The organism is Clostridium folliculivorans, from assembly GCF_024341905.1.
Taxonomy (GTDB): domain Bacteria; phylum Bacillota; class Clostridia; order Clostridiales; family Clostridiaceae; genus Clostridium_AR; species Clostridium_AR folliculivorans.
Genome location: NZ_BQXY01000005.1, coordinates 1 through 230,686 on the forward strand (window position 1 = coordinate 1; position 230,686 = coordinate 230,686).

The window sequence follows — 230,686 nt, forward strand, 5'->3', positions numbered from 1 at the left end:
TCCGGTATTACCGATAGGGCCAATATTACCTGTGGCACCAGTAGCACCGGTTAAACCAGTAGAGCCAGTTAAGCCGGTAGGTCCAGTTGATCCAGTAGGACCAGTGACTCCGGTATTACCGATAGGACCAATATTACCTGTGGCACCAGTAGCACCGGTTAAACCAGTAGAGCCAGTTAGGCCGGTAGGTCCAGTTGAGCCAGTAGGACCAGTAATTCCGGTATTACCGATAGGGCCAATATCACCTGTGGTACCAGTAGCGCCAGTTAAGCCGGTAGGTCCAGTTGAGCCAGTAGGACCAGTGACTCCGGTATTACCGATAGGACCAATATTACCTGTGGCACCAGTAGCACCGGTTAAACCGGTAGTGCCAGTTAAGCCGGTAGGTCCAGTTGAGCCAGTAGAACCAGTAATTCCGGTATTACCGATAGGACCAATATTACCTGTGGCACCAGTAGCACCGGTTAACCCGGTAGGTCCAGTTGAGCCAGTAGGACCAGTAACTCCGGTATTACCGATAGGGCCAATATTACCTGTGGCACCAGTAGCACCGGTTAACCCGGTAGGTCCAGTTGAGCCAGTAGGACCAGTAACCCCGGTACTACCGATAGGGCCAATATCACCTGTGGCACCAGTAGGGCCAGTTAACCCGGTAGCGCCAGTAATACTAGTAGGACAAATAGGGCCAGTTGGTACGCAATTAGAGTATTTTATTATAAGATAGGGTCTTCTGCTATATAGCTGATATTTTGATGATCTAAATCCAATAAGAGAATTGCGGCTGTTTTCTATTCCGACGAGTGTTAGTCCATAATTAGGAATTAGTTTGTTATACCAATCTACTACTAATTTTGTTATGTCTATTGAGACGAAATTATTGATATTAAAATCTGTTATAGTGGTGTAAAAAGGGGTAATGCTTATATCTGGAGTAGCATTCCATGTAGTTTCGCATTGGCAAAAGTTGCTCAAGTTTGTATAAACTTGTACAGTCTGAGGTGATAGTTGAGCATCTAATTTTTGCTTCTTAAATACAAATAGATTTAAAGTTGCTTCTACAATAGTTTTACCTGGTGGAATATTCTTAAGAATATCGAATTTTAGCAAACTTCTAAGATAATCGGAGTCATAGCTATCGCTTCCAGTTAAACCCGTATACAAATCTGGATTAGAGCAGTGATTATCATTAGGTGAGCAGCTAGATATAAAGGTGTCCTGAGTAGGATTAATCTTTATTATGGGCACATAATCCTCTCCTTTTCATTAAATTAATTACATAAATATCTGTAACCTAAAATATAATATGTAACTTAACTAATATGTGTACTTAAATGAAGGGGTAGAGTAAAAATAGGTGAGTTAATAAAATATATTTAAGAAAAGTTTAAGATTGTCGTAAGCTAATATTAATCTTTTTAATATATCATAGAACTATATTGGATTTATAACTAAAGGAGGTTAGATATGAATAAGTGTAGTAGCGACAGTGGAAATATACATAAAACTTCTATTATGTTCGATATAATAGTGATAATTATCTGTGTAGTAGGTATGATAATTGCAATATTAAAGTAATGAGATTGTTTCTTTATTTCCAAAAGTATTATTTTCGAGATGGAGTACAAAATTTATTTATAAATGCATATATGAGTGAATTACCATAATAAAGTACTATAGGATATTAGTACTTTATTATGGTAATTTATTTTTTAATATACTAGGAGGTTATATAAGTCTTAGGATAGTTAAGCTTAACAATTATAAATACTTTGATAGTTTATCAATTCAGTGGAATATCCATATAGATTAAAATAATACAAGACTAATACTTACTTAGAGATGATCAGTACACTAAGTAGATACAGGATGGGTACCTTTAATTTAATACGATAACACATTTAAACTTAGAAGGAGTCAGTAAGTTTATAAAATAAATAATAATTGTTATTAATTAATATTGACGTTCGATAATCGCTGTGATAAATTTATACATAATAAATTAGAAAGACAAATTATAAAAATACTAATTCTCTAAATGTTGAATATTTATAAATATTGAAGTTGATTATGGAAATAATAGATTTGTTAATTGATAGATACAAATTTTTTCCTATAGTGTAAAAAGGATGTGTATATTTATGATAGAAGTATATATGAAAAAGGCTATTGATATTGCTAATAGAGGAAGTGGGTTTGTAAATCCTGACCCTCTAGTTGGAGCAATATTGGTTAAGAACGAAAAAATAGTAGGACAAGGTTGGTATAAGTTTTTTGGTAGTGAAAGAGCAGAAGTAATGGCAATAAAAAGTGCCGGTGAAGACACTAGAGATAGTGAACTTTTTATAAATATTGAACCTGAAATTGATGAAAAATATGATGAATATATTTCTTTTATTTTAAATAGTGGGATAAAGAGAATATATATAGGAATACCTAATCCTCGAGTAGGTAGAGGTGGAAAGGCTGAAGAAGTATTTAAGCCATTAGGGATAGAAATAGAATACGGTGTTTTAAAGAATGAATGCGAGGAATTAAATGAAATATATACTCATTATATAAACACAGGAACTCCTTTTGTATTTACAAAGTGGGCTATGACTTTAGACGGAAAACTAGCAAGTAGAACTGGGGACTCAAAATGGATAAGCAGCGAGAAAAGCTTAGAATTTGTACATCATTTAAGGCAAAGAGTGGCTGCCATAATGGTTGGAGAAAATACAGTAAGACTAGATAATCCTTTGCTAACTACTAGACTAGAAGGTGTTGTTATATCAAATCCGCTAAGAGTTATAGTGTCAAAGTATGGGGATATTCCTTTGAATTCTAATATATTAAAGGTTGATGCTAATACACGAACTTTGATAATAGCATCAGAAAAAATTGCTATAGAAAAAGAAGTGGAATTGAAGAATTATGGTGTTGATATAATAAAACTGAGAGAGAGACAAGGCAAGATACAATTCGAAGATATAGTGAAGGCCTTGGGTGAAAGGAATATAGATTCATTATATATAGAAGGAGGAAGTTCTTTATTGGCTTCCGCTTTTGAGAGCAGAGTGGTAAATAAGGTGTATGCTGCAATAGCACCTAAGATAATTGGTGGCAAAGACGCAATCACTCCAGTTGGTGGGGTAGGAATAGAAAAGATGAATGATGCTATAAGGCTCAGCAGAGTGACGCACCAGATTATAGGTGATGATGTGATATTTAAAGGGTATATATAAAAATAATAAGTTTTACTACGAAGTGGTACATCCATATATTAAACAAGAGATCGCATAAGAGAAACAAAGATTTTAAATTGATTGATAATAAATAGAATGCATATAAATATATACTGGATCAAATTAAAATAACATAAATAGTTAATAGAAATATCAACTTAGTTTTATAGTACAAAACTGGCATATCTATTTAAATAGATAAAAGAATATAAAGGAATTAGTTATAGGACATATTTCATAAGTTCTATATCTAAATAATATTGAGGAGGAAAATATGTTTACAAAAATTAGTGAAGCAATAAAAGAGATAAAGAATGGAAAGTCGATTATATTGGTTGATGATGAAAACGAAGAAAATAGTGGGGTTATATTAACTCTATCGGATAATATTACTAAAGAAAAAATTAATTTTATGGCTAAGCATGGTTCAGGAATTATGTATGTGGCTTTAAAAGAAGATAGATTTGAAGAATTGAATCTACCTAAGTTAGTGGACGGAAGTGGTATTAAAAGTAGAGTTGAATATTCTATTTCATTAGATCATGAGAGCACTTCTAGTGGAGTATCTGCAGAGGATAAGGCAACAACTATAAAAATGCTAATAAAGCAAGGAGAGACTAGAAGAAACTTTAGGATACCAGGAAGTATATTTCCTCGTAAAGCAATTAATGGTGGAGTATTAAAAAGAGCTGATAATCTAGAAGCTGCTGTTGATATCGCAATATTATCAGGTAGTTATCCTTCAGCAGTTATAACACAGATATTAAATGAGGATGGTACTTTATCAAATCTAAATGATATTAAAGAATTAGCTGAAAAATATCAATTAAGCGTTGTATCAATTGAAGACTTGATTGCATATAGAAGAGAACGTGAATGTTATGTGACTAAGGAAGCAGAGGCTAATCTACCAACAGAGTATGGAGATTTCAGAATGGTTGGATTCGTTAACAGATTGAATGGAGAACATCATGTTGCTCTAGTAAAGGGTGACATAAATGAAGAAGATAAGGTTTTAGTGAGAGTACATTCAGAATGTCTTACTGGAGATGCCTTCCATTCACTAAAGTGTGATTGTGGAGAGCAACTGGCAGCAGCTTTAAGTACAATAGAAAAGGAAGGAAAGGGAGTTCTTCTATATCTTAGACAAGAAGGAAGAGGTATAGGCCTAATAAATAAAATAAAGGCTTATAAGCTCCAAGAAGAAGGATTGGACACTGAGGAAGCTAATATAGCCTTAGGTTTTCCAGCTGATATGAGAGATTACGGAATAGGTGCTCAAATACTAAGTGAATTAAAAGTTAAAAAGATAAGACTGATGACTAACAATCCTAAAAAGTTAATTGGATTAAAAGGACATGGAATAGAAGTAGTAGAGAGAGTTCCACTAATAATGGATACAAACCTTCATAATGAAAGATATTTTAAAACAAAAAAAGAAAAAATGGGTCATTTATACTAAAATACTTTCAAATTATTATGGTAAATTTTATAAATTTGTTATACAATTTGTGTAATATAAAAAATAAACATACGTGTTTGAGCTTCAAGGGCGAAGCCTCACCAATAGTGAGGTTTTGCCCTTTTCTTGTATAGTAAATTACATATATAAATATTGCTTAAACTTATGTTTTATTTTTTGAAACATATGAAGGGGGCTATAATATGATTGTACTTATAGTAGCATTGGTAGGTTCAATATTACTTAACCTTGTATTGATGTACAAATCTATTAATCAATCAAGAAGTATTGAGGAAGTGAAGGGGGCACTAATCAATATTAAGGAAGGATGCATACCTAAGAAAATCCAACTAGGTAATAAGAGATTAACTAAGAAAAGTTTAGTTGAAGTTACTAATGGTATAATAGACAGATTATCAAAATTTAATTATGAGGTAGAAGTAACTTCTGCACAAATAGCAGCGGTATCAGGAGAATTGTCTGATTCAGTTGTAGATAACAATGAATTTATGCAAAATCTATATGAAGAAGCAGAAAAAATAGGATGTATAAATGATGATAGTTCTAATAAAGTGAAAGAAACAGTTAAAGATATAAATGAAATATCAAATATGGTTAATAAAATTATCGAAGCATCAAATGATTTGCTAAATATAAACAATAATTCTACAACTAGTATACAAGAAAACTTATCTGTGGTTGAAGAATTAGTTAAGATAGTTGGAGAAGTAAATGAATCATCTTCAAAAACTAGAAGTATAATTAACGAACTTAACAATACCTCAGAAGAGATAAATTATATCTTAAACACAGTGAGTGGATTTGCAAAGCAAACCAATTTGCTTGCTTTAAATGCAACTATAGAATCAGCGAAGGCAGGGGAATTTGGAAAGAGCTTTGGAGTAGTTGCTACTGAGATAGAAAAGTTGTCAAAAAATAGTAATGAAGCTGTTAGTTCAATATATAAACTAATTAACTCAATAAAGAAATCAATTTTAGATGTTACAAACATAGTAAGTAAAGACATGGAACTAATAAGTACAGGATTTTCTTACTCACAACATATTGAGTATGGTCTCTCTCAAATTAATGAATCTTTGAATTCTGTTGATGAACAGATAGAGACTATCTTAAATCTTACAAAAAGACAATATGATTTTACAAATGATATTAAAAATAAGAGTATATACCTAGAAAATAGTTCAAAAGAAGTGAAGGATGGTTTTAAGGTATTATATAAAGGGATAAATGAACAAGTAGGAAGAACTATGTCGCTGGAGGAACTTAGTAAAGGGCTTTTGCAATACGTGGATTCAATTGAGCATAACACTATACGAGACTCGAAAGATGATGATATAAAAGACATGATATATGAGATATGTAAAAAAGCTGTAAATGTAGTAAGTACAGAGCTTCTTAGTAATTCATATTTTTCTAACTTAGATAAAAAAGAACATAAAGAAATGTTAGATAAAGTGCTTTTAAAAAATGCATTTATTGAAGCGATATGGACAAATGATCAAAAAGGAAAATTTATCTATTCTAATCCAACTAATGGAATAGTAAATGCACGTAGCAGAAAGTGGTTTTTAGCTAGTATTGAAGGGAAAGAATACATATCAGATAAGTATATATCTTCAATAACTAAGAATCCTTGTGTAACTGTATCACTACCAATAAAAGATAATAAAAATAACATAACTGGTGTTTTAGGATTGGACATTAAAATAGTGTGATAAATAAGTTTCCTAAGGAGAAGTAATATACTAATTGATTTTTTTAATTAATATGTATCTGGAGAGACATACGGACAAAAAACTCACTGAAGAGGGTCGCTTATAAGCGATCCTTTTTACTGTATAGGAAAGTATAAAGTAGTGGAATTTATTTACTGGAATGTATATCAAATTAAAAGGAATAATAGTAAAGATACACCAATAATATTCTAACTATTAAAAATACTGATATAAGGTCCTATAGGAATATCTAATTTATACTTATCAGATAATTAGAAGAAGTCGTGACTATCGAAAAGGTGTAAAATAAGTTTCTAGATAGGAATACTTTAAAGAGGAAAACATGAGAAAAATTAAGATTAATTTAAGCGATTCACTATTTATTTCGTTTGCCATTATTCTAATATCATTAATATGCATTTTTACTCTGTTTATAAAACCTGTAATTGGAATTGCAGACAACGGGGATTTTTATAGAATTATAAGTCAAAGCGGGCTGTATCATCTTTCAAAAAATGATAACGATATTTTTTTTGGGTACTTTACTAGGTATTACGGTATTTATAAATACTATAACGAAAATGGCATGATGCTTTTATCAACCCAAGCAATATTAATAAGAATTGCTTTGTTTTTAAATAAGATTTTCAAAGACGGGTATATTTTTGATATAAAATACCTAGCGATACTCTATGTTATTACTATGGATTTTGCAGCTTATTTCATTATTAAATCTTTAATAATAAATATAGAGTTAAAGAGATACAAACTTTTAACTATTTTATTATTTGTTTTAATATTTTGCGATACAGGATATATCGCCTATTTTAATTCATTTTATGGAGAAGCAGTAAATCTGAGTTTCTTTTTACTAAGTATTGGACTATTACTTTATATATACACGTTTAATAGAATTACTCCTAGATATCTAATACTATTTTCTACTGTATCTTTAATCTTTATAGGGTCCAAACAACAGCTTGCACCAATAGGGATATTATATTGTTTGGTTCTCTTAAGATTACTTATAATAACAAGGGATAAACACATTAAGCAAACTATAAAGATTTTAACTGGTACATTTCTAGTATCTTCAGCTATATTTTATTTTTCCATAGTAGGTCCGTTTGATTATATAAACAGATACCACTCCATGACTAGAGGAGTACTTTTAAATGAAGCTAATCCAGAAGAAGTTCTAAGTGAATTTAGAATTAGTAGTCAATATTCTATATTGGCAGGAAATATTTTTTATAAATCAATGCCTGTGATAGATCCGAATGATAATAAATTAATGAATGAGTTTTACTCTAAATATTCTTTTGGATCCATATTAAAATATTATACAAAGAATCCAAGAGCTTTTAGCAAAATTATGAGTATAGCCTCTGAAAATGCATATAGCATAAAGCCAGATGTAATGGGAAACTACGAGAAATCTACAGGGAAAAGCTTTGGAGAAAAAAGTAGTTTTTTTTCATTATATAGCAATTTTAAGATTAAGTATTTACCTCATAATATTGGATTTACAATATTTTTAATAGTAATTTATTTTATTTTTGCTATTAATGATTATATATCTTATAGGAATAGGAAAGATACGAAGGGACAACTAATAGAAGAAGTATTTTTATTTGTTTTTTTAGTAGGCGGATCACAGGTGTTGGTATCTGTAGTGGGTGCAGGAGATGCTGATATTTCAAAGCATTTGTTTATGTTTAATGTAAGTTTTGATCTTATGGTGTATTTTTCAGCTATAAGATTATTAAGGCACCAAAAACAGTAATCAATTGATACTATTGTATTTAAGCTAAAGTAGATAGTTATGAAAGTAGAAGGAGGGCAAAGAATCTATGAGTTCAGAGCAAGATAGGAAGAAAATAGATATATATGTAACTCTTTCAATAGCTTACTTTTTCGCAATTAATAGTTCATTTATATATTTTAAATTGTATGAAAATGTTGAAAACTACATTCTGTTTACAGTTGTGATGATAGTAGCGATGATTAGTTATTATACTAATATAACATTAGCTTTAATTATTACCTTAATAATTGATTTTATCTACTCTAGCTATAAGCTATACTTAACCTTCGTTAATGGAATTAATATACAGAGTGATGTTTATTATTGGATTATTGCTATTGCTGTTACAGCAATTATTTTTTCAAATTTATCAAGATTAATAGTTGCTTTGCAGGAAGAATCAAAGATTTTAGAGAAAGAAAATCAAGCCTTGGTAATGATTGATGCGGCTACAGGATCAAGAAATGCTGCAGCATTTTTCAATGAAGTTCCGATATATATGAGTATGAGTAAAAGATATAATATTCCATTAACATTAATGTTAGTTAAGTTTAGATATAAAGATAAACTTAAGGCTATAGTTTCAGAAGCGCAATTCAATAAACTATTAATTGAGGTATCAAATATACTCAAACAGTCTCTAAGATTAGAAGATAGAAAGTATATCTTAAAGGATAGACTGATTTTTGCCTTTTTACTTATATCTGAAGGTGACGGTTCGGAAATAGTAAAGCAAAGATTTAAAGAAAATATAGAAAAAATAAATATAAGTGATAAAGACTTATTTAATAAGTTAAAAATAGAGGTGGAAATTGGGTACTATGCATATAATGCTGAGATTTCTGATGCTTTTGATTTCTTAGAAAAAGCAGAGATGGAGCTGGAATATGATGTGTAAGATTAAACGTATTGGTCTCATAAGTTTACTTATAATAATATTTTTTTATAATAGTTGCAGTGCAGCTGAAAAAAAAGTTTTAATCCTGTACGATTCTTATAAAACTTTTGCCAGCGATTATAGCAACTTAAATAATATAATAAAGCTGATAATGTCATCTAAGACTGTAGATATACAAGTTAATAAGCTGAATTCAAGTGTGCATAATATTAATGAATATGATAATTTAATTGTCCTTAATAATGAAAATAATGATTACAGTAGAAATACATGTGAAAAGTTAAGTTCGTATAAGGGGAATATTTTATGGTTTAATGATAACTGCCATGAAGTAAAAGAAGCTGTTAAAAATATTCATATGGGAGCAGCAAAAATAGCTGTTTTCAAATCAAGTGTAGATGACTATAGAGTCAGAAAATTAATTATTGATGAAATACAAGATAGCAGTAATCCTAAAAATCAAAAGTACTTAATTTTGAATAAGGTATATCCATTTATAGATCTTAATGAATTTGTAGAAAAAGTAGATTTTTTATATGACAAAGGGATACCGTTTATTTGTGAAGCCATGCCTGTTTATGAAAATATAGATTTTGTTTCTATGAAAAAGTTTGGAGAAGCACTAAGATATGCTCAAAGTAAGGGTGGGAGAGTAATATTAAAATCTCCTATATTTTATATGGGAGATCCTAGTGGTGAAGAAGTAATGGAAAGAACTCAATTGGCATTTACTAACTATTTAAAATATCAAGTATATCCAATAGCATTTAGTATACCAGATAGCTGGATTTATAAGGAGGAGTATCATCCGATAATAAGTATTTCTGACACTATAGTAGTGGAGAAAGAACAAAATCTTAACATACTTGATTTTGAAAACTTACATATTGAGGCTTATAAAAAGGTTATGGAGAAGTTTGATATTGGTAATATAGAAGCTATCAAAAAACAGATGAATCCTGTAGGGGTGGCCATAAGCTCGGATTATAGCTTATCAGAATTTAAAGAAAAGATAAATAATATTACTGATAAAGGAATAAAGTTTGACGACATATGTGAAGTAGAAAGCAGAGTTAAATTAAAAGAAAATGAGATAGCTAATAAAGAAAATAATATCTATTTAAATAATATCTTGCAATTTCAAGGGAGGTTTTTATCTAAGGCTGAACTAGAGGAAATTTACTCGCAAGATAAAACAAAGGAAATAAAAGATGGAAGTTCACTTCTAGATATAAGCAAAATAAATAAGTTGATTCTTATTTTTACAATAGTTGTATGTGTAGTATTTGCTATAATTGCTTACTTTGGAGGAATTATTGATAGAAGAAAATATTTTAAATAATGGAGTGATAATTAATGACTGTATTTGATTATGCTCTTATATATTCACTTTCTATAATTTGGATAGTTATATTTATAAATATTGTGCTAGTAATTGGCGGTTACAGATACTATCTAAGAACTTTGAAACTGCAGATGAAGAGACAACTTGACTATTATCCTTATATATCTATTATGGTGCCGGCGCATAATGAGAGTAAGGTTATAGAGAAAACTGTAAAAGCTTTAATGAATTTTGAGTATCCAGTAGATAGATACGAAATAATAATAATAAATGATAATTCTAGTGATAACTCAGCAGAATTACTAAAGTCAATACAAATAAAAAATCCCCGAAATAATTTAATTATTATAAATACTGATGAGACAAATGGCGGAAAAGGAAAATCTAATGCACTTAATATTGGATTTCAAAGGAGTATAGGAGAATACATAGTTATATATGATGCTGATAATACTCCGGAAAAAACAGCGCTAAGATACTTAGTTGAGACTATAGAACAATCAGAAGAATTTGGAGCAGTCATAGGCAAATTTAGATGTAGAAATAAAAATAGAAATTTGTTAACTAGATTTATAAACATTGAGACTATAACCTTTCAATGGATGGCACAGGCCGGAAGATGGCAGTTTTTTAATTTATGCACTATTCCTGGAACTAATTTTATAATAAGAAGAAAAATAATTGAGCGTATGGGTGGTTGGGATACAAAAGCAGTTACAGAAGATACAGAGATAAGTTTTAGGATTTATAGAATGGGATATAAAATAAAGTTTATACCTCTTTCGGTAACTTGGGAACAGGAACCTGAAACACTAAGAGTATGGATAAAGCAAAGAACAAGATGGGCAAAAGGAAATACATATGTGGTAATTAAAAATATAAAGTATTTATTTAGCAGAAATTCAGGGGGAACTAGATTCGATATATTTTATTATGTAATGATATATTTCTTTTTTTTATCATCTGTCATATTGTCTGATGGATTGTTTATCTTGGGATTTACAGGAGCAGTAACTTTACATATTAGCGGATATAGTGTGGTGCTATGGATAATGGCTTACTCAGCTTTTGTTCTATCCATTTTAGTAGCTATATCTACGGAGAAAGGTGAATTAAATATAAAGAATTTTTTTGTGATATTACTTATGTATTTTACTTACTGCAAGTTGTGGACTGTAGTAGCTGCTCTTGGCTTTTATAATTATCTAAAAGATACAGTGCTAAAAAGAGAAGCAAAGTGGTATAAGACGGAGAGGTTTTAGTATGGTGAAAGCTATGTATACAAAGCTTAAAACAGAATAAGTATTATAGTTTTTTGTAATCTAAGACATGACTAGAAGACTATAAGCTCTATATCAATGGAGGGACAGTAATGAACTTAGAATGGTTTTATAAAAAGTTGAGTTTTATAATGGTTTTCATTTTTATTTTGATAAATACTCAAAGCCCAATTAATAAAATGCCTGGTGTATATGCTGCTGAAAATCAGTTGGTAGACTATACTAATTTTGCTAACGAGCCTAATAGTGATAATTTTAAAAGAGTTGATATAGGAAATGATGTCGTTCTTAAAGGAACTTTTGCAAGTCACAATATGTACATTGATATAAATAAATGGTGGGATGTTCAAAGTATAGATGTAAATTTACTTTTAAGTATAAATCAGATTGTAGATCAAGAAAAAAATGCATCCATTACATGCTTACTAAATGGAGTGCCTTTTTATTCAAGTAAAATAAGTTATAATCCAGAGGTGGAAGATCAAAATTTTAAAATTAGTATACCTAAAAGATTAATAAAGGTAGGTGGAAATGAATTTGTAATTCAGGCCTATTGTAGAGTTTCAGATAAGCCCTGTGATGATGATATAAATAATGCTAATTGGATGACTTTATCAAGTAAGTCAAATATATTGATTAATTTTAAAGAGAAGGGTATAAGTAATAGCATTGATCAATTTCCATATCCATTTTTCAGGATAAACGAAAATAAAGTTTCTAATTGCATTATATTAGTACCAGATAATTATACAGATACTGATATGACAGCTGCATTAATGTTGTCAACATACTTTGGAGGTCTAAGTACAAGTGGAGATTATAGAATAGATATAAATAGGTATTCTGAAGATGTTGATAAAACAGATAAAGATATAATATATATAGGAAGTTATAATAACATACCAAATGAAATTAAAAATAATTATGATCAAATACAAGACTTTGATTATAAAAATGCTGCATTAATAAAAAAGGCTAAATCACCCTTTTCAAAAAGTGATATTCGAAAGAGTTTAATAATTATTTCTGATAATGATTCACTGAGGTTAAAGTCTGTAATAGCTCTCATGAATAGCAACTTAACTAGTCAAGTCTATTCGGATACTCTAAAGATAGATTCTAATACTAAAGTAGAGGTTAAAAATGAAAGTATGAAAAGCAATATTACTTTTAATGACCTTGGAATAGGTGATATACTTCTTCAAGGACCTTTTAGAAAAAGCAGTACCATATCCTATTCACTACCTAAGAATAGGGTGCTAAGCAATGGATCAAAGATATCCCTTGTTACAAGATACTCAGAAAATCTTGATTTTTCTAAATCACTTCTCACTGTTTTTGTGAATGGAATTCCAATAGGTAGTAGGAAGCTTGATAAAGCAAAGGCTAATGGAGATACTTTTGAATTAAATATACCAAGTAATATAAGTAAAACCAATTATATAGAAATAAATATAGTTTTTGACTTAGAACTAGAAAATTACTACTGTGAACAGAGGCATCAGGAAACACCTTGGGCAGTAGTAGCCAATATATCTACTCTATATTTACCTACAAAAGAAGTATCAAGTTATAAATTTGAAACATATCCTAGTCCTTATTTAATTAATAATAAGTTTAATAATACAGCATTGATAGTGCCTGACAATCTATCTTCAAATGAAATAAGATCATTGTCGCATATGTTTTCATATATAGGAAATGGAACAAGTTTAAGTGATGGTAGTTTTAAAGTTGTTAGGGCTAGTAAATTTGATGATCAGTATAAAAATATGAACTTAATATTATACGGTATTGCTAAAGAGAATCCAATTATTAAACAAATAAATGAAAAGCTATGGTTTAAATATAACACTGAGTATAATAAGTTTTTATCAAATGAAAAGTTGTTTTTAGAAGAAGAATATGCGAGCAATATAGCAGTTTTTCAATTCGATATATCACCATTTAATAAGCAATGTTCGCTTTTAGTACTAACGTCACCGAATAAGAATATACTAACTGAATCTATACTATACTTATCTTCTTCTAAGTTGTTACCAAAGCTAATAGGAGATAGTGCTGTTGTTGATAAGTTTGGAAATTTGAGAACGTTTAGATTTAAGAAAGATATTAGCGAACCTGCATACGAAAAAATAAGAAATTTAGATGTTGAATCAAAAAACTTTATAATCTTTGTTAGTTTGTTTTTAATATTTATAATTACGGCTACAGGCCTATTTTTTATAAAAAATAGAAAAAGAAAATAACAAAAAATTATGCTTATATGAACTGGATAAAATGGAATTTATTGTTGAATAAAAAACTTGCTTAATATTTCTATGTATGTTATACTGAATGCGTTGTGATAATTTTTATCGCAAACACAAAGATTTAATTAATATGATTGAACATTACCTTTTTAGGCGTATAGTAATCTATTTTTAAATCTTAAATATATGAATAAAAAGGAGAAATGTTCAAATGGCAGATAAGACTTTAGTTTGCAAAGATTGTTCAAAAGAATTTGTTTTCACAGAAGGAGAACAAGCATTCTACAAAGAAAAAGGATTCGAAAACGAACCACAAAGATGCCCAGATTGTAGAAGAGCAAGAAAGCAACAAAACAACAACAGAGGATTCAGAAGATAATAATTGACTGAATATAGGCTATCTAGAAGATTTAGTTCTTTTAGGTAGCTTTTTTATTGTAACGGAAAGTATAAAAGTTTTATGCCGTCTAACCCTATAAATTTCAATGAGTTTGCAAGACTTTTATGAGGATACAGTAAAAAATAAGACTTATTCGCCTGCCGATTTTTCCTATCAAAATATGTTTAGTATTTTTCTTTAATAGGTGCATGCATATGGACAATCAATATAAGGTTTCTTATTAAATTAGCTACAATAAAATTTAAAAGTATAGTCTTAATAGTAATTAATTCCTATATATAAAACAATGATTAACTGCTAAAATCTATATGGGAGTGTTATTGATTATATTATGGAAATTTGCATTAAACTTTGATAATATCATATAGTTCTGTAAAAAAACACATCATATATAATTTGATGGCATTGAGAAAAGGGCATATATATGAATGCTTAAAATATAAAAAATAAGATATTTTTACTTTAGACATGTGTTAAAAAGTGGTAAGGTTATATGTGGAATGTACTAAGAATATAATTATAAGTTTATAGTGGGGAGTTTTTAATGAATTATTTTAAGTCGCAAAAATTTAAATTATTAATTATGCTTTCTATTACATTATTAGTTTTTGGATACTTAATTGTAGATAGTATAAACGTAAATAAAGGTGATAACAGATTTCCTGAAGCTAATTCGGGAGTGATTGACTTTACACATTGGAACTTCAAAAATAATAGATTAATAAATTTAAATGGCCAATGGGAATTCTATAAAGATAAGTTAATTAGCCCCGAGGAATTTGAAATAGCACTTATTAATAGTAATAAGCAGTTTTCAACAGTGCCAGGTATATTTGCCACACAAGGCTACGGGACATATAGATTGAAAGTGTTAGTTAATAATCCAAATGACATATATTCTATTAAGATAGATTATATCCAAAGTGCCTATAAGCTTTGGGTTAATAACAGTTTAGTGATGAGTAACGGAGTAGTGGGAAGTAGCAAGGAGGCAATGACTCCGCAGCTTCTCCCTAAGATGGGAACGTTTAGTCCAAATAGTAAAGAATTTTATATAACATTGCAGGTAAGCAACTATTATAGTGAGCTTGGTTTTATAGACAATATAGTTATGGGAGATAATCAGGTCGTAAGTAGCTACAGAGATAAAAAGCTAGCTTTTGACTTGTTTGTTTTAGGAAGTACTTTTATTGCGGTGTTGTACAATTTAGGGGTCTATGTTAAGAGAAGAAAAGATAAGGCACCATTATATTTTGCTATAGTATGCTTATTCATTGCAATAAGAACTATGTTTATTGGAGAAAGATTTTTTATTATGCTTTTTCCTAACTTTAGTTATCAAATTGCTGTAAAAATAATGGTACTTACTTTTTATATGTATATACCCTTTATTGTTTTGTTTATAAATAAGTGCTATGGAGAAATACTGTTAAAAGATTTAGTTAAAATCTCTACGGTTACTGCATTTTTATATACCTTTATTGCAGTTGTAAGCCCTATAAAATACTATCTGCAGTATATAATACCCTTTGAGGGGTTTGCACTAGGTATGCTTCTGTATATGATGTATATGATATCAAAAACTCATATTTCCAGTGGTAAGCCTGACTACATAGCCTTAGTTGGATTGTTTGCATTATTTATATCAAGAGTTAATGATATATTGTATGAATATAGTATTATAATATCCACGTCCTTAGCTCCTCTTGGAACTCTAGTATTTATTATAGCTAATTATTATGTACTAGCTGGTAGACAATCAAATGCCTATAATAGTTTAGAGATAGCTAGAGAAAAACTTGAATCTATAAATAAGTTAAAGGATGATTTTTTTGCGATAACATCACATGAGCTTAAGACACCCATTAGTGGTATAGTAGGCTTATCTGAAAGTCTGATTAATAAGAATATATTAAATGCTGAAGATCAAAGCAGTATTAACTTGATTAACTTAAGTGTTAAGAGGCTAGCGAATCTAGTAGAAGACATGACTTTGTTTTCTAGACTAAAGAATAACAATATTAAACTTCACAAAAAGCCAATAAAGATAAATAGAATGGTAGATAATGTGATAAGATTTTTAGAGACATCAGTTGGGAAAAAAGAAATAAAGATAATTAATTTGATAGATAAAGATGTCCCATACATAGTTGCAGATGAAAATAGGATTCAGCAAATATTTTATAATTTGATTTCTAATAGCATTAAATTCACACATACAGGTAATATAGTTATATCGTACGTATGTAACGAAGAGCATATAGAAGTTTCAGTGGAGGATCAAGGGATTGGTATCCCTAAGGACAAGCTACAGGATATATTTAAAATTTACGAGCAAGTTGAAGGAGTTTCATCCAATTATGGAGGAACAGGGATAGGGTTATATATAACAAAACAACTTGTAGAGTTACATAAAGGTAGTATAAATGCATCTTCAGATTTCGGTAAAGGAAGTAAGTTTACATTTTCAATTCCGTTAGCAACTGGTGATATAATTCCTTATGGAGTGGATGTGTTAAACAACGATTTTGCCTACGAAGTTTCTTATGACGAATTAGAAACTAATAAAAATGACTATAATTATGGATATATGGAAGAAAAAGCTTCTAACACTTCGTATATAAACAATATAGGACATTCATATAAGATTTTAGTGGTTGATGATGAGTATATTAATCAAAAAGTACTAGAAAATTATTTAAGTGAAATTTCTGAAGATATTTTGATAGCTTCAAATGGAAATGAAGCGTTGGATATATTGGAATTAAATGAAGATATAGATTTAGTTATTCTAGATATGATGATGCCAGATCTTTTAGGGTATGAGGTTTCGGAAAACATAAGGAAGAAAAAGAACATATTTGAGTTGCCTATACTTATTATGACGGCTGATAGGAGAATAGAGAGTTTAATTTCATCCTTTGAGTGCGGTGCTAATGATTACTTAAATAAACCCTTTGACAAGACTGAATTGTTAGCTAGAGTAACTACTTTATTAACGCTTAAGAGCAAGGTAAAAGAAGCTCTTAACTTATCAAATCAAGTTATAGCTGCTAATAAGGAAGTTAAATCTTTAAGTGAACAAAATGTTGAGAACAATAAAAAAGTAGAAGCTCTTATGGAATATGATAAGATAAAGACGGAATTTTTTACAAATATATCTCATGAATTAAAAACTCCGCTAAATGTAATTTCAAGTACTATCCAATTATTAGAGTCTTTGGATAGAAATAAGCAATTAGGAGATGAAAAAATTAAGTATTATTTCAAGATTATGAATCAAAACTCATTGAGACTTCTAAGGCTTATAAACAACCTTATAGATACTACCAAAATTGATGGAGGATATATAGGGTTAAATCTTAAGAATGATAATATAGTATATGTTGTTGAAGAGATATGCCAATCAGTAACAGAGTATGGTAATGCAAAAGAGATTGAAATTATCTTCGATACAGATATTGAAGAGAAGATAATGGCTTTTGATGAGGAAAAGATAGAAAGAATTATATTAAATATTCTTTCAAATGCGGTTAAATTCACAAAAGAAGGCGGAAGTATATTTATAAATATATATGATAAAAATGATAATGTAGAGATCTCTATTAAGGATACGGGAATAGGAATTCCAAAAGAGTTAACAGAGTATATATTTGAGCGTTTTGCACAAATAGATAAGTCGATAACAAGACAAAATGAAGGCAGTGGTATAGGGTTAGCTCTAGTAAAATCTTTGGTAGAAATGCATGAAGGTACCATAAGAGTAGTTAGTGAAGTAGGACTCGGCAGTGAGTTTATTATAAATCTTCCAGTGAGAATTCTCCAAGGAGAGGATATGAACTCTATAGCATATAAACAAATTAGAGAAGAATCTAAGCTAAAGTATGATAAGAGCTTATCTATTGAGTTCTCTGATATATATTTATAATGTATGCTTAAGCACTGTATTGAAATTAACGTATTATTTCTATGACGTTTTGATAGAGTTTGCAAAAAATAAATATGATTTGAGTTTATCTATAGTGACAGTTTGAATATTAACTGCATAGATGAAAAGAAAATATGGATGTTAATTTAGGGATTATGTATATATAATTATACAGTGAAAAAATTTATAAGAAAGTATTTAACAAACAAAGAGGTTAATGATAGATGAATAATTTAAGTTTCGAGGAATTAAATTTAAGTGAACAAATTTTGGAGGCAGTACATAAGCTAGGGTACAGAAATCCATCAAAGGTACAACAACAAGTTATACCTAAAGCTATGGAGAATAAGGATATAATAGTAAAGTCGCAAACAGGAAGTGGTAAAACAGCTTCGTTTGCTATACCTTTATGTGAAAGCATATACATAGAAGAAAGAGATCCACAGGCTTTAGTACTAACGCCAACTAGAGAACTTTGTGTTCAGGTAAAAGATGAAATAGCTAATATTGGTAGACTTAAAAAGGTAAGAGCTGCGGCTGTGTTTGGAAAGCAACCTTTTAGTGATCAGGTTAGAGAGTTGAAGCAGAGGACACACATAGTGGTTGGTACACCAGGAAGAACATTAGATCATATAGAGAGAGGGAGCATAGTATTAGATAAAATCAAGTATCTTGTTATTGATGAAGCTGATGAGATGCTTAATATGGGATTTATAGATCAAGTGGAAGCTGTAATCAAGAAACTTCCTAAAAACAGAGTTACAATGCTTTTTTCTGCAACTATTTCAGAAGAAATCGATAAGTTATGTGGGAAACACATGAATGATCCAATGAAAATTGAGGTGAATCCAGAGAGAATCACCACAGAAAGAATCAAACATATTTGTTACAAGGTAGGGTATGAATATAAATTTAATCTATTAAAAGATATATTAATATTAGAAAATATTGATAGTTCTATAATATTTTGCAGTACAAAGGAAAATGTAGATGAGGTAAGTAGCAAGTTAAATGCTCAAGGCTTTCCTTGCGATAAACTTCATGGTGGCATGATGCAAAAGGATAGATTAGATGTAATGAATGCATATAAAAGAGGTAAATTTAGAATTTTAGTAGCTACAGATGTTGCTGCTAGAGGTATAGATGTTCAAGATGTTAGTCATATAATAAACTATGATATTCCTATGGAAAAAGAAAGTTATGTACATAGAACTGGTAGAACGGGAAGAGCTGGTAAGCAAGGAAAGGCAATAACTTTTGTAAACAATTATGATAATAGATTTTTATTGCAAATTGAAGAGTATCTAGGATTTAATCTTGAAAGAGAAGAGATTCCAAGCAAAGATTTAGTTTATAGTTTGAAAAAAGACTTTTTAGATAAACTAAATACAAAACCGGTATTGAAAAAAGATAAGAATAGTGAACTTAATAAGCAGGTATATAAGATTTATATCAATGCTGGAAAAAAGAAAAAGATAAGACCTGGAGATATTGTTGGTGCTATTCTTAGTGTAGAGGGATTAACAAGTGACGATATAGGTATTATTGATATTCAAGATGGATTTTCATATATTGATATACTTAATGAAAAAGGTAGCAAGGTTTTAGAGGGACTTAATACTAGCATTACTGTTAAAGGAAAATCAGTTAAAGCTCAAAGGGCTAAGAAATAGATTTCAGGATAAGTATAGATAAAATGCTTCATATTTGAATCTAAGGATTGGAGCAGCACATCTTTAAATAAAGTGTTGATAAAGATATAATAATAAAGACCTCGCATAAATAATGGAGTAAATCCTTCATATGCGGGGTCTTTTGTTATTTAGATGAATAAATAAAGTGGGTGCATTTTTAGTAGATTAGTCTTTATTTATAAGATTGTATTTTTGACATTTCAAGGCTATAGTTCTATGGGTAAGTCCTAAGGCTTTTCCAGCTTTGTTATAGCTCTTATATTTATCCATTGCAGCCTTTATTATTTGTTTTTCGTATTCTTCAAAAGGCAGTAGATCGTCTCCATCGAGATTGATAGGTGACTTGTTGCTGATGGAAGACTTCTTTAAGAAAGAAGGAAGATCTATCTCTCTAATATATTCATCATTACATAAATTCATAGCTCGTTCAATTATGTTTTCTAATTCTCGTATGTTTCCTGGCCATGAGTAATCTTGTAATAAAGGTATGCATTCTTTACTTATACCTTTGATATTTATATTTAATTTTTCATTTATCTTAGTTATGAAGTGTTCAACTAAAAGCCCTATATCTTCTTTTCTATCTCTTAGAGGTGGAAGATTAATAGGAAGCACATTGAGTCTATAATATAAATCTTCTCTAAAGTCATTGTTAGATATCATTTCTTCAAGATTTCTATTTGTAGCAGCTATCACCCTGACATCTATTTTCTGAGGAGATAAACCACCGAGACTTTCAATTTCTCGCTCTTGAAGGACTCTTAAGAGTTTAACTTGCATTGTAATGGGCATATCACCTATTTCATCAAGGAATATAGTTCCCTGGTCTGCTATAGCAAATTTACCAGGTTTGCTTTTCATAGCACCAGTGAAAGCTCCTTTTTCATAACCAAATAGTTCACTTTCTAGTAAATTCTCAGGTATTGCAGCGCAGTTCACTCTTATAAAAGGTTTGTTTTTTCTATCACTATTGTTGTGTATAGCTTTAGCTATTAATTCTTTTCCAGTTCCACTTTCTCCTCTAATAAGAACAGTTGAAGTGCTTCTAGAGGCCATTTCGCATATATGCAATATATCTTTAAGGGTACCTGAGGAACCTATTATATCCTTAAATGATGATTCTAAAGAAGTATGTTTTTTAAGTTCTTCCTTATAATAGTTTAATTCTTCTTCAGAACGTTTTAATTTTCCCATAAGCTCTTTGATTTCATTTATTGGTTTTGAAGTAGAAATTATACCTTTAAACTCCCCATCAATAAATATAGGATCCAAGGTAGTTATTATTTCTATATTTTCTTTGTTGTGGATCATATTCTCTATTTTTTTTCTTTCGGTGAAAGCCTTCACTCTGTAACCATTGGGAGAAAGTGTAAAGATATCCTTCCCGATTACATTTTGAGATGATATTGGAAGATGCTCTCTATAAGCAGGATTGATATAACTTACCTTGCCATATTCATCAACAAAACAAATCATATCATGAGAAGCTGATAGTATTTTGCTGAACTTTTCATTAAGTTCCTTCATTCCAACAAGATCAGAAACATCTTGAAAAACTCCAACGGCACCAATTACGGTATCATTAGTGAAGATAGGACTACGATTTACCATGGTGGTTTTATTATTTATATGTTGAATTTGTCCAAACTGTTTTATCTTTCTCTCTATAATTTGAGGAAGTTCACTAGTGGGAATTGTTTCATTCACATTTTTGCCGATTACTTGTTCATATTTCATTTCTATTATATTTAAAGCATAGTCATTAATGCTTATAATGTTGTAGTTCATATCGATAACTATAATGCCAATTGGTACGTTTTCTAAAATCTGATCATTAGCGATTTTGCTTTCTTCTATAAAAACATCTATTGGATTCATTAAGGTAGAACCTTGATTTATATGAGTTTCTATATAATCTAAAAGTTCTTGAACTGCTACTATGCCAGTAGGATTTTCTTCCTTGCAGCCTATAAGAACTGTTTCATTCGAATGTACTCTTAAAGATAAGAGTGCTAACATGCTTATTCCTAACCAATCGGTATATTCACTTTTCTTTATATATAAGTTGATATTAAGCTTTGATTTTATCTGTGAAGCTTTGTTTACTATCATAGCAGCAAATCGTGTATGTAGCCCATTTGGATCTTTTATAAATATTTCTTTTGAATACATAGTGACACCTCCATAGCGGCTTGATAAAATTTATCAATGAATTTAATAGGTTGATAAAAAATATCAATACATATTATATCATATATTTTAAGGGTTTGTAATAGAATATATTAGTAGCTAAGAAAGTGGGTTGATAAAAATTATCAAGAATTAAGTGGTAAGTTTTAAGAGAATAATCAAAGTAGTTATTTGTAACAATAAATATTGTGTAAATTTTATCATTATAATGATAAGAATTACAAATATTTTTACATTAAATGGGTTAAAATGCAAAAAACTATTATAAAAACAAAATCAATAAGAAGTTGGCATGATAATTGCTAATAATATTAAAGGCTAGAAACATAAAATTTTAATATTAAATGTTCAAGGTCTGTTTACTTAGACATATGGAATAATAGTTTATTCGTTTATTTATAAGGAGGAGTAACATAATGAAAAAAGGTATTGCAGCTTCAAAAGGTTATGCAATAGGTAAGGTTTTTATACAAGAACATGAAGAAATAGTAATAAGTGACGTAAAGATAAATGATATACAAGCAGAAAAAGAATTACTTCAAAGAGCATTAGCTTCTTCAAAGGAACAATTAGAAAAGATAAAAGCAAAAGCTGTTGAATCAATGGGAGAAGAAAAGGCTGAAGTTTTTGAAGCTCACATTACATTATTAGATGACCCAGAATTTACTGGAGCTATGGAACTTGAAATAGAAAATAATAGTGTTAATGCTATGAAGGCTGTTGACGGAGTAACTAACACTTTTGTTATGATCTTCGAATCAATGGAAGATGCCTATATGAGAGAAAGAGCTGCGGACATTAAAGACGTTTCTAAGAGAATAATAGCTAATATAGCTGGAAAAGTTGATAGCTTTGAAATAACTGAAGAAAATACTATAGTTGTTGCTCATGACTTAACTCCTTCAGACACAGCTCAACTTGATAGAAGCAAGGTAGTTGCCTTCCTAACTAATATTGGTGGAAGAACATCTCACTCTGCAATAATGGCTAGAACACTTGAAATTCCTGCAGTAGTTGGTTTGAAAGATATAACTAAATCAGTAAAGAATGGTGATATTGTAATAGTTGATGGTATCGAAGGAATTGTTATAGTAAATCCAGCTGAAGCTGTAGTTGAAGAATATAAAGCTAAGAGAGAAAAATTTGTAGCTGAACAAGAAGAATTAAAGAAGCTTATAAGCGTTAAAACAGTTACAAAGTCAGGTAAGAGAGTAGAAGTTTGTGGAAACATTGGTAAACCAGAAGATGTTCATCAAGTTTTAGCTAACGGTGGTGACGGAGTTGGTTTATTCAGAACTGAGTTCTTATACATGGATAGAGACAGTGCTCCAACTGAAGAAGAACAATTTGAAAGCTACAAATATGTTCTTGAAAAGATGGAAGGAAAGCAAGTTGTTATAAGAACTTTAGATATCGGTGGAGATAAGACGCTTCCATATCTTCCATTACCAGAAGAAATGAATCCATTCCTAGGATACAGAGCAATAAGACTTTGCCTAGATAGAAAAGAAATATTTAAGGTTCAATTAAGAGCTTTATTAAGAGCATCAATATACGGAAACTTATGTGTAATGTTCCCAATGATTTCAGGTTTAGAAGAATTCCTTCAAGCTAAAGAAGTTGTTGATGAATGTAAGGCTGAATTAAAAGCTGAAGGTAAGGAATACTCAGAAACAACTCAATGGGGTATCATGGTTGAAATCCCTGCAGCTGCAGTTTATGCTGATGAGTTAGCTAAGTATGTTGATTTCTTCTCAATAGGAACAAACGACTTAATTCAATATACTTTAGCTGCAGACAGAATGAGTGAAAAGGTATCTTACCTTTATAACCCAATGCACCCAGCAGTGCTAAGACTTGTAAAGATGACAATAGATGGTGCACACAAGCATGGTAAGTGGGTTGGAATGTGCGGAGAAATGGCTGGAGATGAGACAGCAATACCAACACTTGTAGAATATGGATTAGATGAATTCTCAATGAGTGCTAGTTCAATATTAAATGCTAAGAAAATAATAATGGAACAAGAATAATTCTTAAATTAAGTTAATATAGAGTATTATCAGCTCATACCACAGTATAACTAACCCTAATAGTTATCTCTGAGTAAAGTTTCATTTTTAAACCCTATAAAAATGAAAGTAATATATACTTTTGAAGTATATAATAAAAGTTGGTATTACCCATAAGAAAATAACACTTTTCCCTAAATACAAATATTTAGAATAAAGCTTTTGCAAATGCAAAAGCTTTATTCTTTTTTGCTGTATAAGAAATTATAAAATTTTGATGTTAGCTTCAGCAATTTTTTTATAGAAACCTATTGCGAATGTCAGTATAAGAAGAAAATCAATGCAAAAAGTTTTCATAATATTTTATAAAGACTATAGTAATAAATTTGATAATCCTATGAATAATTTTCTTTCTATGAAAATCAATTTACATTTGAATAATTGGATAGTACGATATAAGAGATTTGTACGGACAGTAGTGATGCTTTAAATAATGTAGGGGTATGAGGGGATGGCGTTATACTATGGCAAAAAGTGAAGTGGTTAAGTTTAAAGAAGTTCAAGTACTAGTAAACGTATGGAGCTGCATATATAACTTGTTCATATTAGTATATTTGAAATCTAAGGGATTAGATAATGTAGAGGTTGGTATAATAAATGCCATTAATATAATTGCAGGAACTGGAGGGCAACTGTTTTTAGGGTATCTTTGTGATTTAAAAGGTACAATAAAAAAGTTTATGATTCCTATGCTTGGTATTTTGCTGATTCTTTCTCTTTTTATAAGTTTTTCGAATGGAATTATTTTGATAATAGTTATAGCAATCCTTGCTTTTGTGCAGGCACCAGTTGTAATGTTAATGACAACTTGGGCTATCAATAGCTCTAAAGAAACGAGAAAAGAATTTGGTGGAATAAGAGCTTTTGCAGCCTTAGGATATGCATTCGCATCTTTGATAACAGGCAAGTTATTTGAGATTATTGGACTTTCTAATATGTTTTTCTTTTATGCCTTTTTTATGCTGGTAACGTTAATAAGTACAAGAGGGATTAATGATATAAAAATAGAGAAAAATAAGAAAAGGTCAAATCCTATTTTATTATTTAAAAATGCAGAGTTTATGTTGATTATGATTATCTCGGCTGTATATGCATTAGTATTAAATGTTATGGGATTTAGTGCTCTACTTATGATTGATTTAGGTGGAACTACTACTCACGTGGGAATTTCAGCATTTATTGCAGCTTTTGTAGAAGCACCAGTTTATTTCGGAGCACAGAAATTGATGCGAAATAGAAAAAAGAGCTCTTTGTTGATATTTGCGATGCTTGCATATATTATTAGATTTATTTTTATGTATTTTGCAACATCATATATACAATTAATACTGTTATCTTTTACTCAAATAATAACATACGGAATTTTTGAGATAGTAAGTAAATACATGACTAGTGAAGCAGTTCCGATGGAACAGCAAAATACTGCTTACAGTATAATAGGTGGGGTTAGCTCGATACTAGCTGGAATATATTCATCTATTGCAGGAGTAATGATAGATAAATTCACTCTTAGGGTCATACCTTTAAGTGGAGTGATTTTTTCGATTTCAGTTCTTAGCTTGGTGGTTATATATGCAAGAATGTATGATAGAGATAAAAAACTAGAACGCCAGTATAGCGTATAATGTTCAAAAAATTTTATTATAGTTTAATTTTTCAGAGAATATGTTTATACTTCTTAATAAACATATTCTCTATTTTTTTACTAGAAACTTTATTTGAAAAAATTTGAAAAAGATGAACTAATATATTGAATTATGCGTATACAAGGTGAAATATATAAATTGGTACATTATAGTTAAACAAGTATGGTAGGAGTGAGAGGTTTGAATGAGGACATAGAACTAGTAAGTGAAGTGCTTAATGGAAATATAGATAGCTTTAATATATTAGTAAATAAATATGAACTAATAGTCTTAAGATTTGTTTACTCAATAACAAAAGATAAAGAAGCTTCGGAGGATATAGCTCAAGAAACATTTATTGCTGCCTATAACAAGTTGTATCTATATGATAAAAAATATAAATTCTCAAATTGGCTGCTTCAAATAAGTAAAAATAAAGCAATAGATTTTATAAGAAAATTTAAAAGGGTATATGAAGCTAACATAGAAGATGCCAAGGATATAAAATCTAACGAAGCCTCACCACAAGAGCAATTGGAATTTGCAGATTTAAAAAAGGAAGTAATGGCATTTATTCAATCTTTAGAAGAAATTGATAGACAGATTATTCTGCTTAGATATAGTGGAGAAAGAACATTTTTTGATATCTCCCAGATTCTCTCGATAAGTGAATCTACTGTTAAAAGGAAGTATTACAGGTTAAGAGAGAAGTTCAAAGATTCTTTATATTGTAATAAAATATTAAGACAAGGGGGGACCAGCAATGAATTGTGATAGTTTCGAGAAAAAACTAGATTTATATGTGGAAAATCAACTGCAAAAAGAAATGAAAAAATTAATGGATGAGCATGTTGTACAATGTGAAAGTTGTAGAAAACTTTATGAAGAAGAAAAAGAACTTGATGAGATACTTAATAAATCATTAAGTTTTGAAGATGTAGATTTTAAAAGCTCAAGGGCTGAAATAATAAATTCTATAGATAAAAACAGATATAAAAAAGGTTATAAAAATAATATTAAGTATCATCTTATAAAGAATAAGAGAAAATATACAATTGCTGCTTCTTTTGTATTAATGATTACAAGTGTCGCCTTGATGAAGGAGCATTTTAGTTATTTTTCAACTGCAAGTAAGAGTGAAAATGCTGTAGCTATGGAGAAGGAAGATAAATCATTAAGTATCATTGCGCAGGATAAGAAAACCGGTGCGGTTGGATTTGGGAAAAAAGCTAGTAGTGTAGCTTTATATGATGCTGCTGGTGCAAATAATATATCAAACATATTAGTTAATATGAGTAAAAGTTACTCAGCTATAAATTTAATTGAAACAAGTGCGGAGAATTCTAAAGATGCTCTTTCAAAAGGTAAATCAAAAGTTAAGGCTTCACCAAGTGGAAAATATCAAACATATGTAGCTGGAATGGGGTCTGACTTAGATAAGGAAGGTGCTGGCATTCTTGTAATAAAAGATAATAAATCGAATTCTACAAAATACTATAATGTGAGTACAGTGAATGCAAAAGATATATCTCCGCTATATTTAGAGTGGTATGATGATAATATCCTATTGATAGTTGTAAATGGTAAAGTAACTGGCGGTGGCAGTGTATATGCTATTGACGTTAATAGAGGAAATACAGTATTGGTCTATGGGTCAAATACACCGTTGGAGAAGGTGACATCAATAACCGTAAGTTCAGATAAAATTCAGTTATCATTGATAAAATATACTGATAGTAATATGAATTCATATACCAATATAGAAAAGACTATAGGCCTTCATATTGATCAGGCAAATATATTGTTAAGTTCAAGTGTTAAGAATGATGAGTATATGAAGTTAATGGATTATAATTCTTTACTAAATGAAGAGAGTTCGCTGAGCAATGCTGATATATTAGCTGGTGGGCTTAAAATAGATAATTTAAGAATTAGTAAATCTAAGATTGTATCAAAACCTACCTACGTAGATAGAATAGTTACTATAAGTGATGATGATTTTAGTGAATATATAAAGATTTTAGGGTTAAGTAGCGTCAAGGTTTATGGTGTAGAATCCTTAACTGAAGATAAGAAAAACAGTTTATACCAAATGGTTGTTTTGGGGAAAGAAAGCGAAGCAACGCCTTGGAAGATATATTATGCTTATATATTACCGCAGGGGTATATCTGTAAATATCAGCAATAAATTCATATAATTATTATAACTAAGCATTAAGTTACAAAATAAGTATATCTATGGATGTACAACTTTCTGTTAAGTATATATTTTGAAAGTAAAGCAATATAGAAAACACTATGAATATTTAGCAATATTCATAGTGTTTTCTTCAAGTATCCTGTTAATTTAAGATATATATGCTAAAAGGCTATGGTGATCAAAAGATATTTTATTTAAATGAGTACATGTTATGCAATATATTTCTTTATAAAAAACTTTAATGATATAATTATACGTGGATTATTTTATATTAAATTTATTTTTGGATTTTAATTTCAATAATAGTCTTAAATATAGCCTGATTTTATAGATAAACTACTTTATAATTGAAATTAGATTAAGCTATATGGTTTCATTACAAAGACTTAATTTATACTTGTTCGAAAATCACGCACCTATGACTTTTAACGTGTATAAATTAATAATTGAAGTTAGAACCGTATAGTAGTATATATAATTCATAAAAACGTAAATATAACATAAAGGCAGTATATAGGCATCTTATATACATAAGGAAGGTAACATATGAAGGATTGGAAGAAACAATATGATAAATCGATACACTTATTTCAAAATGGAGAAATAGATAAAGCGTTGATAATATGTGAGAAGCTTATATCTGAAAATCTTAAAAATACTTCTGCTCTAAATCTTAAAGGATTACTTTTATATATCAAGGGGGATTTAAAGTCAGCAGAGGCTGCTTGGAAGATAAATAAAGATTTTAATGATGATGGAATATCCAAAGGATATTTAAAAGATATACAAAAAGATTGGGAGAGATTGTCGCTATATGACCAAGCGTTAAAAGATATTAAAGGAATGTACATAAATGATGCTGAGAAAAAACTAAGTGTTTGCAGTGAGAGTGATTTTAACAAAATAAATGTTAACAATGCAATAGCCTTTTGTTTTATAAAAAGGGGAGAATATGAAAAAGCTAAGGTTCATATTGATATTGTGAGAGGGATAGATAAGAATAACAAGGTTGCTTTAGATAATTATAAAGTTATAAAAGAGTTTTCAGAGGAACATAAGCCGAATATAAACTTTAATCTAATAATAATCACATTAATCATATGTTTTGTTGGCCTCATATCATATTTACTTTATAAGCCCGTTAGTCAGTACATAAGCAAAGTTAGAACAAATTATATAGCCTCAAGATCTATTAAAAAGGATGATACTAATAATACGGATAAAATTAATACAAATCAGACTACTAATAATACCAAACAACAAGTTCCTAATAATAGTACAACTGATAAGAATATGGAAAGTAGTAAGCAACAAGAAGCAAAGTTTCCATTAGATCAAGTAAAAGCAGCTGTTAATGATAAGGATTATAATAAATTATATACTATAGTAACTTCTTTTGATAAAAATACCCTAGGTGTTAACGATAAGATTGCTTATAACAGTGGTGAGCAGTTGTTAATAAATAGTGGAGTGGCTAGTTTTTACGATGCAGGAAGAAGCTATTTTAGTGCAAAGGATTTTGCAAATGCTAAGATTGAATTTGAAAAAGCAAGTAAGTTCTCTAAAGATAATTATCTAAATCCTCATATTATATATATGCTCGGTACTACCAATGAAAGGTTAGAGGACTATGAGCGTGCATTAGTATATTATGATCAGTATGTAAATAATTATTATAGTGGTGATTATACTGCTGAATGTCTTTATAAGCTTGCGACTATAAATAATAATAGTGATAAAGCCAAGGCGAAGCAATATGCAGAAAAAATATCAAAGGATTTTAGTAAATCAATGTACTATAATTCAACAATTAAAGACATACTAAATACTCAGTAGTTTATGTATATTTTTAGATAGGAGGCACCTTATGATAACTGTTATAAAGAATATTGATGTTTATGCACCTGAACATTTAGGGATAAAGGATGTAGTAATAGTTGGAGACAAGATAGAGGGTATTTACAACAGCATAAATATACCTAATAATTTTGTTGATATATCAGTGATAGACGGAAATAAAAAAATCTTAATACCAGGGTTAATTGATTGCCATGTACATATAATGGGTGGAGGTGGCGAAGGCGGATTTAGAACTAGAACTCCAGAATTGCCTTTTAGTGAGCTTGTTAATGCAGGCATTACGACTGTAGTGGGATGCATTGGAACAGATGACATATGTAGAAATATGGTATCACTTTTAGCTAAAGCACATGCCTTAGAAGAGGAAGGTATAACTACATACTGCTATACAGGTTCATATCAAATACCTGCTAAAACTGTAACTGAAAATATAAAAGGAGATCTAATGCTGTTAGATAAGGTTATAGGAGTTGGTGAGGTAGCTATATCAGACCATAGAAGTTCGCAACCAACTTATGATGAATTTGCAAATGTCGTTGCAGAGGCCAGGGTTGGTGGATTATTATCAGGAAAAGCTGGAATTGTTAACATACATCTTGGCGACGGGGCTAAGAGGTTGGATTATTTGTTTGAATTGATAGAGAATACTGAAATTCCACCGGATCAGCTGTTACCAACCCATGTCAATAGAAATGGTGAATTATTTGATATTAGCCTAAAATATGTGCAAAAAGGTGGATTTATTGATCTCACTACTAGCTTTGATCCTAACTGTTTAGAAGAAGGAGAATTGCGTGCAAGTAGAGGTTTGAAGCTTGCATTACAATCTGGAATACCAGAAGAGCATATAACATTTTCATCAGATGGTAATGGGAGTATGCCTGCGTTTAATGAAAGGAAAGAAATGATAGGTATGGGCATATGCAAAGTTAAATCTTTATATGAAGAAGTAAAATATGCTGTTTTAGAAGAAAACATACCTCTTGAAAAGGCAATAAAAGTCATAACATCAAATGTGGCAGATATATTAAAGTTACATACTAAAGGAAGAATAGAATCAGGCAAGGATGCTGATTTGGTTTTATTAGATAGAGAAGGACTTGAGATAGATACCGTAGTTGCTAAAGGAAAAGTATTAATGGATAAGAAGAATATTATTGTAAAAGGAACATTTGAAAAATAAGTGCATATGTTTGACTTTTTATCATGAGAATATATAATATAGTTATAAATACCTGTTAGGGGTATATAATTAGGAGGAACTTTTATGGTTAAGCATGTGGAAGAAAAGGATTTTAATGAAGTTGTATTAGAAAACAAACAATTAGTATTAGTAGATTTTTGGGCTACTTGGTGCGGTCCGTGCAAGATGATTGCTCCGATTTTAGAACAACTTTCTGAAGAAATGACAGATGTTACATTTGTTAAAGTAGATGTAGACAACAACCCTGGATTAGCTGATAAGTATGATATATCAAGTATACCAACAATAATTCTGTTCAAGGATGGAAATCAAGTAGATAAAATTACTGGATTTAGACCTAAAAATGACTTTGTAAATATGATCAATAGAAATTTATAATAAAGGGTTAAATTACAAAAGATTAATATATGCTTGTTCAAAAATCCTGTTTTTTAAGGATTCTTGTGGCAGCCATTAGTTAATTGTTTAGGCCATAGTGATGTAGAAGCTTTCAAGGGAGAGTTAAGTATGGATAGATATGATATTGCCGTTATAGGAACAGGTGCAGCAGGACTTTCGGCTGTAATAAATGCAAAAATAAGAAATAAAAATGTAATAATCTTTGGAACTAAAGAACTTAGCTCAAAGTTATCTAAAGCTCCAAAAATAAATAATTATTTAGGATTTTACGATTTAACAGGAAATGAATTAAAGGCAAACTTTCAAAAGCATATAGAAGAAATGGAAATTAGCATTACAGAAGAAAAAGTAAATAATATTTATGCAATGGGAGAGTATTTTGCTTTAATGGTAAATGAAAAGATGTATGAAGCAAAATCAATAATACTAGCTACCGGTGTTGAATATACAAAACCTATATCCGGGGAAGAAAGATTATTAGGTAAGGGTGTAGGCTATTGTGCTACATGTGATGCACCACTTTATAAAGGTAAGATAGTCTGTATAATCGGATATAATAAAGAGGCTGAGGAAGAAGCTAATTATGTTAGTGAACTTGCAGCTAAGGTATATTATATACCTATGTACAAAGGAGCATATGATCTTAAAGAAAATATAGAAATGTTAAATAAGAAGCCTTTAGAAATAGTTGGTAATAAAAAAGTAGAAAAGATACTATTTGATCAAGGTGAATTGATTACTGATGGGGTATTTGTTCTTAAAGATAGTATTTCACCATCACAACTTGTACCAGGATTAGATGTATCTGAAAATCACATAATGGTAAACAGATTAATGCAAACAAATATAGATGGTTGTTTTGCAGCTGGTGATTGTGTTGGAAAGCCATACCAATACATTAAAGCAGCAGGAGAAGGTCAAGTTGCAGCTCTGAGTGCAGTAGCATATCTTGATTCAAAAAAATAAGAGATGATATCATCTCTTATTTTTTTGTTTGAAAAAATACATGTTTTCCAATAGTTTTCATATTCTTTTTATCGATTTGTTTCATCCAACTACAAGTTGCTGTTTGAGGGTTGTAAAAAAATAATGCATTACTAGTAGGGTCTTTGCCTTTAATTGCATCCATAACAGCATCACGACATTCGTTGTCAGGAGTTACAGAAATTTTTCCATCTCTCACACATGAAAAGGCGTTTTTTTGTTTTATAACACCTTCAATTGAGTTTGGGAAGCTAGGGTTTGTAACTCTATTGAGTATAACAGATGCAACTGCCACTTTTCCTTCGTATGGTTCCCCGTGACTTTCAGCAAATACTACCTGAGACATCAGATAAATATCATCATCTGTCAAATACAAGTGATGATTTTGATAGTTGAAAACTTCTACTACTGAGTCCTTTTCATGGTATAATTCGCTAGATTCATTTGATATTCCTCTTCCATAAAACTTTATATTATTTTCTTTTATATCCTTACTCATAATAATCTTAGGGCCATCGTTTATAGGAGAATAATTTATTAATTCATTTGCAAATACACTAACGCTGTCAAAGGTTAAAAAGATAAAAAGGAAGAAAATACAGCATTTAAGTTTACTCATAAAAAACCTCCTTTGGTTTTTACCCTCTCAGCATATTGTATCCAAAGGCATATTTTTCATACATACTTAATTTTTAGATTTATAATTATCATAACTTTTATTAAATTTTTCATATGATGAGTTCATATCATCATATTTTGAAAAAGCATCCTTAAGTTTTTCTGCCTGATTGTCCTGTGATTTTAGTGCATCAGATAAAGCGGAAATATAAGTATCATATGACTTTAACGTTTCCTCAAAATCTGAAAAACATTCAACCCCATCAGAAGGAACTGAAATTTCATATAATGAAGTTTTTAATTTTTCTAACTGGATAAGTTTGTTTTCGACATCGCTTTGTATGCCTGAAAGAGAGCGCTTTTCATCCTGTGCTCTATTTACTGCAGCACTTAGGTCTTCTTTTAAAGGATAAAAATTTTTAATACAGTCATCAAATGCGATTAAAAAGTCGTTTTTTTGGCTAGTCTTTATATCAGAGTCTCTATTTAATTTTACTAATTGATTGACATAACTAGATATACTAGAAAAAAAGTTCGAGAAGCTTGAATTTAGATTTACGCTCACTCCGCTACTTTTACATAGCTTGTAATATTTAATGCAATCTTCTTCATATTTAGTTAAGTTTTGAAGAGAGGCTTGCATATCTTTTGAAGAAGGATTTTTCATTATATTTAAGGTTTGTTCATAGAGTTTCATGTTATTATTTAATCCCAAGGATAAATTATCATATGTAGTCTTATACTTTGCTGATGGTTTTATTTGCTCAAGTTTATTTTTTTCTTTTAATAGCTTGGACAAATTATCTGTAAGAGTACTTATAGCCAGTTCAGTATCCATTGATGAAGAAACAATTGGTTTTTTTAAGTTTTCGTTTATACTCACAATAGTAGAACTTATATCTATTAATTGCCTGCGTTCAGGATAAAGAATATTATTAATAAAAAAATAAACTGATATAGCAATTACTAAAATTGCTCCAGCAGAAATAATTATATGTTTATTGTATTTTTTTAGTATTTCAATCATTTAAGGTACCTCCTCATTTTTTCATATGAATATGTTTTTGAAATACAAATCTATTGGTTAATGCTAGAATTTAATCTTTAGTTTAGTTATATTCTAAAAAATTCTAAATATTACTATTGTGAAAATAGTAAAAAATACAAATTTTATTACGATTGTATATATATGAGGGGTATAATTGGTGTATAATTTTAATAGATTAGGATATTAGGGGTGACAGAAGTGCAAGAAGTTTTTAGTATGATAATTAATACAATAAAAAATATATCAATATGGTCCGTTTTGGATATCCTAGTAGTTTCTTATATTTTCTTTAAAGGATATATGTTGATAAAGGAAACAAGAGCAGAACAATTATTGAAGGGTATTGCATTAATAGTTGCATTACTACCAATAAGTTACCTTTTAAGGTTGGATATGCTTTATTTCATTTTAAGCAAAACTATAACAATTGGTGTTTTGACGATTATAATCATATTCCAACCAGAGATAAGAAGAGCTCTAGAACATATCGGAAGAAGTGCCTTTGATGACTTGCATGTAATGCAGGATGATGAGGCGTTAGAAGAAGTTATAACTGAGCTTGTTAATGCTGTTGAAAATTTAGCTGATACAGCAACAGGAGCGCTCATTGCTATAGAACAGAGTACAGGACTTGGAGAAGTTATAAGTAATGGTACTGAATTAGATGCAAAAGTTTCTTCAGCTCTCCTTGAAAATATTTTTGTAGTTAACACCCCCTTGCATGATGGAGCTACGATAATTAGAAATGACAGGATTGTAGCTGCTGGTTGTGTATTACCTTTAAGTAATAATACAACTATAAATAAAAAACTTGGTACTAGGCATAGGGCTGGTATAGGTCTTTCAGAAACTTCAGATGCACTTATAATAATAGTTTCAGAGGAAACAGGAACTATATCCCTAGCAGTAAATGGAAGGCTTACTAGGAACTATGATAAGGATAAATTAAAAAGTATATTAATACGTATTATGATAAACAGGAGAGAAAAGAGGGTAAAGACTTTAGGAGAGAAGGTGAAGGTATGGATAACAAGGATAAAAAGGCAGAAATAGTTATAAGGATAGTATGCCTAATTCTTTCCTTTGGGCTATGGCTTTATATTTCCAACGTGCAAAACCCTACTAGAGAGTATAAGTTAGAGAAGGTACCTGTGGAACTTCTTAATGCAGATGCACTAAAGGAGGCTAAATTAGCTCTATCACCTCATCAAGATTTTTATGTAACTTTAAATCTAGAAGGCCCTAGTAGTGAAGTGTACAAAGTTACAACATCTCAATTTAAAGTTAGTGTTGATCTTTCATCTTACGCACTAAAAAAAGGTGAAAATAGAATAAGAGTTGATATTGTCAATTACCCATCTAATATTAATATAAAAAATAATAGCTTTTTGTTAGTTACCATCAAAGTGGATGATTATGTAGAAAAGAGCATACCAATAAAATCTGATATAAAGGTTACTACTAAAAATGGGACTTATGCAGACACACCAGTTATAAAACCTACTAATGCCGTGATAGCTGGACCTGGAGAATATGTAAATAGTGTGAAAAGCTTAGTTGTAAGTAGCGAATTAAAAAATATTGAACAGGATACTACACTAAACTTACCTATAAAAGCAATAAATGATTCAGGTAAAGATGTAGATGAGATAAAGGTGACGCCTACAAATGCTGAAGTTTCCATAACTGTAAAGAAGGGAAAGGTTGTACCGATCAATGTCATTACAAAGGGAAACTTACCTGCTGGATTTGTTATGAAAGATTTTGGCTCTACAACTGAAAAGGTTGAACTTGTTGGTGACGACACAGTATTGAGTGGAATTAACAGCATAGATACAGAAGCTATCGATTTGTCTTCAATAAATGATTCTAAAGAAGTAAGCGCTAATTTGAAGATACCTCAAAATGTAAGGGTAGCTGATAACATTAGCAAGGTTAAGGTAAAGTTTGATTTAAACAAATATACAACAAAGGATATAGAAGTACCTATTTCTTCAAAAAATATACCGGATGGTTTGCAATCAACTATAGATCCCCAAAAGATAACTGTTAGAATTAGCGGCTTGGAAGATGATGTGAATTCATTCAAGTCAGATAGTATTAAGGCAGAAGTAGATTTATCCGGAGCTAAAGAAGGGGACAATACTATTCCAATTGTTATTAGTAATAGTAATGATAAGCTAAAGCTAGTATCTCAAAGTAGTGATAAGGTTAAAGCCGTACTTACTAAGAAACAGTAATGAATGTTTTTTATCTTAATATAAATATGGTTTTAGAGATAATAAGGAAGCGTTGGTACGTTAAAAAAGCTCGCTGAAGAAGGTCACTTCAGCGACTTTTTTATATCTATAAAACACCAGTTGATATTGTTCTAATCCTTTGTTAAAATTAATAGTCAAAGACCTTATGTTAATGGAGGTAAGATATATGCCTATAAGGATAAATAATATAATACTTGATATAGATGAAGACATCTCATTGCTTAAAAATAAAATAGCAAAAAAAATAAAGATTTCTAAAGACGAGATAGAAGATTTAAGAATAATAAAAGAATCTATTGATGCTAGAAAAAAAGACATAATAAAGTTTAATTACTGTGTTGACTTTCAACATAAAAATGAGAAGTCCATATTAAATAGAATAAATGATAAAGATGTTAAGTTTGAGGAATATACTTCTGTAGAGGATATAGTATATGGAAATAAGTCTATGAAAAGTAGACCAGTGGTTATTGGAATGGGGCCTGCAGGCTTATTTGCTGCACTTCTTTTAGCTAAGAATGGTTACAAACCATTAGTTTTTGAAAGAGGGGAGGCTGTGGATAAAAGAACGGAAACTGTTGAAAGATTTTGGGCTACTGGAGAACTTAATACAGAATCAAATGTACAGTTTGGAGAAGGTGGAGCAGGTGCATTTTCTGATGGTAAACTGACTACAAGAATTAAGGATAGAAGATGTGATTTTGTAATTGATGAGTTAATAAAAGCAGGTGCACCACAAGAAATAGCTTATATGGGTAAACCTCATGTAGGAACGGATATATTAAAAGTAGTTGTAAGAAATATAAGAGAACAAATAAAAGCTCTTGGTGGTGAAATTCATTTTTCATCAAAACTTGAAAATATAATTCAAAAAGAAGGTAAGGTAAGAGCTATTATAGTTAATGGTAATGAAGTGCCTTGTGAAAATATAATAATGGCAATTGGACATAGTTCAAGAGATACATATGAGATGCTTAATACTTTAGGGGTTGCAATGGCGCAAAAACCTTTTGCAATAGGGGTAAGAATAGAGCATCCTCAATCATTGATAGATTTAAATCAATATGGAAAGTATACAGGACATCCAAGATTAAGAGCAGCAGATTATAGACTTACACATTCAAGTGAAAAGATTGATAGATCTGTCTATTCTTTCTGTATGTGCCCAGGTGGTGAGGTCGTAGCAGCGGCATCTGAGGAAAAAAGGTTGGTAGTAAATGGAATGAGTTATCATGCAAGAGATAAAGAAAATGCTAACTCAGCGATAGTGGTAACAGTTGGCCCAAAGGATTTTGAAGATAATTCGCCACTAGCAGGTATGAAGTTTCAGAGGCATTATGAGGAATTAGCTTATAAAATTGGTGGGGGAAATTATATTGCTCCAGTGCAACTTGTAGGAGATTTCTTAAATGACAGGATAAGCACCAAAATTGGAACTGTTACTCCTTCATATAAGCCAGGCTATGAATTTGTTCAGCTTAAGGAATGTTTGCCTATATATGTTACAGAAGCTCTCAAGGATGGGCTTGTAAATTTCGATAAAAAAATTAAAGGTTTTGCTGACAGTAGCGCTGTTATGACCGGAATAGAAACAAGAACCTCCGCTCCAGTTAGAATAGAGAGAACTGAAAATTTACAAAGCGTATCAATTGAAGGTTTATATCCAGCAGGAGAAGGTGCTGGGTTTGCTGGAGGGATAGTATCAGCTGCAGTAGATGGATTAAAGGTAGCTGAAAGTATAATGAAAGAATTCGGTCCATTTAATATATAGTTACGTTAAATATTATAATGAAATTAAGGTGCCGCTACATCCGATACTTTAATGAACTTCGCAAATAATCAATATGATGTATTCCGATGAAAAATCTAAAACTGTATAATTCACTTCGCTCGGACAATATAGTTTTTTAACGAGGTTTCATCTCCGTAAATCATTTAATTCTAGTAGCTTGGTCATATAGTATTTTAGGAGTAACACCTTAATTTGAAGAAATATATTGAGTGTACATTAATAATAGATAAAGTGGGGGAATAATTATGATACAACAACCTAAATATGCAACTCTTCAAAAAGTGAGAAATGACATCAGGACCTATGGAATCACACCTAGAATTCCTGGAGGATTTATAAAACCAGAAGATCTTGTTAAGTTTGCTGAAGTGGCTAAAAAATATAATGGTGCAATAAAGATAACCTCAGGTCAAAGAATAGCTATACTTGGGATAAAAGCAGAGGATGTTGAAAAGGCTTGGCAAGAGCTGGGCATGGAACCGGGGGTAGTATCTGCTTACTCAGTAAAAAATGTTGAGCTTTGTCCAGCGTCTTTTTGTAAGAGAGCTAAGCAGAATTCGCTAAAGCTTGGAATGAAAATAGAAAAGAGATTTTATGCGGCAGCAGCGCCGAATAGAACTAAAATCGCTGTTGTAGGTTGCAGAAATTCTTGTACTAGTGCATATTCGAAAGATATTGCTGTTGTTGGAGATAAAGAAGGATATATTGTTACCGCGGGGGGGAGTTCTGGGTTTTACCCTAAATTACCGCATATAATAGCAGAAAAACTTTCAGATGATGAAGCTTATAATATGGTAGAAGCTATATATGAGTTCTATAATAAAGAAGCTGAATTCGGTGAAAAATTAGGTGATTTTATTGAGAGGATATCAATAGAAAGCTTTAAAAACGGCGTTGAACAAATATATAATAAATAAAAAAACAAAAAAATTTCTATAAATTTTCAGAAAACTTCTATTTTAGAAGTTTTTTTTGTTAAAATGTTGATAAAGGATATTTCTGATAGATATATAACCATATTTAAAGGTTTTAAATATGAAGTAACTATTCATATAAGAATATCTGGTTCATTTTGTTGCATATACACTCAATTTCAGTGATTATGACAAAATATTAATTTTATATAATATTTATTTATATACAGTTTAAAAGTGATATAATTACTTTATGTTTAAAGATTTCAAACGTAAATTTAGTTTATTTTTAACTAGTATATAATTTTTATAAACTAATTTGTTATAAAATTAACAAAAAGTACAGTTTTTTAGCTTATGTGATAGCGTTAAATTGCATAAGCTTATCAAGTATAACAGCTATTATGCTAAACAAAAAAATAAGAAGAGGTGCAGGAATAAATGAGTAAAAATTTTGATGAATTACTATCAAAGCTAAAAGAAGTAACAAAGAAAAAGGTATCTGTAGCAGTAGCACAAGATGAACCTGTTCTTGAAGCAATTAAAGCAGCAAAAGAAAGAGGGATAGCTGATGCCATATTAGTTGGAGATCAAGCTAAAATAAGAGAACTTGCAGATAAAATAGGTATGGACCTAAAGGAATACGATCTTATTAATGAACCAGATCCTAAGAAGGCAGCTCTTTATGCGGTTGAATTAGTAGCAAAGGGAAAAGCTGATATGGTTATGAAAGGCTTAGTTGATACTGCTACTTTCTTAAGAAGTGTACTTAATAAAGAAGTTGGATTAAGAACTGGTAAGCTTATGTCTCACGTAGCTGTATTTGAGATTGAAGGAATAGACAGATTAATATATCTTACTGATGCGGCTTTCAATACATATCCAGACTTTAAAGCTAAGATAGATATATTAAATAATTCAGTTAAAGTTGCTCATGCATGTGGATTAGATCTACCAAAGGTTGCACCAATTTGCGCAGTAGAGGTTGTAAATCCAGATATGGCTGCTACAGTAGATGCAGCATTACTTTCAAAGATGAATGACAGAGGACAAATAAAGGGTTGTATAGTAGATGGACCTCTTGCTTTCGATAATGCATTATCAGAAGAAGCTGCACATCATAAGAATGTAACTGGACCTGTTGCAGGAAAAGCGGATATATTCTTATTACCTAATATAGAGACTGCAAATGTTATGTACAAATGTTTAACTATGACATCAAAGTCTAGAAATGGTGGTATACTAGTTGGAACTTCAGCTCCAGTTATACTAACTTCAAGAGCAGATAGTTTCGAAACAAAAGTAAACTCAATTGCTTTAGCAGCATTAGTAGCTAACACTAAATAATATTATTTAAAATATTATCTATAGTTTAATTATACTTATTTCCAAATGATATTCTTCAAGGAGGAAAAATAATGGCTTATAAAATTTTAATAATTAACCCAGGTTCAACTTCCACAAAGATAGGTGTTTATGAAGATGAAAAGGAATTAATAGTAGAAACACTTAGACATTCATCTGAAGAAATAAATGCTTATGCTACAATCTATGATCAATTCCAATTTAGAAAAGACGTAATCTTAAGCATATTAAAGGAAAAGAATTTTGATGTAAATACTTTAGATGCTGTAGTAGGCAGAGGTGGAATGCTAAAGCCTATCGCTGGTGGAACTTATGCAGTTAATGAAGTTATGCTTGAAGATTTAAAAAATGGTGCTCAAGGGCAACATGCTTCAAATCTTGGAGGAATAATAGCTAATGAAATAGCGAGTGAAATAGGAAAACCTGCATTCATAGTAGATCCAGTTGTTGTTGACGAATTACAAGATGTTGCAAGACTTTCAGGAGTTCCAGAACTTCCTAGAAAAAGTATATTCCATGCCTTAAATCAAAAGGCAGTTGCTAAGAGATACGCAAAAGAGAACGGTAAAGCATATGAGGATGTTAATTTAGTAGTTGTTCATATGGGTGGAGGAGTTTCAGTAGGAGCTCATAAAAATGGTAAGATTATTGATGTAAATAATGCATTAGATGGAGAAGGTGCATTTTCACCTGAAAGATCAGGATCAGCACCATCAGGTGACTTAATAAAAATGTGTTTTAGCGGCAAGTACTCACAAGATGAAATCTATAAAAAGATTGTTGGTAAAGGCGGGTTCGTAGCTTACCTAAATACAAATGATGCAAGAGACGTAGTAAAGTTAGCTGACGAAGGAAACAGTGAAGCAAAATTAGTATTTGAAGCATTCATGTACCAAGTTTCAAAAGCTATTGGTGAATATGCTGTTGTACTTAAAGGTAAGGTAGATGCTATAATACTTACAGGTGGAATAGCTTACGGAAAAACAGTTACAGATACAATAACAAGCAATGTAGATTGGATAGCTCCTGTTGTAATTTACCCAGGAGAAGATGAACTTCTTGCACTGGCTCAAGGAACAATAAGAGTACTAAATGGAGAAGAAGTTGCAAAAGAATATAAATAATATTTATAAATAGAGATTTTTATAAGCGCTATAGAGTTCTAGATAAATTAGAATTTTATAGTGCTTTTTACTGCTAATGAAATTATAAGATTTTTATGTACTTTAAACCTAGATATTTCAATTATTTTGTTAGTTTTTATATACATATTTTTAGAAATTTATGGTATTATAGTTCTAATTAGATAAATTAACTATTTTATCATTAGAAAAGTTATTTATATATGTAGAGATATATTTATATAGATATTAGTAAATTAAATCAATGTGTTTAGAACCGTTAATATTAAATACTTTGGAAGTATTATATAGATACTGTATATGTAATTATTATTAAATGACAATCTATTCACTGCTTGATATATTAATCAAAAAATAAATAAGCAGTAAGGAGGGAAAGAATGAGAACTTCACTAAATATAACAAATAAGCTTACGAAATTAGCTGAAATGTCAGGAGATTCAGTTTTTCAAGTGTTAGAGTTTGATGAATTAAATGGAGGCAATGATATCGATTCAGCTATAAAGTTTAAATTTATGAAGGATGCAGGAATAAAGCTTAAGCAGATTAGAATAATACTTGAAGATAGTGCTGTCAAGCTTGAATCAGGAGCGCTAAGTTATCTTAAGGGAGATATTGAACTTCAAAATAAAGTTGGAGGCGTTTTAGGTTTTGGTAAAAAGCTTATTAATAGTAAGCTTACTGGAGAAACTGTATTTAAGCCTAGATATGAAGGAACTGGAGAAATATTTTTAGAACCTTCATTTGGACATTATGCTTTGTTAGAATTGGAAGACGAAGAAGTAATTGTGGATGATGGAGTATTTTATGCTTGTGAAGATAGTATAGAAATAGGCGCGGCTATGCAAAAGTCTATATCTTCAATGATATTAGGTAATGAAGGTTTGTTTCAAACAAAAATAAGTGGTAGCGGGATTGTAGTTCTTGAAATACCAGTTCCCGAAAATGAAATATTCAAGTGCAGGCTTTCAAATGATACTTTGAAGGTTGATGGTAACTTTGCTATATTAAGAACAGGGGGAATTGAGTTTACAGTGGAAAAATCCTCAAAGTCAATTATTGGCTCAGCCACTAGCGGAGAAGGTTTTCTTAATGTTTATAAAGGGACTGGTGAGGTATGGTTAGTACCTACAAAAGTTATTTACGATAGATTAGGTGCAATTGGATTAAATAATATGACCAATCCTTCAGGTAGCTATGATAATGAACAATAGGAAACTTAATTAATGAAAAATATATAATTTATAATTTAAGCTTTAACCTTAATAACAAGATGTAATGATTTCAAGTTTTGTGATAAAATAAAACTATTGATGTTATCTTGATAAATAATGAGAATGAGTGTAGATTTAAAGTTTTAGCTGATTTTGTAAAATTGAGGAGGTGAGCGGAATGGATCTTATGACTACAGTTGTTGTTGTTTTCCTTGCTGCGTTTGCAATTGTTGGAGTTTATGTTACTGTAAAAAGTGAGCAATTTAAGCATGAAGAAATGAAGAATAATAATAAATAAATATACATAAATGCAGGATTTATCCTGCATTTTTATATTTTATTTGTCATATATGGATGTAGGATTCCATTACGAAGTGGTACATCCATAACCGTATAAAAAGGCTTCAAGAGGAGGATTTATAATGCCATTTATTGATTCAAAAGTAACTGTAAAGTTAACAGAAGAGAAAAAGGATAAAATAAAGGATGAGCTTGGGAAATTAATAGAACTGATTCCTGGAAAAAGTGAACAGTGGTTAATGGTAGGATTCCAAGATGAATACCCATTATATTTTAAAGGTGATAAATTAGAATATGGGGCTTTTATAGAGGTGAAGATATTTGGAAGTACATCTAAAGAAGCTTTAAGTAAGCTAACAAAGGCTATATGTGAGCTTTATGAAGAGGAGCTTTCAATAAGCAAAGAATCAATATATGTAAAGTATGAAGAAGTAAATAACTGGGGGTGGAATGGAGAAAACTTTTAGATTAAGGTTTTAATTTGAAAATAAACTAATCAACATCTTAAAGTTTTCTCATACTATGAGATGCATATACGCAAAAAAACTGAAGAAAAGAACTTCAGTTTTTTTTATATATTACAAATCTGCTAGGGCAAATTTTTTCTCAACAAATTTAAAACCTGTAGTAAAGAATGTTGTCATTATAAGATACATTACTGATGCCATAAAAAATATCTCTAAAGGTCTAAAAGATACATTAGCCATATGTTGAGCATTGTTCATCAAGTCTGTCATAGCTATAGTTGATACTAAAGCTGTATCTTTAAGTAATGCTATAAATTCATTTGCAACAGCTGGAAGCATACGACCTAAACTTTGTGGAAGTATTATATAAAATACTGTTTGTATGAAGTTAAGTCCTTCTGTTTGAGCTGCTTCCCATTGGTTTTTATTTACTGATAACATAGCTCCTCTTATAGCTTCAGCTACATATGCAGATATATTTATACTTAGTCCTAATATAGCAGCTTCAAATGAAGTGAGTGTTATATTTACTTCTGGAAGTCCAAAATAGATTATGAAAAGTAGAATCATTAAGGGAATTCCTCTAAAGAACCAAGTATAGAATGTTCCTATTGACTTTAGTATTTTATTTTTTGAAAGCTTCATTAAAACAACTATGAAAGCTAATAATAATCCACATAAAATTGATATAACTGTAAGTTCTATTGTTCTTAAACAACCTTCCAATAATATGGGAAGATATGTTGAAATGATTTCGACTTTCATAAAAAACAACCTTTCTGTAAATGATATAAATTATTTTGAAGATGTAATGTCTTCACCAAACCAAGTTTTTGATATCTTTGCAAGAGTTCCGTCTTCTTGCATTTCTTTTATTACTTTATCAAAAGTAGTCTTAAGATCTTTATCTTCTTGTCTAAGTCCTATAGCTATAGGTTCTGTAGCAACTGATTTATCTAAAACTTTGTAAGTGTCAGCTTTTTCTTTTATATAATATCTTGCAACTAATTCATCTACCACAACTGCATCTATACGACCTATTTGCAAGTCTTGAAGTGCAGCAATGTTTTCATCATATAATTTTGTATCTTTAAAAGTAGACTTTGTATCTTTTATAGCATCTTCGCTTGTGCTACCTTTTTGAACTCCAACTGTTTTACCTTTAAGGTCATCTGGTGAAGTTATAGAAGTGTTATCCTTCTTTACTACAACTACTTGTCTTTCATTTAGGTATGGAGTTGAAAATGCAATTTCTTTTTCTCTTTCTGGTGTTACGCTCATTGCTGAAATTATTACATCAAATTTCTTTTGCTTTAAGCCTGGTATTATACCATCCCAGTTATAAGGCATAAATTTTATTTCTTTATTTGTACGTTTTGCTATTTCTTTTGCCATATCTATGTCGAAACCTTGAAGTTCACCTTTGCTGTTTTTAAAGCCCATTGGTGGAAAAGAATCGTCTAACCCAACTACTATAGTGTTTGCAGCATTAGAATCAGTAGAATCCTTTTTAGTTTGTCCGCAACTTATTAATGATAATGAAATAGCTGTAATAGCTACAACTGATAATAATCTCTTAACAATTTTATTCATAATTAACATCCTCCTGAGTAACTGATAATTATATTATACTTTATTGTGTTAAAGTTGTAAAGTGATAAATAAATAAAAATATAACCAATTGCTAAAAGATATGGTAAAGTTCAATATAAGGTGTTAAAATACTGATGTGAGGTGATTACATGAGCAATTATGAATCAAAGCTAAAAAATGAGGATATGGACTATTTTTTCGAAGCTATATTAAGTTTAGAAAATATAGAAGAATGCTATAGATTTTTTGAAGATGTAGCTACAATAAATGAAATAAAGGCTTTAGTACAGAGACTACAAGTAGCGGCTATGCTTAAGGAAAAGAAAACATATACTGAAATAGCTAGTGATACTGGAGCTAGTACTGCTACTATAAGTAGAGTTAATAGATGTTTGAATTATGGTAGTGACGGATATAATACAGTATTAGAAAGATTAAATAAGAACAATAAGTAATAAAACAATGTTTTACTTATAATTACATATACCTACATTCACTTTCAGCTTTCGGTAATTTATATTATATTTATCAAATGTGGATACAAGTGATGTAGTTCTGTAGGTTTGTTAAAAGCCGCCATCAATATAAGGATGGTGGCTTTTAATATTTTTTATTGTAGAGGAAGGTATAAAATTTTCAAGCTACATTACCTTAGAAATTTAAATAGTTTTAAAAGTTTATTAGAGCTATACAGTAAAAAACAAAACTTATTCGTCTGCCAAACTTTCCTTATATGCATCCAGAAAGGCAGATACGCAAGAAAATCACTTTGGTAATTTTTTTAAAATAAGTATTGATAACGTAACAATGTTTTGTTATACTATATCCAAGGAGGAATGAAAATGGAAGAAAATTTGATATCAAAAAAAGAATTATTAGAACTTACTGGCATATCTTATGGCCAGTTATATAGATGGAAAAGGAAGAATTTAATACCTGAGGAGTGGTTTATAAAGAAATCTTCATTTACAGGACAAGAGACCTATTTTCCAAGGGATAAAATATTAGATAGGATAAATAGAATTGTTGAAATGAAAGATGACGTTTCTTTAGATGATTTAGCTGAAAGGTTTCAAGGCAGCTCTATATCCTCTAAATTTTATGTAGAAGATATAGTGAAAAGAAACATTGTTACGCAACATGTTCTAGATATGTACAAAAATAGTTTCATGTTGAAAGATGAGTTAAGTTCAGATGATATAGTCTTTTTAGCATTATATAAATACTTGTTGGAACAAGGAAACTTGAATCTAGATGAAATTAATTTTACAATAAAAGGATTAATAGAAAATTATAGTAATATAAAGGATAAGGATTATGAACTTGTATTTGTACGAAAGATGGGTGTTGGAATAGGAATATTAGCAGATTCAGCAAATATTATATTAGGTGATGGTAAGGTCTTAGAGAGAGTTAACTTAAGTAGTTTCTCAGAAAAAATAATTACTAATTTAGCATAGGAGGTTAGGGGTATGATGAATGATAGATATTATGAGGATAGAGGAGATTTAGAAATCTCAGGAGCTGGAAGGTCTGGTGGTGGCAGATTTAATAGAGTAGAGGTTAGTGGAGCAGCAAAGATTAATGGAGATATAGATTGTGTTGAATTTGAGGCAGCTGGTGCAGCAAAGTTTGAAGGAAATGTAAAGGCTGTAACCTATAATGTTAGTGGCGCTACTAAATGTACAGGAAATGTGGATGCCGAAGCTTGCAACATAAGTGGAGCTGGGAAGATAGGTGGAAATTTAAATAGTAAGAGAAGCAACATACAAGGAAGTTTAAAAATATGTGGAAATCTTACTGGTGAAACTATTGATATACAGGGAGCTACAAGTATAGTTGGAGATTGTGAAGCAGAAGATTTTAAATGTACTGGAGCATTTAAGATTGGGGGGCTTCTTAATAGTGAAAACATATCAGTTGAAATTGGTGGTAAGTGTGAAGTTTCTGAAATTGGCGGAAGAACTATAAAGGTAAAGATTGGAATTTGGAGCGTAGGAATTCTGTCTAAAATAACTAAAGCTATATTTAATTATGCTCTTGATGAACTTGATTGTAACGTTATTGAAGGAGACGATATTTATTTAGAGTCAACTACAGCCAGAATTGTAAGAGGTAGTGATGTTGTTATAGGAAAAAAATGTACCATTCAAAGAGTTGAATATCATAATACTATAGCTATTGATCCAAGTAGCAAAGTTATAGAGCAGGTTCAATTGTAGAAAGGGAGGAATTTAATAATGGAGAGAAGTTATTATAGTGATAGATCAGATTTGAAGATATCAGGATCAGGTAAGTTTGGTGGAGGGAAGTTTAATTCTGTAAAGATTAGTGGTGCTGGTGAGATTCATGGGGATTTAGATTGTGTTGATTTTAAATGTTCAGGTTCATCTAATGTTGTTGGAGATGTGCTATGCCAGGAGTTTAAAATAAGTGGAGATACCTCAATAAAAGGGAATGTAAAAAGCTCAGTATTTTCAGTATCAGGAGCTTCGTCTATTAATGGTAATATAACTAGCGACGAGATGAAGATTAGTGGAGACTCAAAAATAGGTGGAGACTTATCTGTAGGACAGTTAAAAATATCAGGAGATTCTAAAGTTGGTGGCAATTTAAAAGGTGATAATATAAAGATATTCGGTGGAGTAAGAATAGGTGGTAATTGTGAAGCAGAACAATTCACCTGCTATGGCGCATTTAATATTGGTGAGATGCTAAATGCAGAAAAGATAGAAATAAATCCAGGAGGAGAATGCAGAACTAATGAAATTGGAGGAAAGGAAATTGAAGTGAGACTCAGATCCAAGGATTCTTTTCTTATGAGTTTTATAAGATTTGCTTCTGGGAAAAGTAGATTAATCTGTGATTCCATCGAAGGAGATAACATATATCTTGAGGCAACTAAAGCTAATATTGTAAGAGGTAAACATATAACTATAGGCGAAAGATGTGAAATAGATACAGTAGAATACAGTGAAGACATAACAATTTTAGATGGAGCAATTGTGAAAAATCAGATTAAAATATAGCATGGTTAATATACACAATGATAAAAAGGGGAGATTATTTATGAAAGAAGATGCTCTAAGAATATTAAAAATGATGGAGCATAAAAAAGTGATTATGTTTTAATAATTATTAAATGGGAGAAGAAGCTATGAGTGAAGAAATAAAAGAAATTCAATATTCCGATACTACAGATGAAGGTGCTTTGAAAGGCACAAAAAAACTTTGGAATAAAAACTTCTTTTTGCTTTGGCAAGGGCAACTTGTATCTTGTTTTGGAGATGCAATTTATGAAATTGCATTAGGCTTTTGGGTTTTAGCAGTTACAGGATCTTCGGCTCTTATGGGAACCATTATGGCAATTACAATGATTCCGAGGATTGCAATATCACCCTTTGCAGGTGTTTGGGTAGATAGAGCAAATAGAAAGTTGATTATTATACTAGCTGATTTAATACGAGGGGTAGCAATTGTATCAGTTGGTTTTGCGATATACAAAGGGGTAGGGTCTGTATGGATGGTTATGGCGGCAGGGATAATACTTGGTCTATGCTCAGCGTTCTTTGGTCCCAGCATAAGTTCGGTATTACCTGATTTAGTACCTAAAGAAAGACTTTTACAGGCAAATTCTAGTTATCAAATGTCAAACACAGGAGCCAATTTAATAGGAACAATGGCTGGTGGTGCAATTTTTTCAATTTTGGGAGCGCCTATAATGTTCTTATTAAATGGGTTTTCATATCTTTTCTCTGGTTCTCTTGAGTTATTCTTAAAGGTTCCTAAGGTTATTCATAAAAAGGAAAAATCTAATTTTAAAGAAGATTTTGTTGATGGACTTAAGTTTTCAATAAAATTTAAGGGCTTAAGAAATATTATCATATTAGCATGCGTTATCAACTTTTTTGCACAAGTAGGTTTCGTTTTGTTGATGCCTTATTTTAATTCTACACCAGGATTAGATGCAAAAAAATACGGTCTTGCAATGGGAATATTTACTCTAGGAATGATCTCCGGGATGCTGACTTTATCAATAATAAAGATAGCACCTAAAAATAAGTTTTTTGTTTTTGTAAGTAGTGGGATTATAAGCATGGCTATGATTATGATAGCGCCTATCACTGAAAATATATATGCTATTTGTATACTCTTATTTATAGCAGGAGCCTTAAATGCAGTACTTAACACTTTATTAAATACAACAGCACAACTTATCGTTCCACAGGATATGAGAGGAAAGGTATTTGCTTTGATTGGTACTTTTACTCAGGCACTTTCACCAATTGGTATGGTCATAGGTGGAGTTCTTGGAGGGATATTAGGTGCAAAACAAGTTATATGTGGAAGTTTTGGGGCAACTCTTCTATTTATTATATGTTTTGCATTCATGAAGTCTGTAAAGAAAGTTATTAACTATGATCCGGAAAAACAATCTATACAAGATATAATGTAGATATTTCAATGAGTTTATAAGCTTTTTATGGCTATATAGTAAAGAATAAAATTTATTAGCCCGTAAGTTTCCACGTATATATTTGTAAAGGCAGATGAGAAAAAAATCACAGAAGAAAGTCGCTTAAGCGGCTTTTTTTGAAAAGGAGGATTGTAAATAAATGAAAAAAGTGGTTCAGGTTGAGAATGTGAGGAAGGTTTTTATATCAGTAAAAAAGAAGTTTTTGAAGGTTATTGAGAAGAAAGAGTTTATAGCTGTTGAAGGAGTCTCTTTTGACATATATAAAGGTGAAATATTTGGACTTTTAGGTCCCAATGGAGCAGGAAAAACCACAACTATAAAAATGATTACAGGACTTCTTAGACCTACATCTGGAAGAGTGCTAGTAAATGGGGTAGATGTGGAAAAAGAATCTTCTAAAGCATTAGGTCAGATAGGTACAGTATTAGCAGGAGATAGGAGTATTTACTGGAAACTTACAGCAAGAGAGAACTTAGAGTATTTTGCATCTTTATATGGGTTTTCTAAAAAGGAAGCTAAACTTAGAGCTGAAAAAATATTAAAAAAGTTAGATATAATCGAAAAAGCGGATGAAACAGTAGAAAAGTTTTCAACTGGTATGAAACAAAAGGTTGCACTTGGTAAAGCATTAATTCCTGATGCTCCCGTGGTTTTACTAGATGAACCAACTCTAGGATTAGATCCTCAATCAGCATTAAACCTAAGAGAGATAATAACATCCCTTAAAAATGAAGGTAAGACAATCCTTTTGACAACACACTATATGGAAGAGGCGGATTTTTTATGTGATAGGATTGCAATAGTGGATGGAGGCAAAATAATAACTTTAGATACCCCAGATAATCTTAAAAAGACTATAAGTGATGTAAGAAGTATAAAGGTTGAAGTAAATAGTATTTCTGATGAGATAACTTCTAAGCTTAAAAAATTAGAAAGTATAAAAAGTGTAACTGTAAGTTATATGGAAGAAAGAAATAGCTATGAAGTATTAATACATCATGAGGAAAAAGAAAATATAGTTCAAGAAATAATAGATTTTCTTGGATTAAATAAGATATCAATAAAAAGCATGAATGTTGTAATACCGTCTTTGGAAGATGTGTTTATACATCTTACAGGAAAGAAACTTAGGGATTAGGAGTGAGGTTATGAATAGAATACGAACTATTCTTGCTGTAGGAAGAAAGGAGTTTACAGAAGTCACAAGGTATAAGGATTGGATACCTGGGCTAATAATATGGCCCCTTATGTTTCCGGTAATATATATACTAAGTGCAGTTGGGCTTGCAGGACCTGACCAAGGAGGACTTAATACCTTTAAAGAAATAGCAGGAACTACTAATTACACCGCTTTTATAGCAGTAGGGGTTATGGTATACATGTGGGTTAATACTATGATGTGGACCTTTGGGACTTTTTTAAGACAAGAACAGAGAAGAGGAACTCTAGAGTCTTTATGGCTTTGCCCAATAAAAAAGATTGATATATTAATTGGTGGAGCCTTGGTTAATATATTTATAGGATTTACTTATATATTTGTAAGTATGGTTGAGTATACCTTTATTTATAGAATGAATTTTTCAGGAAATTTATTGGAATGGCTTGCTATATTTATTGTTATGATTCCAGGTGTAATTGGCTTTGGAATGATATTTGCAAGTCTTGTTCTTTGGCTTAAAGATGCTAACATAGCAGTACAACTAGTAAGAGGTTTAGTTATGATACTATGTGGAATATCATTTCCTATTAGTGTTATGCCTGAGTGGATGCAAGCCTTATCTAAGATTTTTCCGTTTACCTATGGGATTGAAGCTGCTAGAAAAGTAATGGTTGAAGGTGAAGGTATAAAATCAGCATCGAGTCAGATAATTACATGTCTAATAGTAAGTTTGATATATCTTATAATAGGAAGATTGGTTTTTGTTTTAGTAGAGAGAAAAGTAAAGATGGAAGGATCTTTAGAAAGGTTTTAGGGAGGTGCTAATTTGGAGTTAAAAAAAGTCATGAGAGTTATTAGAGCACGTTTTATAATGAAAGCTAAAATATATTTTAGGTATCCGCTAAATATATTTTTCTTTATAGTAGATCCAATAATATGGCTAAGTCCGTTTTATTTTATGTCTAAGGTGTTTTCTAAGGGAAATAGCTTAAGTGGATTTCAAGCCTATACTGGAAGTTCCGATTACATGGGGTTTTTAGTAATTGGGTTTATGATTTCAGCTTATAGTGGTGCGGCGATGTGGAGTGTTGGTTTTTCTATGAAAGATGAGATGATGGATGGCGTATTGGAATCTAACTGGACTGCTCCTGTTAATAGAGCAATACTAGTGGTATCAAGTTCTATATTTGAATTTTTAAGATGCACAGTTGAAGTGGTCGTTACTGGCATGGTTTGTCATTTTTTATTTGGGTTTAATATAAATGGTAATATTATAAAAGCACTTTTATACATGTGTCCAGGAATTATATCATTGATTGGGCTAGGTTTAATTATGGCAAGTTTAGTACTGATAATAAAAAATGCTAATACCGTAGTGGATATATCAAATTCCCTTTTATCAGGGTTTTCTGGAGGATATTTTCCCATTCAAATATTCCCTAAATATTTATTGCCAATAGCTTTTGCCATTCCGTTAACATACCTTAATGACAGTGTTAGAGCAATACTTGTAGGACAAAAATCTATAATTGATCTTAGACTACAATTCATAATACTATGTGGATTCATGTTTACATTGCTTTGGCTCGGCTATTTTATCTTCATGAAGGTTGAGGGGAAATGTAGAGAAAGAGGACTATCTGGATATTAAAGGGAGAAATAAAAAGTTTATATCAGATTTTGTTGGAAAATTAAACGTATTGTAATTTCTTCGTTGTTGATTAATTGCAGTAACATTCATATAATATACACTAGGGGCTATTTATAGCTCGTTTGTCAAATTAAACAGTTATGTGTTTAAGTAAAATCTTAATTTGATAAAATAAGTCATATATAAAGATGAACTTTTTCTACGTAAAAAACGACGTTCAAAACTCTCACAGTTTATTGTAAGAATGCTTTGAAGTCTATATTTAAGTATATAGAGAGTCATCTGTACAAAAAAGTAAAAATGCAAAAGTGAGGTATATATTATATGGGAAGAATGTTTGGAACTGATGGAGTTAGAGGTATAGCTAATACTGAGCTTACTGCACTTACAGCTTACAACTTAGGAAGAGCTGGGGCATATGTATTAACAGAAGGAACCCATAAACCTAAGATATTAGTTGGAAAAGATACAAGAATATCTTGTGATATGCTTGAATCAGCTTTAGTTGCAGGAATATTATCAGTGGGAGCGGAAGCAGTAGCCCTAGGCGTTGTACCTACCCCAGCAATAGCTTATTTAACAAGAGAATACGGAGCTGATGCTGGAATAATGATATCAGCATCCCATAATCCAGTAGAATACAACGGAATTAAGTTTTTTGACAATAAAGGATATAAGCTTCAAGATGAGCTAGAGGATGAAATACAAAGAGTTATAGAAAGCAATTTTGAAGGTGTACCAAGCCCTACAGGAGAAAATGTAGGAAGAAAGAGAAGAGAAGTTGGAGCTTTAGAAGATTATATAGAATTTGCAAAGCAAACAATAGCTTTTGATTTGGAAGGGCTTAGAGTTGCTTTAGATTGTGCTAATGGCGCATGTTATTCTGCGGCTGTTCAAGCTTTTAGAGATCTTGGAGCGGATGTATTTGTTATAAATGATAACCCGGATGGAACCAACATAAATGAAAATTGTGGGTCGACTCATCCAGAAGAACTAATGGATTATGTAATAAAAAAAGGTTGTGATGTAGGTTTTGCATTTGATGGAGATGCTGATAGATGTCTTGCAGTAGACGAGAAAGGCAAGCTTGTTAACGGAGACTTCGCAATGACTCTTTGTGCAAAGCATTTGAAAGAACTAGGAAGATTAAAGGATGATACATTAGTAGTTACTGTAATGAGTAACTTGGGTCTTAAGCTAGCTTGTGAAAGAGAAGGGATAAAGACAGTAGATACTAAGGTTGGAGATAGATATGTTCTTGAGGAAATGGTTAAGAGTGGTTATGTATTAGGTGGGGAACAATCTGGTCATATCATATTCTTAGACTTCAACACTACAGGTGATGGGCTAGTTACAGCTCTTCAAATGGCTTCGATAATAAAGAAAAGCGGTAAGACTTTAAGTGAATTGGCGTCTATAATGCATGAATTGCCACAAGTTCTTGCCAATGCTAAGATTCCGAATGAGAAAAAGAATATACATGAAGAAGATGAAGAAATAAAGAATGAAATAAAGAAAATAGAAGAAGCACTTCATGGAGTGGGAAGAGTTCTTATAAGACCTTCTGGTACAGAACCATTAGTAAGAGTTATGCTTGAAGGGGAAAATCAAGAAGAAATAGATAAAATGGCTCATGATTTAGCTAAATTGATTGAGCAAAAAGCTAATAATTAATATAAAAAGATAAAACTTATTCGCCTGTAAGTTTCCGCATATTCATTCGGGAAGGCATATACGTTAAAAAAGTCGCTGAATAATGTCATTTCAGCGGCTTTTTTAGTATGTTCTTTTTTATACAAAAATCCTTTCTAAAATATCTTAATAATATTGTATTAATATTAAAGAATTTTGTTACTGAAAGTTTATAAAAATAAGTTATGATTCTTATCCAGTAATAACCAAGCCCTAGTAAAAATATAATAGTAAGAAAGCTTTTTTGGAGGGTGTTTAATGAGGATAGATGAATCAAGTAATGATGCAGAAGCGGAGAAGATAGAAAACAAAAAGAGTTTAAAAAAACCAATAATTATGATGATTTCTGCTTTAGTAGTATTGGTAATAATAGTTTCGATATGTACAAACCTAAACAAGATAAAGACCTTTTACTACATAAAGAGAGCAGAAATAACTATGAACTCAAAAAAATATCAAGATACTATAACTTACTGTGATAAGGTCCTTAAGATATCTAATAAAGATAATAAAGCTATACTTATAAAATCACAAGCTTTAGAAGGTAAAGGAGATATTATAGGTGCCATAACTTTATTAAAAGATAATATAGAAAAGACAAGCGATAAAGAAGCCTTTAAGTCACGGTTAGATGAAATAATAAACTCACTAAAATTTAATAAAGAGAGCATAAAAATTTACGAAGGCCAAAATCTAGTAATGCCAGATACAGTAAAGGCACTTACCATAGATAAAAAAGAAGTAGAATTTAAAGTAAAGTGGTTTGCGAAACCTCTTACCACTGATACTTCAGGAACATATATATTAGGCGGAAATCTAGAGCTGATCAATAAACCTGTAGAGTGCAAGTTAGACATAGTGAAGTTTACAGGCAATACAGAAGGGAACATAAATAATAAATCTCATATGGTTCAAAAAGATAAAACTGTTTATTTTGTAAATGGTGAAGATAATAACAATCTATATAAGATGAATCTAGATGGAACAGATAAGAAAAAATTGACTGATGTAAAAGAAGAAAAGAATCTTATAACTACATTTTATAATCTTAGAGTGATTGATGATACTATAATAGGAACAAGATTAACTGGGTATATAAATTCAGAGTATTACACTGAAGTTTTTAGAGTAAATACTAATGGAGAGAATTACAAAATTTTATCTCAAGGGAAATATGCAGATATACTGGATGTAAATAATAAAGAAGTTTTTTACAAGGAGTATTATCCAGATAGTTCAACAGAAAAGTATTTTCAATATGAAATTGTAAGTGATAAAAGCTCAAATATAGATTATGATTATTTAAAATCAAGAAATTTAAATACTGGTGAAATACTAATAAAAAATCCAGAGGATAAAATGCTACCTAAGTACTCCCAGGCAACACAAAAATACGAGTATAGTTTTATGTTAAATGATAAAGATATAAATTATAACTACTTTAGCCATCCAATAGGAGAACTACACATGAAAGATATAGATACTAAGGAGGATAAAGTATTAGAGAAAGATATTATATGTGTTAATATAGCAGATAATAAAATATATTACTCTAATAATGAAGGCATATATGTAATTGATGAGTCTGATTCATCAAAGAAAAAAGTAGTAGACGCAAAAGGTGTTACAGATGTGAATGTATGCGATAGGTATTTAACTTACAGAGATATAACTAGTAATTGTATAAAATTAGTAAAACTATAGATATACAACTTCGAACCGAAATCTTTTTTAAAAACTCTCACGGCTTTTGGTGAGAGAATTTTTAAATAATAAGTTCTATTACGAAGTGGTACATTCAAAGAAAGTAAATAAAAATTAACATAGCTACAGGAGGGAAAAACTTTGGCAAATAATAAATACACTAAAGAAAGTGATGAACAATTAAGAGAAAGATTAACTACAATCCAATATGAAGTAACTCAAAATAATGGAACTGAAAGACCATTCACAAATGAATATGATACTAATGTAGAGGATGGCATATACGTTGATATCGTGTCAGGTGAACCATTATTTTCATCAAACGATAAATATGATTCAGGCTGTGGATGGCCAGCATTCACAAAACCTATAAATAATGATTTCATAAAGGAAAAAGCTGATTTAACTCATGATATGCGTAGAGTAGAAGTAAGAAGTGCAGATGCTGATTCCCACTTAGGGCATGTGTTCACAGATGGTCCAGAAGCAGAAGGTGGTCTCAGATACTGTATTAATTCAGCGGCTTTAAGATTTATCCCTAAAGAAAGATTAGTAGAAGAAGGATATGCTGAATACTTAACCTTATTTAATAAAATTATTTAGAAAAAAGAGGTTTATAGGAACGTAGCGTCTATATAACTACAAATGTGAAGTAAATAATTAAATAAGCCTATTAATATAATGCAAAAGTGTTAAAAAGCAAGCTATGATAAGTTTTATAGCTTGCTTTTTACATTTAGAATTAAAGGCTTTTTAATGAATTAATAAATTTTAATGAATGAAGGCTGAAAATAGATATAGTGTGCTAAAATTTAATTAAGAAGTGGTAAATCCATGCAATAATAATATTAATCATACAGAAGAAAAAGGTTCAATAAATATGAGATTTACATATTATTAATAGAGAGGAGGTTATGTAAATTAAGAAGTTTCATTAGGATAAAACTTAAATTTAAAACCTTTTGTAAAGAAAAGCGCCAGGACTTAATTAGATTGAAAGATCTTTAAGTTGACGAGGATGGGAAGTATCGAGTTTTCGGCGGATGTCCCACGGTATTGCACTACCGAGAAAGATTGGTAAAGCTAAAAAATATTAGTACAAATTCAATCAGGTGTGATTTTATTAAAATTTAGAGGTGTTATTAATGAGTGAATTAGAAAAATTATTAAGTGAATATAAAGAAACAGAAAGATGCATTGAACTAGGTATGAAGTACTTAAATGACAAGGATTATGCAAGAGGAAAACTTGATTTAGTAAGAGTGATAATTGCTGATTTAGAAAGATTATCTGTTATAGCAGAATAATTAAGATAAAAATAGTAAATACAGTAAAAGAACCCTTTACATCGGGTTCTTTTGTTTATCTGTTTAGCGGAATAGATATTTCAGTTCGAACCGAAATCTATTTTCAAAACTCCTCTGGGGTTTGAGAGGAGAATTCGAATATATAAAATGAATATAGTGCACTATAGTAACATAGAAGATATAGTATGAATCTTTTATGTTTTTTATTTTTTAGAAATTTATAACTCAATTATATCTGTGGATAAATATGAGCAACCACTTAAAACATAATATAAGTTATATGGTAAAAACATTTAAAAAAATTTATGAAAATACTTGACTATTGAGAATTAAAATCATATAATTTAAATATACCAAGTTACAATAAGTTACTTGATAACAATAATATATTAAAATATTATTTATGAAAATAAAAATCTAGTAGGATATATAAAATATAAATTTTAATTGGAGGTAATATAAATGGAAAAGAATTTTTATGATGCAATAGAACTTAGAAGGTCATATTATGGGATTAGTAAAGAGGCTGTAGTTTCTGATGATAAAATAAAAGAAGTAGTTGAAAAAGCAGTGAAATATGTACCATCAGCATTTAACTCACAAAGTGCAAGAGTAGTATTATTATTAGGAGCTCAGCATGACAAGTTATGGGATATTACAAAAGAGGCTTTAAGAAAAGTAGTTCCAGCTGATCAATTCAGTTCTACTGAAGAAAAAATCAACTCATTTAGAAATGGATATGGAACAGTTTTATTCTTTGAAGATAATAGTGTAGTTGAATCATTGCAAAAGCAATTTGCTCTTTATAAAGACAACTTCCCAGTTTGGTCTCAGCAAGCAAGTGGTATGCATCAATTTGTTGTTTGGACAGGATTAGAACTAGAAGGCTTTGGAGCTTCATTACAACACTACAATGAGCTTATTGAACAAGATGTAAAGGCAGAATGGAGAATACCTAACAATTGGAAGCTAATCGGTCAAATGCCATTTGGAAAGCCAACTGCAGAACCAGGAGAAAAGCAGTTCCAACCACTAGAAGAAAGAGTAAAAGTATTTAAATAATATATAGTTAGACCAAACAATCTTAACATAAGGTTTGCGAGGTATATGTGTAAACAAATCTAAAGGTATTAACCTAAAGATTTTTTATATAAAATATTGGGATATAAAATTACCTGTAGAGGTGTTTTATATCCCAAATTTATTTTTATTAAATAAATAGTATATCTAAAAGCATGATTGAATTTTTTCAAAATTAGAAAAAATTCATTAGCATGAAAAGGTTATAATGTAGCTGTAGAGTAATTTAGAGTAATAAATAATAAACGTTAATATAATTTAGAATTTTATTTTAAACTTTTAGGAGGTATTTTTATGAAGATGAAAGAAGGATTTTTATGGGGAGGAGCTACAGCTGCGAACCAATTTGAAGGTGGATGGAACAAAGATGGTAAGGGTCCAAGCACTGCTGATATGATGACAGGTGGAACTCATACAAGTCCAAGAAGAATTACTCCTATTTTGGAAGAAGGAACATATTATCCAAGCCATGAAGCAATTGATTTTTATGGACACTATAAAGAAGATATAAAAATGTTTGGAGATATGGGATTTAAGACTTTTCGTATGTCAATAAACTGGACAAGAATATTCCCAAATGGTGATGAATTAGAGCCAAATGAAGAAGGGTTAAAGTTCTATGATGATGTATTTGATGAGTTAAAGAAAAACGGGATTGAGCCACTAGTAACAATATCGCATTATGAAACTCCATTTGGACTTACTCAAAAGTATAATGGATGGGCAGGAAGAGAAGTTGTTGATTGTTATGTAAGATATTGTGAAACAATCTTTAAAAGATATAAAGATAAGGTAAAGTACTGGTTGACTTTTAATGAGATAAATTGTCTAACTATTGATTTTGGTGCTTTCATGGGAGGCGGAGTATTAGTTAAAGAAGGAGAAGACTCAGCTAAGCTAAGATTCCAAGCATTGCATCATCAATTTGTAGCAAGTGCTAAGGCTGTAAAATTAGGACATCAAATTAATCCTGATTTTAAGATCGGATGTATGATTGCATATATGACTCTTTATCCACTTACATGTAATCCAGATGATATATTATTAGCACAAAAAGCTGATCAAATACAAAACATGCTTTGTGGAGATGTTCAGGTAAGAGGATACTATCCAGGATTTGCTCTTCGTCATTTTGAAGAAAAGGGTATAGATATTAAAATGGAAGATGGAGATTTAGATATACTAAAAGAAGGTACTGTAGATTTCTATTCATTTAGTTACTATATGTCTAATGCCGTAAGTGCTGATCCAGCTAAGCAAGAAGAAGCAAAAGGAAATTTACTTGGAGGGTTGAAAAATCCATATTTAAAAGCTTCTGATTGGGGATGGCAGATAGATCCTAAAGGGTTAAGATGGACACTAAACCATATTTATGATAGATATCAAATACCTGTAATGGTTGTTGAAAATGGATTGGGTGCAGTAGATGTAGTAGAAGATGGTTCAATTAATGATGATTACAGAATTGATTACTTAAGAGATCATATAGTTGAGATGGAAGAAGCAGTTAAGGATGGTGTTGAACTTATGGGATACACTATGTGGGGCTGTATAGACTTAGTAAGTGCATCTACTGGAGAGATGAAAAAGCGTTATGGATTCATATATGTAGATAGAGATAATGACGGAAATGGTGATTTGAGCAGAAGACCTAAGAAGAGTTTCTATTGGTATAAGAAAGTAATTGAGACTAATGGAGAAGATTTAGCTTAATAAATACTATTAATGTATTTGAAATTAAGTCGTCACTATATCCGATGCTTTGATGAGTTTCGCAGAGAATTAATATGATTTTCTCCGATTTCATAGCTAAAACTGTATAACTCACTGCGTTCGGACAATACAGTTTTTTTACGCTATTACATCTCTGAAAATCATTTAATTCTAATTGCTCACTCATATAGCATCTCCATAATAACGACTTAATTTCAAGATTGATTTAAAATGGGTTTCAAATTTTGTGAATGAAAAATCTGATTGTACAAAAGGGTTAATGTAAAAGTTAACCTTTTTTACTGTACAGAAAGATATAGAGTTTCTTTCAAATTAAACCTAGCAATTTTAAGTAATTTACTAGCTTTTTAGTCATAAATTAATAGTTTATATAGCAGAGGAGAAATCAAATGAGTAGGAAAGTAATATTTTTAGATGTTGATGGCACCTTGGTAAATGATAATGGGATAATTCCAGAGAGTGCAAAGTCCGCAGTAAAGGAAGCAAGAAAAAATGGGCATTATGTATTTTTGTGTACAGGCCGTTCAAAGGCAGAGCTTTTTGATCACATAATGGAAATTGGATTTGATGGAGTTATAGCAGCTGCTGGAGGATATATTGAAATAGGAGAAGAGGTGCTATTTCATAAAAGAGTTGAAGATGAAGATGTAAGACATCTAGTAACTTACTTTAATGATAATAATATAGATTTTTATCTGGAATCTAATGGTGGATTATATGCAAGTAGAAACTGTAAAAAACATCTTAGAGAAATATTTTTTGGAGATCCTAACCTAGATTCTAAAGAAAGAGAAGAACTTGAGAAAGGGATGGCCCCTTTCATAGATTGTTTAATAGAAGATGAGGATTTGTTTAGAAGTGATATTAATAAAGTATCTTTCTTAGGATCATACATATCAATAGAGGAAATAAAGAAAGAGTTTGAAGATAAATTTAATGTTATACCAACTACTATTCCTGCTTTTGGGGAAAATAGTGGTGAATTATCGTTACCAGGAATACATAAGGCAATTGCAATAGAGATGCTTCTTAAACATATTAGCTTACCTAAAGAAGATTGCTATGCTTATGGAGATGGTGTTAATGATTCTGAGATGCTTCAATTTGTAGAGTATGGTATAGCCATGGGAAATGCAAATGATAAGTTAAAAGAAATTGCATATGATATCACTGATACTCATGATGAGGGAGGCATTTACAATAGTTTTGTAAAGTATAAATTAATTTAATCCTTTTATTCTGATAAGTATACTTTGAATAGAAAATTATCTTAGATAATGATAGAACAAGATTTAATGGCATTTTAAGTGCCTAAATAGGTTTGTGATTAAAATCACGGTTTTACTTACAATAAATATAGTAGTATACTTTTGTATAAGAATGCGTAATTTATAGAAATATAACTTTATTTATTGGGGTGAAAGTAATGGGAAATTTAAAAGAACAGTTAATAAATGATATTGAAAATTTTAGAGAAGTAGGACATAAGTTTTTAAGTGGAGAAATAAATAGGAATAATTTTAAGAAAACTTCAGGCGGGATGGGTGTATATTCTCATAGAAGTGGAACAGAATTTATGGTTAGATTGAGAACTTTTTCAGGAGTAATATCAATTGATAAGCTTCAATTAATATATGATTTTGCAAGCAAATACAATCTTGATGGAATACATCTTACTACTAGGCAGGCAATACAACTGCATGGTCTAGGAATAGATGATATATGTGAGATTATGTTAGCAGCGTTAGAGGAAGGAATATATACTAGGGGAGCAGGTGGGAACTATCCAAGAAATGTAGCACTTTCGCCACTTTCAGGGGTTGATCCTGAGGAGGCTTTTGATGTAACTCCATATGCTATAAAAGTTAATGAGCATTTTGTAAGTAAGATAAGAAGCTATAAATTGCCTAGAAAACTTAAAGTTGCTTTTGCAAGCAGCAATGAAGATGAGGCTCACGCAACAGTTACTGATTTAGGATTCTTAGCAATAAAAGAAAATAACAAAGAATACTTTAAATTATATATAGGTGGTGGAATCGGAAGAAATCCGAGATTGGCAGTGCCATTTGATGAATTAGTAGAACCTAAAGATGTTCTATATCATGTAGAAGCTATAACTAGTCTATTTATTGCTGAAGGTGATTACGAAAATCATGGTAAAGCTCGTATTAGATACATAGTGGAAAGAATGGGAGCTGAGCAATTTATAGAATGTTATAAAAAGCACTTAGCTCAAGTAAAGGAAACACAAAACCTAGAATTAGATTTAGTGACTAAAGAAGTGGTAAAGCAAGGTTCTGAAACAGATTTAAATAGTCCTAGACTTTTTAAACAAAAGCAAGAAGGACTTTATAGTGTATACTTCCATCCAATAGGAGGACAATTAAAGTTATCAGTTTTAAAAATGTTATTGGATGAACTAAAAATTATCGATGAAACAGAAGTAAGACTTACTATGAATGAAGGTTTATACATTAGAAATCTTAATGGACAGGAAGCTGAAAGATTAATAAATCTTACAAAAACATTAGGTGGAGAAACTAGATTAGAACAATCAGTAGCTTGCATCGGTGTACCTACATGCCAAATTGGTATATTAAATGGACAAAAAACTTTACAAGAAATAATAGCTAGATTTAAAGAAGAAGGCTTAACTGAAGATATATTACCTAAGGTTCATATATCAGGATGTCCAAATTCATGTGGAGTACATGAAATCGGAACTATAGGCTTCCAAGGAAAGATGAAGAGAGTAAATAACGAATCTAAAAATGTATTTGAACTTTATGTTAAAGGTGCATTAGGAGAGGGTATTACTAGGCTAGGCGATTCCTATGGGGATATACTTCAAGATGAAGTTCCGCAATTTTTATTTGAATTAGCTAACATTATTAAAGAAGAAAATGTAGAATTTATTAACTGGTTAGGGCAGAATGAAGAAAGCTTTAAACAACTAGTAACTAAGTTTACAGTTTAAAAATAAATCTTATAGTATTAAAAATTTTAAGGTTCTCTCTGATTTCTTTAGGGAGAACCTTAAAATTCAATTATATAATAATTAATTTAAAGGGTGGGGTGAATTATGTACAGGCTTATGGCAATAGATATGGATGGTACTCTTCTTCAAAATGATAAATCTTTATTAGATGCTACAAGAGATAGTATAAAGAAGGCAATGGATTTAGGAATAAAGATAGTATTAACTTCAGGCAGACCAGTTCAAGGAATAAAGAATTACTTAGACAAGCTAGGGCTTAACGGAAAAGATGACTATGTGATTGGTCTTAATGGAGCTGTAATATGTAGATGCTCAGACTATTCTGTAGTAAGTAGTAGTGCAGTACTGACAGGTAAAGATCTTAAATATATTTATACTAGAACAAAAGAATTAGGTGCTTATGTTCATGCCTTTACTGAGAAAGAAGATTTTGTAAGTGAATTAAGTAAACTCTCAGAAGCTGAGGAAAAAAGATTAAACTTAAAGGTAAGAAAAGTAGATTTTCTTAAAGAGATCAACGATAATGATGAAATACATAAGGTTGTTCTTGAAGAAGAAAGTGATGTACTTGACAGAATTATGAATGAGATTCCTGAAGATTTAAAAGAAGAGTATAGTGTTATTAGAACTGTAGGATATATGATAGAGTTTATGAACAAAGATTGTAATAAAGCTTTAGGAGTAGAAAGTCTGGCTAAGTATCTTGGAATATCTAGAGAAGAGATAATAGCCATTGGTGATGCAGATAATGATATAGAAATGCTTCAATATGCAGGTCTTGGTGTAGCTATGGGGAACGCAGAAGATAGAATAAAAGCTTTAGCTAAGTTTGTGACTAAAAGCAATGAGGAAGATGGAGTTTCTTATGTCATCGAGAAATTTATATTAAATCAGAATAGCTAATGCTACATAATACGCCTCAGGTTAGTTCCTGAGGCGTATTATGTATTTGTCTAAGTACTGCTGTTTAGTTTAGGCAAAAGAAAAATTTAAAAAGAAGCTTGTTATATAGCATACTTCATTATCAGATATATTTATAAGGTACTTGTCCTTTAGTGGCTGTAAGCTATCTTTTACTATATCAAAGTAATATCGGTTTTCTCTTATAAAATCATCTCTTTGTAAGTACTCTATAGAGTAGTCACTTTTAGACAATCTGCTTACCATAAATGATAAATGAAGAAGGATACCAATAAGTTTTTCATCTGCCAATTTGATAGAAAGGTTTTGTTGAATCCTTTCTACTGTCGATAGTGCGGCGTTATAAAGTTCATATCCGTCAAAATTATCTATGTTTTCTTTTAGTAGCGAAGGCATTTTGAAGAAAGTTGTTTTTACATCAATCATTTCTTGGATTTCAGGTATTGCTTTCATATTAATTACATCATACATTTCATATTGTTTAATATCTGTTGAAACAGAAAAAGAGGAGATAATGCATAATATATCAGTTCTTTTTCTTAGTTCTTCTAACTTTTTAGCAAATTGGTTCTTATGGAGACAACTTAAATGTAGTATCTCAAAGTAATTTTTATCATATTTAAGCGTATTATTTAGGAAACTTTTTACCGCTACGGCGGCCCCTTCACCAGTTAAACAAGCTGTTATAATAGCAACTTTTTTAGATTCCTTTGAAAGGTTTAAATCAGATTTATCGCCTTGAAAGTATGAATTTACCGCTGTTACTTCCTTGTGAATTTCTTCTAATGAAAAGCCAAGGAGAGCTTTTCTAGCTGCTTCAAGTACATGAAGAGTTGATGCTAGTGGCACCACTTTAGCTGGTATATTAAACTCAGTTACTATTGCATCAGCAAAGGTTGTAAGAGATCCCATATCCACTAACAAAAGGTACCCGCTGGAATTTGGTTTGTTTCTAATTAATGCTCTAAGCTTGTCCAAAACCTTTAAAGGACTTACTTCAAGAGGTGCGTTTATACCTATAACGTAAGTTTCACCTAATAACTGGTTTGCTACATCAGCCATAGATGTAGCGGTATAGTGACCGTGAGCAATTAATATTATTTTTACTTTTTCTTTTCTACTATTTTCAAACTCATCTTCAGGCAGAAGAAAAATTGTGAGATAGCCTACCTCATCTTCTGGAATTGGTTTATTAATATATTTTTCAATTATTTTTTTAGCCTTAGAAGCAATCTCATATTGAAGAGGATAAAGATTTTTGAATTTATCTAAATCGGGGTTAACAATACTGTTATCTGTATTTATCCTATTGATTAAAGTGTTTATATGAAGAGCTAAGGCAGTGTAAATTTTGCTATTTAGTCTTCTTTTAAGTTCAGTAGTTAAAAAATATACCACATTATCTACGCAGTCTAGACAGTCTTTATCTATAATAGTGAGCAGGTTTTTTCTATTAATTACGTCTGAAACCCCAATAACATGGCTATGAAAGTATTTTGTTATATTCTTCTCTAATATGTTTTCGATGGCTATATTAGATATACCTTGGGATTGTAACGCTTCTAATTTCTCTTCAATTAATTGATATATGCAATTATCCTCATCGGATATATCATCTTGCAAGTTATGGCAGCAGTTTGAGAATTTAAAAAATTCTATCTCTGTTCCTACGATTTTGTTCCAAAGTAGACGATGCTCCTTGCCTTTATAAAGTCCTTCTTTAATATAAGATGGTAAACTAGAACTTCTTATTCTTACGTCAGGTTTTATATTAGTAAGATATTCAGAATAGGCTCTAGCGCAAATTAACTGAATATCACTCTTGAGCTGTCCAACATTACTAGGACAATCATAAGATAGTAGTGCTCGCATAGTATTGAGTGAAACATAAATATCTCTGCCTATCTTAATACTTTCTTTCTTGAAGAAATCTTTTATTAAAAATAATCTCTCATCTAAGGACCTTTCTTTTAAAGAAGGAATTCGTATAACCATGGGAATTCTTCTGGTAAAGGTTTGCAATAAGGAGGATGAAGGATCCTCAGTAGTAGCAGTTATTATCAGTACATCAGATTTTTGTGGGATATCAGATCCTAAAGGTATAAAAAGTCCACTATCAAGAAATGTGAATAGGGCTTCTTGACCTTCAGGTGGAAGTCTATGAACCTCATCAAGAAATAGAACTCCTCCGTTTGCTTTCTCTATTAATCCAGCTTTATCTGAATCTGCTCCAGTGTAGGTACCTTTTTTCACTCCAAAAAGCCTTGATGTTAATAACTGTGAGTTATTACTGTAATCAGCACAATTAAATACTATAAAAGGAGAATCCTTTTCTCTTATTCCCATATCTATAGCATACTGATGCATTAATGAGGCTATCATTGATTTACCTACTCCAGTTTCACCAAAGATTAATGAAGGAATTCCTTTTGGAGGATAAAGAATAGCCGCTTTAACTTGTTCTATAGCCTTTTTTAAACTTATTTGAGTCTTTAGCATGAAATCTAATTTGTTCATGTTAGATTTTGCTTTAACTAAATCCGGAGGTACGCTAAATAGCACTGGGCGGGTGGATGTTTTTAATATTTTTCCTTCTCTAAACAATTTATTAAGTTCGTGGCTTACGTTTGATCTGGACATATTTAAAACTGATGCTAAAGTAGTTGCATCAATACCTTGTTCAGGATCCACTTCTAACAATTTTTCATATATTGCATCTATTTTCAAGAAAAGCCCTCCTTCTTTGTGGAAAAAATATACACTTGATTTAATTATACAGTAAAGTAAATGTTCAGACTATAGTAAGAGTGGTTTTAAGAAGTTTAAAATTAAAAATTTATAAGCTTATAGTATTCTAAAGTCATTAAATTAACTAACGGGAGGCTGTTCATTCCTAGTTAAACACTTAATATTAAACTGTCAAATATTATAAACACTAGAAGTTGTATTATGATATACGTTAAACTCTAGAACTTACTTTTTAAACACTAATAACAAATACCTTAACACTAAAAAAGAATAAGATATAAAGTTTATGAAAACCTTATCAAAATGTATAGAAATAGTGTTTGGCATGTGAATTGCTATGTAATAAGTGTAAAGATTATCAGGAGAAAGAGGGGATTTATAAATGAATGAATTAGAAATGATTGTACTAGATATCATAGTAAATGCTGGTGATGCAAAGGCCTATGCCTATGAAGCGTTAGATAAAGTAAATAAAGGGCAGTATCATGAGGCTGAGGAAATGATGGAGAAGGCAAATCATGCATTAAGTTTAGCTCATAATGTTCAAACAGATTTACTTCAAAGAGAAGCAGCAGGGGAAAGAACTGAAATTTCAGTATTATTTGTACATGCCCAAGATCATTTGATGACTTCCATATCTGAAAAAAATCTTATTGAACAGATAATTGAATTAAGGAAAGTAGTTAATAATTTAATAAATAATCAGGTTCAACTAAGTCATATTTAGAGGTCAAAATTTCAATTATTTTTAAGAGTATAGTTACGAAATCATTTGATGATTTCGTTTATATAAAGTTTTCTTTAAGGAGGATTATATTATGATAAAAATTGCACTGTTCTGCGCCGCAGGTATGTCTACAAGTGTTTTAGTAAAAAAGATGAAGGAGGCAGCTGAAAAAAAAGGTATTGAGGTAGAGATAGAAGCTTATCCAGAATCAACACTTTCTGCCAAACTAGATGAAGGGATAGATATAGCATTACTAGGGCCTCAAGTAAGATTCAAGATAAATAGCGCTAAGGAGTTATGCTCGAAGAAAAATGTACCTGTTGATGTTATCAATTCTGTTGACTATGGAATGATGAGAGGAGAGAAAGTATTAGACTTCGCACTAAAGATGATAGGATAGTAGCTTTTACATTAGTGTTGCAGAGTTATAATTAAAAGCTAAAATTATTTTGGTTTGAAAAGTAGGCAATTATTAATTAAATATAAGGGGGATTAATTATGGAACAAGCTAAATTCAGTGACAAGATGATTTCGGCAGTAATGAAATTTGTTAATCTAAAAGCTATAGTGGCTTTGAAAGATGGTGTAATGTACACTCTTCCATTATCACTTTGCGGATCAGTATTTTTGCTATTAGCACAAATACCTTATCAACCTTTTAATGACTGGATGGCAAGCATATTTGGTTCAGGTTGGACAGTACCATTGCTCCAAATTTATAATGCTTCATTTGGAATAATGGCCATGGCAGCTGCTGTTGGTATAGGTTATGCTTATGCAAAGAATGAGAAACATGAACCTCTATCTGCAGGTATTTTATCTTTAGTTGTGTTTTTAGGATTAAACAACTTTTCTGTAACTACCGATAAGGGAGTAACGGTTAGTAATGTAATTGACAAGAGTTGGACAGGTGGACAAGGTATGGTAACTGCTATAATAGTTGGACTTGTAGTAGGAGCAGTATATTCATGGTTTTTAACTAAGAAGATCACAATAAAATTACCAGAATCAGTACCTCAAGGTGTTGCTAATCAGTTTTCCGCACTTATACCAGGAATTGTTATACTTTTAGGAACTATGATTGTTTATATGTTTTTCAGATATGCTTTAAATACAACATTTATAGGATGGATTTATAAGGTATTACAGACACCACTTCAAGGTTTAACAGATTCTTTACCAGGAGTTATAATACTAACTGCTGCAGTGCCTTTCTTATGGTGGTTTGGTGTTCATGGAGCTATGATAGTTGGCGGTGTAACAGGTTCATTATATACAGCAAATGAGCTTGCTAACCAAGCACTTATAACAAGTGGAAAAGAATTAACAATAGCTAATGGCGCTCATATAATGACACCACAATTTGGTGCATTGTTTGTAACTGTAACAGGTTCAGGACTTACAGTAGGTCTTGTAATAGCGGCACTATTAGCAGCTAAATCGGAACAATCTAAGGCTCTAGGTAAGATTGCTATCTGGCCAGCTATATTTAATATAAATGAGCCTATTATATTTGGTTTTCCTATAGTAATGAACCCATTTATGTTCTTACCATTCGTTCTAGTTCCAGTAGTATCTGCAGTTGTAACATATTTTGCAATAAAAATAGGATTCCTACATCCGTTCTCTGCTGTTGAAGTACCTTGGACAACACCTCCTATAATATCAGGGTTCATTCTTCAAGGGGTTAAAGGTGCATTATGGCAGATTGTAGTAATAGCTTGGTCTACAATAGCATATTATCCATTCTTTAAGAAGCAAGATGCTTTAAACTATAAGATGGAGCATGAAGAGGAATTAGTTTAAAATTATTAAGGTTGGTATGAAATTATCGTTTATAATATGCCGTGATTGAAGTAAATAAATTACAAAGATTTGTAAATGTTTTCTATAAGTCTAAATTGATAAAGATATAAGATATTTGACCTAACTGCCACAAGGAGGTTAGGTCAAATTAACTTACAATTATTTTATAAAATGGAGTGAGATTGATGAAATTATACAAATTAAAAGTAGAAGGAAGTAAAGAGGAATTTCATATAGATTATACAGAAGCTAGTGACTTCATAAATTACAAGAGTTGTGGGTTTAGTGGAAATGAAGAAGAAAAATATAATCAATTTCTATGTGATTTATCAAAAAATCTATCTTTTCATCCTGTTAATATAAAGATGAAGTTAAGTACTCAAGGAATAGATAGAGCTATACCTAAGAAAGAAATATTGGGAATTAAAGAAGTTAACAAGTTTATTGATAGATTATATAAATAGGATAAACCTCCAAAGCTGTTATTTCAATATCTCTACTTTTTAAGAGAAGCCTTAAAAGTACTTGTATTTTCCAAAATAGAAAAAGGTATTTAATTAAAGTTGATGAATACAATAAGTAGATTGCTTAAAAGCGCTAATTATATTTACGGACAAGGAGAGGGAATCTTTATGAAGTATTTGGTTTTAGATATTGGAGGTAGTGCAATAAAATACGCAGTTATGTCTGGAGAAGCTGAGTTTCTTGAAAAAGGGAAAGTTCCTACTCCACTAGATAACATACAGAATTTTATTGATACTGTTGGAGAAATATACGATAGATACAGCAAAGATATAGAAGGAATTGCTATAAGTATGCCAGGAGTGCTTGATAGCAAACGAGGGTATGCGTATTCAGGTGGAAGCTTAGAATATAACTCAGAAAAAGAAATAGTGAAAATTCTTCAAAGACGTTGTCCTACAAAGATAACAATAGAAAATGATGGGAAATGTGCAGCTTTAGCTGAGGTTTGGAAAGGAAGCCTTAAAGACTGCAACGACGGAGTTGTTGTAATCCTTGGAACTGGAATAGGTGGAGGTATAATAAAAGATAAAAAACTACACAAAGGGAAGCATTTTTTTGCAGGAGAGTTCAGCTTTATATTTACTGATGGAAAAGGTGATGAGCACTGGGGATTTAAAAACGGTACTCTAGGTTTAACTACCCCTGTTGCAAAAATAAAAGGGTTGCCTTTAGAAGAAGTGGACGGATATAAGGTTTTTGAATATGCCAATTTTGGAGATGAGGACGTTCTAAAAATATTAGATGAATTTACATATGGTTTAGCCGTACAAATCTTTAACCTTCAATGCATTCTAGATCCAGAAAGAGTTGCTATTGGTGGCGGAATAAGTGGCCAGGATATATTAATTGATAGTATAAAAAACAATATAGATAAGGTGTGTAGTAAACTGGGGAGATTAAATCCACCAAGACCAGAGGTAGTAAGGTGTGAATTTTCGAATGACTCTAATCTTATTGGAGCGTTATATAATTTCCTTAATTTTAATAAGAGTTAGTACAAATGAAATAATCTATGATATAAAAGGGTATGTTTAATTGAAGATAATTATTAAACATACCCTTTTATTAAAGATGCAGTTTCAATTATTTATTTTTTGAGGTTAGTAATAAAAGTATTTACAATTAGAAAGAGGGTAGTTTAAAAAACATTTCTGCTTTTAAGTTCAAATATGGCATCAGCAGCTTCTTTGTAACCACCGCATTTCTTAAAGGAGTCACTAACTTTATTTATATTATAAAGATAGTTGGTATTAGATAGAACATCTTCTACTGAATTTCTTAAATCTTCCACAGACAGCTTGTCTTTATCAAGAACAGTAGCTACGCCAAGTTCTTCTACTCTTGAGGCTATGTATGGTTGGTCAGCGCCAAAAGGGATTGCGACGAATGGTATGTTATTGTATATAAGATCATTGGTACTATTCATTCCAGCATGAGTTATAGCAACTGCTGTATATTTGAGAATTTCAGATTGAGGAACATAGTTTCTTACAATGAAGTTTGAAGGTATAGTGAATTGTGATATATCTATATTATAGGCTGTCATTACAACTGTATAATCTGAGTTAGCAAAAGCCTCAAAGAACATATCGTATATTTTTATAGCTGCTTTATTAAAAACAGTACCTAAAGATATATAAATTACTTTTTTATCATTTAGTTTATGGAATGGAAAATCTAAGTTTTCTTTTATCTCGTAAATAGGTGGACCTATAAACTTGAAGGTAGAATCATAATACTCAGGATGTGGGATGAAGTATTCAGAGGTATAAGCTATATTTAAATCGCCTCTATTAAAGAAAAGTTCCACAATACCAGGAGCCTCTACACCATAACTTTCTAATAAGTTATTAGAGAGTTTTGTGTAGGTTTCAACCACTGGGTGCTCCTTTATTGAATTGATATTTATCTTATTTGCACCTCCGTATTCAAGTTCTTGTGGAGTAGCGAATATAGCAAAAGAAGATATCGAAGGGATTTTTAATATCTGAGATAGGATTTTTCCATAAGGAAAAGAAGCACCATATATTATGTAATCAAAGTTTATACCATTTAAATCATCTAGTAAGTCTTTTATAAATGATTCGCTTGATTGAAGAACTGAATTTATAAAATCAAGCATTTGCTTCATACTGACATTCTTGCCTTTATGATCGTTAGAACTCCTAGAGAATACTTCTGTTTTAAAGTTTTTAAAAGTAGCGCCAGTTCTCTCTATCCTATCCTTGAATTCATCATAGCAATAATAAGTTACTTCTTCACCTCGGTTCACAAGTTCTTCAACTAATCCTAAGGTTGGATTAACATGTCCATGTCCATTGATATTTAAAAATAATACTTTAGACATTTTATCACTCCTTATAATATAAAAATTTATATGTTTTAGAATTACTGTAACATTTTACATATAATGATTTATAAATAGTTTACTACTTTTATAAAATATGTCAATTATATAAAATTAATTGAAACCATTTTATAATAATGAAGTTAATGATATTTTGGCGTAATTGTATATAAAACTTTTTAGGTTGTTTACTTATTATTAGTTGTGTATAATAATATTTAATTTAATACAAGTATAGTTGCGCTTAGGAAATGTCTCCAAGCGCATTTATCATTATGAAAGGAGAAGTGCTATGTGCCCAATTACTAAAGAACAAATAAATATTCTTGTGGTAGATGATGAAGTAAGCATCGTTAATTTTATAAAAATGGGATTGGAAGCTGAAGGTTATAGAGTATATGAAGCTTTTAATGGTAATGAAGCATTAGAATTAGTGCAAGAGATAAATCCTCATATTGTAATACTAGATGTTATGATGCCGGGAATGGATGGGTATGAGGCATGCTCTAGAATCAAGAAGTTAGTTAAAACTTCTGTAATAATGCTTACAGCAAAAGATGAGGTTGATGATTTGGTAAAGGGATTAGATTTAGGCGCAGACGACTATATGTCAAAGCCTTTTAGCTTTAAGGAATTATTAGCTCGTATTAATGCAAGAGTTAGAAATAGTTTTCCTGAACTTAGTGATGTTATTAATGTAGGTGACTTTACTATAGATGATGGTGCACATGAGATTAGGTATAGTGATAAAGTACTAGAATTACCTCCAACACAATATAATTTACTAAGATTTTTACTTGTAAATAACGGTTTAGTATTAAGCAAGTCGCAGATACTTGAAAAGGTTTGGGGATACGATTTTAATGGAGAAGAAAATATAGTAGAAGTATATATAAGATATCTTAGAGATAAAATTGACGACAAAGATCATAGTATTATTAAGACTGTACGTGGAGTAGGATATAAGGTGGTAATTTAAATGAAATCATTTAAGAAGACTAAAAAGTCTAGAGGAATTCAATGGCAAGTATTTTCAAGATTCTTTATGATTCTTATAGTTTTGTTATTTATAATGGGATTAACTCAATATTTTAGCATGAGAGATTATTTATGTAAAAGTAAAGAACAAGTACTGCAAGCAAAGTTTCATAATATTGATTTCAAGGTGCTAGGAAATATTGATAAAGTTGATGCCGATAACAGCGAGCTTAATAGTATAGTTGATAATTTGGTGGATAGAATCACTAGTGCTGTAATTATTGATAAAGGTGGTAACGTAGATTATAAGGTTGTTAAGCAAGAAAGTGAGCCTCAAGTCAATAAAGGAAATGAATATGTAGATAATAAAGTTGAGGAAAAGCTTAAGGAAAAACTTGCACCTGTAGTGCCACCTACATATGACAAAAGTGAGTATATAAAACTATTAAATGAACCAGGAAACCTGGAAAAAGATTATAAAATTTATAAAAGTGATGATGATACATTACAGCTAGTAGTATGGAGAAAGATAGGGGATATGAACTCTCCAACAGGCCTAATTCAGTTAAGCACTCCTATAAATGACGTGGGAGAAATACTTGATAAACAAATGTATATATATTTAGGTGGCGCAATATTTATGCTTATGCTGGGAGGAGCAATTGGAGGAACTGTTTTCAAACAAACACTAAATCCTCTACAGAATATGACCAACACTGTGGAGCAAATTGATATAAAAGAACTTCATACAAGAATCCCGGAGGATAATGGACTTTTAGAAATTGATAAATTATCGCATTCCTTTAATAATATGTTGGAGAGAATTGAGACTTCCTTTGAGAAGGAGCAATATATAAAAGAGAAGATGAGGCGCTTTGTCTCTGATGCTTCCCATGAATTAAGGACTCCATTAACTTCAATTCATGGATTTGTAGAAATATTATTAAGAGGCGCAGCAAAAAATGAACAACAGCTAAATTTAGCATTAAATAGCATATTACAAGAAAGTGATAGGCTTACAAAGCTAGTAAATGATCTTTTGGTTCTAAGCAAACTAGATCAAAATATAAAAACGGAAATGAATGAAGAAGATTTAAAAGCAGTAGTAGAAGAAATATCGCCTCAGCTTACAGTACTTTGTGAGAATAGGGAGCTAGTTCTAGATTTAAATGAGGATATAATAGTAAATATTAATAAAAACCAAATTAAACAGGTTATATATAATCTAACGCAGAATGCTGTGCTTCATACTGACAAGAAAAAAGGAAAGATAAATATATCAACTAAAATAGAGAGCATCGATAATGAAGTCCTTGCAGTTCTAAGTGTTAGTGATAATGGGACTGGTATAACAAAAGAACATTTAAGTAAGATATACGATAGATTCTTTAGAAGTGATACTCATAGATCTAGAGAACATGGGGGATATGGATTAGGTCTTTCGATAGTAAAAGGTATAATTGATTCTCACAATGGTAAGATTGAGGTTGAAAGTGAACTGGGAAAAGGGTCTAAGTTTACTGTGTATTTAAAATTAAGTAAGGTTTAATTAAAGATGAAACACTTCAAGCCAAAATCTATTTTCAAAACGCATCTGGGTTCTGAGAAGAGAATTTGAAAATATAAATTTAAGTATGAAGTGGTACATCAATATAAAAGCTTTAGGTTTAGTAGAGATTAAGGGCTCACTAAATCTAAAGCTTTTTTATTATATAGAAAGTAAAAGAAATTTATGCTAGCTAAAACTAGTAATTCTATTTAGCTTGTTAGTTTTTTTTTATGTTATAAATTAGTTTACCAAATTCTCAGCTAATTCTCAGTTTTTATTAATGGTTTACTCAGTTTTGTTTTTTATAATACAAATATCAGTTGGAAGATGTCCATAAAGTGTAACTTATAGATTGATGAGGTGATTCTATTTGAATGAAGTTATGACAGTATTAGGTGTATTAGCTATATTAATAATTTCAGTAATTATAATAGTTATTTTTGTGACTAGAGATGATGGCAAAGGTACAGTAATAAGAAATAGTTATGGATTAGGCACTATCATACATTTGAAAGCCACAGGAAAAGGTGCTGAAAAAGCAATAACTGAAGCAATAACAAAAATAAATGACATAGATGATAAAATGTCAGCATTCAAAGAATCAAGTGAGATAAAAAGAATAAATGCTAAGGCAGGAAGTTCTTATGAGATTGTAAGCAAAGACACATATGATGTAATAGAAAAAGCTGTTAGGTATAGTGAAGTTTTAGAAGGAACTTTTGATCCAACTATAAGACCGCTAGTAGAACTTTGGAATTCAAGTGGAAAGCAAAAGAAAGTTCCTGAGAAGAATAAGATTAAAGAAAAAATACAGCTTGTGAATTATAAGGACATAATCCTAGATAAAACAAATTTCTCAGTAAAACTTAGAAAGTACGATCAACAACTAGATTTAGGTGGCATTGCAAAAGGCTATGCTGCTGATGAAGTTAGAAATATATTTAAGAAATATAAGGTTAAGAGTGGTCTTATAGATCTTGGAGGTAATATATATGTTCTCGGCAATAAAGAGAATGGAAGTCCATGGACAGTAGGAATACAAGATCCCTTTAAACCAAGGGGAAATTATGTTATGACAATAAATGTAGCTGACAAGTCTGTAGTAACTTCTGGAGATTATGAAAAGTATTTTATTGCTGAAGGAGATAAGTATCATCATATTTTAGATGTAAGAACAGGATTTCCTGCTGAAAGTGAAATTGTTAGTTCAACAGTAATATCTGATAATTCCATAGATGGAGATGGTTTATCAACAGGATTGTTTATTTTAGGTGTGGAAAAATCGCTAAAAATTTTAGAAGCTGTGGATGGAATTGATGGCATTTTTATAACTAAAGATAAAAAGATATATGCAACTGAAGGAATTAAGAAGTTATTAACAATAACAAATGAAGAATTTAAACTTGAGACAATATAATATTGCCCAGAAATTAAAATTGTCTCATGAATCAATTAATGATTTATTTACTTGCTAAGAACTATTTTTAAAGCTTTGCTAGTTCATGAGTAGAGACTTTAGGATATAAGTTTTATTAAGAAGTTTATCATTAAAGAATAATAATATTAAGCTAAGTCGTCGCTTAGGAGGAGTAAAAACATGGCTAAGAAAATAAAAAAAATGCAGATATTAAGACATATAGTTCAATTGGTGTTCTTTATATTACTACCTGGTCTTTATACATTGACCTTTACTGAACTTAAAACTGTATACAAGATGATAATTAGTGGTAATTTTCACTTTATTAAGGCACTGCCAGCTTTAAGTGAATTTGTCATAGTTATTCTTTTTACTGTGCTTATGGGAAGAGTTTTTTGCGGATGGTTTTGTGCTTTTGGAACATATAATGATTGGATACATCTGATAGCAAAGAATGTATTTAAGGTTAAGTTTAAAGTAAATGAAAAAGTAGATGCAGCATTAAAGTATGTGAAGTATGGTGTTTTGCTTATGCTTTTAATAGTTACATGTACACTAGGAAGTAATATTTTAGAAGGTACAAGTCCTTGGGATGCTTTTGCTCAAATAACTGATTTTTCAAATGTTGTTTCAGGTTTACTTATAGGTCTTATACTATTAGTACTTATAACAATAGGCGCATTTTTTGTTGAAAGATTCTTTTGTAGATACTTATGTCCTCTAGGAGCAGTATTTTCAATAATCTCTAAGATAGGAATTTTAAAGATAGATAAGCCAACTGATAAATGTGGAAAATGTAGAGCTTGTACTAATGTATGTTCAATGGGAATACCTCTTTATAAAAATGAGAGCGTTAAAGGTGGAGAATGTATTGAATGTTTAAAATGCATAGAGATATGTCCTAGAAAGAATACTATTGTAAATATAGCTGGAGAAGATTTAAACCCAGCATTAGCTAGTTCTGTAGCAATTGCTACCTTTGCTGGTGTTTATGGATTAACTAATCTTACAGGTGCAGTTTTAACTAAGGCTGGAATATCTTCAGCAAGTAGTATTACTGTCAGCTCAAGTGCTCCAAATAAAACATCTAATTATAAAGATGGAACATATACTGGCAGTGGTACAGGGTTTAGAGGTGGTACAACTACAGTTTCGGTTACAGTACAAAACGGTCAAATAACTGATATTCAAACTGTATCTTCGCAAGATACTCCAAGATATTATGACAGGGCATCAGGTACTGTAATGAATGAAATAATTTCAGCACAGTCAACTCAAGTTGACACAGTTTCAGGTGCTACCTTCACAAGTAATGGAATCATAAGCGCAGTTCAGAATGCTTTAAGTCAAGCAACTAATGGTTCTGCTTCAACAAGCACTAGTAATGAAAATAATTCTAGTGAATCATCAAGCAGTAATAGTTCTTCCGATAATAATACAAATTCAAATGAACAAAATAACAATGCAAATGGAAGTTCAGGGGTTGAGCATAAAGATGGAAACTTTGGTGGAGCAAATGAAAGCAGTCAAGCTAGTAATGGGGCTTCAAGTAGCGCATCAACTAATAATGCAACTTCAAGTAGTTCTTCAAGCAGTAGTTCAGGATCTAATTCAAGTGCTTCATCTAGTACAGTGTCTGCTAAATATAAGGATGGAACATATACAGGTACAGGTACTGGATTTAGAGGAGGTACAACAGAAATGTCTGTTACTATAGCTGGTGGAAAAATCACTAAAGTAGAAACAGTATCTTCTCAAGATACTCAAAGATTCTATAGCTATGCTGAAAATACTATGACAAGTGAAATTGTTTCAGCACAAGCAGCTAATGTAGATACAGTTTCAGGAGCAACCTTTAGCAGTAGAGGAATCATTGAAGCAGTTCAAAATGCTTTAAGTAAGGCAAAATAGTAGTATATATAAACAAAATTAAGTTATAACAATATAAAAATAAAAGAATATAACAACAAAAAAAATATAAGAATTTATAGATAAATAGAGGCTTTGCAGGCTTAAGATGATTTGGCAAAAGGTAAGCTTATCTATAAATAACAGCATAGAATACTTAAGTGGTCTAGGATATTATGTGTATTAGCATAATATCCTAGACTTAATGCTTTTTAAAATTGTTTTCATAATAAGCGGCTGAATTAATTTCGTTTAAAGCAAGTGTCTATATGATCATCTATTATTCCTACCGCTTGAAGATAAGAGTACACTATAGTTGTACCTAAGAATTTAAAACCTCTTTTCTTTAAATCCTTGCTAATTCTATCCGACAAATCTGTATTCGATGGAAGTTGTGATAAGTTATCCCAGTGATTTATAATCTGTTTATTGCTAACAAAGCTCCATATGTAATTATCAAAGCTGTCAAACTCGTTTTGGATCTTTAAAAATTCCTTTGCATTGCTAATAGAAGCTTCAATCTTTCTTCTATTTCTTATTATGCCTGCATTACTTAGTAATTCCTCTATTTTTTTCTCATCATATTGAGATACCTTGATAGCATCGAAATCATCATAAGCCTCTCTATAATTTTCTCTCTTTCTTAGTATGGTAATCCAACTTAAACCGGCTTGAGCAGATTCTAGAACAAGAAATTCAAAATGTTTTTTATCATCATGGACAGGAACACCCCATTCTTCATCATGATATTTAGTATATAACTCATCATTTCCGCACCAAGAACATCTATTCATAATACAACTCCTTGCAATTTTATTTATAACAATAATTTATATATACCAGCTTTAAGATAATAACTATATTCATAAGAACTTATGTTTTTATCTCAATATCGATTTTATCATATTTCACAAATTTAATCCTGCAATTAGCCAATGACTTTTTTATTCTTAAGATCATACTTCTATAAAAATATATAAATTTCATTAGAGATGCTAGTGAAACATTATATAAGGTATAATTATTTAAGGGAATTATTTTAAATAATGAACTTTTTTTACAATTAATTGTCTTACTTAATGAATGGAGTTGGGAGGAGATAAAACTTTGGAAGAGAAAGAACTTTTAACTAGGGCTAAAGCTGGAGATAAACGGGCACTTAGCTCATTAATTGAGCAGAACTATAGAACTCTTAATGGTTTTATAATAAAGCTTACTGGAGAGACTTATCTCTCTGAAGACTTACTTCAAGAGACTCTTATGAAAGCAATTATAAATATAAAATCCTATAAGGGCGAAAGTAAGTTTTCAACATGGCTTATAAAGATAGCCTTGAATTTATATAGAAATAATTATAATAGGCAAAAAAAGATTAAGTTTGATGAACTGAGTGACGATTCTTTTGTAAGTAATGGATCGGAAGTCGAAGACAAAATAGAAGCAAAACTGCAGGTAGAAGAAGTTTTAAAGGAATTACAAACTTTAAGCTATGAAAAAAGAGTAACCTTTATATTAAAACATTATTATGGCTACAGCTTAGAGGAGATAAGCAATATAATGGGGTGCGCAGAAGGGACTGTAAAGTCACGATTACACAATACTATTAAGGAGTTAAAGAGTATGTTTAAGTCTAAGGAGGTGTCTATTTATGAAAAGGAATGAAGAAATTTATGATGAATATTGCTTGGATAAAGATAATTTGCTAGATGACAGCTCATTAGAAGATTTAGGATTTATTAAACAATTAAACGTCACTGATTTAATTGATAAGGCTCAGGAGAAAGAAAAAAAGAAAAAGCTTATTATATCTGACTTTGTATATGGAGGAGTAGTGATTTTAGTACTTATAATACAGTTTAATATATTACTTAAAATGGGTGTTGTTATATGGATAAGTATAAATAGTTTTATATCTCTTTTAATACCATTTGTCATGCTTCCTAAATTACAAAAGAGAATTAAAGGAGGGATTATTTCATGAATTTAGGTGAGTTTGCTATCTTTACTGGAAGCTTTGTTATTCTTATATTTTGGCTTGGACAGTCGCTGTGGATATATTTAGACGCACGAAATAGAAATGAGAGATTTGCATTGGGATGGGCTATTTTAGCACTATTCAGCGTTCCTGTTTCATTAATAGTCTATCTAATGGTTACGAGAGGAAGAGAAGAAAAGTGTAAAGTTTGTGGGACATATTTAGAACGAGGATTAACCATATGTACAAATTGTGGTAAAGATGTAGGAAAGATTTGCACAGGTTGTGGAAACATTATGAAGGAAAGTTGGAATTATTGTCCTAAGTGTAAGACTAAGTACCGAGATAATTAATTTTAATATTTAGGAGGAAATTGATATGGATATATTTAAAAAGTATAAACTTATATGGATAGTATTTATCGCAGTGATAATGGTAGTGGCATTAGCAGTTACAGTATTGATAAAGGGTGCATTTAATGGTAAGTTCTATGCCGATAGTTTTAGTGAGAGAGGAGCTTTTGAAACCTCAACACTTAATTCATGGAATAAGAGTTACAGCTATTTTAATGGTACTGTAAATAAGAGAATAAAAGTTAAGGCTGATGAGGAATTGACTATTAAGTATTCATCTTCAGTAAAAGAGGGAAACTTGAAAATTGTCTTTTTCAATGAAGAGGATAAAGAAATAAAAAATCTACTTGAAGATAACAGTGGTGTATTTAAATATACAGCAAAAGAAAAGGGTACTTGCCATATACAAGTTGTAGGAGAAAAAACTAAGGGAGAGTTTAATCTTTCCTGGAAGTGAAGCTGATAAAGGATTCCTATATCGAAACTTAAGTTATACTTGTTCGATAATCCTGGTTTCTGGGGATTATCGGGCATGTATAACCTAATAGTTAAATTGGTATCTAATATATTTTAAATTTATAGAACTGGGATATCTATATGAATATCCATGTAAAATCATAATACAGATTATTACGGTGTATATAATAAATTCTTAGTAAATAAGCAGAATAAATGGTATAATCTGATATGAAAATTATTGGTTTAGAGAATTTGGAGGACTTCAAATTGGAAGAAAAATTAGATACAACAGAAGTAATGAATTTTAATAACTTAGATAGTGAAAACAAGGTTGTTATAGATAGCAATGAAGAGATATGGAATAAAGAAACCTATAATGCATGGGTTAATAGATTTGGAACACCAGAAGAGGCAGCAGAGAGAATAAGCAAAAATCCTGAAGGCTTACTTTCTATACTTCATGGTAAGTTTGGTGATGTAAGAGGAAAGAAGATAATGAACTTGATGGGGTCCAATGGTAATAAGGCTGTTGCATTAGCTTTGCTTGGAGCACAAGTTACTGTAGTTGATTTCTCAGAAGGTAATAAGAGATATGCTTTGGATCTTGCAAAAGCAGCAGGAGTAACAATAGATTATATAGTATCTGATGTATTAAAGCTGCCAAAGGAACAGTTGTTAGCTAATTATGATATTGTATTTGCTGAGATGGGGATACTACATTACTTTACAGATCTTGCTCCATTTATGAAGGTAATTTACGAGCTTCTTGATAAAGACGGTATCGCTTTAATAAGAGATTTTCATCCTATATCTACTAAGCTCATAAGTTCTAGAGGTTCAACTGCAAAGGTACGAAAGCATAAGGTAACTGGTGACTATTTTGATACTTCTTTAGAAGAAAAGGATGTATCTTATCATAAATATTCGGAGAATGACGAACCTAAAAAAGTATTCCTTCGTAGATGGACCCTTGGAGAAATAGTAACAAGTGTTGCTACTTCAGGTCTAGTTATTAAAAGTTTAGAAGAAGAACCTAATTTATCTTCAGAAGTGTTTGATAAGGGAATTCCTAAGACTTTCACTATTGTTGCTGAAAGAACTTTATAGAAAATGAAAAAAGATGAAATGAAAATGGAATGTTAAAATATTTCAACAATCATTTCATCTTTTTTTTATGTTAAATTTCCTTGTTTCTTATAAAGTCTTCTTTAATAGCCTTTAAGTTTTCTTTATCTGTGAATAGTGAAAGTGCAGTAATTGCTAAAATCTTAGCGCCTACTATAAGTCCATAATCACCTTCTTGAGATACGGCAGCTTCTCTAAAATCTACAGTGTGACCAATCAAAGTTTCAGGTCCTATTTTCACATGAGGATGTATAGTTGGTACAACATGGCTTATGTTTCCGACATCCGTGGATCCAAAACCTTTGTTTTGCTCAGTTGATACTTGTAATCCAAGCAGAGCAGCTTTCTTTATAAATAATTCATCGAAAGTTTTATTGATGAGGATATTGTCAACTTTATTTTGAAAAGCAATTATATTGACTTTAGCACCCGTAGCTAAAGCAGCTCCTTGAGCTATATGCTTTATTTTTTCGGTAACTTCATTACAAGTTTTTCTTGTAGCTGCTCGTATAAAGAATCTAGCTTTAGCATACTCAGGAATTATATTAGGAGCATCTCCTCCATGAGTTATTATTCCGTGGATTCGAACATCAGGTGTAACATGCTGTCTTAATGCATTTATTCCATTAAAAAGTGCTATTACAGCATCTAAAGCATTTATACCTTCATGTGGAGATGCCGCTGCGTGAGCGGGCTTACCTCTAAACTCGAAATCCAATGGATCAACAGCAAGAGAAGGGCTAGTTGGATGATTTTTATTGCCTGGGTGGATTATTAAACTAGCATCTACATCAGATAGTAGTCCATGATGTACGAAACTACCTTTAGCGCTTCCATTTTCTCCGCCTTCTTCGGCAGGAGTTCCTAAAACTCTTACTTCACCACCAATTTCATCTAAAACTTTTGATAATGCTATTGCTGATGCTGTACTTAGAGCGCCGATTATATTATGACCACAAGCGTGACCTAGTCCGGGAAGGGCATCATATTCAGCTAAAAACGCAATAGTTGGCCCATCCTTAGGTGATCTTTTACTAGCTATAAAAGCGGTTTCATGGCCGGCGACACCAGTCTCAATATCAAAACCTTCTTTAGCCAAGGTATCAGACAGTAAGGCAGAAGCAAAAAATTCTTTGTTTCCAACTTCAGGCTTATGGTGGATACTATGACTTATGTCTATAAATTTATTTTTACTTTTTTCTATTTCATCTATAACCTTTAATTCTAAAAAACTTAATTTACTACTCAATTTAATTTCCCCCTTTTTATAAAATGTTGCCCCATAAACTTTAAGTATAGAGTGTCATAACTTAGTAGTTGAAGTTAGAGCTCTATGGTACTATTTTTATATTTATATGTTTTGTATTTAAACTTGGCATACATCAATCCATAATGCTTTAGTAAGTTTCTCTATATCGTTAGGAGTTATCTTCAGTGCTACATTGTGTGCACCGGCTGCTGGATACACATGTTCAAAGTCTCTTATAGAGATATCTAAGTATATGTCAAGTTTGTTTTTTAAACCAAAAGGACAAACTCCACCAACTGGATGGCCAGTTACGTTAAGCACTTCATCATGATTCAACATTTTGGCTTTAAGATTAAAATGGTGTTTATACTTTTTGTTATCTATTTTTGCATCTCCTCGAGTTACAACAAGAATATCCCTGTCTTTAAGTTTGAAGGCTAAGGTCTTTGCAATATACTGAGGATCAATACCTAAAGTTTTTGCGGCAAGTTCAACAGTAGCTCCACTGGATTCCAGTTCGAAAACTGGATCTTCCAAACTATTTGTTAAAAAATAATTTCGTACACTTTCAATACTCATTTTTACACCTCGGTTTATTTAGTTAAACAGCAAGTGTTTTATAGTTTAGAAACTACAAAAACAAAAAAATCTTCATCCACGAATGGAAGAAGATTTAAAATGCATGCCTATTAAGGCCTATATTTTAAGTAACATCTTCCCCATCTTTCAGAAATAAAACTCCTGTTGGATTTAGCACCGTGCATGCAAATGAAACATGTTGGTTGCTGAGACATCTTAGGGCCATTCCCTCCGTCTCTCTTGATAAGGTATTTACTGTTTAATCAATATTGATTTGTATATTTTATTTAAATTCAACTTTATCATGCATGACAAGTTTGATTTAAATAGAATTATAGACGCAAAAATTTTCCATGTCAAGGTATGTTACTAAACTTATTGAATTACTAAGAAAAAATTAATTTCATGAATTACTAAGTATTTTTTAGCATATGAATATAGAGATATATATTAGGCTAAATTCAAGTTTAAACATGATTAAACTAAAATTTTTTTGAAAAATTTTTAAAGTATAAATAAATATATATTATATATTTATTTAAATGCTTTAAGGTGAAACTAAAGGTAGTCTTTTTACAAAAATATCTAAAATTTGGTATTGACAGTTAAAAAAATCATAACTATAATTGGTTTCAAGCCGAAGTTATAAAAAACGAATATGATCCTTATCTAGAGAAACTGAGGGACTGGCCCGATGAAGTTTCAGCAACCGGCGTGTGTTCATTTATTCGCAAGGTGCTAATTCCTGCAGACTTATGTGTCTGAAAGATAAGGAAAGATGCTACTTGTGAATTACTCGTATTTGGGTTGTTTACTAAGTCCTCTTTCCTTATTGGAAAGAGGACTTTTTTATCGACTTTTTAGTAAAGGGGGAAATAAAATGATTTGGTTAAAGAATGTATCAAAGACTTATCACTCCAAAGATGGCAAAGTAGAAGCTGTAAAGAATGTAAACCTGCATGTTGAATCTGGTAAGATTGTTGGAATAATAGGTTACAGCGGAGCAGGAAAGAGTACTTTGATTAGATGTATAAATTTACTCGAAAAACCTACCAGTGGCGAAGTTATTGTTAGTGATAAGGATTTAACGAAACTATCACAAAGAGAGCTTAGGAAAAGCAGAGAAAAGATAGGTATGATATTTCAACACTTCAACCTTATGAGAAGTAGAGATGTTTTTGAAAATGTAGCATATCCGTTAAAAGGAAAAGGACTAAATAGAGAGCGGATAAAAGAAAAAGTTGAAAGCTTACTAAATCTAGTTGGTTTGAATGATAAGGTAAGAGCATATCCCTCCCAGTTAAGTGGAGGTCAAAAACAAAGAGTTGCAATAGCGAGAGCTCTTGCAAATGATCCACAGGTACTTTTATGTGATGAAGCTACTTCTGCTCTTGATCCTGAAACAACACACTCAATACTTAGTCTATTAAAAGAAATAAATGAAAAATTAGGACTCACTATAGTCTTAATAACTCATCAGATGGAAGTAGTTAAGGAAATATGTCATGAGGTAGCAGTGATGGATAAAGGAGAAGTGGTTGAAGAGGGAAATTTAGTGCAGATATTCTCAGAACCAAAAGCTCAAATGACTAAAAATTTTGTTTCAACAATTTTTAAATATGATAAAATCTATGAACTCCTAAATAGCAATTCTTTCATTGGAGAACTTACAGAGGAAGAAATTATAGCTAAGATATCTTTTGTAGGACAGAATACAGGTCAGGCCTTCATTTCAAAGCTTTCTAGAAAGTTTAAGGTAGATGCAAGTATACTTTTTGGAAATATAGAGATCATTCAGCAGATTCCAGTAGGAAATTTGATTGTAAAACTAAATGGTGCAAGAGAAGGTATTAGATCAGCCTTTGACTATTTAGAAGAGAAAAACGTACATGTGGAGGTGATACGAGATGCTTCAAGTCTTACAAAGTCTTATGCCTAATGTAATAGAATTATTTCCAGATATGATAAAGGCATTAGGTGAAACCTTGCTTATGGTTCTTATCGCAGGAAGTATATCCACAGCAATAGGGCTTCCTATAGGCGTCACTCTTGTAGTGACAAGACCAGGAAATATACTTGAAAACAAAGTCATATATAGTATTTTAGGCAAGATAATAAATATATTTAGGTCTATACCTTTTGTTATACTTTTGGCAGCTATTATACCATTAACACGGTTTGTAGTTGGAACAACAATTGGTCTCAAAGGAGCGATAGTTCCACTGGTTTTAGGGTCTGTACCTTTTGTAGCAAGACAGATAGAATCAGCACTTTTAGATATTGATAGTGGAGTAATAGAGGCTGCGCAAGCTATGGGTTCAAGTGCTTTTGAGATAATATATAGAATCTTTCTTAAAGAAGGACTTCCGGGAATAGTCTATGCACTTACAATAACTACAGTTAGTCTAATTGGTTTTTCTGCAGTGGCTGGAACTGTTGGAGGAGGAGGGCTTGGAGATTTTGCTATAAGATATGGATATCAATATTTTAAAACTGATATCATGGTAGCAACAATAATAATCCTTTTAGTTTTAGTTAATGGAATACAAAGTTTTGGGGAGCTTTTATTAAGAAGATTAAAGCATTAATTTATATAAATAAAGAGACTAAATAAAAATATAAAATAGGGGGCATTTTATTATGAATATAAAAAGAATAGGGGCAATAGCAATAGCATTAACAATTGGGGCAACAGCATTAGCAGGATGTGGAGCAAAATCAGCTTCTGGAGAAAAGAAGAAGGAAGTTATAAAACTTGGGGTGACAGGAGATGATCACAGAGTATGGGACAATGTGAAAGAGAGGTTAGCAAAAGAAAATATACAGTTAGATATCGTGACTTTTAGTGACTACGTAAGGCCTAATCAAGCTCTAAACGATGGAGATATTGATGCAAATGCATTTCAGACTATAGCTTATTTTGATCAATTTAAAAAGGATCATAACTTAGATTTAACTTCTATAGGTTATACTGTCTTAGCTCCAATGGGGATATATTCAAAGAAAATTAAAGATATAAAGACTTTGAAGGATGGAGCAAAGGTAGCTATTCCTAATGATGCAACTAATGAAGGAAGGGCGCTTTTATTATTACAGGATGCAGGTCTAATCAAGCTTAAGGAGGGCACAGGAATTAAGCCAACATTTAAGGATATTGTTGGAAATACTAAAAAGCTTAATATAACAGAGTTAGTTGCAACGCAAATTCCAAGATCAATTGAGGATGTTGATATAGCCGTTATAAATAATGGAGTAGCTGTTGATGCTGGTTATGCTCCGTTAAAGGATTCTATTTATATAGAGGATACTAAGAAGGAAAGTTCAAAAAATTACTTTAATCTTATAGCTGTGAGAACAAAGGATAAGGATAGCACACTCTTAAAGAGGCTTGTAGAAGTATATCAAACTGACGAAACCAAGAAAGTTATAGAAGAAACAACAAAGGGTTCATCTATACCAGTGTTTTAATTATAAAGCAAACTTTCAATTATGTTTATTAAGAGGGTAAATAATTATAGATAGAAATTTATAGAGGGTGAAAGAAGAGGGGGAATCCCTCTTCTTTGATATTTAAGAGAAATTTTACTTCAACCCATAATGTAGTTCAGCAAACTGATTAAATTTTCTTATGTTTTTAAGTCTTAGTTCTAACTCAAAATCAATTTCTTTAAACAAAGGAATGCCTTTTCCAATTATAGTTGGAGCAACTGTAATTATAAATTCGTCAACTAATCTTTCTTTTATAAAATAATGTAATAGATCGCCGCCGCCTTCTACCCATATGTTTCCACTATTAGAGTTCTTAAGCTTATTAATAAAAGAAACCACATCTTCATTTATAAATTGCACATTTTCATTTTTTCCTACCAAAGTGTTAGAGAATACATAACAGGACTTATCTTTATAAGGAAAGTTACCCTTTTCATTTGTTATTATCCAATCATAAGTTTTTCTACCCATAATAATAGTATCTATGGTTTCATAGAACTCTGAGTAACCATTATCACCTTCACCCTCTACTTTAAATAGCCATTCTAGGCCATCATCAGGTGTGGCAATATAACCATCCAGGCTAGTTGCAATATATAGGTATACTTTACTTTTATTATCCATAATTACTTCACTCCTTCATATTTATAGAGTACTTTGAAAAATTAAATTTTCATAAAAGGGTTTATCTTATTATAACAATAGTATTCCGAGTATAGCTATTAATTATCTATATTGCAAGTATTACTTTACCTATAAAATCCAAGTATAAAGTAGTATAATAGATGTTAAAAGTAATTTGATACAGTAAGAAAAGGGGGCATTTTGGTGTTTTCAGAAAAAGTAATAAATAATTTAAGTAATTCATCTTGGATAAGGTTGATGTTTGAGGAAGGAGAAAGACTAGCTAAAATTCATGGGGCAGATAAAGTATATGATTATAGTATAGGTAATCCTTATGCAGAACCGCCAAAGGAAGTTACAGATTCACTTAAAAAGCATATTCTAGGGGATGAAAAAGGAATCCATAGATATATGAGTAATGCAGGTTATGTGGATGTAAGAGAGAAGGTAGCTAAACTTTTACAAGAAGAAAGTGGAGTAGAACTTTCATATAATAATATTGTAATGACTGTAGGAGCCGCTGGAGGATTGAATGTTGTATTGAAGTCTATATTGAATCCAGAAGAAGAAGTTATTGTCTTCGCTCCATATTTTGTTGAGTACAATTTTTATGCTGACAATAATGGTGGGAAAACTGTAGTAGTACCACCTGACACTAAGACTTTTGAACCTAATATTGAAGCTTTTGAAAAGAGTATAAACAACAAAACAAAAGCTATTATTATAAATAACCCTAATAATCCAACTGGGGTAGTTTACAGTGAAGCAACGCTTAATAAAATAGCATCAATAATAGAGGCAAAAGAAAAGGAATATGGGATAACTATATTTGTTATTTCAGATGAGCCATATAAAGAAATTGTTTATGAGGATATAAAAATTCCTAGTTTATTATCTATATTTAAAAATGCTATAATAGTGAATTCTTTCAGTAAATCCTTAGGTCTTGCTGGGGAGAGAATAGGGTATATAGCAGCTAGCAGTAAGATAGAACAGATAGACTTACTAATAGGAGCACTAAGCTTTTGTAATAGAACATTAGGGTTTGTAAATGCTCCTGCTTTATTTCAAAAGGTTATAGCAGATTCATTAAAAGCAAAAGTTGATATAGGTGAGTATGAAAAAAGAAGAGATTTTCTTTATGAGAAGATTACTTCCTTAGGCTTTGAATGCGTAAAACCGCAAGGCGCTTTTTATTTATTCCCTAAAGCTTTAATTGAAGATGATGTAGAGTTTGTGAAAAGGGCTATGAAATATAATTTACTACTTGTACCAGGAAGCGGCTTTGGATGTCCAGGATATTTCAGAATGTCCTATTGTGTCAAGTTTGATATGATAGAAAATTCAATTCAAGCTTTTGAAAAACTAGTAGAAGAGTTTAAATAACATTATGTATTAAGTCATTACTCATATTTATTCACAGATATAATTGAGTTATAAACTCCAAAAGAATAAAAAAGGCTGTTGCATAATGTATACAAGTCATAAATAATACGGAAGCCATGCATAACTTGGGAGATAATTCCTTTGTTACGCATGGCTTTATTCATATTAAAATAATAACTTGTTTAGTGATAGCTACTTAAACCTTTTATTAATAAACATCTAGGATTATGAATATATTTTGTGTTGCAAATAGTTCTGCTTCAATTTTATAGCAACATAGAGGCAAGCCTAACTCTTAATTTTAAAATACTTTTTGAACTTTCATGTATTTGTATCATATATGTTATAGTTTGATTTAGTATCTGAGAGAATAAATTGTTATCAAAGTGCATCTTTAAATTAACATTCCTTTTGCCAACTGTACTACAAGTTTGATGTTTATTGCATAAGCAAGCTAGCACCCATGCATCATTCGCATTTATATCACTTAAGAAATATAACATATAAGGATATTTATCAAATACTTTTTTATAAAATGCTTTAATTTCTGGGATTTCATATATTTCTCGAGGATCATCATTGTAGCCGTCAATTTGAAAAACTATATTATTTTTATATTTTTTAATTCCATGTCGTCTAAAAACATTTAACATTTTATCTATTTCTTGCAAGTCTAAAGCTTCAATATAATTTTTATTGAGTATCATTATATTTAACTTTCTATCATCAGTATAATTGCCCATTTGCTCCTCCTTATTTAATAAAATGGTTAAAATGTAAGCATACCTTGGGATAATATCTATATTTTAGGTTTTGTTATATTTATTATAGTATTTATAATAACATATGCAATGCTCTAATTTCATAAAAATGTAAAATTAAATACCTATTATGATGAGTTTATAAAAAATTCAAATAAAAAACTTTAAATATGTGATATTATATTACATAATTGACTCTTCCAAATATGTTTTAACGCGTATTGTATATCTGTATTATATTTAAATGATACGTGAAATTTAAGCATATATACAAAGAAATATTTAAGGTTTTATTAAGTTTAAGTATATATAACTAAGCTTGAGTAAGAACAAAAGTTATAAAGTAGGTGATGTGATGATTTCAGCAATATACAGTATAGATAATTCAATCCTGGATTTTATTAAGAATAACCTTCATTCATTTTGGTTAGATAAGATAATGATCGCTTTGACTGACTTAGGGGATGGTGGCATCATATGGATAGCAATAGCCTTAGGGCTAATTGTTAGCAAAAAATATAGAAAATCAGGGTTCATGCTACTAATGGCTATACTTATTGGTGCACTATTTGGAGAAATGATAATAAAGAATATAGTTCAGCGTGCAAGACCTTTTACTCATGTTCCAGGAATGGAATTATTGATTAATAAACCTAATTCTTATTCTTTCCCATCAGGGCATACCACTGCATCATTTGCTGCAGCGGGAATATTATCTTATTGTTTTAGAAAATATGCAATTGTGTTTTATTTTCTAGCAGGATTAATAGCTTTTTCAAGATTGTATTTATATGTACACTATCCTTCAGATGTATTGGGTGGGATGGTTTTAGGAAGTCTAAGTTGTTTATTAACTATTTATATATTTAAGAAATATATAAATAAACAAAAAAATATATAAAAATGATATTGGCCTTGCCATTTAGGCAGGGTTATATTTTTATTGAGAAAAACATTTATCAAAAGTTAGTTTAACAGTGTATTTTAATAAGGATGTATAGAAGGGAGTAGAGCTTAGCTAAATAAGGATATAGCTAAGTATATTATATGAATTTATCACAGATAAACCAATATCTAAGGAGTATGGAATTAAAGAAGGATAGAATTGATTCTTTTGAAGAGTATCCATTCTGTGTAAAAGCTGTGAGAAGCATAGAAAGGTTAGATTTTCACCCTAAAGTAACATTTTTTGTAGGTGAAAATGGATCTGGGAAATCTACAATTTTAGAAGCAATTGCAACAGCATATGGCTTTAATCCAGAGGGAGGAACAATAAATTTTAACTTCTCCACTAGTGATACTCATTCAGAATTATATGAGAATATTAAACTTATAAAAGGGGTGAAAAAACCACAGGATGGTTTCTTTTTAAGGGCAGAGAGTTTCTATAATCTAGCCACAAATGTGGAGGAATTAGAGAAAGATGCGCCAGGTATTTTTATGTCCTACGGAGGTAAATCCCTTCATAAACAATCACATGGAGAATCCTTTTTTTCAGTTTTTATGAATAGATTTAATGGACGCGGCTTGTATATATTGGACGAACCAGAAGCGGCATTATCTCCAGCTAGACAGCTTTCTATGATTGCAAGAATGCATAGTCTTTTGGAAAAGAACTCGCAGTTTATTATAGCCACCCATTCACCTATCCTTATGAGTTATCCTGATTCTATAATTTATGAGATAAGTGATAGTATTAGAGAAGTTAGATATGATGAAACAGAACACTATAATATAACTAAAGCATTTTTAAACAATCCATCAAAGATGCTGAAAATACTAATTGAAGAAAATGATGATTAGAATATAGAAACTCTTGGGTATTAGATAATACTTAAGAGTTTTTTGCTTTGTATTTTATTAGGGAAAAATCTTAGTTTATAAATAAAGTGCTAAAAAATTTAGGTGAAGAAGTAAAAAAATGAATAAATATTGCAATATGAGTAATTCAGGGCAAGTATCATTAAAAGTATATTATATTGATCAACTGGTTAATAAAGTAAAACGTGTTAAAATATAAACTGTTTTTGTTTTAAAATGAATGCATAAATTTATACATAAAACTGGAGGAATCATCATGAACAAGCTAAAGAACTCAAGAGTTGAAAAACAATTATTAATACCGTTTATATTTGGGATTTTGTTTATATTAATAGTTGATATCGTTGGTATTAGAGGAATGTATGCGTTAAAGAATAACTCGAAAGTTTTATTTAAGGACAAATTTGAAACTTTAAACACTATAAGTAATATACAGGATAATTTTTCTAACATAAAAATAGATCTTTTTAAACTTGTGTATCAAAAGAATAAGATTGAGAATGATGGATATTTAGAAAATGATATAAAAAGTCTATTAGATTTGAACAATAAGCAGTTTGAACAGTATAAAAATTTAACAAAGGGCGGAGAAGAAAACAAATTAGTTGAAGTACTAAAAATGGATATAGAACTTTATTCTAATGATGTTGAAAAGACTATAAATTCAATAAAAAATAATGACTACGAAAAAGCTGATTCTTATTTTGTACAAGATGTTACTCCAATGAGTGTTGGCGCGGAAGATACTATAAAACAAATAATTGATAATTTGAGTGTTAGCTCTTTAAAATTAGATACAACTAGTAATATTTTATTTAATAATTATTTATATGGAACGATTTCTGTAACTATCATTGGATTGGTTGCATCTGTATTAATGGGGAGAAGAATTGTGCTAAGTATTAGTAAATAGATGACAATTATATTTGAAAATGATATACTAGTTTTTAACATTTGAGTTAAAAGCTATATAAACTAAGTAATAAATACTTAGTTTGTAATAGTTTTTGTCTTCACAATATCTTTAAATAAAAGGGGGACAAGGGTTATGTTTTATGGAGAAAAGGTATGCTTAAGAGCTTATAAAGAAGAAGACATACCGAGAGCAGTAGAAATGGTAAATGATAGTGAACTAAAAAAACTGTTAGTTACGGGAATACCATTTCCTATGACTTCATGGGAAGAAGAGGAATGGGTAAAATCACAAAAGGGTACAGAGACAGGGCAATATAACTTTGCTATTGAAGATAAGCAAACAAAGAAATATATAGGTGGTTGTGGCATTCAGAAAGTAAACTGGCTAGCTCGCACGGCTACAGTAGGTATCATGATTGGAGATAAAGAATATTGGGGCAAAGGATATGGCACTGATGCGATGAAAGTGCTTCTAGACTTTATATTTAACAATATGAATATAAACAAAGTTAAGCTTGCTGTTTTTTCTTTTAATAAAAGAGCACAAAAGAGTTATGAAAAGTGTGGATTCATAGTTGAAGGAGTTCTTAAGGACGAGTTGTTTAAAGACGGAAAATACTATGATGAGATAGTTATGGCTGCCTTTAGAAAGTAATGTCCTATAGATTTGAATATTTAATTAACATTTATTATAGATAGCAATAAATATCTAAAAATTTATTGCTATTTTTATTTTTGTTATTTTATACAAAATTGGCATGGATACTGGATGTAGACGCTATATTTATGAAACAATAATAAAGATATTAAGTAAAATTTTGAAAAAGTAAACATTTTTAAAATAATGGTGCGTTAATTAATATAGACTGGCTGATTTTGACTATTATCGGCTAAATTAAAGAATATTTGAATATTTTGAAAATTGCCAAAATATTCAAGAGGGTATATAATGTGGAGGTGATTTAGCTTTATATTTTAATTAATATAAGTTTCATATCATTAATATTACAATAATTTATATACGGTATGAATATTGTTAATATGGGACAAGTAATAATATTAATAGCTAGTAAAAATTAAGATAAACTTATGTAAAGTAGGTGATATTGCAACGAAATAAGCTAAATATTTTTATTGATAGTATATCTAATAACCGCATTATATATGTATCAAAGGTCACTTGAATTCAATAAAAATCTCTTTAATCAAAAGTATTTGTTGTACAAACGTATGAATTTATGCTTACTATTATAAACATATGAAGAGTTACAGTTATCTTAAGATAATTGTAATGTTAGTACGCTATCATAAGTTAATAATACTATTATGAGGGAGATGTTATTTGTGACAGTTTATTTTGGCATAATTTATGGGGTTGTCATAATTTCGGCTTTGGTAATAATTTATCTTGCAAAGTACATATTCAAGCAGGATAAGGGTAATAAAAAGATGCAGGAAATTTCAGAAGCAATAAAAGAGGGAGCTATGGCTTTCTTAAAAAGACAGTATAGAACCATTACTCTAATTGCATTTATTGTTTTAATAATAATCACAGGTTCAGATTATTTTGCTAACAAATCTAAAGAAGGCGTAGATGCATTTAGTATCGCATGGCATACTGGAATCGCATTTGTTACAGGAGCGTTCTGCTCAGCTATATCAGGATATATTGGAATGTACATGACAGTAAACTGTAATGTAAGAACTGCTGAAGGGGCTAGAAAAGGCTTAAATAAAGCATTGCAAATAGCTTTTAGAGGCGGTACTATAACAGGTCTTGCAGTTACATCTTTATCACTTTTAGGAGTATCAACATTATTTTTAATATTTGGCGGTGCATCTGGAGACGATGCTCTGATAAAAGAAGCCCCATCATTAATTGTTGGGTTTGGTTTTGGTGCGTCTCTTGTGGCATTATTTGCTCAATTAGGTGGTGGGATATATACTAAAGCTGCTGATGTTGGAGCAGATTTAGTTGGAAAAGTTGAAGCTGGTATACCAGAAGATGATCCAAGAAATCCTGCAGTTATAGCTGACTTGGTTGGTGATAATGTTGGTGACTGTGCAGGAAGAGGAGCAGATTTATTTGAATCTACTGCAGCAGAAAATATAGGTGCTATGATACTTGGTGTTGCACTATATCCTGTATTTGGAGTTAAGGGGATTTTGTTCCCACTTGTAGCAAGAGCATTAGGGATTTTAGCATCCATAGTTGGTATATTCTTTGTAAACATTAAGGATGAAAGCAAAGATCCTATGATTGAATTAAATAAGGGTTATGGTATAACTACAATTATAGTATTAATCCTTTTAATATTTAACGTTAAGTACATGCTAGGAGGAACTCTTCCTAACGGTAATGAAATAAATTATTGGTTGCTGTATGGTTGTGCTGTTACTGGTATAGCACTAGGATATGCATTTGTAGTTTTGACTAACTACTATACTTCTTGTGATCATAGACCAGTTCAAGAGATTGCAAAATCTTGTGAAACTGGACCAGCTACTAATATAATTACTGGAATTTCTATAGGTATGGAATCAACTACTTTACCAGTACTACTTATTTCAGCTGCAATTTTTGCATCATATAAATTAGGAGAGGCAGCTCTTGGGGGAATAGCTAATTCGGGACTATATGGTACTGCCATAGCTACAATGGGAATGCTTTCAACTTGTGCATTCGTATTAGCAATGGATACTTTTGGGCCTATAACTGATAATGCAGGTGGAATAGCAGAAATGTCTGGTGCACCTGAAAAAGTAAGACTTATTACTGATAGATTAGATGCTTGTGGTAATACTACTAAGGCATTAACAAAAGGATATGCAGTTGGATCTGCTGCACTTGCAACCTTCCTTTTATTCTCAGCTTATCTTGATGAAGTTAAGAAGATATTAGGGAAGCCGTTAGATTCTTGGTTTAGTGTAGATATAGGTAAACCAGAGGTATTTATTGCAGCCTTTATAGGTGTTATGCTTGTATTTTTATTTAGTTCAACAGCTATAAGAGCAGTTGGAAGAGCAGCTCAGTATATAATTGTAGAAGTAAGAAGACAGTTTAAAGAAATCCCTGGAATAATGGAAGGAACAGCAAAACCTGACTATGCTAGCTGTGTTGATATAGTTACAAAAGGTGCTTTAAAAGAAATGATAGTTCCTGGTATTATTGTAATAGCAGTTCCTATATTAGTAGGTGTGCTTTTAGGAAAAGAAGCAGCTGCAGGATTTTTAATGATAAGTACAATAGCAGGTGTTGTAATGGCATTGTTCTTAAACAACAGTGGTGGAGCTTGGGATAATGCAAAGAAATATATTGAACTTGGAAACATGGGTGGAAAAGGCTCTGAAGCACATAAAGCTGGAGTTGTAGGTGATACTGTTGGAGATCCGTTTAAGGATACTGCAGGTCCATCACTCCATGTTTTGATTAAGCTTATAAGTACAATAACTTTAGTGTTTGTAGCTTTATTTAGATAGTGGCATCTTAATACTTTATATAGGAAATAGTTTCTTTAAAGGAACTGTTTCCTTTTTTAAAAAATATATTTAATAAGATAATGTTTTTTAAACAATAATTTATATTAGAAGAAAAATATGACTGGTACAATAAAGTATAAAGGTGATAGAATAGAATTACTATATAGATTTATAAAAAATAAGCTATAGTTTTTTAGAAAATATGACTTCTGAAACTTTTGAAGAAAATGAGATTGGTTAAGAAATTGTAGCAATACTATAGAAAAATGGATAAAGGAGTAATATGATTAATGCTATTTTATATGAATGAATTTCTGACAGCAGTATCTTTTGCGCTAGATTTTATAGAAATGGATTTAGCAGGAGTGACTTCTAACCACGGAAAGAGAACTGCATATATATCATTAAAAATAGCCAAAGAACTTGGTTTAAGTTTTAAGGAACTCCACGATATAGTGGCTTTAGGCATACTTCATGATATTGGTGCGGTAGAAAGAGGATTGGTTAGAAAAATTAATACAGAAAGTGAGTATAGTCTTAAAAATGCTGAAGATACAGTAGCTCATTGTAGTATTGGTGAAAATAGTATAAGTATGTATCCTTTTCTTACTGATGTAACTAATATTATTAAATATCATCATGAAAGATATGATGGGACAGGTTACTTTAATATTAAAGGTGAAGATATACCTAAGATGTCTCAAATAATTTCGTTGGCAGATGAGATAGAATTAAATTTTGATTTGAGAACTAACGATTTTCGAATCAGAAAAGAAATACATGATTTTATTAAAGGCAAAGCAAATACACATTATTCTACAAAATTAGTAGAAGCATTTATAAAGGTATCTAGTCACACCAGTTTTTGGATTGATTTAAAGGATAATTTTATAGCAGCAGCTTTACAAAAGGCACAGCCTAAGTACTCAGTTGAGATTTCTTTTGAGCAGATAAGATCTATAACTCAGGTGCTTTCTAGAATAATTGACTCAAAATCGCAATATACTCAACGACACTCAAAAGAACTATCAGAAAAAGTTGATGTTATGGCTCAATTTTATGACTATAGTGATGAAGAGAGATTTAAGTTGATAATAGCAGCTGATTTACATGATCTAGGTAAGTTAGCTGTGCCGAATGATATACTGGATAGTACTAGTTCCCTTAGTGAGGAAGAATTTTCAGTTATTAAAGAACATACTTACTATACTAGGGTTGCTCTAGAACAGATAACTGGCTTTGAAGATATTGCAGAATGGTCAGCTAATCATCATGAGAAGCTTAATGGGTTGGGGTATCCTTTTGGAAAAAGCCATAAACAATTAGATTTTAATTCAAGACTAATGGGATGCCTTGATATTTATCAGGCACTTACTGAAGAAAGACCCTATAGACAATTATTGGGACATAAAGAAGCAATGGATATACTAAATGATATGTGTAAGAATGGGTTTATAGATAGTAATATATGTAAGGATATAGATATTGTTTTTTCAAGTAGATAGATATAGATTTTTATAAAGGGTTGAAGATGTAATACTTATTAGTTTAATTTGATGATAAAGAAGCAATATTTAAGGCTTTAATATGAAAAAGTGAAAAAAATACATTGACAAAATTTATAAAAGTATTATAATTTAGGTATAGAGCAAAGGCGCTTTTACCAGTAGGGTAAAAGCGCCTTTGTTTTATAAAAGATTAGTTATGTTATTTCTTAATAATCATAATAATATATATAAAACCTTACTTTTCCCTTTCATGTGTGATAGATGATTCTATCACTTTTTTTTGTATAGGTATAAAAAGTAGAAAATTAATGCAAAATAAATCCATAATATTCCTAGAAGACAGGAGAGATACACTATGTGGCTTTTTAAATATCTTTTTAGTAAGAAGTATAGAGAAAGATATTACAATAATTTAATTGCCGATATTACTAGTACAGAATGTAACTTGGAAGAGGGAGATAAATTATATATAGAAATGAATATTCCTCATAAAGATATTGTTGTTAATAAAGAGCATACCAGCTAAACGATAAAGCCTACTCCCGCTTGCCATAAGAAAGTAGTATCCTTACAATTAAATAAAAAGGGTTATGTTAAAATTTATTTATTTACCTATTTATGGTATAATGTTAAAAATATACTTTTGTTTTTTGTTGATATAAAGATGTACCGCTTCAATCCGAAATCTATTTTTAAAACTCTCACTGGTTCTGGCGAGAGAATTTAAAAATAATAAGTTTTACTATGAAGTGGTACATCCATATAAAAGTAATTTATTAATATAGGGGGCATTAATAATGAAATTCAAGGATTTTAAGTATGAGAGACCTAACTATGAAAAAGTTAAAGAGCTATTCAACTCGCATATAGCTAGATTAAGAGGTTCAAGTAGTGCAGAGCAACAATATGATTGCATAAAAAACATAAATGAACTTAGAAATCACATTCAAACTATGAGTACATTAACAAATATAAGACATACAATTGATACACAAGATAAGTATTATGATGATGAACAAAATTATTGGGATGAATATTCTCCGTTATATGAAGAATTAAATTCAGTATTTTATAAGGAAATAGTTAATTCCAAGTTTAGACATAGTCTTGAGGAAAAGCTAGGTAAGCAATTTTTTACTTTAGCCGAGTTTTCTTTGAAAGGATTTTCTCCAGAGGTTATTGAAGATTTGCAACTGGAAAATAAGTTAGCATCAGAATACACTAAGTTGCTTGCTTCTGCAAAAATTCAGTTTAAAGGAGAAGAGAAAAATCTTTCAGGATTAGTACCTTTTATACAGAGTAAGGATAGAGAAGTTAGAAAAGAAGCTTCTCAGGCTAAATATGATTATTTCGTACAACATGAGGCTGATATAGATAGGATATATGATGATCTTGTAAAAGTAAGAACTAAAATAGCAAGAAAGTTGGGATTTAAGAACTTTGTAGAATTAGGATATGTAAGAATGATGAGAAGTGACTACAATCCACAAATGGTTTCTAATTTTAGAAAACAAGTCCAGGATTATATTGTTCCAGCTGCTTCAAAGCTTTATGAAAGACAAACTAATAGGCTAGGGTTAGATAAGCTAAGCTATTATGATGAAAAATTCGAGTTTTTAAGTGGAAACGCGATACCCAAAGGTGACCCAGAGTGGATAGTAGCTAATGGCGTAAGAATGTATTCAGAATTATCATCAGAAACTAAAGAGTTCTTTGACTTTATGGTGGATGGAGAATTATTAGATTTAGTTACTAAGAAGGGAAAAGCAGGCGGTGGATATTGTACTTATATACCAGAATACAAGTCTCCGTTTATCTTTTCTAACTTTAATGGAACATCAGGAGATGTGGATGTATTGACTCACGAAGCAGGGCATGCATTTCAAGTTTATTCATCTAGATGGATAGAGATACCTGAGTGCAATTTCCCTACTTATGAAAGTTGTGAGATTCATTCTATGAGTATGGAGTTTTTCACTTGGCCATGGATGAATTTGTTCTTTGAAGAAGATGCAGATAAATATAAGTTTATACATTTAGGAAGCGCTATAAAGTTTATACCTTATGGAGTTACTGTTGATGAATTCCAACACTATGTTTATGAGAATCCTGACGTAGCTCCAGCAGAGAGAAAGATGGCTTGGAGAGAAATAGAAAAGAAATACCTTCCACATAAAAATTACGAGGGATGTGATTTCTTAGAAAGAGGGGGATGGTGGTTCCAACAATCTCATATATTTACATCTCCTTTCTATTATATAGATTATACCTTAGCTCAAATCTGTGCGCTTCAATTTTGGAAAAGAGCTAATGAAAATAGGGAAGACGCATGGAAAGACTATGTAGAACTTTGTAGAGTTGGTGGAACAAAATCATTCTTAGAGTTAGTTAGTTATGCAAACTTGAAATCTCCATTTGAAGACGGTTGTGTAAGTTCAATAATAACTTCTATAGAGCAATGGCTTGACTCAGTAGATGACAAGAAGCTCTAATATTCTAAAAGATAAAGGATTTACTATACAAATGAAGGTTATAAAGTAGTAAGTTGTATAACTTTAGAAATAAAATATATGTAGATTAAATAAAAAAATAGAACTCCACTTAGGAGTTCTATTTTTTAATGCTCTCTAGTAGCATTTTCATTAACTAATCTTTCGATAAAGCCTAGTAATTCTAATGAACCTTCATCGCCAGCTTTTCTGCTTCTAACAGATACTGAATTATTTTCTACTTCTTTTTCTCCAACTATAAGAATATATGGAGTTTTATCAACAGAAGCTTCTCTTATCTTGTAGCCAATTTTCTCAGCTCTATAATCACCTTCAACTCTTATACCTTTAAGTCTCAATGCTTTAACAACTGATTCTGCATAATCATTATACTTATCAGATATAGGAAGTACTTTAGCTTGAACTGGAGCTAACCATGTTGGAAGCGCACCTGCGTACTTCTCAATAAGCATTGCTAGAGTTCTTTCGTAACAACCAATTGAACTTCTATGGATTACATAAGGAAGTTTCTTTTCGCCGTTCTTATCTATATAAGTCATGTTGAATCTTTCAGCTAGAGCAAAGTCGATTTGTACTGTTATTATAGTATCTTCTTTTCCGTGAACATTTCTAGCTTGAATATCAAGTTTTGGTCCATAGAATGCTGCTTCACCTTCAGCTTCAACGTAATCAATTTCTAAGTGATTAAGAATTTGTCTCATTAAGTCTTGAGTGTTTTCCCAAGCTTCAGGATTGTTGATATACTTATCCTTATCATTAGGATCCCATTTTGAGAATCTATAAGAAATATCATCTTGAATTCCTAATGTAGACATAACATATTTTATTAAATCTACTACATCTTTAAACTCTTGCTCAACTTGTTCTGGAGTACATACAATATGACCATCTGCTAAAGTAAATTGTCTAACTCTTGTAAGTCCATGCATTTCTCCAGAAGCTTCGTTTCTAAATAGAGTAGAAGTTTCTGCGTATCTAAGAGGAAGATCTCTGTAGCTGTGTTGTTCTGAATTATATATTGAAAATTGGAATGGACAAGTCATCGGTCTTAAACCAAATACCTCACTGTCATGTTCCTCGTCACCTAAAACAAACATTCCCTCTTTATAATGTTGCCAGTGACCAGATATTTTATATAAATCACTCTTAGCCATAAGAGGAGTCTTTGTAAGAAGGTAGCCTCTTCTTTCTTCCTCATCTTCTATCCATCTTTGAAGTACTTGAATAACTTTAGCACCCTTAGGCATTAATAGAGGAAGGCCTTGACCTACATTTTCATCAGTAGTGAATAAATTTAACTCTCTACCTAATTTGTTATGATCTCTTTTCTTAGCTTCTTCTAATGCAGCTAAATGTTCATCTAGTTCTGATTTTTTTGGGAAGGAAGTACCATATATTCTTGTAAGCATCTTGTTTTTTTCGTTTCCTCTCCAATAAGCACCTGCACTTCTAAGAAGTTTGAAAGCCTTTATTGGCTTTAATGACATTAGGTGTGGGCCAGCGCATAAATCAGTGAAGTCACCTATCTTATAGAAGGATATAATCTCATCCTCAGGAAGATCATTAATTAGTTCTACTTTATAAGGTTCATTTTTTTCTTCCATAAGCTTTAAAGCCTCTTGTCTTGGAAGTTCAAATCTTTCAATTGCAGCGTCTTCTTTTATGATTTTCTTCATTTCTTCTTCTAATTTTCCTAAATCAGCTGCGGAAAAAGAACTTTCTTTATCAAAATCATAGTAGAAGCCATTAGTTATAGAAGGACCTATAGCCAATTTAGTTTCTGGGAACAGTCTTTTAACAGCATATGCTAATATATGAGATGTTGTATGTCTAAATGCATCCTTACCTTCTTGAGAATCAAAAGTACAAATGCTCAAGTTACAATCAGCATCAACCTTAAATCTTAAATCAACTACCTTGTCATTAACGATACCACAACAAGCTACTCTTGCAAGACCCTCACTAATGCCTTTAGCAATTTCATAAACGGATAAACCAGCTTCAAATTCTTTAACTGATCCATCTTTAAGAGTTATTTTTACCATTTGTGAATCTCCCTTCATAATAAAATTTATATAATAGTCCTAAGTTTAAAATCATATTCCGTGGGATACAGATAGAAGTACATTTAAATATAAATTAAACTTGAAAAGGACAGTATTCTAGACAAAATAAAAAACTCCCGTCCCTATATCAAGGGACGGGAGAATACTATTCCCGTGGTTCCACCCAAATTACTTGAAAAACAAGTCACTTTAGTAATCTTAACGCGATTTTTACGGACTTTATTAAAGTCACTCAGAGTTAGTTTTCAGCTAATTCCATATAAAAATACTCACAGCAAATGTATTTTCTCTCTGCAAATGTACCAAAGCTTACTCTTCTCTTCATAGAATTAAACTTAGCTATTTTTTATAAATTATAAGTTTATTTTATTTTAATGTCAAGTATTTATATATGAACCACTTTATAATAAAATTTATATTTTCAAAGTTTTCAATGTGTTCTTCTTTCTTAACTTAAAGAGAATTAGGGCGGTAGGAGACGTTGTAAACTTAAATTATAATATCTGCATAATACAGTTCGATTATGTAAACTTTTTTGTAAATATCATAATTTAGAGTTGTGAAGTATATAATAAAACAACATAAAAGAAATGTTAAAGTGCTATTTATTTAAATCTCCATACTGCAGTTTGTGAATTATATTCATTACCATAAGAACTTTCGTAATTTAGAAATTCTAAGCCTAGTTCGTTTTCATAATTGCTTATAAAACTTGTGAGCCCGATGTTATTTGTACTATATGAAGGCGTGTATGGAGAACCTGTAATTTTTTCTATGATTCCAATTGTAGTTATTTCTGAATAGTCATTGTATAGTTCAGTAAGAGCCCTTTTTACCTCTTCTAATAAGATTTCATCTAAGTTTTTCATAGGATAGTTCCTCCAAATAATATTTCTTATGAATTATATTAATAATAATTAGGTAATATAACTAATTATCAAAAAAATGACAAGTTAAAAGGTGATTGATGCTTTAATTTGCAAAATAACAAAGATGTCACTATATATTTACAATGTATGATTAATATGGTAAAATGTTACTGTAAATTATAAGCGGCAATAACTCAACGGCAGAGTGTCACCTTCCCAAGGTGAAGGCTGCGGGTTCAAATCCCGTTTGCCGCTCCAAAAAAATAATATAAAAAACTATTGATTTTATTTTTAGATAGTGTATAATATTTTTTGTGAGCAATGCAGATGTGGCGGAATTGGCAGACGCACTAGACTTAGGATCTAGCGCCTACGGCGTGGGGGTTCGACTCCCTTCATCTGCACCACTTGCGGAAGTGACTCAATGGTAGAGTGTCACCTTGCCAAGGTGAAGGTCGCGGGTTCGAGTCCCGTCTTCCGCTCCAAATAAAAAGCAGATAGTAAGCTGCTTTTTTTATTTTATAAAATAATAGTGTTTGCGCTAATATTAAAATAGTCAAAATCATAAAAGTTTTATGATTTTGACTATTTTAATATATTTTTATATTTATATACAAACAATAAGGTAGTAATGAATATAATACTAGTAATTAGAAAGTATTTTTTCTAATATAAAATCTTCTATCATTTCACTGGTATATGATTTTTGGCCCATTATTTGAAAAATGATATCTTTTGATTTATAACCTTCTTTAAACAGTTTTATATTTTTTACAAGCTTTTTTAAAGAATTGTTGTTTATATTCAATATCTTTAATAAATCAACAAAAGTGTAATGTTCCTTGAATAAAATGGTTTGGAGTTCATCCTGTAATTCAACTTTATATTTTAAATTGACTGCATTATTTCTATGGGGACCTTCTTTGCCACGATGGTGGCTATGGCATAAATATTTGTAATTTAGCTCAATATCAAGTCCGCCTTCACTCTTATAAACAATATGATGAATATCTGCTGATTTTCCACAGATCTCGCATCGGTACATATGATTCCTCCTGGATATTTTATAATTATAAAATATCATGAACTAATGCTATAATCAAGCACATAAATGTTGAAAAGTTGGATTCCTATAACATAACTGGGAAGAATAAATTTCAGGCAAGTGGTCTTTTATATTGCATTACGAGGTAGTATGAAATATAATTAAATAGAAAAGGTTTACATATTTAGAGAGGAAGTGGTTAAATGATAGTAACTTATAACTCTATAGATTATTGGGATAAGCTAGTAAGAAATAATAAAACTTTAAAGTCTAGAATATTCGAAAATGAACCTATAACAGAAAAAACTGTATATATGCATTATGTGATTTTTACAAGAAAGTCTGGAATACAAAGTGTTTGGACACCAATACCCAAGGCAAAAATGTTATTAGGATATATACAATATTGCTTGCTTCCAGAAGCATTTTATAAATGGATAGAGGGAAAATATAAAAATATAGCTGAGTTTTCTCAATTAAATGCTGAAAAGATTATATCAGAGGGATTAAAGGACGGGAAGTTAAGTCAATCAGAGGCCGCTACAATGAAAAAACAAATAGCATTTATAAAATCATTGTGGGATGTTCCAAGTGATAAAGTCATGAAAGAATTAAAAAAGTTTTCTAGAGAGTTTAATATGAGTTGGCTAGGTGACATAGATACATTTTTATATATGAAGGTTTTTTCATCCGCATCTGAGTTAGGTCAATTTATTATAAATACTAACCTACAAACTGATAGTGAAGATGATTTTGAGAAAAAGATAGGCATGAGTGAAGAGAAATGGATAGAACTATGCAAACAAGGTCATAAGAATCCAGTTAGCGGAGAAAAACTAAAGTTAACCTTAACAAGAGATTTGACAGAGATAGTTTAAGCTATAGCTGTTGACAGATTACAAAATATATATTAAAATATATTTTGTTTGAAATGCGTCTTTAGCTCAGCTGGATAGAGCAACGCCCTTCTAAGGCGTGGGCCAGGGGTTCGAATCCCTTAAGACGCACCATATTTTGGGATGTCGCCAAGCGGTAAGGCAATGGACTTTGACTCCATTATCCGTAGGTTCGAATCCTGCCATCCCAGCCAAAGCACGTTATGCGTGCTGTTTTTTTGTTCTTTAGAAGATTATAATTCAGTTATATCTGTGCATAAGTATTGGTACACGCTTAAAACATAGTATAAGTTAAAGAATAAAAAAGAAGAATGTGTCGTCTGTTGAATTTATTTCAGTATACATCCGTGAAGGCAGATGCGCAAAGAAATTACTGAAAAAGGTGGCTTTAGCGATTTTTTTAGTGAATTTAAAGAATTTATAAAATTTAAAATATTTTTATCTAAACTTATATATGTATATATTTACAAATATTCGATGTAGTGATAGAATTATAATGTTGATATTGGGGTGTCGCCAAGCGGTAAGGTAGCGGACTCTGACTCCGCCAGTCGTAGGTTCGAATCCTACCACCCCAGCCAACTTGTTTTAAAAAATGTTGACAAGTAGTTTGAAATAGATTTATAATATTTATAGAATTTAATATGCGGGTATCGTATATCGGTAATACTCCAGCCTTCCAAGCTGAAAAGGTGGGTTCGACTCCCACTACCCGCTCCAAATAGGCACCATTAGCTCAGTTGGTAGAGCACCTGACTCTTAATCAGGGTGCCCTGGGTTCGAGTCCCTGATGGTGCACCAAAAATCGTAATCAAATGATTATGATTTTTTTTGTTTTAAAAGATATTTTATATATAAAAAATCTATCTCTGTTAAATAGATAGATTTTTATTTCATAAATTAATGATTTAAAAGAAAAAAATATAAAAATAAATAATGGTTAGTGATTCTTAAGAAGGTTAAAATAAATAAACTATGAATTTATTTATAAGTATTATTAGATTACTTAAGTGCAAAATATAATTGAACTATTTTAATATTAGGCACTGTTAAAGCACCATGTTGAAATTAATTGGTTAATCATCCGACGCTTTAATGAGCTTACGCAAAGAATTAATATGATTTTGTCATATTTTATGGCTAAAACTGTAAACTCACTACGTTCGAACAGTACAGTTTTTACTCTTTATTATCAATACCGTCTGATAAATTTGTTATATCTAAAAATTTAAGCAACGAAAGACGATATCTAAATTAAAAGAGTAAAAAGTGAGAATATGTCGCCTGCCAGAATTTCTTCACATACGTTCAGAAAAGGCAGATGCGTAAAAAAATCACTAATAAAGATCAATTAGCGATTTTTTAGAACCATTCAATCTGAAAAAATCATTTAATTCTAATAGCTCGCTCATATAGCATCTCCTGTATAATCAATCAATTTCAACAATATTATTAAACATAGCCTAATATTAATTTATCTGTTGTTAAAGTACCTTGTTGAAATTTGTGTCAAAAAGTTTTTAAGGAGGTAATAATTATGAATGATGGAAGAAAACAAGAAGTAGAAAATAGAATAAATCAAATAGTAGATACTGTTGAGAAGTATACAAGGACAGAAAGACATATAGAGCAAAATCAAGATATAATATCCTCTGAGCAAATGAAACATGCTGAAGAAATACAAAATGCAAGAAAAAGAGAAATAGACACTCTAAAAGACAAGATTGTATATGGTGATAATTATAAAGAAGATGAGCAGGAAAATATAATCGATAATATGATAAATGCGGCAGGATACATAAAGAATAATGGACAAAATATGTCAACAGAAGAACTCAAGAATATCAAGGATAAACAAGCTAATAGAAAAGATCAACTAGAAACCTTTTAATTTCAGTCGAATTTAAAGATGTACCACTTCGTAGTCAAGTTAATTCGTAAGGTTTTTAAACCAATACGACTTTAACTAATTAACTACAAAGTGGTATTTTTGCGTACAGAAAAAGTTATAATTACATAATATGGAATTTTGCATAAAAAATATTTAAATAATTCATATGAATTCACAAATGAATTATTAATATGAACATGTATAATATAATTACAGTGCAAACGATTTCGCATATACATGCAATCGATTGCACAAAAGTATGAGGGGGATGAATATGAGAAAAAAGTATTACAAAGCTCTGAGTTTATTCGCTTGCCTAACATTATTTATTACTTTATTTAGTAATATTTATGTGAAGCCGGTTATGGCAGAAGATGAAGTGATTTTACAAGCTGATGCCATGGCAACCATTGTGGGAGATTTCTTTGCTGAGAAATCAGATCAGTGGAATCCATCTAATTTGAAAGGTCTTATGAAAGAATATAAAAATGGTATATATGAAACTTCATTAGACCTAAAAGCAGGAAGTTATGAATATAAAGTTGCCATGAACAAATCTTTTGATGAGAATTATGGCAAAGACGGAGTTAAGAGTGGTGACAATATAAAACTAAAGTTAGACAGTGATACAAAGGTATATTTTAGATTAGATTATAAACAGAAGAAAGTATACGATTCTATAAATAATGCAGATCAATTTAAAACAAAAGCTATACTAGCAGGTAACATAGACAATCTACTAGAGGGTGGCAAGTCTTGGAATCCTGGAGATGATAATTTCAAACTTGATTATATCGGTGGGGGAGTCTATAGTAAAACTTTTGCAATAAAAGATTCTGCTAAAACAAATGATTACGAACTTCAATATAAAGTTGCTTTTAATGGTGCATGGAGTAATGGAGAAGTTGGAGCTGATGTAAAGGTAATTATACCTAAAGGGACTAATAAAATAACTATTTTTGCAGATTATTTACAAGGATATGCAAGCAATGATATAGCTGTGCCAGAATATTTAAAAAGTCCGTCATTGATTGGAACCATAAGACAAGGTGGACAATCTATTGATTGGAAGACTGATGAAAAGGGTTGGGAGTTATCACCGTTAAGTAATACAGGATTGTTTATATACTCAGGATATTTTGTAAGTGGTGGTGATTTTGAGTATAAGATACTTGATAACTATTCTTGGGATGATGGAGGTGTTCCAGCAGGCCCAAATATAAAAATAACGATACCAAGTGGGGGGAAACAAGTAGTTTTTGTTGTTGATGAAAAGAATAAAACTGCTTATGATTCTATAAATAACTACGGCAAGATAGCTGAACTACTAGGACTTAAAAGTGTTCCTAAACCACCAGTAGAGTTAAGTGGGCCAGTTCTAAATGACAATGGTTCTGTTAAATTCTTATATAAAGATTCAAACGCTAAGGAAGTGTATTTGGCTGGAGATATAACTAATTGGCAAAACAATAAGATAAAGATGGTTAAAGATGCTGATGGTATATGGTCAACTTCGGTTAGAGTTGGTGATGCTGCAAGAGATATCCAATATAAATTTATAGTTGATGGTAATTGGATAGTAGATCCATCAGTGAAGGATGAAAAAGATGGTAACTCTATATATAAGTTTACAGGTTTCGCAGGGAGACAAGTAGTTATAGCTGGTACTATTCAAACAGCTGCAGGAGAATCTGCATGGACTCCTGGTTCAGCTAAGACTTCAATGGAGTACTCAGGAAATGGAAAGTATAAGCTTACTTTAAAAGATGTTCCATCTGGAAGCTATGAGTATAAGGTAGCTATGGGAAGTTGGACTGAAAATTATGGACAGAAGGCTGTAAAAGATGGGGCTAATATCCCACTTGTTGTTTCAAAGGCCGGAGAGGTTACATTCTATTATAATGATGATAGCCACTTTGTGGTTGATTCAACAAATTACACAATGGTAGATGCTTTTATAACTGGTCCGGAACTTTCTGAAAAGGTTAAGCTTGAGGATAATGATTATAAGGGAATTTATTCAGCTGAACTAAACTTGAAAAAAGGTATCCATGATAAATTAGTGATAGAATGTGGTGATAAAACTTATAAAGTTAATCCTATAGAACTTTCAGAAGATAAGCTAGTATCAATAAACTTTGATCCGATAACTGAGACAATTTTTAATGATGCTGCTACAGTTAAAATTAATGAAAACGAAGTTTCATTTGACTCTAAAAGTTCTAATTATAAATTACCATTTGGTGCGGCAAAAGAAGGAGAAGAATTAACCTTTAATTTAAAGGCTGCCAAAGATGATTTAACTGAAGCAAAGATAATTGTAAAAGGTCCAGAAGGAATCAATAAATATGAGATGAGCAAGAACGGTACCTTTGATGATAGTCATGATAAATGGACTGCTAAGTTTACACTTAATACTATAGGACAATATACCTATTATTTTGTTATATCTAATGGATCAGATGTAAAAACCTATAGTGACGATGATGGATACTTTGGAACAGGTAAGACTGGAGATTTATCATCGGTATTGGAGTATGGCTTAAATATTTATAAGAAAGATTTTAAGACTCCAGATTGGATGAAAAATGGGGTTGTATATCAGATTTTCCCTGATAGATTTTTTGATGGAGACACTGATAATGATTTCTTGCAAAAGCTTTCAAGAGGGATGACTCCATATGAATTCTACACAAACTGGTATAGCATAACTGAAGATCCTGAACTTGAATATTTAAAAGATAAAGATGGAAATGTGTTAAAAGATGAAAATGGAAATCCAAAGATAAACCCTGATTATAAGGGAACTATAGGTGATGGCAACTGGAGTAATGAAATGTACGGTGGAGACCTTAAAGGGGTAGAAAAGAAACTTGATTATCTTAAGGCTCTTGGGGTTAATATACTTTATTTTAATCCTGTTGGACAATCAATTTCCAGTCATAGATATGATACTACCGACTACTCAAAGGTAGATCCATTGCTAGGAAACATGCAAGACTTTGCAAACCTTACAAAAGCAGCTAGTGAAAGAGGCATGCACATAATACTTGATGGAGTATTCAACCATGTATCTGATGATTCGGTGTACTTTGATAGGTATGATAAATATATGGCTAAGAATAAACCAATAGGAGCATATCAATATTGGTCAAGAGTATATGACCTTATGAATTTACAGAATCTAAGTCAGCAAGATGCAGAGAAGCAGGTGACTACTGATTTGGCCTCAAAGGGAATAACAGATTTACACTACAAAGATTGGTTCAAAGTTGAGAATAAAAAGGTAGATTCTGGTCTTGCAACTGAACATTACAGTTACGAAGGCTGGTGGGGATATGATTCGATGCCGGTTATACAAGCCTTAAATGGATCAGAATATCAAGTCAAATCATGGGCAAATGAAATAATTGATGGACAAGATGCCATATCTAGATTGTGGCTAAGACAAGGTTCAAACGGTTGGAGGCTAGATGTTGCAAATGAAGTTTCAGATGAAACCTGGAGAAACTTCAGAGGTGCAGTAAAGTCTGAAGGTGACAATGTTATAATAGGAGAAATCTGGACTGATGCATCAAGATATATTCTTGGTGATATGTATGATTCAGTAATGAATTATAGATTTAGAGGTGCAGTACTTGATTTTGCAAAAGGAACTAAGGATGATAATAAAACAGTGACTTCAGCAACAGATTCGGTAAAAGAATTAGAAAAGATGAGAGAACAATATCCAAAGGAAGCTTTTGAAGCTATGCTTAATTTGGTTGACTCTCATGATACTCAAAGAGTGTTATCTGCATTAGACGGTTGGCAAAAAAGTCAAAGAGGAATTGCAGGAGATGCGTCTGAATTAGCCAAACAGAAGCTAAGATTAGTACCTTTCTTACAAATGACTTATCCAGGAGCACCATGTATTTATTATGGTGATGAGGCAGGAATGGTTGGTGCTGATGACCCAGACAATAGAAGAGGTATGATTTGGGGAAAAGGTGATAAGGATATTGTAGAATGGTATGCTACTTTAGCAAATATAAGAAATGCTTATAGTGTTCTTAGAACTGGAGATATAAATTCTATTGATGTAGACAAAGATAATTTAAATGATGTAATAGCATTTTCTAGAACTAATGAAGAGAACAAAGCATTAGTAGTTGCAAATAGAAAGACAACTGCAGTAGAAATGACATTAGAAGCTAAAGGGATAAGTGATGGGACTAAGCTAACCAATATACTCAACAAAAATGAAAGTTATGTAGTAGAGAATGGAAAGGTGACAGTTAAAGTTCCAGCAGTTGGTGGAGTAATACTTGTAGATAAAGTTAAGGATATAACAATAAACACAGATGCATTAAAAGATGCTTATGATCCAAGCTTTATAGTAAAGGAAACTAAGGCTCCTATAAGTGATAAAGATGTTATAGCAGAAATAGCTAAAGAAGCTAATGCTGGTAAAGAAGTGGTTGTTTCAAACCAGGTTGAGGAAGTAGCTAGAGCTGTATTTAGTGCGGCTGCAAAGAATAATGTTAAAGCAGTAATACAAAGGGGAGACACAACAATAACTATTGAAGACTCAAGTAAGCTTTACGATATTCTTACTAGTTCTGGACTTACAGGTCTGATATTTAGAACTTATGATGCTATAGAGAACCAAGATGCTTTGAAGAGTATAAAAGAAAAGTATTCTCCAAAGTTAGCTTTTGAATTAAGAATGGACAATAATCTTCCAGATGGTAAGTTCGGAGCCGATGTAAATGTAAAACAAAAGATAGACAGTAAGTATAATGATAAAGATTTATATGTTTATTATATTGATAAGACTGGTTCATTAAATCTTATTAGTAAGAGTACTGTTAAAGATGGGTATATTTCTTTTGTGACTACACATTGTAGTGACTATCTAATTACAGATAAAAAGCTTGAAAGCACAAATACTGGCAATAATGGTGGAAATACAGGAAATAACAACAGCGGAAGTAACAACAATAACAGTAATAGCAATGGAAATAGTAACAATAATAACAGTAATAATAATGGAAATAGTAACAGTGGCAATACTGGAAGTGGCAGTTCATCAAATAATGGACAGAATAATAATAGCTCAACAAGTAATGGTGTAACTACTAACACAGGAAATAATAGCAGTGCGGCAAATGGAACTGGAGTGAGTAAAATAGCTAAACTTGGAGGTATATCAACTATAACAATATTATTATTTGCCACTGTATTTATTGTAGCAGGAGCATTATTAGTAACAAAAAGAAAAAAGCCGTTGAATAAGTAGCTCGCATGAGTTAAAATTACATTATCAATAAAGTTAAGGGGGCGTGTCATAAAGGCAGGCCCTCTTAACTTTATATAGATAGACAGTAAAGTTAAGATTGCTGGGATGATAAATTTAAATCGTGTAATTCCTTAAAATATTGATTTATTGTTAAAGAATCTGGAGCATTAATTTTAAAAGTAATCATTTTAGATATTTATTACGACTTTTGGAGGTATTTATGTTCAACAACAAGATAACTAGACTTAAATTAATATCTTTAATAATAATCATGCAGGTAATTGTAATATTTATATGTTATTATTGTCTAAACATTAGGGAGAGCTTTAAATACAGCATAATATTATTTTGTAGTATATTAGTAGGGGTAACAATTATATTATTTATAGCGTACAATTTAAAAAGTAATGAAATAAAGAAACTTGAAAATATAATAACTGAACATGAAGATACAATAAATAAATTGATAGTTTATAAGAAAACAGAAGAAGAGCAGTTTGAACTATTATCAGATGTGTCGCATGAGTTGAGAACGCCGCTTACATCTATCATAGGATTTGCAAAGATAATAAATAGAAGACTTAATAAAGTGATAATTCCATATATAACAAATGAAAATAAAGATGAACAAAGTGATAAAAGTGAAGTTGGTAAAGCGATTTTAGGTATTAATAAGATAAGCGAAAATATAGAAATTATAATATCGGAAAGTGAGAGATTGACTTCACTTATAAATAATTTACTGGATTTTTCAAAGCTTAGGTCAGATAAAATTGATTGGAAAGTAGAAAAGACTGATTTGAGAGAGATAATAAGTAAAGGTATACTAATATCTTATTCTCTTTTAGACAATAAGGATTTAGAACTTAATGATGAAATTGATGAAAATATTCCTTTTGTATATGTGGATAAAAATAAAATTCTACAAGTTATAATTAATCTAATATCTAATGCAATTAAGTTTACTGAAAGAGGAAAGATAATTTGTAGAGCACAAATGTATAATAAAAATGAAGTTCTTATAAGCGTTGAAGATACAGGAGCAGGTATACCAGAGCAGTATTATGCAAAGATTTTTAGAAGGTTTGAGCAGATTCCAAACGATTCTACAAAGTCTCAGGGATCAGGTCTTGGGCTAGTTATATGCAAGGCAATTATTGAAAAACATGGGGGAAGTATTTGGCTGGAGAGTGAGGTAAATAAAGGGAGTACTTTTTATTTTACTATACCTGTAAATCAGACAGAAGGTGAATGATATGAAAAAGTTAATGATAGTAGATGATGATAATAATATAAGGTTATTAATAAAACAGACTCTTGAAGAGTTAGAGGATATTGAGATTAGTGAAGCAAATAATGCAGAGGATGCTCTATATATGGTACAGCAAATTAAACCAGATTTAATTTTATTGGATGTTAATTTACCTAATATGAATGGGTATCAATTCGTTGAAAAGATTAAGCAATCTCCAGAACTAGAAAATATTAAGATATTTATGATAACGGCAAAAGCACAAGAAAAGGAAATAAATAGAGGTATAGGACTCGGGGCAAATTTGTACATAACAAAGCCTTTTGATCCAGAGTATTTGCTTATAAATACCTGTGAATATTTAAATATAAATATAGAATAAAGATAAATCACCTAACTAGCAGTCTTATAAAATAAGCTGTTAGTTAGGTGATTTATTATTTAAATTAATCTATTAAACATATTGCTTGTGCAGATATACCTTGCCCATTACCTGTGAAGCCTAAACCTTCTTCAGTAGTTGCTTTTACATTAATTTGGTCTATAGAAATACCTAAAGCAGATGAAATATTTAATCTCATCTCATATATAAAAGGAGCAAGCTTAGGCCTTTGAGCAATAACAGTGGAGTCTATATTAACTATTTTATAGTTATGGTCTAATAAAAATTTGTTTACTTCTGAAAGTAATTTTATACTAGACGCTCCTTTAAACTTGTCATCAGTATCAGGAAAGTGCTTTCCAATATCACCTAATGAAGCTGCTCCTAGTAGTGCATCCATAATAGCATGAAGCAGTACATCAGCATCTGAGTGTCCTAATAGACCAAGGTGAAATGGAATTTTTACCCCTCCCATTATAAGGTCTCTTCCTTCTACAAGCTTATGAACATCGTATCCCATGCCTATTCTCATGTTTATCACCTCAAAATTATATTTAAGTAGTATTCTACCATAAAAATATTCTTAAGGTAATATAAAGACTTCAGACTTTTATAAGTAACACTTGAAGAATGCAAATTAGGAATTAAATTTTTTGAGTTAGTTTCGTAGTGGAAAATATAAAAAATATATTAAGTTATATAGTATGTGAAGCCGTAAAAACAATAATATTATAAACAAGAGCTTTACAAACGTTTACAAAGACCCGTTATAAAATAGTATTAGCTTTATATACAGTATCTAGATATTTTCTTGAGTTTGACTTACCAGAAAAAATCCTTTTAAATCCTACGATTAATTTTCTAAACAATGATGTTTTGCACTCTTCGGAGGTAATTACTTTCTTTCTTTGGGCAAAATCAACATATACTACATTATTTTTCATGGTATCACCTCACTACATATTTTATAATATTATTATAACATAAAATTGTATGAATATTAAGAAAAATTCTATTAACAAACAAGACATTTTATTTTATAGACTATTTTATATCATTAAAATTAAGAACAAGTCTATGTTATAATATAGTATATGATTAATTTTTGAAAATGAGTAGGGGGAAGTGTATGAAAAAGAAAATTATTAATATAGTAGCAGTTATATTAATAGTATCAGGAATAACAATGATAGGTGCAACTATTTTTATGAAATATACTGCCCATAAAAGACAAGCTGAACTTAGAGCGTCTTTTGAAAAGATGGATGATAGCAAAAGTAATTTAGGAGCAGATGCAGATAAAGCTACCATAAAAGATTCTAATAGTGATAATAAAAATAATGAATCTCAGGTTAAACCAATAGCGCTGCTTATAATACCTAAAATTGATATAAATGTTGCAGTTGGAGAAGGAACAGATGATGATCTGCTTAGATATGCGGTTGGACATTTTAAGAACACTGCACTACCAGGAGAAAAAGGAAATCTGTGTCTAGCTGGGCACAGAAACTTTACCTACGCAGAATATTTCAAAGACTTAAATAAACTTGAAAAAAACGATGAAATAATAGTAAAGACTAAGGATAAAGAATTTACTTATTTAGTAACAACAAGTTTTATTGTAAACCCAGATGAGGTTGATGTGTTAAGTCCTACGAAGGATGAGACAATAACATTGGTTACTTGCACTATTGGAGCAAAACAAAGACTTATTGTGAAAGGAAGCTTAAAGAAATAAGTTTTACTTTAAGTTTATAGGAAATATTAAGAATGGATGGATTTAGTAAAGACAAATATATATTTTCGTCAAGACCTAAGATAAAGGTAGTTAAGGATATTGATTTTTCTTACAGTAAGCAAGTTTCGTTATTTGTTAAAGAGTTAAGATTATATGGTATTACAAATAAAAATCTTATAAATAGAACCCCTAAGTATGAGACGAGAAATTATTTGCTAAATATAGCTTTATTTGTAGTAGAGAATAATGCTATTTTTGAAGAGATTGTTTCGAAAAGAGATATACAAGTTTCTAGGCTTTCCAGAGTTACAGGCGCTTCTAGGAGTATTATTGAAAATTGGAGAGACTACTTAATTTCATATATTGTATTACTTTCTAACTCCAATTATATTAATATTAGGGAATATATTAATATCCAAGAGAGAACTGTTGATGAAGGCAGTATATCAACTTATGAAAAACTAAATGCCAATGATACAGAGTATACGGGGATTTCTATAAAAAATGAAAGAAAATATTCAGATATTCTAACCAGTATGGGAGAATTTATTAGAATAAAGAACAATGATTCGGATAAAAAAATAGGGCAAGAATTGCGTGGTAAAGAAAGAAAAACTTTTAAACATTATAGCAAAATAGTAGCTTTTTTAGCTGTTATTATTACTATTGCAAGTTCGGTAGTTATTTATTTATATAATGAAAATTATACAACCTTAGTTGTAAATTCAAATGCTAAGATTGTATTCGAAATAAATAGGTTCAATAGGATAAATGAAGCCTACTCTCAAAACTCCAATAATCAAAACATGATTGATAACTTGAAGTTGCAGCATGATAATATTGATGATGGAGTTACAAAGCTTTTTAAATACCTTAATGAGCAAAAAAAGTTATCAGATAAAGACATATTACTAGTTGTTTCTGGACATAAATTAGATGATGATAGTTTACAAAAATTAGAGCAATATATAAAAGATAATAATGAACAAAAGGATAATAAGAAAATTAAAATAACCATAAACAATATGGGCAATGAGAAAAAGGTAGATTACTAATTACTAGAGAAATGGCGTGAATAATATTATTGAAAGGAATTTCATAAATGAAGAGCAACATCAAGAAGAAAAATATAGTTATCCATAATGAAAAGAAAGAAGAATTAAGGATAAATAAATATATAAGTGAAACAGGTATATGTTCTAGAAGAGAAGCTGACAAGTTGATAGAGCAAGGAAGAGTGAGTATAGATGGTAAAGTGGCTACTACGGGGAATAAAGTAGGCTTAAATCAAAAAGTTTTAATTGATGGAAAACCAATTTCAAAAGAAAATGAAGCAATCTATATAGTTTTAAATAAGCCCGTTGGCATAACATGTACTACTGAAAAGAAAATTAAAGGAAATATAGTGGATTTTGTGAATCATAAAAAGAGAATATTTCCTATTGGAAGGTTAGATAAAGATTCGCAAGGACTTATTTTACTAACGAATGATGGCGATATAGTTAATAAAATTTTAAGAGCCGGTAATAATCATGAAAAAGAGTATATTGTAACGGTAAACAAACCTATCACTGATGAATTCATTACTAATATGGCTAAGGGAGTTCCGATTTTAGGAGTTATAACAAAGAAATGTGTTGTAAAAAGAGAAGGCAAGAATGTATTTAGAATAGTACTTACTCAAGGATTAAATAGACAAATCAGAAGAATGTGTGAGTATTTTGGCTATAAGGTTGTAAAACTAGAAAGAATAAGAATAATGAATATTAATCTTGGAGGTTTAAAGATTGGACAATGGAGAGAATTAAGTCGTAAAGAGGTAGATGGCATAAATAAACTGATCTCTGATTCAGTAAAAACTGAAGAAGCGTCCACAATTTAATAGTTTTAGGATTAAAAAGTAGGCATTTAAACTATTAGCATATGTTAATAGTTTAAATGCCCATTTTATTGTGAGTTATTTTTTCTTAGTATTTAATATTTTAATAAAATCATTTAGGGAATGTTTATTTCCTATGTATAGTCTATCTAAATTATATATGTTGTCTTTTTTATCTGCTAAAGCTAACGAAGTATTTTGAAGATTAAAAGACATTTTGTATCCAGCCTGTTCTGCTGCTTTCTTTGAATCTTCACTTAAGTTAGAAGATGGAAAAGCCACATAACTAATAGGTTTACTTAAAAAACCTTCAAGAGTCTGTTTGGATTTCTTTAACGTGTCAATTTGTTTATCTAAATTTAACTTGGATATATTAGAAACCTCACCAAAATGGCTTTGTATATCTATACCATATTTTGAAAGCTCTTTAAGTTGTTCAACATTTAAATATGATGGATTATTTACCGAATCACTTATCATAAATATAGTAGCTTTAAAACCAAATTCTTTTAGTATAGGGAAAGCATATGTATAGGTGCCTACATAACCATCATCGAAGGTAATAACTATTGATTTCTCAGGGATACCTTTATTATCTTTAAAATAACTATAAAGCTCGTCCAAGGTTATTGGAAAATAGCCGTTGTCCTTTAAATATTTCATTTGTTCCTTGAATTTAGCAGGATCTAAAACTAGGTCCGTTCCTTTAGCTGAATTTATATCATGATAGCACAAGATTGGTAGTCCGTTGTCATCATTTGTAAGTTTTAATCCTGAAAATCTATCTTTATTAGAAGTATCTGTTGAAGTAGCTTTAGTATTATCAACAACTTTATCTGTAGTGCTAGGTACTTTAGTAGTTTCTTTGGCAGTAACTTTCGTCTCCGAAGTAGGCAAACTACTATTTTTTCTTGCTGACTGACCTATAAATACAACCAAAATAATAGATATAGTAAGAATTATGCATACAATAGATAAAAAGGTATCTTTCTTTTTCATATAACCCATCCTTTTTATGTGTAATATTTAAAGCTTATTTATGGATGTACCACTTCGTAATGAAATTTATTATTTTTAAATTCTCTCACCAGAAACCGTGAGAGTTTTAAAAATAGATTTTGGATCGAAGTGGGACATCTATGGATGTACCATTTCGTAATAAAATTTATTATTTTTAAACGCTCTCATCAAAAGCCGCGAGAGTTTTAAAAATAGATTTTGGATCGAAGTGGGACATCTTTAACACCCATATTATAACATAATGAGCATCGTTTCTACAAATGTGTAATATATACAAATGGAAAGTAGATAAAAATGTACCACTTCATTTTAAAAATAGTTTTTAGATTAAAGTAGTACATCCTTAATTATGTAAATGAAAAGTTTAAGTTCGCTTCAAGGTAACTATTCTTATGAAATCACTCATGGAAAAATTATTGCCTATGTAAAATCTATCTAAGTTGTATATGTTATCCTTCTTATCAGTTAAAGTTCCTTGAACATTAAAAGCCATTTTATATCCAGCAGCAGCAGCGGCCTTCTTTGAGTTATCATTTAGCTTGCCATATGGATAGGCTATATAGTTAATTGGTTTGTTTAAGAGCCTTTCAAGAGAATGTTTTGACTCTTTCATTATATCTATCTGTTTTGATAAACTAAGCTTAGTTAAATCTGAATGATCTGTAGTATGACTTTCTATATCAATGCCATATTCGGAAAGCTCTTTAATCTGACTAGAAGTTAAGTATGAATCCTTATCTACACACTCACTTATCATAAAAATAGTTGCAGTAAACCCGAATTCTTTGAGTACAGGATATGCATATGTATAATTACCTATATAGCCATCATCAAAGGTTAGCACTACTGATTTTGATGGAATAGGTGCACTATCTCTTAAGTATCCGTAAAGTTCATCTAATGTAAGTGTAAAATAGCCATTATCTTTTAAGTATTTCAACTGTTGCCTAAATTTATCAGGATTAAGCAAAAGATTGTTGCCTTTAGTGGGGTTCACATCATGATAGCATAAAATAGGAATACCATTGTCGGCAGTAGTTAGTTGAGCCCCTTCAAATTTAGTAAGAATACTTTCAGTGGTGAAAGAGCATTTTTCCATAGGGTAAATATCATTAGATATCACAGGCTTTATAGGAATACTTTTATTTTCTTGAACAACTTTCAATTGTGGTATAATACCTAATTTGTTTTCAATTCTTAATGACTGACCAATTAATACAACTAAGATAATTAATGCAGTAACAATTATACATACTATAGATAGTAATGAATCTTTTTTATTCATAAGAAATCTCCTTTATCGTGAAGTTTATAAATACAGAACTGTATTTTAAATTTTATATAGCAAAATTAAGTCTATGTAGATGTTTTTTACATTGAGTCCAAATAAGACCACTATAGTTATTATATTTAATGAAAATAAAATTATTCAATATATATATTACATATAATGGTAAACTATTCACATTATCCACATTTACATGTGGATAAGTTGTTAAAGTTTTGTGAGTTTTATGTTTATAACTGCTTATAGTTATTTAAGTTGTGGATAAAATATTATCAAAGGTATAAGGAGGGATAGAAAGATGTTGAACATAAGAAGAAAAGTATCAAAGATTATTGGAGTTATTTTGTTAAGTTTTGTGATGTGTGGGATGACTTTAGTTGATGAAGGTTATAAGTTCACTGAAAAGAGAATAAATGAAACTAAGTCATATGGAACTATAGATATAAAAGTACCAATTATTGTTGAAAGCAATAATAATAACGTGAAAGAGTTTAATGGTATAGTTGAGGGAGATATAGCCGATTGGCAAAAAGATTTGGTTGAACTAGCTAAGCAGGACGAAGCAGAATCAAAAAGTAAAGGTATAGATTTTAGGCCTTATTCATTAGATACAGTATATAAAATACCTTATAACACTAAAAACTTTGTAAGTTTAGTAGTTGATTATTATCAGTACACTGGTGGAGCACACGGGCTAACTACAAGAAATACATATAATTATGATTTTAATCAAGGTAAAAGATTGAGACTATTTGAATTATTTAAAGAAGGGTATGATTATCAAACTAAAATAAATGATGTTATTAGACAACAGATTGCTAAAAATCCAAGTGAGTATTTCCAAGATGAAAATGGATTCAAAGGAATTAAGAACAAACAAGATTTCTATATTGATAAGGATGGGATAGTTATAGTATTTCAACTATACGACATAGCGCCATATGCTTCAGGAATTAAAGAATTTAATATTCCATTCTCAGCAGTTCAGGATGGATTACTCTATAAGTTTAAATAATAATTATTGAAGACAATATATATAAATCATATAATAGATATTAAGGAAAATTGTGTATATTAATATACTTAATTCAACGGGCTATTAAAGCACTGTATTGAAATTAAGAAATAAAATAGATACTCCGATTTTTTACAGAGGAAATAACATATAGGAATCCATTACAAAAATTTAAGAGGTACATATTTAAAAATCTTTGAGATACAGCATGTACCTCTTAATAGTGGAAGGTGGATTCCTATAAATATTTTTATGTAAAAGTTTAAGTTACACTTATTCGATTATAACTACTTCTAGAGATTGTATTGATTGAATAATTTAAAAACTAGACAAGCTTGTAAAATAACTTAATCCTAATTTTAAGGAGAAGAACATTTTGAAAAATAGAAGTGATTATTTATTAATACTTAGGGCTTTAATAATTATATATTGCGTATATGATTATATTGAAGAGAAGGTATTCTCTACAAATATGGTTATACTGTTGTTAATCTACATTATAACCAGTGTTTTGTATTTTGTTCTTATAAAATATAAAAACAGTATAATTATACCAGTAACTTCTATTATAGTAATATTATATTCGAGCATATATATAAATAATCTATTTATAGTGTTATTGCCCTGTTCAATATATGATATTATAAATGCAATTAATCTAAGTAAAATAATATTTTCAGTGGTATCATTAGTAATGCTTATTATTATGAGTATAAGCATTCAACCTATATATGTTTTCATAGTTTTACTAATTGTAATGCTAGATTCAATTTTTACAAAACATTTTGCAAGAATTGATAATCTTCTAAAGGAAAATGATTTTCTTAGAGAAAAAAATTACAACTACACTAAAGAGATAGATGATTTAAAAAGTTATGAGAAACAAGTTTTATATACAACTCAAGTAGAGGAACGTAATTCATTATCCCAAAAGATGCATGACAAGGTTGGACATACAATTGCAGCAAGTCTAATGCAGCTTGAGGCTGCTAAATTTATAATGAAGAGTGACAAAGACAAGGCTGAAGCAATGATTGACAATTCCATTAGAGTGCTAAGAGATGGGATGGATGATATAAGAATTACTTTAAGAAAAATAAAACCTCCAACTGAGCAGTTAGGAATAAATAGAGTAAAGATGGCGTTAGAAGATTGTACAAAAGGAACAGAATTAAAATATAGTTTGATATATACAGGAGACCTTAATAAAATAAAGTATAGTCACTGGATCATAATTATTGAGAGTATTAAAGAAAGTTTGACTAATACTATAAAATACTCTAATGCTAGTAATGTTGAAGTGGCTATCGATGTATTAAATAAAGTTATAAGGGTTTTTGTTAAGGATAATGGATTAGGAATAGTTAATGTAAAAAAGGGATTAGGGCTTTCAGGAATTGAGCAAAGATGTATAGATGCTGGTGGTAATGCACTATTTGATGGAAGTGACGGTTTTGCAGTAACTTTATTATTACCTATATTAAAGGAGAGAGAGCATGAGTATAAGACTTCTAATATGTGATGATGATGCATTAATTAGAGAAAGTCTAAGGATAATTTTGTCGATGGATGAAGAGATAGATGTTATAGATGTAGCGGAAAATGGGCTAAAGGCATTAGATAGTTGTATAAAGAACATAATAGATATAGTTTTACTTGATATAAGAATGCCTTTAATGAATGGAGTAGATGCTACTAGAGAGATAATAAGCAAAACTAAGTCAAAGGTTATTATACTTACTACTTTTGATGAAGATGAATATATAAAACAGGCTTTAAGTAATGGCGCTAGTGGATATATATTGAAAAATAATCCTCCAGATAAGATTATAAATACAATAAAGTTAGTTGCCAGTGGAAATAGCGTAATGGAGGAAAGTGTATTTAATAAGTTTAAAGAAAATATGTCTTATGATGAAGAAAAGATAGATATTTCTCTATTTACTGAAAGAGAGTTAGAGATAATAAGAGCTATATCAGAAGGTATGTCTAATAAGGAAATATCAGCTAAGTTATTCATATCCGAGGGAACAGTGAAGAACTATATAACTAATATTTTAAATAAGACAGGCTTGAATCATAGAACTCAAATCGCCATATATTATATAAAAGGTAAGGTTTAATTTAAGAGCACTATAATGAAATTAATTGGTTATGCATCCAATGCTTTGATTCTAGATATAGCCAGGGCACAGAGTTGTTTATGATATAAGTAATGTGAAATAAAGATGATATATATGACGAAAGTCATATGAAGATATGACCTTCTCTACTGATAAAGTAGAGGAGGTTTTTCTATAATATAAATATAGAAACAAGAAAATAAATCGTGAAGCGATCTTAAATAAAATGTTATATCGAGAGGAGAATTTATAATGAATTTATTAAGTATTAAGAATTTAACTAAAAGATTTGGTGATTATGTAGCGGTGGACAATCTTTCGTTTGAGGTTAAAGAAGGGGAGATATTTGGGCTACTCGGACCAAATGGAGCAGGAAAGAGTACAACAATTAATATAATGACTGGACTTCTTAAACCAACTAGAGGTGAAATATATTTGTTTGGAAAAGACTTCAAGTCAAATGAAAGGCTAATAAAAAGCCAAATAGGGTTGGTGCCTCAAAGTCTTGCTATTTATAGCTCATTAAGTGCAGAGGAGAATGTAAGCTTTTTTGCAGGATTATATGGATTAAAAGGAAAAGAACTAAAGGTAGCTGTAGAACAAGCACTAGAATTTACAGGGCTTTTAGAACATAGAAAAACTCAAGCAAAGAAATTTTCTGGAGGAATGGCAAGAAGACTTAATATAGCTTGTGCAATAGCACATAAGCCTAAGTTAATAATAATGGATGAACCTACAGTAGGGATAGATCCTCAATCAAGAAATCATATACTAAGATCTGTTAAAGAACTAAATAGGCAAGGATGTACAGTTATATATACCTCACACTACATGGAGGAGGTTGAAGAGCTGTGTTCTAGGATAGTTATTATGGACCATGGTAAGGTAATTGCTGAAGGAACTAAGGAAGCTTTAATATCTATAGTATCAGATACTCAAAGTCTTGAAATTCAAGTTGAGGGTATAGAAAAGCTAGTTGAAAAAGAATTGAAAGAGATACCAGGAGTTAAAGGTTTTGAAATAAATGATGAAAAGATAACTATAAATTCAGTAAGAGAAATAAATAACTTAGATAAGATAATCAGTTATTTTAGCAGCAAAGATATGTTAATAAGAAATATAGAGTATAAAAAGATAAATTTAGAAACTGTATTTTTAAGTCTTACAGGTAGAAAGCTTAGAGATTAGGAGGAAATATCATGAGGATTTTAAAACATGTAGGTTATTCTATATTGTATTCAATCAAAGAAAGATCCGGTTTAGTGTCAATGTTAGTATTTCCAATAGTTTTTATGGTGATACTTGGAAGCGCGCTAGCCAATGCTTTTGATAGTACAGTGGATTTAGATAAGATGAATATAGTTTATGTAGATAATGGTTCAAAAGATACTAAAGATATCTTTGATAGATTTAAACAAGAGCAAAAAGACGGCAAAGTAACCTTTAAGGAAATCAGCAATATAAATGAAGCTAAGGAAATAGTAAGGAAGAACTCAGATAATATATTAGTAGAACTTCAAAGTGATAAAATACAAGTTTATAAAAATGAAAAAGATAATATTTCAGTAAATATTGTTATGGGTGGACTACAGGGGATAGTAGAAAGATATGGTGTATACGGCGCTATAGTTAAACTTGCTCCACAAAATATAAAATTAGTGAATGATGATTTTTCGAAGAGCTATACAAAAGTGAATACTGTATCAATAGGTAGACAGACTAGCTCCTTTGATTATTATGGAGTAGTTGAAATAACAATGATGATATTATATGGTGGAATGTTTGGGTACTTTATGGTAGTTGAAGGAAGAAACATGAAGATAGAGGGAAGAACCATTGTATCTGGTGTGTCTAGAGGTGAGTATGTATTTACTAAGATAATAGCAACCTTCATTATAACCATTGTAACACTGATACCTGCATTTTTATTTTCTACATTCGTTTTGAAAACTTACTGGGGAGATCATCTTCTAAGTATATTAGTAGTAATGCTAGCTTTAAATCTATTTTCATCATCCTTAGGTGTATGTCTTGGATTCATAGTTAAAGATGAAAAGACTGGTCAAATGCTTTTAAATGTTGTTATAATTCCAGCTTTAACATTCCTTGGTGGAGGATATGTTTATATAAGTGAAAATGTTACTGGTGCTTTAGCTATAGCAACAAAGTTGTCGCCAGTAAGATGGGTAAATAGAACTATTATTAATATAGCGTTTAATAATGATTTCTCTAAATTCAATACAACATTGTTAATATGTGTTGGATTATCAGTATTATTTATGATACTACCATTTATTATTAGAAGAGAGGAAGCTTAAAATGAATGAGATTTTGGTTTTAGTAAAGAAAAACTTGAAATTAATTTTTGATTCTCCAAAAGCATTAATGCAGCTTTTAGTACCAGTGCTTGTAATTTTGGTGTTTATGAAATTATATAGTGTATCTCAAGGTGTAATAAGAGTAGGTATCATAGATAATGATAATTCTAAAGTATCAAGCCAAGTAATAGATAATGTAAAGAATATGACTCAGGTAGATATAGTGACTATAAATGATGAGAAAGATATAAAAGAAAAGCTAACTCAGAATGACATAATTTTAGCTATATCAATACCTAAGGGTTTTGAAAATGATATTATGTCCGGAAATATTACTGGAGCAGAAGTTTATTCCTCTAAGGCAAATAACTTCACAGATAGCTTGAAAGGGGTATTAGATTTTCAAACTAAAAATATCTCTGATTTAGGAAAAGCCTCTTATGGAGATAAGGATAAGTTTTATAAGATGCTAGAAGAGTACAAAAATGGATCTGTTAAGATTGAAAAGACTCCGCTTAAGGACAAAGGTGATGGATTGGCTGTAACAGAGGCAAGTATTGGGTTTATGATATATTACATGATGTTAAGATCTATAATGATATCAGGACTAACAATAAAGGAGAAAAAGGAGAATACTTATTCAAGAATATTTGTAGCTCCAGTATCCACAATAAAATACACTTTTGCCAATATATTATCTAACGTAATCTTCTTAGCACTTCAAGTAGTTATTATTTTAGTTTCACTAAAATATGTATTTAATATAGAAACAGGCGTTGATTTATTACCAATGTTCTTGCTTTTAATTATGATATCAATAGTAACCGTTGCTTTTGGCATGTTATGTATAGCATTGTTCAATGAATCGCAAAGCTTCTCTACCTTTACTAGCTTAATAGTCACTGCAACTGCAATGTTTTCTGGATGCTTTGTTCCAGCAAAATTATTGCCAGATACAGTTCAGAAGGTATCCTTCTTTACACCTCAAAGATGGGTTATTGATGGAATACAAAAACTGCAAAATGGTAATAGTTTAAGTGATATAGGACTAAATTTTGCTGTTCTTCTGTTATTTTCAGTAGCTTTCTTGTTAATAGCCGCATACAGAATGAGACATAGTCAAAAAGCAATGAATTCGATGACATAAGATATCTTTTGTTGAAATATATAATGAAAATCTTAACCTATTTAAAAATATTTAGGAAAAAAGTTAACTTACTAATGGATGTAAGTTGACTTTTTTGTCAATAAGTGATTAGATATAACTATAGATGTCTTAATTGCACACCTTTGTGCAAACGATTGCCCTAATAAAGAGGAGGAGAATTTATGGTTAAAAAGAGGCTTAAGAATAAGGGAAAAAAGAAGGATTTAGAATCATCAGTTAAATCTAAACGTTTGAAACCTTCGCTCTCATCTAAACTTAGCAACAAGCAAATTGATAACGTTTTTATTAAGGATATCTTTAGTATAAAAAGCTTACTTGGAAGATTAGTTATCGCCTTTGTAACTCTAGTATTAGTTGTTATGATAATTACTACTTCGTTTAATTTCGTAGTTATGTCAAGTAGTATGACTAAAGAGTTTAAGGCATCTACAGATCATATTTTAAATCAGAACAAACATTATGTAAGAATAATAAGTGATTTTTCAGATCAGATATCCTTTCAGATATTATCAAATGCGAACATTACTGATGCTATGAGTTTTTCAAGTACTGAAAGAGATCAGGTCCTAAGTAAAGCTTCAGACGCCAAACAGAACCTTCAAAAAATCATAGGTCTTAATAATAGTGGAGTATTAGATAGTATATATTTATATAAAGATAATGATGGATTGTCAATTAACACTAAAAATGAGGTGTTTGAAGATTCTTCACAAAAAATAGGAGAAGAAGCTAAAAAAACAGAATGGTATAAAAAAGCAATTGATGAACCAGGGAAAGGCTTCTGGGCAGTTACAGATCAAGACGGAGAAAAGAAGTTAAGTTATATTAAGTCAGTAAATAATGGGGTTTCAAGCAAACAGCTTGGAGTGCTTCAAATAAATGTACCAGATACTATATTTAAAAAAGCCATGGAAGATATTAATATAGGGGATAATGGAAAGGTATTAATAGTCGATGAAAAAGGAGAATTAATTGGAGGGAATACTGAAGTAAGCCTAGGGAATAAATATAATGAGAGTTTTTATTCTTCTATAAAGGACAAGCAAGAAGGAGAGCTTACTGAGAAAATAAATGGACAATCGTATTACATAGCATATTCTACGTTATCAGAGACTGGATGGAAGTATGTAGCGTTAATACCAACAAGTGAACTGTATAGTACTGCACTTCATGTAGGTAAATATTCATTAATAATACTAGTAGTATGTTTGTTTTTAGCAGCATTAGGATCTATTCCAATATCAATGCAAATCACTGTACCAATAAAGAATTTTATAGCTTTGGTTACAAAGGTTTCTAATTGTGATTTTACAGTTATATCTGATAAAAAGTACAAGATAAAAGAATTAAATGAGTTATCCATTAACTTTAACAATATGGTTACAAGGCTAAAAGGTGCATTAACCAACACTGCAATATTGGCAGACGAAACAGCATCTATTTCAGCTAATCTTTTAGAGGTATCTAATAGTATAAATGAAAAATCAGAGGATGTTGTTAGAAATATACAAGAAATATCAATAGGATCATCTAAACAGGCAGAAGATACTATGAATTGTGCATCGATAAATACAGATCTAGATGACCAGCTTAAGTACACTACTGAGGTATTAGTAACCCTTAATGATGCAAAAGAAAATGCCATAGATGCTATAAAGAATAATACTAAAGATATAAACGAACTACATGAAACCTCAAAAGAGAATTCTCAGGCTATGACTGAAGTTGCTAGTACTATAAATAAGTTAACTAATAGTACACAGCTAATCTTGAAGATATTGAATGAGATAAATAGTATAACTAGTCAAACCAATCTTTTATCACTAAATGCATCTATTGAGGCAGCAAGAGCAGGGGAGGCTGGAAAAGGATTTTCAGTTGTAGCAAATGAGATAAGAAAGCTAGCAGAGCAATCACAAAAGGCTTCATTAGAAATAAAAAATATAATTGGAGATGTAAATTCAGCTATTAATGATTCTATGATAATCGCGGATAGTGCAAAGGAAGCTTTTGAAAAAGAACAGTTGCAGGTTAAATCAACTATAGAATCCTTTAGTGAGTTAGAAAAGACCTTTGGAGAAGTTTCAGCTGCAATAGAGCAATCAATGACTTCCGTAAGAAATATAGACGAAGGAAAGAATAGCTTGAATATGGCTATAGGAAATATTGCTGCTATTTCACAGCAGAATACCGCGGCTACAGAAGAAGTAACAGCAGTAATAGAAGATGAAGCATTGGATAACAAGAAAATTAATGAATTGGCTTTAGATTTAAATGGACAAGCTGAAAGCTTAAGAGAAGTAATAGAGAAATTTAAGTTATAAACCACTTAATTTCAATAATAATATTAAACATATCATTAAAATAAAGTAAATAAGAAACCAGCTTGATCAAATCTCAAGCTGGTTTTTGTAAATTATATACGAACTTTAAATAGATGTACTAAACTAAGAACTAATGTTAGTTTTTTCAATAGTAAGGATTGCCCCATCATTTGATATATCAGATACTGTTCTACCAAGAGCTTTAATCTTTCCAGAAATACATCCTCTACAGTGAGCAGGAGTATCGTTTATACATATCTTTCCTGGATATAAAGCATAAAGCCTTCTATAATCACCTTCAGTAACATTAGGCATTACAACATTGGCACCACTTTCAAGGGCTATAACTCTGCCGTTCTTATTGAGAGTTTCCATAGCAGTAGTTGCAGTAATTCTTATACCAGGCATAAGAAGTCTAGTTAAAGCCATAACCTTAATTGACATATGGAAGTCACCACCAGTACAATCAGCCAGTGGAGTATCGCCGTTTGGTATAAATGGACCAATACCTATCATATTAGCATCTATTTCTTTAAAGAATAGAAGATCATCTGCTATAGATTCAATTGTTTGATTAGGAAGTCCAACTAATGAACCACAACCTACTTCATAGCCTAAGCTCTTTAAATCTCTAAGACATCTTTTTCTTTCGGCATGACTCATACCAGGATCAAGTTCATGATATAAATCCTCATCAGTAGTTTCTATTCTAAGTAGATATCTATCAGCACCAGCTTCTCTTAGTGCTTTGTACTCTTCATAAGTTTTTTCACCTATACTTATAGTAAGAGTAACGCCTAGTGCTTTTATCTTTCTTATAATGCTAGACATTCTATCTATAGTAAAGTAATCATCTTCTCCACCTTGAAGAACTAAATTCTTATAACCATAACCAACTGCTTTAGTGGCAAAATCTAAAATTTCTTCTTCAGATAATCTATATCTTTCAATGTTTTTATTATCTCGTCTAAGCCCACAATACATGCAGTTTCTCTTGCATATGTTTGTAAATTCTATAAGCCCTCTTAAAAGAACTTCATTTCCACGATATTCTTCTCGAACTTCATCAGCTGCTTTATATATTGCATCATTTATTTCGTCATTTTTTAAAAGTTCAACTAACTCATCCTTTGTAAGACAATGAGTTTCTTTAGCTTTTTGTACTAACTCCATTAGTTTATCCATAAACTCCTCCTAAAAACGGACCTTTGATATTCGTAATAATTATACTATTTAAGTGGCGTTTTTGAAAGAAAAAGTTTGTAACATATTTGGTTACCAAATATGGGGATAATATAAATTTGAAAATACAGATTGTAAAAAGTATATAATTTTATTTTTATTCCTTAGAAATTTATAACTCAATTATGATAATGGATAATTATGAGAACATACTTAAGGCATAATATAAGTTAAAGAATAAAAAAACAAGAATATGTCGCCTGTAAGATTCTTCATATGTGTTCAAAAAGACAGATGAGCAAAAAAGATTTACTAAAGAAGCTCGCTTTAGCGGATTTTTTTACTAGTGGTTAGAATATAAGGATACAATATCTTTAAGATAGTTAAAATTTAAATAGAATTTCATGCATTGACAAGGGTTATGAGATAATGTATGATTAGGTTACAGGGTTATTAAAAGTAATTAAGTATATTTTATATAGAGGTGAAAGTTATGATAAGAAAAATAAAAAGTAGTGATATGGGACGTAGCAAAAATGAATGGCTTGATAGTTTATTTCATTTTTCATTTGCAGATTATTTTAATGTAGAAAACATTAGTTTCGGAGATTTAAGGGTAATAAATGATGATTTGATTCAGCCTCATACAGGTTTTGATATGCATCCACATAAGGATATGGAGATAATATCATATGGTATAGAAGGAGAACTTACTCATGAAGACTCAATGGGAAGCAAAGGCGTAATAGGAAGAGGCCAAGTACAGTATATGAGTGCTGGAACCGGGGTTTATCATAGTGAGCACAATAAAGGGGACGTAACCGCAAGATTCCTTCAAATATGGGTTTTACCAGACAAGAAGAATCATACTCCTCAATACGGAGATTTTAAATTTGATTGGGAAGAAAGAAAAAATAAATGGTTTCATTTTGTTTCTTCAAAAGAAGGAGATGCACCTATAAAGGTAAACCAAGACATAAACTTCTATGCACTTGAACTAGAGGAAGGCAATGAAATTGACTTTGCTGTAGGGAACAGAAGACAGGCATATATGGTGCAAATAGAAGGAACAAGTGCAGTGAATGGCACAGAGCTTAATCAAAGAGATGCTGCTGAGATTGTTGAAGAAGATGTAAAGATAAAGGCAACAGAAAAATCTCATATACTAGTTATAGAGATGACAAAGAAAAATGTGATTTGGAGATAATCAAGAAGTGATTATTTAGTGAAATAGATCTTAAAGTGCTTGCAAACCTACATTTTAGGCATAAATTTTTAAAAAGTTATGAATTTAAAAATTTAAAAAGTTTTATTGATAAATATTTATATAGAGAAAATTTTATAAATTTACTGTAGTACTGCGGTTCATAGTTTATTGTGCATCGATTTAATTTAAAGGAAATATGATGTTGGTAAATTTGCATTTAATAAATATAATAGGTTATCCATAATAATAACATATTAAGCATTATTGTATGCTTAATATTGAATGATTTACCATATTAGGAATAAGGATGAGATATAAAAAGCTACTGGTTATACAACTTTTTATATCTCATTTCTTACTTTAAAGGAAACAGAATGCTTTAAAAATTATTGTAGAAAATAGATAGCTTATTAATTATGGTACACCTATAAAGTTAAAGTAAAAGTATAAATATAAATATATAAGTTATAAGCAAAACTTAAGTTCTAGTTAATTTAGTATTAATAGTTTAATGATCATGAATATTAACTTAATAAGTAGAAAGTATGAATCATAGTACATATTTCCATTAATTTGAAAAGATATTTCACACTACTTTAAGGTGGAACATAGTATAGTGTATAACAATACTTGGAGTTGAAGGCTAAATGCTTTATGCACTGATTTTAGCAGGAGGCAAGGGAACAAGACTTTATCCACTATCTAGATCAGACAGACCTAAACAGTTTTTGAAGGTGGTAAATAACAAAAGCTTTTTAGTTAATACTGTTGACAGAGTTCGCCCATTGGTACCGACTGACAATATCTATGTTATTACCAATAAAGATTATGAGAATCAAATAAAAGAAGAGCTATCAGACATTTGTGCTGATAATATATTCACAGAACCCAGCAATAAGGAGACTGCTACCTGCATAGGACTTGCAGCTGTAAAACTTCTTAAAAATGATAAGGATGCTGTGATGTTGGTATTACCTTCAGATCATCATATCGAAGGTGAGAAAAACTTCTTAGACACTTTAGAACAGGCGGTGGAAATAGCAGATAGAAGAAGAGGTATAGTAACTTTAGGGATTGAACCAACTAGACCGGAAACTGGATATGGTTATATTGAGATGGGCGAAAGAGTTGGTGGAAATATAGCTACTTTTAAGGTTGCCAGGTTTACTGAGAAACCTAATGTAGAGGTAGCAAAAGACTTTTTACTAAAGGGGACCTATCTTTGGAACAGCGGTATGTTTGTTTTTAGAGCAGACGTAATTTTGAGAGAGATAGAAAAATATCTTCCTAAGATGTATAAAAGTTTGATGGAGATATATAAGAACCTTGGAACAGAAAACGAAGAAAATACAATAACAGAGCAATATTGCTTGATAGACGGTATCTCCATAGATTTTGGAGTTATGCAAAAAACAAGAAAGGCCTATGTTCTGAAGAGTGACTTTTTATGGGATGATATAGGAAGCTTTAGTGCATTAAGTAGATTTTTAAGTAACCATAGGAACAATAGTATTTCAAAGAATGTGTTTTTAGAGGAATGCGAAAACTGTTCTGTATTTGGTAATAAAAATCTAGTAATAGGCTTTGGAATAAAGGACTTAGTCATAGTAGACGCAGGTGATGTTATCTTGGTTATGGATAAAGATAAAGACCAAGAGATTAAGCATCTTTTAAATACACTTAATGATGATGACAATTATATAAAGTATATTTAATTAAAAATAGGTGCTCTAAAACCATTAACTAAATGGTTTTAGAGCACCTTTAAATATACAATATTATGTAAATATGAAAAGAAGTGTCTTAGTGCATTATTCAAAAAAGTAGGATATATAAATAAACTGAAAAATTCCGATTATATAAAATATAAAAAAGGTCGCTTTTATACATATAAATGTTACAATTTGAAAAAAAGTTTACATTGGAGATGAAGATATGATGTGTTTAAGAAAAAAGTAACATATTTTCATGTATTATTATAAAACAACAGTAAATTTATACTAAACTAAAAAATGATTCGACTTTTTAGTTTAGCCAAAATGTTAATTTTTTTTTATTTATAAAATAGTTATTATTAAATTATTTAAAGTTAGAAATTATGTATTTTTTTAATCTATATGGTAAAAAAAGTAATTATATAGCTAGCTTAATTGTGTTACAATCGAATATAATGTAAGTATATGTAGAAATTAAAGAGAGAATCGACGACACAATATTACAATAAGTGTATTTATAGTGTGTTATTATAAACAAGCACTCATTTGTTACTAAAGGTGACGGTATTATTGAACTATAACTTGGCCAGGTTAAAAGAATAATAATTAACATGTGCAAAAATAAATTGTAATACTTGGAGAAAATATGAAATTAAGAAAAACAATGAAGACATTAGGATTATCAGCTTTATTAGTAACATCATTTGGAGCGGTGGCATTTGCACAAAGTGGATCAGCAAGTGTTAACATACTTAACAATACTGTTAAATATAATTGGGATTACACTAAGCACAGTGATTATTCATCTGCAACCTCAAATATCAGTTGGGCTGGAAAATCAAGTTACTGGGTTGTTACACAAGCTACAAAATATTCTAGCTCTGGATCACAGCTTGAGACAGGATATGATTATGGATATTACAGTGCTGGTGTAAGTCTTCAAAATGCTTTAGGAAGTTCAGCTAAATTTAATTTTTCAGTACAACCTTATGACAGAAATTCATCTGTTTGGTGGGAAACTAGATAGTTTTAGAAATTTAAATAAGATATGTAGTATTGGACTGCATATCTTATTTGTTTAAGGAGGATATCTTGATTAAGCAAGTATTAAAAAATATAAGAACATATAAAAATATGGTTATAATCTTTATATTAATATTAACTATATGTCAGCTTTCAATTACGTTATTTACTGTAGGATATAAAAATACCGTGGAAGGCCTCAAAAAAGAGAATAACGGATTAGAAAGCACGTCTATAAATGTTACCGTTAATGGAGGATTAAAAGATAAAGGCTATTTATTAGATATATTTAATAACACAAAAGAAGATATTCAATTTAGATTAGTTTCTAATGTTTCAATTAATAAAATTGAAGGCAAGCCAAGGATATATATAGATTTATATAAAAACAATAAATCAATAGTTACACTCCCTACAATTAAAGGAAGTAACTTTAACAAAGAGGATATAAAAAACGGGAATACAGTTCTTATAGGTAAAAATTTATATAGAGATCTTAAGTTATCAGCAACACATGATACAATAATCATATTAGGAAAAGAGTATACTGTTAAAGGTATAATTGGTGATGATAGGTTTAATACAAATTTAGATTACTCCATCGTACTTGCTTGTAATGATATTAGTAAAGACTTTAGAGAGCTTATATTTAAAAATGGTGGCGTAGACATGATACTTAATGGCAAAGGAAATGAAGTGGCAGTGGCCAAAGAGTTAAGTAGATTTGTAAGTCAGAAGGAAGAATATCCTTCGATTGAAGTAAAGGCTATAGAAAGCAATCAAGATATTTTACTTAATGCTTTTGGTGACAATACATATTTTTTAATTTTAATTATTATGACATATATTTTGGCCATATCGGCTTGTATATATATTATCAACTATTTAATTAAAATTATGGAACCAAAGCTTTCTATAAGAATAGCTTTTGGAAGTAGTATTATTAATACAATGATATTTATGTTTGTCAATATTATAATTATGGCCTTAGTAGCGACTATGATTTCTATAGTTTTATTGATGGTTATTAAATCTTATTTAGCTAATATGATAAATATTAGTTTTGGTCTATATCTAGATAACTTAGCTATTTCTATAGCTTTATGTATGTCAAATAGCTTAATAATAGTCGGAATAAATTTATTTAATATTTTAAGGATAAATCCATCAACAAATATCAATAAGATTTAAGTTATCCACGGAGGAAAAATGAGAACTTTATTATATAATTCCATTAAGAAAAGAAAACTAAGTATAATGTTTATTTTAATAAACCTAATTATAGCAGTAATAATAATGTATGATTTACTGCATATGGTTAATATGAATAATTTAGAAAATAATATCATGAGCAATTATGTTAATTTAGATAGTACCATATTACTTCAGTATGCTGATTTTAATAAGCCCTTGGATGAAATGAAGAACGATATGGAAACAATAAGTGGTTTTCTTAAGGACAAAAATGTCAGTTATGGAGGATATGCATATACAAACTATCAATTTAAGGAATTGATGGACAATAAAAAATATATAGAACTGAATACTTATCAATGGAAGAGTGATCCTTTAGGTGTTAAACCAATGGCCTCTAAACTTTTATATGTTGATAGAGATATAGTAAATATGATACCAGACAAGAGTGGGCAAATTAAAAAGCTTTATAGCAGCAACATGGAGGAAATTCCTTTAGTTTTAGGCAATTCCTATAAAGATATTTTTAGTGTTGGTCAAGAGCTTACGGATGTAGAAAATGTTAAGTATAAAATAATAGGCTTTTTGGATAAGGGAAGTAGCTGGATAAGTTCGGGTGCCTTTTATAGAGAAGTGCCGAAGAATTTGGACGATTACTTTGTACTCCCATACAATACTAAAACGGATTTTCAAGCATTTGCAATAACGGCCATAGGTAGAAATTATATTATAGAAGCTAAGGATAAAAAAGAAAGTAATACAATTTCAGAAGAATTAACAACTATAGCTGGTAATAAAAAGATTAATATAAATCCTTTAAGCACATATGAACTTTTACTAGATTCAAAAAAATCAAGACAACAATATATAAGCTATATGAGTGCAATATCCTTAGTTGTAATAGTTTTTATAACAGTAATAGATTCATTATCCATGATGATATCTATTGATGAAAGGAAATACGATATATCTGTTATGATAACTCAGGGAGCTAGTAATAAATTTTTAGCTTGTTATGTTTTTATTGAGAATTTAATAATATTTTTGGCATCATTAATACTAGGATTTGCTTTTAATTTTATATGGAAAAGTGATAAAGTAATATTTTTGTTTGCCTACAAAAGTGTTGAGCTTAAGCCTATAATTATGGTTTCAACTATACTTTTAGGAATATGTATGCTTTCGGTTATACTGCCAATTAAGAAAATATTGAGTATTAATCCAAGTAAATTGATAGTGGAGTGATGGTATGAATATACAATTAAGAGGAATAAGTAAATCATATGGAAATAAAAATAGTAGCTTTACAGCTTTAAAAGATATAAATCTTTGTGTAGAGAAAGGTGAAATGATAGCAATAATGGGACCTTCTGGTTCTGGGAAAACAACCTTACTAAATATTATGGGACTCATGGACAAACCTACCGTGGGAAATTATATTTTAGATGGTGAGGACACATTGAAATTCAACAACTCAAAACTATCGAAATTTAGAAATAAAAACATAGCTTTTATATTTCAAAATTTTGCATTAGTAAATAACGAGACTGTAGTCGATAATGTTTTGATGCCTTTGAATTTTAGAAGATTGAGTGCTTCAGATAAGAAAAAGAGGGTTATGGATGCTATAGAGTCAGTTGGCTTAAGTGATAAAATTAAGAGTAAAATAAATGAATTATCTGGTGGGCAAAAACAAAGAGTCGCTATAGCAAGGGCTATTGCAGCTGATACAGATATAATTTTAGCTGATGAACCTACCGGTGCTTTGGACAGGGATACTGGAAAAGATATATTAGACAAACTAAGAACTTTAAATAAAGAAGGTAAGACTATAATAATTATAACTCATGATATAACTGTAGCTGAATATTGTGATAGAACTATTTATATTGAGGATGGAAGATTGATAGAAAAAGAAGTAATTCCAGTTTAGGAATTACTTCTTTTTCCTATTTTAAGCTTAAAAGTGTATGGTTTATTTAATATTAAGAAAGGCTATCTACAGCCTTTCTAGCCCACTCTGAGTCTTTAAGTATAGCTCTTCCAACTCCTATTAAGTCGGCTTTTTCATCAGCCAAAATTTGCTCTGCAGCATTAACATCAACAACGCCACCAGTTAAAATTATAGGTGTCTTAACAACTTTTTTTAACTCATCAGTTACAGGATAGAAATAGCCCTGTTCTGTAAAACCAGGTACCATAAAGCGATTATAGCCACCAGAAATATCTAAAATATCAACTCCAGCTTTTTCAAATTCTTTAGCAGCTATTTTAGCATCTTCAAGAGTAGCTCCACCTTCTTCGTAGTCTAAGGCACCTAATCTTAATAGTATAGGGAAGCCATCTCCAACAGCTTCTTTTACTGCCTTGATAACTTCAAGATGTATTCTTATCCTGTTTAAAATATCTCCGCCATATTCATCTGTTCTCTTGTTGAACATAGGTGAGTAGAATTGGTTAAGCAGATATGCATGCGCTGAATGGATTTCTACAGCATCAAAACCAGCTTCTTTAACTCTTCTAGCAGCTTCAGCAAAATCTTTTACAACTTTCTTTATATCTTCCTTCGAAAGCTCTTTTGTAACGATCTTTGTGTATGGGTTTTCTATAGCAGAAGGAGCTTCTGGTAGTGTACCTGTAACTTCTTCTTTTGTAGATCCTCCAGCATGATTTATCTGCATAACTGCTTTTGAACCATTATTTTGAATAGTTTTAGCTAGTACTTTTAGAGCATTAACATCATTATCTCTAGAAATAGAGAGCTGATTATGATTTGCTTTACCTTCTTTTGAGATATAGCTATGTTCTATAATTATTAGTCCTATATAGCCACCTTTTGATTTTTCGTCGTAGTAATTTATAATATCTTCTGTAAGTTCACCAGTTACACCAGCTTTAGAAGTCGCCATTGGCGGCATTACTAGACGATTTGTTAGATTTAATTTACTAGTGTTTAAGGAATTAAGTAATTTTGACATGAAATAATCCTCCTAAATTATAGATAACTTAAATATCTGGATGTAGCACTTCATAATGGAATCTATATTTTCGGATTGAAGCGTTACATCTTTATTAGTCTTATAGAAAAAGTATATATTATTTGCAAGTTAATTTAAATACTATAGTAAATGAAAAATAATAACTAAATTCTCATAATTAAGGTGATATCTATTTTTTAATTTAATAACTTGAAAAATTAGTTGTGTTTAAGACTATTATTGAAATTAAGTGGTTATGCAGGAGATGCTCTTTGCGCAAGCTTATTAAAGCATCGTATGACTAACCATTTAATTTCAACACAATGCTTTAACATTGCATAATTTTAAGAAGCAACGCTTGCCCTATACTGACTTGGCGTAAGGCCTGTATATCTTTTAAAGGTTTTAGAAAAATGTTTTTCATTTGTGTAGCCTACCATATAAGCAATCTCATAGTTTTTTAAAAGCTTATTTTTTAATAATTCCTTAGATTTTTCTATACGGTATTTATGAAGAAACTCGAGAAAGTTTATTCCTATTTCTTGTTTAAATAGCTGACTGATATAACCAGGGGTCAAATGTATTTCTCGTGCTATACTTTCCAAGGTGATGTCTTTTGAATAATTCTCTGTAATAAAGTTTATTGCTAGTTTTATAAGAGAATTATTTTTATTTAATGGATTAGTTTTTGCAAATATATTAGATATAATAAGTTCAAGTTGATTTTTTAGTTCATCTATGGTTTCGCATTGAAGTACTACATCAAAAGGTGAACTTAGTTTTGATAAAGCATTTATATCAATATCATTTTCTATACAAAACTTATTAATGGAGCCTAGAAGAGACAGGGTAGCGCCTTGAATATTCTTCTTAGTAGGCATACCACCATTACAAAGTTTATCATAAAAGCTATTTAATGATGGCCTGATTTCTTCAATTGCACCAGTTCGAAGATAATTTATTAACTTAAGTTCTTCAGCTATTGGATAGGGATTATTTACAACTTTATAACTGTTTATATAATCTGAATGAATTATATTGTTATCACCAAGAAAAAATTTAAATTCTAAGGCAGCTTTAGCATTTAAGTAAGAAGAATTTATATCTTCTAACCTATTTACTGTTTTTCCGAGGGCTAGAGTTACAGAAAAACCTAAAAAAGCTTTTATAGAATTTCTTATATTTTCAAGTAAAAGGTAAATAGTATCACTTTTTGCCGTTTCGTTATTGAAGGACAGGAAAACAATAATATCATCATCTTCTTCAAAGTAATCCATATATTCCACTGTATTTAAAGCTTCTGAGGCAATGGTTTTTATAGAGCTTTTTATGAAATCTATATCAGAATCATTAAACAGGTCATATATAAGGGTAGAGTGGTCTATAGATATTATGAAGATTAATAAGTTTTCGTATTCAAGGTTATATAATAATATATTTTCTTCAGATACTTTAGTTTTGTTATAGGGTTTTAATATAAGTTCTTGAAGTATGTTCTTCTTAATTATTGGTAAATATTCATTGAGATTACCTTCATATTTTTTTAGAAGTTCATCCTTTAATCTCTCTTCTATGAGTTTGTTTTTGGCATCTATTACTGAATCCAATATTTCTGATGGACGGCAAGGTTTCAAGAGATAGTTACAGGCTGATAAGCTTATTGCTTTTTTGGCATAAGCAAAATCATCATAACCACTCAATATAATGCACTTTGAATTAAGGCCATTTGAAAATATATTTTCTAATAGTTCGATGCCATTCATTTTAGGCATCTTAATATCCATTATTATTATATCTGGTTTTATTTTAAGAATTTGCTCTAAGGCACTTACTCCGTTATCTGCTTCACCGCATATCTCAATATCATAACTGTTCCAGTCAATTAATTCCTTTAAACCTTCAACAAGTTCTATTTCATCGTCGACCAAAAATAATGTATACATGCAAATTATCTCCTTTATATAAACAGTAGGGTTTATCAGAAAAGTTGTATATTAGTCTGCAAATACTATTATTGAAATTAAGATGTTGCAACGGAGATGCTATATGAGCAAACAATTAGAATTAAATGGTTTTCGGAGATGGAGTAGCGTGAAAAAACTGTATTGTTCGAACGTAGTGAGTTATACAGTTTTAGCTATGGAATTGTAGAAAACCATATTAATTCTTTGTGAAGCTCATTGAAGTATCGGAGGTGCGACATCTTAATTTCAACATAATTCTTTATATTAAAGCGATATATCTTTAATTGGAATAGATATCATGATTTTTGTACCTTGTCCGATTTTACTTTCCATATTTAATGAGTAGTTTTCTCCGTAGTAAAGTGATAGTCTTTGATTTACATTTCCTATAGCATAGCCTTTTTGCTTATTGAGTGAGTTAGCATTATTGGAATTACTATTAAGCAAAGAATTTATTGTTTCATCATCAATTCCATTACCGTTATCTTCAATTGAAAATACCAAGTTATCTTCTACAACGGCACCAGTTACAGAAATATAGCTCTTATCACTATCAGCTTCTGTACCATGTATTATTGCATTTTCTACGAAAGGTTGTATTATCAATTTTGGAATTGAATAACCAAGTATATCATCATCAATAGCTACAGAGTATTCGAGTTTATTTCTAAATCTCTTTCCTTGAAGTAACAGGTAGTTCTCTATAAACTCTTTTTCTGACTTTACTAAAATGAAATCTTGTCCATTATTTAGAGTAGTACGAAATAGCTTTGATAAAGCATACACCATTTCACTTATCTCAGGTTGTTTAGCTTTTTCTGATTTCCAAAATATCATATCCAAAGTATTGTATAAAAAGTGAGGATTGATTTGGGCTTGCAGAGCCTTTAATTCAGCTTCTTTTTCTTTAAGCTGAAGCTTATAAACTCTATTAATAAGGTTTTGGATGTTATCAACCATATCATTATACTGATATACTAACATTCCTATTTCATCATTAAATTTATAATCAACTTTTTCTTTAAAGTTTCCACTTTTTACTCTTCTCATAGAAGCAAGTAATTGTTTTATAGGGTTTGTGAGTTTAGATGATACAAATATTGATATGAAAAATGAAATTATAAGGCAAAAACCGATTACTGTAAGTGTCATTGTCATTATAGAACTAAGACTTTTAAACATTTCTACTTGGGAGGTAAGGGATATTAATTTCCAATGACTTTCTTTTATGACACTAGAAGTAGCTAAAAGGTCTGAACCATTTAGGTTTAGATTTTCATATTTATTGTCTTCTGTTAGTTTAGAAAAAACATTGTCTATATTTGTACCACTAAGATATTTTTTTGTATCCTTGGAGGAGATAATGTTATTTTTATCATCTATAAGTGCTATACTGTCAGAGCCTTTTAGGCCTTGTGAGTAAAGGTTTTCAATGAAAGATGTATTTATACATATTACCATAAGTCCAGATTCTTCTAGAGTATTAGTGTCAATGATTGTCCTAACCATTGCTATCTTAGGACTCCTATTATCAGAAATCAGTATATTATTTCTACTTCCTATATTAACCCATAGAGGAGCACCTTTTAAGTCATGAGCATTTTTGTAAACCTCGCTTTTTTTTACAGCATCATAAGAGGAGAGGCCATTACTTCCATCCTTGCTTAAGTAATATTTAGATCCCTTATCACCATATATAACTATAAAGCTTATATAATCCTTAGATGCAAGCAATATATTTAATGGTTCTAATCCATACTTAGTAAACTTTTCATACTCGTCAGAGGCCTCATTAGTAGTAACCAAAGATTGAATTAGGGGATTTAAGCATATGAATGTAGATAAGTCGGTAACATCTTTTTGTAAGAAGTCTATGCTGTCTGCAGTTTGATTAATGTCTTTAATATTAATAGAAGTTACTTCATCTTTTAAAGACTTTGAAGCTACTAAATAAGAATAACCACCTAGTATCAAACAAATTATAGATAAAATACAGACATAAAAAATCAATATTTTATTTTTAATACTAAGATTCATATAATTTATATTGAATTTTACCAAGCCTTTCTTAAGGTAACCCATACGTGACTCCTTTTATATCGGATAGATTCATTTTTGTTTCATATATATTTTACATTAAAAGAAATATTGTTTCAATTTATGGAAGTGCAACTTATTAATTCTTTGCGCAAGCTCATTAAAACATTGGATGCGTGACCACTTAATTTCAACACGGTTCTTTGACAGCACTTAAACTTATTGTTAAATAAATTTCAAGTTCTGAAAAATGATACCATTTTCTGAATTTTGGATACTACTAATTTTTACCTAAGGTTTATATAATTACTCTGTAGATTAACTGTATTAATAAATTCTAGTACAAAGTGGTAGATAAAAACATAGGTAAATTGGAGAAATATATGAAAATAAAAAGTTATAGAATTATTAGATATATAGTAATAGCAGTGTTTATTGTGGTTACTTGCACTAGTTGTAGCAGTGATATTATTAGTACTACATCAAGTAAAGGTTATCATAAAGCTGGGAAAGTTACTATAAGATTTTTATCTAACTTACCAGAAAGAGAATCAGGTCAAGGGAAGCTTGAGCAACTACTGATAGACAAATACATGAGTGAAAATAGTAATGTAAATATTGAAGTGGAAGCATATCAGGATGAACCTTACAAACAGAGATTTAAGGCATATGCCATAAGTGATAATTTGCCAGACATATTCTTTGTTTGGGGTCAGCCATCATTCTTTAATCCAGTGATGAAAGGTGGATATGTTTGTGAGCTAGATAGCAATAAATTTAAAAAAGATGAATTTAAAGATGGAGCACTAGAAGGTTTTAGTCTTGATGGAAGGCTATATGGAGTGCCTAAAAGTATGGATTATATGGCTCTTTACTATAATAAAGATCTATTTAATAAAAATGGAATAGAGCTACCTAATAATTTTAAAGAGCTTATTGAGGTTTGTAAGAGCTTTAGAGATAAAGGGATTATTCCTATTACTATAAATATCAAAGATAAGTGGCCTTTGGCACTACTATATCAGGAATTAGTGCTTATGGAGGGACAAGATCAAAGCTTTATATATGATGCTATACACGGTAAAGAAAGTTTTATAGATAATCCTGTATTTAAAAAAGCAGCAGAGGATTTAAAGCTCCTTATAGATGCTTGTGGTATTGCTGATACAATGACGCAGCTTGATTACAATACTTCTATGAATTTATTTACAAAAAAGGAGAGTGCAATGATATATACAGGTTCATGGGAGATTGGGATGGTAAACAATACAGAGTTACCTGAGGAGTTTAGAAATCAAATGGAAGTAAGTAAGATGCCTTTAGTATTAGAGTCTAATTCTAATGATGATGCTCTGGTTGCTTGGAATGGGGGAGGTTATGCAATATCTTCTAAATCCCAGGTTAAAGATGAGGCTATAAAGTTTTTAGAGTACTTAATGAAGCCTGAGAATTGGGCTAAGAAAGGTTTTGAAAAGGGGTTAATAGTTCCTGCACAAAAGTATGAGAACTATTCAAATAAAAAAGAAACAAAGATACAAAAAGAATTGGTAGGCATACTCAATAATTCTAAATCATTGAGTGGCACCTCATGGCATGATAGCTTGACTCCGAATTTCAAGCTAAACATAGAAGAATTATGCTATCAGCTAGCAGCAGGAAGGATAAGCCCAGATTACTTTCTAAAAGAGATAGATAAGGAGGTAAAGAGTGAAAATATAAGCAGTGTAAAGTGAGTGTACTAGTGTGTTTTAACTAAATTGCACCAGTACAAAGTGTTAAAGGTGAAGATTAGAGAGAAGATTAAACATTTAAGGGGGGAATAATAAATATGTTAAAAAAGTGGTTATCCAGATTTTTAACAGCAACCTTCGTTACAACTATGGTTCTAGGAAATGGGGTATCTTCCATTGTAAAGGCAGATGAAACTCCTAAGTATCTAGATTCTAGACTTTCTGTGGATGAGAGAGTAAATGACCTTATGTCTAGAATGACACTTGATGAAAAGATAGGACAAATGGTACAGGCTGAAAGAAAGACGGCTACTACAGAAGACGTAAAAAACTATTTTCTTGGCTCAATTTTAAGTGGAGGTGGATCACTTCCAACTCCAAATACTGCTGAGAGCTGGGCTAATATGGTTGATGGGTTCCAAAAAGCTGCGTCAGAGACTAGGCTTGGGATTCCGATATTATATGGAGTAGATGCTGTTCATGGACATAATAATGTTTTTGGAGCAACAATTTTTCCTCATAACATAGGTCTTGGGGCATCAGGAGATGCTGATATAGTAAAGAAAATTGGTCAAGCAACTGCTGAAGAAATGAGGGCAACAGGAGTAACTTGGACTTTCGCTCCAACACTTGGAATAGCTCATAACGAGAGATGGGGAAGAACTTACGAAACCTTTGGAGAAAGTTCAGCTCTAGCTTCGAAGCTTGGTGAGGCTTATGTAAAAGGTTTGCAAGGTGAAGATCCAAGCAGAACTCTTAAAAAGAATAATACTGTAATTGCTACAGCAAAACATTATATTGGTGAAGGATTAACTACTGATGGAGTAAATCAAGGTAATGCTGTAATAAGTAATCTTGATGAAACTTTAAAAAATGAATTGCTTCCGCCATATATAGCTGCAATAAATGCTGGTGCTAGATCAGTTATGGTTTCTTACAATAGTATAAATGGTGTAAAGTGTCATGGAAATGCTGATCTTATCACAAAGGTTTTAAAACAACAATTAGGTTTTAAAGGAATTGTAGTATCAGATTATGAGGGAATTGCTCAACTCTCAGGTACTGAAAGAGATCAGATAAAGCAAGCAGTAAATGCAGGAATTGATATGGCTATGGTTCCAAATTCATGGAGAACCTTCATTACAAACCTAAAGGATTTAGTTGAGAAAAATGAAGTTTCACAGGACAGAATCAATGATGCAGTTACAAGAATATTAAAGGTTAAATTTGAGCAAGGCTTGTTTGAAGATTCATATGCACAAAGAGATTTGCTTAATACTGTAGGATCTCAAGCACATAGAGACATAGCAAGACAAGCAGTGAGAGAATCTTTAGTTTTATTAAAGAATGATAATGATATAGTTGGTAAATTAAAAGACAAGAAAAATATACTTGTAGCAGGAAAAAGTGCTGATGATATAGGAATGCAATGTGGTGGTTGGACTATAACATGGCAAGGGGCTGCTGGAAACACAACTACTGGAACTACAATACTACAAGGAATTAAGAATACAGTAGGTAGTGATACTAAGGTAACCTATAATATGCGTGGTAGAGCATCAGCAGATAATGATGTGGCAGTGGTTGTTATAGGTGAAAAGCCTTATGCAGAAACTGATGGGGACAGATCCCCAGATGCTTTGAAGCTTGATTCAGATGATTTAACAACTCTTAAAAATATAAAAGCCACTAATCCAAAGCTTCCTGTTGTAGTGGTATTAGTTTCAGGAAGACCTTTAACTATAGCAGATCAAATTGGCGATATGGATGGATTAGTAGAAGCATGGCTTCCAGGAAGTGAAGGACAAGGAGTTGCCGATGTATTATTTGGTAATTATGATTTTACAGGCAAATTAAATATAACTTGGCCATGGTATGCTTCAGACATTACAAGTAAAAATGATGACGCTAAAGATTTATTTAAGTTTGGATATGGACTTAAAAAAGGACAAACTGCGGCATTACCACAAAAGCCAACACAACCAGACAACTCAATAGCTATCCCAGGAAAAGTTGAAGCAGAAGCTTATACAAGCATGAATGGAATTCAGAGTGAAAACACTAGTGACCAGGGTGGTGGAAAAAACCTTGGTTATATTGATGGTGGAGACTGGATGAATTATGACGTAAATGTGGCTCAAGATGGAAAGTATAAGGTTGAATTTAGAGTAGCTAGTCCTGGTGGATCAACAGATGGTGCTCAGTTATTCTTAGGTACTAAGAACCTTACAAAAGCAACTGTACCAGATACAGGTGGATGGCAAAATTGGAAGACCGTTGAAGGTGTTGCAAACTTAAAGGCTGGAAAGCAGACCTTAACCTTTAAGGCTGGTAACGGCAATTTCAATATCAATTGGATGAACTTCACTAGAATTGGTGATTATGAGGAAACTGGAAATGATAATGGTGGTGGACAAAATCCAGGAACTACTCCTTCAGGTCCAGTTATAAAAGCAGGAGCTGTTGAGGTATATATGAGTTCTTCAGAGCAATCTGGAAGTATGAGCTGGTATGATGCTCCAAAGGACTTATCAAATACTTTAACAAAGAAGGATAATCTTGATATAACTTCACAAGATGATTCGAAAATTACTGATATAAAGATTGATGATGCAAAGAAGTATCAAAGTTTCTTAGGGATGGGAACTTCTTTTGAAGAATCAACAATTAATAATATATCTAAGATGTCACCAGAGAAAAGAACTGAGTTCTTAAAGAAATTGGTTGATCCTGTAGCAGGTGCAGGAATGAGTTTGATGAGACTTACTATAGGTACAGCAGATTTCACAGGAAGAGAATTCTACACTTATTACGATAATGTTCCAGGAACTTCAGGGCCAGATTGGTACAACACTACTGGTAAAGGCTTCTCTATACAAAAAGATATAGATTACAATATAGTAGCAACAATAAAAGAAGCACTAAAAATTAATCCAAGTCTTAAGTTGTTCTCATCACCTTGGACACCTCCAGGTTGGATGAAAGATCAAACAAGTAGTAGTGAGAGCTATGAGAATAATGGTAAGTTAATAAAAGGCGGTAAGCTAAGTGATGCTCACATAGAAGATGCAGCTAAATACTATACTAGATATCTAGAAGAGTACGCAAAGCTTGGAATTCCAATATATGCAATGACTCTTCAAAACGAACCAGGACTTCAAATAGATTATCCAAGCTGCTCAATGACACCAGAACAAGAGCAAAAATTAGCTATAGCTATTAAAGCTGATATAGCTAAGAGTGATGTACTAAAGGGTAAGGATATTAAGATTTGGGCATTTGATCATAATTTTGATAGCGGAGTAAGCTTTGCCTCTCAAGCAATGAATAACGATGCTGGAAAAGCTGCAATAGATGGTATAGCATTCCATGATTACGGTGGAGAGCCAACTGCCATGACACAAGTTCATGATATGTTCCCAGGTCATTCCGTAAATCTAACCGAAAGATCAGTTTGGGGAACTTCTGGAGCTGACAGAATAATTCAATACTACAGAAACTATGCTGAAAGCTATAATTCATGGGTAACAATGCTAGATAGTAATATTTCTCCAGAACAATGGACTGGAACTCCAGACCCTACAATGTTTGTATTAGATGCTAATGATCACAATAATTACTGGGCAACTCCTGAGTATTATATAACAGGTCAGTTCTCAAAGTTTATAAAACCTGGAGCTGTAAGAATAGATAGTGATTATGGTTCAAAGGATACTGTAACAAATGTTGTATTCAAGAATCCAGATGGTTCATTAGTAGCAGTTGTAGTTAACCAAACAGAAAATGCACAGTCTTTCAAGTTAACAAGCAGCGGTGCACAAATTACTGCAACAATTCCTGCAAAGAATGTAGCTACTTACAAGTGGAATCCAATAGCTGCAGAAAAGATAAACAAATTACCAGGAACCTTTAATGCTAATAACTTTACTGATGCAAGCTCTAATATAAAGGCTGAAGGAGATCATGCAGCTTATATACATGATGGAAATTACCTAGACTATTATGTAAATGTAGATGAAGCTGGTTTATATAACATGACTTTTGAAACAGCTACACCATGGGGCAACTATGACGATGGTGCTAAGAAAAATAGACAGATACATGTTATGCTTGGTGATAAGGAACTAACCAATGTTTTAGTTCAGCAATCAGCTTGGGATAACAGTACTTGGAGTAATTACTTTACAGTTAAAAATACAATCAACTTTACAAGCAAAGGTCTGCAGAAGATTAGATTTAATATAGATGCAGGTGAATTTAATATAAGAAATATTAAGGTTGAGAAGGCAGTTTCTATATATAACCTTCCAGGAAGAATAGAAGGTAAGAACTATATTAACTCAAAAGGTGTGGTAATAGAGGATAATAAGCTTGGCTTTGTAGATAAAGATGACTTTATGGAATATAAAGTTAATGTGGCTGAAGATGGAGAATACACTCTTAATTTAAATATTGCTTCAGCGAATAGTGTGCCATCCTTTGACCTATACTCAGATAATAATTTGGTTAAAACCGTAGATCTTCAATCAACAGGAGATTGGAAGGCTTGGAAGGTTGAGAGTACTAAGGTAAACCTTACAAAGGGTGAGCATACACTTAAATTCTTAGTTAAGAGCGGATTTAATTTAGATTGGATATCAGTTGGAGCTGCAATCGGAGTTACAAACAATGTTATAAATGAAGGACAAGAAGAAGGCAGTGTAATAAGCGTAAACCTTTATGATGGAAAATTTGCTGATACACTTACAAAAGCTAACTGGAAGTTAGAAAATTTACCTTCTGGCCTAGATTATGAAGTTTCAAGAATTGATGATACAACTGCTAAGATTGTACTTCATGGAAGTTCTAGCTTAGATTTTGACTATGATAAGACTATAAATGTATTGATGGCAGCAAAAGAAGTTGCAGGCTTATCAGACAAAACTTATAATATCGGAAGCAGCTTTGTAATAACTGCTAATCCAGATGTTGAGAAGATAGCCGCAACAAGCTCTATACCAATGAATACAAGTTCTGTAGATGTTACTCTAACTGGAGGAACACTTAATAAAGATAAAATAGGAGACATTACACTATCAGGACCTGCAGTAGACGGAAAGTATGTCAAGCTTACTTCTGTAGATTATTTGGATGCAACTCACGTAAGATTAAATCTAACTTGGGGAGCAATATATTATGAAGATCTACCATTAGTAGTGAATGTTCCTGCAAGCGCTTATAGTGATTCTTCAAATGATACTACTCTAACAACTTCAATTACATGTCAGAAGAGTGATCAAAAGCCTACACCATATAAGGTGAGTGATAAAGATCTTACTTTAACAGAAGACATGGCATATAGAGCTAAGGGATCACTTAAGAGTGATGTTCAAACAGGAAATAGAATAGATTATTATTTAGATGTTCCTGAAGCAGGAGATTATACTATAACTTATACTGCTAACAATAATTCAGCAATTACCAATGCAATAAAATTAAGTGTTGGCGAAGGTACAAATGTAGCTGGAAATATTGCAACTTTAAGTTTTGCTAAGTTCTGGGGTGGTACACTTTCAGTTAAGGATACTGTAAGACTTGAAGCTGGTGTCCAAACTTTAAGAATAGAAGTTGTAAATGGAGGCTTTACTCTTGATTCAATAAAAATATCAAAGAAGCAGGCGCCTCAAGAAATCAAGGCAGACAATGCAGATGATACAACTGTAATCAATGCAGATAGCTTATTTGCTGGTTCAAGAGATAAAGGTTATGCAATCGAAACTAAGAATGGAGTAAAGAATATAGGAGATACAGTAGTTGGTTCATATATGGATTACTCTGTCAATGTTAAGAAAGCAGGTATTTACAAAGTATCTTATAACTATGCAGATTCAGTAAGTTCAGTACCTGTGGCAATTCTACAAGATAGTCAAGGTAAAGAATTAGGAAAAACTAAGATGCCAAGTACTGGAGATTGGAATAAATGGGCTAATTCTGATTCAACACCTGTTTATCTTCAGGCAGGAGTACAAAACTTAAGAGTTTACGTTGATGTAGACGGATTTAATATAAGATCATTAACTTTAAAATACACTAATGACAATACTGCACCTACTATATATGGAAATGATGCTGTAGTTCAACAAGGTGAAAAACCAGACTTAATAAAAGCATTAGGACTTAGTGTAGTAGATGATATGGATGGAGATATTACTAGTAAGGTAACTTTAGATGATAGCAAGCTAGATGTAAATAAAGCAGGCACATATGAAGTAGTTGCTTCTGTATCTGATATTTCAGGAAATAAAGCTGAAAAGAGCTTCAAAGTAACTGTAAAGGAAGATGCTATAGCACCAGTTATAGAAGGTCACAACGCAGTCCTACCTGTAGGAGCTACATTTGACCCTGTAAAAGATTTAGGTTTAAAGATAACTGACAATAAAGATGGTGATATCACAGCTAAGGCAGTAATAACACATGTTGTTGATACTTCAAAGGATGGAGTATTTAGAGTGAAAGTTTCTAGTACTGATGCTGCTGGAAATAACTCAGTAAGTTTCTTTATAGTAAGAGTATTAAGTATGGGGGCAATTGATACAAACGACTTAACTATAAATGTAGGAGATAAATTTAATCCTCTAGATGGTGTAAAAGCTGTAGATATAAATGGAGATGATTTAACTTCTAAGGTTGAAGTGGTTTCAAATAATGTTGATACAACTAAGGCTGGAACTTACAAGGTTGTATATAAAGTAGTTGATAGAGAAGGTAATGTAATAAATAAAGAAAGAATTATTACAGTAAAAGAAGTTCCACAACAGCCAGGAGATAACGGTAATAACCCAGGAAACGGTGGTAACAACAATCCAGGGGATAACGGTAATAATCCAGGAAACGGTGGTAACAACAATCCAGGGGACAACGGTAATAATCCAGGTAATGGTGGTAATAACAATCCAGGAGACAATGGCAATAACCCAGGAAATGGTGGTCAAAATAACCAAAGTGGAACTGTTATAACAGATGAAAATGGCAAAAAGATAATCCAAGTATCAAAAATAGCTAATGGTAAGAATGTTGTAGAAGTTAAGGATGCATCAAAAGGATTCACCTTAGAAGTTACAGATACAGAAGCTATTAAGAATGGTAATGGAAGTATTGAAGTCAAAGGTTCAAATGTTGATATTACAATTCCATTTACAACAATAGCTAAGAATCTATTAAAAGATGGTTCAAGAATTGTTGCAAACTTCAGTATTGAAGATGGAAAAGATATAACTAAAAATATTAAGGGGATTAAAAAACTTTATAACTTCAGTTTATCAGTAGTAACTGGAGATAGTAAGGTTGATATACACAACTTTGCTGATGGCAAGGCTGAAATATCTTTAATATTAACAGATGATGAGTTGAAAGGATTGGACAAAAATAATATTGCAGTATTCTACTATAATGAAAGTACAAAGAAGTTTGAAATTATGGACACAAAAGTAGAAGGCAATAAGGTAACATTCACAACACCTCATTTCTCTAAATTCATAGTTGCTGAAAAAGCTACAACTGGAGAACAAGTACTTCCTAAGACAGGTTCTACTGTTGACGGTAATATATTATTAATTTTAGGATTAATGATGTTAGCTTTAGGTGCAGGAGTTTTAGTTAGAAAAAGAAGTGTTAAATAAGAATTAAATTACTGAAGGTCATAGCGATAAGCTGTGGCCTTTTTTTCTGTGTTAAAATCAAGATGAAAATCTTTTTATATATTTTTAATGTTTATAGAGATATATAATTTTATGTGATTAAGCCTAGATATTTCAACGGGTTAATAGCTTTTAATTATATAGGGGAAATAACAAAATTTATTGTTGCATATGGAAAACTATGATAACATAAACTCTAAATAAGATTAAAGAAGGCTATGAAGTTTTTTTAATAAGTTTCAAGTAGAGCAAACGTATAATAGTTTAAGTGAGCTTGAGCGTATACCATTTGTAGGTATGAATAGTTTCTATAAGTTAGACATCATTGTGCAAGCGTTAGCACAAACAATTTTTAAAATAGCTATGAGATAGAGTGAGGCCTATATAACGAAAGATATCACATGAAGATAATAATATTATATTACTTGCAGAGTTGATTAGAAAAGCTAGCATTAAAAGGATATAGAGGGGGAATGGAAATGAAAATTGAGAGCAGAAAGCTTGTTTTAAAAGAGGATTTATTAAAGGGATTTGAAGATCTAGGAGTAAAGAAAGGGCAAAATATAATAGTTCATACATCATTGACAAGATTAGGTTTTGTCTGTGGAGGACCTCAAATTGTAATAGAGGCTCTATTAGAATCCGTAGGAGAAGATGGGACTATTATGATGCCAACTCAAACCTGGAAAAATCTTGACCCTGATATGGGAGTGCATTGGGAAGAACCAGAAGAGTGGTACCAAATAATAAGAGATAATTGGCCAGCTTATGATAAGGCTATTACGCCTACTAATACAATGGGGGCAGTTTCAGAAATGTTTAGAACTTGGCCAAATGTACAAAGAAGTGATCATCCAGTAAGATCTTTTGCAGCCGTTGGGAAGAATGCGGAGTTATTGACAAGAGATCATGATTTATCCAATATATTTGGCAAAGGTTCACCTATAGATAAGCTATATGATTTAGATGGATATGTAATGTTAATAGGTGTTGGATATGATAAGAATACTTCTCTCCATCTAGCAGATGCAATTGCTGAGTATGATAGTAAACATAATGAATATAACAGTAGTGCAATTATGGTTAATGGACAAAGAAAATGGGTGACTTACGAGACACTAGCTGTAGATGGCGAGGACTTTGAATATATAGGAAGAGATTTTGAAAAAGAATATGCAGTGAAAATGACCACTATTGGCAATGGAACTGTAAGATTTATGAGACAAAGAGATTTAGTAGACTATGCCATAAAGTGGATTGAAAAAAATAGAATTGTAAGAAAAGTATGATAAATAAAATAATTATGTAACTATCACTCCAAAAAGATATTTTGACTATCAATATAATTAAGTAATGTACGATAATATAACTAATAATTAATATTATTAAAAAAAGGTTAGCAAATAAATCCATTGGATTTAGATTATGGTTTAAATGTATATTATTTAAAATTTATTTTGTTTGGAGGATTAGTATGGGAAATAAGGAAAAGAGATTAAAAAATGTTAAGATAGTTCATGGAATAGTGGCTCTATGGCTTATTGCAATTGTTTCTTTGATAGTTGTAGGGATAGTTTCACTAACAAATATGTCCAAGATAAATAGTAATCTAGAGGATATTAATAAGAAAGAACTAAAAAATATAAAGATATTAGGAGATGTTAATGGATCTTTTAATGGTATGAGAAATGTTCTTACAAAAATAATAGATAGACCATATGATGAGGCTATGGTTACTACTGTTAAGGATACTGATACGAAAATAAGAGACTTAATAGGTCAATTGAATACATCAAGCAATACTGCAGATAAGAATAAGATAATAAGTGATATGAAAGAATATTACGATCAATATATGCAAAAGTTCCCTCCTCTTGCGGATAAAAGAAAAGCAGGAGAAACAATGGATAAAGCATATATGGATGAATATACTAAGGTTGGAACTGGAGTTAGTACAAGCATAGAAAAGCTTGTAGAGAGTGAAAAACAATCTGCTGACCTCATAAGTAAGCAAAGTGAGGAACAATTTTTATCCACCAAGACTACTTTTATAGCAATTTCTGTAGGGGTAGTAGTTTTAGTTACTATTATATCTATGTTTATATTATGGTATATAAGAAGATCAATTATGGAGTTTACAAAACAATTAAAGGTTGTAGCTTCTGGAGATTTAACGGTTGATATAGATAGAGATGAAAAGAATGAATTTGGAATAATGAAAAGAGAACTAGCAGTTACTGTAGAAGCAATATCTGGTATCTTAGGTGATGTGAAATCAAATGCTGGAAGGATGAATGAACAAGCACTATCTTTATCAGCAATTTCAGAGGAAATGACTTCATCATCTCAAGAAGTAAGTAACGCTATACAAGAGGTTGCTGTAGGATCTACATCACAGGCTGAGGAACTAATGACCATTGCAGGTGTTGTTAATGAGTTTGGGCAAGCTATAGAAAGTATTTCAAAAACAGTAAATAACGTAAATAGTTCAACTGAAACTATAAGTACTATGGCTAATCTAAGTAATGAGCAGTTACAAAGTCTTATACTATCGGTTAAGACTATAAGCGAATCATTTGGTAAGGTTGCTGAAAAGATAGATAAGCTTGGAGATAATATACAAGAGATAAATGGTATAACTTCGCTTATAAATAGTATTGCTGATCAAACTAATCTGTTAGCTTTAAATGCTGCAATAGAGGCTGCAAGAGCTGGGGAAGCAGGAAAAGGATTTGCTGTAGTAGCTGATGAAATACGAAAATTAGCAGAACAAAGTAAAACATCTTCTACAGAAATAAACAATTTATTGGAAGTAATATCAAAAGAGACAAATGAGGTAGTAAATACTACTAATGTTGTAAATGATGAGTTTGCAGGACAAATAAATGTTATTGACCAGTCAATAGTTTCCTTTAAAAATATCATAGAGCTAGTTGAAAAAGTAATACCTTTAATGAAGGAAGTAAGTAGTTCAATGGGACATATAGATTCTGAAAAGACTGAGATTATAGGAAGAATAGGAAATGCATCAGCAGTGGCAGAAGAAAATTCAGCTTCTGCAGAAGAGATAACTGCATCTTCTGAACAAATGAGTAGTTCGTCTGAAGAAGTTGCTGAGTCAGCACAAATACTTTCTGAAATGTCAGGTAATATGGTAGAAGCGATTAATAAGTTTAAGATATAGTACTTAGCTATCAATAGGTCAAAGTGATTAATTTGATACAAATATAATTAAGTAGCAGTCACTATAATTACTGTTCTAAATGTTACGTATTTAGTATTTAGGCGGTACATAAGTGACTGTTTTTTTCTGATTTCTGAAAAAAAGCACCTGATTCTAAAATTTATCTACTTTTAATCCTAAAATACTACATATAAAATTATGTTAAGACAGCATTTGTAAACGGTTAACCAAGGATGTTCTAGTTTTAAATAAAATCAATTCTTGTAGGTTATGTTTAGGAAACTTAAAAACATAAGTTTTATAACTAAGTGGTACATCAATATAATTGGAGGATTAAGTGATGAAGAATAACGAAAATCAATTAAAGAATGCAAGGGCTATGCAAGGAATACTAGCAATTTGTTCGATGTCTGTTCTTTCATTAATAATTGTAGGAATAATTTCATTATCTAACTTATATAAAATAAATAATAATTTAAAATCAATTAATGATAATGAGCTGGAAAACATGAGAATATTAGTAGATGTAGATAGTGCATTTAATGGTATGAAAAATATAATCTCAAAAATAATTAGTGAACCTTATGATGAGACTATGGCAATGACAGTAAGTGATACTAATAATAAAATAATATCTTTATTAAGTAAGCTTCAAACTTCAAAAAATACTGAAGAACAAGATAAGCTTATTTTAGAACTTAAACAATCTTATGAAAAATATATGGATAAGTTTTCTCCACTTAGACAGCAAAGAAGAATTGGAGAGGTAATGTCAAAAGAATATATGAATGATTATACTAATGCTGGGCTTTTAGTAGGAGAAAATATAGACAAGCTTGTTATAAGTGAAAAAAAATCATCAGATGCCACTAGTAAGCAAAGTCAGCAGCAATTTACTAGTACAAGAAATACTTTTATAGGAGTTTCTATAGCAGTAGCTATTATGATAGTTATTATATCTATGGTTACATTAACTTACATAAAGAAATCAATAAAAATATTTACCTCTCAATTAAAAGTATTAGCATCAGGGGACTTGACCATAGACATAGATAGAAATGAAAGTAGCGAATTTGGTATTATGAAAAGGGAATTAGCAGTGACTGTAGACTCTATTTCTTCAATATTAAGTGATGTAAAAGAAAATGCAAGTAAGATAAATAATCATGCAGTATCGTTGTCAACAGTTGCAGAGGAAATGAGTTCATCTTCACAGGGAGTTAGTGGTTCGATACAAGAAGTTGCATTAGGATCAACATCCCAAGCAGATGAGCTACTTAATATAGCTAAAATAGTTAATGAGTTTGGAGAAGAAATTGATAGCATGGCTTCAATTATTAAAGATGTTAATGATATTACTGAAGTTGTGGGGTCTATGGCAAATGTGAGTAATGAACAATTACAAAATCTTATATTTTCAGTTAAAACTATAAGTAATTCTTTTAAAGGTGTTACTGAAAGAATAGATCATCTAGGGTCTAATATAAAAGAAATAAATGCAATAACATCTCTTATAAATAGCGTGGCTGACCAAACAAATCTACTGGCACTTAATGCAGCAATTGAAGCTGCAAGAGCAGGGGAAGCGGGAAAAGGATTTTCTGTAGTTGCTAATGAGATAAGAAACCTAGCGGAGCAAAGTAAAAGCGCATCTTTAGAGATAAACAATTTATTAAGAGTTATTTCTAAAGAGACCAATGAAGTTGTCACTACAACAAATGATGTAAATAGTGAATTTACAGATCAAATAGATATAATAAATCAATCCATAACGTCTTTTAAAGATATAATAGAAATGGTTGGAAAAGTAATACCATTGATGGAAAACATGAGAGAATCTATGGGTACTGTTAGTTCTGAGAAAAGTGATATAATATCAAAGATAAGTAGTACATCTGCAGTTGCTGAACAAAATTCGGCTTCTTCAGAAGAAATTATAGCTTCTTCTGAGCAGATGAATAGTTCATCTGAAGAAGTGGCGAAATCAGCTCAAATACTTTCTTCAATGTCAACAAGTATGGTCGAAGCTATAAATCAGTTCAAAATATAGATACTTACTTTTTTCGTATACTGGAATTTAGTTGTCTATAGATTTCACTTTATTATAATTAATCTAAAGAATAAAAAAGACTTCTTATAATCCTTCCTTAAGGGATATAAGAAGTTTTTAATTATAGCCATAATTATATTATTGGATGGATAATTATTTAATTTCAATACGATGATTTATGGATGTACCACTTCGTAATGAAACTTATTATTTTTAAATCCTCTCACCAGAACCCGTGAGAGTTTTAAAAATAGATTGCGGTTCGAAGTGGTAGATCTATAACAGCGTCATTTTTAAAATACTTCTATATTGAAATCAGATAATATACTTTGGACCTCTTCTGTAGGGGCTTTCTCTGTTATTATGCAATCTATATCACTTAAACAGGCAAACTTATAGTTTCCATCCATGTGAAACTTAGAATCTTCCATAACAACATAACTTTTTTTGCTAGATTCAAGAATAGCCCTCTTGGTTATACCATCATCAATATCGAAGGTGGTAATGCTTTCATCGAATACATCAATTCCGCAACTTCCAATAAAGGATTTATCAAATTTATATTTTGATATAATTTCAATAGTAGGAGCTCCGGTAAAGCCATCTAGATTTCTATTTAAAATTCCACCAGTGCAAATAACTCTAATATTATTAGGTTTTGAAAGTACAGTCACTATATCTAGCATGTTTGTTACTATGGTTATCTGCTTGTTGCTAGAAGCAAGCAGTTTTGCAAGTATTATATTTGTAGTAGAGATATCTAAGAAAATAGTCTCTCTATGATTTATAATGTTAAATGCCTTTTGTGCTATTATTGTTTTAGTAGTTATATCTGCATCTTTTCTTGTAAGTACACCTATATCTTCTGCTGACTCTCTTACCTGTACAGCACCTCCATAAGTTCGCTTTAATAAACTTTGATTTTCTAATGTCTTTAAATCTTTTCTTATGCAATCTTCAGTAACATTGAATTTTATGCTTAGATCCTTAACCTTTAATTTACCTTCAGTATTTAATATTTTAATAATTGCATCTAATCTTTCTTCTGCAAACAAAGTTTTACACCTCTCTTATATAAACACATATAAATTAACGTCTAACTTAATTATTTTACACTACTTTAGAAGAAATTTATACTTGAAATAATAATAAATGCGTATGTAAATAAGATTAAATGATAAGAAATAATAAATAATCAAATTATTAGTACATAATAAAGCTAACTAGGCGGCAAGATATATAAATAAAAACTTATGGGGAAAATAAAATGCAACTAATATAAGCTTATACGAGATTTGGAAAGTGTATATGGCGTAGGAACTAGAACTAAAGGCAGATTAATTTAATTTACAAATATAGAGGTAGGAATAAATTTTGTTTGTAAGGTAAGAATACTAAATGTTTGCAACATAAGTCCATAGGTTAAAAAAGGTACTTGAATCAGAGTGGTTGAGAGCTCGATTCGGGTATCTTTTTTGTTGTATACGAATAAGTGATTTTTTATCAATAGTAACAAAGTTTAGTAAAGTGAATGTATAAATGAAAATATGTGATGATTTACATTACTAATAAGATGTTGCCACATCAATGAGGTAATAAATGGAGCGCTTGAAACGTTGAATTTAGGCTGTGTAAACATTATAATAAGATTGCAGATGGAAATAAATGTAAAATAGTATGCCGCATTATTTGTGGCAAAAGGTGAATAAATATGGACAGAGTTTATAAAATAGTGGATTTGCTATTAAAAAGTGATTGCCCCCTATCTGTAGATTTTATTGCAGAAAATCTTAATGTATCAAATAAGACCATTAGAAATGATTTTCCTAAAATACAACAGATTGTTGAAGAAGCTAACTTAAAGCTTACTAGAAAACCAGGGGTAGGCATTATTATCGAGGGATTAGAAGAAAAAAAACTGAGACTGGAAAAAGCTTTAAAAGAAGATAACAGTTATATAGAACCATTTTCTCCAGAGGATAGATTGAACTATATTTTAAAACAATTATTTATAAACAAAGCACCTATTACAGTAAAAGAACTATCACAAAGTTTATATGTAAGTAGAGTTACTGTTCAGAAAGATTTAGAGAAAGTTGAAGAATGGCTTTCTAAGTTCAATTTAAGCTTAAAAAAGAAACCAAACTATGGCATTGAGATTATTGGCAACGAAGAGGAATGGAGAAAAGCTATTGCAAACCTATTAGCATTGACAAGCAATAAAGGTTACGAAGAACTAAAAGAACTTCTTTATGATGAATACGAGAGGAAAATTGATTATAAGTCTATTTCAAAATTAAAAGAATTAGTAAATATTGATTATAGACTTTTAGAAAAGATAATCACTAAGGCAGAAAAAAAATTAGAGTTTAAATTCTCAGATGAAGCTTTTGTCAGCTTAATTATGCATATAGCAATATCAATCAAAAGATTAAAGGAAGGAAAAGATGTAAAGCTTTCTGAGGAAATGCTAAACAGTTTAAAGGAAAATGAGGAGTACGAGGAAGCAAGGCAGATATCAGAAGAAATTGAAGAATCATTTAAGATAAAACTGCCTGAATCTGAAATTGGGTATATACTTCTTCATATTTTAGGAACAAAACTTCTTGAAGGAAAAAGCGAAAACCTAACGATTGCCTTGGAAGGTCAAGGGGATAGTGAACTTGCAGTGATAATGGCTAGGGAGATAATAAGTATTGCAGAGAGAGCCCTACACATGAATTTAAGTAATGATAAGCAACTGCTAAATGGGCTTATTTTACATCTGCGCCCTACAATAAATAGATTAAAATATGATCTTGCTTTAAGAAATCCAATGCTTAAGGAGATAAAGGAAAATTACATTGAAATATATGGAGTAGCTTGGATGACAAGCACTGTATTTGAAAAGTACCTGAGTGTAAAGATGCCAGAAGAGGAAATAGGATATATATGTCTTCATTTAGCAGCATCAGTAGAACGTAACAAAAACCCACTAAAGGCATTGATAGTTTGTGCTAGTGGGATAGGGACATCTCAATTTATTGCAGCTAGGCTTGAGAGGAGCTTCAGACAAATAGAGATTATAGATGTAATATCCATCATCGAGTTAAAGCAGAGAAGCTTGAAAGACATAGATATAGTCATATCTACTGTTCCAGTGGAAGTAAATAGACCTAAACTAATGATTAGTCCATTACTTAATCAAAACGATATTAGAAGGCTTGGAATTTTTATTGATAATGTTTATAGTAATAAAAGCAAAAGCGATGAAAAATATTCAATTATCGATAAGAGCTTAATAAAGATACAGGGGGATGTAGAAAGCAAAGAATTATTGATAAAAGAAATGTGTATTGATTTAGTCAACGGCAAATACGTAGACGATGAATACGTTTACAATGTATTAGAACGAGAAAAGATATATAGCACTGCAATAGGGGGTGGGGTTGCAATACCTCATGGTGAAGTAGCACTGGTTAAACGCTCATGCTTTGCGATCAGTATATTGGATCATCCTATATGGTGGGGAAATGACAGTGTAGAAATGATTTTTCTATTATGTATAAGTGAAGCTGATAGAGAAAAATCAAAAAAGTGGATGAGAAACCTATACAATTTCATTGAAGATAGTAGCAATGTAAAATTCTTAAAAAGCATAAAAAGTTCAGAAGAAATTTCTAGAGTTGTGGAGGAATTTATATATGCTGATAAATAGAAATCTTATAGTGCTTGATTTGGAGGCCAAGTGTAAAACAGAGGTTATTAAAAAGATGATTGATCTAGCCTATAAGGAAGACAGGATAATTTCAAAAGAAGATTTTTTAAAATGTGTACTAGAACGAGAAGAGGAAATTTCAACAGGTGTTGGTAATGGCATTGCTATACCCCATGGAAAATCAGAAACTGTGAAAGAGGCTTTGATAGTATTCGCAAAATTAAAAAACGGCATAGATTGGGAGTCTATGGATAGTGAAAAGGTTGACTTAATATTTTTACTAGGAGTGCCGGAGAGAAACAAAGAGAATCTACATCTTAAGATACTTGCTCAACTGTCAAGAAAACTTATGGACGAAGATTTTGTAAAATTATTGCGAAATTCATCTACTGAAGAAGAGGTCTATTATATTTTACGAAGCATTGAGGCGTCATAAATTTAATGGACATGGTTCTTTGAAATGTAGAAAAACCGAAAGTTTTCAAAAAAATTCAAAATGGAGGTATATTAAATGAAAGAAGAACTAAAAAGACTTAGAGAATATCTTATGACAGGTGTTTCTTACATGATACCTATAGTTGTTATAGGTGGTGTCCTCATTGCTTTCTCTATTATGCTCAGCGGTGTAAAAGCGGGGCAAGGCGCAGTAGTTGATAATGATTTCTTGAAAAAGTTAATGCAAATAGGAAGTGATGCATTTTCTCTAATGGTTCCAGTACTAGCAGGGTTTATCGCATATGGTATAGCTGATAGGCCAGGTATCGCGCCAGGTCTTGTAGCCGGAGTTCTAGCCAATGATGTAAAGGCTGGATTCTTAGGCGGTATAATAGGTGGTTTACTTGCAGGTTACATTGCAAGATGGATAAAGAGCTGGAAAATTCCTAAGAGTTTAAGGCCTATAATGCCGATATTCATTATACCACTGCTAACCAGTATCACAGTTGGACTACTTATGTTGTATGTCCTTGGAGGACCTATAAGTGCACTAATGACTTCAATGACTGGTGGTCTAAAGTCAATGAGTTCTGGAAGTGCTGTCTTACTAGCACTTATTATGGGAGCAATGATTGCATTTGATATGGGAGGACCGGTAAATAAGGTTGCATTTATGTTTGGTTCAGCAATGATTCAAGAGAACATATTTACAGTAATGGGACCTGTTGCTGTAGCAATATGTGTACCACCACTAGCTATGGGTATCGCATCATTGGTTGCTCCTAAGAAGTATTCAAAAACAGAACAGGAAGCAGGTAAAGGTGCTATTGCCATGGGGCTAATTGGAATCACTGAAGGAGCTATACCTTTTGCGGCTGGTGATCCATTAAGAGTTATACCTTCAATTATGGTTGGATCGTCAATTGGAGCGGCTATAGCTGCACTTCTAAAAGTAGGAGATCATGCTCCGCACGGAGGCCCTATAGTACTGCCTGTTGTTGATAATCCTTTAGGGTTTATAGTTTCGGTTTTGGTTGGAATAGCTATAACTGTTCTAATGGTAAATCTTTTAAAGAAGCCAGTATCTGCTACTGAAGAAGTAGAAGAAGATAGCGAAGGAATGTAAATACATTATTATAGATAAACTACTTCCTATTGAAATTTATCCAAATAAAGATTCGAAGAACCATCGAAATATTTATTTGGAGTTTAAGGATTGAAGTAGTTTATCAGTTCAGCGGAATAGATAATCCAGTTCTATTTAATAAAACCAAGCGATAATTTTGTTGACTATTATTGGTAGCACATTTATTAACTATACTTTTTATTTGGAACCGGTTTATCTATATATCAGTAAACTAAGTGAAAAGGAAAAGAGGGATAAAATGAAAATAGTAGCTGTAACAGCATGTCCAACAGGTATTGCTCACACCTATATGGCAGCGGAAGCTTTAGAAAAAGCAGCAAAAAAGATGGGTCATAGTATAAAAGTTGAAACTCAAGGTTCTATAGGTATTGAAAATAAGATAAGTGTCAAGGAAGTGATGGCTGCTGACCTTGTTATACTTGCTGTGGATGTAGCAGTAAAAGAAGAAAGCAGGTTTAAGGGTAAGCCTATATATAGATGCGAGGCACAACCAGTAATAAAAAATGCTACAAAAATTATTCAAGAAGCTCTGAAGATAATAAATTCATAATCTAAAGGACAGAAACTTCAAATTAAAAGAGGGAAGAGAAATTACATTACGGAGTAGTTTCCTTTACCCTCTTTTATTTTATTCTTAGCGAATTTTATATTTATGCAAAACATCTAAAAAATCAACTCTATAACCAAAAAAACACCCCTTTACCAAGAATGGCATAAATTATACCATATTAAGTGTAAAGCTATACATTTAAAATTAAAGACCTATGGAAAAGAATAGTTGAGGTGTAGAGATGGGGAAAATAAGAATAATTCAGACAGCAAAAGATACTGCAGACAGATTGACTGAGAAAGATTCAATTAGTTTTAATAAAGAAAAATCATCAGATAATACTTTAAAAATTGATAGAAATAAAAAATATCAGAAAATAGTTGGGTTTGGTGGAGCGTTTACTGAATCAGCAGCTTATACATTAGCTAGAATGGATGAAGAAAAAAGAGAAGAGATAGTAAAGAAATACTTTGATCAAGTTGATGGACTAGCTTACTCAATCGGAAGAGTTCACATACATAGCTGTGACTTTTCGCTAGGAAATTATACTTATGTAGAAGAAAATGATGTTGAATTAAAAACTTTTGATATAAGTCACGAAAAGCAATGGGTATTACCTTTTATAGATGCAGCGAGAAAAACTAGAAATGGTGAAATATTGCTTCTTGCGTCTCCATGGAGTCCTCCAGGTTGGATGAAATCAAATGGTGAGATGAATCATGGTGGAACCTTGCTTCCTGAGTACTACGAAGCTTGGGCAAATTATTATGCTAAATATATTAAAGCTATGAGAAAAGAAGGCTTTGATATTTGGGCCATAACTGTTCAAAATGAACCAGCAGCTTTGCAGGTATGGGACTCCTGTCTATACTCAGCAGAAGAGGAAAGAGATTTCTTAAAGAATCATCTAGGACCAACTTTAGAGAGGGAAGGTCTTTCAGATGTAAAAATATATATATGGGATCATAACAGAGATATATTGTTTGAAAGAGCAGATACTGTTTTATCTGATCCAGAAGCAGCAAAATATGTTTATGGTACAGGAAACCATTGGTATGTTTCGGAAGAGTTTGAGAATCTTTCAAAGCTTCATGATAAATATCCTGACAAACATATTTTATTCACAGAAGGTTGCCAAGAAGGTGGGCTACACCTAGGTTCTTGGTTAACTGGTGAAAGATATGGAAGAAATATGATAGGAGATTTTAGAAATTGGCAAGAAGGCTGGATTGATTGGAACCTAATTCTTGATGAAACTGGTGGTCCAAACCATGTTGGAAATCTTTGTGATGCACCTATAGTTGCAGACACTAAGGCTCAAGAAATTCATTATAATAGTTCTTACTATTATATAGGACATTTTAGTAAATATGTTAAGCCAGGTGCTGTAAGAATTGATAGTGCTATTGAGGGTGCTTCAAATCTTGAGCAAGTTGCTTTTCTAAATGAGGATGGATCCGTAGTTTTAATTGTTATGAACGAAAGTGATAATACAGAAAGTTTTGATATTGAAGCTGATGGACAGTATGCTAATTATGTTTTAGAAGCACATTCCATAGCTACATTTATTCTTTAGTCTAAGTTTAATATCAAAATACTCGTTAAAATCAGTCATGAAGTGGTGCATTGGTGGAATATGACAAAATCATATTAATTCTTTGCGCAAGCTCATTAAAACATTGGATGGGTAATCATTAATTTCAACATAGTATTTTAAAAGTGCTAAATTTAAAGATGTACCATTTCACAGCTAAATTTATGTTTTCAAGATCTCTCCTAAGAATATTTTAAATTTTGAAAATGTTTTGAAGGTGAATTGGTACATTTTTTTATAATATTGAAAGGTAGTGAATATATGGCAGTAGAATATATTTTTAATGTAGATAATCAATTTATAATAAAAGATTACGATAAAGCAAAGACTTTTTCTAGCTTTCTTCCTGGTGTTGCAGGTGTAGATGGTATTCCTATGTGGGCATACTATGTAAATCGTGGACAAGGACTCGGAAGCTTTGGAGTTAAAGATAAGAATAATACAATAATGGAGTTCTTCCCAGCACATTTAATGTACAAAAATATTGAATTACAAGGATTTAGAACTTTTATAAAATGCAACGGAGAAGTACATGAGATATTTTCTTCCTCATCAAAAGATGATACAAAAAGAAGGATGTTAATCGAAAAGAATATACTTAAGGTAGAAGAAGTAAATAAGACTTTAAATATTAAGGTTACTGTTACTTACTTTACTGTGCCTAAGGAAAGTTATGCAGGACTAATTAGAAAAGTTGATGTTGAAAATTTGGATAGCATTCAAAAATGCATAGAGGTATTGGATGGGCTAACTCAAGTTCTTCCATATGGAATAACTAATGCTGATTATCAAGCTATGGCAAACCTGATGAAATCATGGTTTGATGTTTTTAATCTAGAAAATAATATAGCTTATTATAAAGTTAGAGCAACCACAAATGATTCTGCAGAAGTGGGAGAGGTTAATAAAGGAAACTTCTTCTTATCATTCTCTAGTGAAGACAATCAGTTAATAAGACCTATAATAGATATGGATTTAATTTTTGGATGTAATACATCGCTTATTAGACCTTTTGGATTTGAAGACAAAGGCTTAGATGATATATATTCTAAGAAGCAAGTTCCTCAGAACAAGGTTTCAGGAGGCTTCTCAGGCAAAGCTGTGAAACTGGATAAAAAGTTTACTCTATGCAGTATTTATGGCCATATTGCTAGTGTTGAACTTATAAATTCTATAAAAGATAGATTTAATGTGGCATATGTAGAAGTAAAAGAAGAAGAAGCAAGAAAATTAATTGAAGATTTAGTTGATAATACTTATACAGAAACAGGAAATCATCTTTTTGATCAATATATAAGCCAATGCTATATGGACAATGTTCTTAGAGGAGGATATCCATTAGTATTTAAAGGTAACGGAAAAAATCATGTTTATCATGTATATTCAAGAAAGCATGGAGATCTTGAAAGAGAATATAATTTCTTCTCTATAGAGCCTGCATACTATTCTCAAGGTAATGGTAATTTTAGAGATGTTAATCAAAATCGTAGAAACGATGTCTTAATAAACCCAGAGGTTGAAGAATTTAATGTTAAGCAATTTATGGATTTGATTCAAGCGGATGGATACAATCCTTTATCAGTAAAAGGATCAGAATTTACCTTTGATAAAGAGAAGTTTGGTAAAGTATTTGAGTTATTTGATAAAGAAGATAATAATGTAAAAAATATATTAATGGGTAAATTCACTCCAGGTAAGCTTATTAACTATATAGCTGACAATAATGTAAGTATAAAGTGTTCTTACGAAGAGCTTGTTGAACGAGTTTTAGAGTACTCTACACAAGGCTTTGAGGCTGAATTTGGAGAAGGATATTGGACAGATCACTGGACTTATAACATGGACCTAATAGACAATTATTTAAATATATATCCAGATAAGTTAGAAAAATTCCTATTTGAAACTAAAGACTATAGATTTTTCGATAGTCCAGTAAGGGTGCTTCCAAGAAGTGATAAGTATGTAGTTACCAATGGTAAGGTTCGTCAATATGGATCTATTTTGGAAGATGAAGAAAAATGCCATAAGCTTAATATACATTTTACTGATACTAATTGGCTTAAAAAGGACAATGGAGCTGGAGATATATATGAAACAAATCTGTATGCAAAACTTATTTCTCTTGCTTTAAACAAGTTTGTAAATCTTGATCCAATGGGAATGGGAATTGAGATGGAAGCTAATAAGCCAGGTTGGAATGATGCTATGAATGGATTGCCTGGAATATTTGGATCTAGTGTAAATGAGTCAGCTGAGTTAGTTAGAGTATTGAACTTTATAATAGATGCTTCGGAAAAATTTGACAAGACAGTTCCAATTTATGCAGAATTATTTGAGATTATTACTGATGTTGACGCTGTTTTAAATAGAAAGGTTAATGGAGAAATAGGACAATTTGAGTATTGGGATAAGATATCTTATTTAAAGGAAGCTTATAGAGAAAAAATAAGATTTGGAATAGATGGAAAAGAGAAAGAATTAACAAGTAAAGAAATACTAGAGATATTTAAGAAGTTTAGAACTAAGCTTAATGAAGGACTTGAAAAAGCTTTAGAATTAGGCAAGGGTATATATCCTACTTATATAACTTATGAAGCTAAAGATTATGAGATATTAGAAGGCAAGAAGAATCCCGTAAATGGATATCAAAATGTTGTAGTAAAGGAATTCGATTGCGTTCCAATACCATTGTTCCTTGAAGGTCCAGCTAGAATGCTTAAGAGTTTAAAAGACATAGATAAGGCAAAATCACTTTATAATAAGATAAAAAATAGTGAGATTTACGATAAAAAACTCAATATGTATAAGACTTCAGAGCCTTTAGATGAAACTACTCATGAAGTAGGAAGAGCTAGAGCCTTCACTGCTGGTTGGCTTGAGAGAGAATCAATATTCCTTCATATGGAATATAAGTATCTATTAGGACTATTAAAAGCTGGTTTGTATGACGAATACTTTGAAGATATAAAGACTGCCTTGATACCTTTTATAGATCCTAAGGTTTATGGAAGAAGTACTCTCGAAAACTCATCATTTATAGCAAGCTCAGTGAATCCAGATGAAGAAGTGCATGGAAGAGGCTTCGTATCAAGACTTACTGGATCAACCTCAGAAATGCTAAGTATGTGGTTCGTGATGATGGCTGGTAAAAATGTATTTAGGTATGAGGAAGGAAAACTAAAACTAGAGTTAAAACCTATACTTCCACATTGGTTATTCAACAGTAATAATGAAGTTAGCTTTAAGTTCCTTGGAAAAACTATTGTTACTTACCATAATAAGAGTAGCAAAAATACCTATGGTGATAATGGTGCTGTAGTAGAGAGATTAGAGCTCAGAACTTTTGATGAAGAAGCATTTGAAATAGTGGGTAGTGTAATTGAAGGTCGCTATGCTGAAATGATAAGACAAGGAAAGTTTAGAACTATAGATGTTTACTTGGCTTAATAAGCTATTGAGTTTTTAATCTATAGATGTTTCAGAACTGAATATTAATATAAATATAGTATAAATTAAATATAAAACTGTTCCGCATAATCCACAGCCTATGTAGTTTTTGGCTGTGGATTTTTACTTTGGTTGCCAGAATCTTTTCACGTAAGTTCAGAAAATGCAGATGTGAAAAAATTTTACTGAAGAAAGTCGCTTTTGCGAATTTTTATTGTAGCTTTATAGTTGTTGACAAACATCTTATATAAATGTAAGCTAATTTTGACAAGTTAATAACAGATTTAGGTGCCTTTCAAGAAACTATTCTTAGAAAGGTGAAAAGGGAATGCGGTTAAAATCCGCAGCAGCCCCCGCTACTGTAAGTGAAGACGAACCTTTGAATACCACTCTTATATAGAAATAAAGTTATACCTTAAGATTAGAATATAGGTAAGAACTTTAATCGAATTAAAAGGGGAAGGTTAAGGTGAGAAAGAAGCACGAGCCAGGAGACCTGCCTAAGTTGAGGGAAAGTAAGTCTTTCGGAGGGAAAGTACTATTTTTATTGATAGTTTATACGGAATTAATATGCGCTAATAAATGCTTCTTGTGAGCAGGGGGATACTATATTCTATAGGTATAGTTTGTACGCAGAATTTCTATATATAAGTCTTTTATAAAGATAGTATTCTTTTGAGGAATACTATCTTTTTTACTTTTTAACTCTTATAGACAATAAGTTTTTAATTTGTGAATAGATTAAATAAAGAAGCACAGTTTTAGGGGGAAGTTTAATGAAGGATATTAGTAAGAAAGCAATACTCGTAGTTAGCTTTGGAACTACTTATGAAAATACAAGAAGGCTAACTATAGAAAAGATAGAAAAATTGATAGAAGAAAAATATAATGCCTATGTTATAAGAAGGGCTTTCACAGCTCATGGTGTAATAAAAAAACTTGCTAGTAAGTATGACCTCCATGTAGATACACCTGAAGTAGCATTACAAAAATTAAAAGAAGAAGGTTTTGATGAAATAATAGTCCAGCCTCTTCACCTTATACCAGGTTTAGAATATGACTATATAAGAAATGTAATAGAAAGTTTTTCAAAGGACAATGATTTTAAAAGTATAAAGCTTGGAAGGCCACTTTTATATTTTAAAGGAGAAGAGGACGATATACCTGATGATTATACCTTGATGGTGAATGCTTTAGAAAACCAAGTACCAAGGGATGAAGCGGTTGTTTTTATGGGGCACGGTACACATCATCCAGCAAATTCAACCTATAGCTGTCTTCAAACTGTATTTTGGGATAATGATTTTGAAAAGGTATTTATAGGAACTATAGATGGTTATCCAACCTTGAATCATGTTATAAAAAGCTTAAAAAAGAATCATATAAAAAGAGTTACGCTAATGCCGCTTTTACTAGTAGCTGGTGATCATGCGGTAAATGATATGGCTGGAGATGAAGAAGATTCATGGAAAAGTATACTTCAAAAAGAAGGTTTTGAAGTTGCTGTGTATATGCATGGTCTTGGTGAAAATATTAATATACAAAATCTATACCTTGAGCATTTAGAAGATACCATAAGTGAGAAATATATAGGTATAGGAAAGAATAAAAAAGGAATGGCTAGCAATTTTTAAGGGGTGATAAAATTGGCTAAAATCATGATACAAGGTACTGCATCCTCGGTTGGTAAAAGTATTTTAGTAGCTGCATTATGTAGAATATTTAAACAAGATGGGTTTAGGGTAGTACCTTTTAAATCACAAAATATGTCCTTAAATTCTTATATAACCTTAGATGGTAAAGAGATGGGAAGGGCTCAAGTTTTGCAAGCTTATGCTTGCGGCTTAGAACCAGAAGTATATATGAATCCTATTTTGCTTAAGCCGACTTCAGATAAAAAATCTCAAGTTATAGTTAATGGAAAAGTATTTGGTAATTATACTGCTATGGAATACCATAATATGAAATCTGGCTTTAAGGATATGCTTAAAAAACATTTTGATAAGCTAGAAGAAGACTTTGACATAGTTGTTATGGAAGGTGCTGGAAGCCCAGCAGAGATTAACCTAAGAGATAAAGATATAGTAAATATGGGAATGGCAGAGCTTGTGGATGCACCTGTACTTTTAGTTGGAGATATAGACAAGGGTGGAGTATTTGCTGCATTAGCTGGAACTATGCTTTTACTTAAGGAAGATGAGAAGAAAAGAGTCAAAGGAACCATTATAAATAAGTTCAGAGGTGATGTTAAGATACTTGAACCTGGACTTGATATGTTAGAGGAGATAATAGATAAGCCTACCCTCGGAGTTGTTCCTTATTTCAGACTAAAGCTAGAGGATGAAGACGGCGCTGTAGATTTCAATAAGAAGGTAATTGCACCTATAGATGTGGCAGTAATAAAGCTTCCTAGAATATCAAACTTTACAGATCTTGATGCGTTGAAAAATGAAGAAAATGTATCTGTAAGATTTATAACGTCTCCAGAAGAGTTCGGAACACCAGATCTTCTAATAATTCCAGGTAGTAAGAATACCATAGAGGACCTTAAAGCTTTAAGAGAAAATGGATTAGAGGATAAGATTATAACCTATTCCAAAACTGGTATGGTTATTGGAATTTGCGGTGGATATCAGATGCTTGGAAAAAGTATAGAAGACCCATATGAGGTTGAAACTGAACTTAGAGAGATAAAGGGCATGGGACTTTTAGATATAGGAACTGCGTTTGAAAAAGAAAAGGTTACTACAAGAGTTAAGGCAAATGTAATATCTGAATTCTTTAAAAAAGATAAGATACCTTATAATCATGATAACAAGTTAGAACAAGTATATGGCTATGAAATTCATATGGGAATAAGCAGTTATGGAACAGAAGCAGAACCATTATTTGAAATAGTAGAGAAAAATGGCAAGCATCTAGGAGAGCAACAATTAACTTATAAAGATGGAGCAATAAATACTAATGGCAATATAATGGGTACATATATACATGGTATTTTTGATGGATGCCTATTTAGAGAGTATATTATTAACAAATTAAGAGAGAAAAAAGGATTACCTTATAAAAAAGCAAGTAATTATGAAAGTTTAAGAGAAAGCGAACTTGATAAGTTAGCGTATATTGTTAGGGATTCTTTAGATATGAATAAGATATATGAAATAATAGGCTTAGAAAAGAAATTATAGGAGGATACAAGTCATGAAAAGTATAATTATATCCTCAAATTCAAGTGGTGGAGGTAAGACCACATTTACCTTAGGGCTTCTTAATCTGTTAAAACGTAAAGGGTTAAAGGTTCAAGGTTATAAAGCTGGGCCAGACTATATAGATCCAGCCTTTCATTCTCATATAACAAAGTCTACATCAAGAAATCTAGATCTTTTCCTTATGGGAGATAAAGGCGTTAAGGCAAGCTTTTCAAGAGGTGTTGGAGAGTATGGAATAATTGAAGGGGTTATGGGATTGTATGATGGCAAGGGAATAACCTATGAATATTCTACGGCACATTTGGCAGAGGTGTTGAAGGTACCTGTAGTCCTTGTACTTTCACCTAAAGCTCAAGTAGCAACACTATGTGCAGAAATATTAGGTCTCCAGAACTTTGGAAAAGTTAATATAGCTGGTGTGGTGCTCAATAATATAAGTGAAAGTTATTATAAACTCCTAAAGCTTGCAATTGAGAAAAATTGTGGCGTAAAGGTATTTGGATACCTTCCTAAAGATGAAACATTGATTTTAAAAAGTAGACATCTTGGACTGGTACAAAGCAGTGAAATAAATGATTTAGATGAAAAAATTGATATATGCTCAGACCTAATACAAGCTCATGTGGATGTAGAAGCGCTTATGAGATGCTTTGATAATACTGAAAGATATGAAGATGATTATAATTTGTCTAATAAAAAAATAAGATCAGCTGTAGCATATGATAAAGCTTTTAGCTTTTATTATAAAGAAAATCTAGAACTGTTAGAACAGCTTGGAGAAGTAGAATATTTTAGCCCACTTAAAGATAAAGAGCTACCTAAAAATGTTGATTTTCTTTATCTTGGAGGAGGCTATCCAGAGGTATTTATAAAAGAATTAAGTGAAAATGAATCAATGTTAAAGTCTATTAATACTCAGCTAAATGAAGGGCTAAGATGTTATGGTGAATGTGGTGGCCTAATGTACCTGATGGAACAAATAGAAGGTACCAATTCAGTAGGCTTTTTTGAAGGCAAAGCTACGCTTACAAGTAGGCTTCAGAATTTTGGTTATGCTGAACTAGAAGTCTTTAAGGAAAATAATATCTTGAAAAATGGAAGTAAGATTAACTGCCATGAGTTTCATAGATCAAAGATAGAATCTAATGAAAAGAAAATATATAAGGTTTATAAGACTATTTTTGATAACTCAATAAAACAATGGCAATGCGGCTATTACAAGAACAATACTCTTGCAGCTTATGCTCATGTACATTTCTTTGGAAATATTGAAATGTTTAGTAGTTTGGTGGGTATAAATTTAGAATAGAAGCCTAATTTACAAGTATGGTTAAGTGATGTATTAAAACTTAGGCATAACTCAAGTCTTAAGGATGATATGAGAGATAATAAATTATAAAAATCTAAAATAATTAGGAGAAAGAACATGGAATATATAAAGATCCCAATGGATATAGAAAAGAGAAGTTTTGAAATAATTGGTGAAGAACTAGGAGAGCACAGTTTTAATGAAAGGGAACTTAGTATAGTAAAAAGAGTTATACATACTACAGCAGACTTTCAATATAAAGATTTATTATATATAAGAGAAAATGCTATAGATGAAGCTCTAAAGCTTTTAAAAAGTGGAATTACAATATATACAGATACTAAGATGGCTTTATCAGGTATAAATAAAAAAGCCTTAAGTAATCTTAATTGTAATGTTGAATGCTTCGTGGATAGAGAAGACGTAGCTCAGATAGCAAAGGAAAGAGGAATTACTAGATCAATGGCAGCAGTAGAAAAAGCTGTGGAAGAAGGAGTAGAGTTTTTTGTATTTGGAAATGCACCAACAGCTTTGTATAGACTTAAAGAACTTATAGAAGAAGGCAAAGCTAATGCTAAGTTTATTATAGGAGCGCCAATAGGTTTTGTAGGTGCGGCTGAGTCTAAGGAAGAAGCTGAAAAGCTGCCACTTCCTATGATAACTATAAGAGGTAGAAAAGGTGGAAGTACTGTTGCAGCTGCTATTGTAAATGCGTTAATGTATCTAATAGTGAATAGAGGTTAATATGTTAGACTTATACGTTACCTGTGATGGAAAAAAACTTAGATGTGGGTATACTACTGGATCTTGTGCTGCTGGAGCAGCTAAGGCAGCCACACAGATGCTATATGAAAAGAAAGATATCAGTGAGATAAAAATAGATACTCCTAAAGGTATAGTTCTTCTACTTCTTATAGAAAAAGTAGTAAGAGGTAAGGATTATGTTGAGTGTTGCATACTAAAGGATGGCGGAGATGATCCAGATGTTACTCATGGTCTAGAGATTTGGGCTAGAGCTACAGAAAAAGAAGAGGGATATACTTTGAAAGGTGGCAAAGGTGTAGGAGTAGTAATGGGAGAAGGATTGTATGTTAAAAAGGGTGAGCCAGCTATAAATCCAGTTCCAAGAGCTATGATTGAAAAAGAAGTTAAGGAAGTTTTGCCTGCTGACAAAGGTGTAGAAATAACAATATTTGTTCCAAAGGGAGAAGAAGTTGCTAAAAAGACTTTTAATCCTAGACTCAATATAATTGGGGGAATTTCAATATTAGGAACTACAGGAATAGTCACCCCTATGTCAGAAGAGGCCTTAAGAGAATCCATAAAGCTTGAGATAAATCAAAAGGTCGCCAATGGACATGATGAACTTGTTCTTCTGTTTGGTAATATGGGGGAAGATAAGGCTGAAAGTCTAGGCTTAGACAGTAGTAAATTTGTTATAATGTCAAACTATGTGGGAGATGCTCTAAACTATTGCATGGAGAAGGACATTAAGAAGATTACTATAGTAGGACACATAGGTAAGATATGCAAGATAGCAGCAGGCTGTTTTAATACCCATAGCAGAGTATGTGATGTTAGGCTGGAGGTCATGGCATTAGAACTAGCGCTAATGGGGGAAAGTACTGAACTGATTAGAAAGGTTCATGCAGAAAAAACTACTGAAGGGGCAGTTAAGCTTCTTGGGGTTGGTTATGATGATTTGTACAAAAATATCGGAGAGAAGATAATAAATAGAATAAATATATTTACTTACAATAAGATAGAAGTTGAAGCTATAATGTACTCTATGGATAGTGGAGTACTTTATGATAGTAGGAAGTGATGTGATTCTTTATGTTATATATAGTTGGTATAGGGCCAGGAAGTAAGGAGTATATACTTCCAAAGGCTACAGAAATACTTGAAGCTTCGGAGCTGATTTTAGGTTTTTCTAGGGCAATAGAGAGCATAAACTATATTAAAACTAAGATAGTAACCGTTAGTAGTTTACAAGAAATAATAAGTATTACAAACTTAAATAAACATAAGAAGATTGCGGTGATTGCTTCTGGTGATCCAGGTTTTTATGGAATATCTAATTATATAAAAAGTAAATATGATGGAGATATTCAAGTGATTCCAGGAATAAGTTCTTTTCAATACCTTATGGCTAAATTAAACAAGTCTTGGCAAAATAGTCATTTAGGGAGTCTTCATGGAAGAGAAGAGAGTTTTTTAGAAGAAGTAAAGAAAAACAAGCTATCCATATGGCTAACAGATAAAAGCAATAGTCCGGATAGCTTATGCAGAAGGTTATATAAAGAGAATATAGCAGCAATGGTTTATGTAGGGGAAAATTTATCCTACGAGGATGAAGTAATTTCAAGTGGAAATCCAGAAGAATTAATGAATAGAGCTTTTGATGAGTTATCAGTGGTGGTGATAGAAAATGATTTATATTAAAGATGAAGAATTCATAAGAGGTAATTGTCCTATGACTAAGGAAGAGGTAAGGATAGTCAGCATAGCTAAGCTAGCTATTGAAGAAGACTATAATCTGCTAGACATAGGTGCTGGGACAGGATCTGTATCTGTTCAGATGAGTAGAGCTGTGACAAAGGGAAAAGTAATTTCTATAGAAAAAGATGAAGAGGCACTAGAGCTTTTACATAAGAATAAAGAGAAATTTAATGCTGAAAATATGAAGATTATAAGTGGAGAAGCACTTGAGGTAGAAGCCCTAGTTGAAGGTCAATATGACGGAATATTTATAGGCGGCAGTGGTGGAAACCTTCAGGATATAATAAAAGTATATGGAAATAAATTAAAGCCTAATAGAAATATGGTATTAAACTTTATAACTATAGGTAACTTATATACGGCTATAAATTGTCTTAGAGAATTAGAGTACGATGTAGAATGTACTCAGCTTGCAGTAAGTAGAGCAAAGGGAAAAAGCCTCATGCTTACAGCTAATAACCCTATTTTTATTGTTACGGCAACAAAGAAATTAATAGATTAGGAGGACATTATGGCAAAGTTATATGGAGTTGGAGTTGGCCCTGGAGATAAGGAGCTTATTACTATAAAAGCAATTAAGATTATTGAAAACTGCGAAGTTATAGTTGTTCCCAGTGGAATGGCTGGAGGAAAGAGTATAGCCTTAGAAATAGCAGAGGATTATATAAAAAAAGGTACTGAAGTATTAGTAAAGCATTTTCCAATGGGGGGAGAAGAGCAGGAAGCAAAGATATTTGAAGCCTTCAAAGCTGTTGAAGAGAAGCTGAAAGAAGGAAAAAATGTAGCTTTTTTAACTATAGGAGATCCTTTCATATATAGCACTTATATATACTTACTAAAGCATGTTGAAGAACATGGTTATGAAACAGAAACTGTTCCTGGAATAACCTCTTTTTGCGCATGTGCAAGTCTTGCTAAGGAACCACTTGTCATAGGTGATGAACCGCTTTTGATACTTCCAGGTAACCAGATAGATAAGATAACAGATGAGAAGAATGTTGTACTTATGAAAGTATATAAGCAAGAAGAAAAAATAATTGATGCATTAGAAGAAAAGGGCTTCACCTATGTTTACATAAAGAAAGCTGGAAGAGAAGGACAAGAGGTTTTAAGAGATAGAGTTGATATAATAAAGAACAGAGAGTACATGGCTTTAATTATTGCACATAGGTAATGAAATAATGCTCACTACCCTTAGTGGTTTAACTCTAACTGTTCAATCATGTAGTACTGGTTTGAAATTATAAGTATATAACAATTTAAGAATAAAAGAACAAAAGAATTTTAGAAGTTAAGAACATATGAAGATAAGATTTTAAGAACTTAAGAATATAGGAATATAACAAGATAAGAATATAAGAATTTATAGGAAACATGCGGGTTTTAAGGAATAGATCTATTAAAGCTATAGGAGGAATAAATAAATGGTTCACTTTATTGGTGCAGGACCTGGGGATGTTGATTTAATAACTGTGAAAGGTAGAGATATATTATCAAGAGCAGATGTAGTAATATACGCTGGCTCATTGGTTAGTGAAGAACACATAAAATTTTGCAAAGAAGAAGCAGAGATTTACAATTCAGCCTCAATGAATTTGGATGAGGTTATAGAAGTTATGAGAAAAAGTGAAGCTGAAGGCAAGGAAACAGTAAGACTTCATACAGGCGATCCTTCAATCTATGGAGCTATAAAAGAACAGATGGATGAACTTAAAAACTTAGGCATAAGTTATGAAGTGGTTCCAGGGGTTAGTTCTTTTACTGCAGCGGCATCTTCTATAAAGAGTGAATTTACTCTTCCAAGTGTCACTCAAACTGTAATTCTTACAAGAGTTGAAGGAAGAACTCCAGTGCCTGAAACTGAGGACTTAGAAGCTTTAGCTAGAATCGGAGCATCCATGGCTATATTTCTTTCTATTAGCATGATCGAGAAGGTAGTTGGGAAGCTAAGAAAAGGATACGGAAGAAATGTTCCTATTGCTGTAGTTGAAAGAGCTACTTGGGAGGATGAAAGAGTTATATATGGAACTCTCGATGATATAGCAGCAAAGATTAAAGAGGCAAAAATAACTAAGTGTGCTCAGATATTAGTTGGAGATTTTATAGATTGCGAATATGAAAAAAGTAAGCTTTATGATAAGAGTTTTACTCATATGTTCAGAGAAGGAATGAAATAATTAATGAAGATAGCAGCAATTTGTATTAATAACCAAGGTGAAAAAATCTATAGAAATATAAATGAAAATATTCAGTTGGATTTGTTCAATAAAAATGATAATGAAAGCTTTAGTATAAGTGAGGTAGTTGGTGAAATATTTAAGCAGCAAAAATATGATGCTTTGATTTTCTTAACTTCCACTGGAATTGCAGTAAGGGCCATTGCACCTTATATTAAATCAAAGGATAAGGATCCAGCGGTATTGGTTATTGATGTATTAGGTAAGTATGTAATAAGCCTTCTAAGTGGACATTTAGGTGGCGCAAATGATCTAACTATGAAAATATCAAAACTAATAAAAGCTGAGCCTATAATCACAACGGCAACAGATAATATGGGTCTTGTTGCTCCAGATATAATAGCTAAAAATAATAACCTAGTAATAGATGATTTAAAAAAGGCTAAAGAGATAGCAGCGCTTTTAGTTGCAGGAAAAAAAGTGGTTTTTGTTGATGAAGAGAAAAAAATACCTACACCAAAGGGATATATTGACGGAGATTATGATAAGCAAAGTCTTGGCACCAAGATGGTGGAAAGTTCATGTTATTATGATAATAATCTAAATAATAATAAGGCTAATGAAAAGTCAGGGGTTGTTGTAGTTACTAACAAAGATAGACATTTAAATGAAGATAACATTTTATGTCTTATAAGAAAAAATCTTATTCTAGGTATAGGCTGTAGAAAAGATTATTCAGTTGATAAAATGAGAGAAATTGTAATGGGCAAGCTTAAGGAATTTGGTTTTCATAAAAGTGCTGTAAAGACTATAGCTACTGTGGAAATAAAAAAGGATGAAGAGGCTATAAAGAAACTTGCAGAGTGCTTAGATGCTAATTTAAAGATAGCATCAATAAAAGAAATTGAGAAGATACAGCATAGATACAAAGGTAGTGACTTTGTAGAAAAGACCATAGGTGTTAGAGCAGTTTGTGAACCTTCTGTAGAACTTTTTGGAGGCACGCTTATAACAGAGAAACTTAGTATCGATGGAATGACTTTATGTATAGGAGTGGAGGAAGTAGAATGGGAAAATTATATGTTATTGGAATAGGACCTGGCGGAATTGAACATATGTCAATAAGAGCTAAGGAAGCAATAGAGGAAAGTGAAATAATAGTTGGATATACGAGATACATAGAATTTATCAAACCTATATTAGAGGGTAAAAAGATATTCTCAACTGGTATGATGGGTGAAGAGGAAAGATGTAAAGAAGCGTTAAGATTATGTAAAGATAGTACAGTTTCGGTAATTAGTACTGGAGATTCAGGCATATATGGTATGGCTGGTTTAATTCTTGAGCTTAGAAAAGATGAGGAAGTTGAGGTTATTCCAGGTATAACAGCTTCATCGGCAGCTGGTTCCATAGTTGGTGCACCACTTATGCATGATTCATGCAATATCAGTTTAAGCGATCTTATGACTCCGTATGAGCTTATTAAAAAAAGAGTAAGGTTAGCTGCAGAAGGAGATTTTGTTATATCACTATATAACCCAAGAAGTAAGGGAAGATCAGAATATCTAAAAGAAAATTTAGATGCAATAAGAGAATATAGAACAGGAGATACTCCTGTGGCACTTGTTAAGAATGCCTTAAGGGATGGACAAGAAGTTACTATATCAACTTTGGATAAATTTGATTATGAAAAGGCAGATATGCTTTCAATAGTTATTATAGGAAACAGTCAAAGTTATATTAAGGATGGATACTTTGTAACTCCAAGAGGATATAAGTTATGATAACTTTGATACTGGGAACCTCTGAAGGGAAGAAGATTCTTTCTTTGCTTAATGAATTTACAGAGGATATTGCTGTTACGACGGCTACCAATTATGGTGGAGATTTACTAAAGAAGTATAGATATAAGATATTAAATACTAAACCTTTGGATATTGAAGATTTGAAACTGTTCCTAATTGATAATAAGTCTACTATACTTGTAGATGCTTCTCATCCATATGCTCAAGTGGTAACAGAAAATGCTATCAAAGTATGCAAAGAGCTTAAAATAGAGTATATAAGATATGAGAGACCATCTGTTTCAGAAGGCTATAAGGATGATATAGTAAGTGTTAGAAACTATGATGAACTTAACATCAAGCTTCTTGATGTTAAAGGTACCATACTAAACACAACTGGGAGTAATAACATTGGAAAGTTCATGAATATGAACCTTGATAATAGAATTATACACAGAGTGCTTCCATCAACTAAAGTCATGGAAAAATGCTATGAACTTGGCGTGAAAACAGAAGACGTAATTGCTATAAAAGGTCCTATAAGCTACCAGCTAAATCTTGCTTTTATAGATGAATATAATGCTAAGGCAATAGTTCTAAAAGATAGCGGAGTAGAAGGTGGAACTGAAGAAAAGATTAAAGCTGCAATTGATAGAAAGCTTAAGATATTTATGCTTGAAAGAACGAATCCAGTATATACAAATTCTTTTTATGAAGTTGAAAAACTAGTTGAATATATAAAATTGTATCTGTTAGGCACGAAGTAATAAAGTTGTAGATAAGAAACTGATATATCATTATGTTTTGATGCAGTAGAATATAAAGCTGATGATGAAGGTTCTTTAGTTATATGCAAGAATATCTTAAAATTATGTTTAAAAAAGGCTGATGCTCAAAAAAACTTATTGAAGGAGATAACTTCAATGAGTTTTTTTAGTATGCAATTATTTGTTAAATAAATGTTGGTAATGATTAAAAACATGAATATGTGGCAAGCATTAAGAGGATAGCCTAATTATTAAATTTTCTTAGAGAGGTGTTCCTTTTGCTACAGCACGATGTTGAATTAAAAAAATTTGATTTGCATACTAATGATGTTCTAAAAAGAGATTTTTATAAAGATAGAGTTGTAGATGCTTGCCCAATTTGTGGATCAACTTGGCATATTAAATATGGTTTTTATAACGGAATTCAAAGATATAAATGCAAAGTGTGTGATAAAACTTTTTCACGCGCAACCAATTCATTGTGGAGTTATTCAAAAAAGAATACTACAACCTGGATGGAATTTACTGAATTAATGACCGAAAATAAAACTTTGAAATTCTGCGCAGATAAGTTAAATATAAGTATTGGGACAGCTTTTTATTGGAGACATAAAATACTTCAAGCGTTAAGTCGAGACGTCACTCCAGATAGTTTATCAGGAGTTGTACATGTAGGAAAGGTTATTTTAAAAGAGAGCTTTAAAGGGTGCAGAGATCCAGAAATAATTGCAGCCTCAACTCCAAGAGAAGATATTTGGGTTATCGGTGCAAAAGGACAAGAAGATTCTATGTTTATAAAACCAATATTTAAGCATTGGTGGGATCGAAGAGCTTTCGATGAGAAAGTTTATTCTAAAATAGAAGAGAATTCATATATTGCTGCGTATGGAGACAGATATATTAAATCAGTAGCAATAAGACATAATAAAAATAAATCCATTAAGGTAGATGCTGAGTATAGAATAAAATATCTTTGGCCAAATTTGAAAAAGTGGTTATCGATCTTCCATGGAGTGGCCTCAAAATATCTGCAAAGATACCTTAGTTTTTTCATAATCATGAATTTGGATAAGGTGATCGATTATATGGACCTAATATATGATAGATTATTTAAAGGAAATAGATTTATAAGAACAGATGAGATAAGAATTGCAAATTCGCTTTTTTAAAGAAATTATAAGTTAATATAACTCTGAATAATCTTAATATTTATATTAAAAATTTAGTTTTATAATTCAGCTTTATAATTTTAGTTATTTATTAGATTATAATTTAACAAATATAAAAATACTATCTTACTACTAATGCGAATCAATTATAAATAATCGCTTGCTACTAATGAGGATTAATAAGACTATAAATGATTAATGAAGCTTTGAAAATATTAAAAAGGTTATAAAGTGATCAATATAACTCTGAAGCAATTAACAACACTTTACAGCGATCAATGCAATATGATTTTAGAAAAATTAATAAGATAGTAAAGAAGCTAATATTACTCTATAGTAATTGTTAAGAGTTACAGTTCTATTCTAAAACTATTTTAATACTGAACTTGATTGGGAGAATAAACTTTAAAAATATAAAGCTAATAACAGGGTTGTCCATATACATGTATCAATATTTACCAACATTTATTTAATAAATAACTATATAAAGAAAAAATATACTATATGTATAGAGCTTGCAATAATAGATTCTATTTTAATGCTTTTTAATACTTTCTCATGAAGTTGTATGTTTAATAAGTTTTATAATAAACACTATACCAAAACTTATAGGGGACAAGATGTTAAAATAATCTCTTTAGCGATTTTAATCTGTGCCTATGTTTTTTTGTAGAGCTACACTTTTAATAATTACAGAGTTCGTTTTCATGTATTAGTGATGAAATTATAGTAATATACTGAAACTATTCTCACGTATAATAAACATGCTCCAACACATAATAAAGTAGAAATATTATTAAGTGAAGGAGATGTTTGAACATGAAGGTTAAACCAGATGATAGAAGAGATAATGTTGATAAAATACAACAACACATTAACAATACTTTAGACAATATCCATAAAGCTAATGATATGATTGAAATAACAGATGATGAAAAGACGAAGCAAGATTTAAAGGCAAAAAATGAGAGAAGAGAAGAGACATTAAGTTCTCTTAGAAATGAAATTAGAGATGAAGCTTTAGATAAAGAAAAAGGATATAAATAAACATTAAATTAATGAGTACTGCCGATCTTCTGGTGGTGCTCATATTTATTAGTTAGATTAAGCTTCAGCTATTAAGTTAATAATTATCACAAAATTCTGCGATGTCACAAGTTTTAAGCACTGATGGCGTAAGCTTTAGTAAAGGCAAATGTGCAAAGAGAATAACGAAGAAAGTTGCTTCAGCGATTTTTAATGAAAAATTTTATAAAAAGCTTATTGACAAGCTTAATAAAACAAGTTATTATAAGTACATAGATTAAACGCTTACATATTGATGTATGGGATTGTAACTAATTCGATTAGGCAAGACCCTGGCTGATAAAAGAGATGAATATCACTCTTTTAATTGGTTAGGGTCTTTTATGTTTAAATCACATATTGTTTATAGTAGTGTTTTATTGATAAATTTAATATTTACTGGATCGTAACCGGTTAAGCGGGCGAGACCAATTTAGATAGTATTGAGAATTGAGAATTGAGAATTATACTGCCTATTTGGTCTCGTCTTTTTTGTACAAATTAAAAGTAAAAAAATACAATAAATTCAAAATTATATAAAAGGAGAGTTATATATGAAGTACGAAAATTTAGCAAAAAACATTATAAAAAATGTTGGCGGAAAAGAAAATGTTAATAGTTTAACTCATTGTGTTACTCGTCTACGTTTTAAATTAAAAGATGAGAGTAAAGCAAATACTGAAGTGTTAAAGAAGATGGACGGTGTTGTAACCGTAATCAAAAGTGGCGGACAATATCAAGTTGTTATAGGAAACCATGTTCCAGATGTATATGCAGATGTAGTTGCAATAGGTGGTTTTGCTTCATCCTCTGACGATAGTGGACAAGAAAAGATGAATCCATTTAATAAATTCATCGATATAATATCAGGGGTATTCACTCCAACACTAGGTGTTTTATGTGCAACTGGTATGATAAAAGGATTTAATGCTTTATTCGTAGCTTTAGGCTTAATAAGTGCTACTTCAGGAACATATGCAATACTAAACGGAATAGGAGATTGTTTATTCTACTTCTTCCCAATATTCCTTGGTTATACAGCTTCTCAGAAGTTTAAAGGTAACCACTTTATAGGTATGGCAATAGGTGCATCACTAGTTTATCCTAAGATTGCAGCATTAACTGCAGCTAAACCATTATATACGGTATTTGGTGGCACTATACTTGCATCAAATGTAAACTTAACTTTCTTAGGTATTCCAGTAATACTTATGGATTATTCATCAACAGTTATTCCTATTATATTAGCAGCTTTCTTTGGCGCTAAGATAGAAAAAGCATTTAAAAAGGTAATTCCAGATGTAGTTAAGACATTCTTAGTTCCATTCTGTACACTATTAGTTATAGTACCACTTACATTTATAGTTATCGGACCAGTTGCAACTTGGGCAGGTAAGCTTCTTGGAGCAGCAACACTTACAATTTACAACTTAAGCCCTATAGTAGCAGGGATATTTATAGGTGCATTCTGGCAAGTATTTGTTATATTCGGATTACATTGGGGACTTGTTCCTATAGCAATTAACAACATGGCTGTACTTAAGCATGACCCAGTACTTGCAACTACATTTGCTGCATCATTTGCTCAAACAGGTGTAGTATTAGCTATCCTACTTAAGACTAAGAACAGTAAACTAAGATCAATTGCAATACCAGCAGTTATTTCAGGTATATTCGGAGTTACAGAACCAGCTATTTATGGTATATCATTACCACGTAAGAAACCTTTTGTACTAAGCTGTATAGCTGCTGCTATCGGTGGAGGTATACTTGGATTTTCAGGAAGTAACCTATATATAATGGGTGGTATGGGTGTATTCGGAATACCAAGTTTTATAGGACCAAATGGAATGGATAAGGGATTCTATGGAGCTATAATTGGTATGGTAGCAGGTTTTGTAATAGGATTTACATTAATGATGCTTACTGGATTTGAAGACGAAATAGAAGAAACAACTACTAGTAATGTAAAAATAGAAGTAAAAGCAGAAACTTTAGTTAGCCCAATAAAAGGTGAAGTAAAACCTTTAGCAGTAATAAAAGATGAAGCTTTCTCATCAGGAGCATTAGGAAAAGGAATTGCAATAGAACCATCAGAAGGAAAAGTAGTAGCACCAGTAGATGGAGTTTTAACAACATTATTCCCAACAGGACATGCTTTAGGAATCACAAGTGACAACGGAGCTGAAATATTAATCCATATAGGTATGGATACAGTAGAATTAGGTGGAAAGCATTTTACTACAAAAGCAAAACAAGGTGACCGTGTAAAGGCTGGTCAAGTATTAGTAGAGTTTGATATGAAAGCTATCAAAGAAGCAGGATATACATTAACTACACCTGTAATAATTACAAATTCAGATAATTATGCAGATGTTGTTGAGACAGATAAGAAGTCTATAGCTCTTAATGAAGAACTATTAACAGTTTTAGCTTAAGACTAAAAATATATTATCTAATTCCCTAAATTACCTACAAAAAAACAATTACTCTTAGAAAAACGTTTATGAATAAGTCAACATCAAAGAGAATCTCTGAGAAATCAGAGATTCTTTTTGCTTAGCACATCTTTATAGATTTAAGAATACACATGAATCGTTTGACCTGTCATATAAGTAGACTCATCAGATGCTAAATAAACATAGGCTGGAGCTATTTCATAAGGTTGTGCAGCTCTTCCCATTGGAGTGTCAGAGCCCCAAGAAGCAGTTGCTTCTGCTGTAAAAGCAGCCGGAATTAATGGTGTCCAAACCTCTCCTGGGGCAACGCTATTAACACGGATACCTCTTGAAACTAAGTTTTTTGCTAAGGACTGAGTAAAGGATGTGATTGCACCTTTTGATGCTTCATAATCTATAGCTATTCCATAAGGAATAAATGAAGCTATTGAAGAGGTATTAATGATGCAACTGCCTGGCTTCATATGAGGGAGTGCTGCTTTAGAGAAATAAAAGTACGAGAACACATTTACATGAAAGAGCCATTCTAGTTCACCATCGGTTATGTCTTCAAAATTGTAATGAGGATAGATGACTCCAGCATTATTTACTAATATATCTAGCTTGTTAAAATGATCTATCACCATTTGAACAGCAATTTTGCAATTCTTTTCTTTCGAAATATCAATTGCAATGGCTATGCATTTTCTCCCTAGCTCTTCGACCATGTCTTTTGTTTCTTTTGCATCTATATGTTCGTTTAAGTAAACTATAGCAATGTCTGCTCCTTCTTTTGCAAAAGCTAAAGCTACTGATCTCCCGATACCACTGTCACCACCAGTTATTAATGCTACCTTGTCTATAAGCTTTTTTTCTCTTAGTACACAGTCAGGAGGAGGCTGAAATTCTGGTCTTGGATTCATTACAAATTCAATGCCAGGTTGCTGTGGTTGATGTTGTGGTGGAAAAGAAGTTGGTAAATTACAAGGGTTATTAGGTGAATTCATATAATGCTCCTATGGGTAGTAAGTAGTTATTATATGTATATTATTTAAATAGTTATAGTAGTATTTATTTTTAATGTAACGTGCTATTTTATAAGACCTGTTGATTTCAATTTAACATCAACTTTAACATTAAATTGTAGACTACGATAAAGCTTTTGCCAATTAGCCCACTCATTGTTATTGTTTACATTTAAATGTCTTGCTCGATAATGCAATCCTAAACCCATTGGGTCAACTTCATTGTTTTGAATTTTTTCTAACAAGGCTTGAATTCTTTCTTGTAAAAATAGCTCAGCTTCTTCTTCACATATTTTAATATTATTTGTTTTTAAGTTGTCTATGGTTTCTTCTATAGAACCTGAGACAGTTAGTTTGAGGTTAATATTAGTTATATCTTTATCATTTGTTTCGAATTTATATTTACATTTAGAATCATTTATATCAAAAACAAAATTAGATTGTGGATAATTTACATGGAAATTAGCTCTAGTATGTGAGGATGCAATTAAATTATATAATTTTGTTTCTTCAGGATTTAGAATTAATTTGATTTTTAAAGAATCCTTTTTTTCAAAAAGAGCAAGTTGATTTATGGTATAACTATTAGTCCTATTTTTAATATCACCAGCCTTATTACTTTTATCTGATTCAATAATAGGCAATATTGGATCTAATCCTAGTTCTGTACGGCGTCTTTCTAAATCAAATAAATACTGTGGGGTAATGTAATTTGTTATTGTACCTGAGCCATCCATAGATAAAATTAAAGCATTAGATGGTGCGCGTTCAAAAGAAATCTTTTCGCCTATGGTTGCATTTGCACTAGGGCTACCTATTCCAACCAAGGTACTCATTGGTACATCTCTTCTTCGCACAGGCCAATCTATAGGGATTTTCAGATCAGCCGAAGCAAGTTTTTTGTCAAAGAGGATTACTTTTAAGTGGCTAAAATCTAGCTCTTTATCTACTTTTGACTTGATAAGACCTACTGCTTCTGAAATATTGTCTGCTTCTTGAGTGAACATTATAAAGTTAGATTCACCTCTTTTGGGTTCAGTGTTTGGTACTGCTAACTTTAATGTTACTATATATGAGTTAGCTGATTTTTCTGATTGATCAATTCCCATGCTAACTACAAAAAATCTTTTATCTATATCTTTAAATGAACATCCAGTTATAATTAAGTTTATGTAAAGAATTAAAATTAATAATTTATATTTTCGCATCAAATTCGCCCCTTCTTATGAGCTTTATATGTCACAAAACATAAAAAAATAACAAGGAAATATTCCATGAATAATCGAAGTGAAAGCCAAAATTTAACCATCACTTCATCCTGTATTTGTGGTATAAAGTGATTGTAAAAAAAAGGAATAACAGCAAAAGCACATAAAACGCAGAGTTTTACTAATTTAGTGTTCTTAAATTTGAGTTGATTTTTAAATAATTGCTTAAATATATCTAAGGAAACATACCAATGAATCATTATATTTACTAATGCAGTTACTAGGTAAATTAATAAGTAGATAAATAAAGTACGTTCAATTATACCAGTTTTAATAAGCATGCAATCAGCAGAGGTAATCCAGGGAAAGTTATAATTATCAGCGTTTTGAGTTCCAAGAAAGCCAATAGGAATTATAAAGGAAAATAACATTAAAAATAGCTCTATTATTGGAAATATCCAAAGAAACTTAAGTTCATATGTATCTTTATAATATTTATTAAAAACAACCATGTCTGTATAGCCAGTGAAGCTATAAGTTGTAACTGCAAAAGCTGATAACTTTGGTAAAGTAAGTGAGTTTGAAACAGTTTCAATACATGCATCCCAAGATAAAAAAGGATCTGTAATTCCCTTTGCAAATATAAAGATAATTGTAGGTATTATAAAGAGAATGAATATTTCTAATACATAAAGTAATGTTGTGCCATCCATTCTTATGGCATAAATAATTAAAATCACATAAAGTGATAATAACAAATATGTTGATGAATGAGGATCCATAAAGATATTTGTCATATCTAAAGTAGAAGATAGCATCAACAAGCCGGAAATATACCAAGATGGACAAAACAACAGCATAATGGTTATTTGAATCCAGCGAGGACACGTTATTTCCAGGATTTCAGATAAAGTTTTATTTGGAAATCTAATAAGTGTCTTCAAAAAAACGTACATCATTAAAGTGCCAAATGGAAGAGATAAAAATATAGATAGTAATCCCCCTTTATTCCAGTCAGGTAGAAGAATATCAGGAAGAAATATAATTATATTAGTAAATGAATTAATTAAAACAATATAGTAAAAGTATCGTTTCATGAAATTACCTCGTAGCTTTTAAGAATTATTTTGTAGGAATTTTTTTTGAAAACAGCTGTAAGTAAGGTCGTCCGAAACTTCTTATATTTGCTATATATAAGGTTACTCCAATTATACCAACGATTATGCCGTTCAATCCAAAAAATATGGAGAGTATTAACAATGGATATTTAATAATTCTTATAGAATAGTTGAAGGAATTAATCGGTATAAGAAAAGTAGATATTGCAACTGCTGACACAATAATAACCATTATATTACTTATTAAACCTGCTTCAGAAGCTGCCTGACCAATTATTAATCCACCAACTGTTGTTGCAGCAGGGCCTACCACTTTAGGAAGTCTCGAGCTAGACTCAGATAGTATTTCTGTAATTATTAACATGCTAACAACCTCTACAAAGGAAGGATAAGGAACACTAACTCTGTTACCAGCAATAGAAAGTGCCAATTGAAATTTAAAAAGTTCAGGATTATATGAAGAAATCCCCACGTAGAAACCTGGCAATGTAACTGATATAAATAATCCTAAGTATCTTAATATTAAAAGAGCTTTACTTATAGCAGGTAATTGATATACATCTTCCATTGATGACATAAAATCAAAAAATACTGATGGTAAAATCATAGCAAAAGAAGAGCCTTCAATAATTATAGTTATTTTACCTTCATTAAGGTTACTAATTACTCTATCAGGTCTATCAGTCAATAGTATGGTTGGAAATATTGATGAGTTATGTTTCATCAAATATTTATGTAACTGTTGTACTGATTCAGTATATTTATTAGATAACTTTTGAAGACAAGTCTCCAGCTCCTCCAAGGCTTCACTATTTACTATACTATTGTTGTATATAAGTGCAGCAGGAGTATTTAAGGTTCCAAATTGTCTTAACTCAATTTTTAAATCCTTTGATGGGTAGCGTTGTCTTATAATATTTAAATTAGTATCTAGTTTTTCTCTAAGAGCATCCTTAGGTCCTTGGACAACAGTTTCAATTTGAGATTCTGCTATAGAACTTTCTAGAAAGTTCTTTGCATCAAAAAGCAAAACTGCATTGTCTAGAAATACAGCGACTGATCCTTGAAGTAGCTTATCTAATATAAGTTGCCTGTCAGTTGATTCTAAACTTTTGGCAAATGAAATCAGATAGTTTCTATACTCCTGAAGATTTTTGCTTCTGAAAAATGACGTTATTATATTTTGTTGAATGATAATGGGATCACAAATGCTAGTAATATACAGAAAATCAGTCTTTATTTCATGAAATTCTAAATGACGAAACTCTATATCAAAAGAATTTTGCAATGTATCTTTTAGCCAGTCTGCTATTTTTAAAGTTTCTTCTTGGTTCAACATTGCCTTATCCTCCGTTATGTTTAATAAAATTTGTACATATAGTTTTACCTCAGCAAGATTATTTTATACTTATTGGGAGAGTATGGTGAAATTGGAAGCTATAAATTAGAAATGTTGAAAGATAATGTATGATAAAGAGTGGAAATAGGATATCTATTCATCTTAACAGATATACTATTTCAATCCTTATACTCGAAATAATACTTTTGGTGATTTTACTAAGCATTATTTTGATAGATTTCAATATGAAGTAGTATGTCTATGGATGAACAACTTCGTAATAGAATTTATATTTTTAAAAACTTTCACCAGAACCCGTGAGAGTTTTAAAAATAGATTTCGGATTGAACTAGTTCATCTTCATATATATCCACAAAGTAAATAATAAAATCCACAGGCTTGCAATTAAATAAATGCAAGCCTGTGGATTTTTTATATTATGCTATATATTCATTATCTACTGAATCGCTATTAAAACTTGTTTCAGATGATTTTGAAGTTATCTTTTCCTGTATTGATATTAGAGCAGGAATAACTATTGGAAGTAATACAACGCTTAGTAGGAACAATCCAGTAACTACACAAATAGCTAGTTCCATAAGAACATGTATATTTGATGGATATAATGTAGCAAAAGTACCTGCAAGAATTATTGCTGCAGACATTACAACTCCACCTATATTTTTAGCTGCCAGTATTATTGCTTCTTTTGGATTAGTGTTTGGATATTCTTTAAAACGAGTCATCAAGAATATACTGTAGTCAACGCCTAATGCAGCGATTACTACAAAGGAGAAAAAAGGTACATTCCAAGACATTCCGTCAACATTGCTAAATAATTTTGAGGTTAAGAACGCTGTTACTGAAATTGCTGTATAGTAGGCTGTCACTAGAGAGCCAACTATATATACAGGTATCCAGAAGGATCTTATTACTAAAACTAATAGTACAAATATAGCTCCGAGAACAATTATTTGAGTAAAGGTTATATCATGAGTTGCTATATTATTTAAATCATTAGTAGTTGCTGTTGGACCAGCTACACCAAATTTAGCATCTGCAAGCTTTGATCCTTTTAACTCATTCTTTACCAAGTCATTTATTTCACTAATTGTCTTCATTGACTCTTCAGCATACGGATCTGAGTCAAGATTTATAGTGAGCTTAGTTATCTTTCTATCACTAGACATATAAGCATCAAACATTTTTGTAAGGTCTGACTTTTCAAAGGCTTCCTTAGGTATAAAGAAACTCTTTGTTCCGTTTGTCAACTGTGTTAAGAAATCATTTGTTTTATTTATACCGTCATAGATTGATCCTAAACCGTCGCTGCTCTTACCTATACCATCTTTAAGCTGAGTTAAGCCACCAGTTAATTTGTTTAAACCTTCATATAATTTATCTTGGCCATCTTTTATCTTGCCAGCGCCATCTTGCAATTTTGCCATGTTATCAATTATAGCCTTCTGACCAGCATTACCTTGTCTTAAACCAGCAGCTAAACCAGCTTCACCTTGTTCTAATTGAGTTATTCCTTGAACTAATTGTGAATTTGCACCAGTGTTAGCTATGATTAGGTTTAAACCATCATTTAGACCAGCTAAACCTGTAGTTAGTTGGTTATAGGTTCCATTAAATTCAGCAACTTTCCCTGAGAGTCCATCTAAGGTAGCTGAAAGCGTTGCTAGTGTACCTTTAAGTTTAAGGATATCAGGATCGTTAGCAGGAACTTTTGTTGCAAGTGAATCTACTGTAGTGTTCATTGTTGTAATAAATTGTTTAAGTCCTGATATTTGAGTTGGCAGAGCATTATAAAACTGTCCGATGCCAGCGTAACCTTGTTGGATTGTAGCTAGTTTATCATGTATAGTTTGAAGCCCTCCGTTTATCTGAGCAACTCCACCTTTAAGGCCTGAGATACCTGCAGTAAGACTATCGGCACCATTAGCCCCTTGATCTATACCATTACTTATCTTCTTAAGACCATCTGTAATTGCACCCATACCATTTTGAATTGCTCCTGTACCAGTTGAAAGTTCTTTAACACTTGAGAAATCAGGAGTAGTAAGACTGCTGTCTATCTTCTTTAATCCATCATTTATTTGCCCTACACCACCATTGGCTGAGCCTAACCCGTCTACTACTGTTTTTGTTTGAGAGTTAGTGTAGAAGTTTTCTATAGCATCACCTTTTGGTTGAGTAACACTTGATACTTGTTCTATACCTTTTAGGTTCTTAAGTTTCTCTGTTAGAGAATCTATAACAGCTAAATCTTCGTTGTTATCCATAGCATCTTTGTTTTCGATAACTACAGTAGTAGGCATAGCCTTACCTCTTCCTAGCTTGTCAGCAATCAAGTTGAAGCCCTTAACAGAAGGAGTATCGGCACTTAAATCTTTAAGACTATCAAAGGATAGTTTTGTACTATTAAATGCTATTACTGGAGTTATTATAGCTGCTACTAATATTATAGATATAGCAGGATGTTTAACTGAGGCTGAAGTAACCTTTTCCCAAAGCTTATTTTCCTTATGACCAGCAACATTATGTGAAGGCCAGAATAATTTTTTAGCAAGTAACTTCATTAATAGTGGAGTCAAGGTTACAAGTTCAATCAATAGAACTGCTATGCCAATAGCTACAGCATTAGCCGAACGATATATAGGGAAGCTAACAAAAGTTAAACTAGCAAATGCCATAAATACTGTTAGTCCACTGTATATAACTGTTTTTCCAGCAGTTTTATAGGTTGTAACTATAGCATCATCAATTGATAGACCATGTCCTAATTCTTCTTTGAATCTATTGAACAGTAATATATTATAATCTGTACCTATTCCAAACAACACAAGAATTACAAACATTTGTGTTAAGCTTGTTATAGGAAAGTTAAATGCATTGATTAGTATTCCTATTATACCCATAGAGCAAAGGTAGGAAACACCAACAGCAAGTAATGATACAAAAGGAGTAATTATTGAACGGAACATTATCATTAGTACTACCAATATAAAACCTACAGTAATGAAGGCACTTTTATCTACGCCTTTATTAGTAGCAGCTAAGTAATCATTATTAATAGCTAGTTCGCCAGTTATATAATGAGTTGTCTTAACATCTTTTAAAGCATCTTTGAAGGCACTTATTATTGTTTCGCTATCTCTAGTACCTTTTTCATAAGTAACTTGAGTTATTAAGGTAGTACCATCTTTAGAGATCATTTGATCCTTAGCTTCAGGTGTTCCGAAAGGATCCATTATTCCGTTTATTTTTAGTGCATCTTTTTTATCGTTAAGGCTTTGTATACCTTTTTCGATATCCTTCATTTCTTCATCAGATAGTTTATTTGGGTCAGTAAACACAAATATGGCTGTGTCACCTTTTGAAGTTCCCATTTTGTTTATCATCTCTGATGCTTGCTTTGATGGCGAATCATCACTTATTGAAGCTTGACCCTTTTGATTTAATATCTGCTTTAGGTTAGGTTGATTTATGGTAAATAAAACTGTTGCAATTATCCATAGAGCTAACAAAACCCATCGAAATTTTAGCATCTTTCTCATGTATTTATCTCCTTTATTTTTCATGTATTATAGATATTCGGTGTCAAATTATTAAAAATGAATTTATTTAGTGTTGTGAATGTGTGGTGAATTTCTGATTGAACCTATATACCTTAAAGTTATAATTTGATATAGGAATTAATGGTTCTTTGTAGTGTTAGCAGTTGAATGATATATTTTTAAGAACGTCCTCTATCCCTTGCTTTACATTTTCATCCTCATAAGTTATTCCTAAGGCTTGAAGGTTATAGATTGTAAGTGCATAGGCATAATTTGTTAAGCTAGTAGGAGCATCACTCTGAAGCCATTCCATAATTACGTTATAAAGAGTACCAATGAAGGCTAAAGAGCATATCTTAACATCAGGAGTTTTAAGATCGCCTGTTTGCTTCATTTGCTCAAAATAATTTGAAGTATAGCTGACGTACTTTTGAGTTATTTCATATCGCCTTTTTTCAAATCTAGGGTTTAGACCGACTGCTTCAATAAGCAGAATTCTTGCTAGAGGTTTGTTTAACTCAATAACCTTTAGAAAGAAAGCTATAGCTTTGCTAAAACCTAAATCAATCTCTTTGTTTATATTATCTAAAGAATTAATTAAGGCATTAAAAAATTCTTCAGATACGTCATCGTAAAGTGTGTCAAATAAGTCTTCCTTGTTCTTGAAATAGAAATAAAAGGTTCCTACTGATATATCTGCAGCTTCAACCACATCTTTAACTGTAGTTCCGTGATAGCCATTTATAGAGAAAACCTTTATTGCAGTTTCAATAATATGTTTCTTTTTTAAGTCTTTTCTTTCTTGTGTTTCCTTTGAACTTTTGTAAACCATGATATTACCTCGTTTCAAGCATAGAATGACGCTTCGTTTTATGCTTATTATAATTCTAAATGATCTTAAATGTCAATGTTATGAAAATGTTTACTTAGGAAGATGGTAAAATAATTTAATTTTAATACAAGATTTAAGCTATGCATGATATTATAGCTCTAGTTTATATCAGCATAGCTTTAGTCCTCTGGTAGAAGGAGAGTATATATTTGTAATGAATCTAGGTTTCATTTGGAATTATATTAGTAAGTATTATGGATGTACCACTTCGTAATAAAACTTATTATTTTTAAATTCTCTCACCAGAAGCCGTGAGAGTTTTAAAAATAGATTTCGGTTCGAAGTGGTACATCTATAAAATCACAAATCATATTAAAATTTATAGAAAAGTTTTAATAAATAGTGGAATTTATCCGTAGAAGGTGTATAATAAAAATATAAGCTGATAATAATTATCAATTGATTCAGTGCTTAATTTATTTTTGATAAAGTAAGCAAAGCAGCCTAAGAAATTAATAACATTAAATTAAATCATTATTTATAGAATTTTATATATTGAAATTAATAATAATATAGAATATCTGAACCAATGAGAGGAGTGGAAAATATGAAAAAGTTAGTTTTAATAAGACATGGAGAAAGTCTTTGGAATTTAGAAAATAAATTTACTGGGTGGACAGATGTGGATTTATCTGAAAATGGGCTTATAGAGGCAAGAAAAGCAGGTAAGATACTTAAGGAAAATGGATTTACTTTTGACGTTGCTTATACTTCAGTATTAAAGAGAGCTGTAAGAACCTTGTGGATAATACTTCATGAGATGGATCTTATGTGGATACCTATTCATAATTCTTGGAAGCTTAACGAAAGACATTATGGTGCACTTCAAGGATTAAATAAACAAGAAACTGCTGAGAAATACGGAGAAGAGCAAGTTCATAAATGGAGAAGATTTGTTGATGTTAGGCCACCAGAACTTAGTAAAGAGGATCCAAGATATCCTGGTCATGAAGTAAAATATAAAGGATTATCAGAAGAGCAATTGCCATTAACAGAGAACTTAGCTGATACTGAAAAGAGAGTGTTACAGGATTGGTTTCAGGAAATTGTTCCCGCTTTAAAAGAAGATAAAAAAGTTATAATAGCTGCACATGGTAATACTTTAAGAGCTTTAGTTAAGTATTTAGATAATATATCTAGTGATGGGATAGCAAGTCTTAACATACCAACAGGAACACCTTTGGTATATGAACTTAATGATGATCTAACTCCAATTAGACATTACTATTTATCTTTAGATGGAAAGCTTCCAGAAATGGCAATTCCAAAAGATATTAATGAAAGCAAACAATTAGCAGGAAAAGCATAACTATACCTTTATTTCAACATCAATATTAAACAGAAAGTAAATGTAAAATACCAGGGCTTTTGTATAAAACAATACAAGAGCCCTGATTTTTTATATTTCATTACTATAGTATGTGATTCCCAACCTATTTCCAAAAGGGTCATTGAATTCTACTGCCATTCCTGCATAATTCACCTCGTATTTTATTATAGTTGATTAGAATTTTCCCAAGCAGGAAGCTTATGCATCATTGATTTAGCTGCATCCTTAGCAATACCATGATTTAATCCTTGAGTTTTAATTATAAAGTTAGTTAATGAGTCAAGCTTTTCTTCATAGGATTGCATTGTTCCATCAGGTCGTGAACAGTATTTGCAATAGTCTTTTTTATCATCTCTACTTGCGAAGTCCTCAATGGTTTTCATTGGCATTCCACATGCAATACAAGTTTTCATTTTATAAGTACCTCCTAAATTATATTTTTATTAATTTAATATAATGATCTACTAATTGTGAACCATAATTTTTTAGTACAGACTGATTTGGTGAGAAAAGGTCACTATTGGTTAAATAGTAGTGTAGTAATCCAATCCAAGTGTTATAAAGTAAATCAATAGAAAGAGGGCGAATGTTTCCAAGAGATGCTTCTCTTTCAGCAGCTAAACTAATATGATGAGAAATAGTTGAGTTGATGCTAATATATACGTTACGAACCTCTTCAGGTAAAAGTCTTCTTTCAATTATCAGTCTTGTATAAAAGTCTTCAAACTCTGTTAATCCAGTTATATGTGCTTTTAATAAATCCGCTAAAGTACTTTCCTCACTTACCAACTCATGTAGACGAGTTGTAATCTTATTGCCAAATTCATTTATAACAGCTATAAGTAGCTCTTCTTGAGTAGGAAAGTGGGAAAATACAGTGCCGTGGGATACTTTAGCAGCTTTTGCAATATCTATGGTTCTTGTTGATAAAATACCATTTAAGCTAAATTCAATCATAGCGATTTCTATTAGTTTACTTCTAGTTTCTCTTTTTTGTATTTGTCTTTTATTTTCTGACATAGTACCACCTTATTTTGATGAGTTATAACTCAATGAGTTATAACTCAATATTAATCTTGTATTATAGTAATGTCAATATGATTTTATAATAAATTTAAATTATTTTCTCATTGACACAATATAGAAAATATTATATAAATAAAATAACAATTTAATAGAATCTTATTAAGAGTGGTGGAGGGACTGGCCCTTTGAAGCCCAGCAACCAGTATGTTTCATTTGCATACATGGTGCTAAATCCTGCAGCGATGCTGAAAGATAAGGAACGTGTTATAAAAATCTCTTTCAGCGAAGAGATTTTTTTGTTTTTTAGGGGTTATAATTTTTTTTATCTTTACGATAAACTTTTTTTAAGGAGGGAGGATTTTTAACGTAGATCTACAATTTTATAAAGTTAATTACAGATAATTAAAGCTACTGATTTTATTTGTAATAAATAATGGTATTTATATATCCTTGCAATGATTTAACCATAGAGACATAGTCTATGTAAGTTTTAAAGTTAATTAGTCATAAATAAAGAATGGGGAGTTTTTATGTCTGATATAAATGTAAGTAATGAATTTAAACAAGATATTATAAATAAAGCTAAGGAAATGGGAGCAAATATTATAGGCTTTGCTCCGGTAGATAGATGGGCTAAGTTCAAAGAAACATCACCAGAGTATTTTCCACAAAATATCTGGCCAGAAACTAAGACAATAATTGTCCTAGGAATACAAATATTTTTGCCAATGCTTGAAACTACACCTTCTATAGTTTACTCCGAATTATATAATACAACTAATAGATTATTAGATGAAACAGCATATAAGCTTGCAAATTATTTAAATACCTTAGGCCATAGGGCGTTTTATTTTCCAAGAGACGGGTATGGACATATATCCATACTGGTAAAGAAACCGGCAGCAGCTTTTTCACACGTATTGGCAGGAAAGTATGCAGGCCTTGGGACTATAGGCTATAACCATACCTTATTAACTAAAGAATTTGGACCTAGAGTTAGATTGGTGTCTGTTTTAACTGATGCTGTAATTGAGCCAGATGAAGTTTTAAATAAGGATCTTTGTGTTAAATGTGAAATGTGTAAAAGATGCTGTCCAGCTAGTGTTTATACTACTACAGAAACACTTATAGCAAATATGGACAAGAAAAAATGTGCGGAATATCATTCAAAGCTTAAGGATGCCTATGCATATCCTTGTGGTGTATGTATAAAAGTGTGTCCGATAGGTGAGGACAGGAAAATATATGGAAACAATACTAAAAAGTATTTGAATGAAAAACGAGCTTTAGCTACCGGTGAAGGGATTGAAGAATATGCAGGGTGGATTCATGCCAGAAGTCATGGTTCAAAGGAAATTAAAGCTGAATAAGGTTTTGTCACTTTACTTAAAAAAATAGCAGGAAAATATAAAGATTAAGATTGGGGGATTTATATAATGAAAGGTAATTTTAGTACAAGACTTACGCATCTAGGAGAAAAAAGTCCTAAATCAGTTTCGAGATCCAAGACTATTCCAATATCAATGACTTCAGTATTTGTGTTTGATGATGTAGAAACGCTTGATAAAGTCTATGATAATGAAGAAGAAGGATATGTTTACTCAAGAAATGGCAATCCAGGACATGATGCATTAGAAGAAATAATAGCAGGAATAGATGAGGCAGAAGATGCTCAGGTATTTTCATCTGGAATGGGAGCAATAGCAATGTCTATAGTTGCTAATGTAAAAGCTGGGGATCATATAATAGCAGCTAGTGTTTTATATGGTGGAAGTTATACCTTCTTAAAGCAGGAACTTGCAAAGTTCAATGTTGAGGTAACCTTTGTAGATGTGGTAAATGAAAGCATTGAACAATATTTTAAGTCGAATACTAAGGTAGTATATGTAGAAACTATATCAAATCCTTTGATGGAAGTTATTGATATAAAAGATATATCAGAATTGACACATAAGCACAATGCAAAGCTTATTGTAGATAATACTTTTGCTACAGGAGTAATATGCCAGCCATTAAAGCTTGGTGCAGATATTGTTGTATACAGTGCCACAAAGTATATATGTGGACATAGTGATGTTACCGGAGGTATTGTAGTTGCAGACAGAGATAATGTAAATAAAATAAGAAATACAGGCGCTTTATATGGCCCTATGATGAGCCCTTTTGATGCTTGGCTTTTAATAAGAAGCTTGAGAACCTTAGAGCTTAGGCTAAAGAAGCATTCAGAAAATGCATTAAAGCTTGCTGAGTACTTAGAAAAACATGAAAAGATAAAGACAGTTTACTATCCGGGACTTAAAAGTTCCTCATACTATGAAGTTGCAAAGGAATTGTTTAACGGTGATGAATTTGGAGGCATGTTGAGTATTGATGTTTTAGATGGAGAAAGAGGAGCATATGAACTAATAAGAAATCTTGAAAGCATAAAGTTTGTCCCAAGCCTTGCAGGGGTAACAACTTCTGTGTCATATCCAGTGAAGACATCTCATAGAGCATTGACAGACCAAGAACTTAAAAAAGCTAATATATCTAAAGGGTTAATAAGAGTTTCTGTTGGGCTTGAAGATATAGATGATATTATTTCAGAATTTGATAAGGCTTTAGCGAAGATATAGAGAGGTATTTTACACTTGGATTAATAGATTGCTAATTTTTTAAGGTTATAATACTTGCGATATAGAAATTATGTACCATCATAAAAAGCACTTGAATTTATTAATTATATAAATTCCAGTGCTTTTTATGATTTATATATTTTATCAAATTAAAAGATAAGGTTTTATTCAAGACAATTGTTGAAATTAATTCTTTGCGTAAGCTCATTAAAGCGTTGGATGAATAACCAATTAATTTCATAATGATACTTTAATAACGCCAAAGATAAAAGTCTAGATGCGAGTTAGAAGTTTTATGTTTATCATATAGAGCTTATTAACTGATACTAGAAGTATATATCCAATTAAAGCTCCTATGAAGCTGCTTATAGAAATTGTCATAATGTAATTTATTCTTATAGAGGACATCATAAAAAAGCTAAATAGTATAATAACATTTATAGTCAAAGGTAATGCAAGTAATAAAAGCTCAAGTTTCTTCTTTGCTTTTGAAAATATTACTGGTACCCAATATCCCAGTGGTATAAAGAGCATCATAAAAATTATTGATGAAGTCAATAAGTTAGAGCTAGAAGTTAATTCTATTCCAGGTATAGGCATTCTGTTGCCAACAAACATAAGTGCTATAATTAGTAGCAGTCCAAACAACAGAGTTATTTTGTTTCTATAATTTGAAAGAGAATTCATTATGTTTAATCTTAACTGTTTTATTTCACCAAAACTATCTATAGACTTTCTTATAGCTTCAGATTCTGAATATCCTTCAGACATGTATTGAAGTTTTAATAGCTCTAGATGATCTTTAAATTCTGAGATTAGTTCTAGTTTTCTTTTTTTACTTATCTTTAAATCTGACACTATAGAACTAATGTATCTATCAAGTTCTTCCATGAAAAGCCCTCCCTACAAGTGTTAATTAGCTTATTTAACGAATCCCATTCACTAAGTTTTTGCGATAACCTTTTTCTGCCGTTTTCTGTAATTCTATAATATTTACGTCTTCCGCCGTTTTCTGAACTTGACCAATAAGAATGAATAAGCTCCTTTTTTTCTAATCTTTGCAGTGCAGGATATAGAGTGCCTTCTCCCATGCTATAAAGCTCATTACTTTTCTCTTTTAATTTTTTTGCGATTTCATAGCCATATAAATCTTCTTTTTCTATAAGAGACAACAAAAGTATATCAATACTTCCTCGCATAAGTTCTTTATCCATAATTAGCTCCTATTTAAGTTATTTTTTACCATTATATAATATAATACATCGTCACACAAGGTACATTTCAATAATTTATGACATTTAAATTAAATTATTAGTGATATTTTTAATTCATGGAACTTAAATATATATGAAAAAAATACCTATTAAATTAGTTTATATGTAAACTGCATAATTAATCTTAAAAATTGAAAGATTAATTTATAAAAGGAAAATTATATTTAATAGATTAGAAGGTGTTAGTTATATGGGCAAAAAGAAAAAGTTAACGAATGTCCAGAAGGAATATCAGGAATTTGCGAAGGCTAGAGAACCGAAGCGTCCGGTCATAAAAAATTGTTTTAAGGCTTTTTTAGTTGGGGGGATTATATGTACAATAGGTCAATTTTTGCAAGTAATCTTTATAAAGTACTTTGGATTTACTGAAGAAACTGCAGGAGGACCTACCTCTGCTGTGCTTATAATAATTTCAGTTCTACTTACGGGATTTGGAGTATATGATCATATCGCTCAATGGGCTGGAGCTGGTACGGCAGTTCCAGTTACAGGATTTGCCAATACTATTGCGTCTGCATCCATAGAACATAGAAGTGAAGGCTATGTTCTTGGAGTAGGAGGAAATATGTTTAAGTTATCAGGGTCAGTAATTGCTTTTGGCGTATTTTCTGCTTTTGTTGTTGCAATAATTAAATTGACTATCAAGTGGATAGGAGGCATGTAAATGCTTAAGGGAAGACAAACTTGGATTTTTGAATCAAAACCAGTAATAATATCATCCTCTGCCATAGGAGGTCCATTTGAAGGAAAAGGTGCATTAGCGGAGGATTTTGATTTTACTCATGATGATATATGGGCTGGAGAAGAAAGTGTAGAGAAAGCAGAAAAAAAGTTATTAGAGCAATCCTGCATTACCACAATGAATAAGGTAAACATGGAAAAAGAGGATATACAATTTTTTATAAGTGGAGATTTAATGAATCAAATTATATCAAGCAGTTTTACTGCGAGATCACTTGAGATACCGTTTTTGGGTGTATTTGGCGCATGTTCAAGTTCTATGGAAGGATTAGCATTGGCATCGTTGTTGGTTGACAGCAAGGCAGCTGAATTTGTGCTGACTGGAGCATCAAGCCATAATGTAGCGGTTGAAAAACAGTTTAGATATCCAACAGAATATGGTGCGCAAAAGCCTCCTACGGCTCAGTGGACTGTAACAGGAGCAGGAACTGCACTTGTAGCAAGAGAAGGTGATGGTCCAAGGGTAACTTCTGCAACTATCGGAAAAATAGTAGATATGGGGATTTCTGATCCCTATAATATGGGAGCGGCTATGGCTCCTGCAGCTGTAGATACTATAGAAAAACATTTTAAAAATTTAAATATAGATCCAACATATTATGATTTAATAGCTACAGGTGATTTAGGAAAAGTGGGTCATCAAATTACAGCAGATTTATTAAAAAAGCATGGCATGGAAATGCCGAGTGATAGATTTACAGACTGTGGACTTATGATTTATAAAGATGATCAACCAGTAATGGCTGGGGCAAGTGGTTGTGGATGTACTGCCACTGTTACCTATGGTCATTTAATTAAACGTATGAAAAAGGGTGAGTTAAAAAGAATACTGGTTATAGCTACAGGAGCATTGTTATCACCTTTATCTTATCAACAAAAAGAGAGTATTCCATGCATTGCTCATGCAGTATCTATTGAGATGTAGAAGGGAGATTTTGAGGGATATGATGACTTTTTTTTGGGCTTTTATAATTGGTGGACTTATTTGTGTTATTGGTCAAATAATGATGGATGTATTTAAACTAACTCCTGCTCATACTATGAGTACTTTAGTTGTGGTAGGTGCAATATTAGGTGGATTAGGATGGTATGATCCACTAGTTAAATTTGCAGGAGCTGGGGCTTCAACACCAATAAGTAGTTTCGGAAACTCACTTGTAAAAGGAGCTTTAATGGAGGCAGAAACAACTGGAATAATTGGTGTTCTTACTGGTATTTTTGAGATTACAAGCTCAGGGATATCTGCTGCAATAATTTTTGGATTTATGGCGGCAATTATATTTAGACCAAAGGGATAGGGAAAATTTAATTAGTTTATTAAATGCAAATGTGATAACCGCAGATTTACAACAGTTATCACATTTACTAGTATTCAGGTCTTATGAAGTGATACATCCTTGTTAAGCTAACTTTATTTTAATAGCCACCTCCAATTAAACCAGGTAATTTAGAAGATACTGTTAAAATTACGTTTACTGGTTGCTCATTTGAATTAGGCTTGATAACAGATACATAAATTAAATCTGGATGAAATGTTGTAGGTGTAAAATCTGAACCATTAGCTAAGCTTATAGAAGGACCATATTCTACTACGGGAGTAATAAGAACCTTTGTAAAGTCATTGAGGGTGATAGTTAAGTTGGCATTATATTGGTTTCTTATAGGAATAGATTCTTTTGATGCCTTACAATCATTTAAATAACTTATAATAGTTTTAGCTATTTCAAGTTGGTATGAATCATTTAGATTAAGGTCATAACTGTGGCATTCTGTTCTCTGATTAATTCTAATGGGGTAAAGGCTTATATTTAGGATATCAGACAAGGAAAGTGTTTTAAATGTTTCAACAGTTTTTGTAGCATTAGCTGTAGTTTTAGTATTAGTTTCTTTATTTATAGCCTTAGGATTTACTAAAAATATAAATCCTAACACGATTATCAGTGTGATTCCCATAATAGATAGTTTTAATGAGCTGCCTTTATATGACCGAATCATAGCAATTCTCCTTTTCAAATTTATTTTATTTGATGTGAAAGCAGTAGAATTAATGACACTAGATGACTTTGAAAATAAAGCTGCAGCAGCAATTATTGTGTTGCCATAGTTTTTATAATAATTAGATCCAAGATAAGTCATAACCTTCTCATCACAAGCAAATTCACAATCCTGCTTTAATTTATAAAAAGAGTATAAGATCACGGGATTGAACCAATTTAAAGTACCTAATATAATAGTAATCCAATTTATAAATATGTCTTTTTGCTTCATATGAACTAGCTCATGAAGGAGGATATATTTTTTTTCTTCATCCGATAATTTATTGAACAAATCTTTAGAAATTATAATTCTAGGTTTAAATAGTCCATATAGAGATGTGCCTTGAATATCAGTTGAGTATGAAATAGGTATATGTTTTTTTATATTAGTGATTTTCTTACAGGAATCTAATAGAGTAAGTAAAGCTTCATCGTTGCAAAACCTCTGGTTTTTTATTTTATTATTGTTACTGATGCAAATGAAGATTATAAACAATAAAATAAAGATTGTAATAATAAACCAGATTATACCTACTAACTTAAACATATCAAAGTTGCTTGTGTTAGCGGATAATTTACTTATGGTAGGAGTAATAGAAGTGAAATTCTGAGGAACAGAATTCACGCTAGGTTTTAGTATACCTATATTTTCTAGATTATTTCGTGGATTCAATGTTGTTTGCACAGTATTAATTGGTTGTGAAAAAACATTAAAAATACTTAAAGAGCTTTCAAAACTATAAGGTATGGCAAGTCTTAGTATAAGTAAAAACCATATATAGTAGTGCAAGGAAGCACTTAGTTTATTTTTGAATAATTTTTTTATAAGTAATATCATTAAAGCAACAAAAGTTCCTAGTACAGAAGAAAAAAGCACCGCCTTAAATATTAAATCAATAAGTTGCAATTGGATGACCTCCTTAGCTTTGTTTTTCTTCGAGCATCTTTTTTAGCTCTTCAATATCTTCGTTAGTCAAGTCTATGTCATTTATAAAATATTTGAGAAAAAGCTTTTGAGAGCCATCGTAAATTCTGTTGATTAGAGTCTTTGTCTCCTCTTCCCTGAACTGCTCTTCGAGAATAATAGGATAGTATCTATATACTTTTGATTCTTTTATAACGCCAACGGCACCTTTTTTTACAAGTCTACTAATGAAGGTATGGATGGTTGTTGTACTCCAAGCCGAGTCCTCTTTTAAGCTATCAATTATTTCAGTTGATGTAAGTGGACTATTTTTCCATAGCACTTTCATTATAAGCCATTCTGATTCTGTGATTTTTGGCGAATTTTTCATATTAAAACCTCCTATTACAGTTGTAGTTCTTAATCTAATACTACAACTGTAGTTTTCATATGTCAATATTTTCAATAAATATATTTTTATTGATATAGTTCAAATAATTTAATATCTAATTAATTAATAATAAGTGTATTATTAATAGTTATATATACAAAATAATGTATGAGATGATTAAAACGATGTAGCAGATGAATGGAAAATTTTTTTATGAAGGAATGATTATATGAAAACTAAAGTTGAAATGGCGAATAAGCTAATAGATGAAAAAAGCCCTTATCTTTTGCAGCATGCCTATAATCCAGTAGATTGGTATCCATGGAATGAAGAGGCATTTAAAAAGGCAAAATTAGAAGATAAACCTATATTTTTAAGTATAGGATACTCAACTTGTCATTGGTGTCATGTTATGGCTCATGAAAGTTTTGAGGATGAAGAGGTAGCAAAACTTATGAATGATACGTTTGTATCAATAAAGGTAGATAGAGAGGAAAGGCCTGATATAGATAATGTATATATGACAGTATGTCAGATGCTTACAGGGAGTGGAGGATGGCCTTTAACCATAATAATGACACCATATAAAAAGCCGTTTTTTGCAGGTACGTATATACCTAAGATTAGTAAGTATGGAAGAATAGGAATGATTGAACTTGCAGATAAAACTAAGAAACTGTGGAATCACGAGAAAGATAGACTTTTTGATTCTGCAGAGCATATATCTGAGAGAATAAAAGAAGCAACAAAGACTTCTCCTGGGAATTTATTAGGTAAAGAAGTTGTAGAGCTCTGTTTTAAGCAACTTAGTAATAGTTATGATAATAAGAATGGAGGATTTGGTAACTCGCCTAAGTTTCCAACACCTCATAATCTGTTGTTCTTAATGAATTATTATCATATAAATAAGGAACAAAAAGCCTTAGATATGGTTATTAAAACTCTAGACAGTATGAGTATTGGGGGAGTTTATGATCATATAGGCTATGGATTTCATAGATACTCTACTGATGAAAAGTGGCTGCTTCCTCATTTTGAAAAAATGCTTTATGATCAAGCTATGCTAACTTTAGCATACACCGATTGTTATAACATTACAAAGAATGATTACTACAAGGAAATTGCAGAGAGAATATTAGCATATTGCACTAGAGTATTATTATCAAAAGAAGGAGCATTTTATTCTGCAGAAGATGCAGATAGTGAAGGAGAAGAAGGCAAGTTTTATGTATGGTCTATAAAAGAATTAAAAGATATATTAGATGATCAAGAACTTGAGCTTTTAAGTAGGGTATATAATTTAAAAGAAAGTGGCAATTTTAAAGATGAGGCTACAAGAAGATTTACTGGTCATAACATACTGCATCTTAAAGAGAAATTAAGTGAACTCAGTCATGATAAGTATGATGATAATTTAAATAGAACTTTAGATAAAATAAGAGACACTTTGTTTAAGAAGAGAGAGCAAAGAGTACATCCTCACATGGATGATAAAATATTGACAGACTGGAATGGTCTGATTATAGCGGCTTTAAGCAGAGCAGCAGCTATATTTAACAGGGAAGATTTAGCTAAAGTTGCTTCAAAATGTGCTGATTTCTTTATTAGTAGTATAGATGGCGATGGAAGTTTATTTCATAGATACTGTAAAGGTCAGTGGAATATATTAGGCAATATTGATGACTATAGTTTTATGATATTCGGGTTAATAGAGCTTTATGAAGCTACCTTTAATGACAGGTATCTAAAAAAAGCGATTGATCTGATGAATGAACAAATAAAGAGTTTTTGGGATGAAGAAGGAGGTTTTTATTTTACTTCATCAAATGAAGAGGAAGTACTTAGTAGAATGAAGGAAATATATGATGGAGCCATACCTTCTGGAAATTCTATTTCCTTCACCAACCTTCTTAGACTTAGTAGAATAACAGGTGAAACAAAATATGAAGAATATGGTGAAAAACTTCAAAAAGTATTTTCTGATACTATAAAAGAAAGTCCAATAGCCTATACTCAAATGGTGTCTGGGATACTTTTATCTCTTAGTAAAAGTGAAGAGGTAGTTGTGGTAGGTGATATTAACTCAGATGAGTTTAAAAGTTATGTAAGCAATATTAGATCAGTATGTTCACCTGCTTCAGTATTAGTTGCAAAAAATACTAATGAATCTCATCCTATGATTCATGAAATAGCAGATTATACAAGATATCAAGATAGAGTAGACGATAAAACAACAATATATATATGCAGGAATTTTACTTGCAATGAGCCGGTAACAAGCTTGAGTGAAGCTCTAAGTATTATTGGTAAATGAGCGTGAGGTGCTTTTATTTGAGTTTAGATTAGATTACGGATAAGTATAATTAAAATATTATAGTAATATTTCAGACCTTTTTTGCAGTGTTTAATCATTGAAAAAAGGCCTGAAAAGCTTTAATATTTTCTTGATTAACATTATATGAATATTTTAACAGAGTAGAAAAAAAGATTTTGTACGATAATGATATTAGATGAATTATTTAGAGTTTTTTTATGAATAGTTTCGGTGTTTATATAAAAATGGTATAAACAAAAAGATAGAAGTATATAGATTAGTTTAATAGATAAATTAAAGTAATTATGAAATAATTAATGTTAATAGACATTGTTTTTCGTATAGATTATAATATTTATAAATATTATGGAATTAATGTAAAAAAGTAAGTGGATTTGTCTGCAAAGAAAGAAGGTGGAAGAGGAGTGTTTTATAACAAAAACTTTAAGAAAAAGAAGATTTTCAATATATTTATAACAAGTTTTGTAAGTTTTATGCTTGTAGGGTTTTTGATTCCTTTTATAAATCCACCAGTAACAAATGCAGAGCAACAGGAAAAGAATATTTTACTAATAAATTCTTATGATAGTACTTATACATGGACAATAGAGCAAACGGAGGGCATATTAAGAAAGTTTAAAGAAACTGAGCCGAAATCCAAAGTTTATGTTGAATATATAGATTGGAAGAATAGCCCATATAAAGAGAATTTGGACAAGGTGGAGAAATTAATTAAATCTAGGTATCAAAATAAAAAGATAGATTTGATAATGACAACTGATGATGCTGCCTTAGATTTTTCAGTTAAAAATAGGCAAGAAATATTTGGAAATATACCTATTGTCTTTTCGGGAGTATTTAATGAAGCTGCTAAAAGGATGACAGAAGGATATAGCAATGTCTATGGAGTATTTGAAGATGATGACATTAGTGGCACAGTAAAATCCTCAATATTTATATATCCCAATACAAAAAAGTTGTATGTTGTTCACGATAACACTGAAACTGGCATAGCATCTTTTAAGGAAGTAAAAGAAGAATTAAATGAATTAAATAGTAAAATTGATCTACAGGAAATTAATAATTTATCAGTAGATAACTTAGAAAAAAACATTCCTGCAATAGATAAAGACAGTATTGTACTTGTTACAACTTATGCAAGGGATAATGAAGGGAAAACTGTTCAAAATGAGGAACTAACAAACTTTTTAAGTAACAAGCTATCAGTACCTATATTTGGAATTTATAAAATGGATTTAAATCATGGAATTATTGGTGGTAGTTTACTAAGTGGAGAAGAACATGGAGCAAGTGCAGCTGAACTCGCTATAAATATTATGAATGGGGTTTTGCCGGATAAGAGTCTAAGTGATAATAAAAAGGCTATTGTTGGTATTTATGATAATAATGTAATGAAAAAGTTTAATATCTCAAAGGATCAATTGCCAAAAGATAGTGTTATAGTAAATGAAGACTTTTCTTTTTATAAGACTTATAAGCATTTAGTATGGGGTGTTATATCAGTTATACTTATACTAACAGCCTTAGTAACAATATTAATAATAAATATATTAAGAAGAAAAAAAGCTGAAGATGATTTAAAAAAGAATAACTATGAATTATCTGAACTCTATGAAGAATTAGCAGTTTCAGATGAGGAACTTAGACATCAATATATAAAGCTAGAGGAAAATAGAGATACTATTCAAAAAAATGAAGAAATGTATAAGTTAGTATTTGAAACAGCTAATGATGGATTATGGGAGATTAATCTAACAACTGGAGAAAGATATTTTTCAGATAGATGGTATGAAATTTTTGATTTATCAAGAGAAGAATTAAAAGATATGGATGAATGGTTTAAAATATTACACCCTGAAGACTGTTTTACTGCTAGAAACCTTATTAATGATGTAAGTGAAGGAATAAGGGATACTTTTTCATTTGATTTTAGGATAAGAAAAAAAGATGGTGAATATAAATGGATTCATGGTATTGGCAAATCAATGAAGGATAACTACGGAAGACCGTTTAAAATTGTTGGTTCACACTCTGATATTCATGAGAAAAAGCTTCAAGAGGAGCAGATTAAGAGACTGGCATTCTTCGATTCTCTAACTGGATTGCCCAACAGAACTGAAATTTCCAGAGGGTTTGATGAACTTATAAAGGAAGATAAAGAGAGAAATATAGCTGTAATATTTATGGATTTAGATAATTTTAAAAATATTAATGATTCTTTTGGACATACTATAGGGGATGATTTATTAATAGAGGTATCGAAAAGAATCAAGTCTGTAACTGGAGATAAGGGTATAGTTTCAAGGCATGGAGGAGACGAATTTTTGATTATATTACCTAATGCAATAGATAAGGAATTTATAAATTCTTATATAGATGATCTAGCGAAAAGGTTAGGTAATAATATATCAGTAAATGGTGTTAATGTAATAACGTCAGCAAGTTTTGGGGCTGCAATCTATCCAAAAGATGGACATGATTTTGAAGAACTTTTAAAAAATGCTGATACTGCAATGTATAAATCAAAAGAAGCAGGTAAAAGAACCTTCACCTTCTTTGAAAGATGGATGAATGATAACATACTTGAAATGCTTATAATGGAAAATCAATTGAGATTAGCTCTAAATAAAGATGAATTTGTACTTCATTTTCAGCCTAAAATATCATTAAAGGATTCAAGAATAGAAGGATTTGAAGCTTTAATAAGATGGAACAGTGAAACTTTGGGGTTTGTCTCTCCATTTAGATTCATAACATTAGCTGAAAAGACGGGAATAATCATACAAATTGGTAAATGGGTATTAGAACAGTCCTGTGAGTTTATAACAAAAATTCATAACCTAGGTTATAAGGATATCAATATATCATTAAACGTATCAGTAGTACAACTTCTACAGGATGATTTTTTAAACATGGTAGAAGGTATCATTGCTAAATCCAGCGTTGACTCTAAATTTATTAATTTAGAAATTACAGAGTCTATACTTATGGAGTCTATAGATAAAAACATAACTAAGTTAAATAAGCTTAAAGAAAAGTCTATAAAAATATCTTTAGATGATTTTGGTAAGGGATACTCCTCTTTAACTTATTTAAAAGATATGCCTTTTGATACTTTAAAGATAGACAAGGTGTTTATAGATGAATTATGTTCAGAAGATGCAAACAAAACAAATGAAAGTATAGTTGGTGTAATAATACAGCTTGCGCATCAAATGGGTTTAAATGTAGTAGCTGAAGGAGTAGAAACGGAAGAACAATATAATTATCTAGTGGATAATAAGTGTGATATTGTACAAGGTTATTATATATCTAAACCGATACCTGAAGAGCAAGCACTAGAACTTTTAAAGAAATATAATTCTTAATAAATCTAAAAAGTTCCTATATTTAATTTAATTTGTATATATGAATGTACAAAATATAGATTAATATAGGAACTTCTAGCTATAAAAAAAGCCTATGTTTAAGAATATTGTTAAAATTATGTGGAAACATGTGTTCTTTTTGGTATAATAATTATGTTATCAAATAAAAAAATGCTTTACCGCTGAATGGAGTGTTTGAGTGGATACTGTAATAATTCACGTAGATATGGATGCTTTTTTTGCTTCAGTAGAAGTATTGGATAATCCTAGTTTAAAAGGTAAGCCAGTTATTGTGGGAGGAACATCAAATAGGGGAGTAGTGGCTACGTGCTCTTATGAAGCAAGACGTTTTGGTGTTAGGAGCGCTATGCCTATATTTATGGCAAAGGAATTGTGTCCTAATGCGGTGTTTGTAAAACCAAGATTTTGGAGATATAAAGAAATTTCTAATAGTATATTTAATATATTTCGTGATATTACTCCTTATGTAGAACCATTAAGTATAGATGAAGCTTATTTAGATATAAGCTATATAAATAAAAAACCAATAGATATAGCAAATTACATAAAAAATAAAGTTAAAAAGGATATAGGACTTACTTTATCTGTTGGCATATCCTACAATAAGTTTTTGGCTAAACTTGCATCTGATTGGAACAAGCCAAATGGCCTTAAAATCATAACTAAAGAAATGGTGCCAGAAGTTTTGTTTCCATTACCCATAAACAAGATATATGGTCTTGGTTCAAAGTCTGTTAAAAAGCTAAATAATATAGGAATCTTTAATGTGGAGGAATTATATAAACTCCCTGAGAATATATTTATAGAATACTTCGGTAAGTTTGGACATGATATTTATGATAGAATAAGAGGTATAGATAATAGAAAGGTCATAACATCAAGAGAAAGAAAATCTATAGGAAAAGAGAGTACTCTTAGAGTTGATACAGATGAGATAGAGGAACTTAAAGATTATATAAAAGAGTTTTCTTCAGATATAAGTTCTATACTTAGAAATAAGAATATTAGTGGAAAGACTATAACACTTAAAATAAAAACATCATCATTCATTAACCATACTAAAAGCAGGACTCTAAACAGCTATATAAGAGAAGAAAATGATTTGTATAACGAAGCTATAGATATATTAGAAAATCTACAATTAGAAGAGAAAATAAGATTAATAGGATTGTCAATATCATCCTTGAAAGAGGATAAAATAGAGCAAATGTCCTTTTGGAGTAAATAAATTTATATTTAGTCTATAAATATGAAAAAATGGAGATAATCGTTATAGGATATTTGCATCTGAAATTATAAACTTCTTGGGAAGGGGATTTTATATATGGAACATAAATTAAATATAGAAAGCAGTGTTACACATCAAAATGATTTGATAAAACTTGAAGCTTCACCTTTTGAAATTTTGATGAAATTCGGAGTAAGTGAAGAGGATGTTGTTGCAGACATAGGTTGTGGAAGAGGCAATTTTACTATACCTTTAGGAAAAATAATAAATCGAAATAAAATTTATGCTTTGGATAACTCTGAAAAAATGTTAGATGAAGTAGATAAAAGAGCTACGTTTAGCGAATTGAATAATATAATAACAATTAAAACTGATCATAACAATCTTAAACTCGAATCTTCTTCGATTACTTTTGCAATAGCATGTAATGTGATACACGAAGTAGAGGATAAGCAAGCTTTCTTAGATGAGATTAATAGAATGTTAAAAGATAATGGTAAACTCGCCCTTTTAAATCATTCAATTCAATGCGAAGAACACCAAATTAAAGCTAAAGATCTAATATCAATAGAGGTTATAAAAGAGTTATTAGCTATGACTGGATTTAAGGTTCAAGAAGTTTTCAACTTTGATGGAACAAGTTATGGGATATTAGCAACAAAGATATAAAGTAAAAGGCTGAGATCATAAAGATTTCAGTCTTTTTACTTTACAAATTACAATATTAAATTTAATTCAATAATATAACCTAAAATTTATATAGATGAACTACTTAATTGTAATAGGCTTTATTATTTATAGCTTACGAAAAACTCCATTACAGATGAGTTTTGATCATAACTATAAGAAAAACCTTTTGAATTATTTATATAATTTAATTCAGGGTGTTTAGAAATTACATCTACTAATGCATTTGGTGAAAAAGTATTAGTATCATAACTGCTTGTCTTACACATTATTGTAGTCTGTTTTTTTGTTAATCCATTATAAATTATATTATAAAAGTCATTTTGATTATTTGCGAGTAAGTTACTAACTTTAAAGTAGTTTGCTGCGGTATTATTGCAAGCAGGATAATTGCCTTTAGTCCAACTATGATCTCTGGATATCTGAGCATCTGTTACGTTAAAGTAATTATAACTTAAGAGGTTTCCAGATTGTGATATTGGATCATCAAAGGTTGAATCTAGATGATAGTAAGCTCCATTTATACTAACAAGATTCCACGCATGGGGTACACCATTGGCAGTTCCAGTAATGATTTTATTATTCACTCCTGCTGCATTTAAAAGTCTATACATAGCCTCAGAGTAGCCTTGGCATACTGCCACTTTCTTAATAAATACTCCATAGGCTGTAAAGGAATCATTAGGAAGAGAATTAAGCTCAAGATTTTTATAGTCATAGACAGTGTTATTTACCACATAATTATGAAGAGCTAATTCTTTTTGATAATCATTCATTCCTTGTTTTATAACTGAAGCAACTATTTGCTGAACTTGTGAGTTAACAGTATTGATTTGTGAAGTAAAGCCATCTTTTCCTGCTTTATAGTTGAAGTGTAAAACTACATTATTTCCAGTTGTGTTATATTGAACATTTTCAAGATAGCCTGCGTAACCCGTCTCACTAGCGACCTTTAAAGCAAAATCAACTAAACTTCCATTTATTGAAATCTTAGATAAATCGACCGATATATCAGTTCCAGTTTCGATTCCTTTTTTTATAGCATCATATAGAGCTGATTCTGTTGAAACATTAACTTGTGATGCATTATTAGCATTTAAATTAGAAGATTTACTTGAGGTCACTGATTTTACTGCTGATGCAGAACTATTCTTATCTGCTGGTGATTGAGCATTATTAGTTGAATTTTTTATATTTGAACTGCTATTTTTATTAGAAATAGAAGAGCTATTTGTAGCTGCACTTGTTTTTGAAGAACTGTCTTCAGGTGGATCATACTTTATGATGTTAGGCTCACTGCTTGTATTAGTGTTTGTTGCTACAACTTCATTTTTTGTACAACCATATAATAAAGCATTTAATGTCAACATAGTGCAAAATATTAAAGATAATTTTTTTGTAGTCATCTACAGTTCACCTCTTTGTAATCTATATAAATTATAGATATTTCTTTCTTCTAAAATATAAAAATTCAAGTATTGCTATTATTACAGCCAATAAAAAAGCTAGTAAAAGACCAAACTTATTCGAAAGTAAAGGCATATTCTCGAAGTTCATTCCAAAGACTCCAGTAATTATGGTCAGAGGAAGAGTAAATACTGTTATAAAGGTTAATAGTTCCATGGTCTTATTCATTTTGTTAGCAGAGATAGAGTTATATATATCAATGCAGGAATATATAGAACTTTGAACATCTTCTACTATTTGAAGAGTATGATCGAAAGAAAAAAATACTTTATTAAACATTAATTCCTCAGAAAGCTCGTCCTCTAAATAGTTAACCATAGATTTATAATATGTGGTGTATCTTTTAATAAGTGATACAATCTTTTTTTTCTTAAGGATTTGTTCCATTTCTATTGTTTTATCTGAAATTGCATTTTCAAAAAGTTCTTCTATAGCTTCATTTAATCTCATTAACTTATCGCTATAAACAAATGATAGATATTCAAATAAATGAAGTAATAGTGACTTAGAGTTTATATTTATGTCAGTAACCAACTTTTCTTTTAGAAATTCAATACATGATTTATCTTTTACATTTAAAATCAAAGTGTTTTTATATAATACAGCTTCTAATATGTATTTACTGTGTGTATTCAAATATGGAATACTTAAGAATATGGTGTTTTTATCCTTATGAATTATATCTCTACTTATTGTGTTTACATTATTCTTATGAGGGCTCCTAAAAAAGGCCTCACGTTTATCTTGTGATATATATAAAAGTACATTTTCATCAATGTCTTTTAGATTGTCTATTATTGTATTATCTACAGCATGTCCATCTTTATAAAAAATATAAGCCATTGTATGCCTCCAAAAAGAAGAATGTATCTACTGCCGGATTTTCCTCATATTTACTCGGAAAGGCAGATGCGTAAAAAATTCACTGAAGAAAATCGGTTCAGCGATTTTTCTATGGGTATCTCTATAGTCAATTATATGATAAATATAATTTAGTAACAACTATGATTATTATGGGAGTTAAGGATATGAACAGATAAATAATAATAAATATTTAATAATCCTCACATGATAACAGTTTCTATAAATCATGTAAGGATTCCTAATATATAAATTAAACTAATTTTGGAAGGCCTTCAGCAAATCTGTAAAAGTCTTCGTAAGTACCTTTATAGTCTGCATTAGCTTCGTTTTCAGATCTTTGTAGTAAGTTATCAGTTATTAGATAAGTTCCAATTCCTAGCTTACCAGCAATCATATCTTCTTCTACGTCATTACCTACCATCATGCAGTCATTTGCTTTTTTTCCTAAATCATTTAATATTTCTTCATAAAATTTAACTTGAGGTTTACAGTAATGATTCTTTTCATATGAAGATATATAGATAAAGTCACTGGCATTTAATCCTGCCCATCTTATTCTATGAAGTATTGCTTTAAGAGGAAAAAGTGGGTTTGTCGCTATAACGAGCTCATAACCTTTTTCCTTTAGTAGGTCTACACTTTTTTGTATATAATCATTTTCATATACAGCTTTTTTAGCATTTAAAAAACCTGTATCATAAAAAGTATAAAATCTTTCTTTATATATATTTATATCTGAATCGATTCTAGCTGCAAAGTCTTCCATAAATACTTCTTCATTAGTTTTGAAATCTAAATTTCTTACCATAGCTTCGGTAGAGGTCCATATGTTTTTAGCTAAGGTTTTTCCATCAATAAGATCTGAAAGATATATAGCCATTTCAGTAAAGTATATTTTTGTGAATTCATCTGTGTCCATAGGTAGCAAAGTTCCATCTAAATCAAATAATATAGTATTCATAAAAATCTCCCATCTAACCTTTTATTTATTCATATGTTGAAATTTAGGTGTTATCAAATCTTATACTTTAATAAAGTTTATAAATAGCAATACATGCTTGTATAAACTAAAAGAAAGCATAATAGATATTATAATAAAATAATTTTATTAATACAATATTTTTGTAACAGCTTGTTTTTAGAAAAAACAAAATGTCTATACTAGTTAACATGTTACTATTGTTGTTGCAAATGTTTACTGATAAAAGGTTTAAATATAAAATGAGGTAAAAGGAGTGGTGATTGTGATATACGAAAAATTAAGTAAATTTCCAGATAATTTTCTTTGGGGATCAGCTTCAGCAGCATATCAAGTAGAAGGTGCATGGGATAAAGATGGCAAAGGACCTTCTGTATGGGATATATATACTAAACTACCTGGAACTACATATATGGGAACAAATGGTGACGTTGCAGTAGATCATTATCACAGATATAAAGAAGATGTTGCCCTAATGAAAGAAATGGGGTTGAAAGCCTACAGATTTTCTATAGCTTGGAGCAGAATTTATCCAAATGGAAAAGGCGAGGTTAATGAATCAGGATTAAAATTCTACGATGATCTTATAAATGAATTGATTGCAAATGACATAGTGCCTCTTGTAACTATATACCATTGGGATGTTCCTCAAGCATTGATGGATGCTTATGGTGCATGGGAATCAAGAGAAATAATAGATGATTTTAATGAATATTGTATAACTTTATTCAAGGCTTATGGAGATAGAGTAAAACATTGGGTTACTTTAAATGAACAAAATGTATTTATAGGTCTAGGATATGGTACAGCTTTACATCCACCTGGAGTAAAGGATCAAAAGAGACTTTATGCAGCAAACCATATTGCATTTTTAGCAAACGCTAAAGCAATACAATCTTTTAGAAAGATAGTTCCAGATGGAAAGATTGGACCAAGTTTTGCTTATTCACCAACATACCCAGCAAGCAGTAAACCAGAAGATATATTAGCTTTTGAAAACCATGAAGAGCTAACTAGTCATTGGTGGATGGATGTTTATGCTAAAGGTGAATATCCAAAGGCTGCATATAAATACTTAGCAAGCAAAGGCTTAGCACCAAAAATAAAAGAGGGAGATATAGAACTTCTTAAGAGCGGTACTCCTGATTTTATGGGTGTTAATTATTATAGAACAGCTACCGTTGAAATGAATCCACTAGATGGTGTTGGAGAAGCTAAGATGAATACTTCAGGTAAAAAGGGAACTACTCAAGACAGTGGTATTCCAGGAGTATTTAAAACTAAGAGAAATGAGCATTTAGAAGCTACTAACTGGGATTGGGAGATAGATCCTGAAGGTTTAAGAATAGGACTTAGAAGAATAACTAATAGATATGGATTACCGATATTGATAACAGAAAATGGACTTGGCGAATTTGACAAGTTAGAAGAAAATGATGTTGTCAATGATGATTATAGAATAGCTTACTTAGAAGCTCACGTTAAAGCTTGCAAAGAAGCAATAACTGATGGGGTAGAACTTATAGGTTACTGCACTTGGTCTTTTACAGATCTTTTAAGCTGGCTTAATGGGTATCAAAAACGTTATGGTTTTGTCTATGTAAATAAGGATGAAACTGGAGACAAGGATTTAAGAAGAATCAAGAAGAAGAGTTACTATTGGTATAAAGAAGTAATAGAAACCAATGGTGAGAATGTATAAAAGTATCACTTCACAATTTGAGAAAGGTTTTTAAATCCTCTCATATGTATTTATGAAGGTTTAGAAAACACTATATCTATGAAGTGAAAAATTATAAATAGCAAACCCTTATAGTTAATATATAATAAGTTCCAAACTTGAACTTGCACCTATTAGAGGTAGTATAAGAATATTATATTCTTATCTATATCTAGTAGGTGATTTTTTTCATTTATGAATGTACTACTTCATATTAATTCTTTGCGTAAGCTCATTAAAGCGTCGGATGATTAACCAATCAATTTCAGCACGGTGCTTTAATAGCGCCTAATGTTTATATTTTTAAATTCTCTCACCATAAGCTGTGAGAGTTTTAAAAATAGTATGGACTAGATTGAGAAAGTGTAAGTAGGATAAACTGTATATTAGGCTTTTAAGGTAAATTATTAGACAATTCTAAGAATTTTTCGAATTTGAAAGATTTCATTAGCTATGATATCATTATAGCTATAATGTTTTAGGAGGTATTAAAAGTTATGGACCCGAGCCCGTATGGTAGTATTTTGTTTCAATTATTATTAATAGTGTTTTTAACACTTATCAATGCTTTTTTCTCATCTGCAGAAATGGCTATAATTTCTTTAAATAAGAACAAGGTTAGAAATCTTGCTGAAAAAGGAAATAAGAAAGCCGTATCTTTAATAAAACTTTTGGACGAACCTAGTAACTTTTTGGCAACTATACAAGTTGGTATAACTCTTGCAAGCTTTTTTGCTAGTGCATCTGCTGCAACAGGAATAAGTGGTGAGTTTTCTGTATTCTTGGGTAAGTTTAATATACCATATAGCAGTCAAATCTCTTTGGTGGTAATAACTATCCTATTATCATACTTCACACTAGTATTTGGAGAATTGTTCCCAAAAAGAGTTGCTCTTCAGAACTCAGAAGCAATAGCTATGTTTTCGGTAATGCCGATTGTGTTTGTTTCGAAAATAAGTAGCCCTTTTGTAAAATTCCTTTCAGGATCTACTAATTTATTGCTAAGACTTGTTGGAATTGATGGAAAGAACTTAGAAGAAAAGGTTTCGAAGGAAGAGATAAAGTCCTTAGTTCAAGTTGGACAAGAGCATGGTGTTATAAATGAGACTGAAAAGGAAATGATAGAAAGTATAATAGAATTTGATGACAAGCTTGCAAAAGAAGTAATGACTCCAAGAACTGAAGTATTTTTATTAAATATAAATACTCCTATAAGAGAAATATCTTCAAAGTTATTAAATGAAAACTTCTCTAGAGTTCCCGTTTATGAAGGTCATATTGATAATATAATAGGTATACTATATATGAAAGATTTCTTCTTCCAGGCCAATAAGACAGGGATAGATAAGATTAACATAAGAAGTATATTAAGAACTCCTTATTTTGTTCCTGAGACTAACAATATAGATACACTGTTTAAAGAACTACAAGACTCTAAGAATCATATGGCTATTCTTATTGATGAATACGGTGGATTCTCAGGAGTAGTATCTATAGAAGATTTAATAGAAGAAGTTATGGGAAATATCTTTGATGAGTATGATGAGAATGATAATGAAAGTGAAATTAAGAAGTTAGATAATAACACTTATTTAATAGATGGACTTTTATCAATAAATGATGTTAATGAACATCTACATTTAGATATAGAAACTGACAACTTTGATACAATTGGCGGATTTCTTGTAAGTATGATAGGGAAAATTCCTAAGAGTGACGAAGAAAAAATAGTTGAATATAAAAATGTTATGTTTAAGGTAGAAGAAGTTGGAGATAAAAGAATTAAAAAGATAAAAGCATGTATGACAAGATAATATAAATTTCTTAGATTATTTAAAAACCTTTGTTGAAAAACAAAGGTTTTTTACTGTCTAGAAAAGTATAAAGTTTTTAATATAGCTAAATATAGATATTTCAATGGTTTTAGAAATTTTTTGTGTATAAACAGTAAAAAGTAAAACTTATTCGCCTGCCAGATTTTCCTCATATGAATTCGGAAAGGTAGATACGCAAAAAAACTTACTGAAGAAGGACACTTCAGTAACTTTTTTATTATTATCCTTACATGGACCAATCCGCTTTAGAACATAATAATATTAAGAGATGTTAAAGTACAGTATTGAACTTAAGAATGTATATTAAAATTATTTATGGTGAGTGAGGTATAAGGGGGAATTTATAATGAAGAAGTTTTTAGCAGTGGTGATAACTTTAGCAATTCTTAGCTTTTCAATATGGAAATTTGGATATATAGTTAGGAATAAGTTTTCTACATATACAGAGGATAATACCAAATTCATTACTAAGGTAGATGCTAAAGATTTCTATATATATGAACTAGGAAAGTGGAAAAAGAGCTTTATAAAAGGTGTCAATATAGGTGCAGCTAAGCCAGGCAGCTTTCCGGGAGAACTTGCAATAACCAAGGAAGAATACAAAAGGTGGTTTAAATATATAAGTGAAATGAATGCTAATAGCATAAGAGTATATACTATCCTAAAGCCGGATTTTTATGAAGCGCTTTACGAATATAATCAAGAATCTATTAAGCCTTTATATCTATTTCAAGGTGTTTGGGTTAATGAAGAAGATATTATAAATATAAACAACGCAGAAAATCAAAAGATAAAGAATCAAGTAAAAGCTGATATTAAAGCATTAGTTGATATAATTCATGGCAAAGCAGAATTACCAGAAAAAAAAGGTTATGCCAATGGTATTTATAAAAAAGATATATCTGAATATGTAGCAGGATGGATACTTGGAATAGAGTGGGATCCTGATTTTGTCATCAACACAAATGAAATCAATAATAAAAACAGTGAGTTTGAAGGGAAATATCTATACACAAGCAATTCATCACCATTTGAAAAATTTCTCTGCGAAATAGGTGATTATGCTATAGACTATGAAACCTATAATTATAAAATGCAAAGAGCTACCGGTTTTACAAACTGGGTAACTACAGATATGTTATCTCATCCCAATGAACCATTACCTAAAGAAGATAAAGTAGCTGTAAATACAGAGCATATAAAAGCAAAACAAGCGTTTAAACCAGGATTATTTGCATCCTATCATATATATCCTTATTATCCAGATTTCATGAACTATCAACATGAATATGCACAATTTAAAGATCCTAATGGCAAGGTTAATACCTATAGGGCTTATCTAAAGGAGCTTAGAAAGCAGCATACAGTTCCTGTACTTGTTGCTGAATTCGGTATTCCTGCATCCAGAGGAAAGGCTCACGAAAATATACATATGGGATTTAATCAAGGTGATATTGATGAGAAGACGCAAGGAGAGATGGATAAGTTTATGTTGCAGAACATACATGATGAAGGTTATTGTGGGGGTCTTATATTCACATGGCAGGATGAATGGTTTAAGCGAACTTGGAATACTATGGATCTTGATATACCAGAAAGAAGGGCTTATTGGTCAAATCCTCAAACTAATGAGCAGGAATTTGGAGTTCTAGCCTTTGAACCTGGGAAGAAAGATAGTGAGTGTTATGTTGATGGAAACCCTGATGAATGGCAAAGTAGTAAGCTCTCAGCTAAAGGCAATGATTTTAGCGTTTATGCCAAACAGGATGAGAAATATTTATATCTATATGCCAAAGTAGATAATTTCAATTTAGAAAAAGATAAGTTCATTATCCCCATAGATGTAACTCCTAGTTCAGGTAGTTTATCCATTCAAGACACTGATATAAGGTTTCAAAGACCGATAGATTTTATTGTAAATATTGATGGTAAAAGTAATTCAAGAATTATGGTACATAGTTATTACGATTCTTTTTATTACCTTTATGCAAAACAATTGAAGATGATAGATAGAAATACTGCATTTGAAAATAATGATAACAATATATTTAACCCAATATATTTATGTCTTAATAAAGAGCTATTACTTCCTCAAGATAAAGTTGTTATACCTCTATCAAAGTATGAAACTGGTAGATTAACCTTTGGTGATGGCAATCCAAAACATGATACATTTAACTCATTAACAGATTTTAATGTTAATGGAGATAATATAGAAATAAGAATTCCATGGCAATTATTAAACTTTATGGATCCATCTACAAAGAGTATAATGAATGACTTTAATATTTATGGAATAAAAGCTACAAAAGTTGAAGGCATATATTTAGGAGGAATTCATGTAACTAATAATAAAAACATAAATAGTAATGAGATGGGATATTTTAGCTTGAATGAATGGAATAACCCAAGTTTTCATGAGAGGCTTAAGCCTTCTTATTACATATTAAAAGAAGCTTTTAAAGATATAGGAGGACAATAGGTTGAAAAATAAATCACTTTTAATGGTGAGCAGAGATGATAAAATGACCGGGGGAAGAATATTAATTGTGGATGATGATGTAACCTTAACCTCAATAATGGTAAGTAGATATAAGGAGAAGAATTACTCTGTTGCAGTTGCTGATAATGCAAATGCAGCTCTAGTATTAATGAAGTATACCTTGTTTAATCTTCTTATAATTGATTCTTATATGGATACTATGTATGCAGATGAATTTATAAAAAAGGTTAAAAGACTAGATGAAAATATTAACATAATAGTCTTGTCTGCTCAGAAATCAACTGAAAATATAAATTATCTTTTAGAAATAGGAGCAAGTGAAATTGTAAAAAAACCATTTTCACCAAAAGAGATGGACGAAATCATAAAAAAGTATATAAAAGAATGATGGTGAATTCATGGAACAGTACATATATTACTCTATAATTCTTTTTAGTACTATAGTAGCATTTCTTTATTTGTATATAATAGTGGAAAAGAGCATAGAAAAAATAGCTAGAAAACAGAAGTCTAGGTATGAGAAACAATTAATTCCTGAAATAGATTCTATAATTAATAAGGTAATAGATACTGGAAATATAAAAGATATCGATATTGATAGAAAGAGACTTAAAAAAATACTAAGGAATAGTATAAGGAGGGATATACTAGAAGAAAGAATAAGCTACTATCTTGAAAATTTCACTGGAGAATTTAGAGAAATCTTAATACAATTTTGCGAAGATTATAGAATTGTAGAAGAAGAATTGAAAGATTTAAATACAAGAAATATATATAAGAAAGCACTATGCTGTAAGAAGTTGGGGGAATTAAGAAGTAAAAAAGCCATAAAAGATTTATTAGAGCAAGTTTCTATATCTATACAAGATATAAAATATAATGCTCTTTTAGCTTTAGCAAAAATAGGAGATGACCAAAGCTTTATAGATGCTTTTTCAAAGATAAATGGATCAATTCTCTTAAGTGAAAGAAGTCTCATTGAGATAATAGATAGCTTTGAAGGAAATAAAAGTTTTGTGTATTCAAAAATGATAGATGATGAAGACGAGTTTATAAGCTCGTTATTTATAAAATCTGCTGGCAATTCATTAGAGTATACCTTGATAGAGCCTATAGCAAAATATTTAGATAGTAATTCTAAAGAAAGAAGAATATCAGCAATAAAAGCTTTAGGTAATATGAAGGATACTCGTTATATAGATAAAATTTCTGATCTTTTAGATGATGAAAGTTGGGAAGTCCGGGCTTTAGCTGCTAAAACTCTGGGAAGATATAGTGATACAAATATCATACCTAAATTAATTGATAAATTATCTGATAGGCAATGGTTTGTAAGATATAATTCTGCTGTTTCTATACTAAAGCTAGATGAGAGTTTGCAGTATGTGCATAAAGTATTTGAAGGGCATGATAGGTTTGCTAAAGATATAATAATATCTGCTATGGAAGATACGGATCTAATGTCAAGAATATTTGATGAGGAGAATAACAAATACTATGATGAAAAATTAGCTGTACTTATAAAAAACTACATTGATAATGGTGGTGAAACAAAGGATGAGTAATATCTTAAGGGAAGTAATTTTAGCGTTTAACCACTTTATCTTATATTATGTTCTTATTGTTAATGGGATATATTTTATTCAGCTTATATTATCAAGCTTTAACTTGTATGATTATATAAGAAAGATGAGATATTCGAACCACAAAAAATATACTGAATCAGATAATATGATTCCTATATCGGTATTAGTACCAGGCTATAATGAGCAAGAAACCATAGTAGACAACATAAAATCTCTTCTGGCTTTGAATTACCCTACATTTGAAATAGTAGTAATTAATGATGGTTCTAAAGATGAAACTCTAGAAAGAGTAATAGAAGCATTTAAGCTCAGAAAGGTATATCAACCTATAAGATATAGAGTTGCTACCAACGAGATCAAAGCAGTATATAAAAATATAGATATACCTAAACTAGTAGTGGTAGATAAGGTAAATGGAGGAAAGGCTGATGCCTTAAATGCAGGAATAAATATATCTAGATATCCAGTGTTTGCATCTATTGACGCTGATTCAATATTAGAAAGTGACTCCTTAGTAAGAGTTATAATGCCTTTTGTAGAAGATAAACTCACAATAGCTGTAGGCGGAATAGTGAGAATTGCCAATGGAAGCACAATAGATAATGGTAAGATAAAAGAAATAAGGTTACCTAAAAATAGAGTAGCTATGTTTCAGATAGTTGAGTATCTTAGAGCATTCTTAACAGGTAGAATGGGGTGGGATGCAATTGATGCTTTGCTTATAATATCTGGAGCTTTTGGAGCATTTAAAAAAGAGAGCGTTATAGAAGTTGGTGGTTATACTGTTAAAACTATAGGTGAAGATATGGAACTAGTAGTAAGGCTTCATAGAATTATGAGAGAAAGAAAAGAGAAATATAGAATAAAATTTATACCAGACCCAGTTTGTTGGACTCAAGCTCCTGAGAAGTTTAAGGATTTAAGGGTGCAACGAAGAAGATGGCAGATTGGACTTATGGATAGTCTGTTCAAACATAAACGGCTACTTTTTAATCCTAGATATGGTAAGATAGGTATCTTAGCGGCTCCTTATTTTTGGGTGTTCGAGATGATTGGACCTATAGTGGAAGTAGTTGGATATGTGTTTATTCCTTTATCATATTTTTTCGGAGTACTTAATGTTAGGTATTTTCTACTTTTTTTAGCTTCATCCATACTATATGGAGTTATACTTTCTATAGGAGCGATATTACTGGAGGAATACACTTTTAATAAGTATCCATCAATATGGCAGCTAATGAAATTAACTTTCTATGGAATAATAGAGAACTTTGGATATAGGCAGATGACTACGCTATACAGATTAGAAGGTATAATAAAATTTAGAAAGCTAAAGGGAAGTTGGGGAAGTATAAAAAGAAAAAAGTTCCAGGGGTAAAACAATACATATTAATGTACCACTTCGTACAGTAATTTATACTTTTAAGCTTTCTCACCAGAATCTGTGAGTGCATTAAAAATAGACCTATGATCGAAGTGGTACAGCTTTAAAGAGTTCCTATGAAGAAACTTAATTTACACTTGTTCGCAAATCAAGTACCTATGAATTATAGCATGTATAAATTAATAGTTGGATAGAAACTCTATATGTGATTATTGATTTATGGTGTCATTTCTTATCTGTTCTAAGTCAGCATTATCAAAGTCAGAGACAACTTTAATAACACCGTAAACATTATTATCTTTTTCAATAAAATAAGTTTCTTCTTTATCGAATTTCATATTTAACTTTCCAAGATAATTGCTTATTGTAAAGCTATTAACCTTAGTGTTAGTAGTAAAACCTATAATGTCATACTTACCATCAGCATTATTCATACCATTTAAATTAAGAGAAACGTTAGCTGTGAGACCTTTTTTGAATACCCAAACTAAAGGTTCAAATTCGTTGTTATTAGCTTTAATCGAAAGATTTTGTGTTACACCATTAATTTTAGCTTTTACAACCATTTTATCAGTAGGTACCTTAGAGATAGGTTGACCATATAATTGTGGTTCTTGAGCAGCTCCTCCAGTAGGAGAGCAGCAACTTGCGCCAGCAGCAGATTGTTGTTGATCTGATTGAGCCTTAGAAATGTCTTCTTGAGACACATTGCCTAAATTATCAACAACTTTGATCTTACCTGTAATCATACCCATCCAGCAGCTATAATCAATATCTTTATCAGTAGGTGTAAATTCTATTACATTTTCACCTGATTTTAGTTTTTTACTTATGTTTAGACTGGGAAATACAATTTCGTTATTGCAAGAAGTTATGAGTTTTCCATCTATAACTATCTTGGCTGGCACGTTTTTTTGAAGAAATACTACATTAGGGGAATAACCTTTGCTATCTGCAGTTAAGTTAATAACTTGCTTTCCATCTACTAATTTCCCCTTGTTATCATCAGACATCTTAACATTAGAAGCTAAATTTTTGCTGCTTAAAATAGACATAGGTGATATATTAAAGCCCATTAGAGTAAATCCTCTGTTAGCCATGATAAATCCTAATAATATAACTACAATTCCGCTGACTTTTAGTAGTTTTTTAGTCTTACCGCTGTTAAGAAAACTTGCAGCAACTCCAAATGTAAGCATAAGTGGAATAGTACCTAAGGCGAAAATGAACATAGAAATTGCACCTCTAATTGGACTACCAGTAGCAAGAGCATATAATTGCATTGTTTGAAGAGGGCCGCAAGGCATCAAGCCGTTCAAAAGACCTACAATTAGTGGTTTACCTGTTAGTGATCTTTTTGTATTACAGTTCGACCATGGAAGTTTGATGTTAATAGATCTAAAAAATTTAAACCCAGCCAAATTAAATCCCATTATTACCATAAAAACTCCGGCAATTATAGATATTAATGCTTGAGTCCCTATAGTTATAGTAAATACAGATCCTATAGCACCTACTATCCCACCTAATAGAGTATAAGATATTAATCTTCCAAAGTTATAAAAAAGTGAAGGTTTTAGATTTGAAAACTTATTTACACCTTTTATTGATATACTTTGAGAAAGCATTATACCTCCACACATACCTACGCAATGCAGAGAAGTGAAGATGCCTATTACAAAGAGCATAACGTATGTAGTATTTGTTCCTAGTTTAGAACTCATATCAAAGCCGATAGAATTTTGCCCTAATTTTATAAATACAAATGCTATAAATATTATTGCAATTATAGGTAGTATTTCAGTTTTAGCAGAATTACTACTTTGGGATAAAGTATTTCCTGTGACTGTATAACCTATATCTTCTATTGTTGAACATATTTTCCCATAAGAGCACTTTTCATTGTCAAATTTCACATAAACTGATGAGTTCTTATAACTGGCTTTTACTTCTAAGATACCAGAAAGAGTTTTTAAAGAATTGGATATTCTATTTTCGCAAGAAGTACAGGTCATGTCGTTAACGCTAAGGTTTATACTTTTTATTGCCATTTTTATCACTCCTATAACATTTTACACCTCAAATTTATTTATCTTACGGATTATTTGTTTGTGAAAAATATCAGTATACTATTAATGATATCCATTTTATATGAATTCTTTATGAAGAAATAGAGAAAAGTTAATACTAAAATAAAAACTACCAGAAATAATTCTGGTAGTTTTTATACTATCTCATTGATTCTAGCAAAGCTTTCATACTTTCTCTTATACTAAAAAGTTTTTCTGGTGATAGCTTTGTATTTTCCAATAACTTTTGAGGAATGCATCCAGCTGACAACTTTTTGTTCTTGCCTTCTTCAGTAAGCTTAATTATAACATTTCTTTCGTCTTCTTTATCTCTAATTCTTTCTATTAAATTAGAAGCTTCTAACTTTTTTAATAATGGTGTTAAAGTACCGGAATCAAGATATAATTTGTTTCCTAATTCTTTTACAGTTACACCATCCTTTTCCCAAAGCGAAAGTAGAGTTATATACTGTGTATAAGTAAGACCTAACTCGTCAAGATAAGGTCTATACCCTTTAATTATCTCTTTGGAACAAGCGTAAATAGCAAAGCATAGCTGGTTATCTAATTTTAACATCTCATCTTTTAATTCGTTATCTTCCATTGTTACACGTCCTTTAAAAGTTTATTTATATCCTCCTCAATCTTTGAAGGTGATGTAGTTGGTGCGAACCTGTCTACTACATTTCCATTTGAATCAACTAAGAATTTTGTGAAATTCCACTTAACAGCTTTATTCAAAATTCCACCTTTTTGAGAAGTTAAATATTTGTAGATAGGATGAGCGTTTTCACCATTTACATCAACCTTCTCAAACATTTTAAAAGTTACTCCATAGTTTAGCAGACAAAAACTTTTGATTTCTTCACTGTTTCCTGGATCTTGACTAGCAAATTGGTTGCAAGGGAATCCAAGAATCTCAAAGTTTTTACCTCTAAGTTTATTGTACAAATCCTCTAGCTCTTTAAATTGAGGTGTGAGACCACACTTACTTGCAGTGTTTACTATAAGTAATACTTTACCCTTATAATCAGAAAAGTCAACCTCACGCCCATCTATATCTATAGCTTTAAAATCATATATACTCATTTTTAATACCTCCGATAATATTGAGTTTGATTAAATTGCATAAAATTGAATTGATAGTATAAATATATCATTTATATATTTGAATGTAAATAGGTCTTCTTTAACGAATTAAAATTAGAAATATTATTATATATATTGAAATTAGAATCATCGATAATATATTAATTATAATAAAGCTTCTATATAACTTTCCATGCTTAAAGGATCAACTGGAGATTCAAATCTTCCGATTATTTTACCATTCCTATCAACAAGGAATTTAGTGAAGTTCCATTTTATGGAATCGTCGATTAGAGATTCAGGAAAGTTTTCTTCTAAAAATGCATTAAAAAACTTTTGTTGAGGATCATTTAAGTTAAAACCTCTAAAAGGTTTTTCTGATATAAGATAATTAAATAATGGAAGAGAATCCTTACCGCGAACATCAGATTTTTCAAACATATCAAATGTTACTCCATAGTTTATTGAGCAAACTTTTTTTACGTCTTCATTTGAGCCAGGTTCTTGGTTTTCAAATTGATTTGAAGGAAAACCTAAAATCTCTAGCCCCTTATCTTTATATTTTTCATATAATTTTTGTAGATCTTCAAGTTGTGGGGCAAAACCACATTTAGTTGCAGTATTAACAATGATTAAAACTTTACCTTCATACTTAGATAATTCGATTTCTTTTCCATCGATGTTGTTTACTTTAAAATCATAAATAGACATTTAAAACATCTCCTAATTATATATTATAAAATTAAATTGTATAAAACTGAATTGTATACACATATAATAGCATGGAAAGTTTTTATTGTAAATAAAAATATTGAAAATTACATTTAAAGATTTAAATTATGATTATATATGGATGTGCACTTCATTATAAAATATTTATTTTCAAATTCACATATAAGAACCCAGAGGAGTTATAAAAATAAATTTCGGAGCAAAGTAATCCATCTTTATTGTTAGTAGGAGAGTGCAGATAAATCAAGTGAAACGTTGACATTTCAATGTATTAGTGCTATATTTAGTCATGTATTTAAAACCTTATAAGGGGTAATATTATGAAGATAACACAAGAAGTAGATTATGCTTTAAGAGTCGTTTTATACTTTTGCAAACTAGATTACGGTACAAAGATAGAAGCAAGATCAATATCGGAACATGAAAAAGTTCCTATAAGATTTTTGCTTAAGATACTTAGAAAATTGACACATGCGAAGATTGTTAGTTCTTATAGAGGTGTTAATGGAGGTTATTCATTAGCAAGGCTTCCACAAGAAATACATTTGAATGATGTTATACAAGCAATAGATGGACCTACTTATGTTGCAAAATGTATAGGTGAGCCTGAAATATGTAATGCCAATAGATCTGGAAGATGTCAGTTACATAATGCTTTGAATAGCATTCAAAATATAGTTAATGAACAGCTCAATGGTATAACCTTTGATGATATAATGAATAATAGAGTTAATTAGGGATGAATATTCCCTAATTTTTTTATTCTTTAAAAGATTATAGTAAGTTAAAATCCTTGGATAACTAAAATTTATGCTTTTTTATTAATGCTATTGAGTTTCTTACTCAATAGCATTTTTTTACTTTCTAGACCAGTATAAAATTTTTGGTATAGATGTGCCACTTCGAACAGAAATCTATTTTTAAAACTCTCACGGTTTCTGGTGAGAGAATTTAAAAATAATAAGTTTTATTACGAAGTGGTACATCCATAACTAAACTTAGCAATATTAAGTGGTTATAAAGAGTCGGATGTATAACCTATTAATTGCAACACGGTACTTTAATAGCATATTTTGTTTTTATAAATAAACTAAAGTTAAGAAAATTATAAAATAGGATAATAAAAAGTGTTTTAAGAAATAATAAGCATAGTTAAGTCTAAAAAACTTTTATTTAGTACTAAAGGGAGAATGCTATGGAAGAAAATTTAATCACAAGCATTTTATTAGTAGTAGTATTAATTGCTATAAATGCATTTCTTGTAGCAGCTGAAATGTCCATAGTCTCTTTAAATAAAAATAGAATAGGAATTTTAGCTGATAAGGGAGATAAAAAAGCTATATTACTTAGAAATCTTACCAAGGAACCAAGCAGATTTTTAGCAACTATTCAAGTTGGGATAACTCTTGCAGGTTTCTTCGCCAGTGCATCCGCAGCGACAAGCTTATCAAATAGCTTTGCAAGATTTTTATACCAAAATAATGTACCCTACAGTGACCAAATTGCATTAGTGATTATAACAATTGTAATATCGTATTTTACGTTAGTGCTAGGTGAACTATTTCCTAAAAGATTGGCTCTAAAAAAATCTGAATCTGTGGCCATGTTTACAGTAAAACCTATAGTTATGATATCTAAAGTTACAGTACCATTTGTAAAATTTCTTTCTTTCTCAACCAATCTTTTAATAAGATTATTTGGAATAGATATGAATAACATGGAAGAAAGAGTATCGGAAGAAGAAATAAAATCAATGATAGAAGTAGGAAAAGAGCATGGTGTAATCAATGAAACAGAAAGAGAAATGATTAATGGAATATTTAGGTTTGATGACAAACTGGCTAAAGAGGTTATGATACCTAGAACCGAAGTATTCATGTTAGACGGTGATGAAAAAATCGCAGATGTTATAGAAGAAATAGTACATGAGAAGTTTTCTAGGATACCTATATACGAAGATGAAGTGGATAATATAATTGGAATTTTATATACTAAGGATATTTTTAGCCAATTTATAACCAAAAATATAGAAGATATAGAACTTAATAAATTAGTTAGAGAGCCCTATTTTGTACCTGAAACAAAACATATAGATGAACTTTTTAAGGATATAAAGGAAACTAAAAGTCATATGGCTATATTGATAGATGAATATGGAGGCTTTTCAGGGATAGTTACTTTAGAAGACCTAGTAGAAGAAGTGATGGGAAATATATCAGATGAATATGATGAAGATGAACAAGAGATAAGAAAAATTGATGACAAAACATATAGTGTGGATGGACTTTTATCTATATACAGAGTTAATGAAATACTTAATTTGAATATTAATTCTGAGGATACAGATACTATTGGAGGATTTGTTCTTGAAATGCTTGGAACTATTCCTAAGAATATAGAAAATTCGGTAGTAAATTACGATAACATAACCTTAAAAATTGAAGAGATGAGTGTAAAAAGAGTAGAAAGAGTGAGGATATTTATACAATGACAGATGCAAAGGTTGATTTAATCTTTGCATTTTTTACTGAATAGAAAAGTATATAAGCTTCGTTCATAAATAACCATGTGTAAGTACTATGATGAAATGAAGGAGGATTCTTTAGATACAACAGTTTTAAGAAATAATATATTATAAATATGCATTAATCAATAACTAAAATGAATGTAAAGTTATATTTTTTATGCATTTATACCTAAGTACTATGCACAAATGATAGAAAACAGAATATTTAGAATATTGAATGGATACCTATATAGGTGCAAGCTTTTAGCAAGTATTACAGAAAAGAATACTGGAGAAAAAATATGAATAAAAATTTATTCAAAAGTATTGCATAATTATGAAGAATGAATGTATAATTATAACATGTTTTAAATGAAGAAAATGGAGGGTGTTTTTAATGGCGAAATTAAATAAGGTTGTTTTAGCATATTCAGGTGGACTTGATACATCTATAATAATAACTTGGCTTAAGGAAAATTACGGTTGTGAAGTTGTAGCTGTAGTAGGAGATGTTGGTCAAGGAGATGAGTTAGAAGGCTTAAGAGATAGAGCAATAAATACTGGTGCTTCCGAATTTTACGTAGCTGATCTAAAAGAAGAATTAGTTAATGACTTTATTTTTCCTTGTCTAAAGGCAAATGCTATATACGAGGGAAAGTATCTTTTAGGAACATCTTTTGCAAGACCTATAATAGCTAAAAGACTTGTAGAAATAGCAAAAAACGTAGGGGCAAATGCTATAGCTCACGGTTGTACCGGAAAAGGAAATGACCAAGTGAGATTTGAACTTGGAATTAAAGCATATGCACCAGAAATGAAGATAATAGCTC

General features: G+C 30.9%; 180 protein-coding genes, 8 tRNA genes, 2 pseudogenes, 4 riboswitches and 1 other annotated feature (1 of these 195 cut by a window edge). Of the genes and pseudogenes, 145 read left to right on the plus strand and 45 right to left on the minus strand.

The genetic code is table 11. The features are described 5' to 3' along the window. Positions 1-724 (plus strand): annotated as a pseudogene (locus OCU55_RS23935) (mucin 17-like protein); the annotation flags it as partial. A 44-nt stretch (positions 725-768) separates the two neighbouring features. On the opposite strand, the pseudogene OCU55_RS24065 reads toward OCU55_RS23935, so the two are convergent. Continuing rightward, positions 769-1,245, minus strand: a pseudogene (locus OCU55_RS24065) (DNRLRE domain-containing protein); the annotation flags it as partial. 893 nt (positions 1,246-2,138) lie between these two features. On the opposite strand from OCU55_RS24065, the gene ribD reads away from it, so the two are divergent. The 11 genes from ribD to OCU55_RS14925 all read left to right on the plus strand — a co-directional run bounded on the left by ribD (position 2,139) and on the right by OCU55_RS14925 (position 20,005). Then, the gene (ribD, locus tag OCU55_RS14875) at positions 2,139-3,224 is read left to right on the plus strand and encodes a bifunctional diaminohydroxyphosphoribosylaminopyrimidine deaminase/5-amino-6-(5-phosphoribosylamino)uracil reductase RibD (protein WP_261853087.1); all 1,086 of its coding nucleotides are present in this window, start codon (positions 2,139-2,141) and stop codon (positions 3,222-3,224) included. Positions 3,225-3,498: 274 nt separating this feature from the next. After that, on the plus strand, positions 3,499-4,686 hold the full coding sequence (gene ribA, locus OCU55_RS14880; RefSeq protein WP_261853088.1) for a GTP cyclohydrolase II: 1,188 nt from the start codon (positions 3,499-3,501) through the stop codon (positions 4,684-4,686). Between the two features lie 203 nt (positions 4,687-4,889). After that, complete coding sequence (locus OCU55_RS14885) at positions 4,890-6,422, plus strand: methyl-accepting chemotaxis protein (RefSeq protein ID WP_261853089.1); 1,533 nt, start codon at positions 4,890-4,892, stop codon at positions 6,420-6,422. A 343-nt stretch (positions 6,423-6,765) separates the two neighbouring features. Further along, positions 6,766-8,208, plus strand: a complete 1,443-nt coding sequence (gene wsfD / locus OCU55_RS14890; protein WP_261853090.1) for a glycan biosynthesis hexose transferase WsfD — start codon at positions 6,766-6,768, stop codon at positions 8,206-8,208. 67 nt (positions 8,209-8,275) lie between these two features. Beyond that, a complete protein-coding gene (locus tag OCU55_RS14895) occupies positions 8,276-9,127 on the plus strand; it encodes a diguanylate cyclase domain-containing protein (RefSeq protein WP_261853091.1) in 852 nt (283 codons plus the stop codon). After that, positions 9,117-10,469, plus strand: coding sequence for a hypothetical protein (locus OCU55_RS14900; protein WP_261853092.1), 1,353 nt, complete (start codon positions 9,117-9,119; stop codon positions 10,467-10,469). Before OCU55_RS14895 ends, OCU55_RS14900 begins: the two co-directional genes overlap by 11 nt. 14 nt (positions 10,470-10,483) lie before the next feature. Beyond that, entirely contained in the window at positions 10,484-11,734 is a 1,251-nt protein-coding gene (locus tag OCU55_RS14905) for a glycosyltransferase family 2 protein (RefSeq protein WP_261853093.1), read from the plus strand. Between the two features lie 110 nt (positions 11,735-11,844). Beyond that, a complete protein-coding gene (locus OCU55_RS14910; RefSeq protein ID WP_261853094.1) occupies positions 11,845-14,001 on the plus strand; it encodes a cellulose biosynthesis cyclic di-GMP-binding regulatory protein BcsB in 2,157 nt (718 codons plus the stop codon). Positions 14,002-14,215: 214 nt separating this feature from the next. Next, complete coding sequence (locus tag OCU55_RS14915; RefSeq protein ID WP_183279162.1) at positions 14,216-14,383, plus strand: zinc-ribbon domain-containing protein; 168 nt, start codon at positions 14,216-14,218, stop codon at positions 14,381-14,383. A gap of 565 nt (positions 14,384-14,948) precedes the next feature. Further along, entirely contained in the window at positions 14,949-18,332 is a 3,384-nt protein-coding gene (locus OCU55_RS14920; RefSeq protein ID WP_261853095.1) for an ATP-binding protein, read from the plus strand. 224 nt (positions 18,333-18,556) lie between these two features. Beyond that, positions 18,557-20,005 (plus strand): DEAD/DEAH box helicase, encoded by a 1,449-nt coding sequence (locus OCU55_RS14925; RefSeq protein WP_261853096.1) that lies wholly within the window; start codon positions 18,557-18,559, stop codon positions 20,003-20,005. 186 nt (positions 20,006-20,191) lie between these two features. On the opposite strand, the gene OCU55_RS14930 is transcribed toward OCU55_RS14925, so the two are convergent. After that, positions 20,192-22,198, minus strand: a complete 2,007-nt coding sequence (locus tag OCU55_RS14930) for a sigma 54-interacting transcriptional regulator (RefSeq protein ID WP_261853097.1) — start codon at positions 22,196-22,198, stop codon at positions 20,192-20,194. Positions 22,199-22,632: 434 nt separating this feature from the next. Between OCU55_RS14930 and ptsP the strand changes: the two genes are divergently transcribed. From ptsP to OCU55_RS14970, 8 genes are all read left to right on the plus strand, one after another. Beyond that, positions 22,633-24,249: a phosphoenolpyruvate--protein phosphotransferase gene (ptsP, locus tag OCU55_RS14935; protein ID WP_261853098.1), complete on the plus strand. Its 1,617-nt coding sequence runs from the start codon at positions 22,633-22,635 to the stop codon at positions 24,247-24,249. 503 nt (positions 24,250-24,752) lie between these two features. Beyond that, positions 24,753-25,913 (plus strand): MFS transporter, encoded by a 1,161-nt coding sequence (locus tag OCU55_RS14940; RefSeq protein ID WP_261853099.1) that lies wholly within the window; start codon positions 24,753-24,755, stop codon positions 25,911-25,913. A 201-nt stretch (positions 25,914-26,114) separates the two neighbouring features. Next, on the plus strand, positions 26,115-26,687 hold the full coding sequence (locus OCU55_RS14945; RefSeq protein ID WP_261853100.1) for an RNA polymerase sigma factor: 573 nt from the start codon (positions 26,115-26,117) through the stop codon (positions 26,685-26,687). Then, positions 26,677-28,101 carry a DUF4652 domain-containing protein gene (locus OCU55_RS14950; protein WP_261853101.1) on the plus strand — a complete coding sequence of 475 codons (1,425 nt, stop codon included), beginning with the start codon at positions 26,677-26,679 and terminating at the stop codon, positions 28,099-28,101. Before OCU55_RS14945 ends, OCU55_RS14950 begins: the two co-directional genes overlap by 11 nt. Positions 28,102-28,659: 558 nt before the next feature. Then, a complete protein-coding gene (locus tag OCU55_RS14955) occupies positions 28,660-29,949 on the plus strand; it encodes a tetratricopeptide repeat protein (protein ID WP_261853102.1) in 1,290 nt (429 codons plus the stop codon). A gap of 31 nt (positions 29,950-29,980) precedes the next feature. Next, the gene (gene iadA, locus OCU55_RS14960; protein ID WP_261853103.1) at positions 29,981-31,156 is read left to right on the plus strand and encodes a beta-aspartyl-peptidase; all 1,176 of its coding nucleotides are present in this window, start codon (positions 29,981-29,983) and stop codon (positions 31,154-31,156) included. Positions 31,157-31,240: 84 nt separating this feature from the next. Then, positions 31,241-31,555 carry a thioredoxin gene (gene trxA, locus OCU55_RS14965; RefSeq protein ID WP_261853104.1) on the plus strand — a complete coding sequence of 105 codons (315 nt, stop codon included), beginning with the start codon at positions 31,241-31,243 and terminating at the stop codon, positions 31,553-31,555. Positions 31,556-31,684: 129 nt separating this feature from the next. Next, positions 31,685-32,542, plus strand: coding sequence for an NAD(P)/FAD-dependent oxidoreductase (locus OCU55_RS14970; RefSeq protein ID WP_261853105.1), 858 nt, complete (start codon positions 31,685-31,687; stop codon positions 32,540-32,542). A 16-nt stretch (positions 32,543-32,558) separates the two neighbouring features. Here the strand turns inward: OCU55_RS14970 and OCU55_RS14975 are convergent, their stop codons facing one another. Both OCU55_RS14975 and OCU55_RS14980 read right to left on the minus strand, forming a co-directional pair. Next, entirely contained in the window at positions 32,559-33,179 is a 621-nt protein-coding gene (locus tag OCU55_RS14975; protein ID WP_427847059.1) for a cell wall hydrolase, read from the minus strand. A 66-nt stretch (positions 33,180-33,245) separates the two neighbouring features. Then, positions 33,246-34,205 (minus strand): hypothetical protein, encoded by a 960-nt coding sequence (locus OCU55_RS14980; protein WP_261853106.1) that lies wholly within the window; start codon positions 34,203-34,205, stop codon positions 33,246-33,248. A gap of 237 nt (positions 34,206-34,442) precedes the next feature. Between OCU55_RS14980 and cdaA the strand changes: the two genes are divergently transcribed. From cdaA to OCU55_RS15020, 8 genes are all read left to right on the plus strand, one after another. After that, the gene (gene cdaA / locus OCU55_RS14985) at positions 34,443-35,279 is read left to right on the plus strand and encodes a diadenylate cyclase CdaA (protein WP_371874763.1); all 837 of its coding nucleotides are present in this window, start codon (positions 34,443-34,445) and stop codon (positions 35,277-35,279) included. Further along, complete coding sequence (locus tag OCU55_RS14990; RefSeq protein ID WP_261853107.1) at positions 35,249-36,466, plus strand: CdaR family protein; 1,218 nt, start codon at positions 35,249-35,251, stop codon at positions 36,464-36,466. Before cdaA ends, OCU55_RS14990 begins: the two co-directional genes overlap by 31 nt. Positions 36,467-36,653: 187 nt before the next feature. Further along, positions 36,654-38,258 (plus strand): NAD(P)/FAD-dependent oxidoreductase, encoded by a 1,605-nt coding sequence (locus tag OCU55_RS14995; protein ID WP_261853108.1) that lies wholly within the window; start codon positions 36,654-36,656, stop codon positions 38,256-38,258. Positions 38,259-38,524: 266 nt separating this feature from the next. Continuing rightward, a complete protein-coding gene (locus tag OCU55_RS15000; protein ID WP_261853109.1) occupies positions 38,525-39,196 on the plus strand; it encodes a nitrite/sulfite reductase domain-containing protein in 672 nt (223 codons plus the stop codon). A gap of 438 nt (positions 39,197-39,634) precedes the next feature. Then, positions 39,635-40,540 (plus strand): phosphate butyryltransferase, encoded by a 906-nt coding sequence (ptb, locus tag OCU55_RS15005; RefSeq protein ID WP_261853110.1) that lies wholly within the window; start codon positions 39,635-39,637, stop codon positions 40,538-40,540. A 71-nt stretch (positions 40,541-40,611) separates the two neighbouring features. Continuing rightward, a complete protein-coding gene (gene buk, locus OCU55_RS15010; RefSeq protein ID WP_261853111.1) occupies positions 40,612-41,682 on the plus strand; it encodes a butyrate kinase in 1,071 nt (356 codons plus the stop codon). Between the two features lie 398 nt (positions 41,683-42,080). Beyond that, a complete protein-coding gene (locus OCU55_RS15015; protein ID WP_261853112.1) occupies positions 42,081-42,914 on the plus strand; it encodes an AIM24 family protein in 834 nt (277 codons plus the stop codon). A gap of 422 nt (positions 42,915-43,336) precedes the next feature. Next, positions 43,337-43,681 carry a phenylpyruvate tautomerase MIF-related protein gene (locus OCU55_RS15020; RefSeq protein WP_261853113.1) on the plus strand — a complete coding sequence of 115 codons (345 nt, stop codon included), beginning with the start codon at positions 43,337-43,339 and terminating at the stop codon, positions 43,679-43,681. 111 nt (positions 43,682-43,792) lie between these two features. On the opposite strand, the gene OCU55_RS15025 is transcribed toward OCU55_RS15020, so the two are convergent. Next, positions 43,793-44,446, minus strand: a complete 654-nt coding sequence (locus OCU55_RS15025) for an amino acid ABC transporter permease (protein WP_261853114.1) — start codon at positions 44,444-44,446, stop codon at positions 43,793-43,795. A gap of 30 nt (positions 44,447-44,476) precedes the next feature. Then, positions 44,477-45,274, minus strand: coding sequence for an amino acid ABC transporter substrate-binding protein (locus OCU55_RS15030; protein WP_261853115.1), 798 nt, complete (start codon positions 45,272-45,274; stop codon positions 44,477-44,479). Between the two features lie 149 nt (positions 45,275-45,423). Between OCU55_RS15030 and OCU55_RS15035 the strand changes: the two genes are divergently transcribed. The 14 genes from OCU55_RS15035 (at position 45,424) to OCU55_RS15100 (ending at position 60,057) form a co-directional block, all read left to right on the plus strand. Further along, the gene (locus tag OCU55_RS15035; protein WP_261853116.1) at positions 45,424-45,729 is read left to right on the plus strand and encodes a YerC/YecD family TrpR-related protein; all 306 of its coding nucleotides are present in this window, start codon (positions 45,424-45,426) and stop codon (positions 45,727-45,729) included. A gap of 387 nt (positions 45,730-46,116) precedes the next feature. After that, on the plus strand, positions 46,117-46,734 hold the full coding sequence (locus tag OCU55_RS15040) for a YhbD family protein (protein ID WP_261853117.1): 618 nt from the start codon (positions 46,117-46,119) through the stop codon (positions 46,732-46,734). A gap of 12 nt (positions 46,735-46,746) precedes the next feature. Beyond that, the gene (locus OCU55_RS15045; RefSeq protein ID WP_261853118.1) at positions 46,747-47,496 is read left to right on the plus strand and encodes a cell shape determination protein CcmA; all 750 of its coding nucleotides are present in this window, start codon (positions 46,747-46,749) and stop codon (positions 47,494-47,496) included. A gap of 18 nt (positions 47,497-47,514) precedes the next feature. Then, positions 47,515-48,303: a polymer-forming cytoskeletal protein gene (locus OCU55_RS15050; RefSeq protein WP_261853119.1), complete on the plus strand. Its 789-nt coding sequence runs from the start codon at positions 47,515-47,517 to the stop codon at positions 48,301-48,303. Between the two features lie 128 nt (positions 48,304-48,431). Further along, complete coding sequence (locus tag OCU55_RS15055; RefSeq protein ID WP_261853120.1) at positions 48,432-49,730, plus strand: MFS transporter; 1,299 nt, start codon at positions 48,432-48,434, stop codon at positions 49,728-49,730. A 160-nt stretch (positions 49,731-49,890) separates the two neighbouring features. After that, complete coding sequence (locus tag OCU55_RS15060; RefSeq protein WP_261853121.1) at positions 49,891-50,889, plus strand: ABC transporter ATP-binding protein; 999 nt, start codon at positions 49,891-49,893, stop codon at positions 50,887-50,889. Between the two features lie 10 nt (positions 50,890-50,899). Next, complete coding sequence (locus OCU55_RS15065; RefSeq protein ID WP_261853122.1) at positions 50,900-51,724, plus strand: ABC transporter permease; 825 nt, start codon at positions 50,900-50,902, stop codon at positions 51,722-51,724. A gap of 12 nt (positions 51,725-51,736) precedes the next feature. Further along, positions 51,737-52,561 (plus strand): ABC transporter permease, encoded by an 825-nt coding sequence (locus tag OCU55_RS15070; protein WP_261853123.1) that lies wholly within the window; start codon positions 51,737-51,739, stop codon positions 52,559-52,561. Between the two features lie 324 nt (positions 52,562-52,885). Beyond that, complete coding sequence (gene glmM / locus OCU55_RS15075) at positions 52,886-54,235, plus strand: phosphoglucosamine mutase (protein WP_261853124.1); 1,350 nt, start codon at positions 52,886-52,888, stop codon at positions 54,233-54,235. Positions 54,236-54,511: 276 nt separating this feature from the next. After that, on the plus strand, positions 54,512-55,957 hold the full coding sequence (locus OCU55_RS15080; protein ID WP_261853125.1) for a DUF5050 domain-containing protein: 1,446 nt from the start codon (positions 54,512-54,514) through the stop codon (positions 55,955-55,957). 141 nt (positions 55,958-56,098) lie between these two features. After that, a complete protein-coding gene (gene msrB, locus OCU55_RS15085; protein WP_261853126.1) occupies positions 56,099-56,560 on the plus strand; it encodes a peptide-methionine (R)-S-oxide reductase MsrB in 462 nt (153 codons plus the stop codon). A 542-nt stretch (positions 56,561-57,102) separates the two neighbouring features. Next, the gene (locus OCU55_RS15090) at positions 57,103-57,264 is read left to right on the plus strand and encodes a hypothetical protein (RefSeq protein WP_261853127.1); all 162 of its coding nucleotides are present in this window, start codon (positions 57,103-57,105) and stop codon (positions 57,262-57,264) included. A gap of 462 nt (positions 57,265-57,726) precedes the next feature. Further along, entirely contained in the window at positions 57,727-58,326 is a 600-nt protein-coding gene (locus tag OCU55_RS15095; protein ID WP_261853128.1) for a nitroreductase family protein, read from the plus strand. A 312-nt stretch (positions 58,327-58,638) separates the two neighbouring features. Next, complete coding sequence (locus OCU55_RS15100; protein WP_261853129.1) at positions 58,639-60,057, plus strand: glycoside hydrolase family 1 protein; 1,419 nt, start codon at positions 58,639-58,641, stop codon at positions 60,055-60,057. On the opposite strand, the gene OCU55_RS15105 is transcribed toward OCU55_RS15100, so the two are convergent. Then, complete coding sequence (locus tag OCU55_RS15105; RefSeq protein WP_261853130.1) at positions 60,035-60,244, minus strand: hypothetical protein; 210 nt, start codon at positions 60,242-60,244, stop codon at positions 60,035-60,037. The genes OCU55_RS15100 and OCU55_RS15105 overlap by 23 nt on opposite strands. Before the next feature lie 223 nt (positions 60,245-60,467). Here OCU55_RS15105 and OCU55_RS15110 point away from each other — a divergent pair, with 223 nt between their 5' ends. The 3 genes from OCU55_RS15110 to OCU55_RS15120 all read left to right on the plus strand — a co-directional run bounded on the left by OCU55_RS15110 (position 60,468) and on the right by OCU55_RS15120 (position 63,979). Continuing rightward, positions 60,468-61,307 carry a Cof-type HAD-IIB family hydrolase gene (locus tag OCU55_RS15110; RefSeq protein WP_261853131.1) on the plus strand — a complete coding sequence of 280 codons (840 nt, stop codon included), beginning with the start codon at positions 60,468-60,470 and terminating at the stop codon, positions 61,305-61,307. A 197-nt stretch (positions 61,308-61,504) separates the two neighbouring features. After that, complete coding sequence (locus OCU55_RS15115; protein WP_261853132.1) at positions 61,505-63,055, plus strand: nitrite/sulfite reductase; 1,551 nt, start codon at positions 61,505-61,507, stop codon at positions 63,053-63,055. Between the two features lie 105 nt (positions 63,056-63,160). Continuing rightward, entirely contained in the window at positions 63,161-63,979 is an 819-nt protein-coding gene (locus tag OCU55_RS15120) for a Cof-type HAD-IIB family hydrolase (RefSeq protein WP_261853133.1), read from the plus strand. Positions 63,980-64,048: 69 nt separating this feature from the next. Here OCU55_RS15120 and OCU55_RS15125 read toward each other — a convergent pair whose 3' ends face one another. After that, positions 64,049-66,724, minus strand: coding sequence for a sigma-54-dependent transcriptional regulator (locus OCU55_RS15125; RefSeq protein WP_261853134.1), 2,676 nt, complete (start codon positions 66,722-66,724; stop codon positions 64,049-64,051). Positions 66,725-67,127: 403 nt separating this feature from the next. Here OCU55_RS15125 and OCU55_RS15130 point away from each other — a divergent pair, with 403 nt between their 5' ends. The 5 genes from OCU55_RS15130 to OCU55_RS15150 all read left to right on the plus strand — a co-directional run bounded on the left by OCU55_RS15130 (position 67,128) and on the right by OCU55_RS15150 (position 70,798). Next, the gene (locus OCU55_RS15130; RefSeq protein ID WP_183279122.1) at positions 67,128-67,472 is read left to right on the plus strand and encodes a PTS sugar transporter subunit IIA; all 345 of its coding nucleotides are present in this window, start codon (positions 67,128-67,130) and stop codon (positions 67,470-67,472) included. Positions 67,473-67,563: 91 nt separating this feature from the next. Beyond that, on the plus strand, positions 67,564-67,872 hold the full coding sequence (locus OCU55_RS15135; protein WP_261853135.1) for a PTS sugar transporter subunit IIB: 309 nt from the start codon (positions 67,564-67,566) through the stop codon (positions 67,870-67,872). Positions 67,873-67,970: 98 nt separating this feature from the next. After that, positions 67,971-69,278, plus strand: a complete 1,308-nt coding sequence (locus tag OCU55_RS15140) for a PTS sugar transporter subunit IIC (RefSeq protein ID WP_261853136.1) — start codon at positions 67,971-67,973, stop codon at positions 69,276-69,278. Between the two features lie 185 nt (positions 69,279-69,463). Then, positions 69,464-69,742, plus strand: coding sequence for a hypothetical protein (locus OCU55_RS15145; RefSeq protein WP_261853137.1), 279 nt, complete (start codon positions 69,464-69,466; stop codon positions 69,740-69,742). Positions 69,743-69,910: 168 nt separating this feature from the next. Further along, entirely contained in the window at positions 69,911-70,798 is an 888-nt protein-coding gene (locus tag OCU55_RS15150) for an ROK family protein (protein WP_261853138.1), read from the plus strand. Between the two features lie 143 nt (positions 70,799-70,941). Here the strand turns inward: OCU55_RS15150 and OCU55_RS15155 are convergent, their stop codons facing one another. Continuing rightward, a complete protein-coding gene (locus OCU55_RS15155; protein WP_261853139.1) occupies positions 70,942-72,150 on the minus strand; it encodes a macrolide family glycosyltransferase in 1,209 nt (402 codons plus the stop codon). A gap of 292 nt (positions 72,151-72,442) precedes the next feature. On the opposite strand from OCU55_RS15155, the gene OCU55_RS15160 reads away from it, so the two are divergent. From OCU55_RS15160 to OCU55_RS15175, 4 genes are all read left to right on the plus strand, one after another. After that, positions 72,443-73,129 (plus strand): response regulator transcription factor, encoded by a 687-nt coding sequence (locus OCU55_RS15160; RefSeq protein WP_261853140.1) that lies wholly within the window; start codon positions 72,443-72,445, stop codon positions 73,127-73,129. After that, a complete protein-coding gene (locus tag OCU55_RS15165) occupies positions 73,130-74,677 on the plus strand; it encodes a sensor histidine kinase (RefSeq protein WP_261853141.1) in 1,548 nt (515 codons plus the stop codon). 370 nt (positions 74,678-75,047) lie between these two features. Then, positions 75,048-76,094: an FAD:protein FMN transferase gene (locus OCU55_RS15170; protein ID WP_261853142.1), complete on the plus strand. Its 1,047-nt coding sequence runs from the start codon at positions 75,048-75,050 to the stop codon at positions 76,092-76,094. A gap of 180 nt (positions 76,095-76,274) precedes the next feature. Then, positions 76,275-78,005, plus strand: coding sequence for an FMN-binding protein (locus OCU55_RS15175; RefSeq protein WP_261853143.1), 1,731 nt, complete (start codon positions 76,275-76,277; stop codon positions 78,003-78,005). A gap of 239 nt (positions 78,006-78,244) precedes the next feature. On the opposite strand, the gene OCU55_RS15180 is transcribed toward OCU55_RS15175, so the two are convergent. Continuing rightward, the gene (locus OCU55_RS15180; protein ID WP_261853144.1) at positions 78,245-78,796 is read right to left on the minus strand and encodes a DNA-3-methyladenine glycosylase I; all 552 of its coding nucleotides are present in this window, start codon (positions 78,794-78,796) and stop codon (positions 78,245-78,247) included. 313 nt (positions 78,797-79,109) lie between these two features. On the opposite strand from OCU55_RS15180, the gene OCU55_RS15185 reads away from it, so the two are divergent. The 5 genes from OCU55_RS15185 to OCU55_RS15205 all read left to right on the plus strand — a co-directional run bounded on the left by OCU55_RS15185 (position 79,110) and on the right by OCU55_RS15205 (position 81,896). After that, on the plus strand, positions 79,110-79,664 hold the full coding sequence (locus OCU55_RS15185) for a sigma-70 family RNA polymerase sigma factor (RefSeq protein ID WP_261853145.1): 555 nt from the start codon (positions 79,110-79,112) through the stop codon (positions 79,662-79,664). Continuing rightward, positions 79,651-79,983 carry a hypothetical protein gene (locus tag OCU55_RS15190; RefSeq protein WP_261853146.1) on the plus strand — a complete coding sequence of 111 codons (333 nt, stop codon included), beginning with the start codon at positions 79,651-79,653 and terminating at the stop codon, positions 79,981-79,983. Before OCU55_RS15185 ends, OCU55_RS15190 begins: the two co-directional genes overlap by 14 nt. Further along, on the plus strand, positions 79,980-80,330 hold the full coding sequence (locus tag OCU55_RS15195; RefSeq protein ID WP_261853147.1) for a zinc ribbon domain-containing protein: 351 nt from the start codon (positions 79,980-79,982) through the stop codon (positions 80,328-80,330). The genes OCU55_RS15190 and OCU55_RS15195 overlap by 4 nt, the downstream gene beginning before the upstream one ends. 25 nt (positions 80,331-80,355) lie before the next feature. Further along, positions 80,356-80,787, plus strand: coding sequence for a hypothetical protein (locus tag OCU55_RS15200; RefSeq protein WP_261853148.1), 432 nt, complete (start codon positions 80,356-80,358; stop codon positions 80,785-80,787). A gap of 299 nt (positions 80,788-81,086) precedes the next feature. Further along, complete coding sequence (locus OCU55_RS15205; RefSeq protein ID WP_345795596.1) at positions 81,087-81,896, plus strand: class I SAM-dependent methyltransferase; 810 nt, start codon at positions 81,087-81,089, stop codon at positions 81,894-81,896. Positions 81,897-81,966: 70 nt separating this feature from the next. Here OCU55_RS15205 and OCU55_RS15210 read toward each other — a convergent pair whose 3' ends face one another. Further along, positions 81,967-83,163, minus strand: a complete 1,197-nt coding sequence (locus OCU55_RS15210; RefSeq protein WP_261853150.1) for a M20 family metallopeptidase — start codon at positions 83,161-83,163, stop codon at positions 81,967-81,969. Positions 83,164-83,280: 117 nt separating this feature from the next. Then, complete coding sequence (locus OCU55_RS15215; protein ID WP_261853151.1) at positions 83,281-83,742, minus strand: YbaK/EbsC family protein; 462 nt, start codon at positions 83,740-83,742, stop codon at positions 83,281-83,283. Positions 83,743-83,879: 137 nt separating this feature from the next. Then, positions 83,880-83,992: riboswitch (SAM riboswitch) on the minus strand. A 412-nt stretch (positions 83,993-84,404) separates the two neighbouring features. Then, a riboswitch (SAM riboswitch) is annotated at positions 84,405-84,517 on the plus strand. 105 nt (positions 84,518-84,622) lie between these two features. On the opposite strand from OCU55_RS15215, the gene OCU55_RS15220 reads away from it, so the two are divergent. The 3 genes from OCU55_RS15220 to OCU55_RS15230 are packed head-to-tail and all read left to right on the plus strand — an operon-like array spanning position 84,623 to position 87,210. Further along, on the plus strand, positions 84,623-85,681 hold the full coding sequence (locus OCU55_RS15220; protein ID WP_261853152.1) for a methionine ABC transporter ATP-binding protein: 1,059 nt from the start codon (positions 84,623-84,625) through the stop codon (positions 85,679-85,681). Beyond that, a complete protein-coding gene (locus OCU55_RS15225; RefSeq protein ID WP_261853153.1) occupies positions 85,650-86,330 on the plus strand; it encodes a methionine ABC transporter permease in 681 nt (226 codons plus the stop codon). The genes OCU55_RS15220 and OCU55_RS15225 overlap by 32 nt, the downstream gene beginning before the upstream one ends. A gap of 52 nt (positions 86,331-86,382) precedes the next feature. After that, positions 86,383-87,210 carry a MetQ/NlpA family ABC transporter substrate-binding protein gene (locus OCU55_RS15230; protein ID WP_261853154.1) on the plus strand — a complete coding sequence of 276 codons (828 nt, stop codon included), beginning with the start codon at positions 86,383-86,385 and terminating at the stop codon, positions 87,208-87,210. Between the two features lie 114 nt (positions 87,211-87,324). Here OCU55_RS15230 and OCU55_RS15235 read toward each other — a convergent pair whose 3' ends face one another. Further along, positions 87,325-87,855, minus strand: a complete 531-nt coding sequence (locus tag OCU55_RS15235) for a dihydrofolate reductase family protein (protein ID WP_261853155.1) — start codon at positions 87,853-87,855, stop codon at positions 87,325-87,327. A 204-nt stretch (positions 87,856-88,059) separates the two neighbouring features. Here OCU55_RS15235 and OCU55_RS15240 point away from each other — a divergent pair, with 204 nt between their 5' ends. After that, positions 88,060-89,241, plus strand: coding sequence for a pyridoxal phosphate-dependent aminotransferase (locus OCU55_RS15240; RefSeq protein ID WP_261853156.1), 1,182 nt, complete (start codon positions 88,060-88,062; stop codon positions 89,239-89,241). Positions 89,242-89,507: 266 nt separating this feature from the next. Here the strand turns inward: OCU55_RS15240 and OCU55_RS15245 are convergent, their stop codons facing one another. Continuing rightward, positions 89,508-89,984, minus strand: coding sequence for a chlororespiratory reduction 6 domain-containing protein (locus tag OCU55_RS15245; RefSeq protein ID WP_261853157.1), 477 nt, complete (start codon positions 89,982-89,984; stop codon positions 89,508-89,510). A gap of 373 nt (positions 89,985-90,357) precedes the next feature. Here OCU55_RS15245 and OCU55_RS15250 point away from each other — a divergent pair, with 373 nt between their 5' ends. The 8 genes from OCU55_RS15250 (at position 90,358) to OCU55_RS15285 (ending at position 100,218) form a co-directional block, all read left to right on the plus strand. Next, entirely contained in the window at positions 90,358-90,903 is a 546-nt protein-coding gene (locus OCU55_RS15250; RefSeq protein ID WP_261853158.1) for a phosphatase PAP2 family protein, read from the plus strand. 146 nt (positions 90,904-91,049) lie between these two features. Then, positions 91,050-91,805 (plus strand): AAA family ATPase, encoded by a 756-nt coding sequence (locus tag OCU55_RS15255; protein ID WP_261853159.1) that lies wholly within the window; start codon positions 91,050-91,052, stop codon positions 91,803-91,805. Positions 91,806-92,079: 274 nt separating this feature from the next. Continuing rightward, positions 92,080-92,736, plus strand: a complete 657-nt coding sequence (locus OCU55_RS15260; RefSeq protein ID WP_261853160.1) for an MCP four helix bundle domain-containing protein — start codon at positions 92,080-92,082, stop codon at positions 92,734-92,736. A gap of 135 nt (positions 92,737-92,871) precedes the next feature. Continuing rightward, positions 92,872-93,393 carry a GNAT family N-acetyltransferase gene (locus OCU55_RS15265; RefSeq protein WP_261853161.1) on the plus strand — a complete coding sequence of 174 codons (522 nt, stop codon included), beginning with the start codon at positions 92,872-92,874 and terminating at the stop codon, positions 93,391-93,393. A gap of 680 nt (positions 93,394-94,073) precedes the next feature. Further along, positions 94,074-96,218 carry a sodium-translocating pyrophosphatase gene (locus tag OCU55_RS15270; RefSeq protein WP_427847060.1) on the plus strand — a complete coding sequence of 715 codons (2,145 nt, stop codon included), beginning with the start codon at positions 94,074-94,076 and terminating at the stop codon, positions 96,216-96,218. Positions 96,219-96,508: 290 nt separating this feature from the next. Next, the gene (locus OCU55_RS15275; protein ID WP_261853163.1) at positions 96,509-97,723 is read left to right on the plus strand and encodes an HD-GYP domain-containing protein; all 1,215 of its coding nucleotides are present in this window, start codon (positions 96,509-96,511) and stop codon (positions 97,721-97,723) included. A gap of 358 nt (positions 97,724-98,081) precedes the next feature. Next, positions 98,082-98,252 carry a hypothetical protein gene (locus OCU55_RS15280; protein WP_261853164.1) on the plus strand — a complete coding sequence of 57 codons (171 nt, stop codon included), beginning with the start codon at positions 98,082-98,084 and terminating at the stop codon, positions 98,250-98,252. A gap of 271 nt (positions 98,253-98,523) precedes the next feature. Further along, complete coding sequence (locus OCU55_RS15285) at positions 98,524-100,218, plus strand: M3 family oligoendopeptidase (RefSeq protein ID WP_261853165.1); 1,695 nt, start codon at positions 98,524-98,526, stop codon at positions 100,216-100,218. Between the two features lie 125 nt (positions 100,219-100,343). On the opposite strand, the gene thrS is transcribed toward OCU55_RS15285, so the two are convergent. Next, positions 100,344-102,281, minus strand: a complete 1,938-nt coding sequence (thrS, locus tag OCU55_RS15290; RefSeq protein ID WP_261853166.1) for a threonine--tRNA ligase — start codon at positions 102,279-102,281, stop codon at positions 100,344-100,346. 148 nt (positions 102,282-102,429) lie between these two features. Then, positions 102,430-102,636, minus strand: a binding site (T-box leader). Between the two features lie 271 nt (positions 102,637-102,907). Then, entirely contained in the window at positions 102,908-103,171 is a 264-nt protein-coding gene (locus OCU55_RS15295) for a hypothetical protein (protein WP_261853167.1), read from the minus strand. 183 nt (positions 103,172-103,354) lie between these two features. Between OCU55_RS15295 and OCU55_RS15300 the strand changes: the two genes are divergently transcribed. From OCU55_RS15300 to OCU55_RS15310, 3 genes are all read left to right on the plus strand, one after another. After that, positions 103,355-103,429, plus strand: a tRNA-Gly gene (locus tag OCU55_RS15300). 65 nt (positions 103,430-103,494) lie between these two features. Next, positions 103,495-103,578: transfer RNA gene (locus OCU55_RS15305), tRNA-Leu, on the plus strand. Positions 103,579-103,581: 3 nt separating this feature from the next. Further along, positions 103,582-103,656 (plus strand) — tRNA-Gly (locus tag OCU55_RS15310). Positions 103,657-103,814: 158 nt separating this feature from the next. Here the strand turns inward: OCU55_RS15310 and OCU55_RS15315 are convergent. Next, a complete protein-coding gene (locus OCU55_RS15315) occupies positions 103,815-104,216 on the minus strand; it encodes an HNH endonuclease (RefSeq protein ID WP_261853168.1) in 402 nt (133 codons plus the stop codon). Between the two features lie 203 nt (positions 104,217-104,419). Between OCU55_RS15315 and OCU55_RS15320 the strand changes: the two genes are divergently transcribed. From OCU55_RS15320 to OCU55_RS15365, 10 genes are all read left to right on the plus strand, one after another. Beyond that, complete coding sequence (locus tag OCU55_RS15320; protein ID WP_261853169.1) at positions 104,420-105,094, plus strand: hypothetical protein; 675 nt, start codon at positions 104,420-104,422, stop codon at positions 105,092-105,094. A gap of 55 nt (positions 105,095-105,149) precedes the next feature. Further along, positions 105,150-105,226, plus strand: a tRNA-Arg gene (locus tag OCU55_RS15325). A gap of 5 nt (positions 105,227-105,231) precedes the next feature. Then, positions 105,232-105,306 (plus strand) — tRNA-Gln (locus OCU55_RS15330). A 312-nt stretch (positions 105,307-105,618) separates the two neighbouring features. Then, positions 105,619-105,693, plus strand: a tRNA-Gln gene (locus OCU55_RS15335). A gap of 65 nt (positions 105,694-105,758) precedes the next feature. Then, a tRNA-Gly gene (locus OCU55_RS15340) sits at positions 105,759-105,832 on the plus strand. 5 nt (positions 105,833-105,837) lie between these two features. Continuing rightward, positions 105,838-105,913 (plus strand) — tRNA-Lys (locus tag OCU55_RS15345). A gap of 736 nt (positions 105,914-106,649) precedes the next feature. Further along, a complete protein-coding gene (locus tag OCU55_RS15350) occupies positions 106,650-107,003 on the plus strand; it encodes a hypothetical protein (protein WP_261853170.1) in 354 nt (117 codons plus the stop codon). Between the two features lie 274 nt (positions 107,004-107,277). Continuing rightward, positions 107,278-112,284, plus strand: a complete 5,007-nt coding sequence (locus OCU55_RS15355) for a pullulanase X25 domain-containing protein (protein WP_261853171.1) — start codon at positions 107,278-107,280, stop codon at positions 112,282-112,284. A gap of 220 nt (positions 112,285-112,504) precedes the next feature. Then, positions 112,505-113,539: a sensor histidine kinase gene (locus OCU55_RS15360; protein WP_261853172.1), complete on the plus strand. Its 1,035-nt coding sequence runs from the start codon at positions 112,505-112,507 to the stop codon at positions 113,537-113,539. Position 113,540: 1 nt separating this feature from the next. Further along, complete coding sequence (locus OCU55_RS15365; protein ID WP_261853173.1) at positions 113,541-113,918, plus strand: response regulator; 378 nt, start codon at positions 113,541-113,543, stop codon at positions 113,916-113,918. A 64-nt stretch (positions 113,919-113,982) separates the two neighbouring features. Here OCU55_RS15365 and ispF read toward each other — a convergent pair whose 3' ends face one another. Together ispF and OCU55_RS15375 are read right to left on the minus strand one after the other, a co-directional pair. Next, on the minus strand, positions 113,983-114,450 hold the full coding sequence (ispF, locus tag OCU55_RS15370; RefSeq protein WP_261853174.1) for a 2-C-methyl-D-erythritol 2,4-cyclodiphosphate synthase: 468 nt from the start codon (positions 114,448-114,450) through the stop codon (positions 113,983-113,985). Between the two features lie 235 nt (positions 114,451-114,685). Then, complete coding sequence (locus tag OCU55_RS15375; protein ID WP_261853175.1) at positions 114,686-114,862, minus strand: hypothetical protein; 177 nt, start codon at positions 114,860-114,862, stop codon at positions 114,686-114,688. A 185-nt stretch (positions 114,863-115,047) separates the two neighbouring features. Here OCU55_RS15375 and OCU55_RS15380 point away from each other — a divergent pair, with 185 nt between their 5' ends. Genes OCU55_RS15380 through rluF form a run of 3 tightly spaced genes read left to right on the plus strand, consistent with a single transcriptional unit; the run spans position 115,048 to position 117,538 of the window. Next, positions 115,048-115,656, plus strand: a complete 609-nt coding sequence (locus tag OCU55_RS15380; RefSeq protein WP_261853176.1) for a class D sortase — start codon at positions 115,048-115,050, stop codon at positions 115,654-115,656. A 32-nt stretch (positions 115,657-115,688) separates the two neighbouring features. Further along, positions 115,689-116,711, plus strand: coding sequence for an anti-sigma-I factor RsgI family protein (locus tag OCU55_RS15385; RefSeq protein WP_261853177.1), 1,023 nt, complete (start codon positions 115,689-115,691; stop codon positions 116,709-116,711). Positions 116,712-116,758: 47 nt separating this feature from the next. Continuing rightward, positions 116,759-117,538: a 23S rRNA pseudouridine(2604) synthase RluF gene (gene rluF, locus OCU55_RS15390; protein ID WP_261853178.1), complete on the plus strand. Its 780-nt coding sequence runs from the start codon at positions 116,759-116,761 to the stop codon at positions 117,536-117,538. A gap of 75 nt (positions 117,539-117,613) precedes the next feature. Here the strand turns inward: rluF and OCU55_RS15395 are convergent, their stop codons facing one another. Together OCU55_RS15395 and OCU55_RS15400 are read right to left on the minus strand one after the other, a co-directional pair. After that, a complete protein-coding gene (locus OCU55_RS15395) occupies positions 117,614-118,534 on the minus strand; it encodes a polysaccharide deacetylase family protein (protein WP_261853179.1) in 921 nt (306 codons plus the stop codon). 385 nt (positions 118,535-118,919) lie between these two features. Further along, complete coding sequence (locus OCU55_RS15400; protein WP_261853180.1) at positions 118,920-119,840, minus strand: polysaccharide deacetylase family protein; 921 nt, start codon at positions 119,838-119,840, stop codon at positions 118,920-118,922. A 301-nt stretch (positions 119,841-120,141) separates the two neighbouring features. Here OCU55_RS15400 and OCU55_RS15405 point away from each other — a divergent pair, with 301 nt between their 5' ends. From OCU55_RS15405 to OCU55_RS15435, 7 genes are all read left to right on the plus strand, one after another. Beyond that, entirely contained in the window at positions 120,142-120,858 is a 717-nt protein-coding gene (locus tag OCU55_RS15405) for a DUF3298 and DUF4163 domain-containing protein (protein WP_261853181.1), read from the plus strand. A 376-nt stretch (positions 120,859-121,234) separates the two neighbouring features. Beyond that, the gene (locus OCU55_RS15410; protein WP_261853182.1) at positions 121,235-122,380 is read left to right on the plus strand and encodes a sensor histidine kinase; all 1,146 of its coding nucleotides are present in this window, start codon (positions 121,235-121,237) and stop codon (positions 122,378-122,380) included. Beyond that, positions 122,355-122,981 (plus strand): response regulator transcription factor, encoded by a 627-nt coding sequence (locus OCU55_RS15415; RefSeq protein WP_261853183.1) that lies wholly within the window; start codon positions 122,355-122,357, stop codon positions 122,979-122,981. Before OCU55_RS15410 ends, OCU55_RS15415 begins: the two co-directional genes overlap by 26 nt. A gap of 252 nt (positions 122,982-123,233) precedes the next feature. Then, the gene (locus tag OCU55_RS15420; RefSeq protein ID WP_261853184.1) at positions 123,234-124,169 is read left to right on the plus strand and encodes an ABC transporter ATP-binding protein; all 936 of its coding nucleotides are present in this window, start codon (positions 123,234-123,236) and stop codon (positions 124,167-124,169) included. Between the two features lie 11 nt (positions 124,170-124,180). Continuing rightward, positions 124,181-125,299, plus strand: a complete 1,119-nt coding sequence (locus OCU55_RS15425; protein ID WP_261853185.1) for an ABC transporter permease — start codon at positions 124,181-124,183, stop codon at positions 125,297-125,299. 1 nt (position 125,300) lies between these two features. After that, positions 125,301-126,446: an ABC transporter permease gene (locus OCU55_RS15430; RefSeq protein ID WP_261853186.1), complete on the plus strand. Its 1,146-nt coding sequence runs from the start codon at positions 125,301-125,303 to the stop codon at positions 126,444-126,446. Between the two features lie 182 nt (positions 126,447-126,628). Beyond that, complete coding sequence (locus OCU55_RS15435; protein ID WP_261853187.1) at positions 126,629-128,791, plus strand: methyl-accepting chemotaxis protein; 2,163 nt, start codon at positions 126,629-126,631, stop codon at positions 128,789-128,791. A gap of 123 nt (positions 128,792-128,914) precedes the next feature. Here OCU55_RS15435 and hydE read toward each other — a convergent pair whose 3' ends face one another. Further along, a complete protein-coding gene (hydE, locus tag OCU55_RS15440) occupies positions 128,915-129,976 on the minus strand; it encodes a [FeFe] hydrogenase H-cluster radical SAM maturase HydE (protein WP_261853188.1) in 1,062 nt (353 codons plus the stop codon). Between the two features lie 490 nt (positions 129,977-130,466). On the opposite strand from hydE, the gene OCU55_RS15445 reads away from it, so the two are divergent. The 6 genes from OCU55_RS15445 to OCU55_RS15470 all read left to right on the plus strand — a co-directional run bounded on the left by OCU55_RS15445 (position 130,467) and on the right by OCU55_RS15470 (position 137,045). Next, the gene (locus OCU55_RS15445; RefSeq protein WP_261853189.1) at positions 130,467-131,180 is read left to right on the plus strand and encodes a pirin family protein; all 714 of its coding nucleotides are present in this window, start codon (positions 130,467-130,469) and stop codon (positions 131,178-131,180) included. Between the two features lie 647 nt (positions 131,181-131,827). Then, entirely contained in the window at positions 131,828-132,895 is a 1,068-nt protein-coding gene (locus OCU55_RS15450; protein WP_261853190.1) for a mannose-1-phosphate guanylyltransferase, read from the plus strand. A 646-nt stretch (positions 132,896-133,541) separates the two neighbouring features. Then, entirely contained in the window at positions 133,542-133,922 is a 381-nt protein-coding gene (locus OCU55_RS15455; protein ID WP_261853191.1) for a hypothetical protein, read from the plus strand. A 65-nt stretch (positions 133,923-133,987) separates the two neighbouring features. Beyond that, positions 133,988-135,109 (plus strand): ABC transporter permease family protein, encoded by a 1,122-nt coding sequence (locus OCU55_RS15460; RefSeq protein WP_261853192.1) that lies wholly within the window; start codon positions 133,988-133,990, stop codon positions 135,107-135,109. 18 nt (positions 135,110-135,127) lie between these two features. Continuing rightward, positions 135,128-136,357, plus strand: coding sequence for an ABC transporter permease (locus tag OCU55_RS15465; RefSeq protein ID WP_261853193.1), 1,230 nt, complete (start codon positions 135,128-135,130; stop codon positions 136,355-136,357). 4 nt (positions 136,358-136,361) lie between these two features. Continuing rightward, the gene (locus tag OCU55_RS15470) at positions 136,362-137,045 is read left to right on the plus strand and encodes an ABC transporter ATP-binding protein (RefSeq protein ID WP_261853194.1); all 684 of its coding nucleotides are present in this window, start codon (positions 136,362-136,364) and stop codon (positions 137,043-137,045) included. Between the two features lie 52 nt (positions 137,046-137,097). On the opposite strand, the gene OCU55_RS15475 is transcribed toward OCU55_RS15470, so the two are convergent. From OCU55_RS15475 to OCU55_RS15485, 3 genes are all read right to left on the minus strand, one after another. Then, positions 137,098-138,090, minus strand: coding sequence for an NADH:flavin oxidoreductase (locus tag OCU55_RS15475; protein ID WP_261853195.1), 993 nt, complete (start codon positions 138,088-138,090; stop codon positions 137,098-137,100). 344 nt (positions 138,091-138,434) lie between these two features. After that, positions 138,435-140,033, minus strand: coding sequence for a response regulator (locus tag OCU55_RS15480; protein ID WP_261853196.1), 1,599 nt, complete (start codon positions 140,031-140,033; stop codon positions 138,435-138,437). Between the two features lie 285 nt (positions 140,034-140,318). Further along, the gene (locus tag OCU55_RS15485) at positions 140,319-142,136 is read right to left on the minus strand and encodes a sensor histidine kinase (RefSeq protein WP_261853197.1); all 1,818 of its coding nucleotides are present in this window, start codon (positions 142,134-142,136) and stop codon (positions 140,319-140,321) included. A 338-nt stretch (positions 142,137-142,474) separates the two neighbouring features. Between OCU55_RS15485 and OCU55_RS15490 the strand changes: the two genes are divergently transcribed. The 5 genes from OCU55_RS15490 to OCU55_RS15510 all read left to right on the plus strand — a co-directional run bounded on the left by OCU55_RS15490 (position 142,475) and on the right by OCU55_RS15510 (position 156,731). Next, a complete protein-coding gene (locus OCU55_RS15490) occupies positions 142,475-143,824 on the plus strand; it encodes an ABC transporter substrate-binding protein (protein ID WP_261853198.1) in 1,350 nt (449 codons plus the stop codon). 95 nt (positions 143,825-143,919) lie between these two features. Continuing rightward, a complete protein-coding gene (locus OCU55_RS15495) occupies positions 143,920-151,479 on the plus strand; it encodes a glycoside hydrolase family 3 N-terminal domain-containing protein (protein WP_261853199.1) in 7,560 nt (2,519 codons plus the stop codon). Positions 151,480-151,976: 497 nt separating this feature from the next. Beyond that, the gene (locus OCU55_RS15500; protein WP_261853200.1) at positions 151,977-152,786 is read left to right on the plus strand and encodes an AAC(3) family N-acetyltransferase; all 810 of its coding nucleotides are present in this window, start codon (positions 151,977-151,979) and stop codon (positions 152,784-152,786) included. A gap of 185 nt (positions 152,787-152,971) precedes the next feature. After that, on the plus strand, positions 152,972-154,681 hold the full coding sequence (locus OCU55_RS15505) for a methyl-accepting chemotaxis protein (RefSeq protein ID WP_261853201.1): 1,710 nt from the start codon (positions 152,972-152,974) through the stop codon (positions 154,679-154,681). Positions 154,682-155,021: 340 nt separating this feature from the next. Then, complete coding sequence (locus OCU55_RS15510; protein WP_261853202.1) at positions 155,022-156,731, plus strand: methyl-accepting chemotaxis protein; 1,710 nt, start codon at positions 155,022-155,024, stop codon at positions 156,729-156,731. A 293-nt stretch (positions 156,732-157,024) separates the two neighbouring features. Here the strand turns inward: OCU55_RS15510 and OCU55_RS15515 are convergent, their stop codons facing one another. Continuing rightward, positions 157,025-157,786, minus strand: a complete 762-nt coding sequence (locus OCU55_RS15515; protein ID WP_261853203.1) for a DeoR/GlpR family DNA-binding transcription regulator — start codon at positions 157,784-157,786, stop codon at positions 157,025-157,027. A 656-nt stretch (positions 157,787-158,442) separates the two neighbouring features. Here OCU55_RS15515 and OCU55_RS15520 point away from each other — a divergent pair. From OCU55_RS15520 to OCU55_RS15620, 21 genes are all read left to right on the plus strand, one after another. Continuing rightward, a complete protein-coding gene (locus tag OCU55_RS15520; RefSeq protein ID WP_261853204.1) occupies positions 158,443-160,428 on the plus strand; it encodes a BglG family transcription antiterminator in 1,986 nt (661 codons plus the stop codon). Next, positions 160,415-160,864 (plus strand): PTS sugar transporter subunit IIA, encoded by a 450-nt coding sequence (locus tag OCU55_RS15525; RefSeq protein WP_261853205.1) that lies wholly within the window; start codon positions 160,415-160,417, stop codon positions 160,862-160,864. Before OCU55_RS15520 ends, OCU55_RS15525 begins: the two co-directional genes overlap by 14 nt. A 75-nt stretch (positions 160,865-160,939) precedes the next feature. After that, positions 160,940-161,989 (plus strand): PTS fructose transporter subunit IIC, encoded by a 1,050-nt coding sequence (locus OCU55_RS15530; RefSeq protein ID WP_261853206.1) that lies wholly within the window; start codon positions 160,940-160,942, stop codon positions 161,987-161,989. Positions 161,990-162,248: 259 nt separating this feature from the next. Beyond that, the gene (locus tag OCU55_RS15535; RefSeq protein ID WP_261853207.1) at positions 162,249-162,560 is read left to right on the plus strand and encodes a PTS fructose transporter subunit IIB; all 312 of its coding nucleotides are present in this window, start codon (positions 162,249-162,251) and stop codon (positions 162,558-162,560) included. A gap of 241 nt (positions 162,561-162,801) precedes the next feature. Next, a complete protein-coding gene (locus OCU55_RS15540) occupies positions 162,802-164,136 on the plus strand; it encodes a glycoside hydrolase family 30 protein (protein ID WP_261853208.1) in 1,335 nt (444 codons plus the stop codon). A 279-nt stretch (positions 164,137-164,415) separates the two neighbouring features. Next, positions 164,416-167,601, plus strand: a complete 3,186-nt coding sequence (locus OCU55_RS15545; protein ID WP_261853209.1) for a cellobiose phosphorylase — start codon at positions 164,416-164,418, stop codon at positions 167,599-167,601. Between the two features lie 269 nt (positions 167,602-167,870). Beyond that, positions 167,871-168,119, plus strand: a riboswitch (cobalamin riboswitch). Between the two features lie 258 nt (positions 168,120-168,377). Beyond that, entirely contained in the window at positions 168,378-169,235 is an 858-nt protein-coding gene (locus OCU55_RS15550) for a sirohydrochlorin cobaltochelatase (RefSeq protein ID WP_261853210.1), read from the plus strand. Between the two features lie 12 nt (positions 169,236-169,247). Beyond that, positions 169,248-170,789, plus strand: a complete 1,542-nt coding sequence (locus tag OCU55_RS15555) for a cobyric acid synthase (RefSeq protein ID WP_261853211.1) — start codon at positions 169,248-169,250, stop codon at positions 170,787-170,789. Between the two features lie 13 nt (positions 170,790-170,802). Beyond that, complete coding sequence (locus tag OCU55_RS15560) at positions 170,803-172,119, plus strand: cobyrinic acid a,c-diamide synthase CobB (protein WP_261853212.1); 1,317 nt, start codon at positions 170,803-170,805, stop codon at positions 172,117-172,119. Between the two features lie 117 nt (positions 172,120-172,236). After that, on the plus strand, positions 172,237-172,863 hold the full coding sequence (locus OCU55_RS15565; RefSeq protein WP_261853213.1) for a precorrin-8X methylmutase: 627 nt from the start codon (positions 172,237-172,239) through the stop codon (positions 172,861-172,863). Position 172,864: 1 nt separating this feature from the next. Next, positions 172,865-173,944 carry a cobalt-precorrin-5B (C(1))-methyltransferase CbiD gene (gene cbiD, locus OCU55_RS15570; RefSeq protein ID WP_261853214.1) on the plus strand — a complete coding sequence of 360 codons (1,080 nt, stop codon included), beginning with the start codon at positions 172,865-172,867 and terminating at the stop codon, positions 173,942-173,944. An 11-nt stretch (positions 173,945-173,955) separates the two neighbouring features. Continuing rightward, positions 173,956-174,564 (plus strand): precorrin-6y C5,15-methyltransferase (decarboxylating) subunit CbiE, encoded by a 609-nt coding sequence (gene cbiE / locus OCU55_RS15575; RefSeq protein WP_261853215.1) that lies wholly within the window; start codon positions 173,956-173,958, stop codon positions 174,562-174,564. Next, positions 174,551-175,123: a precorrin-6Y C5,15-methyltransferase (decarboxylating) subunit CbiT gene (cbiT, locus tag OCU55_RS15580; protein WP_261853216.1), complete on the plus strand. Its 573-nt coding sequence runs from the start codon at positions 174,551-174,553 to the stop codon at positions 175,121-175,123. The genes cbiE and cbiT overlap by 14 nt, the downstream gene beginning before the upstream one ends. A 9-nt stretch (positions 175,124-175,132) precedes the next feature. Further along, on the plus strand, positions 175,133-175,795 hold the full coding sequence (locus OCU55_RS15585; RefSeq protein WP_261853217.1) for a cobalt-factor II C(20)-methyltransferase: 663 nt from the start codon (positions 175,133-175,135) through the stop codon (positions 175,793-175,795). A 250-nt stretch (positions 175,796-176,045) separates the two neighbouring features. Then, positions 176,046-176,798, plus strand: a complete 753-nt coding sequence (gene cobM, locus OCU55_RS15590) for a precorrin-4 C(11)-methyltransferase (RefSeq protein ID WP_261853218.1) — start codon at positions 176,046-176,048, stop codon at positions 176,796-176,798. Positions 176,799-176,801: 3 nt separating this feature from the next. Then, complete coding sequence (gene cbiG / locus OCU55_RS15595) at positions 176,802-177,893, plus strand: cobalt-precorrin 5A hydrolase (protein WP_261853219.1); 1,092 nt, start codon at positions 176,802-176,804, stop codon at positions 177,891-177,893. After that, entirely contained in the window at positions 177,866-178,582 is a 717-nt protein-coding gene (gene cobJ, locus OCU55_RS15600) for a precorrin-3B C(17)-methyltransferase (protein WP_261853220.1), read from the plus strand. The genes cbiG and cobJ overlap by 28 nt, the downstream gene beginning before the upstream one ends. Next, positions 178,579-179,349 carry a cobalt-precorrin-6A reductase gene (locus tag OCU55_RS15605; protein ID WP_261853221.1) on the plus strand — a complete coding sequence of 257 codons (771 nt, stop codon included), beginning with the start codon at positions 178,579-178,581 and terminating at the stop codon, positions 179,347-179,349. The genes cobJ and OCU55_RS15605 overlap by 4 nt, the downstream gene beginning before the upstream one ends. A 278-nt stretch (positions 179,350-179,627) precedes the next feature. Continuing rightward, complete coding sequence (locus OCU55_RS15610; protein ID WP_261853222.1) at positions 179,628-180,518, plus strand: IS1/IS1595 family N-terminal zinc-binding domain-containing protein; 891 nt, start codon at positions 179,628-179,630, stop codon at positions 180,516-180,518. A gap of 819 nt (positions 180,519-181,337) precedes the next feature. Then, on the plus strand, positions 181,338-181,565 hold the full coding sequence (gene tlp, locus OCU55_RS15615; protein WP_261853223.1) for a small acid-soluble spore protein Tlp: 228 nt from the start codon (positions 181,338-181,340) through the stop codon (positions 181,563-181,565). Positions 181,566-182,137: 572 nt separating this feature from the next. Continuing rightward, complete coding sequence (locus tag OCU55_RS15620) at positions 182,138-184,021, plus strand: beta-glucoside-specific PTS transporter subunit IIABC (RefSeq protein ID WP_261853224.1); 1,884 nt, start codon at positions 182,138-182,140, stop codon at positions 184,019-184,021. A gap of 140 nt (positions 184,022-184,161) precedes the next feature. On the opposite strand, the gene OCU55_RS15625 is transcribed toward OCU55_RS15620, so the two are convergent. From OCU55_RS15625 to OCU55_RS15650, 6 genes are all read right to left on the minus strand, one after another. Further along, a complete protein-coding gene (locus OCU55_RS15625; protein WP_261853225.1) occupies positions 184,162-185,028 on the minus strand; it encodes an SDR family oxidoreductase in 867 nt (288 codons plus the stop codon). A gap of 83 nt (positions 185,029-185,111) precedes the next feature. Next, positions 185,112-186,254, minus strand: coding sequence for a Ger(x)C family spore germination protein (locus OCU55_RS15630; RefSeq protein ID WP_261853226.1), 1,143 nt, complete (start codon positions 186,252-186,254; stop codon positions 185,112-185,114). Beyond that, positions 186,254-187,351, minus strand: a complete 1,098-nt coding sequence (locus tag OCU55_RS15635; RefSeq protein ID WP_261853227.1) for a spore germination protein — start codon at positions 187,349-187,351, stop codon at positions 186,254-186,256. The genes OCU55_RS15630 and OCU55_RS15635 overlap by 1 nt, the downstream gene beginning before the upstream one ends. Positions 187,352-187,376: 25 nt before the next feature. Then, positions 187,377-188,711: a spore germination protein gene (locus OCU55_RS15640; RefSeq protein WP_261853228.1), complete on the minus strand. Its 1,335-nt coding sequence runs from the start codon at positions 188,709-188,711 to the stop codon at positions 187,377-187,379. A gap of 437 nt (positions 188,712-189,148) precedes the next feature. After that, positions 189,149-192,274, minus strand: coding sequence for an MMPL family transporter (locus OCU55_RS15645; protein ID WP_261853229.1), 3,126 nt, complete (start codon positions 192,272-192,274; stop codon positions 189,149-189,151). 157 nt (positions 192,275-192,431) lie between these two features. Beyond that, a complete protein-coding gene (locus tag OCU55_RS15650) occupies positions 192,432-193,106 on the minus strand; it encodes a TetR/AcrR family transcriptional regulator (protein WP_261853230.1) in 675 nt (224 codons plus the stop codon). Positions 193,107-193,713: 607 nt separating this feature from the next. Between OCU55_RS15650 and gpmA the strand changes: the two genes are divergently transcribed. After that, on the plus strand, positions 193,714-194,475 hold the full coding sequence (gene gpmA, locus OCU55_RS15655; protein ID WP_261853231.1) for a 2,3-diphosphoglycerate-dependent phosphoglycerate mutase: 762 nt from the start codon (positions 193,714-193,716) through the stop codon (positions 194,473-194,475). Positions 194,476-194,660: 185 nt separating this feature from the next. Here gpmA and OCU55_RS15660 read toward each other — a convergent pair whose 3' ends face one another. Together OCU55_RS15660 and OCU55_RS15665 are read right to left on the minus strand one after the other, a co-directional pair. After that, on the minus strand, positions 194,661-194,909 hold the full coding sequence (locus tag OCU55_RS15660; protein ID WP_261853232.1) for a zinc ribbon domain-containing protein: 249 nt from the start codon (positions 194,907-194,909) through the stop codon (positions 194,661-194,663). A gap of 19 nt (positions 194,910-194,928) precedes the next feature. Continuing rightward, the gene (locus OCU55_RS15665; protein WP_261853233.1) at positions 194,929-195,516 is read right to left on the minus strand and encodes a TetR/AcrR family transcriptional regulator; all 588 of its coding nucleotides are present in this window, start codon (positions 195,514-195,516) and stop codon (positions 194,929-194,931) included. 159 nt (positions 195,517-195,675) lie between these two features. Continuing rightward, positions 195,676-195,781, plus strand: a riboswitch (SAM riboswitch). A gap of 271 nt (positions 195,782-196,052) precedes the next feature. On the opposite strand from OCU55_RS15665, the gene OCU55_RS15670 reads away from it, so the two are divergent. Together OCU55_RS15670 and OCU55_RS15675 are read left to right on the plus strand one after the other, a co-directional pair. Beyond that, the gene (locus OCU55_RS15670; RefSeq protein ID WP_261853234.1) at positions 196,053-196,892 is read left to right on the plus strand and encodes an epoxyqueuosine reductase; all 840 of its coding nucleotides are present in this window, start codon (positions 196,053-196,055) and stop codon (positions 196,890-196,892) included. Positions 196,893-196,958: 66 nt separating this feature from the next. Beyond that, complete coding sequence (locus OCU55_RS15675) at positions 196,959-198,137, plus strand: trans-sulfuration enzyme family protein (protein ID WP_261853235.1); 1,179 nt, start codon at positions 196,959-196,961, stop codon at positions 198,135-198,137. A gap of 273 nt (positions 198,138-198,410) precedes the next feature. Here the strand turns inward: OCU55_RS15675 and OCU55_RS15680 are convergent, their stop codons facing one another. After that, positions 198,411-199,028 carry a permease prefix domain 1-containing protein gene (locus OCU55_RS15680; RefSeq protein WP_261853236.1) on the minus strand — a complete coding sequence of 206 codons (618 nt, stop codon included), beginning with the start codon at positions 199,026-199,028 and terminating at the stop codon, positions 198,411-198,413. Beyond that, a complete protein-coding gene (locus tag OCU55_RS15685) occupies positions 198,995-199,351 on the minus strand; it encodes a PadR family transcriptional regulator (protein ID WP_261853237.1) in 357 nt (118 codons plus the stop codon). The genes OCU55_RS15680 and OCU55_RS15685 overlap by 34 nt, the downstream gene beginning before the upstream one ends. A 250-nt stretch (positions 199,352-199,601) precedes the next feature. Here OCU55_RS15685 and spoVAC point away from each other — a divergent pair, with 250 nt between their 5' ends. The 3 genes from spoVAC to spoVAE are packed head-to-tail and all read left to right on the plus strand — an operon-like array spanning position 199,602 to position 201,450. Further along, positions 199,602-200,075, plus strand: coding sequence for a stage V sporulation protein AC (spoVAC, locus tag OCU55_RS15690; RefSeq protein ID WP_261853238.1), 474 nt, complete (start codon positions 199,602-199,604; stop codon positions 200,073-200,075). Next, positions 200,076-201,077: a stage V sporulation protein AD gene (gene spoVAD, locus OCU55_RS15695; protein WP_261853239.1), complete on the plus strand. Its 1,002-nt coding sequence runs from the start codon at positions 200,076-200,078 to the stop codon at positions 201,075-201,077. It begins immediately after the preceding gene. A gap of 19 nt (positions 201,078-201,096) precedes the next feature. After that, entirely contained in the window at positions 201,097-201,450 is a 354-nt protein-coding gene (gene spoVAE / locus OCU55_RS15700) for a stage V sporulation protein AE (protein WP_261853240.1), read from the plus strand. A 118-nt stretch (positions 201,451-201,568) separates the two neighbouring features. On the opposite strand, the gene OCU55_RS15705 is transcribed toward spoVAE, so the two are convergent. Both OCU55_RS15705 and OCU55_RS15710 read right to left on the minus strand, forming a co-directional pair. Then, positions 201,569-203,095: a M56 family metallopeptidase gene (locus tag OCU55_RS15705; RefSeq protein ID WP_261853241.1), complete on the minus strand. Its 1,527-nt coding sequence runs from the start codon at positions 203,093-203,095 to the stop codon at positions 201,569-201,571. Positions 203,096-203,108: 13 nt separating this feature from the next. Next, the gene (locus OCU55_RS15710) at positions 203,109-203,483 is read right to left on the minus strand and encodes a BlaI/MecI/CopY family transcriptional regulator (RefSeq protein WP_261853242.1); all 375 of its coding nucleotides are present in this window, start codon (positions 203,481-203,483) and stop codon (positions 203,109-203,111) included. Positions 203,484-203,712: 229 nt separating this feature from the next. Between OCU55_RS15710 and OCU55_RS15715 the strand changes: the two genes are divergently transcribed. The 4 genes from OCU55_RS15715 to OCU55_RS15730 all read left to right on the plus strand — a co-directional run bounded on the left by OCU55_RS15715 (position 203,713) and on the right by OCU55_RS15730 (position 211,104). After that, positions 203,713-205,797, plus strand: a complete 2,085-nt coding sequence (locus tag OCU55_RS15715; RefSeq protein WP_261853243.1) for a thioredoxin domain-containing protein — start codon at positions 203,713-203,715, stop codon at positions 205,795-205,797. A gap of 425 nt (positions 205,798-206,222) precedes the next feature. Further along, positions 206,223-209,186, plus strand: coding sequence for an EAL domain-containing protein (locus OCU55_RS15720; RefSeq protein ID WP_261853244.1), 2,964 nt, complete (start codon positions 206,223-206,225; stop codon positions 209,184-209,186). 199 nt (positions 209,187-209,385) lie between these two features. Beyond that, positions 209,386-210,435 carry a DNA polymerase IV gene (locus OCU55_RS15725; protein ID WP_261853245.1) on the plus strand — a complete coding sequence of 350 codons (1,050 nt, stop codon included), beginning with the start codon at positions 209,386-209,388 and terminating at the stop codon, positions 210,433-210,435. A 96-nt stretch (positions 210,436-210,531) separates the two neighbouring features. After that, a complete protein-coding gene (locus OCU55_RS15730) occupies positions 210,532-211,104 on the plus strand; it encodes a class I SAM-dependent methyltransferase (RefSeq protein WP_261853246.1) in 573 nt (190 codons plus the stop codon). Between the two features lie 122 nt (positions 211,105-211,226). Here OCU55_RS15730 and OCU55_RS15735 read toward each other — a convergent pair whose 3' ends face one another. The 3 genes from OCU55_RS15735 to OCU55_RS15745 all read right to left on the minus strand — a co-directional run bounded on the left by OCU55_RS15735 (position 211,227) and on the right by OCU55_RS15745 (position 214,414). Then, the gene (locus OCU55_RS15735; RefSeq protein WP_261853247.1) at positions 211,227-212,528 is read right to left on the minus strand and encodes a transglutaminase domain-containing protein; all 1,302 of its coding nucleotides are present in this window, start codon (positions 212,526-212,528) and stop codon (positions 211,227-211,229) included. A 31-nt stretch (positions 212,529-212,559) separates the two neighbouring features. Then, positions 212,560-213,432 (minus strand): magnesium transporter CorA family protein, encoded by an 873-nt coding sequence (locus OCU55_RS15740; protein ID WP_261853248.1) that lies wholly within the window; start codon positions 213,430-213,432, stop codon positions 212,560-212,562. 271 nt (positions 213,433-213,703) lie between these two features. Next, positions 213,704-214,414 carry an HAD family hydrolase gene (locus OCU55_RS15745; RefSeq protein WP_261853249.1) on the minus strand — a complete coding sequence of 237 codons (711 nt, stop codon included), beginning with the start codon at positions 214,412-214,414 and terminating at the stop codon, positions 213,704-213,706. A 283-nt stretch (positions 214,415-214,697) separates the two neighbouring features. Here OCU55_RS15745 and OCU55_RS15750 point away from each other — a divergent pair, with 283 nt between their 5' ends. The 6 genes from OCU55_RS15750 (at position 214,698) to OCU55_RS15775 (ending at position 223,454) form a co-directional block, all read left to right on the plus strand. Then, on the plus strand, positions 214,698-216,134 hold the full coding sequence (locus OCU55_RS15750; RefSeq protein ID WP_261853250.1) for a glycoside hydrolase family 1 protein: 1,437 nt from the start codon (positions 214,698-214,700) through the stop codon (positions 216,132-216,134). A 515-nt stretch (positions 216,135-216,649) separates the two neighbouring features. Further along, positions 216,650-217,966, plus strand: coding sequence for a hemolysin family protein (locus OCU55_RS15755; protein WP_261853251.1), 1,317 nt, complete (start codon positions 216,650-216,652; stop codon positions 217,964-217,966). 367 nt (positions 217,967-218,333) lie between these two features. Next, on the plus strand, positions 218,334-220,469 hold the full coding sequence (locus tag OCU55_RS15760) for a glycoside hydrolase family 113 protein (protein ID WP_261853252.1): 2,136 nt from the start codon (positions 218,334-218,336) through the stop codon (positions 220,467-220,469). A gap of 1 nt (position 220,470) precedes the next feature. Next, positions 220,471-220,878, plus strand: a complete 408-nt coding sequence (locus OCU55_RS15765) for a response regulator (protein WP_261853253.1) — start codon at positions 220,471-220,473, stop codon at positions 220,876-220,878. 10 nt (positions 220,879-220,888) lie between these two features. Then, complete coding sequence (locus OCU55_RS15770; protein WP_261853254.1) at positions 220,889-222,055, plus strand: HEAT repeat domain-containing protein; 1,167 nt, start codon at positions 220,889-220,891, stop codon at positions 222,053-222,055. After that, complete coding sequence (locus OCU55_RS15775) at positions 222,048-223,454, plus strand: glycosyltransferase family 2 protein (RefSeq protein ID WP_261853255.1); 1,407 nt, start codon at positions 222,048-222,050, stop codon at positions 223,452-223,454. The genes OCU55_RS15770 and OCU55_RS15775 overlap by 8 nt, the downstream gene beginning before the upstream one ends. A gap of 215 nt (positions 223,455-223,669) precedes the next feature. Here OCU55_RS15775 and OCU55_RS15780 read toward each other — a convergent pair whose 3' ends face one another. The 4 genes from OCU55_RS15780 to OCU55_RS15795 form a co-directional block, all read right to left on the minus strand. Continuing rightward, on the minus strand, positions 223,670-225,511 hold the full coding sequence (locus tag OCU55_RS15780) for an urease accessory protein UreH domain-containing protein (RefSeq protein WP_261853256.1): 1,842 nt from the start codon (positions 225,509-225,511) through the stop codon (positions 223,670-223,672). A 178-nt stretch (positions 225,512-225,689) separates the two neighbouring features. Next, the gene (locus OCU55_RS15785; protein WP_261853257.1) at positions 225,690-226,133 is read right to left on the minus strand and encodes a MarR family winged helix-turn-helix transcriptional regulator; all 444 of its coding nucleotides are present in this window, start codon (positions 226,131-226,133) and stop codon (positions 225,690-225,692) included. A gap of 2 nt (positions 226,134-226,135) precedes the next feature. Then, entirely contained in the window at positions 226,136-226,618 is a 483-nt protein-coding gene (locus tag OCU55_RS15790) for a glutathione peroxidase (RefSeq protein WP_261853258.1), read from the minus strand. A gap of 165 nt (positions 226,619-226,783) precedes the next feature. Next, the gene (locus tag OCU55_RS15795; RefSeq protein WP_261853259.1) at positions 226,784-227,329 is read right to left on the minus strand and encodes a glutathione peroxidase; all 546 of its coding nucleotides are present in this window, start codon (positions 227,327-227,329) and stop codon (positions 226,784-226,786) included. A 341-nt stretch (positions 227,330-227,670) separates the two neighbouring features. Between OCU55_RS15795 and OCU55_RS15800 the strand changes: the two genes are divergently transcribed. The 3 genes from OCU55_RS15800 to OCU55_RS15810 form a co-directional block, all read left to right on the plus strand. Continuing rightward, the gene (locus OCU55_RS15800) at positions 227,671-228,087 is read left to right on the plus strand and encodes an RrF2 family transcriptional regulator (RefSeq protein ID WP_261853260.1); all 417 of its coding nucleotides are present in this window, start codon (positions 227,671-227,673) and stop codon (positions 228,085-228,087) included. A 458-nt stretch (positions 228,088-228,545) separates the two neighbouring features. Beyond that, positions 228,546-229,841, plus strand: a complete 1,296-nt coding sequence (locus tag OCU55_RS15805) for a hemolysin family protein (RefSeq protein WP_261853261.1) — start codon at positions 228,546-228,548, stop codon at positions 229,839-229,841. 412 nt (positions 229,842-230,253) lie between these two features. After that, positions 230,254-230,686: the 5' portion of an argininosuccinate synthase gene (locus OCU55_RS15810; protein ID WP_261853262.1), read on the plus strand. The gene runs 773 nt beyond the window's last position; 433 of the gene's 1,206 nt are visible here — the first part of the coding sequence; the start codon lies at positions 230,254-230,256; the stop codon falls past the right edge of the window.

Bases quoted from the DNA above. Each gene is read 5' to 3' on its own strand.
- ribD (WP_261853087.1), top strand. From the start codon at position 2,139: ATGATAGAAGTATATATGAAAAAGGCTATTGATATTGCTAATAGAGGA.
- ribA (WP_261853088.1), top strand. From the start codon at position 3,499: ATGTTTACAAAAATTAGTGAAGCAATAAAAGAGATAAAGAATGGAAAG.
- OCU55_RS14885 (WP_261853089.1), top strand. From the start codon at position 4,890: ATGATTGTACTTATAGTAGCATTGGTAGGTTCAATATTACTTAACCTT.
- wsfD (WP_261853090.1), top strand. From the start codon at position 6,766: ATGAGAAAAATTAAGATTAATTTAAGCGATTCACTATTTATTTCGTTT.
- OCU55_RS14895 (WP_261853091.1), top strand. From the start codon at position 8,276: ATGAGTTCAGAGCAAGATAGGAAGAAAATAGATATATATGTAACTCTT.
- OCU55_RS14900 (WP_261853092.1), top strand. From the start codon at position 9,117: ATGATGTGTAAGATTAAACGTATTGGTCTCATAAGTTTACTTATAATA.
- OCU55_RS14905 (WP_261853093.1), top strand. From the start codon at position 10,484: ATGACTGTATTTGATTATGCTCTTATATATTCACTTTCTATAATTTGG.
- OCU55_RS14910 (WP_261853094.1), top strand. From the start codon at position 11,845: ATGAACTTAGAATGGTTTTATAAAAAGTTGAGTTTTATAATGGTTTTC.
- OCU55_RS14915 (WP_183279162.1), top strand. From the start codon at position 14,216: ATGGCAGATAAGACTTTAGTTTGCAAAGATTGTTCAAAAGAATTTGTT.
- OCU55_RS14920 (WP_261853095.1), top strand. From the start codon at position 14,949: ATGAATTATTTTAAGTCGCAAAAATTTAAATTATTAATTATGCTTTCT.
- OCU55_RS14925 (WP_261853096.1), top strand. From the start codon at position 18,557: ATGAATAATTTAAGTTTCGAGGAATTAAATTTAAGTGAACAAATTTTG.
- OCU55_RS14930 (WP_261853097.1), bottom strand. From the start codon at position 22,198: ATGTATTCAAAAGAAATATTTATAAAAGATCCAAATGGGCTACATACA.
- ptsP (WP_261853098.1), top strand. From the start codon at position 22,633: ATGAAAAAAGGTATTGCAGCTTCAAAAGGTTATGCAATAGGTAAGGTT.
- OCU55_RS14940 (WP_261853099.1), top strand. From the start codon at position 24,753: ATGGCAAAAAGTGAAGTGGTTAAGTTTAAAGAAGTTCAAGTACTAGTA.
- OCU55_RS14950 (WP_261853101.1), top strand. From the start codon at position 26,677: ATGAATTGTGATAGTTTCGAGAAAAAACTAGATTTATATGTGGAAAAT.
- OCU55_RS14955 (WP_261853102.1), top strand. From the start codon at position 28,660: ATGAAGGATTGGAAGAAACAATATGATAAATCGATACACTTATTTCAA.
- iadA (WP_261853103.1), top strand. From the start codon at position 29,981: ATGATAACTGTTATAAAGAATATTGATGTTTATGCACCTGAACATTTA.
- trxA (WP_261853104.1), top strand. From the start codon at position 31,241: ATGGTTAAGCATGTGGAAGAAAAGGATTTTAATGAAGTTGTATTAGAA.
- OCU55_RS14970 (WP_261853105.1), top strand. From the start codon at position 31,685: ATGGATAGATATGATATTGCCGTTATAGGAACAGGTGCAGCAGGACTT.
- OCU55_RS14975 (WP_427847059.1), bottom strand. From the start codon at position 33,179: ATGAGTAAACTTAAATGCTGTATTTTCTTCCTTTTTATCTTTTTAACC.
- OCU55_RS14980 (WP_261853106.1), bottom strand. From the start codon at position 34,205: ATGATTGAAATACTAAAAAAATACAATAAACATATAATTATTTCTGCT.
- cdaA (WP_371874763.1), top strand. From the start codon at position 34,443: ATGATAATTAATACAATAAAAAATATATCAATATGGTCCGTTTTGGAT.
- OCU55_RS14990 (WP_261853107.1), top strand. From the start codon at position 35,249: ATGGATAACAAGGATAAAAAGGCAGAAATAGTTATAAGGATAGTATGC.
- OCU55_RS14995 (WP_261853108.1), top strand. From the start codon at position 36,654: ATGCCTATAAGGATAAATAATATAATACTTGATATAGATGAAGACATC.
- OCU55_RS15000 (WP_261853109.1), top strand. From the start codon at position 38,525: ATGATACAACAACCTAAATATGCAACTCTTCAAAAAGTGAGAAATGAC.
- ptb (WP_261853110.1), top strand. From the start codon at position 39,635: ATGAGTAAAAATTTTGATGAATTACTATCAAAGCTAAAAGAAGTAACA.
- buk (WP_261853111.1), top strand. From the start codon at position 40,612: ATGGCTTATAAAATTTTAATAATTAACCCAGGTTCAACTTCCACAAAG.
- OCU55_RS15015 (WP_261853112.1), top strand. From the start codon at position 42,081: ATGAGAACTTCACTAAATATAACAAATAAGCTTACGAAATTAGCTGAA.
- OCU55_RS15020 (WP_261853113.1), top strand. From the start codon at position 43,337: ATGCCATTTATTGATTCAAAAGTAACTGTAAAGTTAACAGAAGAGAAA.
- OCU55_RS15025 (WP_261853114.1), bottom strand. From the start codon at position 44,446: ATGAAAGTCGAAATCATTTCAACATATCTTCCCATATTATTGGAAGGT.
- OCU55_RS15030 (WP_261853115.1), bottom strand. From the start codon at position 45,274: ATGAATAAAATTGTTAAGAGATTATTATCAGTTGTAGCTATTACAGCT.
- OCU55_RS15035 (WP_261853116.1), top strand. From the start codon at position 45,424: ATGAGCAATTATGAATCAAAGCTAAAAAATGAGGATATGGACTATTTT.
- OCU55_RS15040 (WP_261853117.1), top strand. From the start codon at position 46,117: ATGGAAGAAAATTTGATATCAAAAAAAGAATTATTAGAACTTACTGGC.
- OCU55_RS15045 (WP_261853118.1), top strand. From the start codon at position 46,747: ATGATGAATGATAGATATTATGAGGATAGAGGAGATTTAGAAATCTCA.
- OCU55_RS15050 (WP_261853119.1), top strand. From the start codon at position 47,515: ATGGAGAGAAGTTATTATAGTGATAGATCAGATTTGAAGATATCAGGA.
- OCU55_RS15055 (WP_261853120.1), top strand. From the start codon at position 48,432: ATGAGTGAAGAAATAAAAGAAATTCAATATTCCGATACTACAGATGAA.
- OCU55_RS15060 (WP_261853121.1), top strand. From the start codon at position 49,891: ATGAAAAAAGTGGTTCAGGTTGAGAATGTGAGGAAGGTTTTTATATCA.
- OCU55_RS15065 (WP_261853122.1), top strand. From the start codon at position 50,900: ATGAATAGAATACGAACTATTCTTGCTGTAGGAAGAAAGGAGTTTACA.
- glmM (WP_261853124.1), top strand. From the start codon at position 52,886: ATGGGAAGAATGTTTGGAACTGATGGAGTTAGAGGTATAGCTAATACT.
- OCU55_RS15080 (WP_261853125.1), top strand. From the start codon at position 54,512: ATGAGGATAGATGAATCAAGTAATGATGCAGAAGCGGAGAAGATAGAA.
- OCU55_RS15090 (WP_261853127.1), top strand. From the start codon at position 57,103: ATGAGTGAATTAGAAAAATTATTAAGTGAATATAAAGAAACAGAAAGA.
- OCU55_RS15095 (WP_261853128.1), top strand. From the start codon at position 57,727: ATGGAAAAGAATTTTTATGATGCAATAGAACTTAGAAGGTCATATTAT.
- OCU55_RS15100 (WP_261853129.1), top strand. From the start codon at position 58,639: ATGAAGATGAAAGAAGGATTTTTATGGGGAGGAGCTACAGCTGCGAAC.
- OCU55_RS15105 (WP_261853130.1), bottom strand. From the start codon at position 60,244: ATGAGTGAGCAATTAGAATTAAATGATTTTCAGAGATGTAATAGCGTA.
- OCU55_RS15110 (WP_261853131.1), top strand. From the start codon at position 60,468: ATGAGTAGGAAAGTAATATTTTTAGATGTTGATGGCACCTTGGTAAAT.
- OCU55_RS15115 (WP_261853132.1), top strand. From the start codon at position 61,505: ATGGGAAATTTAAAAGAACAGTTAATAAATGATATTGAAAATTTTAGA.
- OCU55_RS15120 (WP_261853133.1), top strand. From the start codon at position 63,161: ATGTACAGGCTTATGGCAATAGATATGGATGGTACTCTTCTTCAAAAT.
- OCU55_RS15130 (WP_183279122.1), top strand. From the start codon at position 67,128: ATGAATGAATTAGAAATGATTGTACTAGATATCATAGTAAATGCTGGT.
- OCU55_RS15135 (WP_261853135.1), top strand. From the start codon at position 67,564: ATGATAAAAATTGCACTGTTCTGCGCCGCAGGTATGTCTACAAGTGTT.
- OCU55_RS15140 (WP_261853136.1), top strand. From the start codon at position 67,971: ATGGAACAAGCTAAATTCAGTGACAAGATGATTTCGGCAGTAATGAAA.
- OCU55_RS15145 (WP_261853137.1), top strand. From the start codon at position 69,464: ATGAAATTATACAAATTAAAAGTAGAAGGAAGTAAAGAGGAATTTCAT.
- OCU55_RS15150 (WP_261853138.1), top strand. From the start codon at position 69,911: ATGAAGTATTTGGTTTTAGATATTGGAGGTAGTGCAATAAAATACGCA.
- OCU55_RS15155 (WP_261853139.1), bottom strand. From the start codon at position 72,150: ATGTCTAAAGTATTATTTTTAAATATCAATGGACATGGACATGTTAAT.
- OCU55_RS15160 (WP_261853140.1), top strand. From the start codon at position 72,443: ATGTGCCCAATTACTAAAGAACAAATAAATATTCTTGTGGTAGATGAT.
- OCU55_RS15165 (WP_261853141.1), top strand. From the start codon at position 73,130: ATGAAATCATTTAAGAAGACTAAAAAGTCTAGAGGAATTCAATGGCAA.
- OCU55_RS15175 (WP_261853143.1), top strand. From the start codon at position 76,275: ATGGCTAAGAAAATAAAAAAAATGCAGATATTAAGACATATAGTTCAA.
- OCU55_RS15180 (WP_261853144.1), bottom strand. From the start codon at position 78,796: ATGAATAGATGTTCTTGGTGCGGAAATGATGAGTTATATACTAAATAT.
- OCU55_RS15190 (WP_261853146.1), top strand. From the start codon at position 79,651: ATGAAAAGGAATGAAGAAATTTATGATGAATATTGCTTGGATAAAGAT.
- OCU55_RS15195 (WP_261853147.1), top strand. From the start codon at position 79,980: ATGAATTTAGGTGAGTTTGCTATCTTTACTGGAAGCTTTGTTATTCTT.
- OCU55_RS15200 (WP_261853148.1), top strand. From the start codon at position 80,356: ATGGATATATTTAAAAAGTATAAACTTATATGGATAGTATTTATCGCA.
- OCU55_RS15205 (WP_345795596.1), top strand. From the start codon at position 81,087: ATGAATTTTAATAACTTAGATAGTGAAAACAAGGTTGTTATAGATAGC.
- OCU55_RS15215 (WP_261853151.1), bottom strand. From the start codon at position 83,742: ATGAGTATTGAAAGTGTACGAAATTATTTTTTAACAAATAGTTTGGAA.
- OCU55_RS15220 (WP_261853152.1), top strand. From the start codon at position 84,623: ATGATTTGGTTAAAGAATGTATCAAAGACTTATCACTCCAAAGATGGC.
- OCU55_RS15225 (WP_261853153.1), top strand. From the start codon at position 85,650: ATGCTTCAAGTCTTACAAAGTCTTATGCCTAATGTAATAGAATTATTT.
- OCU55_RS15230 (WP_261853154.1), top strand. From the start codon at position 86,383: ATGAATATAAAAAGAATAGGGGCAATAGCAATAGCATTAACAATTGGG.
- OCU55_RS15235 (WP_261853155.1), bottom strand. From the start codon at position 87,855: ATGGATAATAAAAGTAAAGTATACCTATATATTGCAACTAGCCTGGAT.
- OCU55_RS15245 (WP_261853157.1), bottom strand. From the start codon at position 89,984: ATGGGCAATTATACTGATGATAGAAAGTTAAATATAATGATACTCAAT.
- OCU55_RS15250 (WP_261853158.1), top strand. From the start codon at position 90,358: ATGATTTCAGCAATATACAGTATAGATAATTCAATCCTGGATTTTATT.
- OCU55_RS15255 (WP_261853159.1), top strand. From the start codon at position 91,050: ATGAATTTATCACAGATAAACCAATATCTAAGGAGTATGGAATTAAAG.
- OCU55_RS15260 (WP_261853160.1), top strand. From the start codon at position 92,080: ATGAACAAGCTAAAGAACTCAAGAGTTGAAAAACAATTATTAATACCG.
- OCU55_RS15265 (WP_261853161.1), top strand. From the start codon at position 92,872: ATGTTTTATGGAGAAAAGGTATGCTTAAGAGCTTATAAAGAAGAAGAC.
- OCU55_RS15270 (WP_427847060.1), top strand. From the start codon at position 94,074: ATGTTATTTGTGACAGTTTATTTTGGCATAATTTATGGGGTTGTCATA.
- OCU55_RS15275 (WP_261853163.1), top strand. From the start codon at position 96,509: ATGCTATTTTATATGAATGAATTTCTGACAGCAGTATCTTTTGCGCTA.
- OCU55_RS15280 (WP_261853164.1), top strand. From the start codon at position 98,082: ATGTGGCTTTTTAAATATCTTTTTAGTAAGAAGTATAGAGAAAGATAT.
- OCU55_RS15285 (WP_261853165.1), top strand. From the start codon at position 98,524: ATGAAATTCAAGGATTTTAAGTATGAGAGACCTAACTATGAAAAAGTT.
- thrS (WP_261853166.1), bottom strand. From the start codon at position 102,281: ATGGTAAAAATAACTCTTAAAGATGGATCAGTTAAAGAATTTGAAGCT.
- OCU55_RS15295 (WP_261853167.1), bottom strand. From the start codon at position 103,171: ATGAAAAACTTAGATGAAATCTTATTAGAAGAGGTAAAAAGGGCTCTT.
- OCU55_RS15315 (WP_261853168.1), bottom strand. From the start codon at position 104,216: ATGTACCGATGCGAGATCTGTGGAAAATCAGCAGATATTCATCATATT.
- OCU55_RS15320 (WP_261853169.1), top strand. From the start codon at position 104,420: ATGATAGTAACTTATAACTCTATAGATTATTGGGATAAGCTAGTAAGA.
- OCU55_RS15350 (WP_261853170.1), top strand. From the start codon at position 106,650: ATGAATGATGGAAGAAAACAAGAAGTAGAAAATAGAATAAATCAAATA.
- OCU55_RS15355 (WP_261853171.1), top strand. From the start codon at position 107,278: ATGAGAAAAAAGTATTACAAAGCTCTGAGTTTATTCGCTTGCCTAACA.
- OCU55_RS15360 (WP_261853172.1), top strand. From the start codon at position 112,505: ATGTTCAACAACAAGATAACTAGACTTAAATTAATATCTTTAATAATA.
- OCU55_RS15365 (WP_261853173.1), top strand. From the start codon at position 113,541: ATGAAAAAGTTAATGATAGTAGATGATGATAATAATATAAGGTTATTA.
- ispF (WP_261853174.1), bottom strand. From the start codon at position 114,450: ATGAGAATAGGCATGGGATACGATGTTCATAAGCTTGTAGAAGGAAGA.
- OCU55_RS15375 (WP_261853175.1), bottom strand. From the start codon at position 114,862: ATGAAAAATAATGTAGTATATGTTGATTTTGCCCAAAGAAAGAAAGTA.
- OCU55_RS15380 (WP_261853176.1), top strand. From the start codon at position 115,048: ATGAAAAAGAAAATTATTAATATAGTAGCAGTTATATTAATAGTATCA.
- OCU55_RS15385 (WP_261853177.1), top strand. From the start codon at position 115,689: ATGGATGGATTTAGTAAAGACAAATATATATTTTCGTCAAGACCTAAG.
- rluF (WP_261853178.1), top strand. From the start codon at position 116,759: ATGAAGAGCAACATCAAGAAGAAAAATATAGTTATCCATAATGAAAAG.
- OCU55_RS15395 (WP_261853179.1), bottom strand. From the start codon at position 118,534: ATGAAAAAGAAAGATACCTTTTTATCTATTGTATGCATAATTCTTACT.
- OCU55_RS15400 (WP_261853180.1), bottom strand. From the start codon at position 119,840: ATGAATAAAAAAGATTCATTACTATCTATAGTATGTATAATTGTTACT.
- OCU55_RS15405 (WP_261853181.1), top strand. From the start codon at position 120,142: ATGTTGAACATAAGAAGAAAAGTATCAAAGATTATTGGAGTTATTTTG.
- OCU55_RS15415 (WP_261853183.1), top strand. From the start codon at position 122,355: ATGAGTATAAGACTTCTAATATGTGATGATGATGCATTAATTAGAGAA.
- OCU55_RS15420 (WP_261853184.1), top strand. From the start codon at position 123,234: ATGAATTTATTAAGTATTAAGAATTTAACTAAAAGATTTGGTGATTAT.
- OCU55_RS15425 (WP_261853185.1), top strand. From the start codon at position 124,181: ATGAGGATTTTAAAACATGTAGGTTATTCTATATTGTATTCAATCAAA.
- OCU55_RS15430 (WP_261853186.1), top strand. From the start codon at position 125,301: ATGAATGAGATTTTGGTTTTAGTAAAGAAAAACTTGAAATTAATTTTT.
- OCU55_RS15435 (WP_261853187.1), top strand. From the start codon at position 126,629: ATGGTTAAAAAGAGGCTTAAGAATAAGGGAAAAAAGAAGGATTTAGAA.
- hydE (WP_261853188.1), bottom strand. From the start codon at position 129,976: ATGGATAAACTAATGGAGTTAGTACAAAAAGCTAAAGAAACTCATTGT.
- OCU55_RS15445 (WP_261853189.1), top strand. From the start codon at position 130,467: ATGATAAGAAAAATAAAAAGTAGTGATATGGGACGTAGCAAAAATGAA.
- OCU55_RS15450 (WP_261853190.1), top strand. From the start codon at position 131,828: ATGCTTTATGCACTGATTTTAGCAGGAGGCAAGGGAACAAGACTTTAT.
- OCU55_RS15455 (WP_261853191.1), top strand. From the start codon at position 133,542: ATGAAATTAAGAAAAACAATGAAGACATTAGGATTATCAGCTTTATTA.
- OCU55_RS15465 (WP_261853193.1), top strand. From the start codon at position 135,128: ATGAGAACTTTATTATATAATTCCATTAAGAAAAGAAAACTAAGTATA.
- OCU55_RS15470 (WP_261853194.1), top strand. From the start codon at position 136,362: ATGAATATACAATTAAGAGGAATAAGTAAATCATATGGAAATAAAAAT.
- OCU55_RS15475 (WP_261853195.1), bottom strand. From the start codon at position 138,090: ATGTCAAAATTACTTAATTCCTTAAACACTAGTAAATTAAATCTAACA.
- OCU55_RS15480 (WP_261853196.1), bottom strand. From the start codon at position 140,033: ATGTATACATTATTTTTGGTCGACGATGAAATAGAACTTGTTGAAGGT.
- OCU55_RS15485 (WP_261853197.1), bottom strand. From the start codon at position 142,136: ATGGGTTACCTTAAGAAAGGCTTGGTAAAATTCAATATAAATTATATG.
- OCU55_RS15490 (WP_261853198.1), top strand. From the start codon at position 142,475: ATGAAAATAAAAAGTTATAGAATTATTAGATATATAGTAATAGCAGTG.
- OCU55_RS15495 (WP_261853199.1), top strand. From the start codon at position 143,920: ATGTTAAAAAAGTGGTTATCCAGATTTTTAACAGCAACCTTCGTTACA.
- OCU55_RS15500 (WP_261853200.1), top strand. From the start codon at position 151,977: ATGAAAATTGAGAGCAGAAAGCTTGTTTTAAAAGAGGATTTATTAAAG.
- OCU55_RS15505 (WP_261853201.1), top strand. From the start codon at position 152,972: ATGGGAAATAAGGAAAAGAGATTAAAAAATGTTAAGATAGTTCATGGA.
- OCU55_RS15510 (WP_261853202.1), top strand. From the start codon at position 155,022: ATGAAGAATAACGAAAATCAATTAAAGAATGCAAGGGCTATGCAAGGA.
- OCU55_RS15520 (WP_261853204.1), top strand. From the start codon at position 158,443: ATGGACAGAGTTTATAAAATAGTGGATTTGCTATTAAAAAGTGATTGC.
- OCU55_RS15525 (WP_261853205.1), top strand. From the start codon at position 160,415: ATGCTGATAAATAGAAATCTTATAGTGCTTGATTTGGAGGCCAAGTGT.
- OCU55_RS15530 (WP_261853206.1), top strand. From the start codon at position 160,940: ATGAAAGAAGAACTAAAAAGACTTAGAGAATATCTTATGACAGGTGTT.
- OCU55_RS15535 (WP_261853207.1), top strand. From the start codon at position 162,249: ATGAAAATAGTAGCTGTAACAGCATGTCCAACAGGTATTGCTCACACC.
- OCU55_RS15540 (WP_261853208.1), top strand. From the start codon at position 162,802: ATGGGGAAAATAAGAATAATTCAGACAGCAAAAGATACTGCAGACAGA.
- OCU55_RS15545 (WP_261853209.1), top strand. From the start codon at position 164,416: ATGGCAGTAGAATATATTTTTAATGTAGATAATCAATTTATAATAAAA.
- OCU55_RS15550 (WP_261853210.1), top strand. From the start codon at position 168,378: ATGAAGGATATTAGTAAGAAAGCAATACTCGTAGTTAGCTTTGGAACT.
- OCU55_RS15560 (WP_261853212.1), top strand. From the start codon at position 170,803: ATGAAAAGTATAATTATATCCTCAAATTCAAGTGGTGGAGGTAAGACC.
- OCU55_RS15565 (WP_261853213.1), top strand. From the start codon at position 172,237: ATGGAATATATAAAGATCCCAATGGATATAGAAAAGAGAAGTTTTGAA.
- cbiD (WP_261853214.1), top strand. From the start codon at position 172,865: ATGTTAGACTTATACGTTACCTGTGATGGAAAAAAACTTAGATGTGGG.
- cbiE (WP_261853215.1), top strand. From the start codon at position 173,956: ATGTTATATATAGTTGGTATAGGGCCAGGAAGTAAGGAGTATATACTT.
- cbiT (WP_261853216.1), top strand. From the start codon at position 174,551: ATGATTTATATTAAAGATGAAGAATTCATAAGAGGTAATTGTCCTATG.
- OCU55_RS15585 (WP_261853217.1), top strand. From the start codon at position 175,133: ATGGCAAAGTTATATGGAGTTGGAGTTGGCCCTGGAGATAAGGAGCTT.
- cobM (WP_261853218.1), top strand. From the start codon at position 176,046: ATGGTTCACTTTATTGGTGCAGGACCTGGGGATGTTGATTTAATAACT.
- cbiG (WP_261853219.1), top strand. From the start codon at position 176,802: ATGAAGATAGCAGCAATTTGTATTAATAACCAAGGTGAAAAAATCTAT.
- cobJ (WP_261853220.1), top strand. From the start codon at position 177,866: ATGGGAAAATTATATGTTATTGGAATAGGACCTGGCGGAATTGAACAT.
- OCU55_RS15605 (WP_261853221.1), top strand. From the start codon at position 178,579: ATGATAACTTTGATACTGGGAACCTCTGAAGGGAAGAAGATTCTTTCT.
- tlp (WP_261853223.1), top strand. From the start codon at position 181,338: ATGAAGGTTAAACCAGATGATAGAAGAGATAATGTTGATAAAATACAA.
- OCU55_RS15620 (WP_261853224.1), top strand. From the start codon at position 182,138: ATGAAGTACGAAAATTTAGCAAAAAACATTATAAAAAATGTTGGCGGA.
- OCU55_RS15625 (WP_261853225.1), bottom strand. From the start codon at position 185,028: ATGAATTCACCTAATAACCCTTGTAATTTACCAACTTCTTTTCCACCA.
- OCU55_RS15630 (WP_261853226.1), bottom strand. From the start codon at position 186,254: ATGCGAAAATATAAATTATTAATTTTAATTCTTTACATAAACTTAATT.
- OCU55_RS15635 (WP_261853227.1), bottom strand. From the start codon at position 187,351: ATGAAACGATACTTTTACTATATTGTTTTAATTAATTCATTTACTAAT.
- OCU55_RS15640 (WP_261853228.1), bottom strand. From the start codon at position 188,711: ATGTTGAACCAAGAAGAAACTTTAAAAATAGCAGACTGGCTAAAAGAT.
- OCU55_RS15645 (WP_261853229.1), bottom strand. From the start codon at position 192,274: ATGAGAAAGATGCTAAAATTTCGATGGGTTTTGTTAGCTCTATGGATA.
- OCU55_RS15650 (WP_261853230.1), bottom strand. From the start codon at position 193,106: ATGGTTTACAAAAGTTCAAAGGAAACACAAGAAAGAAAAGACTTAAAA.
- gpmA (WP_261853231.1), top strand. From the start codon at position 193,714: ATGAAAAAGTTAGTTTTAATAAGACATGGAGAAAGTCTTTGGAATTTA.
- OCU55_RS15660 (WP_261853232.1), bottom strand. From the start codon at position 194,909: ATGAAAACTTGTATTGCATGTGGAATGCCAATGAAAACCATTGAGGAC.
- OCU55_RS15665 (WP_261853233.1), bottom strand. From the start codon at position 195,516: ATGTCAGAAAATAAAAGACAAATACAAAAAAGAGAAACTAGAAGTAAA.
- OCU55_RS15670 (WP_261853234.1), top strand. From the start codon at position 196,053: ATGTCTGATATAAATGTAAGTAATGAATTTAAACAAGATATTATAAAT.
- OCU55_RS15675 (WP_261853235.1), top strand. From the start codon at position 196,959: ATGAAAGGTAATTTTAGTACAAGACTTACGCATCTAGGAGAAAAAAGT.
- OCU55_RS15680 (WP_261853236.1), bottom strand. From the start codon at position 199,028: ATGGAAGAACTTGATAGATACATTAGTTCTATAGTGTCAGATTTAAAG.
- OCU55_RS15685 (WP_261853237.1), bottom strand. From the start codon at position 199,351: ATGGATAAAGAACTTATGCGAGGAAGTATTGATATACTTTTGTTGTCT.
- spoVAC (WP_261853238.1), top strand. From the start codon at position 199,602: ATGGGCAAAAAGAAAAAGTTAACGAATGTCCAGAAGGAATATCAGGAA.
- spoVAD (WP_261853239.1), top strand. From the start codon at position 200,076: ATGCTTAAGGGAAGACAAACTTGGATTTTTGAATCAAAACCAGTAATA.
- spoVAE (WP_261853240.1), top strand. From the start codon at position 201,097: ATGATGACTTTTTTTTGGGCTTTTATAATTGGTGGACTTATTTGTGTT.
- OCU55_RS15710 (WP_261853242.1), bottom strand. From the start codon at position 203,483: ATGAAAAATTCGCCAAAAATCACAGAATCAGAATGGCTTATAATGAAA.
- OCU55_RS15715 (WP_261853243.1), top strand. From the start codon at position 203,713: ATGAAAACTAAAGTTGAAATGGCGAATAAGCTAATAGATGAAAAAAGC.
- OCU55_RS15730 (WP_261853246.1), top strand. From the start codon at position 210,532: ATGGAACATAAATTAAATATAGAAAGCAGTGTTACACATCAAAATGAT.
- OCU55_RS15735 (WP_261853247.1), bottom strand. From the start codon at position 212,528: ATGACTACAAAAAAATTATCTTTAATATTTTGCACTATGTTGACATTA.
- OCU55_RS15740 (WP_261853248.1), bottom strand. From the start codon at position 213,432: ATGGCTTATATTTTTTATAAAGATGGACATGCTGTAGATAATACAATA.
- OCU55_RS15745 (WP_261853249.1), bottom strand. From the start codon at position 214,414: ATGAATACTATATTATTTGATTTAGATGGAACTTTGCTACCTATGGAC.
- OCU55_RS15755 (WP_261853251.1), top strand. From the start codon at position 216,650: ATGGACCCGAGCCCGTATGGTAGTATTTTGTTTCAATTATTATTAATA.
- OCU55_RS15760 (WP_261853252.1), top strand. From the start codon at position 218,334: ATGAAGAAGTTTTTAGCAGTGGTGATAACTTTAGCAATTCTTAGCTTT.
- OCU55_RS15770 (WP_261853254.1), top strand. From the start codon at position 220,889: ATGGAACAGTACATATATTACTCTATAATTCTTTTTAGTACTATAGTA.
- OCU55_RS15775 (WP_261853255.1), top strand. From the start codon at position 222,048: ATGAGTAATATCTTAAGGGAAGTAATTTTAGCGTTTAACCACTTTATC.
- OCU55_RS15780 (WP_261853256.1), bottom strand. From the start codon at position 225,511: ATGGCAATAAAAAGTATAAACCTTAGCGTTAACGACATGACCTGTACT.
- OCU55_RS15785 (WP_261853257.1), bottom strand. From the start codon at position 226,133: ATGGAAGATAACGAATTAAAAGATGAGATGTTAAAATTAGATAACCAG.
- OCU55_RS15790 (WP_261853258.1), bottom strand. From the start codon at position 226,618: ATGAGTATATATGATTTTAAAGCTATAGATATAGATGGGCGTGAGGTT.
- OCU55_RS15795 (WP_261853259.1), bottom strand. From the start codon at position 227,329: ATGTCTATTTATGATTTTAAAGTAAACAACATCGATGGAAAAGAAATC.
- OCU55_RS15800 (WP_261853260.1), top strand. From the start codon at position 227,671: ATGAAGATAACACAAGAAGTAGATTATGCTTTAAGAGTCGTTTTATAC.
- OCU55_RS15805 (WP_261853261.1), top strand. From the start codon at position 228,546: ATGGAAGAAAATTTAATCACAAGCATTTTATTAGTAGTAGTATTAATT.